This is a genomic window from Xanthomonas sp. 3075 (assembly GCF_014197275.1).
Lineage (GTDB): Bacteria > Pseudomonadota > Gammaproteobacteria > Xanthomonadales > Xanthomonadaceae > Xanthomonas > Xanthomonas campestris_B.
Genome location: NZ_JACIFI010000006.1, coordinates 1 through 229,495 on the forward strand (window position 1 = coordinate 1; position 229,495 = coordinate 229,495).

Genomic DNA, 229,495 nt, shown 5'->3' on the forward strand with positions numbered 1-229,495 from the left:
ACCGGCATCAGGAACGGACGATCGACGTCGCGGGTCGGCTCCGGGATGAAGGTGTCGAGCGCCTCGACCAGCTTCAGGATCGCCGGCACGCCGATGTCGCTCTGATCGCCATCCAGCGCCAGACGGGCCGAACCATGGATGATCGGGGTGTCATCGCCCGGGAAGTCGTACTTGCTCAGCAGCTCGCGCACTTCCATTTCGACCAGCTCGAGCAGCTCGGCGTCGTCGACCATGTCAGCCTTGTTCAGGAACACCACGATATGCGGCACGCCGACCTGGCGCGACAGCAGGATGTGCTCGCGGGTCTGCGGCATCGGGCCGTCAGCGGCCGAACACACCAGGATCGCGCCGTCCATCTGCGCTGCACCGGTGATCATGTTCTTGACGTAGTCGGCGTGGCCGGGGCAATCGACGTGCGCGTAGTGACGGTTCTCGGATTCGTATTCGACGTGTGCGGTCGAGATCGTGATGCCGCGCGCCTTCTCTTCCGGCGCCGCGTCGATCGCGTCGTACGCCTTGAACTCGCCACCGAAACGCTCTGCACCGATCTTGGTCAGCGCGGCGGTCAACGTGGTCTTGCCATGGTCAACGTGACCAATGGTGCCGACGTTCACGTGCGGCTTCTTGCGCTCAAATTTAGCTTTTGCCATGGGTGCGAGTCTCGGTAATCGTTTGGAGTTGAAGACGATTGAGTAGTGGTGCTCACGAAAGGAATCGAACCTTCGACCTCCTCCTTACCAAGGAGGTGCTCTACCGACTGAGCTACGTGAGCGAGTTTTGTATTATGCCATGCATTTGCGTTCAATGGAGCGGGAGACGGGAATCGAACCCGCACCATCAGCTTGGAAGGCTGAGGTTCTACCGTTGAACTACTCCCGCGCCGGGAACTGCATGTCACAACATGAAACTGGTGGAGGGAGGTGGATTCGAACCACCGAAGGCGTAAGCCAGCAGATTTACAGTCTGCCCCCGTTGGCCGCTTGGGTATCCCTCCAGCTTTTACGACCGGACCGATGCGCAATGAAGCATTTCGGTTCGGGGTGAAGCAGCCCGTTATTTTGTTGTGGGATGCACCCAGTGTCAACAAAAATTTTGAGCCCGTCGTCGCAACTGAATACGCGCGGGCATCGAGGCCGCGCGCAGCCGATCAGACGTTGAAACGGAAGTGCAGCACGTCACCTTCCTGGACCCGGTATTCCTTACCTTCCAGACGCAGACGCCCCGCGTCGCGCGCGCCCGCTTCGCCGCGGTACTTGATGAAGTCGTCGAAACCGATCGTCTCGGCACGGATGAAGCCTTTTTCGAAATCGGTATGAATCACCGCCGCAGCCTGCGGCGCGGTCGAGCCGGCCTTGACCGTCCACGCACGCACTTCCTTGACGCCTGCAGTGAAGTAGGTCTGCAGGCCGAGCAAGGTATAGGCGGCACGAATGACGCGATTCAAACCCGGCTCGTTCAGACCCAGGTCGGCCAGGAAAGTATCGCGATCGGCGTCGTCGAGCTGAGACAGCTCTTCTTCGATCGCCGCCGAGACCGGCACCACTTCCGCGCCTTCGGCAGCAGCATGTGCGCGCACCGCATCCAGATGCGGATTGTTGTCGAAGCCGTCCTCGAGCACGTTGGCGATGTACATCACCGGCTTGAGCGTCAACAGGAACAGATCGCGCACCAGCGCCTTTTCATCGTCGTCCAGGCCGGCTGCACGCCCTGCCTTGCCGTCGGCCAGCGCGGCCTGCAGTTTGGCCAGCACCGGCTTGCGCGCCGCGGCCTCCTTGTCGCCGCCCTTGGCGCTGCGTTCGGCACGGTTGAGCGCCTTTTCCACGCTATCCAGATCGGCCAGCGCCAATTCGGTATCGATGGTTTCGATATCGGCGATCGGGTCGATCTTGTTGTTCACATGGATGATGTCGTCGTTTTCGAAGCAGCGCACCACGTGGGTGATCGCATCGACTTCGCGGATATGCGCCAGGAACTTGTTGCCCAGGCCTTCGCCGCTCGCCGCACCGGCGACCAGGCCGGCGATATCGACGAACTCGACCGCGGTCGGAATCAGCTTCTGCGGCTTGACGATCTCGGCCAGCTGATTGAGACGCGGATCCGGCACCGGCACGATGCCGACATTCGGCTCGATCGTGCAGAACGGGAAATTGGCCGCAGCGATGCCGGCCTTGGTCAGCGCATTGAACAGGGTCGACTTGCCGACGTTGGGCAGGCCGACGATGCCGCATTTGATACCCATGGGTCACATCCGGGATTTGGGATTCGGGATTGGAGATTCGCAAGGCCGCACGGCTGCAAATCCCCAATCCCCAATCACGCATCTCTGCTCGTGTGCAGCCGCTTCATCGCCTCGTTGAAATTACCTTGCATCGCCAGTGGCAGCACGTCGATGGCGGCATCTACCGCGGCACCGATCGCCGCATCGTCGTCGCGCCCTGCCCGTCCCAACACCCATGGCACCACGCGATCCTTGTGGCCAGGATGACCGATACCCACGCGCAGGCGATGAAATTTACCGTGTCCGAGCAGGCGGATGGTGTCGCGCAGGCCGTTCTGGCCGCCGTGGCCGCCATCGAACTTGAGCCGTGCGGTGCCAGGCGCCAGGTCCAGCTCGTCGTGCGCAACCAGCAGCTGTTCCGGCTCGATCTTCCAGAACCGCAACGCGGCGGTGATCGATTTGCCACTGAGATTCATAAAGGTGGCCGGCTTGAGCAGCCAGACCGTTTGCCCTGCGATATCGACCCTGGCGGTCTCGCCGAACAATTTACTCTCCAGCGCCCAGCGGGCGCCGCACCGTTCGACGAGGGTATCGACGAAACGAAACCCGGCGTTGTGCCGGGTTTGCGCGTGTTCCGGACCGGGATTGCCCAGTCCAACAATCAGGCGAAGTGCAGACATGCCGGTCACCGCAGCCAGTCCCTCGCGCAGGGCGAGGGATCGGCCAACGGATTACTTGGTCTCGGTGCCTTCGCTGCCTTCTTCATCGGCAGCGTCTTCTTCTTCGACACGCACGTGCTTGGCAGCAACCACCGCCACGTCGTGTTCCTTGCCCAGCTTCAGTTCCGGAATTTCCACACCGGCCGGCAGCTTGATTTCGGACAGATGGACCACGTTGCCCACTTCCAGCGCACCGAGGTCGACTTCGATGAACTCCGGCAGATCCTTCGGCAGGCAGACCACCTGAACTTCGTTGAGTTCATGGGTGACGACCACGTCGCTGGACTTACCGGCCGGCGAGGTTGCCTCGTTGATGAAATGCAGCGGAACCGCAGCACTGAGCTTCTCGTTGGCGCTGACGCGCTGGAAGTCGATGTGCATGATCAGCTGCTTGAACGGATGGCGCTGCATGTCACGCAGCAGCACCTGCTGCACGTCGCCATTGAGGTTCAGGTCGAGGATCGACGAGTAGAACCACTCGTTCTGCTGGGCGAGCCAGATCTGCTCGTGGTTGAGCTGGATACTGACCGGCTCGAGTTCGCCACCGTAAACGATGGCCGGAATGACGCCAGCGTGACGTAGGCGGCGGCTCGCACCCTTCCCCTCGTTCGCGCGGCGCTCGACCTTGATTTCATGTGTCTTTGCCATTGAATTTCACTACCTGGTTTGGAATATCGCCTCGCGGCGATGAAGCGTCTCACCCGCGACCAGGCGAGACGGATTGCAGCACCCGGACATCCGGGCACCGAATGCGGAATCAGTCGACGTAAAGCGAACTCACCGACTCGCCGAAGGCGATACGGCGAATGGTCTCGGCCAGCAATTCGGCCACGCTCAGCTGACGAATCTTGGCGCAGGTGCGCGCGGCTTCGTTCAACGGAATCGTGTCGGTGACCACCAGCTCGTCGAGCTGCGAATTGTTGATGTTGTCCACCGCCGGGCCGGACAGCACCGGGTGAGTGATGTAGGCCACGACCTTGAGCGCACCGCGCTGCTTCAGCGCTGCTGCGGCGGCGCACAAGGTGCCGGCGGTATCGACCAGGTCGTCGACCAGCACGCAGGTCTTGCCCTGTACGTCGCCGATGATGTTCATCACCGTGGCGACGTTGGCGCGCGGACGGCGCTTGTCGATGATGGCCAGATCCGCGTCGTCCAGACGCTTGGCGACGGCGCGCGCGCGCACCACACCGCCCACGTCCGGCGAGACCACGATCAGATTGTCGGTGCCGTAGGCGCGCCAGATGTCGGCCAGCAACAGCGGCGAGGCATAGACGTTATCGACCGGCACATCGAAAAAGCCCTGAATCTGATCGGCATGCAGATCGACCGTGAGCACGCGGTCGGCCTCCATCGCACAGATCATCTTGGCAGCGACCTTGGCGGTGATCGGCACGCGCGAGGAACGCATGCGGCGGTCCTGGCGCGAATAGCCGAAGTACGGGATCACCGCGGTGACGGAGGCGGCACTGGCGCGCTTGAGCGCGTCGATCAGCACCAGCAGCTCCATCAGGTTTTCCGCGCTCGGCGCGCAGGTCGGCTGGATCACGAACACTTCCTGCCGGCGCACGCTTTCTTCGATCTCGACCTGCACTTCGCCATCGGAGAAGCGCGTGACCAGGGCCTTGCCCATCCGGACGCCGAGCTCCTTGCAGATACTCAGGGCAAGCGGTTTGTTGGCATTGCCGGAGAACACCAGCAGATTACGTTGGTCTTGCATGAGATCTCTCGGCGGCGGCAAAGCGCGTGGGGGCGATGGTAGAGCAGGAAAGCCGACCTAATGCCGGGCTTTTCTTTGAATCCCCGCACATGGATGTACGGGCTTTTGCAGAGGGATCTGCATCAAAAACTGGCAGGGGCGGTAGGATTCGAACCTACGAATGCCAGGATCAAAACCTGGTGCCTTGGGCCTCTTGGCGACGCCCCTGCATCAAACCTGTCGTGCGTCCAGTGCGTCGAGCAATGGCGAGTGCGCTGCACCCTCCACCACCCACGCCCGCAGGTTATCCGGCAACTGCGCCATGGCCTGCTCTGCAGCAGCGCGCGTGGCGAATTGGACGAAACACCCACTTCCCGACCCGGTCAAACGCGGTACACCGACCCTGGAAAGCGCCTGGAACACCGCTTCGACGGCGGGCTCACGGCGTCTCAGGACCGGCTCGAACGCATTGTCGAGCAGAGAACCGGAAGCGAAGTCCGCTATTTTCACGGGCGCAGCATCCCGCGTCAATTCCTGTGATCGAAATAAGGCCGGCGTGGGCACGTGAACGCCCGGATCGACCAGCACATAGGCCGCGTCGGGCAGGGTCAACGGGGTCAATTGTTCGCCGATGCCCTCGGCCCAGGCGTTACGGCCGCGCACGAACACCGGCACGTCGGCGCCCAGCTGCAGACCCAGCCCGGCCAGCGCATCGACCGGCAAACCCAAGCCCCACAAGGCATTGAGCGCAACCAGGACGGTGGCCGCGTCCGACGATCCGCCACCGAAGCCGCCACCGGCAGGGATGCGCTTCTCCACGCGGATGTCGGCGCCAGCCCGAGTGCCGGCGCTGGCTTGCAACAGGCGCGCGGCGCGGATCACCAGATCGTCGTCCTCGGCGACGCCGGGCAAACTGTCGCCGATGCGCCGGATCTCGCCGTCACTGCGCAGACGAAGATGAATGGTGTCGCCCCAGTCCAGCAGCCGGAACACGGTCTGCAGCAGGTGGTAGCCGTCGGCGCGACGCCCGACGATCTGCAAAAACAGATTGAGCTTGGCCGGCGCAGGCCACGCCGACCAGCCCAGCTCCCACCCCGGCATCAGGGCGAGACCGTCCATTGGTCGACCAGCAGGCGCACCTTGGCGTCGCCGTTGCGGGCTTCGATGCGCTGCGGCAGCTCGGGCTGGGCATCGCTGGCTGGCGACCAGGCGAGAAAGTCGATGGTCCAGCCGTCTTGCTGCACGGTGCGCGGGCGACCTGCCGCATCCAGATCCACGCGCTCGGCGCCCGCGCCGGCGATCCGCAGCGCACGCACCCAGTCGGGCATCTGGTTGACCGGGATGGTCCAGCCGGTGGCGTCCCGCAGCACCTGTTCGGCATCGGGGCCACTGCGCGGGCCGCCCTCCAATCCTTCCAGCCGACCGGCGCCCGTGGTGGTGTCGCCGGTGAGCACCCAGCTTTGCCGGGTCACCGGCGCACTGAGTTGCACGTGGTAGCGCGGGCCATCCTGCTGCCAGTCGATGCGGCCGCTGCCACCGTTGCGGTCCTTGCTGATCGCCACCCGGCCCTGGAACGACCAGTTCGGATGCGCCTGCAGCCAGGCCTGGCGTGCGACTTCGGCGCGGCGCGCAGCATCGGACACCTGATCGACCACTGCCGCACCATCGCCCTGCCCGCGCGGCACGCTGACGCAACCGGACAGCCCGGCGAGCACCAGCCCGCTCAGGGCCAGTGTTCGGATCACGCTGCTCATAGGCCGAACTTTTCCACCGCGCGTTGCAGCGCGCGGTTGTCGGGGTCGATCCGGCGCGCTTCGTCGAAATAACGCCGCGCCTCGTCCTGCTTGCCGCTGACCCAGAGCACCTCGCCCACGTGTGCGGCGATTTCCGGGTCCTTGACCAGGGCCCAGGCGCGACGCAACTGCACCAGCGCTTCCTTGGTACGGCCCATGCGATACAGCACCCAGCCATAGCTGTCGACGATGGCCGGATTGTCCGGGTCGGCGGTGCGGGCGCGATCGATCAGCGCCAGCGCCTCCTTGAAGCGGGTGGTGCGGTCGGCCAGGGTGTAGCCCAGCGCGTTGAGTGCGGCGACATTTTCCGGTTCGGCAACCAGGATCTTGCGCAGGTCGGCCTCGGCACGCGGCACATCGTCGCGTCGCTCCCAGGCCAGACCGCGGGCGTACAGCAACGCACCGTCGTCCGGATAGGCAGCCAGGCCGCGCTCGAAGGCATCGAGTTCGCCTGCAGCATCGTCGGCGCGCTGGTGCAGCTCGGCTTCGAGTACGTAGGCATCACGACGGGCGTCGTCGTCGGCAGTGGCATCGCCCTGCAATGCGCGGGCTTCGGCAAGCGCCTCGGGCTTGCGGCCAAGTTCGTATAGCGCGCTGGCGGCGCGCAGGCGCGCTTCGCTCAGCTGCGGGCCACCCGGCACGCCGCGATACCACTCCACCGCCTCGTCGTAGCGCTTGAGGAACTCGGCGATCTTGCCGAGCAACAGCCGGCGATCCGGGTCGGGCTTGGCGGCATTGCGCTTGAGCTCGCCGTACAGCGCGACCAGCGCGGTGTTGTCCTTCTGCTTGGCCAGCATGGAGGCGCGCAGCCCGTAGGTCTGGGTGTCCTGCGGCCCGGTCGCCAGCACCCGTGCGGCCGCTTCGGTCTGGCCCATCGCGTCGTAGGCGAACGCCAGCGCGCCGCGCAACTCGGAATCCTTGACCGCCTGCGGCTCGATGTTCTTCAGCAGCGCCAGCGCCTCGTCGTTCTTGCCTTCCTGCTGCAGCTGGGTGGCGTGCAACAAGGCCACGCGCGGTTCTTCCGGGAAACGGCGCACCACTTCATCGACAATGCGCTTGGCCAGCGCCGGACGTTCCATCCGCAGCGCGAGCCGGCCGAACTCTTGCCAGGCTTCGATCTGGTTGGGGATCGCGCCGGCCTTGACCAGGTCTTCGAGCACGTCGGCCGAGGCTTCCGGCTCACGCCCCCCGTTGGCCAGGGCGATCAGGGCGAAGCGCCAACCGCGCGGGTCCGATTCCTTGAGCAGGCCAAGCAGATCGCGGCGCGCGGTCCGCAGATCGCTGCGGCGCAAGGCCAGCGAAGCCTCGGTGCTGCGCATCGCCATCGACGACGGCGCGCGCGCGCGCCATAACGCCAGCGCTTCGACCGCACGCGCATCGTCGTTGGCCAGCATGGCGATGCGGGCGGCGCGCTCGGCCAGCCCGGCGTCGCCGGCTTCGGCCTTGGCGGCGTCCAGATAGGCGCGGGCGGCATCGTCCAACTGCCCGGCCTGCAAGGCGAATTCACCGGCGAGCACCGGCTCCAGCGAGGTAGTGCCGGCGCTGCTGGGCGGCGGCGCGGGCGGTGCTTTCTTGGGTGCTGCAGTGGCACTGGCGGAGACTGCTGCCAGCAAAAGAACACTCAGGATGCGAATCGGTACAGGCATCGGGGGCAACCGGGCCGTAAAATGGGGCCCTGAATGGCCGCCAGCTTATCGCAAGCAACTGAACAATGACGTTGTGGGTGCTCGGACTGAATCACCAGACCGCACCTGTGGACCTGCGCGAACGCGCGGCGTTCGCAGGTGAGGCGTTACCGCGCGCGCTCGAATCGTTACGTGCATTGCCGCAGGTGCGCGAGGCCGCGTTGCTGTCCACCTGCAATCGCACCGAGCTGTATGCGATGACCGACGACCCGCACAGCCTGGTGACCTGGCTCGATACCCATGCCCCCGGCTTGAGCGGTTATCTGTACCAGCATCAGGAAGCCGAGGCCGTGCGTCACCTGTTCCGCGTCGCCACCGGGCTGGATTCGATGGTGCTGGGCGAGCCGCAGATCCTGGGCCAGGTGAAGGACGCCTGGGCGGTGGCTCGCGCGCATGGCGCCCTGGGCAGCGGGCTGGACCGCTTGTTTCAGCAGACCTTCTCGGTGGCCAAGCGCGCACGGACCGACACCCGCGTAGGCGCCAACCCGGTATCGGTGGCCTCCACCGCAGTGCGCCTTGCACAGGAATCCTTCGCCCGGCTCAACGAATCCACGGTGCTGCTGATCGGTGCGGGCGAGACCATCGAACTGGCCGCCAAGCATTTGAGCGAGGGCCGCGTGCGCCGCTTGCTGATCGCCAATCGCACGCTTGCGCACGCGCAGACGCTGGCCAGCCAGCACGGCGGTTATGCATTGCCGTTGACTGATCTGGACCGCCATCTCGCCGAGGCCGACGTGGTCTTCTCGGCCACCGCCGCGCGCGAGCCGGTGCTGACACGGCTGCAGGTGGAACAGGCGTTGCGCGCGCGCAAGCGCAAGCCGATGTTGTTGTTCGACCTCGCGGTGCCGCGCGATATCGAGGCATCGGTGGCCGAACTGCGCGATGCCTACCTGTACACGGTGGACGACCTGGAACGCGCGGTCGAAGACAATCGCCGCAGCCGCCGCGAAGCCGCCGACCAGGCCGAAGCCATCATCGACCTACAGGTGGCGCGCTATGTCGAGACCTCGCAAGCCAACGCGCGCCAGGCACCGCTGAAGCGATTGCGCGCCTTCGGCGACAGCACCCGCGACGAACTGTTGGCCAAGGCGCGCCAGCAATTGCACAACGGCAAGCCGGCCGACGAAGTGCTGGAGCAATTGGCGCACGCGTTGACCAACAGGTTGCTGCATCCGCCGACCGCCGCCTTGCGCGATGCGGCGCTCAACAACGACCTGGAACTGACCAGCGCGGCCGAGCGGCTGTTTCCGGAAAAACCTGGCTACCACCATCCCCCTGTCACTACCCCGATCGTGAGGACCGATGACGCCGACCCTGCGCCGTAAGCTCGAAGCGCTGGCCGAGCGCCGCGAAGAACTGCAGCACCTGCTCTCCGACCCCGACGTGGTCAACAACAACGACAAGTTCCGCACGCTGTCGCGCGAACTGTCGCAGCTGGAGCCGGTGGCCGTGGCCCTGGAAGACGAAGCGCGCGCCAAAGCCGACCTGAGCGCGGCCGAAGCGATGCGCAACGATCCGGAAATGCGCGAACTGGCCGAAGAGGAGATCGCCGCCGCACAGGCGCGCCTGCAAGAACTGGACGCCCAGCTGGCGTTGCTGCTGGTGCCGCGCGACCCGCGCGATGACGGCAACCTGTTCCTGGAAGTGCGCGCCGGCACCGGCGGCGACGAAGCGGCGATCTTTGCCGGCGACCTGTTCCGCATGTATGCCCGCTATGCCGAGCGTCAGGGCTGGAAAGTCGAAATCGAATCCGACAGCCCCGGCGAGCACGGCGGCTACAAGGAAGTGGTGGCCCGGGTGGTCGGACGCGGCGCGTATTCGCGGTTGAAGTTCGAATCCGGTACCCACCGTGTGCAGCGCGTGCCTGCGACAGAGTCGCAGGGCCGCATCCACACCTCGGCGGCCACGGTGGCGATCATCCCCGAAGCCGACGATGTGGAAGAGATCGTCATCAATCCGGCCGACCTGAAAGTGGATACGTTCCGCTCCTCCGGTGCCGGCGGCCAGCACGTCAACAAGACCGAGTCGGCGATCCGTATCACCCATCTGCCCAGCGGGGTGGTGGTGGAATGCCAGACCGAGCGCAGCCAGCACGCCAATCGCGACAAGGCGATGAAGCGGCTGAAGGCGCAATTGGTGGAAGCCGAACGCAGCAAGGCGGCCGCCGCCGAAGCGCAGACGCGCAAGTTGCAGGTCGGCAGCGGCGACCGTAGTCAGCGCATCCGCACCTACAGCTTCCCGCAGGGCCGCATCACCGACCACCGTGTCGAAGGCCTCACGCTGTACGACCTGCCCAACATCATCGAGGGCGATCTGGATGCACTGATCGCACGCCTGCTGCACGAGCATCAAGCCGACGAACTGGCACGATTGAGCGATAGTCCTTGAATGCGCAGGTACCACGCGAGTTGCTGCAGCTGCGCGAGGCGGTGCAACGCCAGCCCGGCGATTTTATCGCCTGGCTGATGCTGGCAGATGCCGAACTCGGCATGGGCGCCATCGCTGCCGGCGAGGCGGCAGTGCAACGCGCACTGCTGCTGCATCCGGGTCATCCGGAAGCGGTGGCGCGACTTGGCCGGGTGCGCTGGTCGCAGCAGCGGCATGCCGACGCGGCGACCTTGTTGCAACAGGCATCGGACCAGGTGCCGCGGCATCCGGGCATTGCGTTGTGGCTTGGGCATGCATTGGAAGATGCAGGCCAGGCCGAAGCTGCGGCAGCTGCCTACGCGCGCGCGCATCAGTTGCTGCCCGACGAGCCGTACATCACCGCGCAATTGCTCAACTGGCGCCGCCGTCTGTGCGATTGGCGTGCGCTGGATGCACTCGCTGCGCAGGTACGCACCGCGGTGGCGCAGGGCGCAGCTGCAGTGGAACCGTTCGCCTTCCTGAGCGAGGATGCCAGCGCTGCCGAACAGCTGGCGTGTGCACGGACGCGCGCGCAGGCGATCGCTTCGGTGTTGCGCCCCCTGCCGCCGACTGCCGTGCGCGGCCAGGGTGCGTTGCGGGTGGGCTTGGTCTCCAATGGATTTGGCGCGCACCCCACCGGTTTGCTGACGGTGGCGCTATGCGAGGCACTGCAGCGGCGGCAACCGGACTTGCAGCTGCACCTGTTCGCCACCAGCCATGACGACCGCAGCGAGATTCGCGCACGCCTGGCGCACGCCACCACGCTGCACGATGTCACCGCGCTCGGGCACCTGGCCACCGCGCATCACATCCGCGACCAAGGCATCGACCTGTTGTTCGATCTGCGCGGCTGGGGCGGCGGCGGACGACCGGAGGTCTTTGCATTACGGCCGGCGCCGGTGCAGATCAACTGGCTGGCGTATCCGGGCACGTCGGGCGCGCCGTGGATGGACTATGTGCTGGGCGATGCGTTTGCGCTGCCGCCGTCACTGGAGCCGTTCTATAGCGAGCGGGTGTTGCGCTTGAACCGTGCGTTTCAGCCGTCGGATACCTCACGCGTGGTCGCCGAACCGCCGTCGCGGGCGCAATGCGGCTTGCCCGAGCATGGCGTGGTGCTGTGCTGCTTCAACAATAGCTACAAGCTCAATCCACGCAGCATGGCGCGCATGCTGGCGGTGCTGCGCGCGGTGCCGGACAGCGTGCTGTGGCTGTTGTCCGGGCCGGGCGAGGCCGACGCGCGCCTGCGTGCGGTGGCCCAGGCGCAAGGCGTGGAGGCGCAGCGCCTGGTCTTCATGCCGAAGCTGCCGCACGCGCAGTATCTGGCGCGCTACCGGCATGCCGACCTGTTCCTGGATACGCATCCATACAACGCGCACACCACGGCATCGGATGCGTTATGGGCCGGTTGCCCGGTGCTGACGACGCCCGGCGAGACATTTGCCGCGCGCGTGGCCGGCAGCTTGAATCATCACCTGGGGCTGGATGAAATGAATGTAGCCGATGACGCTGCGTTTGTAGCCAAGGCGGTGGCACTGGCGACCGACCCGGCAACCCTGATCGCTTTGCACGCGCGGGTGGCCGCGTGCCGGCGGGATTCGGGGCTATTTGATATGGATGGATTTGCAGACGGGTTTGCGCAGTTACTACAGACACTGGCGCGGCGACATGGTTGATTTAGGTCGTCAGCGCTGGCTCTCCACTTAATGGTGGCGCGCAGAACAACTGCGCAGACGTCAGGCAGCGCTGACGCTGCTAGGAATCGGCACATCCCCCCTCCTACACTGCGGTTCTGAGCGCGCGCCGTCCGCCCCCACCTGATGACCGCTCAACACGCTCTTTAGCCACTCTAAAGCGAGGAAGTATGAAATCAGACGATCGATTGCGCCTGGACAGAGCGTTCGTGCTGGACAAGGACACCTTCTGCGTCGTGTTCAGCGGCAAGGATTATGAAGATATGCGTTCCCATATCCTCACCTATGAGCGACGGTTGGAGCAGCCATGGACCCGCTCGGATGTACCGTGCAAGATCGACGGACTGACCGGCAGAATGGGGGAAGACGGCAGACCCATCATCCACGCCTTGAGCGATGAAGGCGATCTCTACACGCTACAGATGGGAACCGCGCCCACCCATCAAAAGATCGAAGGAGCAGGCGTCTACTCCGATGACGCAACCGATCTTGGATATGTCAATTCGATTGCCCAGGTGGGTAGCGCCTTGTTCGTTACAGGCTACCACTCGCAGCTATATCGACTGACCGAGACGAGCGTCGACTGGTTTCACAAGGACAGGCTCCCGAAGACTCCGGCGAGCTACGATTCCCTGATCTTCGGCGATCTGAGTGCAACGTCCGAAACCGACATTTACATGAGTGTCATCTACTCTCCAACAAGCACAAACAGAGCTCTGACAGAAGAGGAAGAGGACCTGATGAGGGAACTTTTCCAGCAAGGTCGCAACGACGAGGCAATCGCGATCCGCGAAGCATCACAAGGCCCGTCGCGCGTCTACGAAGGCCGTCTGTATCATTGGAACGGCAACGCGTGGCGCATCGTGGCAACACCTCGCTCGGGGAAATATTATCCCGAGCCAGCAACGCTGTCGGATATCTTCATTGAAACCAAGGACAAGGTCTGGGCCGTTGGCGACAACGGGGTGATCCTGATCGGCAATGCAGACGATGGCTTTCACGATGTATCGTTCAAAGACAACCGCGATGGCTTGAGATCGATAACAAAATTCAAGGACAGAATGGTCATCGCATCGGATTACGCGCTGCACTGGTTCGATGGGCACATGCTTTCGTCACTCGCCCCTGCTCTTGACCCGACGATCAACGAAGGCATCCCCAACCCTGTGAAAGTACAGGCGGTTGACGACATCCTGTTCTATTTCGATTCAAAGCACGGCATTCAAACATTTGATGGCAGCACGTGGACCGCGATTGACATCCCGGCTGAGCTACTGGAACAGGACGTTGACGGGTTCGAAGATCGATAGCGCGCGATATCTTCCTCGCGGAAAAACGAAATGACGCGCGTCGATGCCGCACCTGTCGGCTAGCGGGTCATGGCAGCGGCATAGCGCGGCAACAGCGGGGCCGGGGATCGACGCAGAGCAGCACCCGGATGTGTCGCGCCGGCGTCGACCAGATCGGATGCCTGACCGCGCCGACGAGTCGATCTGCGGCCACGCTTGGCACCACCGAAGCCAGCAACTGACCGGCGGCGCCTGGATACACCCTCACCGCAATCCTTCTGCTGTGAGTGCAAGGGTTTTATCGGCTTCGGGCGCACTGTCCGTTGCCACTGCCCATGCCCGCCAAACGCTCTACCTCAGCGGACCATGTGCGGCTTCACACCGTGGCGCTGTACCGGAGCGTCCGGGCTCGCTAGGCTGCGCGCATGCCTTCCCATCTCGACTTCATTCCCTTGCGTCTGTGCGTGCTGACGGTCTCCGACAGCCGCACCCTGGCCGATGACCGCTCCGGCGATTATCTGGTCGCTGCCCTCACCCACGACGGCCATGTGCTGCACGAACGTGCGCTGTGTCCGGACGATCGCTACCGCATGCGGGCGATCGTCTCCGGCTGGATCGCCGATGCGCAGGTCGATGGCATCCTGATCACCGGCGGCACCGGCTTCACCGGGCGTGACAGTACCCCGGAAGCGATCACGCCGCTGCTGGACAAGACCATGCCCGGGTTCGGCGAGTTGTTCCGTGCGATCAGTGTGGAAGAAATCGGCACCTCGTCGCTGCAATCGCGCGCGTTCGCTGGGCTGGCCAATCACAGTTTCGTGTTCTGCCTGCCCGGCTCCACCTCGGCCTGCCGCACGGCCTGGGAAAAGATCGTGCGTGCGCAACTGGATGCACGTACCAAACCCTGCAATCTGGCGACACTGCGTCCACGCCTGGGCGAATAGCCTGCGCGCTCCACCGCTGTCGGAACGCGCATGTCGCACATGAAACGCAAGGCGTACAAGACGTTGCTGGCACCGCTGCAACTGGAACTGGTGAACATGGCGCGCTGGTTGCGTCACACCAATCAACGCGCATTGGTGCTGGTGGAAGGCCGCGACACTGCCGGCAAGGGCGGTGTCATCCAGGCCATCGCCAGCCATCTCAACCCGCGCCAGTGCCGGGTGGTGGCGCTGCCAACGCCCAATGACCGGGAAAGCACGCAGTGGTATTTTCAGCGCTACGCGGCGCATCTGCCTGCGGCCGGCGAGTTGGTGCTGATGGATCGCAGCTGGTACAACCGCGCCGGCGTGGAACGGGTGATGGGCTATTGCACCGATGCGCAGTACAACGCGTTTCTTGAGCAGGCACCGCGCTTCGAACAGCTGCTGGTGGACGATGGCATCTTGCTGTTCAAGTATTGGCTGTGCGTGGATCAGGCCAAACAGGAAGAGCGCTTTGCCGAACGCCACCACGACCCACTCAAGGGCTGGAAGCTGTCGCCGGTGGACCTGCAGTCACGCAGCAAGTATGACGACTACACCGCTGCGCGCGAGCGCATGCTTGAGGTGACGCATACGCCGGACGCGCCATGGACGCTGGTGGACTTCAACGACCAGAAACTGGGCCGATTGAGCCTGATCCGCAATTTGCTGGACCGGCTCCCGGACACGACGGTGCCTGAAGAAAAAGTGCAGCTGCCGCCGTTGGACGGCAAGCCACACAAGGAACGTTACGGGGTGCTGGAGCCGATCGACGATTACGCAGGCCAGTCCTGAGAAATCTCGTCGCTGGCGGCGGTGGTACGCGGCAACGGATACAGCCCGGCCTGACGTTCGGCCTGTTCGGCCTGCAACACCAGCTGGCTCAGGCGCTGACTGAACAACTGCATGAAGCCACGGTGCAGCGGACGCATCGCTTCGATGTAATCCACGTCGTCGGCCTGCGCGTCGAGCGGGCTGCACGAGGACAGCAACACTTCGTCCAGACGTAGCGCGCTGTCGGGCAAACGCACCAATGCGGCGCGGCGCAACCAATCGCGCATGCCCTGGCGGTACTCGGCGGCCAGGATGTAGGCCACTTCGACCTGCTCCAGGTCCACATCCGGGTTCCAGGCCAACACCTGGATGACCTGCGAACGCTCGTCCAGCACGCGACTTTCTGCGACCAGTGCATGCAGTTGCTGCAGCAAACGCCATTGCACGCCGGCCGCCTCGCGTTGCTGGCTCGGCATCGTCTCGATGGCAAGCGCCAGGCGGCGCGCGAACAGCCCCGGTACATCGGTCAGCACGATCGGGCCGGCGTCGGCACCGAGCAGAAAGCGCTCGGTGCGCAGTGCGGCGGTGTCGGGCAGATAGCCGTCCTGCAGCGGGCGTATCACCCCGTGGTCGAGCAGGGACAGCACCACGTCCAGCCAGTAGCGACGCTCCTGATGCAGGGTGCGATTGGCGGCAGCGTTCTGCCATACAGGGCGCAGCTCGTCCAGGCGGGCGATGCAGGTCTGGGCATCGAGCCCATCCCACGGTGCGCGCGTGGCGTCATTGGGGTCGAAGGTTTCCACGCTGAGCATGCCGGCGCCGAAGCGGTGCCAGGCCGCGCCACGCTGGGAACCGGACGGATCGAGCCTGGACGCTGCAACCGGCGCAGTGGTGGTCGGGCGCAACAGCGCGGCGTAGGCGTCGGTCCAGGAATCCGGCAGGCGTGCCGATGGGGGATAGCTGGCCGTGGGCTGGCCCAGGCCGTGACGTGCAAGCTGCAGGCTCCACAACACCGCACCGATCACGATGCCGCCGAAGATCCAGGCCAGCAGCCAGCTGGTGGCCGCCTGATCTGGCTGCAACAGGCGGGTTTGCGGCTGCAGAAACAACAACCAGCCACTGCCCGCCAGGACGCCCAGATACAGCCAAGGCGCGAGCTCGGTCAGTTGCCGATTGCGACGGTGCACAAGCAGTTCGTGTCCGTCATGGTGATCTTGAGATGGAGCGGCCATACATTCCCCCTGCACGCCTGATCGCGTTGAGAAGGTTATCGGCGATGCATCGCAAGTCTGTTGGCCCGCTCCGGTGGCGGTTACTCAGCCAGTTACAAATTCTTCAGTCGGCGCAATCGTGCAGGGCGTGCGTGTCACCGCCGCGACCTTTGCCGCCGGCGGGCCTTGCCACAACCAGGTTTCCAGTGCGCCCAGGGCGGCATCGCTACCGGCAGCGACGACTTCCACGCTGCCGTCGACCAGATTGCGGGCGTGTCCACGCAAGCCCAATGCAACGGCGCGCTCGCGGGTGGAGGCGCGATACCACACGCCCTGCACCACCCCGGTAATGACGAAGCGCGCCGCCTGCATCAGCCGGCCTTGCCGGTGATGCCGACCACCGTTTCGATGTCGTGTGCGGTGACCGGGCCGAGAAATTGCTTGGCCACCTTGCCGTCCGGTCCGATCAGATAGGTCATCGGCAGACCGCGTGGCGTGGCGAAGTCCTGCGGCGGCTGGTACGGGTCGAGGATGGCCACCGGATATGACACCGGATGGTCCTTCAGGAAAGCCTGCATGTCGGCGGTGGTGATGTCCTCGTAGGCCAGGCCCACCACTTCGATGGTGTCGCGCATGGTGTGCAGCGCCGACAGCTCGGGCATTTCCTTCAGGCACGGCGCGCACCAGGTGGCCCAGAAATTGACCACCACCCACTTGCCACGGTGCGCGGCCAGGTCATAGGTCTGCCCGGTCACGGTCGGTAGCGAGAGCTTGGGCATGTCGGCGGTCTGCTGCACCACCGAGGTGTTGGCCGCGCTGGCGGGGTCGGCGGCAGCGGCCGGCTTGCCCGGTTCCTGGGTGGTCGTTGCCGGCGCGGCGCCCGTGCCGGCGGGAGAGGCGCTCTCGCTGGCGGGCTTGCAGGCGGTCAGCAACAGCAGCGGCAACAGCAGCGCACAGGCGCCGCGCACAAGGCGCACGGTCATGGAGGATCTCCGGGGAGGTGGGTGTAAAGGTCGCCGACCGGTCGCGACAGCACGCTGCGCAAGGGTTGACGCAGTTGTTCCAGCGCTGCCGCTGCAACCTGGCCATAGGCATCGTCGCGACACGGCAACGGGCGGTCTTCGATCGGCACGCGCAGCTGGCAGTTGTCGTAGAGCTCGGCCAGCGGCACCACGTCCAGATCGCGCGCCAGCAGCCATTGGCCGCGCTCGTCGCGGCGCAGCAGGCGGATGCGCTTGAGCTCGCATAGCAGCTCCTGCATCAGCGTGTCGGTGAGCATGGGTTCCAGCGCCAGGATGCGGTCTTCGTCGAGCCCGTTGCCGTGGAGCCGCGCCTGCCGGAAACGACCGAGCAACCGCAACAGCCCATAGATTTCAAAGCCCGGCGGCAGCCGCATCGCTTCGGGCTGATAGCGGAATGCCGCCATCGACGACGCCAGCGAGGCGCCCAGCAATACCGATACCCAGCTCAGATAGATCCACAGCAGCAGGATCGGCAATGCCGACAGTGCGCCATAAATACGTTGATAGGTCTGGAAATTGCCGAGATAGAAGCCGAAGCCCCATTTGACGATCTCCATCAGGATCACCGCCAGCAGCGCGCCCGGCAGTGCATGCCGCAACCGCACCACATGCTGCGGCACCACGCGGTAGATCAGCACGATGCACACGAACTCGACCGCCATCGGCGCCAGCCGCCAGGCGAATTCGGCCAGCCACTGGCCTTCGGTGGTGCGGAACAGCGGCAACGCGAACACGTAGGCGGCCATCGCCATCGAGGCAGCGGCCAACATCGTGCCCAGGGTCAGCACGGTCCAATAGATCAGAAAGCGCGTCACCTTGGGCCGTGCAGCGGCCACGCGCCAGATGCTGTTGAAGGTCTGCTCGATGCTGTGCAGGGTGATCAGCAACGAGGCCACCAGCGCCACCATACCGGCCACGGTGAACTTGCCCAGGTCTTCCAGCGAACGGTTGAGGTAGTTCTGCACCGAACGTGCCGCGCCTGGCACGAAGTTATTGAAGATGAAGTCGGTCAGCGCGTCCTTCCATTCGTTGAAGGCCGGGAACGCCGACAACACGCCGAACACCACGATCGCCAGCGGGACCAGCGCGAACACCGTGGTGTAGGCGAGCGAAGCCGCCGCCTGGAACAGGCGGTCATCGAGAAAGCGGCGCCACAGGAAGCGCCCGAAGCTCACCGTCCGCGCGCGGTCGCGCAGGCGCTCTTTCCATTGATCGAGTTTGTTCACACGCAACATCGCGCAAGGGTACCCGATGCGCCGTCGTCGCGGCCGCAGCGCGTGTCATGTCCGCCGAAGTGAGTGCGAAGTAGCCCGGGGCGCGGCGCTATCGCGTTGCGCGCCGTATCCAGACGGCCGCGAGCCTGGGCTGCAGCGCAAGCCTTGTTTCGGCGCGCCACAGGCTCGGTTGGGTCGACCGTCAGCGGCGGCGCGGTGCCGGACTGGCCTGCCTTGCCTACAAGCCAACCCGGCACGGGGCGCCGACGAGCAGCGCTTCTCATCTCGCAGTGCCTAACCCCCGCTCACGCAGGTGCGGCGTGCAGCAACATGCTGGCTTGGCCGATACTGCGGCAACTCACACAGGCGGTAGATGCGCGATGGCGGAGATTCTGGTGCTGTATTACAGCCGTGGCGGTTCGGTAGCGCGGCTGGCGCGGCAGATCGCGCGCGGTATCGGCGAAGTGCCGGGCATGAGCGCGCGCCTGCGCACGGTGCCGCCGGTGGCGGCCGTGACCCAGACCAGCGCCCCGCCGGTGCCGGACGAGGGCGCGCCCTATGTGGACAAGGCCGATCTGGCCGACTGCAGCGGTCTGCTGCTGGGCAGCCCGACCCGCTTCGGCAACATGGCCGCGCCGATGAAGCATTTTCTCGACAGCCTGGGCGCCGAGTGGGCCAGCGGCACCCTGGCCGGCAAACCCGCAGGCGTATTCACCTCTACCGCCTCGATGCACGGCGGCCAGGAATCCACCCTGCTGTCGATGCACCTGCCGCTACTGCATCACGGCTGCCTGATCGTCGGCATTCCTTTCACCGAGGCCGCGTTGAGCCACACCACCAGCGGCGGCACGCCGTATGGCGCCAGCCACGTCTCCGGCGCCGGCGGCGACCCGCAGCCCAGCGACGACGAAGCCCTGCTGGCACGTGCGCTGGGCCGCCGGGTTGCCGATATCGCGCGGCGGCTGGCCAACCCATGAGCCTGCGCGCCGTCCATTGGTTGCTGACCGCCGCGCTGGTCGCGCTGACGCTGCTGTTCGTGATCTGGTTTCGCGACGACCGCCATCAACTAGCGGCGTTGCTGGTGTTCGCACTGCCGCCCGCGCTGATGGCTGCGCTGGCCTTGCGCAGCGCGCGCGCGCGATTCTGGGCCGGCGTGTTTGCGCTGGGCTGGTTCAGTCATGGCGTGATGGCAGCCTGGAGCCAGCCCGGGGTACGCGGGCTGGCCTGGCTCGAACTGCTGCTGGCCCTGCTGGTGGTGGCGCTGGTCGGCGGCCCCGGCATGGCGGCGCGCTTCGGCAAGAAGCGCCAGCCACGATGAGGCATGTCCAGTTGCGCGACGCAGGCTGTGCCAACGCGTCCGGTTGCAGCTCTCAGGCCACTGCCACTCATTGACCGACCAGTGTGGTCACGCTCTGCGGATCGAGATACAGCGAGGTCTTGCCGCCGACCACCGCATACGTGCCGCCGGGGCCGACATTGAGTGTGCTCGAGGTGCTGTATTTGGCGAACTGCGCGGCAGCGCCGGCCGGTAGCACCAGATCCAGTCGCTGATGGTTGCTGCCGGTATTGACCGCCACCAGCACCAACGTGTTGTCCGGCCGGCGGTACGCGGTGACGGAGACATCCGCATACGGGTGTTCGGTGGCGCCGATGCGCACCGAGCCGGGTCGCACGAAGCGTGCAAATTGCGACATGACGTAGCCGCGCTTGCTCACTGCGCCGTTTTCGCCGATCAGCCCGTAGCTGCGCCGGATGTACCACCAGACATACGCATTGAAATTAGCCGCCATGCTGGCGTGCAGCTCGCTGGCCACACCCAGCGCCGACGGCCAGGCGTTGGCATCGGTGTTGTCGGTGTAATGTTCGGTCATCCACACCTGTTTGCCCTTGCTGCGCGCCAACGCGTAGTCGCGCGGCGTCGCGCCGTACAGATGGCCGGCCACGATGTCGGTGGCCTGATTCGCAGTGGCGTTGTTGAGAACGGGGTCGGTGATGGAGAAAGTGAAGCCCACCGACTCGCCGACGATGACCTTGAGGTCGCCGAACTTGCTGCCTTCGCTGCCGAGATAGTTGACGAAGTCGCTACCGCTCCAGTCAGCCGACTCGTATGCCGGATGCCAATCGGGCTCGTTTTGCAGGGAAATGGCATACAACGGCACCCCCTTGCCAGCCATGTAGTTGGCGAAATCGAGTAGGTGCGTGGTGTAGGCGGCGTAATAGCGGGGCAGCAATTTGCCGCCGTTGATCAGGCTGTTGTTGGACTTCATGTAAGCCGGTGGCGACCACGGGCTTGCGAATACCAGCCCACCCAGCGCACGCACGCGGGTCGCCGTGGGCACCTGGGCCGCCCAGCCGGCGCTGGACGGGTCGATGCGCATGCGCAGGATCGACAGCCCGATCTGCCCACTACCGCTGCCATACGCCAGATCCACCTGCGCGGGTGTCAGGTCATCGATCCAGCCGGCACCATTCATGCCGCCGAAGCCGCGCACTGTCTGGTAGGTCTGACCTGGCGTGATCGTCACCGTCTGCGCAGCTGCCTGACTCGCCAGCAGAACGCCCATCGCGCACGTCAGCGCGCGCAGCATCGACAAGACTTTTTTCATACGTTTCTCCGGGAACGGGACGATGGCGGCACCGCAGTGCTCAAGGCACGCCCACTATTGACCGACAAGATGAAAAATCAATGTCTGCCGCCGCTTATTCTCGCGTCCGTGACGCAGGACACGCACATGGCGTGCTGGAGCATTGCGTGGATCACGCGGTGTTTTGCACTGCCGCATGTAGCAGCCATGCACACGCGAGTTGGAACATCCACACGGTGCCGATGCCGGTAGCGGTGAATGCTGCGTGCTCGATGCCAGGATCATGTGCAACGATCGCTGCGGATTGAACGTACCCCCCGCTCATCTTCTGCCTGCAGCACGCTTGCGCCGGCTCCCCCAAGCGCATGTACCGTTGTTGCATATTTCGCCACTGCACGCACGCATGTTTTGACCAGCCCGGCCGGCCGCGGTAGCGGACGTACAGCCGGCCTCTTGGCCGGGCTGTATCATGGCGACCCTTGCGCGGCCTGCACCGCGCCCGCTTGAAGGACTCGCAGCAATGGAAGACCTCCTGATCGTCACTACCGGTGGCACGATCGACAAGATCTACTTCGACGACAAATCGGACTACCAGATCGGCGACCCGCAGATCGGCCAGATCCTCAAGGAACTGGGCGTGACCTTCCGGTTCTCGGTGATTCCGATCATCCGCAAGGACTCGCTGCACATCACCGATGCCGACCGCGAACTGGTGCGCGCCACCATCGCCGCCCAGCCGACGCGCCACGTGCTGATCACCCACGGCACCGACTCGATGGTGGACACCGGCAAGGTACTGCAGTCGATTACCGACAAGACCATCGTGATGACCGGCGCCCTGAATCCGGCCCGCTTCCGCGGCTCGGATGCCGAGTTCAACATCGGCTGCGCGGTCGGTGCGGTGCAGTCGTTGCCGGCCGGCGTCTACATCGCCATGAACGGGCGCATCTGGAACCCGGAAAAGGTCCGCAAGAACGTCGCCGCCAACCGCTTCGAGTCGCTCTGACGCCATGAGCAAGGCCACCCGCGCGACCAAGGCATTGGACGCGGCCGGCGTGGCGTATGTGCTGCACCCCTACCCATACCAGGCCGATGCCGACGCCAAGGGCTTGCAGGCCGCGCACGCGCTGGGACTGGCGCCGCACACGGTGCTGAAAACCTTGATGGCCTGGGTCGATGACCAGGCCATCTGCGTGGTGATCCCGTGCGACCGCCGGGTGTCGCTGAAGAAACTGGCCAGCGCCTGCAGCGGCAAATCGGCGCGCATGATGGAGGTGACCGATGCGGAACGTCGCACCGGCTACAAGGTCGGCGGCATCAGTCCGGTCGGTCAACAACGCCAGGCGCCGGTGCTGATCGAAGCCAGTGCACTGGATGCCCCGTCGCTGTGGATCAACGCCGGGCAACGCGGGTTGCTGCTGGAATTGCCAGGCGATGGCATCGCCGCCGCATTGCAGGCGCGGCTGGGCAACCTTTGCGATTAGCGGGTGTCAACGCCCCAACGATCGTTCCCAAGGCGTGCGTGGCGCAGCCGAAGTCGCACGATGCCGACGCATGCTGTCGTAGGGCACGCCCACCGACCGACGATGGCCTGCCGCACCCCGGCCAAAGGGGCTGGGCGCCGGCACGGCGGCATCCGCTGAAACGCCACCGCCCCGCAGAAGCGGGGCAGTGGGAATACCGGGCGTGTTGCTGCGCACGGCATCGCAGGTTTCCGCAGTGCCAGCGGCTTGCCCGCTGGCACCACGAGGCACTTACGGAGTCTGGCTCACCGCGCCGGCCGCGTTGACGATGCCGGCACCGCAACCGCCCGAGCAGGCGCCCGGCAGCGGACGCGCCGTGTTCTTCAACAAGGTCTCCACCGCCGCAGGAGTCAGCGGGCGTGTCGCTGCCGACTGCACCAGCGCGACCACACCGGCCACATGTGGGGCCGCCATCGAGGTGCCGTTATAGGACGCGTAGCTGGCGCTGCCCGGGGTGGTCGTGCCGCTGTTGAGCGTTGACAGGATCGCCGAGCCCGGTCCGGAGATGTCGATGGTGCTGCCGAAGTTGGAGAAGCTCGAACGCGCACCGTCCGAGGTGATGGACGCCACCGAGATCACGTTGGCGCAGCTGGCCGGGGTGAAGTTGGCCACGTTGGCGTTGCTGTTGCCGGCCGCCACCACCACGGTGGTGCCGCGCGACACCGCGCCGTTGATGGCGTTTTGATAGGTGCTCGAACAGCTGCCGCTGCCGCCCAGCGACATGTTGATCACTTCGGCCGGGTTGGCATTGGCCGGCACGCCGGAGACGCTGCCGCCGGAGGCCCAGACGATTGCATCGGCGATATCGGAGGTGGTCCCGCCGCACAGCCCCAACGCACGGATCGGCACGATGCGCGCGTTGAACGCGGTGCCGGCCACGCCGGTGCTGTTGTTGGTGACCGCAGCGATAGTGCCGGCCACGTGGGTGCCGTGCCAGCTGGAGTTGGCAGCCCCCACACCGGAGCCACATTGGTTGGCGGCGCGCCAGTCGCCCTGGTCGGCCGGATTGTTGTCGCGCCCGTTGTTGTCGCGTGCGCGCGCCGCATCGCTGATGAAGTCGTAGCCCGGCAGCACGTTGGCATTGAGGTCCGGGTGGCTGGTGATGCCGGTGTCGATCACCGCAACGACCACACCGGTACCGGTGGCGGTATCCCACGCCGGGCGCACGTTGATGCTCGCTGCGGTGGTGCCGAAGCCCCATTGCTCGGACAGGCGCGGGTCGTTCGGGGTCAGCGTCGGGTACATGATCTGGTCGATCTCCACGTACTCCACGCTCGGGTCGGCAGCGAGTCGGCGCATCAGCGTTTCGGCTTCCGCACGGTCCAGGCCACGGTCGGTCTTGAGCACTTCCGACCCCAGCGCGGTACGCCGCACGTGGTTCAGGCCCAGCGCGCGCCCGGCGCGTGCCGGCACTGCGGTGGCGACGGAGGTGAGCGATGCACGCAGCGAGGTCGGGCTCACTGCGGCGCTGGAGCCATCCCTGTACTTGACGATGAAGCGGTCCAGCGTGGGTTGCGAGTCAAGCCCGGAAAGGTTGACCTGCCCGGCGAACGCCGGCACCGCCAGCAACGAGGTCAGCGCGCAGACCCCCAGGACCACCAGCGTGCGCGAAGGCGCACGACGTTGCGACACATTGGACATCGATCGTTCCTTATTGAGAGGTGCCGCAGCTGCGGCGACAAGACCGACGCTTCACCGCGCACTGCGGATCGGGCCGGAAACTGCGCGGGCGACGTGCCCGACAGGAAGAACCTGGCCGGTACCGTTCCGACCAAGCGGCCATGCGCCGCCAGCGCCTGCCGAGCGGGCAGACGTGGGCAAGACATCGCATGGGGTGAAGCTGGAGAATCAGCGCCCCCTGACGGCGTGGCCAGGGAGCGCAGACCACCGTTGAACCGCCTCAGTAACTGGCGGTCAGGGTCACACCGGAGAACGTGCTGTAGGCCTTGACGCGTATGTAGTAGGTACCCGACGGCGCGCTGATGGTGCAGGTTTCGGAATTGCCGTCGCGATACGGACGGCAGATGTAGCTGGTGTCGGTCGGCGCACTGCCGGCACCTACGTACAGATCCGCATCGCCGCTGCCGCCGCTGATCGCCACCGTCAAGGTGCCGCTGCCGGAAGGAACGGCGATGGTGTAGTTGAGCTCCCCACCGCTGGAAGCACCCAGGCCGGTCACGGGAGTACCGTTGGTCAACGTATTGCCGGGATCACCGCCACCGCCGTCACTGCCATCGATCGCGGCGGTGACGGCTGCATTGGCATCGACGAGGCCGGCACCGCAGCCGCCCGAGCAGGCGCCCGGCAAGGCACGCGCGGTGTTCTTCAACAGGGTCTCCACCGCTGCAGGAGTGAGCACGGCCGGCGCCACCGACTGCACCAGCGCGACCACGCCGGCCACATGCGGCGCCGCCATCGAGGTGCCGTTGTAGGACGCGTAGCTGGCACTGCCCGGGGTGGTGGTGCCGCTGTTGAGCGTGGACAGGATCGCCGAGCCCGGCGCGGACACATCGATGCCGACGCCGAAGTTGGAATAGCTGGCCTTGGCACCCGCCGAAGTGGTGGCCGCCACCGCGATCACGTTGGCGCAGTTGGCCGGCAGCGAGCCGGACACGTTGGCCGCGCTGTTGCCGGCAGCCACCACCACGGTGGTGCCGCGCGACACCGCGCCGTTGATCGCGTTCTGCAGGGTGGACGAACACGAACCGCCGCCGCCGAGCGACATGTTGATCACTTCGGCAGGGTTGGCATTGGCCGGAACGCCGCTGACGCTGCCGCCCGAGGCCCAGACAATGGCGTCGGAAATGTCCGACAGCGAACCGCCGCACTTGCCGAGCACCCGCACCGGAACGACCTTGGCGTTGTAGGCAGTCCCTGCCACGCCGGTGCTGTTGTTGGTCACCGCGGCGACGGTGCCGGCCACGTGGGTGCCGTGCCAGCTGGAATTGGACGCCGGAACGCCGGAGCCGCACTCGTTGGCTGCATACCAATCGCCTTCGTCGGCAGCGTTGCTGTCGCGCCCGTTGCCGTCGCGCGCGCTGCTCGCATCGCTGATGAAGTCATAGCCCGGCAGGATGTTGGCGTTGAGATCGGCATGGTTGGTGATGCCGGTGTCGATCACGGCGACCACCACATTGGCGCCGGTGGCCTTGTCCCAGGCCGGGCGGATATTGAGACCGGCGTTGGTGGTGCCGAAGCCCCACTGCTCGGACAGGCGGGCATCGTTCGGGGTCAGGGTCGCACGCAGGATCTGGTCGACTTCGACGCTTTGCACATTCGGGTCGGAGGCCAGTTGACGCATCAGGGTTTCCGCTTCGGTGCGATCCAGCGCGCGGTCGGCCTTGACCAGCTCCGGCCCCAACGCCAGGCGGCGCACCGAGTTCAGGCCCAGCGCCTTGCCGGCCTTGGCCGGGACGGCACGTGCAGCCGTGCGCAACGAGGTGCTCAGCGCGGTCGGGCTGGCCAGCGCGGTGCTGCCGTCCTTGTAGGTCACGATGAATTTCTGGTGGGTCTGGGCAGTGGCAAGACCGTCCAGGTAGACCTCGCCGGCGAACGCCGGGGTTGCCAGCAGCAATGAGGTCAGCGCGGTCACGCTCAGGATGGTGAGCGTGCGAGGACGCTTGCGGAAAGACTCGTTCGACATCGAATTCCCTTCTAGATCAAAGAGAACCGCCGTAGCGGTGTTATCTGGTGCCGCCTTCCTAGGCCAGCACCGAGGTCCCCGGATCGATCCCCTGTTATCGATCCGTTCATCGAACCTATCTCACTCAAACCAAACTGGACAATACGAAATACCCACTTTTTAAAATTAAAAAGTCAATTTTGTGACGCGCAACAACTGCATTCAGATTGATCTACGCCGTTTTTGACCTTGCCATGACCTCCCCGCGCTGCTGCAGGTCAAAAAAAAGGCCCTGCGCGGGCGCGCAAGGGCCGATTTTTTGACGCGAGGCGACGTATCGCGTCAGAACAGACGTACCAGCCAGCCGTGACGGTCCGGGAGGCGCCCGTACTGGATATCGGTCAACTCCTGGCGCAGCGACATGGTGACTTCGCCCGCCGGTGCGGACAGGTCGCCGACCGCAAAGCCGTCGCCCTTCAACTCGCCGATCGGGGTGACCACGGCAGCCGTGCCGCAGGCGAAGACCTCGGCAATCTCGCCCGATGCCACGCCCTGCTTCCATTCGTCGATGGACACCTTGCGCTCGATCACGCGCATGCCGCGATCGCGGGCCAGTTGCAGGATGCTGTCGCGGGTGATGCCTTCCAGGATGCTGCCGGACAATTCCGGCGTCACCAGGCTGCCGTCCTTGTAGACCAGGAACACATTCATGCCGCCCAGTTCTTCGATGTACTTGCCTTCCACCGGGTCCAGGAACAACACCTGCGAGCAGCCCTGCGCGAAGGCTTTCTGCTGCGGCAGCAGCGAGGCGGCGTAGTTGCCGCCGCACTTGGCCGCGCCGGTACCGCCCTTGGCCGCACGCGCATATTCGGTGGACAACCAGATCGACACCGGCGCCACGCCCTTGGCGAAGTACGGGCCGGCGGGACTTGCGATGACGTAGTACGAGGCCTTGTGCGCGGCGCGCACGCCCAGGAATGCCTCGTCGGCAATCATGAACGGGCGGAAATACAGGCTGGTCTCAGGTGCCGACGGAACCCAGCCGGCATCCACGGCCACCAGCTGGCGCAACGATTCGACGAACAGGTCCACCGGCAATTCCGGCAGTGCCAGGCGCCGCGCCGAGCGCTGCAGGCGCTCGCCGTTGGCCTGCGGGCGGAAGGTCCAGATCGAGCCATCGGCATGCCGGTAGGCCTTGATGCCTTCGAAGATCTCCTGGCCGTAATGCAGCACCGAGGCGGCCGGATCCAGCTGCAGCGGGCCATAGGCGCGCACTTGTGCGTCGTGCCAGCCCTGCGCGTTGTTCCAGGAAATGGCGACCATATGGTCGGTGAAATGCAGCCCGAAACCGGGCGCGGCCAGGATCACGGACAGTTCGTCGGCACTGCGCGGCGACGGAGAACGATTGGAAGCGAAGGACACGGACACCGGAAGTTTCCTGTATGGCGGACGGAAGAACGCGCCACATGCTCGACATGGCGCCTGACGATCAGAGCATGCCGGTTTCGAGACGGGCCGCTTCGGACATCATATGCCGGCCCCACGGCGGGTCGAACACCAGCTCGACGTCGGCCTCGGCAATGGTCGGGATCATTTCCACCTTGCTGCGCACGTCATCGACCAGGATCTCGCCCATGCCGCAACCGGGCGCGGTGAGCGTCATCTTGACGTCCACCCGGCGCTGGTCGTCTTCCTCGCGATGGCTGACCACCGCCTCGTAGACCAGGCCCAGATCGACGATATTGAACGGAATTTCCGGGTCGAAGCAGGTACGCAGCTGCTGCCACACCAGCGCTTCCACTTCTTCGTCGCTGGCGTTGTCGGGCAGTTCCAGCCCCGGCGGGGCCTCCTTGCCGATCGCATCGCCGTCCTTGCCGGCAATGCGGAACAGGTTGCCTTCGACGAAGACGGTATAGCTGCCCCCCAGCGCCTGGGTGATGTAGCCATAACTGCCTGCGGGCAGGGTCACCGAATCGCCCTGCGGCACCATGACGGCATCGCAATCGCGTTCGAACTGGACGGGTTCGCTGCTACGGGAGTACATGGGCTGGATATGGGGCCGCGCCGGATGCGCGCAAGTCCGTCATTCTAGCCGACCACGGCAAGGCCGCTGCCGGTCTGGAAGGGAACCAGCGACGACGCTGCATTCCATCGGCGCACGCATCACAGCGCAAAGCGGCTCACGCGCCTTATCATGTGCGCACTGTCAGGAGCTCCAATGCCGCCCACGTCCGCGTCCGCCAGAACCGCACACTGGCTCTGGCCCCCGCTCCTGCTACTGGGATGCGTCACTGCCCTGATTGCCTGGATACTGGTTGCCCTGATGCTCGGCCATCAATCCGGCTGGATGGCGCTGCTGGTCGCGCTGGAAGTGGCCTGGATGCTGCGGCTGGGAACGCTGCGCGCCGGCGCCCTGCGCACCGGCATCACCCTGGTGGCCACAGCGCTCGTGATCGCCGGTGCCAACTGGGGCATTGCCTCCGCGCAAGTCGGCGGCCCGCTGGGGCTGGACCCGTGGACCTCGGCGCAGAAGATGGGCACCGGCCTGGCCTGGACCCTGCTGCAATTGGCCAATAACGGCTTCGACCTTGCCTGCTACGTCGCAGCACTGGTGCTGGCCTGGTGGGCGGCGCGCTGAGTCAGGCGCGTTCGCACCGGCTACCGATAGGCATTCGTTGAAGCTGATGCTTCATCTGCACAGCTCAAGTCATGCCGCTCCTGCTTAGCGCTAGCGCTTTATTTTCCTGACGCAGCCATGTCTGGGAGAGCTCTGCGACTTGGCTGCAAGGCCCTTGCCCGCCCACCTCGCAGGACACGCCGCAAGTACGTCCTTGTAGCGGCATCCATGCCGCGTAAGGTCCCGCGACGGTGGGCGGACAAGGACCAAGCGAGATGGTCGGTGCGCTGGTGCAAGCAATGCATGGTGTGCGTTGTTCGGATCACCGTACGTTCGATCGGCTTCCCAAGCGCAAGCCAAGTAACCGGCAGTGGCTCAACAAAGCAACCTACAAACTTTTCAGCGTCCCAACGCAAGACTCGCAACCGCAACAGGCAGTTTTTCAACTGGCCACCAACCAACTTCCTGGTGCGGTGTCCTCACCGGTTGCGGGACCCTTGGCGGCATGGATGCCGCCAAGGAGCCTCCACGGATGGATTCACGGCGTGTCCCGCAAGCGGTGAGGGCACCGCGCACTTGACGAGCCGAGCTTTTGAATGTCTTTAAACACCGCTACGCCCCACAAAGCCCGGTATTTTCTTGAAGCTCCGTGGCTTGTTTACGACTCGCCGGACAAACACGAATAGATCAACTTAGGAGCGGCTGTTCTGCAGCTCCACTACAAGGTCCTTGGTAGTGAGAGAGAACACCACCACTCGACCAAGCGGCTGCACAAATTCATCCGCTAAACCGGTCGCACGACGCCTCAGTGCCCGCCCCCGTCCAGCGCCTTCAGCTCGCTGACCAACGCACCGGCCGCCTCCGCACCATCGCCATACAACATGCGCGTGTTGTCGGCATAGAACAGCGCATTCTCGATGCCGGCAAACCCGGTGCCCTTGCCGCGCTTGATCACCACCGTGTTCTTCGAATTGACCACCTCCAGGATCGGCATGCCGTAGATCGGGCTGGCCGGGTCGGTCTTGGCCACCGGGTTGACCACGTCGTTGGCGCCGATCACCAGCGACACATCGGTGCTGGCGAACTCGGGATTGATGTCGTCCATGTCGGCGATCAGGTCGTACGGCACACCCGCTTCGGCCAGCAGCACGTTCATGTGCCCGGGCATGCGCCCGGCAACCGGATGGATCGCAAACTTCACCTTGACCCCGCGCGCGATCAGCCGCTGCGCCAGCTCCCAGATCTTGTGCTGCGCCTGCGCCACCGCCATGCCATAGCCGGGCACGATCACCACCCGCTCGGCGAACGCCATCATCGCCGCCACGTCGCCGGCCTCGATCGGCTTCTGCGCACCGCTGATCTCCTGCGCCTGCCCGCCGCCGCCGAAGTTGGAAAACAGCACGCCGCTGATCGGCCGGTTCATCGCCTTGGCCATCAAACGCGTCAGCAGGATACCGGCCGCGCCGACCATCATGCCGGCGATGATCAGCGCCTCGTTGCCCAGCACATAGCCTTCGAAGGCCACCGCCAGGCCGGTGAAGGCGTTGTACAACGAGATCACCACCGGCATATCGGCACCGCCGATCGGCAGCGTCATCAGCACGCCCAGCGCCAGCGCCACCACGAAGAAGCCGATGATCGCCAGCGGCTGCAGGCTGCTGGCCGCCCAGATGCCGAGCGCCAGCACCGCCAGCGCCACCACCAGGTTGAAGGCCTGCTGGCCGGGGAAGGTCACCCGCCGGTCGAGCCGGCCGTCGAGCTTGGCCCAGGCGATGATCGAGCCGGACAGCGACACCGCACCGATCGCCGCGCCGATTACCGCCAGCACCACCGTGGTGGTGTCGGGCCGACGCGCCGCCAGCTCGGCGATCGCTTGGGCGCTCCAGTGCGCAGTATCGCGGTTGGCGAAAAAGGCAAAGCGCAGCAACTCCACCGCCCCGATCGCCGCCGCCGACCCGCCGCCCATGCCGTTGTACAGCGCCACCATCTGCGGCATGTCGGTGATGGCGACCTTCTTGGCCGACCACCACGCCACCCCGGTGCCGATCGCCAGCGCGGCCAGGATCAGCGGCACGTTGTGCAATTCGGGCAAAAAAAATGTCGCCAGCGTGGCGATCAACATGCCCAGCCCGGCCCAACGGATGCCGCTGCGCGCAGTCAGCGGGGAGGCCATGCGCTGCAGGCCGAGCAGGAACAACGTTGCGGCCACCAGATAGCTGGACTTCACCAGCCACGACAGCAATTCGGCGGTGGACACGTTCATGGCGCATCCCCGCTCGGCGGCTTCTTGCTGGACTTGAACATGTCCAGCATCCGCTCGGTCACCACGTAGCCACCGGCCGCGTTGCCCGCACCCAGCATCACTGCCACGAATCCCAGCGCTTTTTCCAGCGTGGTGTCTGCATGACCGAGCACCACCATCGCGCCGATCAGCACGATGCCATGGATGAAATTGGAGCCGGACATCAATGGGGTATGCAGGATCACCGGCACCCGCGAGATGATGACGTGGCCGGCGATGGCCGCCAGCATGAAGATGTACAGCGCTACGAATCCGTCGCTCATCGTCTTTCGCTCCACTGGCCGGTGCGGCCCGCCGATCATACCCACGCCACGCCCGCGCGTAGCCATGTCAACCGAATCTGCGTTCGCCCGTTGACGTCGTATCGTCTCCATGGAAGCTACGCTGTGCTGGTGGGAACCCCTTTCGATCCGCAACCTGCCGCACCGGCCGCGACCGCGCCCGTCTCGCTGGACGCCTTCCTGGCCGGCATCGGTCCGCGTGCGTTTCGCTTTGCCGAGGCCGGTCTGCGCCACCGCGAAGACGCACTGGATGCCGTGCAGGACGCCATGGTGAAGTTGCTCGGCTACCGCGAGCGGCCGGCCGCCGAATGGACGCCGTTGTTCTGGAGCATCCTGCGCAGCCGCATCATCGACCTGCAGCGCCGGCGCAGCTTTCGCCTGAAGTTCTGGGCACCGGCCGAGCGCGCCGATGACGAAGGCACCATCGATTGGGCCGACCCTGGCACCGGGCCGGTGGACGAACAACAGCATCAACAAGCCTACCAACGGCTGGTCGAGGCGCTGCGCAAGCTGCCGGCGCGCCAGCGCGAAGCGTTCACGCTGCGCGTGCTGGAAGACCTGGACGTGGCCACCACCGCCAAGGCGATGGGCTGCTCCGAAGGCTCGGTCAAAACTCATTTGTCGCGTGCGCGCGACGCTTTGCAAAAACAGTTCGAGGATTTCCTGTGAACCGCTCCCACGATCCGGCCCAACTGGACGCGCACCTGCGCCAGCTGCATGCCACCGCACTGACCAGCCTGCCGCCGCAAACGCTCGCGCGGCTGCGGCAGGCCCGCCACGCCTCGGCAACCACGCGTCCACGGCGCGGTTACTGGTTACTGGCGATGGCATGTTCGGGATTGCTGGCGATCGGCATCGGCCTGCAACTGCGCCCCGGCGACACCGCGCCGACCGGTACCGCACCGACCCAGGCGATCGCCAGCAGCGCCACCACGCCTGATACCGACGACATGCTGACCCAGAACCCGGACCTGTATGTCTGGCTCGGGTCCGACACCGCACTGGCCATGGAATGAACACGATGACCCGCACGACCCGCCTGCTGTTGACCCTGCTGCTATGCGCCGCACCCTGCGCAGTGTTGTCGGCACAGAACCACCCGCCCGGATCTCAACCACAGGAAGGTCGCGGACCGGGAAGCGCAGGATCGCGCGACGACACCCCGATGCCCGCGTGGGACCAGCTGACCCAGCCGCAGCGTCAGGTGCTGATCGATGCGCTGCGCGAGCGCTGGAACGGTGCGCCCGAAGAACGCCCGCGCATGTACCGGCACGCACGCCGTTGGCTGGACATGACGCCGGAACAACGCGCGCAGGCCAAGGCCGGCATGGACCGCTTCCGCAACATGAGCCCGGAGCAGCGTCGCGAAGCCAAGGCCTTGTTCGAACGCATGCGCACGCTCAACCAGCAGCAGCGCAACGCGCTGCAACAACGCTGGCAGAAGATGACCCCGGCCGAGCGCAGCGCGTGGCTGCGCGACAATCCGCCAGTGGACGACTGAGGCAGCTGCACCCGCCGATGGCGACAGGCCATCGGCGGGTGAAAGGTCTGGCATTCGGCTTGCGCGCGAGCACGCACTCCCGGCAACGGCTCAGCACGCGCCATTGCTCGGCGCGTATCCGGGCATCAGGCGTGAGGTCTTGCCACTGCATCAGCCAAACAGATGTGCCAAGCCCACACTGGCACCGCACATGGGCGCCCGCACTACGCCGCAGGCACCGGCGACCAACGGGTCTTGGCCAGCAGCTCGTCGTCCCAGTCCAGTGACAATGCGCCGTCCTTGATCAGCAAGGCCGCAAAGGCGTAGACGTTGCGCGCAAACATCTCGCTGGCGTGCACCGCGCCCTGGCTGGCCAGATTGAGCGGGCCGGCGATCACCACGCCATCGAGCTCATAGGTTTCGCCGGGCCGGGTCGCAGCGCAATTGCCGCCGGTTTCTGCGGCCAGGTCCACGATCACGCTGCCGGCGCGCATACCGCGCGCCATCTCCGCCGTCACGATCTTCGGTGCCGGGCGGCCGGGCACGGCGGCAGTGCAGACCACCACATCCACCCCCTTGAGGTGGTCGGCCAGACGGCGCTGTTGTTCGGCACGTTCGTCGTCGGTGAGCGGCCGTGCATAGCCGCCTTCGCCGACTGCGCTCACGCCCAGATCCAGAAAGCGTGCGCCCAGGGACGCAATCTGCTCGCGCGTTTCCGGGCGCACATCGAATCCTTCGACCTGTGCGCCGAGTCGCTTGGCAGTGGCAATCGCCTGCAGCCCGGCGACGCCGGCACCGATCACCAGCACCTTGCACGGGCGCATGGTGCCGGCGGCCGTGGTCAGCATCGGGAAGAAACGCGGCGCCAGTTGCGCGGCGATCAGCACCGCCTTGTAGCCGGCCATGCCGGCCTGCGAACTCAATACGTCCATCGATTGCGCGCGCGTGGTGCGCGGCAGGCGCTCCAGCGGAAACGCAAGCAGCTCACCGGTGGCAATCGCCTGCGCACGTGCCGGGTCGGCGTCCGGCGCCAGCATGCCGATCAGCACCGTGTGGGACTTGCACTGCTGCAGCACCTCGGTGGGCGGTGCCTGCACGCTCAGCAGCACCTCGGCCTGGGCCAGCGTCTGTGCCGTGGCAAGCTGCGCGCCGGCCTGCACATACGCCGCGTCGGCCATGCTGCTGGCGCAACCGGCGCCTGGCTCGATCCACACGCTGGCGCCGAGCGCGACCAGTTTCTTGACCGTTTCCGGCGTCGCGGCGACACGCCGCTCGCCTGCCGCATGTTCTCTCAGCACCAGCACCTGCACAGCCATGCGTTGCTCCGGTCGCGCGCCTCAGTCGCGGCGATGCTAGCAGAGCGCGCGGCTGTCACGCTCAGGGCGTCAGCAAGGCCGGCAGCATCGGTGCGAGCAACTGCTCGGGCGGCGCCAGCACGACCGCGTCGGTGCGGTGGTCGATGGCCAGACACGCATAACCATGCGCCGCGCTCCAGGCCAGCAGCACCCGTTGATGCAGCAATGGCGCAGCCGGCGCGCTGCCGTGCCGGGCCAGCCAGGCCGCATGCAAGGCATCGTGCAGGCAGGCCATCGCCGCATCAGTGGCCGCCTGCAGGCGCGGCAGGCTGCGCCGCTGCGGCTGCAGGCTCTGCATCAGGCGAAACTGCTGCGGGTAGGCGATGGCGAACCGGACGTAGCCCAGGCCGCCGCCCAGCAATGGGTCGACCTCGCGCTGGGCCCGGACGATCCATTCGACCATGCACTCGTAGCCGTCCGCGACCAGTTCCACCACCAGGCCTTCCAACGAGCCGAAATGATGTGCCGGCGCGGCGTGCGAGACACCCGCACGGCGGGCGCACTCGCGCAGGCTCAACCCACGCGGCCCCGATTCGCCGACGATCTCCCAGGCGGCCCGGCGCAGGGCGGCATGCAGATCGCCGTGGTGGTAAGTCGCTAACTTGGGCCGTTGGGACATGGCGGCTTCGCAATTCGGGATGTCATTGGAGCAACTAATCTTGACGCTGACAAGATCGGCGCTGCAGACTCGGCCCGCATCTTGCCAGCGTCAAGATTTGACGGCGGATGCCGCCCCTCCCCAGAGAGCTCTCTCCATGGCCAAGGCTTCCTCCCGGTGGCGCATGCGCCTGACCCGAACGCTGTTGGGGCTGGCCAGCCGTCTGGCCCCCGGCCCGACCGGCCGCCTGCTAGCACGACGCTTCGTGACGCCGGATGCGGCATCGCGCCGGCATGCCACCTCCGCCCTGGCTACGCTGTCCGACGCCGGTCGCGACAGCCTCCGCATCGATGGCCTCGCGCTCGACATCGCGCTGTATGTCTGGGGCGATCCGGCGCAGCAACCGTATGTGCTGCTCTCCCACGGCTGGTCCAGCTATGGTCTGCGCTTTGCCGCCTGGGTGCCGCGCCTGCAGGCGCTGGGCTATGCGGTGGTGGCCTTCGACCAGGCCGGGCACGGGTTGAGCGGTGGACGCATCAGCAGCATGCCGCACTTTGTCGAGGTGTTGCGCCAGGTCGGCCGGCGGTTCGGCCGACCGGCCGTCTTCATCGGCCATTCGCTGGGTTCGACGTCGATCGTGTTCGCCGAAGAAGCCGCGTGGCAGCCAACGCGCTACGTCCTGATCGCGCCATTGCTGGCACCGGCCGACGCCGCGCACCGCCAGTTCCGCGCCGTCGGCATCGCGGCCAAGACCTTCGTTCCGTTCGAGAATCTGCTGCACACGATCACCGGCAAAACCTTTGCCGATTTCGATGCGTCCACGCATCTGCCGCGCCTCCAGCGCCCGGCCCTGATCATCCACGACCGCCGCGACCGCGAGACGCCCTGGGAAGAAGGCGCGCGCTTCGCGGCGCTTTGGCCAAAGGCGCAATTGGTGACCACCGAAGGCCTGGGGCACAACCGCATGGTCGACCATGCCTCGGTGATCGAGGCAGCACTGCGCTTTATCGGACCGGCGCAGGCCTGAGCGCGCGGCGATGCGTCGAGCGCATCGCCAGACAGCCGCTAATGCACGGTGCTGTTGTGCAGCGGATCCAGGCGGTCGATCACGCCCTGCATCGCGCTGTCGAAGGCGCCATCGTTGATGTGCTCGCGCAGGCGGCCCAGACGCACCATCACCGCCAGCTCTTCCGGCGAGGCGACGCAGAAGCGCACACCGCGTCGGTTGACGAACAGCAGGCGCTGCGAGATCGGGCTCACCCACGACAGCTTGCCTGCCTGCACCTTGCCGTCCTTGTCGACGAAATCCAGCCAGGTGCCGATGTCCATCGCGCGGAAGCGTTCGGTGTCGGCACTGTCGATGCTCTGCGCCATCGCATCGGCGCCCAGCACCACACTGACGCTCTCGGCAGCGGGCGGCGGCAGGTTGACCTGCGGCAATTCCGGCAAGGCCTTTTCCAGTTCCGGGCGCGCTTCGGCGACCGCCTGCAAGGTGTCGTGCAATGCAGTGATCGCCACCACCACCGCATCGCCATGCAGGCCGACGCTGGCGAACACGCGGTGCAGCGCCGGCTGCCAGACCTGCAGCCACGGCTTGCCGACGATATGACGACGCGCCTCGGCCAGCTCTTCCAGCACGCCGTCGGCCACCGCCAGCGCCTCGACGGTGCCAGGGCCCTCATCGCCATCGCGCAGGATCGCCATGGTCAGATGATGCAGCCATGGCTGACGCAGGAAATCCTCCACGGCCCTGGGCAAGGGCGTACCGGCCAACACGCGCTGCTCCAGCTCCGCCAGCGCGCGGCTGCGTGCCAGTTCGAGCTTTTCCTGGCCGCGCTGGGTTTCGGTGGCGCGCCGCTCGGCGATTTCCACCCGACGCCGATGCTGCGACAGGAAATCGCGGAATTCTTCTTCCAGGGTCATGAAGATCGCCAGGTTCTCGTTGAACTCGGCGACCAGGCGGTCGACGATTTCTTCGACCTTGCCCATCAGCACGCGCTCGGCGGCGCTGTCTCCGTTGTTGCCCTCGCAGGCTTCGGCCAGCGAATTGAGCAGCCTGCGCGCCGGGTGGGTCTTCTGCACGAACATCTTGCGATCCAGCAGCGCCACCTTGACGAACGGCACCACCAGCCGGCCGATCGTTTCGCGCGAGCGGTTTTCCAGATCGCGTTCGTCCAGCATCACATCGAACAGCATGCCGACCAGGTCGATCGCATCCTCGTCCATCGGATCCAGGCGCGCACTGGCCGGATCCACGCCCAGACGCGTGGCGCTGGACAGCACTTCGTTCTTCAACCGATGCGCCAGCGATTCGTTGTCATCGCCGATGGCCGCCTGCAGCGTGGTGCTCGGCGTGGCCTGCAGCAGCGACAGCACCGACATCATTTCGCGCTGGCTCAACGGACGTTGCTGGCCAACCGCCACCGACGCGGCAGACGCTGCGCTGTCGCGCACGTTGCGGGTCTGCTGCAGCAGTTCGTGCAGCGCATCGAGCAGCATGCCCTGGCTGCCGCCCGGGTGATAGGCATCGCCCTCTGCGTTGGCGCCACCGTCGGCATGCCCACGCTGCGCTGCGGCCTGCATGCGGCCGCGGCTGTGCGCCCAACGATCCAAAAAACGGTTGGCCCACGCCGGAGCATACTGATCGTTCTGATCGTCGTCCCCCATCTCCGCGTGCGCGCTGCGCGCATCGGCCTGTGCGGCCAACTCGGGCGTTTCGCTGCGCGACGGCGCGCGTTTGGGTTGCGAGATTTCCGGCATCACACCTGCCTTGGCCAGGGTTTCGTCCAGGCGTGCGTACAGCCTGCCGATCGGCTCGGCCAGGTCGCGTTCGCACAGCTTGATCAAGACCAGGCGCACTTCCGGTGCCAGGTCACAGATGGCGAAGGCTTCGTGAATCGCCACACCCAGATGTTCCGGTCCGATCGGGTTGGTGTCGGCGACCAGTTCCAGGCCACCGGCAATCCAGCCGAGGCGGCGATCCACCCGTGCCAGCACCTGCTTGAAATCGCGTTTCAGCACCGAGGCCAGGTTGCGCACCGCCAGCCGCGATTCGAGTACGTGTTCGGGCACCAGGCTCAGCGGACCGGTACCCATTTCGCCGGCCAGCACCACTTCTGCCGATAACGGTACACCCAACAGTAGAGCCTGCCAGCCGTCTTCCAGCTGCTGCCGGAACTGCGTCACCACCTCGTCGCGCTTGCGACGCAATTCGCGCATGCCATCGAGGAACAGCAACTGCGAGGAGCCCGCCGATTCGGCACGATCAAACAGCACATCATCGAAGTGTGCGACTGCAGCTGCAAACACCTGCGCAATCGCAGGCACGAACGCAATGTGCGCCTGTTCGAGCAAGCGTGGATCATGGCCCGGATGTCCCGACGGACTGGGCTGAGAAGTCATGCGCAAAGGCTCCCCGCCTCTGCAGGCGTGAAAATTTTCAAACGAGAAAAAACAGACGCGGCCCCAAATTCCGCTCTCGCATGGTAGGCGCTTCGCTCAGTCGTTAAGTGTGACGGATTTATCACTTTTGTCGTGACCACCCAGGGTTCGCGCATCAGTCGAGCATCCTAGCCCGCAACACTGCGGTGGAGCTTGCCAACCCACGTTATACGCCTGCGCGGGTTAAGCCTTCGGCGTGGCCAGCGCGTTCAGAGCGTGGGAAGAGCCCGTCTATAATTGCAGTTCTCCATCGTCACGATTCGGAATCATGCACGCACCGTATTCACTTCAGGCGCTGGACGCCCGGCGCTCGGTTCCTTCCAAACAGCTCGGCGAACCCGGGCCGGACGACGCCACCTTGCTGCGCATGCTCACCTCGGCGGTGCGCGTGCCCGACCACGGCAAACTGGTGCCGTTCCGCTTCCTGCGCATCAGCGGCGACGCACGTCACGCATTGGGCGATTTCCTGGCCGACACGACCCAGGCGGCCGACCCGCTGGCCCCACCGGCGGCGGTGGAAAAAGACCGTCACCGCTTCGCCGATGCGCCGCTGGTGATCGTGGTCATCGCCTCGCTGCGTCCCGGGCACAAGGTACCGGAGCAGGAGCAGCTGCTCACCGCCGGCTGCGTGTGTTTTGCGCTGCTGCAGGCGGCGCAGGCGCATGGCTTCGGTGCGCAATGGTTGACCGCCTGGATGGCCTACGACCCGGCAGTGACCGGCTATCTGGGCCTGGAGCCGAACGAGCGCATCGCCGGCTTCATCCATATCGGCACGCCGCGTATTCAGGTGCCCGAGCGCGAACGGCCGGATCCACGAGCGCTGCTGCGCGACTGGACACCGTGACCACACCCAGCCCTGGCGTCGCGTCGGCAACGGCGGCAGCACCGGTCCAGCGCCCGACACCGCTGTATCTGGTCGATGCCAGCCTGTATGTCTTCCGCGCGTGGCATTCGATCCCGGACGAATTCCAGGATGCGCAAGGCTGGCCGACCAATGCCGTCCACGGCTTTGCGCGCTTCCTGCTCGACCTGCTCGAACGCGAAGACCCGCAGCACATCACCGTCGCCTTCGACGAGGCTTTGGACAGCTGCTTTCGGCATGCGATCTACCCGGCCTACAAGGGCAATCGCACCCCGGCACCGGATGCATTGCGGCGCCAGTTCGCGCACTGCAAGGCGCTCTGCGCGGCGCTGGGCCTGAGCGTGCTGGCCCACCGCGAGTACGAGGCCGACGATCTGATCGGCAGCGCCCTGCACGGCGCGCGTGCGCAGGGCTTGCGCGGGGTGATCGTGTCGGCCGACAAGGATCTGTCGCAGCTGCTGTTCGAGCACGACGAGCAATGGGATTACGCGCGCAACCTGCGCTGGGGCATGGACGGGGTCAAGGCGCGCCACGGCGTGCACGCCCACCAGATCGCCGACTACCTGGCGCTGTGCGGCGATGCGATCGACAACATTCCCGGCGTCACCGGCATCGGCGCCAAATCGGCGGCGGTGTTGCTGGCGCATTTCGGTAGCCTGGATGCCTTGCTGGAGCGCATCGATGAAGTCCCGTTCCTGCGGCTGCGCGGCGCCGCGCAGATGGCGGCGCGGCTACGCGAACAACGCGAACATGCGCTGCTGTGGCGCCGGCTCACCACCATCGCGCTGGATGCACCGTTGGCACTCACCGCGACAGGCTTCACGCGCGCGCAGGCCGATACGGACATGCTCACCGGCTTGTGCGAGAGCCTGCGCTTCGGCCCGCTCACCCGGCGCCGGTTGCTGGCTGCGTGCAGCGGCGCGCCGGCCCCACGCACTCCCGTTTCCCTGGAACAAGGCCTGCACCCATGAACCGACACGACGCTTCACCCACCGTGGTCTACGAAGGCAAGTACCAGCGCATGGTCGTGCGCGGCACCTGGGAATATTCCGAGCGCGTGCATGCCGGCGGCCTGGCCGCGATCATCGTGGCGGTGACCCCGGACGATGCGATGCTGTTCGTCGAACAGTTCCGCGTGCCGCTGCAGGCGCGCACCATCGAAATGCCGGCCGGCCTGGTCGGCGACGTGCATGCCGACGAGTCGATCGAACTGTCGGCGATCCGCGAGCTGGAAGAAGAAACCGGCTGGACCGCCGAGCACGCAGAAGTGCTGATGATCGGACCCACCTCGGCCGGCGCCAGCAGCGAGAAGATCGCCTTCGTGCGTGCCACCGGCCTGCGCAAGGTGGGCGCAGGCGGCGGCGATGCCAGCGAGGACATCACCGTGCACGAAATCCCGCGCGCGCAGGTCGGCGCCTGGCTGGTGCAGAAGATGGCCGAGGGCTACCAGATGGACCCCAAGCTGTGGGCCGGGCTGTATCTGGTCGATCACGCACTGGATGGCACCCCGCGTGGTTGAACCGAACACACCGCACCTGCTCGGCGCTGACGATCCGGCACCGTTCACCGTCTTCAACCCGCAGGCCGCCTCGCCGTGGCTGCTGATCGCCGACCACGCCGGTCAACGCGTGCCGGCGCGGCTGGACAATCTCGGCTTGCCGCAGCACGCACTGGACCGCCATATCGGCTGGGATATCGGCATTGCCGAGGTCACCCGGTTGCTGGCCGATGCGCTGGATGCATTCGCCATCGCCCAGACCTATTCGCGCCTGGTGATCGACTGCAATCGCCCGCACGCTTCCGCCACGCTGATGCCAGAGGTCAGCGACGGCACATCGATTCCCGGCAATCTGCAGCTGTCGGCCGATGCGCGGCGGCAACGCATCGACGAAATCTTCGCGCCGTACCACGCGCGCATTGCGGCGGAACTGGATGCACGTGCGCAGCGCAAGCAACCGACCTTGCTGGTGTCGATGCATAGCTTCACACCGATCATGGCCGGCAACGCGAGGCCCTGGCATGCCGGCGTGCTGTATCACCGCGACACGCGGCTGGCGCATCGGTTGCTGCACGCCTTACGCGAGGAGCCGGACCTGGTGGTCGGCGACAACCAGCCCTACGCGGTCAGCGACGCCAGCGACTACGCGATCCCGGTCCACGGCGAAGGCCGCGGACTGTTGCATGTGGAACTGGAACTGCGCCAGGACCTGATCGCCGATGCCGCAGGACAGCTGGCCTGGGCCCGGCGATTGGCACGCATGCTCCCGCCGCTGGCACAAGCGCTGCTGGCGCACTGAAACACGCAGCCACACGGCAATCACGCCAGGAGCGAGCCGGCGTGCGATGGAGCGTTACCGATCACGCCTGGCCGCACGCCGGCACGCTCGCAAGGGTCATGGCACTTGGTGCGGCCGGGCGCGTGACCCGGCTGCGCTTGACGTGGTCGCTCAGGCAAACCCGTCGGTCGCGCGCACCAGCGCATCGACGTTTTCCGGCTCGAATGCCGAATGACCGGCGGCCGGGCTGATCTGCAGCTGCGCCTTCGGCCAGGCCTTGTGCAGATCCCAGGCGCTTTGCGCCGGGCACACCACGTCGTAACGCCCCTGCACGATCACACCGGGGATATCGGCGATGCGGTGCGCGTCGCGCAGCAGCTGGTCTTCGACCTCGAAGAAACCGCCGTTGACGAAGTAGTGGTTCTCGATGCGCGCGAACGCCAGTGCGAAGTGTGCGTCTTCATGCCCGGTGACGAAATCATCGTCCACATGCAGGAAGCTGGTCGCGCCTTCCCACACGCTCCACGCCTTGGCCGCGGCCAGACGCGTGGCTTCGTCGTCGCTGGTGAGGCGGCGATGGAAGGCAGACATCAGATCCGCGCGTTCCACCGGCGGAATCGCACTGATGTAATGCTCCCAGGCATCCGGGAACAAGCGGCTGGCGCCTTGCTGATAGAACCATTCCAACTCGAACCGCCGCAGCAGGAAGATGCCGCGCAGTACCAGCTCGGTGACCTGTTGCGGGTGGGTCTGCGCGTAGGCCAGCGCCAAGGTCGAGCCCCAGCTGCCGCCGAACACCTGCCAGCGCGCGATACCCAGGTGCGCGCGCAACCGCTCGATATCGGCGACCAGATCCCAGGTGGTGTTGTTCACCAGATCGGCGTGCGGGGTGGAGCGGCCTGCGCCGCGCTGATCGAACAGCACGATGCGGTACTTGGCCGGATCGTGGAAGCGCCGCATCTTGGTGTTGCAACCGCCACCGGGGCCGCCGTGCAGTATCACCACCGGCTTGCCCTGCGGATTGCCGCACTGCTCGAAATACAGGGTGTGGCGGTCGTCGACCTGGAGGGTGCCGTGGTCGTACGGGGTGATCTCGGGATAGAGCGTGCGCATGCGTCGGTCCTGCGGGAAACCGCTAGTGTATCGGCAGCCAGCTGGCGCACGCGGCCGACCCCATGTGATCGGCCGAGCGCACGCGCACGACGATGCGCGACGGCTTGGGACGCGCAAGGGCTTGGAGCGACCAACCAAAACTCCTGCGCTTTCCGACTGGCCGGTGCGGTCGGCGCTGGAAACGGCAGGTATCCCGCGCATGCCCCCTGTCTTGAGTGCGCAGTGCGCACCCAGCTGGCGAGCGCTTGCCAGGTGTGTCGCCCGCGCTCAGCGCGTCGCGGGCGACCAGCGTCCCACTGTCACCCGGTCGCGCTGCTCCAGATCCTGATGCGTGGCCACCGCATCGAAGCCGCGTGCCACCAGCAGTTCGGCCACCGCCGCGCCCTGGTCCCAACCATGTTCGAGCAGCAACCAGCCGCCCGGCAGCAGATGCGCAGGCGCATCGGTCACGATCAGGCGGATGTCGTCCAATCCATCGGGGCCGGACGCCAGCGCACTGGCCGGCTCGTAGCGTAGATCGCCCTCGCCCAGATGCGGGTCGTGCGCAGCGATATACGGCGGATTGCTGGCGATCAGATCGAAACACTCGCCGTTCAAGGGTGCGAACCAACTGCCCAGCCGGCACGCGACATTGTGCAGCTGATGGCTGTGGGCGTTGTGCCGGGCCACCGCCAGCGCCGCTGCACTGGCATCGGTGGCGACCACCTGCGCTTGCGCCCGCTCGCTGGCGATGGCCAGCGCGATGGCGCCGCTGCCGGTCCCCAGATCGGCAACACGGCGGCCCGGCGTGTGATCGATGCGCTCAAGCGCCAACTCGACCAGCGCCTCGGTATCGGCGCGCGGGATCAGCGTGGCCGTGGAGACCGCCAGATCCAGCGTCCAGAACCCGCGCTTGCCGGTCAGGTACGCCACCGGCTCGCCCGCCTGGCGCCGCTGCACCAGCACCTCGAACGCCTGCGCCACGGAATCGACGACCGGATCGCGGCCATGCGCGAACAACCAGGCGCGGTCGCGGCCCAGCGCGTGCAGCAGCAGCGGCTCGGCATCGCGACGGTCGATCCGCGTAGCCGCCAGTCGCAGCAGCTGAACGGCCGGGATGCCGGCGGAATCGTCGCTCATACGGATCATTCACTCGTGCGAAACATCGGCTGACCATTATCGGAGATGGAACGGCCAGCACGTAGAGGCAGATTCTGCCTACGAGGTCGATAGGCAAATCCTATCTATTCAATTCCATCAATCGATTTGAGAAATCTATCGATCCTACCTACCATGGCGACTGCTCCATCCCCCGCCCCCTTTCATTGCACGAGGAAACTCAATGTCTCTCATCAACACCCAGGTCCAGCCGTTCAAGGCGAATGCGTACCACAACGGCAACTTCATCGAAGTCACCGAGGCCAGCCTGAAGGGCAAGTGGTCGGTGCTGATCTTCATGCCGGCCGCCTTCACCTTCAACTGCCCGACCGAAGTGGAAGACGCCGCCGACAACTATGCCGCGTTCCAGAAGGCAGGCGCCGAGGTGTACATCGTCACCACCGATACGCACTTCTCGCACAAGGTGTGGCACGAGACCTCGCCGGCCGTCGGCAAGTCGCAGTTCCCGTTGATCGGCGACCCGACCCACCAGCTGACCCGTGCGTTCGGCGTGCACATCGAAGAAGAAGGCCTGGCCCTGCGCGGCACCTTCATCATCAACCCGGAAGGCGTCATCAAGACCCTCGAGATCCACGACAACTCGATCGCCCGCGACGTCACCGAGACGCTGCGCAAGCTGACCGCCGCCCAGTTCGTCGCCAACAACCCTGGCCAGGTCTGCCCGGCCAAGTGGAAGGAAGGCGCCAAGACCCTGGCTCCGTCGCTGGACCTGGTCGGCAAGATCTAAACCGACTGTTACTTCCGACCTTTCATCAGGTCGGCGCATCTCCGGCCCAGCATTGGGCCGGGGGTGAACCGGAGCCGGTGCCGGGCTGCCCGCCAGCCATCGCCAGCACGCATCCCGACCTCGCGCCGGCTGCGGTTCACCTCCTTCGCTTCCCCGGCGAGCTGTCCTCCCGCAGCGACGTCACGCCACCCCCTTGCCCATTCCCAGGAGTTTTCCATGTTGGATGCCAACCTCAAGACCCAGCTGACCGCCTACCTGGAACGGGTCACGCGGCCGATCCAGATCAATGCCTCGATCGACGAGAGCACCGGTTCGCGCGACATGCTCGACCTGCTCGAAGACCTGGTGCTGCTGTCGGACAAGATCAGCCTGGACATCCACCGCGACGACAACCAGCGCAAGCCGTCGTTCGCGCTGACCACGCCCGGCCAGGACATCTCGCTGCGCTTTGCCGGCCTGCCGATGGGCCACGAGTTCACCTCGCTGGTGCTGGCGCTACTGCAGGTGGGCGGCCATCCGTCCAAGGCCACCGCCGAGCTGATCGAGCAGGTGCAGCACCTGGATGGCGACTATCAGTTCGAAACCTATTTCTCGCTGTCGTGCCAGAACTGCCCGGACGTGGTGCAGGCGCTGAATCTGGCCGCCGTGCTCAACCCGCGCATCAAACACGTCGCCATCGACGGTGCGCTGTTCCAGGACGAGGTCGCAACCCGCCAGATCATGTCGGTGCCCACCGTTTACTTGAACGGCGAGCTGTTCGACCAGGGCCGCATGACGCTGGAGCAGATCGTCGCCAAGCTCGACACCAATGCGACCAAGCGCGACGCCGCCAGGATCGCGGCCAAGGACGCCTTCGACGTGCTGGTGGTCGGCGGCGGCCCGGCCGGTTCGGCGGCGGCAGTGTATGCCGCACGCAAGGGCATCCGCACCGGCGTGGCTGCCGAACGTTTCGGAGGCCAGGTGCTGGACACCATGTCGATCGAAAACTTCATTTCGGTGCCGGAGACCGAAGGCCCCAAGATGGTCGCCGCGCTGGAACAGCATGTGCGCCAGTACGAAGTGGACATCATGAATCTGCAGCGCGCCGAGCAGCTGCTCCCGGCCGGTGCCGATGGCCTGATCGAAATCAAGCTGGCCAATGGCGCCTCGCTCAAGAGCAAGACCGTGATCCTGTCCACCGGCGCCCGCTGGCGGCAGATGAACGTGCCGGGCGAAGATCAGTACAAGAACAAGGGCGTGGCCTATTGCCCGCATTGCGATGGCCCGCTGTTCAAGGGCAAGCGCGTGGCGGTGATCGGCGGCGGCAATTCGGGCGTGGAAGCGGCGATCGATCTGGCCGGCATCGTGGCGCATGTCACGCTGGTGGAATTCGACGACAAGCTACGCGCCGACGAAGTGCTGCAACGCAAGCTGCGTAGCCTGCACAACGTGCGCATCATCACCAGCGCGCAGACCACCGAAGTGCTCGGCGATGGGCAAAAAGTCACCGGACTGGTCTACAAGGACCGCACCGGCGGCGACATCCAGCACGTCGATCTGGAAGGCGTATTCGTGCAGATCGGCCTGCTGCCCAACACCGAATTCCTCAAGGGAACGGTAGCGTTGTCGCCGCGCGGCGAGATCATCGTCGACGACCGTGGGCAGACCGATGTGCCGGGTGTGTTCGCCGCAGGCGACGCCACCACCGTGCCGTACAAGCAGATCGTGATTGCAATGGGCGAAGGTTCCAAGGCCGCGTTGAGCGCATTCGATTTCCTGATCCGCTCCAGCGCACCGGTCAGCGCAGAGAACGTGGCCGAAGCTGCGTAAGCGCACGGCGCACGGCCACGCCCGGGCGCCAAGCTCGCACCACGCTCCAGTGGTTAACCGTCACCGCAACGAGGGCTGCTGCACATGAATCTGCGTGACCTGAAATATCTGGTAGCACTTGCCGACCACAAGCATTTCGGTCGTGCAGCCACAGCGTGTTTCGTCAGCCAGCCCACCCTGTCCACCCAGATCAAGAAGCTGGAAGACGAGCTCGGCGTGCCATTGGTGGAACGTGCGCCGCGCAAGGTGATGTTGACCCCGGCCGGCCGCGAAGCCGCGATGCGCGCGCGCGGCATCGTGGCCGAAGTGGAACAGATGAAGGAAGCCGCGCGGCGTAGCCAGGACCCGGAAGCCGGCACTGTGCGGCTGGGCATTTTTCCCACCTTGGCGCCGTACCTGTTGCCGCATGTGGTGCCGCGTATCCGCGAGCGCTTCCCGCGTCTGGAACTGCTGTTGGTCGAGGAAAAAAGCGACCAGCTCACGCACCAGTTGCGCGAAGGTCGCCTGGATGCCGCACTGCTCGCGCTGCCGTTGCAGGACGAGCAGCTGCATGCCGAATTTCTGTTCGAGGAGCCCTTCGTGCTGGCGGTGCCCGAAGGCCACCCGCTATCGCGCCACGACAGCATGACGCTGGACGATCTGACCGACCAACGGTTGTTGTTGCTGGAAGATGGCCATTGCCTGCGCGAACAGGCGCTGGACGTGTGCCATCTCGCCGGTGCGCTGGAAAAGTCAGAATTTCAGGCCACCAGCCTGGAGACCCTGCGCCAGATGGTGGCGGCCAATGTCGGTGTGACCTTGTTGCCGCTGCTGGCGGTCCAGCCGCCGGTGGCACGCTCTGAGAACATCCGTCTGATCCGCTTCCGCGAAGACAAGCAGCCCAGCCGCCGGATCGCGATGGCCTGGCGCCGCAGCTCGGCCATGACTGCGTTTCTGGAGCAGTTGTCACAGCTGTTCAAGGAATTGCCGGACAGCCTGTTTACGCTGGACCAGCCGACCAACGGCCCCAAGGCGGTTGCGGCCTGAGGATTCGGGAATCGGGATTCGGGATTCGGGATTCGGGAAATCGTTTCACCGCTGCGGTCGCTTCGTGCAATGTGTTTCTCATCTGCTACTGGACATAAGCGGCGCGCGAGCGTCGTTTTTTGTTTAGCTGATGGTTACGATGCGATGCATCTGGCAACACACGGCAGCTGCGACGTCATTGGCCTGCAGGGGAACTCCAACCCCGTCGCTTGTAGCGCGGACGCGCGCGGCAGTGGACTGACGCATGGCCGCGCCTGTCTGCTGCTGTGGCCACGGCCCCTCACGCGCAGTGCCGCGCCAGCCTCGCTCAACACATGCCATGCGCTGCGTCATCTCGCCACGCATTGCGATCAAGCAACGGCGCCCTCATCTGATGAGTGAAGCTCACCATGTCGGCGAGCCGTACTCGTCAAGGAGATCGCCATGACCTCGCCACACCACAGCGGCTTGCCGCCGTCCATTCTGGTTTCCAGCCATGACCTCGCCCGGCTTGAAGCGTTGCTCGAATCCCCCGCCTTCAACAAGCACCCGGCTGCCGCCGCGCTGAGTGACGAACTGGGCCGCGCACGCGTCGTGCCGCCCGATCAGATTCCCGGCGATGTCGTCACCATGTACTCCCGCATCGATTGCGAAGATGAGCTGCATGGCGAACGGCACACGCTCACCCTCGTGTATCCGCATGAGGCCGATGTGCAACATGGTCGCATCTCGGTGCTGGCACCGGTCGGCAGTGCGCTGCTCGGCCTGTCGGTCGGCCAGAGCATCGACTGGCGCACGCCCGACGGACGCGACCTGCGTCTGCGCGTGAGCGCCGTGCACGATCAACATGCATTGGCCGCCGACTGACTTCCCACGCCAGGCGCGCTACCGTAGCGCGCTGCGTCTTATCCACGACCCGTTCCACGATTCGAGAGAACCCGCATGACTGCATCCGCTTCCAAACTTGCCCAGTTGCGTGACTTGTCTGTCGTCGTTGCCGACACCGGCGACTACGACGCCATCAAGCGTCTGAAGCCGGTCGATTGCACCACCAATCCCACGCTGGTCAAGAAGGCGCTGGACCTGCCGGTCTACGCCGACCTGATCGAGCGCGAACTGGCCTGGGGCCGCGAACACGGCGGCGACGACCGCACCGCGACCGTCAACGAAGTGGCCGACCGCCTCACCATCGGCGTGGGCGTCAAGCTGGCCGAACTGGTCCCCGGCCGCGTCTCCACCGAGGTCGATGCCGACCTGGCGCACGACACCCAGGCGACCATCGCCAAGGCGCGCAAGTTCATTGCGATGTACGCCGAGCGTGGCGTGTCCAAGGACAAGATCCTGATCAAGATCGCGGCCACCTGGGAAGGCATCGAAGCGGCCCGCCAGCTGCAGCGCGAAGGCATCGACTGCAACCTCACGCTGATCTTCAACCGTTCGCAGGCGCTGGCCTGTGCAGAGGCCGGCGTATTCCTGATTTCCCCGTTCGTGGGCCGCATCCTGGATTACTACGTCGCCCAGGGCCAGACCCCGGCCAGCATCGACGAAGATCCGGGCGTGGTGTTCGTGCGCACGGTCTACGACGAGTTCAAGCGGCGTGGCTCGGCCACCGTGGTGATGGGCGCCTCGTTCCGCTCCACCGCGCAGATCGAAGCGCTGGCCGGCTGCGACCGCCTGACCATCTCGCCGGACCTGCTGGAGAAGCTCGACGCAGAACACGGCGAGCTGCCGCGTAAGCTGGCGCCCGCGCAAGCCGACAACGCGCAGATCACCCCGATCGACAGCGACCGCTTCGCCACCGACCTGGCGGCAGATCCGATGGCCACCGAAAAACTGGCCAGCGGCATCGATGCCTTCGCCAAGGATCTGCAGGCACTGCGCAAGACCATCACCGACAAGCTCGCCGGCTGATTGCCACACCGCAGTTGCGTCATCCCAACGCCTGCAGCCTGATCGCTGCGGGCGTTGTCGTTTCCGTCGATGACCGCAGCCATCGCGTGCGGCCATGGAGACGCGACGCTGCCAGGCCACAGCACGACGATTGCGCTGGTCATCGTGTCCGGTGCTGCGCATAGGCACCCGCCAGCACTGATGCGCTGGCGCCGTGCATGGCATCACCCTGCCGACCGACATGCATGCCGTGGAGCTCCCGCCCCACGGCTCGATACCGTTCTCCACAATACGCTCACAATCGCCGCCCGCGCACTGCCTAGAATCCGGGTTCCTCAACTGGCGTAGCGGACAATGGCAAACATTGCAGTGGTGATGGCGGACGGCGTGGCCGATTGGGAAATTGGCGTCGTCCTGCCAGCGGCGCGCGAGTGGTTCGGCGACCAGGTCGCCATTGCCAGCATCGACGGCCAGCCGGTGAAGTCGATCGGTGGGCTGCGCATCGTGCCGGAATTTGCACTTTCGGATCTGGCGCCATTGGAGGCCGATCTGTGGATCCTGCCCGGCAGCGAACGCTGGCAAGCCGGCGAGATTCCCGGCCTGAGCGGTCTGTTGGTCGAGCGCGTGCAACATCAGCGTCCGGTCGCAGCGATCTGCGGCGCCACCATCGCCTTCGCCTATGCCGGCTTGCTCGACGAACGCGCGCACACCAGCAACTCGCAGGCCTTCTTGCAGGAACACGTGGTGCCGTACGCGGGCGCTGCGCAATACCGGCACGAAAAGGTCGTGACCGCCGATTGCGTGATCACCGCACCCGGCACCAGTCCGGTCGGTTTTGCCCTGGCCTGCATGCGCGTGCTGCACCCGGAACGCACCGACATGCTCGCCCAGTTGCGCGGCATGTTCGCTGGCGAGTTCGTCTGATCCAACCGATTCAAGCACGCCGAGCTGATTGGCTGCACTGACTCGATGGCAGTGATTCGCCGCGCCGATTCATTGCACCGATTGGCTGTAGTGATTGACTGCCATGATTCGCTGAGCCAGTTCGTCTCTCAGCCATACGCGGCAGCGCCGGCGCGTGTTGCGCACGCCGCATGAAAAAAGATGGCGACGTTGTCTCCAACGTCGCCATTCAAGTTGCCTGGCATGCACTCCCATGCGCTGCCTGATCGTGATAACGCTGCCGGTCACTGTCTGCCGTTGGTGCGCCGCCACGATCACGTGGATGCCAGCGCATCAACCCGGCACGCCTTTCCGTCAGGCATCCAGCCCGATCGGGCAGCTCACTCCCGTTCCGCCAAGCCCGCAATAGCCATTGGGATGCTTGGCGAGATATTGCTGGTGCTCGTCTTCGGCGTAGTAGAACGTGGGCGCCGGAAAACGGATCTCCGTGGTGATGGCGCCATATCCGGCCGCATCCAGCTGCTGCTGGTACGCATCGCGGCTGGCGAGCGCAGCCTCGTAGTGCGCCTGTGTCGTGCAATAGATCGCCGAGCGGTATTGGCTGCCGACGTCGTTCCCTTGCTGCATGCCCTGGGTGGGGTCGTGGCTTTCCCAGAACGTGCGCAGCAATTGCGCGAACGACACCGACTGTTCGTCGAAAACCACCAACACCGCTTCGGTATGACCGGTCTGCCCGGAGCACACCTCGCCATACGTGGCGTTCGGCGTTTCGCCGCCGGCATAGCCCACCGCCGTGGTGTACACCCCGGGCACGTTCCAGAACTTGCGTTCCGCGCCCCAGAAACAGCCGAGCCCGAATTGCACCTGTCCCAGCCCGGTGAACTCCCCGCGCAACGGGTGGCCGTTGATCAGGTGCGTGTTGTGCAGCGGCAGCGCTTGCTCGCGTCCCGGTAATGCTTCGCCCGGACGTGGCATGCGTTGCTTGAAGGCGCCGATTCCCAGCATGGTGCAACTCCGCAATCGTGAGGATTGCCTGCTGGATGGCGCCGGCCATAGCGGCTTTCAAGCCGCTATGGCCAATAACGCATTACTTCTTGGTCACCGCCGCAGTGGCGGTCTCCACTTCCGGCATCGCCGAACTGTGGTGGTTGATGATCAGCCACTTGCCGTCGCGCTTTTCGTAGACGAAGGAATAGCGCGCCTGCACCTGGCTCTTCTTGCCGTCCTTGTCGGTCAACGTGAAGGTGTAGACGCCGGCGTCCACGGCGCTGTCGTCATCGAGCAGGCGCACGGTGCGGTAGTTGACGACGCCCTGCGGCTTCTTGGTCAAGAACATCTCGAAATACTGCTCGATCTGCTCGCGCGAGGCGCGCACCTGGTTGGAGACCGTCGGCAGCAGCACGCCGTCCGGGGCGTACAGGTCGGCCACCTTGTGCGGGTTGCCGGTCGCCAGGGCGGCATTCCAGGTATCGAACAGCGCGGCGACTTCGCGCGCTTCGCCGCTGGGCGGCAGCGTGGCCTTGTCGGTGTAGTGCATCACGCCACCTGCCAGCGCCGGGGTGGCGGCCAGGGCCAGGAACAGAGAGAAGAGGGTGCGACGCATGGGGAATCTCCGTGTGGTTGTTGGGTGCCTCATCGGGCGAGCTCAGTATCGAAATCAGACAGCCCCAACAATTCTGCCGAGTGGCATATACTCAAATATGCTGATCGGCGTAGATAAAACCCATGGAAACCCCTACCAATGCTGGCGATTGGCGCTTGACACTACGCCGCGAGGCGTCCGACAGCGCGCGCTGGCAGGCGCTCTGGGAAGCGGCGGTGGCGCTGCGCCAGACGCAGACCCCGGAGCTGGCCTGCGATGCGGTGCTGGGACGCGTGCTGTTGCTGCTGGGCCTGGAACATGGCGCGGTGCTGGCGCAGCGCGGGCCACGCGTGCAGGTGCTGGCCAGCCGAGGCCAGGCGCTGCCACCTGGCGCCAGCGCGGCCGGCGACAGCCACGAAGCGGCCTGGCTGCTGCCGCCGCGCCCGGCCGATATCCGCGAGGCCAAGGTGCCGATCCATGCGCTGGGCAGCACCCACGGCATGCTGTGCGTGGCCTGGAACGACAACCGCCCCGCTCCCGGCAACGACGATGTGCAGGCGCTGCAAGCTTTCGCATTGCTGCTGCCGGCGATGGTGGCCGAGCCGGCCAGACCGCTCGCCTCGCGTCGCCGCAAACCGCTGCAGGACAACCGCCTCAACGCATTGAGCAAACGCGAAAAACAGGTACTGTCGTTGCTGCCGCGCGGGCTGACCAATGCCACGCTTGCAGCTGAACTGGGGATTTCTCCCGGCACGGTGAAAGTGCATGTGGAGCGAATCCTGCAGAAACTTGAGGTAAAAGATCGCACCCAGGCTGCGGTGTACGCAGTGCAAGCCGGACTCGCGTTATGAATGCATTGGCGGTGCGTTGGAACGATTGGCCGATCACCCGCAAGAGCCTGGCGGTGGTGACCCTGCCATTGCTGCTGCTGGCGGTCGCGCTGATGGCGATCTACAGCGTGGAGCGGCAGAACATCGCTGCCGAAAACGATGTGCGGCAGACGCTGGAAGTGCTGAGCGATCTGTACGAAGCGCATGCGCTGCTGGCCGAAACCGCCGCCGGCGTGCGCGGTTATCGGCTGGTACGCCGCGATGAGTTCCTCACCCCGTATCGCGATGCCGAGCCGCGCCTGCAACAGGTGACAGACCGGCTGTCGCAGCGCATCACCGATCCCGGGCAGGCGGCGCGTTACGCGCGCATCAAGCCCTTGTTCGCCGAAAAGATGCAGGGGTGGCGCCGTTTGCTGGCGCCGGACCTGAGCCGCGAAGAAGAGATCCGCCAGCTGTGGGACGGCAAATACAAGCTCGATATCCTGCGCGCCGAACTGCGCGAACTGCGCAATTACGAAACCGCGCAATTGCAGGTCCGTACCGCCAAGGCGCAGGCATTGCGTCAGCGCAACCTCATCATCACCTTGAGCGCGGCGATGCTTGGCGGGCTGGGCGCGGTCTTTGCGGTGGCGTGGTTCGCCTCGGCATTGTCCGGGCGCCTGCGCACCCTGGCCGCCAACGCCGATCGGCTGGGCGAAGGCCTGCCGCTGGCGCCGCAACCGCGTGCCGGCGATGAGCTAGGCCAGGTCGGTCAGCGCCTGGCGCAGGCCAGCGAACTGCTTGCCGCACGTGCCGCCGAAGCGCAATTGGCGCGGCGCGAGGCGGAAACCGCCAACCGCGCAAAGACCGAGTTCCTGTCGCGCAGCAGCCACGAACTCCGCACGCCGCTCAATGCGATTCTGGGCTACGCGCAGGTACTGGAAATGGATCTGCCAGAACCCGGTCCCCGCCGCCATCTGCAGCACATCCTCGGCGCCGGCCGGCACTTGTTGGGACTCATCACCGAGCTGCTGGACATCGCGCGCATCGAAGCGGACCAACTGGATCTGAGCCCGGAACCGATCCTGGTGCGTGCGGCCGTCCACGAGGCCTTGGGCCTGATCGCTCCTGACGCGGACAAGCACGGTATCGCGCTGCAGCCCGCCGCCATCGACGGGCCGTGGACGGTGCGCGCAGACGTGCAACGGCTGCGTCAGGTATTGCTCAACCTGCTGTCGAACGCGGTCAAGTTCAATCGCACCGGCGGCCAGGTGCAGGTGAGCGCGCTGCCGGATGGCGAGCAGATACGCATCACGGTGGCAGACCAGGGCACGGGCCTGACGCCCGCGCAGATCGAGCGGCTGTTCACGCCGTTCGAGCGACTGGGGGCGGAGCGTTCGGCGGTGGAAGGCACCGGTCTGGGCCTGGCACTGAGCAAGCGGCTGATCGAGGCGATGGGTGGGCGCATCGGCGTGGACAGCAGCCCTGAAGGCGCACGTTTCTGGATAGAGCTCCCGCAAGGCGAACCGCAACGCAGCGAACCGGCACGCACCATCGTGCAGCCGCATAACGCTGGCAGCGGCGTGTGCCGGTTGCTGAGCATCGAAGACAACCCCTCCAACCAGGCCTTGATCCGCACGCTCAGCGAACGCCGCCCGCAATGGCAACTGCTGGAAGCGGCCAGCCTGGCGCAGGCGCGCGCATCGCTGCAGCAAAGCGTGCCGGATCTGATCCTGCTGGATCTGCATCTGAGCGACGGCAGCGGCGAAGAATTGCTGCGTGAGTTGCAGGCGCAGCCAGCCACGGCTTCAGTACCGGTGGTGGTGATCAGCGCCGATGCCACCACGGCGACGCTGGCGCGCGTCGGCAACCAGGGCGTGCGCGCGTATCTGACCAAGCCGCTGGACGTGGCGGAATTCTTTACGGTGATCGACAGGCTGCTGGCATGACACGCGACGATATCCTCGGCTCCCGCATCCTCATCGTCGACGACGAGCCGGCCAACGTGCGGCTACTCGAAGACCTGCTGCAGCGCGAAGGCTTCCAGCAGGTCATCGCCACCACCGACCCGCAGCGGGTGATGGGGCTGGTGTCGGCATTCGCGCCGGATCTGATCCTGCTGGATCTGAAGATGCCGGAGCTGGACGGTTACGCGCTGCTGGAACAACTGGCGCGGCTGTCCGATCCCGGCCACTTCCTGCCGGTGATCGTCCTCACCGCCGACCCCAGCCGCAGCGCGCGCCATCGCGCATTAGGCCTGGGCGCCAAGGATTTTTTGACCAAGCCGCTGGACACCTTCGAGGTCGCATTGCGGGTCTGGAACGTGGCCGAAACCACCGTCCTGTTCAAACGCCTGCGTGCATTGGCCGCGCCGAATGCCGCGCCGCCAGGATGGCGTCAGCAAAGTTAAATTGTCGAACGGCCGGTCCGTGATATGGCTGCAGGGTTCTTGTGCGCCCACCACCGCGGGAGACGCCGCAAGTACCTGCTTGCAGGCTCCTGTGTGGCATCCATACCGCATCAGGTTCCGCCACGGCGGGCGGGCAAGCAGCAGCCAAACGTGTCGCTGTGCTTGCACGCAGTGCATGACATGACATGCCATGTGATTGGAGAAGAGCGGTGCGTCCGACCAGCTTCCCAACACAACGCGGTCAACAGACCGGCTTTCAATGAAGCGACCAGCGGACGTTCTGGTGCGGTGTCCTCGCCGCTTGCGGGCCCCTGTGGCGGCATGAATGCCGCCACAGGGGCCCGCATGGACGGATTCACCGCGTGTCCCGCAAGCGGTGAGGGCATCGCGCCCTCGACCAACGCGCCCAGAAGCTCTCCAGATGACGCCAAGGGCAGCCCAAAAACGGAAGACACAATCGCTCGCTACGTTCCGATAACCGCTGTAGACCTCACACCGCCCGCGTCACCTCGCCACACAATCCGATCTCTGCAAGCACCGCCTGCGCCCGGCTCAGGTGCAGGTCGGCCACGCAGACCTGCAGCACGCCGAACGCGGGCAATTCCCCCGCACCGCCCAATAGCGACTCGCCAAACACGAAGGCGGTGATACCGGCATCTTCCAGCGCATGTTTGGCCAGGTGCGCGTCGATGATGTGACTGGCGCGATAAGCGATCTGCATGTCAGCCGCGCTCCAGACGTTCGCGCTCGGCGCCCTGCTTCCACTCCCGCAGTGCCGGCAGCGCATCCAGTGCGGCCAGGTAATCGCCAGCAGCCTCGAACAACGGCACACCGTAGCTGGCAAAGCGCAACGCAACCGGGGCGAACATCGCATCGACAATGCCGAAATCGCCACACAGGAACTGCCCCGCATGCCCATGCTCGGCACGCAGGCTGGCCCACAACGCCTGGATGCGGGTGATATCGCGCTCGGCCGCCGCGTCCCAATCCGCGGGGCCGGGCACACGGGCCAGGTTCATCGGCAGCTGGCTGCGCAGGGCGGCAAAGCCCGAATGCATCTCCGCTGCGGCAGCGCGCGCCTGCGCCCGCACGGCCGGATCGGCCGGCCAGCCGCGCCCATCGAGCCAGCGTTCGTTGGCGTATTCGCAGATCGCCAGCGAATCCCAGATATGCAGGGTGTCGTCCCACAGCACCGGCACCTGCCGGGTCGGCGAATAACCGGCGATGCGCGCCTGGAATTGCGGCGTATCCAACGGCAGCGCGATCTCTTCGAACGGCACCTGGAAATGTCGCAGCAGCAGCCACGGCCGCAACGACCAGGAGGACAGGGTCTTGTCGCCGATCACCAGGCGGGGCAAAGGCATGCGCTGCTCGCTGCAGAGGGTCGGCGCAGCGTACGCGTCGGGGCCGGCGACCGCCAGCAGTGGCCGATCGGGCGCTGACAGCGCCACCTCACCCACCGGCGCGACCGCGACCGCGTCACCGACAGTCACACTTTGCAGCCAATCGCTGCCTTGATGATGCCCGTGGCACCACTGGATGGCGTTGGTGGCACTGGCCAAAGGGCCTGCTGGTGCTTCAATCCACAGCAAAAAGCACCAGCCGAGCGCGCAACGCCCGCCGCCGCCTACCCCTAAACCGGCGCCACCGCCTAAACTTGCGGTTTACCTAATGCTGATGCGCGCATGTCCGAGACCCTAGCCACCGACGCCACCGCCCCGGCGGAGAAGAAAGACTTCATCCGCCAGATCGTCCGCGAGGATCTGGCCAGCGGCAAACACACGGTCATCCGCACCCGCTTCCCGCCTGAGCCCAACGGCTACCTGCACATCGGCCACGCCAAGGCGATCTGCCTGGATTTCGGCCTGGCGGCCGAGTTCGGCGGGCTGTGCAACCTGCGCCTGGACGACACCAACCCGGCCAAGGAAGACCCCGAGTTCGTGGTCGCCATCCAGGACGACGTCCGCTGGCTGGGCTTTGACTGGGCGCAGCTGCGCCACGCATCGGACTATTTCGAGGTGTATTACCTGGCTGCGGAGAAACTGATCCGCGACGGTCACGCCTTTGTCTGCGACCTGTCCGCCGAGCAGGTACGCGAGTATCGCGGCACGCTGACCGAGCCCGGCCGCCATTCGCCGTTCCGCGAACGCAGCGTCGAGGAAAACCTGGATCTGTTCCGGCGCATGCGTGCCGGCGAATTCCCCGATGGCGCGCGTACGCTGCGCGCCAGGATCGACATGGCCAGCGGCAACATCAACCTGCGCGACCCGGCGCTGTACCGCATCAAGCATGTCGAACATCAGAACACCGGCAACGCCTGGCCGATCTACCCGATGTACGACTTCGCGCATTCGCTGGGCGATGCGGTGGAAGGCATCACCCATTCGTTGTGCACGCTGGAATTCGAAGACCACCGCCCGCTGTACGACTGGTGCGTGGACAAGGTGGACCTGGCCGGGCATCCGCAGCTGCTGCAGCCGCTGCTGGACAAAGGCCTGCCACGCGAGGCCGCCAAGCCGCGCCAGATCGAGTTCTCGCGCCTGAATATCAACTACACGGTGATGAGCAAGCGCAAGCTCACCGCGCTGGTGGAAGAGCGGCTGGTGGACGGCTGGGACGACCCGCGCATGTACACGCTGCAGGGCCTGCGCCGGCGCGGCTACACGCCGGCGGCAATGCGCTTGTTCGTGGACCGCGTCGGCATCAGCAAGCAGAACTCGCTGATCGATTTCTCGGTGCTGGAAGGCTGCCTGCGCGAGGATCTGGATGCGGCTGCGGCGCGCCGCATGGCGGTGATCGACCCGCTCAAGCTGGTGCTGACCAATCTGCCGGAAGGCCATCGCGAAACGCTGAGTTTTTCCAACCATCCCAAGGACGAGAGCTTCGGGACGCGCGAGGTGCCGTTCTCGCGCGAGCTGTGGATCGATCGCGAGGATTTTGCCGAGGTTCCGCCCAAGGGCTGGAAGCGTCTGGTGCCCGGTGGCGAGATCCGCCTGCGCGGCGCCGGCATTGCGCGCGTGGACGAGGTGATCAAGAACGCTGCGGGCGAGATCGTCGAGCTGCGTGGCTGGCTGGATCCGGAATCGCGTCCGGGCATGGAAGGCGCCAATCGCAAGGTCAAGGGCACCATCCACTGGGTCAGCGCCGCGCATGCGGTGGAAGCGGAAATCCGCCTGTATGACCGGCTGTTCTCGGTGGAAAAGCCCGACGATGAGTCCGAAGGCAAGACCTACCGCGACTATCTCAACCCCGAGTCCAAGCGCAGCGTGCGCGGCTATGTGGAGCCGAGCGCAGCGCAGGCCGTGCCCGAGCAATCGTTCCAGTTCGAGCGCACCGGCTATTTCGTCGCCGATCGCCGCGACCACAGCGCCGCCACGCCGGTGTTCAATCGCAGCGTGACCCTGCGCGACACCTGGGCCAAGTGAGCTCGGGGATGCAGCCGATGCCCGCCATCGGCTGCGGCTACGGGACGGCCGCAGTGATGCGCATGCGGCCATCGCCGCGCTGATGGCCACTGCGTCCCTGATGCGCACTGCATCAGGGAACGTCAGAGCAGGATATCTTCGGAGTTGATGCATAAACGCAACGGAGCCTGCTGCAGCATGTCATTGCATGCTGCACGGCATGAAGGAGCGGCACGATGCGTGAGCGCCTGATGGTCGGCGCCGCCTGTGGAATCGGCGCAGGCGCCTTATGGGGACTGGTGTTCCTGGCACCCTTGTTGCTGGCGACGTTTACGCCGCTGCAACTGGCCGTTGCGCGCTATCTGTCCTACGGCGCGGTGGCCGCACTGGTGCTGGCGCCACACGCACGCCAGACCGCGGCGCGGCTGGGTCGCGCGGAATGGTGGGCGCTGGTGCGCCTGAGCCTGCTGGGCAACCTGATCTATTACGTGTTGCTGGGCAGTGCGGTGCAGTGGGCCGGCAGCGCGGCCACTGCGTTGATCATCGGCCTGTTGCCGGTCGTGGTCACCGTGATCGGCACGCGTGCCGCAGGCGCGCTGCAATTGCGGCGCCTGGCGCCGCCGTGCCTGTTGTGCGTGATCGGCGTGGTACTGGTCGCGCTGGATACCTTGCAGCACGACACCGGCCAACACGCCAGCGATCGCCTAACCCGCATCGCCGGTTTGCTGTGTGCGGGCGGTGCATTGGTGTCATGGTCGGCCTATTCCATCGCCAATGCACGCTGGCTCCGGCGGCGCCCGGACCTGTCGGGCGGCGACTGGTCGTTGCTGACCGGCGTGGTCACCGGCGCATTGGCGCTGCTGCTGGCGCCGGCCGCGCTGATCGGCAGCGCGACCCATGCACCGATCGCATGGGCCGGTTTCTGGGGGATTTCACTGCTACTGGGCATCCTGGCCTCGGTGATCGGCAACGCGCTGTGGAACCGCGCCAGCCGCGCGCTACCACTGACCCTGGTCGGGCAGATGATCGTGTTCGAAACGATTTTCGCTCTGCTGTACGGCTTTGCCTGGGAGATGCGCCTGCCCACGCCGCTGGAGTTGGCTGCCATCGCCTGCCTGCTGGTCGGCGTGTTGTGGTGCGCAGCGCTGCATACGGAAGCCAAATGACCTCGGCGACCGACAACCGCAAGACAGTCCACCGAACCACCAACGGTGGCGACGAGGAGCATAGACCGGCACCTAAACCGCAGACGTTGGCCCTGAAGCTGTAGCGAAGGCGCGGTACCCCCGCCGCTTCCGGGACACGCCGCAAGTACGTCTTTGTAGGCTCCGTCGCGGCATCCATGCCGCCACAGGGTCCCGCAAGCGGCGAGGACACCACACCAGAACGTCCACTGGTCGCTTCATTGAAAGCCGGTCTGTTGACCGCGTTGTGGTGGGAAGCTGGTCGAATGCACCGCTCTGCAAAACAATGCCAGTCATGCCTTGCGTGCAACCCTGCACACCGACACTCCGGGCTCACCCTTGCCCGCCCACCGTTGCCGGGCCTGATGCGGCATGGATGCCGCATCAACGCCTCCCATGGATGGATTCATCGCGTATCCCGCGAGGGTGAACGGGCAAAAGCACTGCAGCCAAATCACGGACCAGCCGCTCGCCCACCGCTCCGTCCCCAATCGCCCAGTCACCACGTGCCTGAGCCAGAGCGCGGAGATCCAGGCGAAGCATCGATAACCGCACCGTCCCTCGCCGCACTCCGCGCATCAGGGGCTTACCATGGCCGCTCACATGTCCTGATCGGAGCAGCCGCATGTCCCGTCTTTTGTCCTGGTGTCTGAGCAGCCTGTTGGTGATGGCGTGTCTTGTCTCGATCGGCTGTGTGGCCGCGCCACCAACCGAAGCGGCCACGCCGCCTCCGGCGACCGGCTCGGCGACGGGCAAGCCGATCACCATCACCACCACCTGTCGCACCGATGCCGATTGCACGGTGAAGAACGTCGGCAACTGCTGCGGCGCGTTTCCGGCCTGCGTCAACGTCGACAGCGCTACCGATCCCAAGGGCGTGATGGCGCAGTGCCAGGCCAGCGGCATGATGAGCGTATGCGGCTTCCGCGAGATCAGCGCCTGTCAGTGCGTGGCCGGGCAATGTGCCGCAAAGGACGCCCAGGCCGATACACTGCGCCCCGCTCCCCCCTCTACAGAAATGGTCCACTGATGCTCAACGCGCAAGTCCACCTCACCCTGCCCGACTGGATCCACGCGCATGTCGACGACAGCCGCGCCTATCCCAGCGACGAAGACAAGGTGGCGCTGGCGATCGAGCTGGCGCGGATGAATGTGCAGGAGCGCAGCGGCGGCCCGTTCGGTGCGGTGGTGTTCGGCCCGGACCACCGCATCATCTCCGCAGCGGTCAATCGCGTGGTGCCACAGACCACCTCGCTGGCGCATGCCGAAAACATGGCCTACATGCTCGCGCAGCAGCGCCTGCAGACGCCGCGTTTGAACGCCGTACTGTCGCCGGTCACATTGGCCACTTCCGCGCAGCCGTGTTGCCAATGCTATGGCGCCACGGTGTGGGCAGGCATCGACCGGCTGCTGATCGGCGCACGCGCCGAAGACGTGATGGCCTTGACCGAATTCGACGAAGGCCCGTTGCCTGCCGATTGGGTGGGCGAACTCACCCGTCGTGGCATTGAGGTGGTGCGCGACGTGCAGCGCGAGCAGGCCTGTGCCGTGCTGCGCAACTATGGCGAGGGCGGCGGTGACCAGTACTGATCTGCAACGCATCGATCTTGCACATCAGGCGCTGCAATGAGCGGCCTGCTGTGTTATTGCCGCCAGGGCTTCGAGCCGGAACTGGCCGCAGAATTGAGCGCGCGCGCCGCATTCGTCGGCATCGCCGGCTATGCACGCACGCAGCGCAACGACGGCCATGTGCTGTTCGTCTGCGAGGAGGCCGCCCAACTGGCGGCCAAGCTGCACTGGCGCGAGTTGATTTTTGCACGGCAAAAATTGGTGGTGATTGCCGAACTGAAGGGCATCGACCCCAAGGACCGCATCACGCCGATCCTGGCAGCACTGGAAGGGCAGCCACGCTTCGGCGACCTGTGGGTGGAGCACCCGGATTCGGATGCTGGCAAGCCGCTGGCAGGGCTGGCACGCAGTTTCGGCAACGCCTTGCGTCCGGCCTTGCGCAAGGCCGGCCTGCTCACTGACAAACCGCAGCCGCGCCAGGCACGTCTGCATATCTGCTTTCTCGATGGCGACCATGCCTTGCTGGCAGTGGCCGACAGTGCCGACAGCGCGCCGTGGCCGTTGGGCATTCCGCGTTTGAAGCTGTTGCCGGAGGCGCCATCGCGCTCGGCGCTCAAGCTCGACGAAGCCTTGCTCACCCTGCTCACACCGGAAGAGCGCGAAACGCTGGTCAAGCCCGGCATGCGCGCAGCCGATCTGGGTGCGGCACCGGGCGGCTGGACCTGGGTACTCACCCGCCAGCATGTGCACGTCACCAGCGTCGACAACGGCCCGTTACGCGAGCATGTGCTGGAAACCGGCCTGGTCGAGCATCTGCGCGCCGATGGGTTTCACTGGAAGCCGGCGCAACCGCTCGATTGGATGGTGTGCGACATGGTCGAGCAACCGCGCCGCGTCGCCGAGCGCATGGCCACCTGGATCCGCGAAGGCTGGTGCCGCCATACCATCTTCAACCTCAAGCTGCCGATGAAAAAGCGCTGGGACGAAACCCGCTTGTGCCTGGACCTGTTCGAACAGCATGCCGAGAAATCGCTGATCGTGCGTGCCAAGCAGCTGTATCACGATCGCGAAGAGATCACCGTGCTGGCGATGCGGGATTAAGAGCAGCTAACAAAACCTGGCGAGCGAGCGCCTGTCAGTGAGTGCAGTGGTTTTGTCGGCCGTATCTTGGTGGATGCAGTCAGAAGTCCAGATCAAACACTGAGTGGGTCGAATGCGCGGTGCCCTCACCGCTCGCGGGACACCGCACCAGAGACTCCGCTGGTTGCTGTGTTTAAACCCATGCATGCCGACCATCTCGACTGGTCCTTGCCCGTCCAGCGTCGCGGGACCTTACGCGGCATGGATGCCGCGTAAGCGCTTACATGGACGTCCTTGCAGCGTGTCCCGCGACGCTGGGCGGGCAAGGGCCCTGCAGCCAGGCCGCAGATCAGCCGGCCTGCAGCAGGCTGACGCGAAGTCGTTTTGTTAACCGCTCTAAGGAGCGGGGAATCGGGAGTCGGGAATCGGGAATCGGGAATCGGGAGTCGGGATTGGGGAATCGTGGAAGCGGGGAAACGGGGAAGCGGCTGCTCGATCGGTGGCAGGATCTGGGTGCTGGCGTGCTGGCGTGCTGGCGTGCTGGCGTGCTCGCGTGCTGGCGCGCAGTAGCGACAGTCCGGCGCAGTTGCGTGGGCTGCTATGACATTGGACTGCACGTTCTGCTCCTATGTTGTGCTGCTCGTGCGTCATGGCGGCAAGCTGATTTGAGTCAGCCCGTGCCTTCAGCTTAAAACGGTTGGCAGCCGAGCAGTCGTCAGGCGGGTGCGGGCAGTAACGAGGAACCAAGGTGTACGCGTGGTACATACCGATTCCAAGCGCCGGCTGCGCCTGCCTGACGGATGCGCAGTCGTATTACTGGCCGCGCTTGGCCGGAGCGGGCCAAGATCACAGCACGATCCGCTTGCTGCCCTCGCGTGCCGAGCGGTAGATCGCATCGACGATGCGGATGTCGCGCAGACCTTCCTCGCCGGGCGCACGCAGAGGCGTGCCGTTGATGATTGCCAGCGCGTCTTCGTCCATTTGTAGCGCTTGCTGGTGCTGCACCTTGACATCGAACAACCGCCCGTCGCTGGCCTTGCCAGTCACGCCCTGATAGCTCTGGAACGGCTCCAGCTCGTACCAGCCGCGTTCGCATTCGGCGCGCAGCACATTCATGTTCTTGCCGAAGCTGGTCTTGCATGCGGCGCGCACCGCATTCGGAAATTCCAGGGTGAAGTCCATATGCTCGTCGACTTCGTCGAACAGGTCGGGACGATCGGTCCACCGCTTGGCGGTCACCGCCAACGGCTCGGCACCGACCGTGTAGCGTGCGGCATTGAGCGGATACACACCCATGTCGTACATCGCGCCACCACCGAATTGCGAGCGCAGACGCCACGGACGATCGGCCTTGCTGGTGCCCTGATATCCCCTGTAACCGGCCTCGGCACGCACACGCTGCAGTGTGCCGAACGGTTTTTCGCTGGCCATCGCAATCAGGCGGCGCGTATTGGGCTCGTGCTGCATGCGGTAACCGATCGTCAGCGCCACCTTGTTGCGCTTGCATGCCGCGATCATGGCTTCGCATTCGCCGGCATGCATCGCCATCGGCTTTTCGCACCAGACATGCTTGCCGGCAGCCGCCGCGCGCAAGGTCAGCGGCGCATGCAGCGAGGTCGGGGTGACGATGTACACCACATCGATCTCATCGTTGTCGGCAATGCGATCGAAGGTTTCGTAGTTGTAGACATTGCGATCGGCAATGCCGTACTTGGCCTGCCATTGCGGAATCTTCGCCGGGGTGCCGGTGACGATGCCGGCCAGCTTGCAATGCTTGGTCAATGCCAGGCCCGGTGCGAGTTGCTCGCTGGCATAGCTGCCCAGTCCGACCAGTGCCACATTGAGCGGCTTGCCAGGCTTCTTTTTCGGCAATGCCCAGGCAGGTGCCGCGAGCAGGACGCCTGCACCACCGAAAGCGGTAAGCAAACGACGACGTGTGATCGATTCCACGGACATGCAAAACCTCCATCGCGGGACTGGGCCAATGCTGCCCGGGCACCTTACTTGATCGTGCGTGATCACCACCATGCGCATTGCGCACGTTCTGGCACACTGCGAACGACCCCATCTGGAGCATGTCGCATGATTGCTGTTGTCCGCCCGCACCTGCTGTCATTTGCGCTGCTGTTGTCCAGCTCGCCGGCGACCGCGGCCGATGCGGCATTCGTTGCGCGCGACCTGATCGGCGATGGCGCATTCACCCACAACGCCGAAGGCCCAGCAGCCGGACCGGATGGCGCCATCTACGCGGTGAATCTGGGCAAGGACGGCACCATCGCACGGATCGCCCTGCACGCCGACGGCAGCGCGAAGGCCGAGGTCTTTGTGACCTTGCCAGAAGGCAGCACCGGCAACGGCATCCGCTTCCGCAATGGGGTGATGTACGTGGCCGATTACACCGGCCACAAGATTCTGCAGGTCAACATGCAAACGCGCGCGGTGAGCACCTTCGCCTCGCTACCGGAGGCCGATGGCCCCAACGATCTGGCGATCGCACCCGATGGCAGCTTCTATGCAAGCGACCCGAACTGGAAGGACAACAGCGGCCGCCTGTGGCACATCAGCGGCGATGGCGCCGTGCAGTTACTGGAGTCGGGCATGACCACGCCCAACGGCCTGGACGTCAGCCCCAATGGCAAACATCTCTACGTCAACGAAAGCGTCTCGCGAAACGTGTGGGTGTACGACCGCGTCGATGGCGGGGCTGCGCAACAAACGCCTGCTGATCGCGTTCCCCGATTTCGGCATGGACGGCATGCGCTGCGATGCCGACGGCAATCTCTACATCGCCCGCTACGATGCCGGGCAGATCGCGGTGGTCTCGCCACAGGGCAAGTTGCTGCGCACCGTGGCGTTGAAAGGGCGCAAGGCCAGCAATGTCGCGTTCGGCGGCAAAGATGGAAAACAGGTGTTCGTGACCCTGCAGGATCGCGGCGCAGTTGAAACGTTCAGGTCCGATCGCCCGGGACGCGAAACCGGACACTGAAACTGCTGCGCGCATCGCAGCGGTTCTCAGGCGGCGCAACAGCGTGCTGGCATCCTGCAGTTCACCCGTGGAGAACTCCCCCAATGCAACCGATCGAACTCAAGGACGCAGCGGCGTTTGGCAATGAATTCCTGCGCCTGACCCTGCTGCAGGGATTCCAATCGCTGACCAAGCGCGACCTGGAATTGCTGATCTTCGTGCTGCTCGAACGCGACGGCGCCATCTCGCGCAACAGTTCCAACGCGATGGTGGCGCTGCAGCTGCGGGTGACCTCGGCCAAGGTCAAGGCCTTGCGGCGCGATGGCTATGCGCGCTGGCGCTCGCTGGTGCCCGAAGAAGGCGACGCGGCCATGCAGCGCATCGTCGCCAACGTGCTCACCGAAGACAATCTGCGCTCCGGCGCCAAACATGTCAGCGAGCGCAGCCGCAAGGAAGGATTTCTTGCAGTGCGCATCGAACATCCCGACGACGCGCAGCAATTCGAGCAGGCCATTCTCGATGTCGGCGCGCTGCCGGTGTACGAGCGCAATCGCGAGGTGGTCGCGGTGCGCTTCGACACGCTGCTGAAGATCGCCGAACGCTGGGGCTATCTGCAGCCCGACCCGCAGGCGGCCATACGCGAACTGCAAAAGCTCACGCCCACTGCCGAAGAAGTGGCCGATCTGTTGAAGAAGGACATCGCGCAGCTGCGCTGGGACGATGTGCGCCGCGCACTCAACAGCCTGGGCGCCAAGGCCGTGGCCAGCACGGCCGAAGGCGGCTTGAAGGGCTTGCTCAAGATCGTGTTTCCCTTCATCCCCGGCTGAGTGGCCTGCAGGGCGACGGCAACGCATCGTCGCCCTGCCAGATCCAGCGTCGATGCCAATCCCGCTGTTGCCAGCTTGCGCAAGGGATATCGCGCTGCGCCGCATCCACCGCGCGCGCCACCGCAACGTGTCCACACCCTCTATCCTTACCAACTGTTCCACATCAGGGGGATCTGATGACCATCTGCCGTCTCGCAACATGCACCGCACTACTGCTCGTTTGCGGCCTCGCATCCGCCCAGCAGGCACCCACGCCGGCCAGCAGCGTACCGCTGGTCGATGTGCCCAACGTCATCCGGACCCAGCCACTGTCCAGCGGCGAGGTCACCCATCAGACCCAGTTGGAGCGCCCGCGCGGCGAGTCCAGCGTGATCGTGCGGTCGATCCAGCCCAGCAGCGTGGTCGGCAGCTACCGCATCGATTTCCAGGCCATGGACGCGGACGGCGACGGCCGCATCAGCCGTGCCGAAGCCCAGGCCAACCCCGTGCTGGCCGACGAATTCGATGCGCTCGACACCCGCCACAGCGGCTACCTGACCCGCGAGCAGTTGGCCGGCTGGCTGACCCCGTGACCACACAGCTCACCTGAGCGGTAGGCAGGCGCGCCAGCAGGACGCCGGCGTGCACTGCACTTCAGGTTTCGATGCCAGCACCTCTTGCAGCGCCCGCTGCGGTCGGCTAGATTGTATTTGACGGATACAATTTGGATGGATCGATGACCGCTCGCCTGGCACTTGCCGCAGACCTCGGCTACCAACTGCAACTGGCCGCCCTGGCGTCCAGCCATGCCGCACGCCAGGAACTGGGCGAGCTGCATCTCACCCCGGCACGCGTCACTGCGCTGATCCACATCCGCGACCAGCCTGGCTGCGACCAGACCGAACTCGGCAACCGCCTGCTGGTCAACCGCGCCGCGGGCATGAAGATCGCCAATGCGCTGGCCGAGCAAGGCCTGATCGAACGTCTGGCCGGCCGCGACCGCCGCAGCAAGGGCCTGTACCTGACCGACCAGGGCCAGCGCACGCTCGAGGTGGCGCAGGCCTGTCTGGCACGGGCCGTCGCGCGCACCTGCACCGGCCTGCAGGCCGGCGAACAGCAAACCCTGCTCCGTCTGCTGTGCAAATTGAACGCCAGCGCCACGCTGGAGCGGACAACCGCGGCAGAGACCGCGTTGGCCGAAGACCTCTGATCCCGCAGCCCCCGACTTGAAGGAGACGCCGCTTGAACGAGCATGACGTGGTATCGGTTCGCATCGAAAACCGCATTGCCTGGGTGAAGTTCGCACGCCCGGACAAGCGCAACGCGATGAGCCCGGCGCTCAACCGCCGCATGATGGATGTGCTGGACGAGCTGGAATTCGACGACAACGTCGGCGTGCTGGTGCTCGGCGGCGAAGGCACTGCCTGGTCGGCCGGCATGGACCTGAAAGAGTATTTCCGCGAAACCGAAGCGCAGGGCCTGCGCGGCGTGCGCCGTTCGCAACGCGAATCCTACGGCTGGTTCCGGCGGCTGCGTTGGTATCAAAAGCCCACCATCGCGATGGTCAACGGCTGGTGCTTCGGTGGCGGCTTCGGCCCGTTGTTCGCCTGCGATCTGGCCATTGCCGCCGATGAAGCGCAGTTCGGTCTGTCGGAGATCAACTGGGGCATCCTGCCGGGCGGCGGCGTGACCAAGGTGGCGGTCGAGCTGCTGTCCATGCGCGATGCGATGTGGATGACGCTCACCGGCGAAATGATCGACGGCAAGAAGGCGGCCGAATGGCGCCTGGTCAACGAAAGCGTCCCGCTGGAACGGCTGGAAGCACGCACGCGCGAAGTAGCCGAACTGTTGTTGCGCAAGAATCCTGTCGCCTTGAAGTACGCCAAGGACGCCGTGCGCCGCGTGGGCACCCTGACCTACGACGAAGCCGAAGATTATCTGGTGCGCATGCAGGAAGCGGCCAACTCGTTCGACAACACGGCCCGCAAGGAAGGCATCCGTCAGTTCATCGACGAGAAGAGCTACAAGCCCGGCCTGGGCGAATACGACCTCACCAAAAACAGCGCTTAAGCACGTCCCATGGCGCCTGAAGCGATGCGTGCAAGCCACGCATCGCTGTCGCTGCCAGTGGTTTTCTGCACCGAGGAGGGAGTATGGAAGCCTTATCCGCAACGCTGCGCGGGATCGCCGCGCGTGGGCCGCTGGGCCTGTTCATCGACGGCCAGTGGCGCGCAAGCACCGGCGATCGCCATCTCGATGTGATTGCCCCGCATACCGAAGAGCGCCTGCTGCGCTACACCGAACCATCGCACGCAGATACCGAGGCCGCGGTCGCTGCGGCGCGTGCCGCCTTCGACACCGGCCCCTGGCCGCAGCTGCCGCCTCCCGAGCGCGGGGTGATACTCAAGCGCGTTGCCGACCAACTGCGCGCACGTATGCCGGAGCTGGCCGAAGCCTGGACCGGCCAGGTTGGCGCCACCATCGGTTTCAGCCGTCGCGCCTCGCAGCAGGCACCCGGCCTGTTCGACTACTACGGCGATCTGATCGCCACGCACCCGTTCGTCGAGCCGCGCGCACGCGCCAATGGCGGCCGCGTGCATGTGGTGCAGGAACCGGTCGGCGTGGTTGCGGCGATCACGCCCTGGAATGCGCCGCTGGTCTTGCTCTGTTACAAGGTCGCCGCCGCACTGGCCGCCGGCTGCACGGTGGTGGCCAAGCCCTCGCCGGAGACCCCGATCGATGCGTACATCCTTGCCGAATGCATCAGCGCCGCAGGCGTACCCGATGGCGTGTTCAACCTGTTGCCGGCCGGTCGCGAGGTCGGCGAGCAGCTGATCCGGCACCCGCTTGTCGACAAGGTCAGCTTCACCGGGTCCACCCAGGCCGGGCGACTGATCGGCGTGGCCTGCGCCGAACGCCTGGCGCGGGTCGGGCTGGAGCTGGGCGGCAAATCGGCCGCCATCGTGCTCGAAGACGCCGACCTCTCCAAGGTGCTGCCCAGCCTGGTGCCCTACTCCATGCCGATCACCGGTCAGGTGTGCTTTTCGCTGACCCGTGTGCTGGTGCCTGCGCAACGGCGCGACGAAATCCTGCAGGCGTATTGCGCGGCATTGGGCGCACTCAAGCTCGGCGACCCGTTCGCTGCGGACACCGGCATGGGGCCGCTGGCGCTCGGCCGGCAGCTGGAACGCGTGCAGTCCTATATCGCGCAGGGCAGCGCCGAAGGGGCGCAGTTGGTGATGGGCGGCAACCGCCCGGCGCATTTGCCGCGTGGATTCTTCATCGAGCCGACGGTGTTCGCCAGCGTCACGCCGGACATGACCATCGCACGCGAAGAAATCTTCGGCCCGGTGGTGAGCTTCATCGACTATCACGACGAGGCCGATCTGATCGCCAAGGCCAATGCCAGCGACTACGGCTTGCATGGCACCGTCTATGGCGAGGATGTCGATCGCGCGTATCGCATTGCGCGCCGCGTGCGCAGCGGCAGCCATTCGATCAACGGCATGTGGGTGGATATCGAGATGCCGTTCGGCGGCTTCAAGCAGTCCGGCGTGGGCCGCGAAGGCGGCATCGAAGGCCTGCATGCGTTTCTGGAAACCAAGACCATCTATCTCAGTTGAGGTGTACGTCACCAACGACGCGGCGAGCATGCAGGCGTAGCCGCCATGAAGCGCGCTGCGCACCACGGCACGTCATCTGCAGTGGTGCTTCAGCAACGCGTCCGTGAACGCCTGCTGCGGCGTTGCGCACGCGCCTCAACCTTCCTGCCGTCTCTGCCGCACTCACGCCGGTCACTCCCCCACTTTGCATTCGGAAAGACAGCGCCATGCCCATGCCGACCGACTCGATTTCCTTCCATGCCCGCCTCACACCGCAACGGCTTGCCGCGCGCGATCTGTTGCTGGAGCAGGAATGGACATATGCCGAGCTGGACACCCTGATCGGCCAGCTCGCCGCCTTGCTGCAGACGCGCGGCTGCGTCGACGGCGAACGGCTGGCGGTGCTGGCCCGCAATTCGGTCTGGCAGGTCGCACTGCATTTTGCCTGTGCGCGGGTCGGCGCGATCTATGTACCGCTCAACTGGCGGCTGAGCGCCACCGAGCTAGACGCCTTGCTGCAACGCGCGCAGCCGTATCTGTTACTGGGCGATGACGTCGCGGCCGGACGCGCGCACGTGGACGCCTTGGCCAGCTTCATCGACAGTGCCAAGGCGCTGGCGCCCGCCGAAACGGCGTACATCCCGCCCGAGCGCGTGAGCCTGATCCTGTTTACCTCGGGCACGTCCGGCCAGCCCAAGGGCGTGATGTTGAACGAACAGAATCTGCAGCAGGTGGCGCACAACTTCGGCGTCACCACGCGCGTGGATGGCAACAGCAGCTTCCTGTGCGAGGCGCCGATGTTCCACATCATCGGCCTGGCCACCAATGTGCGGCCGGCGCTGGCGATGGGCGGGTCGATCCAGGTCTCGAGCGGCTTCGAGCCGAAGCGGACATTGAGCTGGCTCGGCGATCCGGCGCTGGGCATCACCCACTATGTCGGCGTGCCGCAGATGATGCAGGCGTTCCGCAGCCAGCCCGGTTTTGATCCGGCAACGCTGCGTCATCTCACCGCGCTGGTCAGCGGCGGCGCGCCGCACGCCGCAGACGACCTGCTGGGCTGGCTGGACGATGGCATCCCCATGGTCTGCGGCTTCGGCATGAGCGAAGCCGGCACGGTGTTCGGCATGTCGGTGGATTGCGACGTGATTCGTCACAAGCTCGGTGCGGCGGGCATTTCATCGCCCGGCGTGCAGACGCGGGTGGTGGACGCCGATGGCAACGACTGCCCGGCGGGCGTCCCAGGCGAATTGTTGTTGCGCGGCCCCAACCTCAGCCCAGGCTACTGGCGCGACCCGCAGGCCACCGCGGAGATGCGCGATGAGCAGGGCTGGTTCCGCACCGGCGATATCGTCCGGCGCGATGACGACGGCTTCTTCTTCGTGGTGGACCGCAAGAAGGACATGTTCATTTCCGGCGGCGAAAACGTGTATCCCGCCGAGATCGAAGCCGTGCTGGCCGATCACCCGGAGATCCGCGAATGCGCCGTGGTCGGCATGGCCGACCCGCAATGGGGCGAAGTGGGCTACCTGGCGATCGTGCCCGCCGCTGAGGCGACGGATCTGGAACAAATCCGCAGCTACCTGATCGAGCGTCTGGCCAAGTACAAGGTTCCCAAACACCTACGCTTGGTCGAGGCGCTGCCACGCACGGCCACCGGCAAGCTGCAGAAGGCGCGATTGAAGGATGCCTTGGCCAAGGAAGCCTGATGGCGTTGGCGGCCGTGCGACGCGTGCGTGCGTGCGCATCGTCGCGCACGCACGCACCCGGCTGGTGTCGGTCACGGCAGTCGATGGCGCTTGATTCGCCCGGCGCAGGATCAGCCGGGCATGGAGCGGGTTTCAACCAACCTTACGCGGCAGCCGAGTCTATTCACGACTGCAGCCGGACAGCGCAATGGTCACCGTACAACGGTCCAAGCACGCGATATGCCGCACTCGTCCCGCGCGGCGAGACACCTCGCACCTGGCACGACGATCATCTGTTACGCAGACGCATCCAGCAGCATGTCGTCCTCGCCAATGTGTTCGTCCACCCACACCGCGCCTTGTTGCGCCATCAGCGCCAGTTGGTGTTCCAGCTCACGCATCAACAACCGCACGCCCGGTTTGAGGATGGCATTGCTGTCGCGATAGATCACACCACCTGCGCGCGCTTGCGAGGGCTGCTGCAGCTGGAAGGCACGCAGTTCGCCACGTGCGATATCGCCAGCCACCATCATGCTTGGCATCACCGCGATGCTGTCGGTGCCGAGCAGGATCTCGCGGGTGAAACTGGCAGAGCTGGACCGCAGTTGATCGCGCGTGGCCAGCCCGTGCTCGCGCATGACCTGCGCCACGTCGCGCTCCACATGCTGACTCAGGGTCGGCAGCACCTGTCGGTACGCGACCGCTTCGGCGACTCGTACCGGGCCATTGGCGAACAACGGATGGTCGCTCCGCGCCACCAGCGCAATCGGATCCTGGTACAGCACCTTGCGGACCAACGCGTCGTAGCGCGCCAGTGGATACAGGCGTCCAACAACCAGATCCACCTCGTTTCCGGCAAGCTTTGGCAGCAATTCATCGGTGCGTCCATGCAGCAGGCGCACACGCAGCGTGGGTTCGGTGCGGTACAAGGCTGCCAGTACTGCCGGCAGCAGGCCGCTCGCCGCCACCGGCAAAGCGCCGACGGTGATGGTGAGCGCATCGTCCTGCAGCAACCCTTCGAACGTATCCTGTGCGCGGCGCAACTGACCCAGCACGACGTGCGCGGTCTGGACCAGCACCTCGCCCATCGCATTGGGGCGCACGCCACGGGAATGGCGCTCGAACAAGGGCGCGCCGACGATCTCTTCGATCTCCTGCAAGGCACGCGTGAGCGCAGGCTGGGTCACGTTCAATACGCGTGAGGCGCGAAGCAGGCTTTTTTGCCGGTCCAGCGCCTCGATGACACGTAGATGCCGGACCTTGATGCGGTGTTCGAAGAACACGGAGGACATGGTCATGGGGGTGGGCCTTACGTTAAGAAGTCGGGTGGAGGCGCCCGGCCAGAGGCCGGGACGCGCAGCTCAGCGTGCCTCGGGCACACGCCGGGTCTGCATGAAGTCTTCGAACGACTCGCCGCGCATGATTGCGTAGACCTGCAGGTTGGTCGTGCGCACCACGCGGGCGAACTTTTCAATCACAAAAAAATTGGCGCCGTACTGCACCAGTCCAAGCCAGTCGCGCGCACGCACCAGCGCTTTCTCGTGTTCGGTGAGTTCGGCTTCCTGCATCAACACTTCCGCATCCTGCAAAAAGCGATCGCGCCATGGGGCGCGGATCATGTGCCAGAAGAAACGATTGAGGCGCAGTGCGCGATTGCTGGTGCGCAGATCGAACAGATAGGTACCGTCGATCTTGTCCATGCCGTCTACTTGCGGATTCATCAGCAGGCCCTCATGCCGCGTTGGCGGTGCGCGCCAACAGCTCTGCCGAGCGCGGTGCGTCGGCGCGTTCTTCGCCCGGCTCGTATAACACCACGGTCATCGCGGTGGTCGTCATCAGGTAGTAGTTCTGATGCAGCTTGCGGATCGGCCCATCCAACGCGCCGCGCATGGCCAGCCACATGATCTGCTCCACGCTCTCGGCACCGCCCAGGCGCACGTAGTCGGTGTGGGTGAGATCGGTCAGCGTTTCCGGCGCGTGCTGGAAGCGGTCCAGAAACTCCATGTCCCAATCGGTGTTGTTGAAGCCGGTGCGCTCGCCATGGATCTGGTGCGATAGCCCACCGGTGCCGACCACCACCACCCTGAGATCTTGCGGATACGACTCGATCGCACGACGCACCGCCTGGCCCAGCCGGTAGCAGCGGCGGGCGGTCGGCAGCGGGTACTGCAGGACGTTGATCGCAATCGGCACCACCGTGCCCGGCCAGTCCGGCACATGCGGCCACAGCAGCGGCAGCGGAGCCGCGCAGCCGTGGTCGATCGGCTTGTCCTGAAACACCGTCAGATCGAATTCGTCGTTGACCAGGCACTCGGCGATATGCGCTTGCAGCTGCACGTCGCCGCGGATCGGAGGCAGATTACGCAGCCCTGCGCCTTCGTCGGCGACCGGAAAGCGCTCGCCGACGCCCAGCGCGAAGGTCGGATACAGATCGAAGAAAAAGGTCGTGCAGTGGTCGTTGTAGAAGAACACCAGCACGTCGGCCCGTTGTTCGGCCAACCACTCAGCCACCGGCGTGTAGCCGTCGAACAACGGCTTCCATACCGGATCCTGTTGCTTGCCCTTGTCGTAAGCCACGCCGATGGTGGGAACGTGCGAGGTTCCGATGCCGCCGATGATGCTAGCCATGCTTTGCTCCTGCGACGCACCGCAGCCAGGAAAGGCAGCACGCACGTCATTGATTGAGTCAGGATCGACGATGCAATGGATCCCAACACGGACGACCAACCACTCCGGATCGCCAAAACGGTATCCTTGGGATCCAAATTGCCATCAAGCGACCTCATCTGCAAGACCTTTATACAAGCAATTGCGAGTTTCCCCCTTTCGAAGGAACGTGCGCTGCGGTACGGCGCGAGAGAATGGAGCCAATGGCGAACAACCATCGATTGCAAGCGGTCCAGCAGCTACGCGAATTGATCCTGTGCGGCACCTTTGCCCCCGGCGAGCGCATTACCGAGGCGGCCCTGGCCGAGCGCCTGGCCATTTCGCGCACGCCCATTCGCCAGGCGCTGCCGGCGTTATGCCAGGAGGGCCTGCTGGTGCAGGTCGGTAACCGTGGCTATGCGGTACGGCGCTTCAGCCAGCAGGAAAGCCTGGATGCCCTGGCGGTGCGCGCGCTGATGGAGGGCATGGCGGCGCGCACGGTGGCCGAACAGGGCGCGTCGGCCACATTGCTCTCCACCCTGCACGATTGTCTGTGCGAAGGCGACCGGCTGTTTGCCAAGCACAGCCTCGATGCCGGCGATGAGCAGACCTACGGTGCGATCAATGCCCGCTTCCATCGCGCCATCGTGGTGGCGGCCAACAAACCGATCCTCACCGAGACGGTGGACCGCTGCACGCTGGTGCCGTTCGTCAGCCCGGTCAACGTGGTGTTCGGTCAGCGCTCTGCCACGCTGGCCTATGACGATCTCTATTACGGGCACCGCCAGCATGGTGCGATCGTCGCGGCTATCGAGCAACGCGATGGCGCGCGTGCGGAATTGCTGTTCCGCGAACATGCCAATACGCAGCGGCACAGCATGGGGCTGTGAGTCTTCGGAATGTACGGTGCCGTGCAGAGGCAATGGCATCGATGCACGTGTAGCGCTCGTCGGTCGTCTCTGCGAGACACGAACACGCAAACGGCAAACCACGGCTTTATTCCACGATGCACGCCGACCACGACAGTCAGCGTGCATGCCAGCTTGCATGCGCTATAGCGAGTGCACGAACATCAGATTGAAGCTGTTGCCGGCCACCGAGTTCTTCACCTTGATCGGCATGTACACGTTGAAATTGAGCACATTCTTTTGGTCCATGCGCCAGGACAGGCCGGGACCCAGATAGACCTGCGTGCGCTTGCTGTCGGGCACACGCTGGTCATTGGTGCGGTTGTCTTTCAACTGCTGCAGGTAGTAGCCGTTCAGACCCACGCGCCACTGCTCGTTGAGTTTGAGCGACGTGGCCAGATTGACCCACACCGCATCGCCGGCCTGTCCATTGCGGAAACGGAACCCGGGAATCGGCGGCACCCCGCCGGCGCGGCTGGTGCGAAAGTTGTACAGGTAATTGATGCGCGCACTGATTTCCCAATCATCGCTGGGTTGCACGGTGAATGCCCAATGCGGCACCACCGACCAGAACCCGGTGCTTTGATTGACCGCCTTGTCGCGGTCGAACTTACCCACCGGCGCAAACGCATCGACTGCGAAACGCTGGAAAAAAAACACCCGCCCATCGCGCATCACCGGCGGCATCTGCAGTGCCGGCCCGAACGAAATGTCGCCCATGCCGAAGCCGTTGCTGCTCAATCGCACCGGGCTGTCAGCGGCAAACGCGGTGTCGTAATTGACCAGCGGCACGATGGCATTGAAGCTCAGCGAGCCGCTTTTCCAGGTGTAGGGCGTCACGTAGATGAGCTGTGTGAGCAACACACTGACATCGACCTGCGGATCGCGAAAGGCAGGCGAATCGTCGCCGCTCGCGTTCTTGATGGCATTCAAGTTGGAGTGACGCAGATATTCGATGACGGTCCAGCCGGGCGTCAGCGAGCCGAAGCCGTCCATGAAACTGGTGCCGCCAAGATTGATCCCTTGTGGAGGTGCGGCTGTTTCCGGCACTGCTTGCGCCAGCGCAGCACTCGGCAATGCGGCAGCGAACAACGCCCCCGCAACCAATGAACACGGCCGGCGTGACAGTGCACGTGACAGGACAGAGCGGCGACGGGCGGGGATGCGAACGCGTTCCACTGGGCGAATCTCCAATGCAAAGGGATAGATGACTGCGAGCGCGACGTGGGGGGGGAGAAAGCGGGACGGCAACGCGCGGCGCGAAACGCGCGCCAGCACCGTGCCTGTGCGGGTGATTGCGGCTCAGCTGCCGATACGCAGCAACAACGTTCCAAGGCGTTGCTTGAACAACCAACGCTCCTGCTCGAAGACCAGTACATCGTCGAAACTGCCAAGCAACGCGGGTGCTTGCGCGCTCCACGGCGGCGGCGACGACGACGTATCGGCGGCGGTGTAGAGCAGCACGTTGCTGTGCGCGTGCGCCAATGTGGGCGATTGAATGCTGACCAGGGTGTTGAGCATCAGATGACACGTGGTGCGCGGCGGGCGCTCGCGAAAGGCCTGCAGAATCGCCGCACGGCCATGCACCGGCGCATCGGGCGCGCTCGGACGCGCAAACACGCCATCGTCAGTGAACAATGCAGCGAGTTGCTCGTGATCGTGGCGATCGTTGTACAGCGCGAACCGGCGGATCAATTGCTCGCAGGCAATGGTGATCGATGCATCGTCGTGCATGCAGCCTCCTTGAAGTCTAGCCAATACCGGTCGGCGCGGTCAGCAACTGCCGCTGTTACGCAGACACTGCGTCACCTGCGCCATCACGCGGCCTGCAACCAATCGCGCAACGCCACCGTCACCGCAGCGGGTGCTTCCACCGGCGCCATATGCCCGCAATCTTCGAATACGGCCAGGCGCGCCTGCGGAATCTGCCGCGCCATGTCTTGATGCCGTGCCAGCGGGCTCCAGGCGTCCTGGCGCCCAACCCCCAGCAAGGTGGGGCAGCGGATCTGCGCAAGCACCGGCGCGGCATCCGGGCGCTCCAGCAACGCGTTGACCTGGCCAGCGAAGCTCTGCGCGGTTTGGCGCTGCACCATCGCGCTGAGGTCTTGCATCAAGCCGGCATCGGCGATGCGTGCGGGGTGCAGCATCGGTGGCAACCACGCCAGCGCCAGCGCATCCATGCCTTGCGTCTGCGCCAGATCCACCAGCGCCTGGCGCTCCTCGCGTTCGCCATCGCGACGCGGCGCAATGCCGGTATCGAGCAGTGCCAGCTGCGTCACGCGCTCGGGCGCCTGACGCATGATCTCCAGCGCAACCCGCCCACCCATCGAATGCCCGGCCAACGCAAACCGTGGCGGTGCGCCCGCCAGCACATGGGCAGCCATCTGCACGATGCTGTCGAACCCGGGGAAATCCAGCACCTGCACATCGGCCAGATCCGCCAGCGCGTCGCGCTGCGGCTGCCAGATGGCGGCGTCGCAGAGCAGGCCGCTGAGCAGCAACAAGGTGGGTCTGGACGTATGCGAAACGGAAGTCATGCCGCGACTGTAGCCACCCCGGCCGCGTGCGTCGTATGGAAGATGCGGCCTACGCTATAATCGTAAAGACATAGATCATCGGCTGTGCCGGCTAGCCAGAGAGCAGGCCGGCAGACGTAAGATTGCTTACGCGCCGCCGGATGCCCGTTGCCACAACACATCGACCAGCGGCGGCAGCCTGCCGGCCAGGCCGAGCACCGATCCACGCAGCAGGGTCAGGTGCATCTCGTCGTTGGAAAACACGTTGTTGATCGCATCGAAACCGTACGCGGCCACGGTATTTTCGCTGCGGCGGGTGCGCGCCCAGCGCTGCAGCCGGTGTGGAGCGGCCCAGTCCGCACGTCTGGCGAGCGCGGCGCGCACTTCCGCGCGCAGTGCAGCGACATCGCGCAGGCCCAGGTTGACGCCCTGCCCCGCCAGCGGATGCACCACATGCGCGGCGTCGCCCAGGGTCAGCACGCGGCCACTGACGTACTGCTCCACCAATTGCCGTTGCAGCGGGAATGCTGTGCGTGCGGAGGCCACACGCACTTCACCCAGGCGCGCGGCAAAGGCCTGGGTCAGCTCGCGCGAAAACGCCGCATCGTCCAGTTCCAGCACACGTTCGGCATCGCTGTCGGGCAACGTCCAGACAATCGAACTACGGCCATCGGCAAACGGCAGGAACGCCAGTGGCCCGGTGGTCAGAAAGCGCTGCCAGGCAGTGGCTTGGTGCGGCTGTTCGGTCTCCACGAAGGCAACCACGCCCCGTTGTGCGTAGGCGTGCCGCGACACCGTCAGGCCGGTCAAATCGCGCAAGGTGGACGACGCGCCATCGGCTGCGATGGCAATGGCCGCTTCCAGCCGGCTGCCATCGTCCAGGCGCAGGCGCACGCTGTCGGCGTCCTGCTCCAGTTCGGCCACGCGCGCCGGGCAATGCACTTCGATCCCGGCGCTGTGCACGGCCGCCCACAGGCGATCGACCAGCAGCGCATGTTCGACGATCCAGCCGAGTTGTTCGCGGCCCAACGTATCGGCGTCAAAGCGCAGCTCGCCGCCACCGCCGGCATCCCAGACCCGCATGCGCCGGTATGGCTGCACGCGCGCGTCGCGCACGGTCTTCCATACGCCCAGGCTGTCCAGCAGCGCGGCGTTGTCGGCGGCGAAGGCATACACACGCAGATCGGGCTGATCGGCATGCCAGCGCGCGGGCTCGCGCCCTTCCACCAGCGCAACGCTCAAACCAGCGTCGGCCAGCGCCAACGCGCAGGCGGCGCCGACCACGCCGCCGCCGACGATCACCGCATCGCGCGTACCGCGGCGGCTCATGCGATGCCCCGGCACAGCTGCGGCACATCGCCACGGAAACCCATCGCCCCGCCGACCAGCATCGATTGCAGCGGCGCGGCCTGCGAGGTGGCGAGCAATCCCAGACTGCGTAGCGGCCGCAGCAGCGGTGCCGGATTGCCGGTCAGCCGCGCCAGCCCGCTGGAGAAGCCGATCGTCTGCTCGCGGTCCACGCGTCGACGCGCCACATAGTCGGCCAGCAGCGCGCCGGCCCCGGCATCGCTGCGATCGTGCTCGATCAGTTCGGCCAGTGTCAGCGCGTCGCGCAATCCCAGATTGAAGCCCTGCGCACCGATGGGGTGCAGCGTCTGCGCCGCGTTGCCGAGCAGCACCACGCGCTCGGCGCTCAGGTCCTTGGCCAGCACCTGCACCAGCGGATAGGCGCTACGTTCGCCGCTGGCGACAAAGCGCCCGGCGCGCCAGCCGGCCGCACGCTGCAGCCGGGCCAGCCAGCCGGCCTCGTCGAGCGCGGCGACCGCCTCGGCCTCGGCGCGCGCCACGCAGTGGATCGCGCCGTAATGGCGGTCGCCCCGCGGTAGCAGCGCGGTCGGCCCATGCTCGCCGAAGCGCTCCCATGCGGTGCCATCCGGCGGCCGGGAGGCGCGCACGCGGGCCACGAACAAGGTCTGCAGGAAATCGTGCGTGTCGGTCTCGATGTGCAGCAGTTCGCGCACCGCGCTGTGCGTGCCATCGGCACCGACCACCAGCTTGGCGCGGATGCGCTGCTCGCCGTCGTCGGTCGCCAGCCGTACCGTGCGCACGCCGTCCTGCACCGGCTCCACGCCGATGCAGCGCGCCGGACGATACCGGCGCAGCCGCGTCAGTTCGTCCAGGCGTGCCTGCAGGGCATCGCCGAAGTCGCGGGCCACCACCACTTGCCCAAAGCAGTCGCGCCCGTAGTCGGCGGCATCCAGTTGCACGCGCCCGAAATCGCCGGCGCGGCTGACATGGATGCGCCGGATCGGCCCGGGCGGGCTGCGCAACTTGGCCATCACGCCCAGCACGCCCAACGCATTGATGGTGGCGGCGGCGAAACTCAGATTGCGTTGGTCGAACACAGCCGGCGGCGTGCCGGCCGAAGTGACTTCCACCAGCCCGACATCCAGGCCGAGGCGGTCCAGCGCAATCGCCAGGCTGGAGCCGACCAGGCCGCCGCCAACGATCAGAACGTCATGTGGGTCTGTCATCCGCACATGATAAGCCCTCGCCTGCAACGCATCGCGAGCCACGGATGGGACACGTTGACGCGTCTGCCGGTCCGCCGCGCCCTGACTACCTCCCCGCCGCCGGGCGCCGCAGACCTGGCGGTGGCGCGGGTGCGCCAGGTTCCACGCTACACTCCCGGACCTGCAATCCGGCTACTTCCGCGCATGACTTCTCGCTCGCACGACACCCTGATTCTGAGCCTGCTCGCCATCCTGATGGCGGCCACGCGGATCAATCACTTCGCGCCGGTCCCGGACGCGTCCTGGGCGGTGTTCTTCATCGGCGGGTTTCATCTGGCCGCGCGCAGCAAACTGGCGTTCCCGCTGCTGATGGGCCTGGCGGTCGCGGTGGACTGGCTGGTCATCACCCAGCAGGGCATGAGCTTCTGGCAGCACTACTGCGTGTCGCCGGCGTACTGGTGCCTGATCCCGGCCTATTTCGCGCTGTGGGCCGGTGGGGTGTGGCTGCGCCGGACCTATCACGGCGCACAATGGAGCGCGCTGGCCCGGCTGGTACCCGCGCTGCTGATCGCCGTGGCGGTGTGCCAATTGATCGCCCAGGGCAGCTTCTACTGGATCAGCGCCAGCGTGGCCGAGCCGACCCTGGCCGGCTGGTTCAAGAATTACACCGACTGGCTGGGCCCCTATCTGCGCAGCGCCGCGCTCTATGTTGCGGCGGCAGCGCTGATCCAGGTCGCCACCGAGCGCCTGACCACCGCGCACGGCCAGACCCAGGCCGGCTGAGATGGGCAACCGGCTTTCACGTATCTATACGCGCACCGGCGACGACGGCAGCACCGGGTTGGGCGATGGCAGCCGGACCGGCAAGGACGCCTTGCGCGTCAACGCCTACGGCACCGTGGACGAGGCCAATTCGGCCATCGGCGTGCTGTTGGCTGCGCCCGGCGTGCCCACCGCGATCGCCGAGCTGCTGACCACCGTGCAGCACCAGCTGTTCGACCTGGGCGGCGAGCTCTGCATCCCCGGCCATGCTGCGATCGAGGCGGCCGATATCCAGGCGCTGGAGCGCCACCTGGACCACTTCAACGACAGCCTGCCGCCGCTGCAGGAATTCATCCTGCCGGCCGGTGGCGAAGCGGCCGCGCGCTGCCACCTGGCCCGAACCATCGTGCGCCGGGCCGAGCGCGAGACTGTCGCACTGTCGCGCCAGGAAGCGGTACGCAGCGAGGCGATCGGCTATCTGAACCGGCTGTCCGACCTGCTGTTCGTGCTGGCACGCGTGCTGGCGCGCGTGGATGGCCAGCAGGAAGTGCTCTGGCGGCACGACCGCCGGCGCGCTTGACCATGCGCCTGGCTCGGCGGAGAGGCTAGATTTGCCCCATGTTGGTCTTTACCCACCCCGCCTGCCTCGGTCACGACGCCGGCCCTGAGCATCCCGAGAGCCCCGCCCGCCTGGAAGCGGTGGTGCAGGCCTTGCGCAACGCGTTCCCGGATATGGACTGGCGCGAGGCGCCGCTGGCCAAACTCGGCGACCTGTGCCGCGTGCACGAGCGCGCACAGGTGGACGCGGTGCTGGAAACTGCCTTCGAAGGCCATCACCGCCTCGACGTGGACACCGTGATGTCGCCCGGCTCGCGGGCGGCGGCATTGCGCGCAGCCGGTGCCGGCATCGCCGCGGTCGACGCGGTGATGCAGGACCTCAGCCGCACCGCCTTCTGCGCCGTGCGTCCGCCCGGCCACCATGCTACCGGCCAGGTGTCGATGGGCTTTTGCCTGTTCAACAATATCGCCGTGGCCGCCGCCCACGCCCGCGACCGGCATGGGCTGGAACGGATCACCATCGTGGATTTCGACGTCCACCACGGCAACGGGACGCAGGCGATTTTCGAGCGCGACCCCTGCGTGCAGTATCTGAGCACCCATCAGTCCGGGCTGTATCCGCACTCGGGCAGCGTCCACGAGCGTGGCATCGGCAACATCCACAATCTGCTATTGCCGCCGGGCAGCGACGGGCTGCGCTTCCGCAATGTGTGGGAGGACGAGATGCTGCCGCTGATCGATGCGTTTCGCCCGCAGCTGATCCTGATTTCCGCCGGCTTCGATGCGCATCTGCGCGATCCGCTGGCCGACCTGATGCTCGACGAGGACGATTTCGCCTGGCTGACCGGCGCCCTGCGCGCCCTGGCCGAGCGGCATGCGCGCGGACGGATGGTGTCCATGCTGGAAGGCGGTTACGACCTGCAGGCGCTACGCGAAAGCAGCGTGGCGCACGTGGCTGCACTCCGTTGAGCCACTCCGGCGCGCCAGCCGCGCCCCTGTTGGCGATGAACCTCGCCCACCCGGTCAGGGAGTTCTTCATTGCCCCCATGCGGGGTATACGGCAAGCTAGTCGCCATTTTATTGGTTGAATCACGCGTGCGCCGAGCTCTCCGCCTGCTGCCCCTGCCTTTGAGCATCGCCATCTGCCTCCCGGCAATGGCTGCCGACAAGCCGTTGAACTGGGGATTGTGCCCGGCCGTGGACCCGCTACCTGGCTTCGACGGCGCCCCCGCCGCCGACCCCAAGGCCGCCGAGATGCGCCAGCAGCTGCCGACCAATGTCGAAGGCGACCAGCTGTCCGGCACCAGCACCACCCCGCAATACCAGGGCAATGTGGCGCTCAAGCGCGGCGACCAGTTCCTGGGCGCCGACAACCTGCGCATGGACACCGAGACCGGCAACTACATCGCCGAAGGCAATGTCCGCTACCAGGACACCTCCTTCCGCATGGTCGCCGACCGCGCCGAAGGCAATCAGGACACCGACGCCCACAAGGTCACCAACATCCAGTACCAGTTGGTAGACCGGCGCGGCAACGGTGCGGCCGAATCGGTGGATCTGCAGGGCCAGGTCGGGCAGATGCATCGCTCGACCTATACCACCTGCGACCCCTCGCAGCCGATCTGGCGCGTGCGCGCGCCGGAGATCGATGTCGACAACGAAGAAGGCTTCGGCACCGCGCGCAACGCCGTGCTGCAGATCGGCAAGGTGCCGGTGCTGTACTTCCCCTGGTTCAAGTTCCCGATCGACGATCGCCGCCAGACCGGCCTGTTGTTTCCGCAGTTCGGCCTGTCCGGCCGCAACGGCTTCGATTACCTGCAGCCGATCTACCTCAACCTGGCGCCGAACTACGACGCGACGCTATTACCGCGCTACATGAGCAAGCGCGGCTTCATGTTCGGCACCGAATTCCGCTATCTATACGCCAACGGCCGCGGCGAAGTCACCGGCAACTACCTGCCCAACGACAAGTTGCGCGACAAGGACCGTGGCAGCGTCTTCTATAGTGGCTACCACAACCTCAATACCCACTGGCAGGCGCGCAGCAGCATCTCCTGGGTCAGCGACACCCGCTACATGGAGGATTTCAACAGCCGCATCAACGGCATGGGCTCGGCCTCCAGCCTGCAGAGCACCGTGGGCATCTACGGCACCGGCGAGACCTGGACTGCGGGTCTGATGGCCGACCGCTGGCAGCTCACCGATTACACGCTTGATGAGCAGTCGCTGCCCTACAACCGGCAGCCGCGCGCCTATTTCACCTGGGACAAGCCGTTCGGCATCTTCGAGGCCGGCGTCTACGCAGAGGCGGTACGGTTTACGCATGATGATTCTTACTTCGTCAGGCCGCCGATCAACGGCAGCAACAGCAGGGATGGCGACGAAGCCGAGTACGTCCGTACCAATATCCGCAACAAGGCGTACGGCAGCGGCTCGCGCCTGGACGTCAAACCCTACATCTCGATGCCGTTGTCGGGCGCGGCCTGGTTCCTGACGCCCACGGTGGCCTGGCGCTATACCGCCTACCAACTGGATTCGAAACTTGCGACCACCGAGCCGCTGACCGGCAACCGCTCGCCCACCCGCAGCCTGCCGATCGCCTCGCTCGATGCCGGCCTGTACTTCGACCGCGAAACCTCGGTGTTCGGCACCAACTATCTCAATACGCTGGAACCGCGCATGTACTACCTGTACGTGCCGTACCGCGACCAGAACGATCTGCCGGTCTTCGACACCCGTCCGTTCACCTTCAGCTACGGACAGCTGTTTCGCGATTCGCGCTACACCGGTGCCGACCGCCAGAACGATGCCAACCAGCTGACCCTGGCGGTGACCTCGCGCTGGTTGCGTCAGGACGATGGCCGCGAAAAGTTGTCGTTGAGCGCGGGCCAGATCCTGTATTTCAACGATTCGCTGGTCAGCATCAACAACAGCACCAACGCCGCAGCCGGTAGCGAACAGACCATCGATCAGGGCAAGTCCGCCTGGGTGGCCGATGCCAGCTACATGATCAACGACCGCTGGTCGATGGGCGCCACGTACCAGTGGAACCCGAACTCGCGCAAGGAAGATCTGGCCAGCCTGCGCACGCGCTATCTGCTCAACAACGACGGCATCATCAATCTGGCGTATCGCTACCGTCGCGATCTCAACAGCAATAGGGACCAGCTTGAGCAGGCCGACTTCTCGTTCCTGTATCCGATCAATCCCAGCTGGAGCGCGGTCGGCCGTTATTACTACTCGCTGCTGGACCGCAAGCCGCTGGAAATCATCGGCGGCGTGCAGTGGGACAGCTGCTGCCTGGCGGTACGCGGGCTGGTGCGCCGGTTCGTGCGCAACCGCAACGGCGAGATGGATAACTCCATCCAGTTCGAGTTCGTGCTGAAGGGCTTGAGCTCGTTCGGGCAGAACACGGACCGCACTTTGCGCCGTGCTATTCTCGGCTATTACCGCGACGACCTGTATCTGGTCCCGCCCAGCAACACCACGCCTAATCCGGACGATTACGATCCGAACTTGATTCCATGACCAAGCCTTTCTCCGTTCTTCTTGCCTCGTTGCTGGTCATCACCAGCACGGTTTCGCCGCTGGCCTCGGCACAGCAATCCCAGCCACTGGATCGCATCGCTGCCATCGTGGACGAAGACGTGGTGCTGCAGAGCGAGCTTGATCGCGCTGTGCGCAACGTCAAGTCGCAGTACGCCGGTCGCGAAAGCCAGCTGCCGCCGGACGATGTCCTGCAGCGGCAGGTGCTTGAGCGCCTGGTCCTGGTCAAGTTGCAGGTCAGCCGCGCCGATGGCAACGGCATCCGCGTCAGCGATGATGAGCTCAACCGCGCCATCGCCAGCATCGCCCAGCAGAACGGCACCACCGTGGATGGCCTGCGCCAGAAGCTGGCCGCCGACGGCATGGGCTACGGCGATTTCCGCGCTTCGGTGCGCGATGAAATCATCGTGCAGCGTCTGCGCCAGAGCTTTGCGCAAGGCCGCATCAGCGTCAGCGAAGGTGAAGTGGATACCGCGCTGGCCCAGCAGGCCACCACCGGTAGCCAGTACCACCTGGCGCACATCCTGGTCGGCCTGCCGGAAGGCGCGACCGCCGATCAGATTGCCACCGGCCAGAAGAAGGTCGACGGCGTGAAGGCATTGATCGACAAGGGCGAGCTGGACTTCGCAGCGGCCGCAGTGCGCTATTCCGATAGCCCGAACGCATTGGAAGGCGGCGACCTGGGCTGGCGCAGCCTGGACGAAATCCCCAACGCATTCGCGCAGCTGATCCGCGACATGAAGCCGGGCCAGGTGGCCGGCCCGTTGCGTGGCCCGAGCGGCTTCCAGTTGCTCAAGCTGGTGGAAATGCGCGACGCCAATTCCGGCGCTGAAAAGAAGCTGGTCACTGAATACAACGCACGCCATATTCTGGTGCGTGTCAGCGACAACCAGACCGAAGAGCAGGCCAAGGCCAAGATCGACACCTTGCGTGCGCGCATTGCCGGTGGCGCCGACTTCCAGGCAACGGCCAAGGAGTCCTCCGAGGACACCAACAGCCGTAGTCAGGGCGGTGATCTGGGCTGGTTCCCGGCCGATGCGTTCGGCCCGGATTTCGGCACGCAGGTAGCAGCGCTGGCCGATGGCGCGGTGTCCGCACCGTTCCGCACCCAGGCCGGCTGGCATATCGTGCAGCGCGTGGCGAGCCGCCAGACCGACGTCAGCGCCGAAAATCAGCGCGCCCAGGTCCGTGAAACGATCGGCCGTCGCAAGCTGGAAGAAGAGTACAACCGCTACCTGCAGGAACTGCGTGGCGAAGCGTATGTGAGCTTCCGCACCGGCGACCGCGCCGATGGCGACGCCTCGGCGGTTCCGGCCAAGCCGGCAGAACCGGCCGCGCCTGCCGCACCGACACCGCCGCCGGCCAAGCCGACGCGCTGAGTTGATGCTTCCGTCGCTCGCGCTGGTGCCAGGCGAGCCGGCCGGGATTGGGCCGGAACTCTGTGTCCGGCTCGCCCAACGTCCGCGTGCCGACGCACACCTGATCGCCTACGCCGATCCCGATACCCTGCACAGCGCCGCGAAGGCGCTGTCGTTGTCTGTGCGGCTGCTCGACCCCGATCAACACGCACGTGCGCCCGGCGACTTGCCGCTGCATCCGATCCGCCAAGCCGTCCCTACCCGGTTTGGCACGGCAGACCCCGCCAACGCAGCGGCCGTGATTGCCGGCCTGCGTGGCGCTGCCGGTGACTGCCTGTCCGGCACGCTGCAGGGCATCGTCACCGGCCCGGTGCACAAGGCGGTGATCAACGCCGGTGGCATCCCCTACACCGGCACCACCGAACTGCTTGCCGAACAGGCCGGCTGCCCGGTGGTGATGATGCTGGCCAACGCCATCGTGCGCGTCGCCCTGGTCACCACCCACCTGCCACTGCGCGCAGTGGCCGATGCGATCACCGCCGATGCCGTCACGCGCTGCCTGCGCATCACCGACGCAGCAATGCGCCGCGACTTCGGCCTGGACAGTCCGCGCATCGCCGTGCTCGGCCTCAACCCGCACGCAGGCGAGGACGGGCATCTGGGCCGCGAGGAACTGGACATCATCCTTCCGGTGCTGGAGCAGCTACGCGGCGAAGGCATGCAGCTGATCGGGCCGCTGCCGGCCGATACCGCGTTTTTGCCGCAAAAACTGCCAGGATTCGATGCGGTGGTGGCGATGTATCACGATCAAGGCCTGCCGGTGCTCAAGTACAGCGGCTTCGAACAGGCGGTCAACATCACGCTCGGGCTGCCCTACCCGCGTGTGGCGGTCGATCATGGCACCGCACTGGAACTGGCCGGGCGTGGCATTGCCGATCCGTCCAGCCTGATGGCAGCGACCGACTTGTGTGCGCGCCTGGCCGCGCGCGGCTGAGTCAGGCGCGGTGCGTGCGATGGACGGCGCGCACCACGCACCCTGCCCATCGCGATGCGCACAGCACCGGCGCCGCGTGCAGGCGCTGGCTCCGTTAAACTGCGCGCATGAATCATTCTTTCAGCGCACCGGCCAAGAAGTCGCTTGGCCAGCACTTTCTTGCCGACCGGTACTACATCGACCGCATCGTGCAGGCAGTGGACCCGCGCGCCGGCCAACACCTGGTCGAAATCGGCCCCGGCCAGGGCGCGATCACATTCCCGCTGCTGCGCAAGCACGGCGCATTGACCGTGATCGAATTCGACCGCGACCTGATCGCCCCCTTGACCGAGGCCGCCGCACCGATCGGCACGCTGAGCATCATCCATCGCGACGTGCTCAGCGTGGATTTCACTGCGCTGGCCGATGGCACACCGATCCGCCTGGTCGGCAACCTGCCCTACAACATCTCCTCGCCGATCCTGTTCCATGCGCTGGACCATGCCGCTGCGGTGGCCGACATGCACTTCATGCTGCAAAAAGAAGTGGTCGATCGCATGGCCGCCGGTCCCGGCAGCAAGGTCTACGGGCGGCTGAGCGTGATGCTGCAGGCGTATTGCGAGGTGACCGCGCTGTTCGTGGTGCCGCCGGGCGCGTTCCGGCCGCCACCGAAGGTGGACTCGGCAGTGGTGCGGCTGGTGCCGCGCGATCCGGCCACGGTGCAGATCAAGGATCGCCGGCGCTTTGCCGACGTGGTGCGCGCGGGCTTTGGCCAGCGCCGCAAGACCTTGCGCAACGCCTTGTCCACTGTCTGCGAACCGGCGCATTTCGAGGCCGCGCAGGTGCGCCCGGATGCACGCGCCGAACAACTCGAGGTCGCGGATTTCATCCGTCTGGCCAATGTCGAGCTGGCTTGAGCGCTCCTCCCACACTGGTTTATTTAGACTTTCGCCATGCAAGATGATCCGCGCTACCGGGTCGAGGTCGAGGTATCGCCCCGCTTCCTCGCTCATCAATCGACCCCGGACGAAGGCCGCTATGCCTTCGCCTACAGCATCCGCATCCAGAACGCGGGCGCCGTGCCTGCGCGCCTGATCGCGCGTCATTGGCGGATCACCGATGCCAACGGGCGCACCGAGCAGGTCGATGGCGAAGGCGTGGTCGGCGAGCAACCGTGGCTGCGCCCCGGCGAAGCATTCACTTACACCTCCGGCGTCCTGCTGGAGACCGAGCAGGGACAGATGCAAGGCCACTACGACATGGTGGCCGACGATGGCACCGAATTCACCGCTCCGATCGCCGCCTTTGTGCTGAGCGTACCCAGGACGCTGCACTGATGACTGCTGGACTGATGGAGCGCACGCGATGAGCGTCTGGGCAATTGGCGATCTGCAAGGGTGTTACGACATCACCCAGCGCTTGCTGGAAAAAATCAATTTCGATCCCGCACAGGACACGCTGTGGTTCTGCGGCGATCTGGTCAACCGCGGCGGTCAATCGCTGGAAACACTGCGCCTGGTGCATTCGCTACGCGCCCACAGCGTGGTGGTGCTGGGCAATCACGATCTGTCGCTGCTGGCGATCGGCGCGCGCTCGGAAGAAGAACAGCGCAAGGTCAACCCGGATCTGCAGCGCATCGTGCTGGCCGAAGACCGCGACGTCCTGCTCGACTGGTTGCGCATGCAGAAGCTGGCGCACGTGGACCGCGCGCTGGGCTGGATGATGATCCACGCCGGCCTTGCGCCGAAGTGGACCACCCAGATGGCCGAAAAACACGCGCGCGAGGTCGAGCAGCAACTGCAGGGCGGCGGCTACCGCAAACTGCTGCGCAACATGTACGGCGATCAGCCCGGTTGGTCGCCGGGCTTGAGCGGCTACGACCGTAGCCGGGCGATCATCAACCTGTTCACGCGCATGCGCTATTGCACGCCGCGCGGGCGCATCGCCACCGACGACAAGGGCACGCCAGGCACGCAGGCACAAGGTCTGTATCCGTGGTTCGAAGTGCCGGGCCGGGTCGAGCGTGATCTGAAGATCGTCTGCGGCCATTGGTCCGCGCTCGGGCTGACCATCACGCAAGGCGTGCATGCCATCGATACCGGCGCGGTGTGGGGCGGCAAGCTCACCGCCCTGCAGCTGGATACCGACGACCTGCGCGTGGTGCAGGTGCCGGGAATGCCGATCACCCAGCCAACGCAGACCGCGCAGCGCAACCGTCCGCCACGCCGCCGTCAACGCCAGCGTGGCGGTGGCGGTGGCGATACTGCAAACGGCAATTCCACTCCGCCCCCAACCGCTCCCGCCGCAGACTGAAGTCGCGGGCTTGTTCGGTATGTGGGTTGCAGCCGTGCCGCCGGCCATGACCCCGGCGACACAGCGTGGCGATATCGCGTATCCACCACGCGACCGACACTGTGTCAGGCTCGGCTTCCAACGCACCGACAAAAGCGCCCAGAGGAGATGTCAGCATGAATCGTGGTGACGCGTTGAGAAAGAAGTTTGCAGCGAAGGCGGCGGCGAATCCGTTTGACGCAGTAAAGGCCGATTTCAACGAGAGGCTTGACCACATCCTGCTCGCAGAAAAAAACGCAGGGGCTGCGTCGAGCCTGTTCGTCGATAGGCTCTATACGGCCTTTACTGCTGAAAAGCCTTCGGATCTGCAGACATGGCTCGGTCAGAAGCTGACCGGTCTGTTCGTGAGCATCGACAAGAAGCCGCAATGGGCATTCGCACCGAGCTGGTGTTTCGAAGACGGAGTTCCGCTCGAATTTCTGCATCAGTTCGAGGATGACGACCAAGCAACCTTCTACGTCTTCCGCGGCCATAGAGAAGGCATGATTGCAGGCGTGAAGGGCAAGCTGCGGTTTATCAAGCTGCTGGCGCAAACCCGCGCGGGGAGTGTCCTGCTCGACGGCGAAATCGTCGGTTAGCTGCCTCGGCCAGGATCATGGCGACCGACGTCACTGGGATCGAATCACCCGCTTGCCAGTCAGCCCTTAACGCCGCCGATAATCCACATACTCGAATGCAAAGGCATGTCGCGCATCGGCCTCATGCGATTGGCGCTGTACGGGCTCCCACACGGCCGGGTCGATCGGCGGAAAGTAGGTGTCGGCCTGTTCCACCCTGGTGTCCACTTCGGTCACGGCCAGCAGATCGGCACGCTCCATGACCAGGCGATACACCTCGCCGCCACCGATCACGCACAGCTCCTGCGCCTCGGTCGCAGCAGCCTGCGCAATCGCCTCATCAATCGAGCCCACCGCCTGCATGTCGGCGAACGGAACCTGCCCGGAACGCGTCAGCACCAGATTCAATCGCCCGGGCAATGCACGCCCGAGCGACTGCGCGGTCTTGCGCCCCATCAGGATCGGCTTGCCCAACGTCAGCGCCTTGAAGCGCTTGAGATCGTCCGGCAGTTTCCAGGGCAGCTCGTTGTCGCGGCCGATGGCATTGTCGCGGTCGAAGGCGACGATCAAGATGATTTTCATGCAGCCGAGCTTATCCCTTCAACCATCAACCCGGCGTGTGGCATCACCATCTACCTGCCCGCAACACTCACACCGCCACTGGTGCCTTGATCGCCGGATGCGGGTCGTACCCCTCGATGGCGATGTCTTCGAAGCGAAATGCGAACAGATCTGTGACCTCGGGGTTCAGGCGCAAGATCGGCAGCGCGCGCGGCGCGCGCGTCAGTTGCTCGCGGGCCTGCTCGAAGTGATTCGAGTACAGATGCGCGTCGCCCAGCGTATGCACGAAATCGCCCACGCCCAGCCCGGTGGCCTGCGCCACCATATGGGTCAGCAGCGCGTAGCTGGCGATGTTGAACGGCACGCCGAGAAAGATATCGCCGCTGCGCTGATACAGCTGGCAGCTGAGCTTGCCGTCGACCACATAGAACTGGAACAGGCTATGGCACGGCATCAATGCCATCTGCGGCAGTTCGCCGACATTCCAGGCGCTGATCACCAACCGGCGTGAATCCGGGTTGCGCTTGATCTCGTCCACCAACCATTGCATCTGGTCGATCTCGACCCCGTCCGGTCCGGTCCAGCGCCGCCACTGCTTGCCGTACACCGGGCCGAGATTGCCATCGGCATCGGCCCATTCGTCCCAGATGCGAACCTGGTTGTCCTTGAGATAGCCAATGTTGGTGTCGCCCTGCAGAAACCACAGCAGCTCATGGATGATCGAGCGCAGATGCAGTTTCTTGGTGGTGACCAGCGGAAAACCGGCATTGAGGTCGAAACGCATCTGCCAACCGAAGACGCTGCGCGTACCGGTACCGGTACGATCGGATTTTTCCGCGCCGTATTCCAGCACGTGCTGCAGCAGGTCCAGATACGGCTTCACTTGACTGCCTCCACGCTCGGGCTCTCCACCACCACCGGCTGCAACACCGGCGCGCGGCGCGAGATGGCCAGCAGCACCAGGCCGCCGACGATCAGCGGCAGGCTGAGTATCTGGCCCATCGTCAACCAGTTGAAAGCCAGGTAGCCGATCGGCGCGTCGGGCACGCGCACGAATTCGACGATGAAACGGAACACGCCGTACAGCAGCGCAAACATCCCCGACACCGCATAACGCGCACGCGGTTTCATCGAGAATGCCCACAGCACCACGAACATCACCACGCCTTCCAGCGCGGCTTCGTACAGCTGCGAAGGATGGCGGGCAAACCGATTCAGCGCACCGGCGGCATATTGCGCCTGGATCTGCGACGGCATCAGATTGGCCAGCTCCGGCGCATGCGGGAAGATCACGCCCCAGCCGGCCTGGGTGAACTTGCCCCACAGCTCGCCGCCGACGAAATTGCCGAGCCTCCCGAAGCCAAGGCCCAACGGCACCAGCGGCGCCACGAAATCCATCACGTCGAAGAAGTGCAGCCGATGCCTGCGTGCCCACAACCCGCAGGCGATCAGGACGCCAAGCAAGCCGCCATGGAAGCTCATGCCGCCTTCCCACACCTTGAACAGGATCACCGGGTTGGCCAGAAAGGTGTCGAACGCGTAGAACAGCATGTAGCCGATGCGCCCGCCCAATACCACCCCGAGCATGCCGTAGAACAACAGGTCGGAGAACCCGTCCATGTCCACGCCAGGCAGACGGCCGCGCAGGATGCGCGAGCGCCCCAGCGCCCAGGCGGAGAAAAACGCAGCCAGGTACATCAACCCGTACCAGTGCACCTGCACCGGGCCAAGCGAGAAGGCAATGGGGTCAATGGCGTGCAGATAGATCATGCGGACCGCGGATCACGAAAAAGCGAGGCGTCTATTCTGACACCTCGCACGCGCTCAGCCTAAGAGCTGCGGACGATCGGGCAGCTCGTCTTCATGCTGCGCACCTGCAACGGCCGGGAAATGCTCGGTCAGCACATCGGTGACCGCTTCGATCCCGGCCAGCACCGCCGCTTCGTGCTCGCCATCGCGCAGGAACTGCTGCATGCGCCGGCACAGCTCGGCCCACTGTGCCTCCGGCACCCGGCTGCGCAGGCCACGGTCGGCGACCACCTCGATGGCGTGATCGGCCAGCAGCAGATAGATCAGCACCCCGTTATTGGCTTCGGTGTCCCATGTGCGCAGGCGGGCGAAGGCCTGCTCGGCGCATTGACGCGCGGTCTGCCCGCGCCATAACGCGGCCAGCGGCAAGTCGGACTCCACCGCCACCATGATCTGCCCGGTGTGGCTGCGCTCGCTGGACGCCACCGCCGCAGCGATTGCATCCATGCAACTGGGCGGAAAACTACGCTGCGTCGAAGGCGAAAAAATATGCTTGAGCCACCGCATTACCAACTCCCCGAGGCGCCACCGCCTCCCGATGATCCGCCACCCCCGCCCCAACCGCCACCGCCACCGAAGCCGCCGCGACCACCGCCGCCGCCAAACCCACCGAATCCGCCGCCGCCCCAGCCACCGCCGCCGACAACCCGTCCGGGCGAGCCCGAGGCCAGGCCCGCCAGCAACCCGATCACCGCAGCGCCCACACTGGCCAGCAACAATGAGGTGAACAGCAGGGCCGCGCCCCCCGCAGCCACGCCGGTCAGCAACGCACGCAGCGGTCGCGGCAACGCCCCGAGAATGCCGCGCGCGACCATGGCGGCCACAAATCCGACGAACAGCGCCATGATCCAACCACCTGCGCGGTTGTCGCCCGTTCCAACATCGGCGTGTCCGCTGACCGGCGCCGGCAGGGCTTCGCCTTCGATCAGGCCGGCCAGCGTCGCGGTCGCAGCGCGGATGCCGCCTGCGTAGTCGCCTTCACGGAAGCGCGGCGCCAGGTACTCCTGAATGATGCGGTTGGCCGTGATGTCGGGGATCGCGCCTTCCAGGCCCTTCCCGGGCTGGATCCGCACCCGGCGATCGTCCTTGGCCACCAACAGCAGCACACCGTCGTCCACGCCCTTGCGGCCGATGCTCCACTGGTCGAACACGCGTTGGGTGTATTCCTCGATCGCCTCCGGCTGCGTGGTCGGCACGATCAGGATCTGCAATTGCGCGCCTTTGCGCTGCTGCAGGGCCAGCGCCTGCTGCTCCAGCTGCTGAGTCTGCGTTGCATCCAGCGTGCCGGTGAGATCGACCACCGGCGAGCGCAATGGTGGAATGGCGGCAAGGTCCTGCGCGAGCAGCGAGGCCGGCAGCAGCAGAAGCGCGATTATCCAAACTACCCATCTGTGCGTTTGCCGCATTACCTAACTCCTGACCTGAGCATTGCGATTCGGCCGTTCCCCTCTCCCACCGCGAGAAGGTGCCCCGTAGGAGCCGATAAGGGTACGCGCGAAGCGACATGCCGTTGGCGCTGCCCAAGGGCTTCGCCACCGTGCCCTCACCCCAATCCTTCTTCTGCAAGGAGAGGGGTCGATGTTCCGCGTCCGAGCGTTGTTAGTGACCCAGCAGGCGATGAACAGGGCGACATGGCAAACCTGGCGCGTGTCCCGACAGCTCGTGAATGAGATCGCGCCGTTTTTGACACTGCGCAGGCTGCATGTATTTATTGTGCGGGCTGCGGTTGTTGTGGTTGCTGTGCTGGCTGCTGCGGCGCCGGTTGATTGCCGAAATCCACCTGCGGCGCGCGCGAGATCTGCGCTTCGTTTTCCACGCTGAAATTGGGCTTGGGCTGGTAGCCGAAGATCTTGGCGGTGATCACCTGCGGGAACGAGCGGATATAGGTGTTGTAGTCCTGCACCGCCTGGATATAGCGACCGCGCGCCACGGTGATGCGGTTTTCGGTGCCTTCCAGCTGCACCTGCAGATCGCGGAACGCCTGGTCGGACTTGAGCTGCGGATAGTTTTCGCTGACCACCAACAACCGCGACAGCGCACTACCGAGCTCGCCCTGCGCCTGCTGGAATTGCTTCAACGAGGCTGCGTCATCGGCATTGACCTGGATCTGTCCGACACGCGCGCGCGCGTTGGTCACTTCGGTCAACACCTGACGCTCCTGCTGGGCATACCCCTGCACGGTGCGCACCAGGTTGGGAATCAGATCGGCGCGGCGCTGATATTGATTGAGCACCTCCGACCAGCCGGCCTTGACTCCCTCTTCCTTCTGCTGGATCGCGTTGTAGCCGCAACCGGACAGCGAGACGGTCAGAACCAGCAACACCAGGGCGCGAATCAGGACGGGCATGCAGGCGATTCCGTTGAAAGAGAACCCGAGCATGCCACGTGGCAGGTCAAGCCGGCATGCACATGTGCCCGCGTGGCAGCGCAGGCAGGCGGGGCCAGCTCGATGCTGGCAACCAGCAGGATGTACGGCACGCTACGCGGCCAAGCGACACGCGCGCTGGCGCATCGCACGCCACGCACGTCTGCACGCACTTGCTCATCCCATGCCTGTCACAACCGTCCAGCCGCTATCGGCGCCGACAACGGCCCGCTGTTCAGAACAAGCGTGGCAGCAGAATCAGCCCCCAGCACAGCAGCACATTGATCAACAGCAGGAATACCGCCGCCGAGCCCATGTCCTTGGCGCGACCGGCCAGCACGTGATGCTCCGGGCCGTAACGCTCGATCACCGCTTCGATCGCCGAGTTCAGCAATTCGGCCGCCAGCACGATCAGCAGCGGTGCGATCAGCGCGATGCGCTCCAGACCGGACTGGCCGAGCCACAGCCCCAGCGGTACCAGCACCACGGCAAGACAGACCTCCAGCCGAAACGAGGATTCATGCAGCCACGCCGCACGCAATCCCTGCCACGACCAGACCGCTGCCTTGAGCATGCGGCGCGGGCCGCGCGGCACGTGTCCCAGTTGATCGGCCATGCGTCAGCGCTTCCGGCCGCAAGGGCATGTCGAGGAACGGATCGAACGCATGGCGTGGTCGCTGCTGAGGAAAGTGCGAATCTTGCACCGTGCCGCCGCGCACCGCCAGGTGCCGGCGGGTTTGCCCTCAGCCTGCAGCGTGTCGCACCATGACGGCCCGCTGACTGCCGCAGGTTCTCCGCATGATCAAACATCCCTTGCGCACGCTGCTGTGCGCCCTTGTGTTGCTGTCCAGCCAGGTCCAGGCCGCCGCGCTGCATCCGGCGCCGCAGGTGCCGGCACAGGTGTCCAATGCCGCGTGGGAAGACGACATGCAGCGCTTCGAAGCCAGCGATGCGCGCCAGCCACCGCCCAAGCACGGCATCGTCTTCGTCGGCAGTTCATCGATCCGCTTCTGGGAGACGCTGGCGCAGGATTTTCCGGACAAGCCGGTGATCAATCGCGGCTTCGGTGGCTCGGAAGTGCGCGATAGCACCTGGTACGCCGATCGCATCGTCATCCCGTATGCGCCGCGCCAGGTCGTGCTGTATGCCGGCGACAACGATCTCAACAGCGGCCGCACGCCCGAGCAGGTGCGCGACGATGTGCTGGCGTTCGTGATGCGTATCCGCCGCGATCTGCCCGATGCGCGTATCAGCTACCTGTCGATCAAACCCAGTCCGTCGCGGGCGCAGTTGCTGCCTGCGGTGATCAAGGCCAATGAACTGATCAAGGCGGCACTGGCACCGCTGTCTCGCGTGGACTTCGTGGATATCTACACGCCGATGCTCGATTCCAGCGGCAAGCCGCGCGCGGAACTGTTCCGCGAGGACAGGCTGCACATGACCGCCGACGGCTACGCGATCTGGCGCAAGGTCGTGGCGCCCGTGTTGGAGCAGAAGTAGCCCGATCCAGAGCCGATCCGGCGGTTGCGCTCGCCGGATCGGTTGTTCGATCGGCAGGCGACGTGCTGCGCTGGAATGACCGGTACATGCAGCCGGGTGCGCGGCGCGGCGGCTCAGCGCGCGGGATGCGATGCGTCGGTCCGCAACGGCGAAATGGCTGCGGCGTAGCGCCGGCTTGGCTGGCGTCCGCGCAAGCCGTGCGGCGCATATCAGGTCAGCGACGCTGACCTCATGCCACCACCACCGCAACCGAGGTGCCGACGCCGGCCTCGCTATGCAACTCGATCCGCCAGCCGAAGCGGTCGCACAGCCGACGCACGATCGACAAGCCCAGGCCGGTGCCTTGCGGGCGCGTCGGATCGGCGCGGTAGAACGGCTCGAATGCACGGGCACGTGCCTCTTCGCTCATGCCGATGCCGGTATCGCGCACCACGATGCGGTCCTGGGTCACTTCCACGTCGATGCTGCCCGCGTCGGTATAGGCACAGGCATTGCGCAGCAGGTTGCTGAGCACCACGCGCATCACCCGTGGCGGCGCGAACATCTGCAGACTGCGGTCGCCCACCATGTGCAGAGCGACCGGCTTGTCGCCGAGCAGTTCGCGTGCACTTTCGAGTTCTTCGCTGGCAAGTTCGGCGGCATCGAAGGTTTCGCTTTGCGGGTCGATCTCGGCTTCGCGCGCCAGGATCAGGAATGCATCGATCACCGCCTCCATATCGTGGCCTGCACGCTGGATGCGACGCAGGCTGCGCTGGGTGCGTGGCGACAATTCGTCGTCGGCCAGTGCCATGTCGCTGGCCACGCGGATCACCGTCAGCGGCGTGCGTAGTTCGTGGCTGGCGTCGCGGGTAAAGTTACGCTCGCGTGCGACATGGTCGCTGACCCGCTGCCCAAGCGCATGCAGGGCAGCGGCCAGCTGGCGCGTCTCACCCTGCAACTCTACCGGCAAGCGCTCCGGGGCGAGTTCATCCACGTCCGGGTTGCGTGGATCCCATTGCGAGACACGGCGCGCCAGCCAGCTGATGGGCGACACCAGTCGCTTGGACACGCGATAGATGAACCAGGACACGCCGTAGATCGCCAGCAGCACGATCAGTGCCGGCACCACGCCAAACCACAGCGTCAGATGGGCCGCGCGCGCGCGCGGGAACACCAGATACAAGCGCCCTTGCGGACGTTGATCGACATATACCAACGCATCGGCGGCCACCACCTCCCTGAAGCCAGGAGACAGCTGCCGCAGCGCGGCCGGCACCATGTCACGGCCGGCCCCGGCAGGCGAAAAATAGCCTTGGATATTGCGCGTCTCCGGGGGGCGATGACCCGGCGTGCTCTTTTGCATCCGCCAGAAATGCACGGCCTCGTCGGCGAGTACCGTGCGCACCAGGCTGTACTTGATGACAAAGGAGATGAGGTAGCCGCCAAGCACGATCGCAAGGCTCGCCAGCGCGACCTGCAGCAGGAAGGCAAGACGTATTTTTCTCGGGAGCCCGTGTGGCATTGCTGCATCCAGGGGAGAGCGCCGGATTATAGGCAACGCTTCCGTAAAACCGTCGTGCAATCAAGCGGCAGCACGCGGAAACGAGCGGCGCGGGGGCGCCTGCAGGAAATGCCGGTCGCCAGGGCGGCGACCGGCCGTGACATCAGGCCATCGGTTGGGCGATGTCGGCGATGCGATAGCCGGCGCTCTGCACGGTGTGCAGCAGTGGGCGGTCGAACGGCTTGTCGATGATCTTGCGCAGGTTGTACAGATGGCTGCGCAGGGTGTCCGAGTCCGGCAAGCCATTGCCCCAGATCTCGCGCTCGATTTCCTGACGGGTGACCACACGCGGCGATTCGCGCATCAGGATGGTGAGCAGACGCAGGCCGATCGGCGAGAGCTGCAACTCGGTGCCGGCACGGGTGGCGCGCATGCTGACCGGGTCCAGCACCAGGTCGGCGACCTTGAGCACTTCCGAGCCCACCTGGCGACGCTCGCGGCGGATCAGGGCACGCAGGCGCGCTTCCAGTTCCTGAATGGCGAACGGCTTGGTCAGGTAATCGTCGGCGCCGAAACCCAGGCCAGTGAGCTTGTCGTCGAGCGTGTCGCGGGCGGTCAGCATCAGGACCGGGGTGGACTTGCGTGCGTCGTTACGCAGGCGGCGGCACACTTCGATGCCGTCCAGGCGCGGCAGCATGAGATCCAGTACGACCACGTCGTAGCTGTTCTCGGCGGCCAGACGGTAACCGTCCAGTCCGTCCTGCGCGTAGTCGACCTCGAAGCCACGGCCTTCCAGGTACTCGCCGATCATTTCGGAGATGTTGCGATTGTCTTCGACGACCAGCACGAGGCCGGACGTTTCCTTGGTCTGACGCATGGACTTTCCTCGGTCTTCAGCTTTGTGAAACATGCCGGATCGGTAGTGGAAAGGGTGTGAAGACCAACTAACGTTTTATGACAGCAGCCAGTCGCCGGCTGTCAGTGTCCGAGCAGTGGGCGCAGCGCCGGCCAGACCGTTTCCAGCACCCTGGGCTGGGCTGCGGCCGTGGGATGCAGGCCGTCGGCCTGCATCAGACCGGGTTGCAGCGCGACCTTTTCCAGGAAGAACGGCACCAGTGCGGTCTTGTACTGCCTGGACAGATCGGCATAGGTGGCCTTGAGGCGCTCACGGTAAGCCGGGCCGTAGTTCGGTGGCACATCGATGCCGAGCAGCAGCACCTTGGCGCCGGCCTGCTGGCTGAGCTGGATCATCTTTTCCAGATTGCCCTTGAGCTGGGCCGGGGTCAGCCCGCGCAGCGCATCGTTGCCGCCGAGTTCGATCACCACCACGCCGGGGCGGTGCTTCTGCAGCAGGCCGGGCAGCCGCGTCAACGCACCGGAGGTGGTTTCGCCGCTGATGCTGGCATTGACGACCGCCGGTGGCGTCGCCATGTCACGCTTGAGGCGTTGGTCCAGCAAAGTGACCCAACCGGACTGTACCGGGATGTTGTGCGCAGCGCTCAGGCTGTCGCCGACCACCAGGATCGGTGCGGTCGCAGCCGGACTTTTGGCAGAGGCAATCCCCGGCGCGAGCAGGGAGAGTGTCAGCAGCCACAGGACCAGCACGCCATATCGCAGTGTTCTTTCACGCATTCGGAGATTCCTCATCGACAGTCTGGCCCCCCGCTCCAGCACCCGCACCGCCATCGACGTCCGCGAGGTCGGCAAGTCCGTCAGCGGACCGGAGGGAACACTCCACATCCTCGACAACGTGAGCTTGACGGTCAGTGAAGGCGACAGCATCGCCATCGTCGGGGCGTCCGGTTCGGGCAAGACCACCCTGCTCGGCCTGCTTGCCGGGCTGGACCTGCCCAGCCGCGGCAGCATCGCGCTGTCCGGCCAGGAGCTGGGCCAGTTGGACGAGGAAGCGCGCGCCGCCTTGCGCACACGCGAGGTGGGCTTCGTGTTCCAGAGCTTCCATCTGCTGCCGGCACTCACCGCCGAAGAAAACATCGCGCTGCCATTGGAGCTGGCCGGACGCGAAGACCCGGCGCGGGTGCGCGAAGTGCTGGAAGCGGTGGGCCTGAGCGCGCGCGCGCGTCACTATCCGCGCCAGCTGTCCGGCGGCGAACAGCAGCGCGTGGCGCTGGCACGCGCGTTCGTGGCCAAACCGCGCATCCTGTTTGCCGACGAGCCCACCGGCAGCCTCGACCAGACCACCGGCGCGCAGATCAGCGACCTGTTGTTCGCGCTCAATGCCACCAGCGACACCACCCTGGTGCTGGTGACCCACGACATGACGCTGGCGCAGCGCTGCAACCACATCTACCGCATCGACAGCGGCCGCCTGCACGCCCAGCCGGGTTCGGCCGCATGAACGTGCTGCGCCAAGCCGCGCGCGCGGTGCGCCGCGAATTCCTGGCCGGCGACCTGCTGACCGTGTTCGCCGCGCTGGTGCTGGGCGTGGCAGTGATGACGGCCGTCGGCACGCTGGTCGATCGGGTGACCCTGGCGTTGACCTCCAGCGCGGCCGAAGTACTTGGTGGCGATCTGGGCGTGACCGGCCGCCAGGAGATTCCGGCCGACTTCGCCGCGGAAGCGCAGCGGCGTGGCTTGCAGAGCACGCGCATGGTCAGCTTCCCCAGCGTGCTGTTCCATGGCGACGCCAGCCAGATGGCCAATATCCGCGGGGTCGGCGCGGGCTACCCGCTGCGTGGGCAATTGCTGGTGTCCGCGGACAGTGCCGGCATGCAGGGCAAGCCTGCGGGCGCACCGCCGCCGGGCCAGGCCTATGCCGATCCCCGCCTGCTGGAGGCCCTGGGCCTGCGCGTGGGCGAACAGCTGGAATTCGGCGCCGGCCATCTCACCATCACCGGCGTGCTGCGTGCCGAACCGGATGCCTCCGGCGAGCTGATGCAGTTGTCGCCGCCGTTGCTGGTCAATCGTGCCGATATCGCCGGCGCCGGCCTGCTCGGCCCCGGCAGTCGCGCTTCGTACCGGCTGATGTTCTCCGGCGCGCCGGAGGCCATCGCCGATCTGCGCGCCTGGTTGAAACCGCGTGCCAGCGAATACCGGCTGGTCGGCATCGAGGACACCCAGCGCGGCATGCGTGCGGCGTTCGATCGCGCGGGCCGGTTCCTGGCCTTGTCGGCACTGCTGGCGGTGCTGTTGTCCGGCGTGGCCACTGCGTTGGCGGCGAATCGGTTTGCGATGCGCCGTATCGACACCGTGGCGGTACTGCGCTGCCTGGGCGCACGTCAGCTCGACATCCTGGCGATGCTGTCGCTGCAATTGCTGTTGACTGCGATCCCGGCCTGCCTGGTCGGCATCGGGCTGGGCATGCTGGCGCAGGAAGGTCTGGTGCAGGCGCTGGGGAGCCTGATTCCGAACCGCTTGCCGTTGCCGCAGGCCACGCCGGCCCTGGCCGGCGCAGGCATCGGGCTGGTGCTGCTGCTGGGCTTCGGCCTGCCGCCGCTGCTGCGGCTGCGCAACGTGCCGCCGATGCGTGTGCTCAACCGCAGCTTTGCTGCGGTGCCGCCGAGTTCGTTGCTGGTGTACGCCGCGGCATTGGCGGCGACGCTGGCGCTGACCGTGTACGCGACTGGCAACCTGGTGCTGGCCGGCTGGGTGCTGGGCGGCCTGGCCGCGCTGGCGCTGGTGGCGATGCTGCTGGGGCTGGGACTGCTGGCCTTGCTGCGGCCGATCCAGCATCGCCTGCGCGGTGCCTGGAAACTCGGCCTGGCCTCGCTGACACGGCGACGCGGGTTGAGCGTGGTGCAGCTGGTCGGGCTATCGCTGTCGCTATGTGCGCTGTTGCTGCTGGCGGTGGTCGGCCCCGGCCTGCTCGGGCAATGGCGCGAGCGCCTGCCGGTGGATACGCCCAACTATTTCCTGATGAACATCCAGCCCGAGCAGACCGAGCCGGTGCTGCAGACGCTGCGCGGTTTGGGCGTGGACGATGCGGCCGTGGAGCCGTTTTCGACCGGGCGCCTGGTGGCGATCAACGACAAACCACCGCTGCGTGGCGACCGCGATCCAGCCGACGATGGCGACGGCGACAACCGCCCGGTCAACTTCTCCTGGCGGCACGCGTTTCCACCGGCAAACACCTTGCTGGAAGGCAAGTTCTGGGCGGCCGACAGCACCGCGCCGGAGGCTTCGGTGGAAGAAGGCTGGGCGCAGCGCTATCAGCTCAAACTCGGCGACCGCATCACCTTGTTGCTGGGCGAGCAGCAGCGCAGTTTCACCGTCACCAGCATCCGCAAGGCCGACTGGGATTCGTTCCGGGTCAATTTCTTTTTGCTGCTCAATCAGGGTTCCGTCGGCGATGCGCCGTACAACCTGATTTCCAGCTTCCATCTGCCGCCCGGCAATGCGCCCAAGCTGGCGTCGCTGAGCCGCGATTACCCCAATATTTCGGTGCTGGATATCGATGCGATCCTCGGCCGCGTGCGCGAGGTGATCGACCAGGTGGCGCAGGCCGTGCAACTGGTGATGGGTTTCAGCCTGCTGGCCGGCGTACTGGTGCTGCTGGCGGCCTTGCAGGCCACCGCAGGCGAGCGTCGCTACGACAGCGCGGTGTTGCGCACGCTGGGCGCACGACGCGGCCAGCTGCGTGGTGCGGTGCTGGTGGAATTCGGTGCACTCGGCCTGCTGGCGGGGACGCTGGCGGTGACCGCTGCGGCGGTGATCGGTGCAGTAGTCGGGCAGAAGGCCTTCGAGATCGCGCTGACGCCGGATTGGCCGCGCCTGCTGATCGGTGGCGCGTTTGGATTGGCGTTGAGCCTGTTGGCCGGCTGGTCGGGCACGCGGCGGATTTTGTCCACGCCGCCGGCATTGGCCTTGCGGACGGAGTAGCAGCGCGCGCCACGCGGATACGCCGCCGCCAGGCCGCGACCGTCGGATGATCGCGCTTACCGAAGCACGCAGTTCGCGTTCGAAGCGGGCGGTGCGGGAATGCGCCGCCTGCATGCCGGCGGCGCATATATCGGCAGCGCATAAGCATCTTGCCAATCGTTCGTTCGCAGCGGCGGCATGACTGCCTAGAGTGGTGTGTCCGGTCGCCGGTACGGCGGCCTTCGTTGCCGTCGAGGTGTCACCGTCATGGTCAGCGTCACATCCGCAGCGCGTGCGCAGCCGGCGCGCGATGCCGCTTCCAGCAAACAGACTTCCGGCGTTCGGATCGTCCCCTTCGATGCCCCGCTGGGCGCCGAAGTGATCGGCCTGGACCTGTCGCAGCCCTTGGATACGGACACCTTTGCGCGCATCCATCGGGCGCACCTGGATCACCACGTGCTGGTCTTCCGCGACCAACGCATCACCCCCGCCCAGCAGGTCGCCTTCAGCCGTCGCTTCGGTCCGCTGCAGATCCATGTGCTGCGCAATTTCCAGCTGCGCGGACATCCGGAAGTGCTGGTGGTGTCCAACATCAAGGAAAACGGCGAGCCGATCGGCCTGGGCGATGCCGGCCACTACTGGCACTCGGACCTGTCGTACAAGCAAACGCCGAGTCTCGGTTCGTTGTTGCATGCGCAGGAACTGCCCAGCGAAGGCGGCGATACCTTGTTCGCCAATCAGCATCTGGCCTGGCAAACCCTGCCCGACGCGCTCCAGCGCACCGTGCAGGCTCTGCATGCCGAACATAGCTATCTGGCCAGGTACGAAGAACTGCGTGCGCGCAATCCGTGGCGCCCGGCACTGACGCCGGAGCAGATCGCCGAAGTGAAGCCGGTGCAGCATCCGATCGTGCGCACCCACCCGGAAACCGGCCACAAAGCGCTGTTCGTCAGCGAGCATTTCACCACTCGCATCGTCGGCTTGCCGGACGACGAAAGCGATGCGTTGCTGCAGACCCTGTTCGAACACAGCACCCGCGATGCCTTGGTGTACCGGCATCGTTGGCAGCCCTACGACATGGTGTTCTGGGACAACCGCTCGGTGATGCATCTGGCAACCGGGACGCCCGATCACCTGCGCCGCCGGCTCAACCGCACCACCATCGAAGGCGATGCACCGTTCTAGACGACGCGCCGCCCCGCACGTCCCAAGGCCTGTCATGCGCCGTGGGACGCGCGACCTCCCTCCCCCTCTCGACTGGAGCGCCGCATGCGTTTGACCGTCACTTCTCACGCACGTCCGCAGCGCCGACGTTTTTCCCGCCGTGTTGCGCTGCTGCTCCTGGCCGCATTGCCGTTGCTGCACAGCGCGCATGCACAGGCCGAAGGAAAACTGCGCGTGGCCAAACAGTTCGGCATCGTCTATCTGCTGCTGGACGTGGCGCAGGATCAGAAACTGATCGAGCAGCAAGGCAAGGCCGCCGGCGTGGACATCGACGTACAGTTTCTGCAATTGTCCGGTGGCGCGGCAGTCAACGATGCGTTGCTGACCGGTTCGATCGATATCGCCGGCGCCGGCGTCGGGCCGTTATTCACCATCTGGGACCGTACCCGCGGCCGGCAGAACGTGCGCGGCGTGGCGTCGCTGGGCAACTTTCCTTACTACCTGATCAGCAACAATCCGCGCATCAAGAGTATCGGCGATTTCACCCCGCAGGACCGTATTGCGCTACCGGCCACCGGCGTGTCGGTGCAGTCGCGCTTTCTGCAGCACGCCTCGCAGCAACGCTGGGGCGACAAGGGCACGCATCAGCTGGACCCGCTGCAGGTCGCATTGCCGCACCCGGATGCCGCCGCCGCGATCATCCGTGGCCGCACCGAGATCACCGCACACTTTGCCAGCCCACCGTTTCAGGAACAGGAACTGGCGCGCAATCCTGCCGCACACATCGTGACCAGTTCCTACGACATCGAAGGCGGCCCCTCGTCGGCGACGGTGCTGTATGCCACCGAGAAATTCCGCCGCGACAACCCCAAGACCTATCGCGCCTTCGTCGCTGCGCTGGATCAGGCCGCGCATTTTGTCACCGCACACCCGGAGCAGGCCGCGGATATCTTCCTGCGCCGCAATGGCTCGAGCATCGATCGCGCGCTGGTGTTGCAGATCATCAAGGACCCGAAGGTGCAGTTCACCGTGGTGCCGCAAAACACCTTGGGGCTGGGAAAGTTCATGCAACACAGCGGCGCGATCAAGCAGCGCCCGACCACGTTGAACGACTACTTTTTCGATGATCCGTCGATTGCGGGCGGGAGCTGATCGATGACAACCCCACTACTGCAGGTCGATCACGTCAGCCTGGAATACGCCTCCGCGCAACGCGTGGTGCGTGCGACCCACCGCGTACGCTTCGATGTGCATGCGGCCGATCGCTTCGTGCTGCTGGGGCCGTCGGGCTGCGGCAAATCCACCCTGCTCAAGGCAGTGGCCGGCTTCGTGACTCCGCGCGAGGGGCAGATCCGTCTGGACGGCAACCCGGTCACCGGGCCGGGACCGGATCGGGTGGTCGTGTTTCAGGAGTTCGATCAGCTGGCGCCGTGGAAGAGCGTGCGCGAAAACGTGGTGTTCGGTCTGCGCGCGGCTCGCAAACTCTCACGCGCCGAAGCACGCGAACGTGCGGACGACAGCCTGGCGCAGGTCGGGCTGAGCGCCTTTGCCGAGGCGTATCCGCATACCTTGTCCGGCGGCATGAAGCAGCGCGTGGCGATCGCGCGCGCGTTGGCGATGCGCCCGCGCGTGCTGTTGATGGACGAGCCGTTCGCCGCGCTCGATGCGTTGACGCGTTCGCGCATGCAGGAGCAGGTGCTGGAGTTGTGGGAACAGTCGCGCTTCACCCTGTTGTTCGTCACCCACTCGATCGAAGAAGCGCTGGTGGTCGGCAATCGCGTGTTGCTGCTGTCGCCGCATCCCGGCCAGGTGCGCGCCGAACTCAACGCACATGCATTCGGCCCGCACAGTGCCGGCAGCGTGGCATTTCAGCAGACCGCGCAGCGCATTCATCGGTTGCTGTTCGATCTGCCCGACGACACCCTGGACGACAACAAGGTGGCGCCATTGCGTCGCCTCGCCGTGCGCCAACGCGAGGCGCTGCCATGAGCCGCCGCACTGCGAGCGCGCTGCCGCCGATCCCACCGGTGCGCCCCGAGTACGAGTTCGCCCTGCAACCGCTGGACCCTGCAGTGGTCGCCGCCGCCACGCCGACGCGCTGGCAGGCTCCACCCTGGCTGCGCAAGGCGCTGGTGCTGGCGGTGTTGGTCGCGGGATGGGAGATCGCCGCGCGCGTGGTCGGCGACGATCTCATGCTGCCCAGCGCCCTGCAGACCGCACGCGCGTTTTACGCAGGGCTGCTGTCGGGCGAATTGCTGCGCCGCGTGGGCGCTTCGCTGCGCGTGCTGGCGCAGGGCTACGCGCTCGGGGTGGTGCTGGCATTCGTACTGACCGCACTGGCCGCCTCCACGCGCTGGGGCCGCGACGTGCTCGGCACGCTGACGGCCATGTTCAATCCGCTGCCTGCCATCGCGCTGCTGCCGCTGGCCTTGCTGTGGTTCGGCCTGGGCACCGGCAGCCTGGTCTTCGTGCTGGTGCACTCGGTGCTGTGGCCGTTGGCGCTGACCACGTACGCCGGTTTCCAGGCGGTACCGGAAACGCTGCGCATGGCCGGGCGCAACTACGGCCTGCGCGGCTCGCGCTACGTGGTGCAATTGCTGATCCCGGCCGCGTTGCCGGCAATTCTGTCGGGCTTGAAGATCGGCTGGGCGTTCGCCTGGCGCACCCTGATCGCTGCCGAACTGGTGTTCGGCGCCACCTCCGGCCAGGGCGGTCTGGGTTGGTACATCTTTCAGAACCGCAATGAACTGTATACCGACCGGGTGTTCGCCGGCCTGGCGATGGTGATCGTGCTGGGGCTGCTGGTGGAAGGTGTGGTCTTCCAGGCGATCGAGCGGCTGACCGTGCGCCGCTGGGGAATGCAGCGCTAGCACCGGACTCGTCCGTACGGTCGCGTGCGCTTAACGCAGTTGGCTTATGCTGCCCGCCCGTTCATCTCTGCCTGCCGTCATGCCCACTGCGCCCTTCACCGCTTACCTGTACCCGATCCTGCTGTTGCTCGCCAGCAATGTGTTCATGACCTTCGCCTGGTACGGGCATCTGAAGTACAAAAGCACGCCGCTGATGATCGCCATCCTGGTCAGCTGGGGTATCGCGTTCTTCGAATACTGCCTGCAGGTGCCCGGTAATCGCATGGGTAGCGCAGTGTATTCCGCCCCGCAGCTCAAGGGCATGCAGGAAGTGATCACGCTGCTGGTGTTCGCAGGATTCTCCACGTTCTACCTGGGCCAGTCGCTGAAGTGGAATCACTGGGCTGCGTTCGGACTGATCCTGGTGGCGGCGTTTTTGATGTTCAAGGAATAACCCAGCCAGCAACGCGACTGCGGGTGCCCGACAAGGCGCCTGCGATCGGTGTGCCACGTGCTCCGATGCGCCTCGCACGGTCTCGTGCGCAACCTGGCTGCATCGCATCACGCGCGCTGCGGAACTTCACAACGCTTCGCAGCGCGCAGGTGATGCGTGCAGTGCGTGATTCGGCGCAACCGGTTCAGGGCGATATAGCTGCCCGCTCCACCCACTGTGTGAAGACTGCATCCAGTTGTGCATCCTTGACCGGCTTGCGGTTCTGCACCGCTTCGGCCTGCTGGAACAGCGGCATGATCATTGCCATGCCATCCGGCTTGGTTTTCAGATGCAGGCCGGGCGGTGTGTCCAGGAACCGGGCCCAACGCGTGCGCACCTTGGCCCAGTAGCCTTGGGTGGCTTTCCAGTACGCATAGGCCGGCGTGAAGTCGACCTCGGTGGTCTTGCGGTAATCGTTGAAGCCGAACTCGCGCGCGATCGCCTCCTGGCTGCCGTCGGGCTTGCGCAGCACCTTGGTGTTGAACTGTTCGTGAGTCCACCCGTTGGGCGTGAGCGTATGCCGATTGATCACCGACAACGCGTTGTAGTCGCTGCGCTTGGTGTACTCGCGGCGCGGCAACGGCCGCCAGCTCGGATCGCTGGTCCAGGTGGGATGGCCGTCGGCGTAGCCCCAGCGACCGGTGCCGCAATAGCGTGGCGCGTCGCTGACCTCGTAGACGCATTGCGTCCAGGCGCCGGTGGTGACTGCCGGCGGCAGTGCATGCACCGTCCAGGTCTGGTCGGCGGTGAACTCGAAACGTTGCGGCGCCTCATACACCCAGTCCTGCCGCCAATGCTTGGTCACGTGCCTGGTCTTTTCGTCGACCAACAGATGCTGCAGCACCAGCTTGCGTGGTGAATCCTCCACCACGATCACCACTTCATTGGCGCCACTGCGCATGGCCGAGGCGCGCTCGTAACCGGGCTTGAGCAGCACGGTTTCGTCGAAGGCAAAATCCACGGCATATTCGCCCTGCATCGCCAGGATGCTCTGGCGATCACGCTGGGCATCGGCGGCGGCAATCAAGGGTGCAAGGCTCAGTGCCAGGGCAATGCAACGCGGAAACGTTCGGCTCATCGGAACTCTCGTGTAGTGGTTGGAGACGTCAGCGACGTCGTCATGTGGGTTGAATCGATCTTGCTTGATGGGGTGGAAGCAGTGCGCAAGGCGGCCGCGCTGGCGCAACAGCAATCATCCACGGCCACGCGACCGTCGATGCCTTCTTCGCGTGCCAGCCGCGCGGCAACGTCCGCACCCAGCGCCGACACGGTCGCCACGCTGGCGACAAACGGTTGCTCGCCACTGGCGGCGGTGTGCAGGCGCAGCGCGCTCAATCGCCAGGTCTCACCGCGCATGCGCCCAGCCAGGCGACGCCACAGCCGCTCGCCGACGCCTGCCGCATGGGTTTCCATCGGCAGCGGCCGCAGGCGCGAGATCAGCCGATCCCAGATCAGAAAGTCGCTGTCCGGCAGCAGGCACAGGCGCCAGCAACACTGTCCTTCGGCGTCGAAGAACCAGATGCTTTCGCGCACGCCATCGCTGTCGACCTGGCGGCACGCCGCCGCATCCACCGCATGCCGCCAGCCCTCCAGTGCATTGCCCAATGCGGGCCGATACAGACACAGCATCGTGCCCAGCGCCGCCAACTGCTGCGGACGCGGCAACCCAGCGCGCGTGGCAGGTGCATGCGACAACGACGGCAGTGGACGGGCGATGGACATGGCCACTACCAGCTCACGGCCAGACTGACCGAGGCAGTGCGCCCGGCGCCGGTGAAGCGGTCGAGCACCGTGCTGCTGGCCAGCGTGCCGTTGGGCAGCGCGTTCCAGTCCACATAGCGGCGATCGGCCAGATTGAAGATGCCGGCGGTGACCTTGGCGCCCGGTGCGAACGCCCAATGCCCCATCAGGTCCAGCGTGGCGTAGCCGGCCGGGGTGTAATAGCTGTCCAGCTGCGGGCGGCGCTTGCGCGCCACGAAGGTGCCGATCAACTCCGCGCCCCAGCCATCGCTGTCGAAGGCCACACCGAGCGTGCCGCGCAACGGGTCGACCGAATTGAGCGGTGTGTCGTCGGTGAGATTGTCGCCTTGCGCATATGCCACCGCGCTATTGAGCGACCAACCCGGCCAGCCGGCCAAGGCGCCCAGATCGATTCCGCCGCGCGCTTCGGCGCCCTTGATGACCACATCGTCCACATTGCGCGACTGGAACAGCATCAGCCCCTCCGCATTGAAGCCAGCCGGCGCATACGATTCGATGAAGTTGCGGTAGTCGGTGTAGTACACGCTGACGCCCAGATACCCGATCGCGTCGTTGAAACGCAGCCCCAGCTCGCCACCGCGGCTGGTCTCCGATTTCAGGTCCGGGTTGGCGATGGCGGTATAGCGCGCCTGCAGATTGGTGAAGCCGATATTGACGTCGTTGTACGGCGGCGCGCGGAAGCCATGCGCGTAATTGGCATATGCCGACCACGCATCGCTGAAGCGCCACACCGCGCCAAACTTGGGCGAGACCTGCTGTTCGTCGATGGTGGCAGCGGCAACGCCGGGATTGTCTTCGCGGAAGATAGCGTCCACCTGCGGCGACAGGCGGAAATAATCCACGCGCACACCCGGCGTCAGCGACAGCTTGCCATCGAACAGGCGGATCTCGTCCTGCGCATACAACCCGAGCTTGGTGGTTTCGCTCTTTGGGAAGTCGCGCACCGGGAACACGTCCTGCCCCACGCGATTGGTCACCACGCCATTGGCCAGATTGACCGAATACCCGTCGCGCTTGGCGCGGGTATCGGTCCAGGTGCCGTCCAGACCATAGGTAATGTCGTGGCTGAGCGTGCCGGTGTCGATGAATTTGTGCGCGTTGACAAGCAAGCCGTACACACGCTGATCGAAGTTGTGTTCGTTGTGACGGCGGGTGTTGTTGCCACGCAGCTCGTCGGTACGCTGCAGACTCTCGCTGTCCTGGCGATACAGCTGCCACTGCAGATCGTCGGCGAGCGCCGAGTCCAGCGCATCCAGTTCGTGCCGGAACGAGACGCGTGCACGCGTCTGGTGGTCGCGGCCCTGCTGCGAAAGAATGCGCAGCGACGCGGTGGGCGAGCGTGTGTCGATGCCGGTCAACGCATCAATGCTGCCGTAATCTTCGTTGCCTTCCACGGTGAGCTTGAAGCGCTGTTGCGCATTCGGGGCGTACACCAGTTTGGCGAGCACGCTGCGCCCATCGATGCGCTGCGTGTTGGCTGCGGTACGGGTGAAATCGCGGCTGCGGTTGTCGCCCTGGTTCTGCGCCTCCTGGCCCTGGCGGTGACTCACCGCCACCATGCCGCTCCAGCGCTCGCCTCCAAACGCGCCGGTGGCACCGGCGAACAGGCCGTTCCAGTCGCCTTCGTAGCCAAACTTCAGGCCGACATAGCTGTACTTGTCGGCGCTGAGATAATCGGACGGATCCTTGGTGACGAACGCCACCACCCCGCCCAGCGCATCGGAGCCGTACAGCGAGCTGGCCGGCCCGCGCACCACTTCGACGCGCTTGAGCGTTTCCAGATCGACGAAGTTGCGGTTGGCGTTGAGGTAGCTGCCGAAATTGAAGGTGTCCGACACCGGCACGTTGTCGACCAGGATCGCCACACGGTTGCCGTCCAGCCCGCGGATGCGAATGCCGCTGGCACCGGTGAAGCGCCCGCTATTGGTCGTCACCGAGACACCCGGCGTGTAGCGGAACAGATCCTTGAGCTCGCGCACGAGTTGGTTGTCGAGCTGTTCGCGATCGATCACATCCACCGTGCTCGGCACATCGACCAGGGCGCGCTGGGTGCGCGTGGCGGTGACCTGCAGGCGATCGAAGTCGTATACCTCACGCGCGGTCTCGCCGCCGGCAGTGAGGTCGGCGGCATGGACACACAACGGAACAGCAGGCAACGCAAGCGACAGCGCGACCACCAGCGGATGCAGGCGAATCATCGGGAACCTTTGAAGGAAATTCCCGGCAGCGCGTGCTGCTGACAACGCTGCGATCAGCCGCCGGGAAGAGACAGGGTGTGCACGGACGGCGGCGGCAGCGCCCGCGATGGGTGATCCGACCCGACGCGCAGGCGCGGGGTCGGATGAAACGTCTTACTTGGTGAGGATGAGCTTGTCGTTGCTGGTATGGCGCAGGCGATAGATACGGTCGCCATGCTGGATCAGCACTTCGCGACGGCCCTTGAGCAGCGCCTCGCTGCTGATGAGGTCTTCGGCGGGCACGGCGCGCGGGGCGGCGCGGTCGCGCAGGTTGACCGGTTCGGAGCGAAGCTGCACGGGATGAGCGGTCATGGTCTGGGTCTCCAGTCGGTTGGCCAGACAAATAATAACCATTCTCATTTAATGATCAAGAGGCATTCTCATCTTTATCCTTTCATTCTCAGATCACTTCGACCAATTCGATTCACAAGGTCAATCAGCTTCACGCTGGGACACGGCTCCGGTGAGCTGCTTTGTTCGCCCTTTTCTCTTCTCCCGTTTACGGGAGAAGGTGCCCCGCAGGGGCGGATGAGGGAGCACTGCGGTGGCTTAAGCCTGACCCCGGCCCTGACCCAGCCGCGCCGGCAGCCTGGATCGCCTGGATGACTGCGCTTACCCATGCAGCCACAGCGTCTGCGTCAAACCACTGCCTGAAACGCGCTCCATTGCGCCGCGCTGCCACGCCTTGCGCATGGCCAACGCCGTCTCAGCGCGTCACTTCCTCCACCCGCGCCCAATCGGCGGCATCGACCTGGGTCAGCGTCTCCAGCGCGCCAAGGTTCTCCTCCAGTTGCGCTACCCGGCTGGCGCCCAGGATCACCGTGGACACCTGCGGGTTGCGCAGGCACCAGGCGATGGCCAGGCGGGCGGGCGACTGGCCCAGTTCGGCCGCCAGTGCGCAGAACGCGCGTGCGCGTTCCAGGCGGCGGGCTTCGGGTGCGCCCAACACTTCGTCCTGCAACCAGTGATTGCCCGGCTGGCCCAGGCGGCTGTCGGCATCCACGCCGGCGTTGTACTTACCGGTCAGCAGGCCCGAGGCCAGCGGCGACCAGATCGTGGTGCCTAGCCCGCCCTCGCACAGCGGCGCGTATTCGCGCTCCAGCCGGTCGCGGTGCAACAGGTTGTACTGCGGCTGCTCCATCGCCGGCGCGTGCAGGTGTTCCTGCTCGGCGATCGCAATGGCGGCACGCAATTGGTCGGCGCTCCATTCGGAAGTCCCCCAGTACAGCACCTTGCCCTGGCGGATCAGCGCATCCATGGCGCGCACGGTTTCCTGGATCGGCGTGTCCGGATCGGGCCGGTGGCAGAAATACAGGTCCAGATACTCCACCCGCAGGCGCTTGAGCGCGGCGTGGCAAGCGTCGGTGACGTGCTTGCGCGACAGCCCGCGCTGGGTGGGGCGCGGGCTGTCCACCGCGCCGAAGAACACCTTGCTCGACACGCAGTAACCATCGCGCGGCAGACGCAGGTCGGCGATCACATCGCCCATCACCTCTTCGGCGCGGCCGCGCGCATAGACCTCGGCGTTGTCGAAGAAGTTGATACCGTTGTCCCAGGCGGCGGCGATCAGGTTGCGCGCTTCGCCACGCCCGATCTGCTTGCCGAAGGTGACCCAGGCCCCGAATGAAAGGGCCGACAGCTGCAGCCCGGTGGACCCCAGACGACGGTAATGCATTGGCAGACTCCAACAACCTCCGCGGCGCCCTGCCCCGGATCGGCGTGCGCAGTGTAGGACGTGAGGTTGCTGGGGCGACAGGGCATGTCGTACTGGCCTAATAATCACTGTGGATCCGCAGGTACGCTGTTTGCCCGAAGGCATCGCTTTCCGATCAGCAGCCACGAAGAGTGGAAGCGCGGTGTCGTATCCGGGGGCGGGACCGTGTGGCGGCATGGATGCCGCCACCGAGCCTCCAGGGACGGATTCACGGCGTGTCCCGCTCCCGGATGCGGCGCCGCGCATCGACCGCTCCCACCCGCGACGTCTGACCGGTTTTTGAGAAAGCCTCGGTCACCGCGGGGCGCTTGCACGCGTACCGGCGTGGGACACGCCGCGAGTACGTCCGTGTAGGCTCTTATGCGGCATCCATGCCGCATAAGGTCCCACGCCGGTACGCGCGCAAGCACCTTCGGCTGTCGTCGGCGACTGATGGAAAAGCAGCGTCTGGCTGCCGGATCGAATCACGCAGCGTGGCCTTCGCTGGCGTCATCGCGCTATCCCTTCCACTACCAGTGAGTCGACTCCGCAAATCCCCCACTTTGCGCAAGCACGGCTCACCCGCTCGCCACTGCCGGCCTGCCAGCGCCCGCTGCATCTCGGCTGCGGGCTAAAGGGGAGCCTCTGAACACCGCTCGCCTTGCCCACCGTCACCCCCTGCTCTAGGCTTCTCGGTTTGCCGTCTGCGCCGGGGAATGGAATGGTCGAAGGTTTGGGAAGGATCGGCTTCGGCCTGTTCGGTCTGGCGGTGCTTATCGGCATCACCTGGCTGTTTTCGAACAATCGTCGCGCGATCGACTGGAAGCTGGTCGCCACCGGTCTGGCGCTGCAGATCTCGTTCGCCGCACTGGTGCTGCTGGTGCCGGGCGGACGCGATGTGTTCGACGCGCTGGGCAAGGGCTTCGTCAAGGTACTGAGCTTCGTCAATGAAGGGTCCACCTTCATTTTCGGCAACCTGATGAACATCGACAGCTATGGCTTCATTTTCGCGTTCCAGGTGTTGCCCACCATCATCTTCTTCTCGGCGCTGATGGGCGTGCTCTATCACCTGGGCGTGATGCAGGTGGTGGTGCGTGCGATGGCCTGGGCGATCACCAAGGTGATGCGCGTGTCCGGTGCGGAAACCACCAGCGTCTGCGCCAGCGTGTTCATCGGCCAGACCGAAGCGCCGCTGACGGTGCGCCCGTACATCCCCAAGATGACCCAGTCCGAGTTGCTGACGATGATGATCGGCGGCATGGCGCATATCGCCGGCGGCGTGCTGGCCGCGTACGTGGGCATGCTCGGCGGCAGCGACCCCGCGCAGCAGGCGTTCTACGCCAAGCATCTGCTCGCCGCCAGCATCATGGCCGCGCCGGCCACGCTGGTGGTCGCCAAGCTGCTGGTGCCGGAAACCGGCACGCCGCTGACCCGCGGCACGGTCAAGATGGAAGTGGAAAAGACCACCAGCAACGTCATCGACGCCGCCGCCGCCGGTGCCGGCGATGGCTTGCGGCTGGCGCTGAACATCGGCGCGATGCTGCTGGCTTTCATTGCGCTGATCGCCTTGATCAACGCACCGCTGACCTGGCTGGGCGAGATCACCGGCGCTGCTTCGCTGCTGGGCCGCCCGACGAACCTGTCGACCATCTTCGGCTACGTGCTGGCGCCGATCGCGTGGGTCATCGGGACGCCATGGGCGGACGCGACCACGGTCGGCTCGCTGATCGGGCAGAAGGTGGTGATCAACGAATTCGTCGCCTACAGCGAACTGTCGCGTATCGTGAAGGGCGAAGTGCCAGGCGTGGGCCTGAGCGCCGAAGGCCGGCTGATCGCCACGTATGCGCTGTGCGGCTTTGCCAACTTCAGCTCGATCGCAATCCAGATCGGCGGTATCGGGGGGCTGGCGCCGGAACGGCGTCACGATCTGGCCAAGTTCGGGCTGCGTGCGGTGCTGGGCGGTTCGATCGCTACCTTCATGACCGCTACCATTGCCGGGGTGCTCTCGCATTTCGGTTGAGGCGGCGCGGGTTCATCGGTGTGCCGGTCTAATCGCTGCACGCCACGTTTTATTCAGTCATTACAAGCAAGGGTATTTATGAGTTCGGTCGTCGTTGTCGGATCCTTCAATGTCGATCACGTGTGGCGTTGTGATGTCCTGCCTGCGCCGGGCGCCACCATCGCCGGCCGCTACAGCACCGGCCCCGGCGGCAAGGGCTTCAACCAGGCGGTCGCCGCCACGCGTGCCGGCGCAAAGACGCATTTCCTGTGCGCGCTGGGCGACGATGCCGGTGGTGCGCTGGCGCGCTCGCTGGCCGCGCACGATGGATTCGCGCTGATCGCCGAGCCCAGCAATGAGCCCACCGGCACCGGCGGCATCTATGTCGACGCGCATGGCCGCAATACCATCGTGATCGGCGCTGGCGCCAACTCCGTGCTGAGCGCGGGCTTCATCGACAACCAGCGCGCGTTGGTCGCCTCGGCCCGGGTGCTGCTGGCGCAGCTGGAATCGCCGGCGGAAACCATCGAATCGGCGCTGGCATTGGCGCGCGAATGCGGCGTGCTGACCGTGCTCAACGCCGCACCGGCCAATGCACCCACATCGATCGGCCTGCTCAAGCTGTCGGACGTGATGACGCCGAACGAAACCGAATTCGCCGCCCTGCTCGGCCGCCACGTCGGCGAACGGATCAATGCCGACGACGTCGCCGCGCTGGACGGCAACACGCTGCATTCGCTATGCCGCAAGCTGCTGCCGGGCGGCACCGTGGTGGTGACACTGGGCGCGGTGGGCGCGTTCATTTCGCACGCCGAAGAACAGCTGCGCGGCGATAGCGCGGTGCATTACCGGGTGGGTGCGGAAAGCGCGCAAACGGTCGACACCACCGGCGCCGGCGACGCCTTCAACGGCGCACTGGTGGCCTCGCTGGCGCAGTCGCCGGGTGCGAGCTTCATCACCCACGTGCGCTTTGCCACCCGCTACGCCGCTCGTTCCACCGAGGTGGAAGGTGCTGCGGCGTCGATGCCACGGCTGCTGCCGGACGCCGGCTAACTGCCTGCGCCGATGACGGTAGCGGCTTGCTTCGCTCGCCCTGCCCCACCTGACCGCCCGTCGCCGCGACGGGCCTGCATCACGACAAGGAGTGCTCGATGCGTCGTTTTTCCCTGATCCCGTTCGTTGCGCTGTGCGCCTGGCTTGTCCCGCTGTCGGCCGCTGCGCAGCGCTGCGACTGGAACGGCACTGCCAGCGATGCCGACCGCGCTGCGGTGACCGTGTCCGCGGACAGCCTGCAACAGGCGATCGCGCCACACTACGACGATGCCGACCAGCAAGACGGCGCCGCGCTGGCGCGCACGCTGCTGCAGCGTGCGCAGTCGCCGCAGGTACCGGGCAAGCTGGACGGCCGCTGGAAGGTGCGCTCGATCCAGGTCGACCAGCGGTTCGCCTATGCCTACCCCTATTTCAAGGCCGTGATCAGCCGCGATGCCTGCGGCTATCGTTTCAGCAAGATCAACGGCTCGCAGCGCCGCAGCGGCACGCTGTATCCACTGGCCAAGGACAGCCGCGAGTTCGCGTTCCTTGGTGCCAGCACGGTCAACGACGCACCGGAAGGCCGCTACGCGCCCGGCAACCTCCCAGACGGCACCAACGGCAACAGCGTCGGCCGGATGGTCGCACTGGGGCCGGACGAACTGCTGCTGATCCTGGACGGCGGCGCCAAGGGCTTCGAGCTATACCAGCTGATCCGCTGACACCGCGATCTTCGGCCCGGTCGCGTCCGCGCGACCCGGCTGGCGCATGCGCTGGCCTGCTCCAACCTGAGTGAGCGCTCGCCACTGTACGCGCCCCTCCGGCGGCGCCCGAGTTGGCAGCAGCGGCAACCGCAGCGACAATGCGCGCATGCAGATCGGCCCGTACACCATCGCCCCCAAGGTGATCCTCGCCCCGATGGCGGGCGTCACCGACAAGCCGTTCCGGTTGCTGTGCAAGCGCCTGGGCGCCGGGCTGGCGGTGTCGGAGATGACCATCTCCGATCCGCGCTTCTGGGGCACGCGCAAGTCGTTGCACCGCATGGACCACGCCGGCGAACCGGACCCGATCAGTGTGCAGATCGCCGGTACCGAGCCGCAGCAGCTGGCCGAGGCGGCGCGTTACAACGTGGACCATGGCGCGCAACTGATCGATATCAACATGGGCTGCCCGGCCAAGAAGGTCTGCAATGCCTGGGCCGGCTCGGCGTTGATGCGCGACGAGGAGCTGGTGGCGCGCATTCTGCGCGCGGTGGTGCAGGCCGTGGATGTGCCGGTGACGCTGAAGATCCGCACCGGCTGGGACTGCGATCACCGCAACGGCCCGACCATCGCACGCATCGCGCAGGATTGCGGCATCGCTGCGCTGGCCGTGCATGGCCGCACCCGCGACCAGCACTACACCGGCACTGCCGAGTACGCCACCATTGCCGAGATCAAGGCCGCGCTGCAGATTCCGGTGATCGCCAACGGCGATATCGATTCGCCGCAGAAAGCGGCGCAAGTGCTGCACGACACCGGCGTGGATGCGGTGATGATCGGCCGCGCCGCGCAGGGCCGTCCGTGGATCTTCGGCGAAGTGGCGCATTACCTGGCCACCGGCGAGTTGTTGCCGCCACCGTCATTGGTCTTCGTGCGCGACACCTTGCTCGGCCACCTGGAAGCGCTGCACGCGTTCTACGGGCAGCCGCAGGGCGTGCGTATCGCGCGTAAGCATCTGGGCTGGTACGCCAAGGATCACCCGCAAAGCGCCGACTTCCGCGCGGTGGTCAATCGCGCCGAAACCCCGGAAGCGCAGCTGGCGTTGACCGGCGACTACTTCGACGCGTTGATTGCCGGCGTACCGCCCGCGCTATCGGCCGCTGCCTGAGCTTTTGACGTTGCGCGCATGGGCGCTGCGTGCGCGATACGCGCAGAGATGCGGGGAGTTTCGACGACCAGGCGGGCGCCTGGGCAACACGCGCACGTGCGCGTAGCGCGCACCTGTTCCACTGGCACGACCACAGCGAGGCGCTACCTGCATGAGAGTGGCAACGGCGCCGGCGCCCCCAGCATCGAACGGATCGTGCTCGGCACTGGACGGAATCGGCACGATATCGATGGTTTCCACCACACGACTGATACGGCGCGCGAAGCCGGACAGTGGTTGTGAACCATCAGCCGGCGGCCTTCGCCATGACAGCGCCTTCCACCGACCTCTCAGGCACGTTGCTCGCAGCAAGGCGCAGGTGCGCTGCCATCGCACAGCCTGCAGCGTTTCTTCTTTCGCCCAGGCGAGCGCAACGGTTATTGACTCGCCGCTGCAGGCGCAGCCGCTGGCGAACCGGCATGTTCCAGATCGCCGGTCAGCACGGTGCTGCGGGGCTCGTGCCAGATGCGCTGCCACATCTGCGCCAATACCGCGCCGATCTGATTGCGTGCCACCGGCGCGCGGTAAGCAGCCTGGATCTGCCGGGGCACGATCGGCTGCCACTGCCCGTCGGCGCGATGGGCGACCACGAAGTTGAAGTTGTAGTCCGGCTCCAGGCCCATGCGCAGGTCGCTGAGCATCAAGTCGTCGTCTACAAGGCGCGCGCGCATGAAGCCGCGATTGAACCAGGTCAGCCGGCGCACCGTATCGAACGCAGCCACTTCTCCCAGCGCCTGGGTGTTGCTGGAATAGCCGCGAAACTGCATCGGCCCGGTGTCGGCCACCAGCGAGCGCTCACCGATCACATAGCCGTTTGGAGTCATCGCCACCACCCGCCACAGCAAGGTATTGAGCGGCATCGGCACCGAAAACCGCGGCGCATCGCCCAGTCCGAGCGCGGCCAGTGCGCGATCTGCCTGGCGATCGACCAGGTGCTTGGCCAGCAACGACCATCCCAGATAGCCGGAACTGAGCACCAGGCCAATCACCAGCACGTGCTGGGCGAGCGGGCGCGCGCGTGCAAACCAGGCCACCGCGCACGCCAGCAGCAACCACAGCGTGTAGGCCGGATCGACAATGAAAATGCTAGACCACATGGCCGGATGCGGCTGCAACGGCCACCAGAGCTGGGTGCCGTAGACGGTGAAGGCATCCAGCAGCGGATGGGTGATCAACGCCAGCTGGATCGCCCAGAACCAGCGCTTGGGCGCAGTGGCCACGCGCCCGTTGCCGTAGCGACGGAACAGCCACCAGATCAGCCAGCCCACCAACGGCAGCACGAACAACGAATGGCTGACGCTGCGATGCGCCGTCATCAACGTGACCGGGTCGTCGGTGAGCGGCAGCAGCACCAGCGCATCGAGGTCGGGCAAGGTGCCCAGTGCGGCGCCGGCCAGCAAGGCGGCGCGGCGCTGTCCGGCCGGCGCGATGGCGGCAGCGACGGCGCCGCCAAGAACGATCTGGGTCAATGAATCCATGCAGCGATGCTAGCAGCCCAGACCTCGCCCGGAGCCTTCACGCCAGTTCTCGCTGGCGTGCGGTCAGCCAGGTGACGCGCTCCGCCGCACCGCACCGCTGCAACAGCGGCAGCGCGTCGGTGAGCGCATGCCCGTTCGCAAGAGCGCAGCAGACGGCGCAACGCGCCGCACATCCAACGGCGCAGGCTTGGCCTTTGCATCAGCCACTACAACAACGGCGCACTCACGCCGCGCGCCGTTGCTCCATCTGTTGCGGTGCCAGCTCGGCCAGCACTTCGCCGTGATGATTCACCAGCTGCAGCGCGCCGCATTGCGTCTCGCGCAGCGCCGTCAGGCTCTCCACCCAGTCGCCGGTATTGGCGTAGATGTGCCCGGCCTGCATACGCAATGCCGCACGATGGATGTGACCGCAGACGATGCCGTCCAGATCGCGCCGTACCACATCGGCCAGGCCGGCGGCCACGAAGCGTCCGATGTAGCGCTCGGCGGCGCTGCTGCGGCGTTTGAGAAATTCGGCCAACGACCAATAGCGCATGCCCAGGCGGCGACGCAGGCGATTGGTCAGCTGGTTGCCGGTGAGGATGCGGTAGTACAACCAGTCGCCGAAGCGCTCCTGCAACCCACCGAAATGGGTCTGCGCATCATAATCGTCGCCGTGGGTGACCAGTAGCCGACGCCCGTCCAGCAAGGTGTGGATGCTGCGTCGACGCACCTGCATGGCCGGCATCATCAGGCCGCAGAAGCGGCGGATGGCACGATCGTGATTGCCGGGTACGTAGACGATCTCGGTGCCACGCCTGGCCTGCGCATGCAACGCGGCGATCACCTGCTGATGTGCCGCGTCCCAGACCGCGCGGCGTTGCGACATCCACCACAGGTCGACGATATCGCCCACCAGATACAAGGTCTGGCAGCGCTGGCGGGCAATGAATGCGGCAATCTCGGCGGCATGGCAATGCTGCGACCCCAGATGCAGATCGGACAGAAACAAGGCGCGGACGGGAGGATGCAAGGTGGACAGGCGCATGCGGACGTCTCCAGGGCAAAAATCCTCGCAGCCGCTGGCGAAGCGGTGCGCAGCCGGTGCGTGCGCCGCCTGCAGGCGTCGGCATCGCGTCGAACGGTCGGCGCACCCGCATCGCTGCGGCGCAGCTTGCCGCACTGGCGATCCCGCCCAGGGCCACTTGGCTGCCAACGTGGTCCTGCGCGCTCACTCCAGCCCGACGATGCCCGAAGACATCTCAGATTCCCCCGGGACCACCTCTGCATGCAGCGACGCAGCCCCGGCACGGGCGCATGCTGACCGCTCGACACGACCACCGCATGGCAGTATCAAGACAGCCGCATGACCATGCAAACCCGCGCCAGTACACGGTTTTAACGCCACACCAGCCCATTCAGGCGCACAATGCGCAGGCGTGCCGGAGGGTGTATCATCCGCACCCATCTTTTCATCCGAATTAAGGGATATAAGCCTGATGTCCAGCTATCTGTTCACCTCCGAATCGGTCTCCGAAGGCCATCCGGACAAGATTGCCGACCAGATCTCCGACGCAGTGCTGGACGCCATCCTGGCCCAGGACAAGCGCGCCCGCGTGGCCTGCGAGACGATGGTCAAGACCGGCGTGGCGATCGTCGCCGGCGAAGTGACCACCAGCGCCTGGATCGACCTGGAAGCGCTGACCCGCAAGGTGATCCTGGACATCGGCTACAACAGCTCCGACGTCGGCTTCGACGGCGAGACCTGCGGCGTGCTCAACCTGATCGGCAAGCAGTCGCCGGACATCAACCAGGGCGTGGACCGCAAGAAGCCCGAAGAACAGGGCGCTGGCGACCAGGGCCTGATGTTCGGCTACGCGACCAACGAGACCGACAGCCACATGCCGGCGGCGATCCATCTGGCGCACCGCCTGGTCGAGCAGCAGGCCAAGATCCGCAAGAAGAAGAACTCGGCGCTGTCCTGGCTGCGTCCGGACGCCAAGTCGCAGGTCACCTTGCGTTACGAAGATGGCGTGGCGACCGCGATCGACGCGGTGGTGCTGTCGACCCAGCACGATCCGGGCGTCAAGCAGAAAGACCTGATCGAAGCGGTGCGCGAGGAAATCCTCAAGCCGGTGCTGCCGTCCAAGTGGCTGCACAAGGGCACCAAGTTCCACATCAACCCGACCGGCAAGTTCGTGATCGGCGGCCCGGTGGGCGATTGCGGCCTGACCGGTCGCAAGATCATCGTCGACACCTACGGCGGCTGGGCCCGTCACGGTGGCGGCGCGTTCTCCGGCAAGGATCCGTCCAAGGTCGACCGTTCGGCCGCCTACGCCGCGCGTTATGTGGCCAAGAACGTCGTGGCCGCCGGCCTGGCCGACCGTTGCGAAGTGCAGGTTTCCTACGCCATCGGCGTGGCCGAGCCGACCTCGATCTCGGTCACCACCTTCGGCACCGGCAAGATCGCCGACGAGCAGATCGAAAAGCTGATCCGCAAGCATTTCGACCTGCGTCCGTTCGGCATCATCCAGATGCTCGACCTGATCCACCCGATGTACCAGCAGACCGCGTCCTATGGTCACTTCGGCCGTAAGCCGAAGGATTTCACCTATACCGACGCAACCGGCGCGCAGCACAGCGCGACCTCGTTCTCGTGGGAAAAGACCGACCGTGCCGAGGCGCTGCGCGCCGACGCCAAGCTGAAGTAAGTCAGCTGCTCCTGCGGGAGCGTGTCTAGTGCAGTGCAGATGGGCCGCCGATGCGGCCCATCTGCGTTTTGGCGGCACGCGTGCCGTCATCGCGGCTTGCGTAGGAATCATCGCTTGCGGTTGCGCAAGCAGGCATCTGCGTGCCCGGCTTGCGCAACGGCCAGAGCCCCTGCAATGACACAGTTGGTCCGGGGGCGGATTCACCGCGTGTCCCGACACCGGATGCGACACCGCGCGCACCGACCGACCCCGCACACGCGATCTGCAGGCGTTTCGCAACTGCTTCGGTTCGCTGAAGCGGTTGGCGCGCGCAAAGGAGAAAAACGCCAGCTGGCACCTCGCGGCCCGACGCTGCCTTCAAGGATCGCGTTGCAACTGCTGCTCCAACGCCTGCGCGAACGCGTGCAGCGGACACGCCATGCGTTGCCCTGCCGCGCACAGGTCCAACGCCAACTCCTGCTGCAACGGCGGATGCGCCAGATCCAGCGGCGCCAACGTGCGCAGCTGATCCAGCGATTGCGCCAGATACCGTGCGCGCACGACCTGCTCCCCACTCGGTTCGCGCCATAGACCCAGCAACAACGCGCCACCCGGTGGCGGATCGTCGGCGCCGTAACCGGGCAGGTGGAAATGCACGCCCAACAAACCGCTCAACGCCGCAATATGCGTATCGCTGCCAACGAAGACCGAGACTTTCGGTGCCTGCGCATCGCCGAAGCGTTGCAGCACTTCGCGTGCCAGCGGCGCGCCCGAGCGCGACGCCATGTAATGCGGCCGCGCGTAGATGTCGAACAACAACGCATGCAGGCGCGACACCTGCGCCAGGCGTTCGGGCGTGGCACGGCCCCAACCGACCTGCGACAACGGCAAGCCTTCGGCGTATTGCAACAACAACACTTCCCCAGTGCCGGAGGTCAGATCGATCGGCCCGCCCAGGGCCAGGCCGCGCCCATTGACCGATGGCGCCAGCGTGGACGGCATCTGCGCAAAATCGCAGGGCGTGCGGGTGCACCCGAGAATCTGCTGCATCGCCTGCAACTCGGCCACGTGGCCTTGCAGCAATGCGGCAGGTCCGCCGGTTTGCTTGTTGATCGCGGCGACCGCTGCCGCGCCATCGAACGGCACCGCGCCAGCTTCGATCGGCCGGAACAACGGATCGTTGCTACCGGCCTCACGATGCCCGGCCACGATCCCGCAGCCAGGTGCCAGCGCGTCGGCCAGCAAGCTGCCGCTATCGATGGTGCGTTGGTCGGTATTGGCCCAGACCGATACGCTCTGCGGCGCAGGGCAACCGGTACCCGGCAACAGCGCCTGCTGGGTCAACCATTGCCGCAGATACGTGCCGCTCAACTGCACAGCGGTGCGCCCGCGTGGCGTGAGCAGGCTGGCCGGCGTGGACCACTGCGGCCACGGCGCATCTGCGTAGTGCGCAGCCGCGGCCTCGCCCTGCAGTGGCGCACGCACGCCATGCCGGAACACCACCACCACGCGCTCCAGTTGCGCGGCCTTGGCGGTCTGCGCAACTGCCGGCGGCGTGGGCGCACGTGGCGCGCAACCGATCAGCAACAACGCGCCGAGCGCCAATGCCGGCAACGGCCATCGCGGCCGAGGCACTGCCTTCGACCGTCGCCTGACACCTGCGTGCGCCGGCGCGACAATCCCGCACGACGGCAGCCCTACGGCCACCATCGCGTCGCTGCCGTCATCGCCTGCGGGCAGGCATTCACCGCCCTGCCCCGCTTTCATTGCGGACTCAGAACACATATTTGGCGGTCAGCAGGCTGGTCATGCCGGAATCGACGATGTCCGAGATCGCATCGGTATCGTGGCCCACATGCGCCCAATAGCTGTGCTGCTTGGTGAGGTTGGCGACCGACAGATCCACGCGCAGATGCGCGTTGGGCGCGTAGCCCAGATGCAGATCGACGCGGGTGATCGGCTTGATCCACAGATTGTCCCAGCGCTGCCCCCGGTTGAGATAGTCGTAGACCGAGACGTATTCGCCGGAATAGTGGTAGCTCAGATTCACCGACCAGTCGCCCTTTTCGTAAAACAGCTCGGCGTTGGCAAGCAGGTTCGGTGCGTTCTGGATACGCTCGTGCGCGAAGCCTTCTTCGCCCAGATCCACTCGGGTGGTCTGGCGGGTGAGGTTGGCGCCGATGCCGAAGCCATCCAGCGGCGCGGGCATCCCCTGGAAGGTCTGCCGCACTGCGGCTTCGATCCCCAGCACGCGGCCATCGCCACCGTTTTGCGGACGCACGAAACGGGTGCTGCCACTGCCGCTTTCGCCGGCATTGGCCGCGTTGGACCCGCTTTCGTAGATGTAATCGGTCAGCCGCTTGTAGTAGCCCGCCAGCATCGCGTGGCCGCCACTGTCGTTCTGCCATTCGCCCGACAGGTCCACATTGAGCGACTTGATCGGCTTCAGGTCCGGGTTGCCTTCGGTGATGATGGTCTGGCCATCGCTGGAAATATCGGTGGAACGGCCACCGCCCAGCTGCACGAACGCCGGGCGCGTGTAACTGGTCCACACCGAGCCGCGATACACCGCAGCATCGCCATCGGGCCGGTAGTTCACGAACACGCTCGGCAGCGCCACGTTGTAACGGGTGCGATTGTTGGCGAATGCACCGACCTGCTCGGCCCCATTGATGGCCGCCGGCTGCGCCCAGAACGTGTTGGTGATGGCGGTGTGCTCGAAACGCACACCCGGCAGGATTTCCCAATTGCCGGTACGTAGCGTCGCCATCGCATAGGCGGCACTCACCGCCTCGGTGGCGCGCATGGTGTTGCAGTTGAGGTTGTTGATCGCCAGTTGCCCGCAGCTGTCGAAGCTGGCCGGCGTCAGCGTGCGAGCGATCAGGTCGTTGAGTGCGGCATTGCTGAGCCGCACGGTGGGCAGTGCGTACTGCCCCGGATAGACCGCGTCGTAGCGCTGCGCGATCAGCCCGGTGTCGCGCAACAAGGTGCCGTCGGTGTATTTGGCATTGGTCCAGTCGCGGTCGGTGAAGCTGCGCGAGCTGTCCACATACTTCACGCCGAATGCGATGCGGCTCAGCAACCCTTCGTCGAAGTCGTAGCCCACATCGAGCTTGCCACCGCCCTTGTCCTGGCCGCTGTATTGCTTGGAAAGTTGCCCGGTGCGTCGTGCGAACAGGCTGCCCACATCCGATGCCTGCGCCTGCATCGCCGGGGTCAGCAACGGGACCGGGAAGCCGTCGCCGTCGTAACTGATGAAGCGGTTGGCGCCGTAGGCGAAGTTGGTCGAGGTGTATTGATCGTTGCGCGCAGAAATTTCCACGTGATCCGGGCGATCGTTATTGCCGGTGCCGTAAAAAATATTGGGCGCGAAAGTCCAATGCCCCAGCTGTTTTTCCGCACCGAACTGGATGGTGGCAAGGTCGGCTTCTTCCGGGTTGGTTTCGTACCAGTAGCGCACTGCGACGCGATTGATCTGCGGCTGATAGACGCCACTGCTGCCGATCTGGGTGAAGCTGACATTGGCCGGAACGAACTGCGTGTAGCCGGTGTTCTGCTCGGTCTTGGCGAAGGCGTAGGTCATGCGCGCATACAGATGCAGGCTGGGGTCCACACGCCAATCGAACGCCGCATTGCCGCCGTAGCGGCGGGTATCGCCTTGCGAATACCCGATGTTGAGGCCAGTGCCCTGCAGCACCTGCTGCGGGTCGCTGCCTGCAGCCAGATTGCCGCTGGCATCGGCACGCGCAAACTCCCACGCACCATCGTTGCGCGCGGCCGATGCGCCGGCCACTTCGCTGTTCACGAAATGGCGTTCGTCGTAATACGCGCTGACCGCCACGCCGAACTGCCCGGCATCGCCAAAGCGTGCATGCCAATCCCCGGCTGCGCCGCTTCCCAGCCCGGAATCGCCGTAATCGCGCGCACGGCTTTCCATGCGTCCGCTCAAGGTCACGCTGCCACCCTGACGATCGGGCGAATCGAATGCGCTGGGCGTGCGGTAATCGATGGTGCCGCCAATCGCATCGCCGTCCATGTCGGCAGTGGAGGTCTTGTTCAATACGATGGTCTGCAGGCCCGAGGGTGGCAACAGACTCAATTGCACGCCGCGGCTGTACGGCATGCCTTGCGCGACGTTGATGCCATTGATCAGATTGACGTTGTACTCGGCATTGAGGCCACGTACCGAGGAAAACATGCCTTCACCACGTGCCGCGCCATCGATGCCGCCAAAGTACGACTGCCCGGTGTTGACCACATTCACGCCCGGCATCAGGCCCAGCGCTTCGGCCACGTTGTGGACCGCAGTGGTCTTGAGATCGTCGGCCGACAACACGTTGACGGTATTGGTGGCGGCCATCTGCATGTCGGTCGCGTTATAGCGCGTGGCGGCGACGGTGACCTTGTCCAGGGTGGCCATCTCGCCTTGCGCAGGCGTTGCGGCGGACGGCGCGGACTGTGCGGCTGCATGGCCGCAAACAATCGACAACGACACGCATAAGGCCTGCGACAGACGCGAAGGACGCAACAACGCACAACGAACGATCATGATCAAATCCAATGCGTGCAGCAACGCGCCATGGGCTCATGCCACGGCGGCGCGACCGCGATGTGTGGGAGAGCGACGTGGCCTGCGGCGGACCTGCGTCACACCTGCAAGCAGGCGCCGCGCATGTTGGTGACGGCATATTTCAATGCCATGACGTGTGCTGCAGCCCTGACAAATGCACGTAGCAAGCGCGCAAGTCGGCATAGTCGCTGGCGTATGGAAGCGCGGATCGCTGCCGGCATGCGCATGCGGCCACCGGCGCAGGCGCGCACGCGTCTTCGCAGGCCGCGACATGAGTCCGCATGACGCGAGGGCGTCATGGTTTCTGCAGTGTTTCTTGCGACAACGCACCTTCCCGCTCCGGGGAAGGCGCCCACATTGCGTTTGAAGATATAAGCCAAGGCGATGGCGTGACCTGCCGCAGCACAGCCGTTACGAGGATCGCAAAACAACAAACAGTGCGCGCCTGCGCCCGACGCCAGCATCGCCGCTGTCGAGATCGACGCCTGCGCAACACGCATGCGCACCCGCTAACGCTCACACGATCCTGCAAGCCTCGCTCACGTGCGCAGGAAGATCTCGACGCGGCGATTGAGCTGACGACCGCCCGGATTGTCCTGGCCATCGACCGTATTGGGCGCCACCGGTTGCGATTCGCCATAGCCCTTTGCGCCAGCGCCCTGTGCGGCACCGCGCGTGCGTAACGCGGCCAGCACCGCGTTGGCGCGGCGCTCGGACAGCGCCTGGTTGTAGGCATCATCGCCCTTGGCATCGGTGTGCCCGCGCACTTCCATCTGCTTGGTCGCTACCTTGCCGAGTGCGGCGGCCAGGGTGTCGAGCACACGCGCGGCATCCGGGCGGATGTCGGACTTGTCGAAGTCGAACAGGATGCGGTCGTTCAAGGTGATCAGATAGCCGCACGGTGCGCCAGGTGGAGCGAACTTCTGCAACGGCGGGAAACGGCCGGCAGGCAGTACCTTCGGCAGCGGCGGCATGCGCACTTCGCGCGGCGGGGTGCCGACCGTGCCGGTCCCGTCGCCGCGGTTCTGCACCAGGCCGTCCGGCCCGTTCCAGGTGCCGGAGCCATCCGCGTTGATGGTGACCAACCCGCGCGGGCCATTCCAGGTGCCGCTGCCATCGCCGTGGTTGTCGATCAGGCCGCTCTTGTCGCTGTTCCAGGTGCCGGCGCCCTTGCCGTTCAAACTGATCAGCCCGGCCGGGCCGTTATAGGTGCCGCCGCCGTCGGACTGCACGTCGATGAGGGCATTGTCGCCGCCCTGCCCGGATGCGTTGATGGTGCCGCTGCCATCGGCATTGACGTTGACCAGGCCGCCCTCGAAGTTGGCGGTGCCGCTGCCGTCGGCCTTGAGGTTGAACAGGCCGCCGTCGCCGTTGCGCAGCAGATTGCCGTTGGCATCGACGCTGGTGATGCCGGCATCGTTGGTCAACGTGCCGCCATCGCCGCAGCGCGCGGGTGCCACGCTGACGCCTTCGATCGGGTCGAGGATGCCCTGCAGCGAGGCTTCCAGCGCGCGTTGCGCCGGGGTCACGCCGACGATCTCGGGGATGACGATGGTGGGGATGGCCGGAAATTCCGGCACTCTTTCCTCCACTGCTGCCGGCGCATCCGGCGCGCCCTTGGCCTGTGCCGCCTGAGGTGCCGCGGGGGCTGGATCGGCAGCAGCGGCTGCATCCTTCGGACCTTCGCCACGGCCGCAACCGACCAACAACAGGGGGACCCACAGCACTGCCGACAACTTGCGCATCGCGCCTTTCCTTGTTCGAGCCTGTACGAGACGTGCCTGATAGCACGCGCACGGTAAATAAGGCGCCAAGGCCGGTGCGCACGGTTGCCCAGGGCATTGGCGGCGCTGGCGGCGGATGCTTGCACACGACTGCTGCGCGACCAGCGAGAGACCGATCAGCCAGTGGCACGCTAGTGTGGCAAGCCGCGACGCGAGGTTGTTCTCGCAGGGCTATCTGCGGGATGCAAGGCGGGCCGCAACCATCATGCGTGCGTCGCACCCGTCACCAGGCGGGCACGCGGCGCGCGCATCCGCGTGGCTGCTTCACTGCGTTTGCCGGCGACTGCGCGCAACCGTCCAGCGATCACACGTGTCGCCGCCTTACAACGTCGCAGGCGTCGTCGCAGGCACGGGCGGCTGCACCTGTCCCTGCCCCTGCGCAGGCGCAGGCGCCTCGCCGGCCTCGGCCTGCATCTGCGCATGCAGGATACGGCGAATCTCCAGGATCGCCTGCGGGGTTTCCTGCACGCTGTGCCAGGAGGTCACCACCAGTTCGGACTCGGCGCCCTCCAGATGCGCGCTGCGGTACGGCACCAGCCCATCGTCGGACTCGGCCAGCGGCACCTGCGGTTTTTCGCGTCCGATGATGGTGTTGTACGTCACGCGCGGGGAGATCGGAAGGTCCATCGTGGCACGCACGAACGGATCGGTATCGCGCAGGTTGTCGATGCTGGTCGGCGGCAGCAAGCGACCCTTGCCCCGATGCGGCCCGCCCGCTCCTTCGCGTTCGCTGTTGGACAGGTCTTGCAGCACATCGCCGAAACTGTTCAACAAGGACAGTGGCAAACGCACCATGCGGCCGATGAAGCGGCCGATACCACCTTCGGCCAATGGCGTGCCGCGATGCGGCGCAGCGATGAAAATGGCGCGCTCGATCTGCGGGATTGGCGAAAAATGCAGCAACGGCCGCAGTTTGGCGCGCACGCGCTCACCGCGCTCGCCTTCCAGACGATAGTTTTCCAGCAACGTGTTCCAGACCTGCTCACCGGAAGACGACACCAGCAACCGCCCGATCACCCCACCCATGCTGTGGCCGATCAATACCATGTCCTGTGATGCGACTGCCGTACCGGCGGGATCGAATTGCTTCAGGCTGTTCTCCACCAGTGTCTGGATTTGCGCGCGATTGACTGCAATCGGTGCGTTGGTCGGGTAATACACCTGCCAGATCTGATAGCGCTGGCGCAGTGCCTCGTCGCCCATCACTTCATTGGCGACATTGACCCAGGCCTCCGGGCTGCTGGCCAGCCCGTGCAACATCAGCAGCACGCGACGGTTCGGATCGTAAGGCTGCATCAGATACAGATGCGGAGCAGCCAGTCCGCGCGTGCCGCCCAGCATCGAACGCAGCGATTGGGCGGCGAATCCGGACTTGGCCAACCACAATCCATACGCGGCGGTGAAGTTGGCCGCCAGCGGCACGCGCTGCCCATGCAGCACTACTTCGTGCTGACGGTACGGGTCGTACGGCACCATGGTGACCGCGTCGGTGCGCAGCACCGCATCCAGGGTATCGCCTTCGAAACGCATCAGCAGCGTGGCCGGCGCATACGGCATCTCGCTGAAGGTCGGCAATGGCCGAACCGGCGCGGCCGGCGCAGCGGCCCCGGCTGCCGCCTGCAAGGCCAGTCCGGCCGGGTCGCCGACCACCTGCGGGTCGACTTCGGCGACCAGCTCGGCACCGAAGCCATCGCGCCGATAGGTGCTGCGCAGCCCATCGAAGCGCAGCGCAGACGCCGAGAAGATCGCGCGCGGCGTGTTGCCGCCACCGGGCAGGCGATAGGCAGAGATGTCGAACGTCATGCGCCAGTGCCCCACCGTGATCGGCGCAAGCGCCGCATCGGCGCTCCGGGGGCCGCGGGCAAACACGCCCTCGATCACCTGCTGCACGGCGTAATTGTAGTAATCGCGCACCTGGGTCTGGCGATTCTCGAACGCACGCGCGCTCGGCGCACGCGCGGTGAAGAACAGATACGCATAGGCGTGGCGTGCCGCCTCCAGCCACGCAGACATCGCCGCGTCGTTCATGGTTGCCGGCGTCTTTCCGCTCAGCGCCACCGCCTGCGCGGTCCACAGCTCGGCCTGGGCGGCCAGACGGCGCTCATCGCCGATGCCTTCCACCGTGGTGAGTTGCTGCACGCACGGCAGCGGATCCTTGCGGCACTCCTTTGGTTGCAACCCGGCGACCTGCAGCGTCTCGCTGCCGGCCTGGCTGAGCGCGCCAGTGCTGAGCACATCGCCGCGCGTGAGCGCGATGTAGTCGCCACTGCTGCGCGACTGCACTTTCACCATCGCGCAACCACTGGCCAACAGGCTTGCCAGCACGCCGGTCACCAGCAGCGCCTTGCTGCGCATCTGTCTGCGTTTCATCATTGTGTTGCGTTTCCGGTTGCGGCTGGCGCAGGTGCCGGCGCTTGCGGCATGCCCATGCGGATGCGCTCGGAGAAATCCGGCGCGGTGTCGGCAGCGAGCGCACGTGCGGTGAAGTGCCCACGCTGCTTCAAGGTTGCGAAGTCGTAGCCGGACAGCAGGCCGTGATGATCGTAGGCGTATTCGTCCACGTAACCGGACAGCAGCAGGCGATGATCCAGCGGCAAGGTCGGCTGCAACTGCCGTACCAGCGCGAACACGATGGTGGTGCAGTTGCTGGTGAGGGTGTTGTAGAACGCCGGCGCGCGATTCAGGTCGTCGGCCAGGCGAACGTAGCCCATGAACATGCGGCGCAGACCGGCTTTGGGAATCGCCAGCCGATACAGATACATGTCTTCGCCACGCACGTTGGTACGCACGCGCAGAATGTCGCGCTCGTCGGCAGCCACCAGGGTCTCTTCGAAGCTGCGGAAAAATCCGCCCAGTGCCGAAAACGACTCGCCCCGCTCCTTGCGGATTTCCAGCGAGAACACCACGCGCGAGCCGTCGTCGAAGCCGAACGACACCAGCGTGTGCGCGATCGCCGGGCCCATCCAGTACGACAGCGCCAGGTCTGCGCTCACCAGGCGGTCCAGATCGTACTGGCGGGTTTCCCAGCGCGGCACGTAGTCGGTTTCGCTGCGCCAGTCGAAGTTGCGCACGTTGTGCAAGGTGACGATGTTGCCGTGCACCTGCGGCTGCAACCGCTGGGCCACATCGTCGGCCCAGTCGCGGTACTGGCTGGGTTGCATCCACCACCACGCCAGCGCCAGCACCACGAAGGCGGCACTGAAGATGCCCACCAACGCCCAATTCTCGCGGCCACGGCGCAAGCCCCACAAGGCCACCAGCGCCATCGCGCTCCACGACCCTACCCAGCCAGCCCGCACGAACGCATTGCCGGTGAGCGAAAAATAGATTGCCAGGGCGCCCCACACGGCGGCCAGTACCAGCACCCCCCGCAAGGCCCAGCGCCCCAGGCAGGCGCGCGTGGTCGGCCTCATCGCATGCCGCCCGCAGGCACCTGCATCCCCAGTGCATGCATCAGCAGGTCCGCCGAGCGATGCGCCAGGCGTTTGCGTTCGCCTTCATCGTTGCCGCGCAGGCAACTGCCCAGCATGTCGATCACCAGCAGCAATTGCTCGTCGTCGACATCGGCCCGGCACAGGCCGGCGTCGCGAGCGCGGTGCACGAACGGCAGAAAGATGCTCAACACACGGCGATCCGTCGCCTCCACCGCCGGGTGCGCGCGTTGGATCGAGCGCCAGAAATCCACCAGTGGTGCGGATTGGGCGATGTGCTCGGCCACGTCGTGCAGCAGCACGGCGAGGCCGTCCGGTTGGTCGCCCAGATCGGCGGCCAGCCGCTCCAGGCCATCCAGGCCACGGGTCATCAACGCCGTCATCAGCGCCAACCGGTCGGGGAAATTGCGGTACAACGTGGCGCGGCCAAGGCCGGCACGTTCGATCACCAGCTCCAGGGGCGCGTTGACGCCGTGTTCGCTGAACACTTCGTCGGCGGCATCGAGAATTTGGCGGCGCCGGAGCGCGGCATCGGGGCGGGCTGCAGTCATGCCGACATTATCGGACATTTTTGTCCGGTAACACCAGAGGCCGCTTGCCGACTGCGCGATTTCTCCGACCAACGGTCGGATCCCCTGCCGGCATCAGCCGGTGTTCTGTACCCCTTGCGAGACGCCGTTGACGCAGGCGACCAGCGCGCGCAGCAGCTCGTCGTCTTCTCCATCGGTGGCGCGCCAGCGTTGCAGCAGGTCCACCTGCAACACGCTGATCGGGTCGATGTAGGGGTTGCGCAGGCGGATCGACAAGGCCAGCCGCGGGTCGTGCTGCAGCAGCGACTGTTGCCCGGTCAGCGCCTTGACCCAGCGTTTGGTCAGCGCCAGTTCCGCGCCGATGCCGGGGAAGAACCGCGCATGCAGGTCGCCCGACAACCGCGAGAACAGCTCGGCGATCGCAAGGTCGCCCTTGGACAGCACCATCGCGATGTCGTCCAGAAAGGTGCGGAAGAACGGCCAGTCCTGCGCCATCTCACGCAAGGTCTCTTCATGCCCGGCATCCACCGCCGCCTGCAGACCGCTGCCCACGCCGTACCAGCCCGGGATCACCGCCCGCGCCTGGCTCCACGCGAACACCCACGGAATCGCGCGCAGGTTGGACAGCGCCGCATCCTGGCCCAGCCGGCGCGATGGGCGCGAACCCAGCGTCATGCGTTCGATCACATCGATCGGCGTGGCCAGGCGGAAGTACTGCATGAAATCCGGCGCGCCGACAAACGCGCGATAGGCGACGGTGCTGCGTTCGGCCACCAGATCCATCACCGGCCGCCAGCGCTCCTCGCGCGGCTCGGGCGCACGCGGGCGCAGGCTCGACAGCAGCACCGCGCCGGTCATCTGTTCCAGCGAGCGCAGGGCCAACGCGCGGATGCCGTACTTGCGATGGATCACTTCGCCCTGCTCGGTGACGCGCAAACGACCATCGACGCTGCCGCGCGGTGCCGCATCCAGCGCGCGGCTGGTCTTTCCGCCGCCGCGCGCGATCGAGCCGCCGCGCCCGTGGAAAAAGGTGAGCCGCACACCGAGTTCGGCCGCCGCTTCCAGCAGCTCCACCTGTGCGCGCTGCAGGCCCCAGCGCGACGCGGCGATACCGCCGTCCTTGCCGCTGTCCGAATAGCCGAGCATCACCATCTGGGTGTCGCCGCGTGCAGCCAGATGCTGGCGATAGACCGGGTCGGCCAGCAGATCCTGCACGGTGCCGGTGCCGCCACGCAGATCGTCCACGGTTTCGAACAGCGGCACGATATCCAGCGGCACCGCGCCAGCGTCGTCGACCAGACCACCGCGGCGCGCCAGGGCGAGCACGGTCAGCACGTCGGCGCGGTTATGCGCCATCGAGATGATGTAGCTGCCCAGCGCATCGGCGCCATGCCGCGTGCGCGCATCGGCGAGTGCGGCGAAGACCGCATCCAGCCGCGCGTTGCCTGCATCATCCACTCGCGGCAATGCCTGCTCGCCAGACGCGTACGGGCCCAGCAGCGCGGCGCGCTGCGTGGCGTCCTGCGTATCCCAGTCGTCCTGTCCCAAGGCATCGGCGACCGCGCGCGCATGCACGCTCGATTCCTGGCGCACGTCCAGACGGGCTAGATGGAAGCCGAACGTGCGCACGCGCCACAACAGACGGCGCACTGCGAACCAACCGGCGTGCAAGCCCTTGTTGGCCTGCAGGCTGTCCAGGATCAATTGCAGATCCTGCTCCAGCTCCGCTGGTGCGGTGTACGCGCCATCGGCATCGTCGAGCGTGGCCTGCAGCCGCGCGCGCATCAGGTCGTTGAGCAGCCGGTACGGCATGTCGCCGTGGCGCGGCCGCGAGCGTGCGGCGGCATCGGGCAACAACGCGCGATAGCGCTGCAGTTGCTCGCTCAACGCCGGGCTCACCGCCACCAGCGTGGTCGACTGGCTGAGCAGGCTGGCCAGTTGCCAGAGTTCTTTTTGATAGCGGTCCAGCACCGCGCGGCGCTGCGCATCCAGCGTGCCGGCGATGGTGGTGGCATCCACGTTGGGATTGCCGTCCATGTCCCCGCCCACCCAGGTGCCGAAGCGCAACAGGCGCGGCAGGCTCGGCACGCTGCCGTAGGTTTCCTCGATGGCGTGCTCGAGGGTTTCGTACATCACCGGAACCACGCGATAGAGCACCTGGGTGAGATAGAACCCCACATGCTCGCGCTCGTCCTCCACGGTGGGGCGCACCGGCGAGGAGTCGGCGGTCTGCCAGGACGCGGTCAAGGCCATGCGGAAGCGCGCCGCATCGCTGGCGCGCTCGTTGGGGGTGCGCATGCCATCCAGATTATCGACCAGGCTGGCGACCATCAGCTGTTCTTTTTCCAGCAATGCGCGGCGCACCGCTTCGGTGGGATGTGCGGTGAACACCGGCTCCACGTCGATGCGCGGCAACCACTCGCCGAGTTCTTCCAGCGTCACGCCCTGCGCCTTGAGCCGGCGCAATGCATCGTGCAGGCCATCCGGCTGCGGGGTGTCGGTGCCGCTACGCTGGTATTCGCGGCGACGGCGGATGCGGTGCACGCGCTCTGCGATGTTGACGACCTGGAAATAGGTACTGAAGGCGCGCACCAGCGACTCGGCTTCGCGCGGCTCACGCCCGGTCAGCTGTTCGCTCAGCGTGGACGGTGGTGCATCGCTTTCGCGCCGCGCAATGGCGGTGGTGCGCACGCGTTCGATTTCATCGAGGAATTCCGCAGAAACCTGCTCGGCAAGCAGATCACCGACCAGCGCGCCGAGCCGACGTACATCGTCGCGCAAGGGAAGATCGGGGGTAGCGAACACAAGACTGCTGCGGTACTCGTTCATCGGAAACGCACACCCTCTTCAAGCGCAAAGTCGTCGAAGACTAACCCAAAAGGATTAGATGATCGCGTCAGCCGCAACGGTTTCACTACGAACCGTTGCGCGACAGCCGCCGCCGGGAGCGATGCTTTCGATGCATGCGCACGGGCGAGCGATCAGGGGGTATCGGTCATGCGCCAGTGCGCGCTGCGTACTGGTCGCGGTCAGGCACCACGCGCCAGCGCCTTCGCAGCAACGTCGCAACGGGTTGCGTGACAAGCCCGCACTGGTGCGCGACGGGGTATTAGCCGTAACCACCTCACCGCGCGCCACTGCCTTGCGACCGACGCAGGCGCAGCCCGATCACCGTTTGCGCGCAGCCGCGCTGCCCTTCGCCGGCGCCGGTTCGCCGAGATTGCTCTTCAACCACTGCTCGCTCTCGGCCAGCATCTGCAGGATCGATTGCCGTGCGCGATACGCGTGCGATTCGTTGGGCAGCAGTACCAGCCGCGCGGTGCCGCCCAGGCCCTTGATCGCGGCGAACATGCGCTCGCTCTGGATCGGGAAGGTGCCGGTGTTGTTGTCGTCCTGGCCGTGGATCAACAGCAACGGGTCCTTGATCTTGTCGGCGTAGTTGAACGGCGACATCGCCTGGTACACCGGCTGCGCCTGCCAGTAATTGCGTTCTTCGGCCTGAAAACCGAACGGCGTGAGCGTGCGGTTGTACGCACCGCTGCGCGCGATGCCGGCCTTGAACAGGCGCGTATGCGCGAGCAGATTCGCGGTCATGAAGGCGCCGTACGAATGCCCGCCGATGGCGATGTGCTCGCGGTCGGTGACCCCGCGCCGCACCACTTCATCCACCGCCGCCTGCGCGTCGGCGACCAGCTGCGGCACGTAGGTGTCATTGGGTTCGGCATCGCCCTCGCCGACGATCGGCATGGTCGGGTTATTGAGCACCACATAGCCGATCGCCAGAAATGCCTGCGGGCCCCAGTAGCTGATCGCATTGAAACGGTAAGGCGAGTCGGTGACCTGGCTGGCGGTGTCGGCGCTTTTGAACTCGCCCGGATACGCCCACATCAGCAGCGGCCGCGGGCCATCGCGTTTGGGGTCGTAACCGGGCGGCAGCAACAGCGTGGCGGTGAGGTCCACGCCATCGGCGCGCTTGTAGCGGATCTGCTCTTTCTGCACGCCGCGCAGCTGTGGCAAGGGATGCGCGAAGTGGGTCAACGCACGCGGTGCGGGCGTTGCATCGCCCAGCGCCTGCACGAAATAGTTGGCCGGTTCTTCAGGCGATTCGCGGCTGAGCAGCAACTGCGTGCCTTGCGCATCCAGCAACGCCAGCGGTGCGGAATAGGTGGGTGCCTGCGAATGGAACAGCCGTGTGGCGCGCTTGCTTTGCAGATCGAAACGGTCGACGAACGGGCGGTCGCCTTCCGGCGAGGCGCCCTTGCCGAGCAGGAACAGGCTATTGCCATCGGCACTGGTCTGCAGCAATGGGCGGCCCTTGCCGTCGGCCACCGTCGCCGGCGTGCCAGGGTCGTTGTAGCGGTCCTGCGAGGACCGGTCCCAGAGCAATTCGGGTGCGCGCTGCGGCTGGTCCGGCGCAACCCGCCACTGCTTGGTGCGGCGGGTCTTCCACCAGCTCTCGCTGAGGATGGCCAGATCGCCCCGGCCCCATTGGATACCTTCAAAACGGCTGCCCAGCTGCGCCAGCGTGACCGGCGCGCGCGCGAACGGCGCGGCCTGCATCAGCACCGCATCGCGGATCTTGCTGGCGCGTGCCGGGTCGCCGCCGTCCTGCGCTTCGGCCCACACCAGTGTGGCCGGCGCATCACCGCGCCAGGCGATGTCGCGCACGCCAGTGGGCACCGCGTCGCTGCCGGTCGGCAGGCCTTCGACCAGCGGCAGCTTGGCGATCTGCCGCACCAGCTTGCCCTGCAGGTCCAGCACCTCGATGCGGCGTGCGAAGTTGTCCACCGGCACCACATACGAGAACGGCCGCTCGCTGCGTTCGCTCAGGATGTAACGGCCATCCGGCGACACCGACAGGTTGAGATAGATGCCGGGCGCAGCGATCGGGCGCACCTGCCCGGTCACGCTGACGATGATCGGCTGGCTGGTGGCGTAGTACTCGAACACGCGCGCATCGGTCTCGTTGCGCAGCAGGTCCTGATAGGTCGGCAGCGAGCGCACGCCGGCAGCAGCGCTGGTCTGCTGGGTCGCAGGACCGTCCGGCACTGCATCGCGCGTGGGCGGCGCGCCCTGCCCGGCCACTTGCTGCTGCACCAGCAGTCCGCTGCCATCGGGCAACCAGCGCAACTCGTCGTTGACGCTGGTGTTCAAACCGGCCACCAGGCGCTTCGCCTGCCCGGCAGCCACGTCCACCAGCCACAGTTCGTTGGCCCCGCTGGCCGCATCCTCGCGGCGGAACGCCAGGTAGCGTTGATCCGGCGACCAGCTCAACGTGGCCAGCGACAATGGCGTCGGCAGGCCGGCAATCTGCCGCTCGCTGCCATCGGCCACCGACAGCAGCCACAGCTTGCCGGCGAAGGAAAACCGGCTGCTGGCGAAGGTCTTCGGATGGATCCGCAGGCCGGCCAGCTTGAGCTCGGGTTGGGCCACCTCAGCGATATCCGGCAGCGCCGGCAACTGCAGCATCGCGCCAAGGTCGCGTTTGGGCGACAACTGCAGCAGCGGCGCGCGCGGCGCGTCCACGACCTCCTGCAGCGCCTTGGAGGGCAGCTGGTAGCCATTGCTCGCCGCGCTGGCCGTGGCAGGCTGGGCCGCTGGCGCGGCAGCAGCAAAAGCCAGCGGCGCTGCGCTCAGCGCCAGCATGCTCGCCAGTACCCGTCCGTGCTGCATCCAACGTTGCCTCATCGGTGTCCCCTGCATGACTTGTCCCCGGTCTGGATCCAGCGTGGACCTTAGCAGGCGCCCGCGCGTGGCTCCCCCTGCCGTTGGTTGGGCCGATGCCGATTCATGCCGGAGGGGGGTGCTGCCGATATACTCATCGCTCTCGTCGAGGGGCGCTGCGACCGGTATGGCGGACTGATCCGCCAACTGCACACACCGTGCAGGCACACGGCCAGGCTCGACAAGCATTCATCGTTCAACGGCGCCCGGAATTGCAGACATTGATCTGCCTACCGGAGCTATTGCATGAACGCTGTCACGAAAATCGCCCCACAGACCGACTACAAGGTCGCCGACCTCTCCCTGGCCGATTGGGGCCGCAAGGAGCTGGACATCGCCGAGCACGAGATGCCGGGCCTGATGTCGATCCGCCGCAAGCATGCGCAGAGCAAGCCGCTGAAGGACGTGCGCATCACCGGCTCGCTGCACATGACCATCCAGACCGCCGTGCTGATCGAAACGCTCAAGGACATCGGCGCCAACGTGCGCTGGGCCTCGTGCAACATCTTCTCGACCCAGGATCACGCCGCCGCCGCCATCGCGGTCAGCGGCACGCCGGTGTTCGCCTGGAAGGGCGAGACGCTGGAAGAGTATTGGGACTGCACCCTGGACGCACTGACCTTCACCCTGCCCGACGGCACCCTGACCGGCCCGGAGCTGGTGGTGGACGACGGCGGCGACGTCACCCTGCTGATCCACAAGGGCTATGAGCTCGAAAACGGCAGCACCTGGGTCGACGAGCCGGCGGCTTCGCACGAAGAAGGCGTGATCAAGGCGCTGCTCAAGCGCGTGGCCGTCGAGCGTCCGGGGTACTGGACCCGCGTGGTCAAGGACTGGAAGGGCGTTTCCGAAGAGACCACCACCGGCGTGCACCGCCTGTACCAGATCGCCGAAGCCGGCAAGCTGCTGATCCCGGCCATCAACGTCAACGACTCGGTCACCAAGAGCAAGTTCGACAACCTCTACGGCTGCCGCGAGTCGCTGGCCGATGGCCTCAAGCGCGCGATGGACGTGATGCTGGCCGGCAAGGTCGCGGTGGTCTGCGGCTACGGCGACGTGGGCAAGGGCAGCGCGGCTTCGCTGCGTAACTATGGCGCCCGCGTCATCGTCACCGAGATCGACCCGATCTGCGCCCTGCAGGCGTCGATGGAAGGCTTCGAAGTCAACACCATCGAATCCACCCTGGGCCGCGGCGACATCTATGTCACCACCACCGGCAACAAGGACATCATCACCGTCGAGCACCTGCAGGCGATGAAGGACCAGGCCATCGTGTGCAACATCGGCCACTTCGACAACGAGATCCAGGTCGATGCGCTGAATGCACTCAAGGGCGTGGAGAAGATCAACATCAAGCCGCAGGTCGACAAGTACGTGTTCGCCAACGGCAACGCGATCTTCCTGCTGGCCGACGGCCGCCTGGTGAACCTGGGCTGCGCCACCGGCCACCCGAGCTTCGTGATGTCCAACTCGTTCGCCAACCAGACCCTGGCGCAGATCGACCTGTGGGAAAAGCGCGACAGCTACGAGAAGAAGGTCTACATCCTGCCCAAGCACCTGGACGAAGAAGTCGCGCGTCTGCACCTGGAAAAGATCGGCGTCAAGCTGACCACCCTGACCAAGGACCAGGCCGAGTACCTCGGCGTGGACGTGGCCGGCCCGTACAAGCCGGATCATTACCGCTACTGATCCATTGGCAACACATCGCCATGCAGACAAGAACGGGCGCCGCAAGGCGCCCGTTTTTGTGCGATCAGTGGACCAAGCGCGCCTCGAATGATGCTGCCACCGGCGCTGCCCCATAAGCTGAGGATGCCGGCGCCCCCATTCGCTGCGACAATGCCCGCCCGATACAAACGCCGGAGCCCATACCCGATGTCGCTGGAGACACAAGCCGAACGATTCATGCAGACCCTGGAGTCACTGGGTGGCTCTGCAGGCAACGGCAAGCTGGGCGGCGCGCTGGGCTGGGCCGACAGCACCTACACACGGATCAAGGCTCACCTGATCGCACAAGGCCGCATCGTGCCCGGTGGTGGCCGCGGTGGTTCCGTATCGATCGCTGACGCCAGGCCCGCGCCTGGCAGGCAGCGTGGCGCCGCATCGCCTACGCCGCGCGCCAAACGCGGCAGCACGAAGACGGAGCAAGGCAGCCACAACGCCTACGTCCAGGCCTTCAATGCCATCGACAAGGCCATGCGCAACGATGAAGGCCTGGCCTCGGAGCTGGACTACGCCGAGCAGACCTCGTGGCTGCTGTTCCTCAAGTACCTGGACGACATGGAACACGAATGGGCCGATGAGGCCGCGCTCAAGGGCAAGCCCTACGCGCCGCTCCTGACCCGGCCCTACCGCTGGCAGGACTGGGCTGCGCCGAAGACGCGGGACGGCAAGCCCGACCCCAACGCGCGCACCGGCAGCGATCTGATCGAGTTCGTCAACGGCAAGCTGGTCAAGCACCTCAAGTCGTTCAAGGACAGCACCGTGCAGGCCGACAGCCTGCAGTACAAGATCGGCGAGATCTTCTCGGAAGTCTCCAATCGCTTCCGCTCCGGCTACACCCTGCGCGACGTGCTGGAGATCGTGGACACGCTGAGCTTCGGCAGTTCACAGGCCAAGCACGAGCTGTCCGAGCTGTACGAGACCCGCATCAAGCGCATGGGCAACGCCGGCCGTAACGGCGGCGAGTACTACACGCCGCGCCCGCTGATCCGCGCGATGATCCAGGTGGTACAGCCGCAGATCGGCGAGACTATCTACGACGGCGCCTGCGGCAGCGCCGGCTTCCTGTGTGAGGCCTGGGAGCATCTGCGCCGCGATGACCTGTCGGCCAAGGACTGGGACACGCTGCAGCGTAAGACCTTCTACGGACAGGAGAAGAAATCGCTGGCCTACGTGCTGGGCGTGATGAACATGATTCTGCACGGCATCGACGCGCCCAATATCCGCCACGCCAATACGCTGTCGGAAAACGTCATGGACATCCAGCAAAAGGATCGCTTTGATGTCGTGCTGGCCAACCCACCCTTCGGCGGCGGCGAGCGCAAGGAAGTGCAGCAACACTTTCCCATCCGCTCGTCGGAGACGGCCTACCTGTTCCTGCAGCACTTCATCCGCAAGCTCAAAGCCGGTGGACGCGGCGCGGTGGTCATCAAGAACACCTTCCTCAGCAATACGGACAACGCCAGCGTCGAGCTGCGGCGCGAACTGCTGGCCAGCTGCAACCTGCACACCGTGCTCGATTGCCCGTCCGGCACCTTCCAGGGCGCGGGCGTGAAAACCGTGGTGCTGTTCTTCGACAAGGGCGCGCCGACGAGCAAGATCTGGTACTACCAGCTCGACCCCGGCCGCTCGATGGGAAAAACCAATGCGCTGAATGATACGGATCTTGCGGAATTCGTAGCACTGCAAAAAGCCAAAGTGAGCGGCGAGAAGAGCTGGACGGTCGACGTGTCCAACGTGGACGCCCCCACCTGCGACCTGTCAGTTAAGAACCCGCATGCGCCTGAGGCTGCGCCGCAACGCACCCCGCAGCAAATCATCGAAGATATGCTGGCGCGGGATGTGGAGACGGCGAAGTTGTTGGCGCAGGTGAGGAAGATGCTGTGAGTTGCTCTGCACTCGCCCGGCCAGTTAAAACGTCGTGGCCAACCAGTCCACTGGCTGAACTTGCTGAAATGTTCTCCGATGGTGACTGGATAGAATCGAAAGACCAGTCAACGTCAGGTATCCGCTTGCTTCAAACTGGCAACGTCGGAGGAGGCGAATTCAAAGATCGGGCTGAAAAGGCGCGCTTCATCAGCGCTGGCACCTTCGCTCGATTGAACTGCACGGAGGTCTTAGCCGGAGACATCCTGATCTCACGCCTTCCTGATCCTGTGGGCCGCGCATGCATCGTGCCCGAATTGGATACCCGGATGATCACGGCGGTTGACTGCTCGATCGTTCGTCTCGATGAACAACTGATCCTTCCGAAGCTCTTCGTCTACTTTACTCAGACGGACGCCTATCTTTCGGAGGTGGCCGCACTATGCACCGGAACAACCCGGAGCAGGATCAGTCGTACCGCGTTGGGTCAAATCGAGTTTCCGACCCCTCCGATGGACGAACAAAAGCGCATCGTCGCAGTGCTGGATCAGGCCTTCGGCGCCCTCGACCGCGCCTGCGCCAATGCCGAAGCCAATCTCGCTGACGGGCAAGCGCTGTTCGAGCAAGTATTACTTTCAACGTTTGACGAACTTCTGCCCACCGCAAACATGAAGACACTCGCAGAAACGGCGAAAGACTTCTCACGTGGAAAATCCAAGCATCGCCCCCGCAATGATCCAGCGCTTTATGGCGGCAAGTATCCTTTCATCCAGACGGGCGACGTGCGTAAAGCTCAAGGCGGCATCCGGGAGTTTTCGCAGAGCTACAACGAGATGGGTCTGATGCAGAGCAAACTATGGCCGGTCGGCACAGTTTGCATCACCATCGCCGCAAACATTGCAGACACCGGCGTGCTGGAGATCGAGGCATGTTTTCCTGACAGCGTAATCGGAATGGTCCCCAAGCCCGATGAAGCAACGCCCTACTATGTGGAGTACATGCTTCGCTACTTCGCAGAGGAATTGAAGCTCAAAGGCAAAGGCAGCGCACAAGACAACATCAATCTCGCGACGTTCGAGGAGTCGGAGTTCCCGTTCCCGCCTCTTAACCAACAAGAGGCGATCGTGAAAAAGCTAAACGCCCTTTCAACTCACGTTGCAAACCTGCGAGCCAGATACACGCACATTGCTGCAGAAGTCGCCGCCCTCCGCCAATCCCTACTCCAAGCCGCCTTCTCCGGCCAACTGACGTAATTTCTTCGCCATGACCGATGCCAGTACCTACGATCGCCCATGGAAATCCTTTCAAGATCAGCTCTTGATGCTGGAAGAGCGCGGCTTGGCCCTGTCGGACAGGGAATGGGCACTGGCGTGGCTGCAGCGTGTCGGCTACTACCGGCTCAGTGCGTACTGGTATCCGTTCCGGATCTTCCGGCATGAGCAGGACCCGCAATCGGGGTCGATCCGCTCGGTGCGCACGGATCACTTCATGCCAGGGACAACGTTCACCGATGCCATCGAACTGTATCTGTTCGATCGTCGGCTACGCGTGCTGCTGGCAGATGCCCTTGAACGAATCGAAGTGTCGCTGCGGGTGGAGGTGGCATACCGACTGGGCAAAGTCGACACCTTCGCCCATCTTCATGAGCGCAACTTCCACCCCACGTTCCGCGAAAAAAGAGCGCCGCAGACGAACCAGACATTCTTCGCCACATGGCAGATGAAGTACCAGAGCTTGGTGCAGCGCTCCCGCGAGGACTTCGTCAAGCACTATCGTGAGAAGCATGGCCCGGACCTGCCGATCTGGGTCGCTATCGAGGTGTGGGACTTCGGTGCAGTCTCGCAACTGCTGGCCATGATGAAAGTGCCCGACCAGCAGGCCATCGCTGAGCGCTATGGAATTGCCGACTGGAAGGTGTTCGCAAGCTGGGTGCGCTGTTTGAGCTACCTGCGCAATCTGGTGGCCCACCACAGCCGCGTGTGGAACCGAAACATGGTGAGTTCTCCCATTCCACCGTCAACCGCATGGCCTGCTTGGGGCGCTGCATTCGAGAACAGGCAGGATCTGCTGACCAAGCCGTTCATCCAGTTGGCGATGGTCTGCCATCTGGTGCGCGTGGTGTGCCCCGGAAGCAGTTGGCCAGAGCGGATGGCGGCGCATCTCGACGCCTTTCCGTCTCAGGCATCTACACGCCAGTTGTCTAGCGCGGACATGGGAGCGCCCAACGGTTGGAAAGACTGGTGGCTGGCGGGCGACAGGCAATAAGAACCCCCGCGTAGATTCCCGAGGGAACCAAGAGGCGGGGGTCGTGTTGCGACAAGTCTAACCGAGCGGGCTTTGAATCGCCAATACGCATAATCAAAACTGCAAGGCGCGCGTTGCTCGAGACGCTGATGCGCCTGTGACACTCCCGTGCTACATTTGGGCATCCTGACCGGGAGCCCCGCATGAGCACCACCACCATCCGCCTGCCGGACGCGCTCAAGGCCCGCATCGCCAAGGCCGCGCAAGCGGCTGGCACCACGTCGCACAACTTCATCCTGGAAGCCATTGCCGAGAAGGCCGAGCTGGCCGAGCGACGCACCGACTTCCATGCAGAGGCCGAACGCCGTTGGGCCGAATTCCTCGAGACCGGCGAGAGCATTCCCTGGGAAGAGATGCGCCGCTATCTGATGGAACGCATTCACGGCAATAACACGCCACTTCCCGTCCCCCGCAAGTTCGCGAAATAGCGTGGCGCGCGTCGAGTTCCTGCCCTCTGTCAACGAGGACCTGCGGCGCATCATCGGCCACCTGGAACAGCACGAGGCCGAGCATATCCAGGAGCGTCTTGGCGAAATCGTCAGCGCATCCGATGTGCTCACCAACAATCCACTGATCGGGCGCATGACGCGCAACGATCTGCGTGAACTGGTCATTGGCCAAGGCACTCGCGGATACATTGCCCTCTACCAGTATGTAACCGAGCTGGACACCGTATTTGTCCTGGCGATCCGCGCACAACGCGAGGCGGGCTATGCACGCGATGCATGAAACCGAGGCCGACACCCGCGCCAACCGCATCGACCCGGTGCTGCGCGATGCCGGCTGGGGCGTGGTGGAGGGCGCGCAGGTCCACCGGGAACTGATCTGCCCTGGCCGCATCCTCGGCGGCGGCCAGCGCGGTACTTCGCTGTCAGCGGATTACGTACTGAGTTACCGAGGCCGCAAACTGGCGGTGATCGAAGCCAAGCGCGCCGGGCTGGGCCATACCGCAGGCGTCGGTCAGGCCAAGGACTATGCGGCGCGACTACAGGCCCGGTTCGCCTATGCCACCAACGGGATCGGCTGGTATGGCATCGACATGGACACCGGCGCCGAAGGCGACATCGCCTTGCCGTTCCCGACGCCGGAACACCTCTGGCTGCGCTGCTTCCCGCACGGCAACGACTGGCGCGAGCGCTTCGGCGCGGTCCCGTTCGAGACCGGCAGCGGCAAGTGGCAGCCGCGCTATTACCAGCACAACGCGATCACCGCGGTGCTGGAGGCAATCGCGACGGACCGCGACCGCATCCTGCTGACGCTGGCCACCGGCACCGGCAAGACATCCGTCGCGTTTCAGATCGCGTGGAAGCTGTTCCATGCCAAGTGGAACCTGAGCCGTGATCCGGTGCGTCGCCCACGGATCCTGTTCCTGGCTGACCGCAATATTCTTGCCGACCAGGCCTTCAACGCGTTCAGTGCGTTTGCGCCGGATGCGCTGTGCCGGATCCGGCCGGAAGAGATCCGCAAGAAGGGCGGCATTCCGCGCAATGCCAGCGTGTTCTTCACCATCTTCCAGACCTTCATGACCGGTGGCGGCGATACGGAAGGCCAGTCCGCTAGCGCGCAGTTCACCTTCGAAGGCTACGAGCCGGACTTCTTCGACTTCATCGTCATCGACGAGTGCCACCGCGGCGGTGCGCGCGACGAAAGCAGCTGGCGCGCGATCCTGGAGTACTTCAAGCCGGCCGTGCAGCTGGGCCTGACCGCCACGCCAAAGCGCGATGTCAATGGCGACACCTATGCCTACTTCGGCGAGCCGGTCTACACGTATGCGTTGAAGGAAGGCATCGGCGACGGCTTCCTCACACCGTTCAAGGTGCGGCAGATGGCCTCGACCCTGGACGAGTACACCTACTCCGAGGGCGATGTGGTACTGGAAGGTGAATTGGAACGCGGCCGCGTCTACACGGAAGCCGATTTCAACACCCGGCTGGTGATCGACCAGCGCGAGCGCAGCCGCGTGCAGGAGTTCATGGACCAGATCGACCAGCGCCAGAAGACGCTGGTGTTCTGCGCCACCCAGGAGCACGCCGCACGGGTACGCAACTTCATCAACCAGATCAAGGACAACCCGGACCCGCACTACTGCGAGCGCGTGACCGCCGACGACGGTGAGCTGGGCGAACGCCACCTGCGCGAGTTCCAGGACAACGAGAAGACCCTGCCGACCATCCTGACCACGTCGCAAAAGCTGTCCACCGGCGTGGACGCGCTGAACATCCGCAACATCGTGCTGCTACGCCCGGTCAAGTCGATGATCGAGTTCAAGCAGATCATCGGGCGCGGCACGCGCACGTTCGAAGGCAAGGACTACTTCACCATCTACGACTTCGTGAAGGCCTATGCGCACTTCAACGATGCTGCGTGGGATGGCGAGCCGCTGCCGCCGGATGATCCGTCCGAGCCGCGCAGACCACGGCGGCCCCGCGAGCGCGAGCCCGGCGCGCCTGGTGGCGGCGTCCGCGAACCCGAGCCGCCCAAGCGGGTCGTGGTCAAGCTCTCCGACGGCCGCGAACGCAGCATCCACTACATCGCCGCGACCACGTACTGGTCCAACGACGGCAGGATGATCACCGCCCAGGAGTTCATGCAGCAGCTGTTCGGCGACCTCGATGCGCTGTTAAAGAATGAGGACGAACTGCGCGCCATCTGGAGCGACCCGGACCGGCGCGAGGCCTTCCTCCAGCGCCTCACGGACCTGGGTTACGACGGCGAGCGTCTGGACGACATGCGGCGCCTGATCGATGCGCCCCATAGCGACATCTTCGACGTGCTGGCCTACGTGCGGTTCACCCTCGCACCGCTGTCGCGGATGCAACGGGTGCAGTCAGCGGCGTCCACCGGACTTGGCGGATACGAACGCGAGATGCGTTCATTCCTGGAGTATGTGCTGGGCAACTACGCGCGCAACGGTACCGGCGAACTGGCCAGCAGCAGGATCGGCGACATACTGCGGATCCGCTACGGCGGGGTCAATGACGCCAAGCGGATGCTGGGCAGCGTTGCAGAGATCCGCAGTGCATTCGTGGGGATCCAGGCGCACTTGTTCCGCTGATGTTCCGCTGATCCGCGGACGCATTAAACGCCAGCGGCGCGATCACAATCACGGCCGCCAGCAGGGAGTTGGACGGCCTGCGGCCGTCGCTGCCGATCATGTGCACAGCACGGGCGCCTTCGGGCGCCCGTGCTGCTTTCTGGCGGACCGACTGTTATCGGCAGCCTGTCACAGCGCGCCAAGGTGTGGCTTGCTGCGGTGCGCCGCCGCTAAAAGATGCCTGCGCCGAGTGTTCGCGTGCCCCGCGCGGTCGCCACGGCGCCGCTGAGTCCGTGGTTGCATCGACCAGACCTATAGTCGAGCACGCGCCAGAGCCAGGCACTGGACGCCGACCTGTCGCAGCGGCAGGCGCAGGAACAGGTGCAGCCCCAGCAGTCGCTGTCGCGCTGACCACGCGGGGCCGCGACGGCTCTAGACTGAGCGCGTTGGGTGCCCGTTCCGGGTCTTTGTACCGCGTGCCACGCACCGCGTCTGCACGCATGACGTGGAGACGTGTCGCGCAGCAGTGCCAAACCGTTTCAAATTCCCTCGTTAAAAGGAAACAACATGGGTAGCTTCAGTATCTGGCATTGGCTCGTCCTGCTGGTCATTTTCGGCCTTGCCGCTGCCGTCATCGCACTGGTGGTCTGGGCGGCCAAGCGTGCAACGCGCGCATCGGTCACATCCGCCACGCCACACTCGACAGCGATAAACACGGTGCAGTCTCGACTGGCGGAGCTGGAGACCCTGAAATCGCAACAAGTCATCACCGAAGCAGAATACAACCAGCGACGCGCCCGGATTCTGGATGGCATTTGAGTCACCGCCACCAGCCATGACTGATGTCCGCGCCGTTCTGGAGCAGCAGGTCCACGTCGTCTGCGAACGCGGCGACATGTCCGCACAATTGCGTGCGCATGGCACCGACGCCAAAGACGGCGTACGACTGCCATTCCACAGCCATCAGGAACTGGCGGAAATTTTCAGCCTGCTGCAGTCATTGCAGATTCCGTTTACCGATACACCAGCAGGATGGCCGCCGGCAGCGGTGTTTGCACAGCTCAGGGATCAGGGCCTGGTGCAAGGCGCAATCACCACGATTGCCTGGACGCGGCCCGATACCGCTGTCTTCGGCATCGGTTAGCGATGTTGAGCGTGTCGGGCAAACGCGTGCGCATGCATGCTTGCCTTACCTCACGATAAGTTTCGACGACGCAGGGCTTTTTAAAGCGCTTCATCTGTCACAACGGCGCGCGCCGCCGCTCCACCACCAGCATCCACACATCATCGGCAATCACGGCCGCCAATTCGCATTGCGCCCCCAGAACGCCACGCTGCGCCGATAGGCATCGCGGTCCAGGGCCACACCCGAGCCGCCTTCTTCCACGCCAAGCGCGTTGCGCAACATCGTGATCGGCGCCATCGGGATTTCGTCGGGTTCGGCGGTGTAGAGACAACCGACCACGCCCCAGTCCGCGTCGATGGGCGCGCCTTCCTTGGCGAGCTGATCGCGGCTGTAGAGGATGGGTAGCAGATACGCGGCCACCGGTGGCTCGACGCCTTCGAACCATCGCACCAATACCGGTAACTCCTGCGTGCTGCGCGCTTCATAACCGGAGCGCAGCTGGTGGCGGTTGTCGTCGGTGATCGGCACGGTGAGGCAACGGGTCGAGGTCCAGTTGCGATGCACATGCAGCTGGCAGAACGGCGCGTAGCCTTCGATGACGCGCACTGGCGCCTCGTCGTTGAGGCGCTGGATGAACTGCTCGGGTGTGCAATCCTGGATGGCGTTGCGACGGCCATCGCGTGGGAACAGGCGGGTACGGGCAAACGCGGTGAGAACGATCGACATGTCGAGATGATCGGCAGCAAAGACCGTCAGGGTAGCCTGCAGCCCTGCACGCGACCAGCTACCAGATCAGGTCGTCCGGCACCTTGAACTGGCTGTAATAGTCATCGTCGCTGTCTGTCGCTGCAGCGGCATCCATGCGGCCATGATCCAGCACCACGGCCTGCGCATCACGGCTGTAGACCTTCTCGGCGGCAGCGCGTGGAATCAGCTCGAAACCGTCGCCGTGGCGCACGATCACCACGGCGCCACTGGCCAGCTGGCTGCGCAATGCCGGGTTGACCAGCACACTGCGGATGACGCTGCCATCGTTGAAGCGGTAATCGATCTCACCCTCGCGCTTGATCTTGCTGGTGTCCACGATCTGCCTGATCTGAGCCAGGACTTCCTGCCGCCGCAGCTGCGTATTGCGCTCTTCGGCCAGCGCGCGATCGCGTTCTGCACGCTCGGCCTGCAGCCGTGCCGCATCCACCTTGTCGGCGTCCACCGGCGCCACCGCCGCACCCTTGGCATGCCGCTGTTTGACCTGCTCGCGTGCGACCTTGTCCACCTGGGCTTTTTTGACCAGGCCAGCCTTGAGCAGCTGTTCTTGCAATGGATTGCGCATGGGATCAGTGAGCGAAAGGATCTGCACACAGTTTAACGTGCTCCGCCCCCGCCCCGTGGCACGACACTAGATTGGCCAGGAACGGGCGGCGCGCAGCGTGTCACGCACGTTCAGGGCAAGCGCGCCGATACGGCGTGACGCGCTGTCGTCCCCGGACACCAGTGCCTGGCTTGCCCAACGCATAAAGCAGTGCGGCACCCTGCCTACCCATCTCGCCGATTTCGCAATAATATTCAGGCTCTTCAACGTATCAAGGACGAACGCATGATCATCTGGGGATCGGGTGGCGATGTCATCCCGTTGGGCGCTGCCAATACCGCCAACTGCAGCCAATGCGGGCAGGAGCGCAGTTTCCGCAACGTGCTGCATTATCGCTACGCCCATCTGTGGTATCTCTTCAGCTGGGTGACCAAGAAGCGCTACCTGCGTGTTTGCGACGGGTGCAATCACACCACACAGCTGGACACCAAGACCTTCGAAGCCACCTTGGGCACATCGCCGATTCCGGCCTATCGCCGTTTTGGCGGTCTGGTCTTGCTCTGCCTGATCGCAGCGCTGGTGGCCTTCGGCGCGTTCAGCTCGGCACAGACGTCCAAGCAGGACGATGCGCTGCTGGCGCAGCCCCGCCAGGGCGACCTGTACACGGTGGATCTGGAGGCGGTAGTACCCGGGGCATTCGAAGGACACGCCTACGGCGTGGTGAAAGTGGAACAGGTCAGCGGCCAGAGCGTGACCCTGGCGGTTCCGGCCAAGGGCTACAGCAAGTGGAAAGGCGCCGAGAGCGATGCGCGCGGCGTCACCGCACGGCAACCGGGGTACTACACCACCGACCGGGTCGAGGTCCCGCTGAGCAAACTGCAACAGCTGCACACCGGCAACGACTTGCGCCACGTCTATCGCAACTAGGCAGCGTACCGGCCTCTTCCGGTGCAGCAGTATCTGCTGCACCGCAAGCCGACACAGCGCATGCAGGCGTTTGATCTCGGTCGTCCATGCCGTGCGGCGAGGCTCACGCTGACCGCATGAGGCGATGCATGCATTGCCGACACCATGCATGGCTGCACGGATTGGCTACCACTCGAACGGCGCGATGACCGTACGTGCCCCGAGCAGGAAGGCGTCGGCCACATGCACGAACGGTGCGATATCCACCTCCGACTCGCCGGCGCGCACCAACTGCACAAACCGTCGATACAGCCCGTCGTATTCAGTGGATGCCGGCAGCGCTTGCGGCTGCCCGTCGATGCTCAATCTGGCCCCGCCCTCGCTGAGATTGAGCAGGCCGGCAGTCGTTTCGACTTGGATATCCCAGCGTTGATGACCGGTCTGCAGGAAATCGAATTCGGCCGTCACCGGCACACCGGCCGTATCGACAAACGCGAGTGTGGCGTACAGCGGCGCCTGGCGGTTTTGTGGTGTCTGCAGTTGCGCAGCGCGTAGCGCCAATGTGCGCGGCAGCAGATGGGTCGCGATGGACAGCGCGTTGATACCGGGATCGAACACGCCCATGCCACCGGGTTCCAGAATCCAGTCCTGCCCCGGGTGCCAATGGCGAATGTCTTCTTTCCAGGCGATATGCGCGCGCACGATCTGCTTGTCGGCCAGCCATTGGCGGGCGGGCTCCACGCCGGCGGCGCAACGCGAGTGCCAACTGGTGAACAGGCTGCGTTGCGCGCGCTGCGCCATCGCGCGCAGATCTTCGATCTCGGCGAGTGTGGCTGCTGGCGGCTTTTCCAGGAACACATGGCGACCGGAGGCCAATGCGGTCTGCGCCAGCGCGTGCCGCCCGACCGGCGGTGTGCACAACGCCACCGCTTCGATCTGCGGATGCGCGGCGAACGCCTCTTCCAGGGTCTGATACGACGGCACACCGTCGACCGTGCCGTGCCGGCTCACCGTCGCCACCAGCTGCACATCGTTGCGCGCGGCGATGGTGGGCACGTGCTGGTCGCGGGCGATCTTGCCGATACCGACAAGGGCAATGCGCAGTGCGTCTGGATGCTTCATCGGAACCTTCGTGTGGATGAGAAATAGCGGCCCGCGCACTTGTCCGATACAGACCAACGCGGCAGCGGCGCGATGCAGGAGCGCAGTGTACGGGCAGCCCCCGGCTCGCCGCGAGACATCGCTCCTGCGTGTTTTGCTATACCTCCGCCACCTGGTCGCGGCATGCAGGAGGTGGCGCTTGCAACACGGGACGCGCGCCGCCACACCCGGTCGTTGTCGTGTGTTGCTGCAGCGCTCCAGCACCGGATCGGGCGCGCGCGTGCCAACCGTGTCGACCCTGCCATCAGGTTGGTTGACCACGGCGTCGCGGCAGACCAGGATCGCCACCGACACGCGAAGGTGCCGATATCAATCGCCGCCACCCATCAAGGAGCACACCGATGTTGCATCACGTTTCGCTGGGCGTTCGCACCATCGAGGCATCCGCCGCTTTTTACGATGCTGCGCTCGGCGCACTTGGCTATGTGCGGGTGTGGTCCGATCTTGAACCGGGCACGCTCGACCAGGCCGTCGGCTACGGCAAAGCTGGCGGCGAAGACAGCCTGGCACTGAAGCAGCGGCAGGCGGCAGAGTGCGCACCAGGTGTCGGCTTCCATCTGGCATTCGCTGCGCACGACGCCGCTGCGGTGGATGCGTTTCATCAGGCCGCGTTGCAGCACGGCGGCCGCTGCAACGGCGCGCCCGGCCTGCGTCCGGATGACGGCCAGGCGTATTACGCCGCGTTCGTCGTCGATCCTGACGGGCACCACCTGGAAGCGGTGGTCGGCAGCGCCGCATAGGCATTGCCGGCAACGCGGCGCGTCGATTGACAAGGCGCCGGGCAACACGGCCACAGGGCGATCGCGCGGGTGCTGGTCACGCTTCGGCCATCCTGCTGCACATGCAACGCGCTACGACAGCGATGCAGCAAACCCGATTGCCGGCAGCTGCCTGACAGCCGACCGGTATCGCCACGCAGTCGACCATGCGCGGTCACATCTCCAGCACCACCTTGCCCAGATGGCTGCCCTGCTCCAGGTACCGATGCGCTGCAGCGGCCTCGCGCAGCGGAAAGCACTTGTCCAGCAACACACGCAACCTGCCTTGTTCGATCCACGGCCACACCACGCGCTCCACTTCTGCGGCCAGCCGCGCCTTTTCGTCAGCACTGCGCGGGCGCAGCGTCGATCCGGTGAGGATGGCCTGCTTGCGCATCAGCAGTGGAATCGGCACCTCGATCTTCGACCCGGCCTGCGACGCGATATAGACGATGCGCCCGCGCGGGTTGAGCGCTTCCAACGTGTCGGCAAATACCGCAGCGCCCACCATGTCGAGCGACACATCCACCCCGCCGTGCGCCTTGGCCACGGCGACGAACGATTCGGTGGTCGAGTCGATCGCCACATCGGCGCCCAACTCACGCGCTTGCGCGGCCTTGCCGGCAGAGCGCGCGGTGGCCAGCACATGCGCGCCGGCCGCCTTGGCCAACTGGATCGCGGTCACACCGATCCCGGAGGTGGCGCCATGCAACAGCAACCACTCGCCGGCAGCCAGCCGGCCATGCTCGAACAGATTGGCGTAGGCAGTGAAGACGGTCTCCGGCAGCGCCGCGGCGTGCACCAGATCCATGCCGGCGGGAATCGGCAACACATGCCGCGCGTCCACTGCCGCGTACTGCGCGTAACCGCCACCGGCCAGCAATGCACAGACCCGATCGCCCACCTTCCAGCGACCAGCCGGCTCGACGATCTCGCCGGCGATTTCCAGACCCAGCGTTTCCGGCGCACCAGGCGGTGGCGGATAGTGGCCTGCGCGTTGCAGCAGATCGGGCCGATTGATGCCGGCGGCGTGCACGCGGATCAACACCTGCCCCGGCGCCGGGCGCGGGCGCGGTTGCTCGCAGGCATACAGCGCATCCGCGTCGCCCTTGCCATCGGCAATGGCGATGGCGGTCATCGTGATCTCGCTCATACAGGCGCTCCGTAGAAAGTGCGCCGAGTGTAAGCATGCCTGCGTCAACGCCTGGCGCAGGTGTGCATCGGAACGCGTCACCAGGAACCAACGCTCCACACGCCAAGGCCGCGCCGTACCACGCGCGTCTGCCCCGGCAGACGCGCACGGCAGACACTCACTCCTCGCTGGGAGCGGGGCCCTGATCGATGTACTGACGAATCGCCTCGAATACCTTCGAGGTGCCATCGTCCTGGTCAGAGGGCAGGCGTGCAGCGAAGTCGCTCAGCAGCTTGTCGCCATCCACGCCCGGTTGCTCGGCCAGGGCAAGCGCCAGATCGCCGACGCTGCGCGCCAACGCAACCCAGATGCGACCCAACGATTCGGCGATGACGTCCATTTCCTCTTCTTGCATGTCGCGCTCCGGTCAAGTTACGTGGGGTGCCTCAGCTTACAGTGCGACAGACATCCAGACACGCCGCACGAGCAGACCCGACCATTCGACGGGCACATGCACCGACGACGCAGCTTGCGACACAGCGGAATCGGGATACGCGCAACCAAATATGCATTCATCGCGATGAAGCGATATTATGCGTGCACGATCCGCCGGACCCGCCGCGATGACGCAGCTCAGCTTCGAGTTCTACCCGCCCAAGACCGACGACCAGCGCGCGCAGCTGGACCGCACCGCAGCCAAGTTGAAGGGCTACGCACCGGAGTATGTGTCGTGCACCTTCGGTGCCGGCGGCTCCACGCTCAGCTACACCTCCGAAACGGTGCGCCACCTCAAGCAGAAGCATCGCTTCGAGGCCGCCCCGCATCTGTCCTGCGTCGGCGGCAGCCGCCAGGAAATCCGCGAACTGCTCAAGCTGTACCGCGCGATCGGTTGCACCCGCATCGTGGCGCTGCGCGGCGACCTGCCCTCGGGCATGGGCCACCCGGGCGACCTGCGCTATGCCTCGGACCTGATTGCCTTCATCCGCGCCGAACATGGCGATGCCTTCCGCATCGAAGTCGGCGCGTATCCGGAAACCCATCCGCAGGCGACCGATGCACTGAGCGATCTGCGTTACTTCAAGGCCAAGGTGGATGCCGGCGCCGACGCGGCGATCACCCAGTATTTCTACAACGCCGATGCCTACTTTCATTTCCGCGATGCGGTGCAGCGCATGGGCGTGGAGATCCCGATCATCCCCGGCATCATGCCGATCTCCAATTTCTCGCAGCTGCGGCGGTTTTCCGAGCAGTGCGGTGCGGAGATTCCACGTTGGATCGGCAAGAAGATGCAGTCCTACGGCGACGATGCCGATGCGGTGCGCGCCTTCGGGGCCGAAGTGGTGGCCAGCTTGTGCGAGCGCCTGATCGCCGGCGGCGCGCCGGCCCTGCACTTCTACACGCTCAACCTGGCCAAGCCGACCACGCAGGTGTTGCAGCTGCTCGGGCGCTGAGCTGAGCGAAGCCGACGAAAAGCGCGCTTGCCGGCACGCGCCTGACCGCCCGCGCTTCGCAGACGCGCACCTGGGCCAACGATCATTGCCCAAACGGGCACTCCGTTGCCCGCCGGCTCACGCACGCACCGTTACGCTGCGCCGATGCCTCGTCTCCTGCTGCCGTTGCTGCTGTTGTTCTGCCTTTGCCCCGCCGCGCGCCTGCAGGCGCAGGAGATCCGTCGCTGCGTGACGCCCGATGGGCAGACCATGTTTACCGACCGCCGCTGCGAAGACGTGGGCGCGGCCTCGCGGCCACCGCCTGCCGCACGTCCCCAGGGCAACACCGGCCTGTATCGCAACGGCTGCCCGCGTCGACTGAGCGAACTGGTGTCGTTGCTGCAACTGGCAGTGGACAGCCGCGACGTCAATCGCCTGTCCAGCCTGTATCTGTGGAGCGGGCAATCCGATGCCGCTGCCAACCAGGTGTTGAGCCGCCTGGAAGCCATCGTGCAGCGCCCCCTGCTGGACATCGTGCCGATGTACCCGCAACGCGACCCGTCACCGTGGGAGCGCGATACCAACAGCGCCTCGACCACGGCCGTGCCACTGGACAACCCCGCGATCGACGCAGCGCCAACCCAAGACCCGGGCCGCCCACGTCCGTGGGGACTGCGACTGGAGCAGAACCTCGCCAGCGGCACGCCCGCACGCAGCGTGTTGCGACTACGCCGGCAGTACAACTGCTTCTGGGTGACGTTTTAGCGCAGCGCCCGGCTGACACGACTCTGCCGGATCGCAGTGGAGACGTGCCTGCGTTGGCTAGGAGGCAATGCGCCCATCGGCTACGCAACACTTGAGACCACAGGCCTCATCGGGTGCGCGTGCAGGCTACGCGGCGAGCCTGCCCATGATCTGCGCGACTGCCTGCTGCGGGCTCAGCACGGCGCTGTCGATCACCTCATGCGGCTCGGTCCACGCCGCGTAGTCATGCGCGAGCACGGAGGACCAATCCGGCACGCGCAATCCGACGACGTCGCCGTGCCGCGATTCCACGCGCTGCCGATGCACATTGCGATCGCTGCACACCACTTCGATCTCCAGTAAGCGGCTGCGTGTGCGACGCGCGACACCACGCCACGCTTCACGGGTGACCGGCAATGGGTTCACGCAATCGGCGACCACCACGCGACCCTGCTGTAGATTGGCCTCGGCAAGCGCGTAAGCGATCATGTAGCCGGCTGGTCCGACGTCGTTGGCGAGTGCACCACTTTCGCGTAGTGATTGCTCGATGGTATCGATGCGCAAATAAAACCCAGTGCATTGCGCCAGTAGCGCCTGGGCAATACAACTCTTTCCGACGCCCGGCAATCCGCCGAACACCACCAACGCAGGCGACGGCTCGGTCACTGCGACCAGAGCGACCGAATCGCCGCGATCCCTTGCGCGCCATGCGCACGTGCCTGGCTCAGATCACCGACCTGCATGCCGCCGAGCGCATAGATCGGCAGCGAAACGTGCTCGCGCAAGGCTTCAAAGCCCTGCCATCCCAAGGGCGTGGCACCAGGATGCGAAGCCGTGCTCTGCACCGGCCCGAGCACCGCGAAATCGCAGCCGATACGCTGTGCGTGGCGCAAATCCTCCAGCCCATGACACGAGGCGGCCACCAGCTGGTCCGGCGGCAAGGGGCGCTCACGCAGCGTGGCCAGTTGTTCCGAGCCCAGATGCACGCCGATGCCGAGTTCACTGGCCAACGCGATGTCGCGATTGAGCAGCAGCTGCGCACGCGACCGCCCCCGCAGCGTCATCACCTGCTGCAGCAATGCCCGCCAGCGCGCCGACTCGATCTGCCGCGCACGCAGCTGGATGCGCGTGATGCCAGCCTGCATCGCGCGCTCCAGCCCTTCCAGCCACAGCTCAGCGTCCTCCGGTTCCGGCGTGATCAAATAGCGGTCGGGTTGCCGCAGCACACCCACCACCGGCACGTCGGCCGGCGGCATCGAATAGCGGGTCAACTTGTCTGCCGCCACCCAGGTCATCGCCTGACCTTCGCGGCCGCGCGGGCTGCCCTTCCAGGCGGTGATATGGCGCACTTCCAGGCGCAGGCGCTTGTCCGGGTACAGCTGCGGCACGTCCATCAGCCACTCGCCCACCTGCGCCTCGATGCCGAGTTCTTCGTTGAGCTCGCGCACCAACGCTTGTTCGGAGGTCTCGCCGGGCTCGCGCTTGCCGCCGGGGAATTCCCACAGGCCGGGCATGTCGCGGGTTTCGGTACGACGCGTCAACAGGATGCGGCCGCGCGCGTCGGTGATCACGCCGGCAACGACGTGGATGGATCTCAGGGAATCGGGCATGGGCACAAGAGTGCCGCGAGTGAGCCATTCAGCGCAATCGTTTGAGGGCTGGGATTGGAGATTCGGGAATCGGGATTGGTCGAAGCACGCACCATGCCCGCCGTTGCAATTCCCGATTCCCGATTCCCGCCTACAACGGATGCCCGATGCGCCACAGCACCCCGCTGGGATCGTGCAAGGTGAAGTCGCGCGCGCCCCACGGCCGGTCTTCCGGCGCACTGCACGTCACGCCGAACTGCTCGTCCAGGCCCGTGTCGTGCACGTGCTGCCACCAGCTGTCGGCATCGTCCACCCATAGATGCAGCATCAGGTTCTCGGCCAGCTCGCGCAGATAGAAATCCTGCAGCAGAAAGGCGCAATGCGCGCCATGCCGGAAGCAGGTCACATTGCCCACCTCGTCCTCCTGCACGAACCCCAGCGCGCGATAGAACCGCTGCGACAGCGCGTAATCGCGCGCAGGCACGAATACCTTCAATTGCTGGCTGGACAGCGCCATGACCGCACTCCACGCAGGACATGGGCCGAGCATACGCCCCCCTCGCGCAGGCGGTGCATGGGTGTGGCGCGGCGGTGGAGCGCAGCAAGGTCACGGCGGCGCGACGCGCACGGGCCGCACCGTGTTTTGCGAGGAAACGGCTACGAGTGCCGTTTCAGGTGCCGGGCCAGTCAAGATGGCGCCAAAGACGCGAGCGACCGGAGGCAAGCCCTGCGCTCCCCACCCTCCCTCTGAACGCACAGACAGGATGGATACTATGACTTCCAGGATCGACGCTGCATTCGAACGATGGGTGATCCCGCCCTCGCCCCGCAGCGGACCTCGCCGCCTGCAACGGTGAGCCGCTCCAAAGCCGGTTCGGCGGCGGCATTCGCTCTGGATTTTTTGAAGAGAGGCTTGAGCCAGTGCGCCAGATACGTTTTCGCAGCGGGTACGCCAAATATTCGGATCTGGCCATGCTGTTGGCTTATGTGGGGGACAGCGATCCCTTCGACCCGCCCACCAAGCTCATCGTCCTCGACGACGCAACATCCACTCCCGCGTGGGGCCTGCAAAACCTCGACGATGTGGTCGTGGATGTCTGCACCTTCCGTTCGGGCACGATGGACCGTCCGGCGTTCGTCTGCGTTTCGGAAGAAGGCAAGGTGTGGTTCCATCAAAAGGAATCGGTCATCGAGGACATTCCCGATGCGGGCCTTTACAAGCCGACGTCGCGCAAGCTCGGCTATCTCGGCGGCATCCGGCAACTCGGAAGCGAACTTTACGCCTTCGGCTATGCCGGCCAGATCTATCGGCGGAGCGCACCGGGGAGATGGGAGCCTGTCGATCGGGGAATCATCGGGGTGCCCGGCGACCACTACGACGTGGCCGACCTGTGCCTGTCGGGCAACACCCTGTATGCGGTCACGAAACTGGGCGACCGGGGGCGCATCTATTCGCGCAGTGGCGATCGATGGATCCCCGAAGACAATCCGTCAGGTGCCTGGCTCAATGCCATCGCAGCCGATCAGGACGGAACGCTCTGGATCTGCGGCCGCAACGGCACGCTTCTGAAAGGCAACGCCGCAACCGGCTTCAGCCGGGTTGGCGCTGCCGGATGCACTGAGGAATTCCTGTCGGTCGCGCTGTTTGGCGGAACGCTCTGGTTGAGCTCGGCGACCTCGCTCTACACCTGGTCATCGGACCGGCTGTGCAGGGTCGATACCGGCATCTCTCCCGATCTCCGCAGTGCCAACCGCCTGCAGGTCGCAGATGGCGTGCTCTGGTCGTTCGGCTACGACGACGTGCTGCGATACGACGGAGAAAGATGGACGCGCTTGATCTGCCCAGGCACCGAGCCATTTCCCGCGAAAGGCAGCCAATAGCCGGCAATGCCCAATGTGCACTCGCCGCAGGCCCTGTCACGTCCCTCAAGCAAGGCATCTTCGGAAAAGGAATGCGTCAAGGGCAGGAGATCGAAGCAGACGATCACATGCCCCAGTCCGCCGTGTCGTGTCGCGGCTTCTGATTCAACCCACGGATGCCCTTCGTAAGTACAGCCCCCCTTGGTAAGGGTGGCGCGCCGAAGGCGCGGGGGATCGGAAGCAACACCGTGAGCCCGTTATCCGCAACGCGGATAGCGGGTGTGCAGCCGTGTCGTATCGCGGCTTCTGATTCAACCCACGGATGCTCTTCGTAAGTACAGCCCCCTTGGTCAGGGGGGCGCGCCGAAGGCGCGGGGGATCGGAAGCAGCACCGTGAGCCCGTTATCCGCAACGCGGATAGCGGGTGTGCAGCCCGCTCCACGGGCTGCACCACGGTCAACTCAGCTCAGCTGAGTTGACCGTGGCAGTGCTTGTACTTCTTGCCGCTGCCGCACGGGCACGGATCGTTGCGACCGACCTTGGGCTCATCACGGGTGACCTGCGACACAGGTACCGGCGCATTGCCGCCCTGCATCTGCTCCACTTCCTCGTCGGCGCCGTAGCCGCCGGCTTCCTGGTGCTGGAACTGCGAGGCCATCAGCCGTGCCTGCGCCTGGAGACGTTCCTGCTCTTCCAGCTCGGCCACTTCTTCCTCGCTGCGGATGCGCACGCGCGCCAGCAGGTTGATCACTTCGCGCTTGACGTTCTCCAGCATCTCGGAGAACAGCTCGAAGGCTTCCTTCTTGTATTCCTGCTTGGGCTGCTTCTGCGCATACCCGCGCAGATAGATGCCCTGGCGCAGGTAATCCATCTTGGCCAGATGCTCCTTCCACCCCTGATCGAGCACGGTCAGCATCACGTGCTTTTCGAGTGAGCGCATGGTGTCGTTGCCCACCGCCGCTTCCTTCTCGGCAAAGTGCGCATCCACCGCCGCCTGCACCTTGGCCGCGATCTGCTCGGCGTCCAGCTCTTCCTGCGTGCGCGCCATCTCGCTCAGCGCCAGCGGCATGCCCAGTTCCGATTCCAGCGTGGCCTCCAGGCCCTTGAGGTCCCACTGTTCGTCCACCGAATTGGGCGGCACGAAACGGGCGACCAGATCGTAGATCACATCGCCGCGGATACCGTCGACGTTGTCCTTGACCGATTCGGCGTCCAGCAATTCATCGCGCTGGGCGTAGATCACCTTGCGCTGATCGTTGTTGACGTCGTCGAAATCCAGCAGGTTCTTGCGGATGTCGAAGTTGTGCGCTTCCACCTTGCGCTGCGCCTTCTCGATCTGCCGGCTGACCAGGCGATCCTCGATGACGTCGTCTTCCTTCATGCCCATCATGCGCATCGCCTTCTGGACCCAGTCCGAGGCGAAGATGCGCATCAGGTTGTCTTCCAGCGACAGATAGAAGCGCGAGGAACCCGGATCGCCCTGACGACCGGCACGGCCGCGCAGCTGGTTGTCGATACGCCGCGATTCGTGGCGCTCGGTACCGATGATGTGCAGGCCACCGGCCGCCTTGACCGCATCGTGGCGACGCTGCCATTCGGCCTTGGCCTGCTGGCGCTGTTCGTCGCTGATGTCCTCACCCATGCCGTGCAACTCGGTTTCCAGCGAACCGCCCAGCACGATGTCGGTACCGCGACCGGCCATGTTGGTGGCGATGGTCACCGCGCCCGGCTGGCCGGCGTTGGCCACGATGGTGGCTTCGCGTTCGTGCTGCTTGGCGTTGAGCACTTCATGCTTGACCCCGGCCTTGCGCAGATGCTCGGACAGCATCTCCGAGGTCTCGATCGAGGTAGTGCCCACCAGCACCGGCTGGCCGCGCTTGGCGCAATCTTCGATATCGGCCAGCACCGCATTGAACTTGCCCTTGCGGTTGAGGAAGACCTGGTCCGGATGATCCTTGCGCACGGTCGGGCGGTTGGTCGGAATCACCACCACTTCCAGGCCGTAGATGCTCTGGAATTCGTAGGCTTCGGTGTCGGCCGTACCGGTCATGCCGGACAGCTTCTTGTACATGCGGAACAGGTTCTGGAAGGTGATGCTGGCCAGCGTCTGGTTCTCGCGCTGTACCGGCACGCCTTCCTTCGCTTCGACCGCCTGATGCAGACCATCGGACCAGCGACGCCCGGCCAGGGTACGGCCGGTGAATTCGTCGACGATCACCACTTCGCCGTCGCGCACGATGTAGTCCACATCGCGCTGATAGATCGCATGCGCACGCAGTGCGGCGTTGAGGTGATGCACCACGCTCAGGTTCTGCGCGGCATACAGGCCGTCTTCGGCGTTTTCCAGGATGCCGGCCTGCATCAGCAGTTCTTCGGCGTGGCCCATGCCCGCCTCCGACAGATGCACCTGCTTGCCCTTCTCGTCGATCCAGTAATCGCCTTCGCCCTCTTCGCTTTCCTGCTTGGTCAGCTGCGGCACGATGCGGTTGACGCGGATGTACAACTCCGGCGATTCGTCGGCCGGGCCAGAAATGATCAGCGGGGTGCGCGCTTCGTCGATCAGGATCGAGTCGACTTCGTCGACGATCGCGTAATGCAGGTTGCGCTGATAGCGGTCGGCGCGCGACAGCGCCATGTTGTCGCGCAGGTAATCGAAGCCGAACTCGTTGTTGGTGCCGTAGGTGATATCGCTGCCATAGGCCTCGCGCTTGTCGCTGTGCGGCATGCCCGGATACACCACGCCCACGCTCAGGCCCAGCCAGTTGTACAACTTGCCCATCTGCGCAGCATCGCGGCGCGCCAGGTAGTCGTTGACCGTGACCACGTGCACGCCCTCGCCCTGCAGCGCGTTGAGGTACACCGGCAGCGTGGCCACCAGGGTCTTGCCTTCACCGGTGCGCATCTCGGCGATCTTGCCCAGGTGCAACACCATGCCGCCGATCAGCTGCACGTCGTAATGGCGCATGCCGAGCACGCGACGGCTGGCCTCGCGGCACACCGCAAACGCTTCTGGAAGAATCTTGTCCAGGGACTCGCCGGTGGCAAGCCGCTGCTTGAACTCCGGGGTCTTGGCTTGCAGCTCGGCGTCGGAGAGCTTCTCGATCGTCGGCTCCAGCGCATTGATCTGGGTGACGAGGCGGGTGAGCTGGCGCAGCTGGCGTTCGTTACGACTGCCAAAGACACGGGTAAGCAGACTGTTGATCATTGAAGAAACCGGTTGAAAAGGAACGGTTTGACCGACGCCGGTCCCAAGACCCGACCGCCGTAAACGAAACAGGGCGCACTGCGCCCTGTCGATGGCAACACCCTATTGTAGCTTGGGGCGGGCCTTCACGAATCAAGCACCGCGCGCCGCCTGCTCAACCGCGTCCTCGACGTCCCACCGGCGTATTGGTATCGCCCAGGAATTTGCGCGGATTGACCACCTTGCCGTCCACCCAGACCTCGAAATGCACATGTGCGCCGGTGGATCGGCCACTGGAACCGGCCTTGGCCAGCTGCTGGCCGGCACGCACCAGGTCGCCCACCTTCACCACCAGCCGCGAGTTGTGCGCGTAGCGGGTGACGTAACCATTGCCGTGGTCCACCTCGACCACGTTGCCGTAGCCGCCGCGCACGCCGGCGTAGCTGACCACGCCGTCGGCCACCGACATCACCGGGTCGCCCACGTTGGCATGGAAATCCACGCCCTTGTGGAAGGCCGAGCCACCATCGAATGGATCGGCGCGGCCACCGAAGCCGGAGGTGATGTAGGTATTGCGGATCGGCACCCGCGATGGCACCGAATTCTGCTCAAGCTGATGATCGAACATCAGCGAGGCCAGGACGTCCAACTGCTGGCCGGCGGCGGAGAACTGCTGCTCGACCTGCCCGAGATTCTGCTTGAGCACCTTGACCGGCATGTCGTTGACCGGCTCATCGCCGCCACCGACGCCGACCGGCTCGTCGAAGTCGAACTCGCCGTCCTTCAACTTGCCCATTTCGGTCAGGCGCTCGCCCAAGGCATTCAGGCGGGTCGCCTGCGCCTGCAACTCGCCCATGCGCGCGGCCAGTGCATTGACCTGCGCCTGCGAGGCGCGCTGCGCCTGCGCAAGTTCGGACTGCTGCCGGGCGACCTTGGCCTCCAGCGCAGAATTGGTCACCATGCCGGTGGCGGTACTGGCACCAACGCCGATCAGCATGCCCAGGCCCAGGACCGCACCGAGGACGAGCATCGGTCGATCCGCCGCAAAGCCTTGGAACTGTTGGGCCAACCGCTGGGCCCGGGTCTGCCGAGATTTGATTACGACTTTCTTCAACGCCATATGAGTGTCATGTCCAAGCCCAAGTCCAACGCACGCAACCCTTCCACTCCACAACCGGCCATCGAGGCAGCGTTGGGCGAAAAGGCTGGCGACCCCTTGCGCCGGGCCTTGTGGCTCGATGCGCTGGACCGGCAGTTGCGTCCCCTGTTACCGCCCCATCTGGTCACCCGTTGCCGGTTGGCCAATGTCCGAGGCGAACAGCTCGTTTTTCTAGTTGATTCACCGGTCTGGCATGCCAAGGTGCGGCTTGCCGAGACCCAAATCCTTGATGCCGCCCGATCCATCGGACTGAAGGCCACCGCAGTGACCGTCAAGACCGCGACCACTCCACTGCATTCCCCAATGCAGCAGAACCGCGACCCTGCGCGCCCGGTGTCCGAGGCGACGCATCGAGGTCTGCGCGACGCGCTGGCTTCCTTGCAGGACGTCCTACCGACAAAACGGTGAGGTCCGTGCCGCATGGTGCGAAGCGGCCGCCAGGGTGTGAAAGGATTGCGAAGATGCAGACGACCCGGCGCATCCTAGCGGTCGCAGGACGCGCAGGAGTTAGGGAAGTCTTAAATAAATGTTAAGAACGGGCCGAAAATCCGATGGAGTTCACACTTCGGACGCCGCTGGCGCCATTCCCCGACATCAGGCGTAGACGGGACTGGCGTACAGGACCGGCGGTTGCTCGGTGCCTTCCGGGAAGCTGACCCATTCCCAGGCGGCCTGGTCGGCCAACAGCGCACGCACCAGCTTGTTATTGAGTGCATGCCCCGATTTGAAGCCTTCGTAGGCGCCCAGAATGGCGCCGCCGGCCAGATACAGGTCGCCGATGGCGTCCAGGATCTTGTGCCGTACGAATTCGTTGGTATAGCGCAGACCATCCTCGTTGAGCACGCGGAACTCGTCCAGCACGATGGCGTTGTCCATCGAGCCGCCCAGGCCCAGATTGCGCTCGCGCATGTACTCAAGGTCGCGCATGAAGCCGAAGGTGCGGGCGCGCGAGATTTCCTTGACGTAGGCCGAGGTGGAGAACTCGATTTCCTGGCGCGACTGCCTGGCCGGGATCATCGGGTGATTGAATTCGATGGTGAAACCGAGCTTGTAGCCTTCGTACGGCTCGAAGCGTGCGACCTTGTCGCCCTCGCGCACTTCCACCGGCTGCTTGATGCGGATGAAACGCTTGGACTTGTTCTGCTCGACGATGCCGGCAGACTGCAGCAGGAACACGAACGGGCCTGAAGAACCGTCCATGATCGGCAACTCGGCCGAGGACAGTTCGACAATGACGTTGTCCACCCCCAGGCCGGCCAGCGCGGACATCAGATGCTCGACGGTCTGGATCTTGGCGCCATTGCGGGTCAGCCCCGTGCACAGCGTGGTTTCGGTGACCAGCTCGGCATCGGCGGGCACCTCGACGATCGGTTCCAGGTCCACACGCCGGAACACCACGCCATGATCGACCGGAGCCGGCCGTAGCGTCATATACACCTTGTCGCCGCTGTGCAGGCCGACGCCGGTGGCACGAATGGTGTTCTTGAGAGTGCGTTGCTGGGTCATATGCGAAGTCTGGAGGAACAATGCAGACAGACGCTGAACCGGCTGTCGATGCGTTGAGATTATCCGAATTTTAACAAGCCGCGCGTGACGGCAACTGTAATCGCCTGGTCACGCCACTGCAAAAGCTGCCGGATCGCGGGCGATCCGGCAGAAAGAGGACATGGCATTGCGACCCCGAAGCGGGCTCCGGGGCAGTGCTGGCGACGCCGCCGAAGCGGCGCAGCGAACGTACGTCAGTCGGCCTGGCGGCGCAGGAACGCCGGGATATCCAGGTAGTCGTTGGGCAGGTCTGCGGCCGGCGCCGTGGAGCCGCCGCCAGGGTTGCTGCTGCCGACCGAGTCGCTGCTCGGACGGCGCAGGCCAAGGCCCATGCTGCCGCCAACCGACTTGGACACCGCGTCGCCGCTGCTGGTGTCGAAGTCGCCGAATTCCGGCTGGCCGGTGGTGGCGTTGCGCACCAGCTTGATCGGCGCGCGCTGATCCGGGCGCTGCGACTGACGTGCCACTGCACGGTTCAGGCCGGTGGCCACGACGGTGACGCGCACCTCGTCCTGCATGTCCGGGTCGAGCACGGTCCCCACCACCACGGTCGCATCTTCCGAAGCGAAGGCTTCGATGGTGCGGCCGATCTCGTCGAACTCGGCCATGGTGAAGTCCGGCCCGGCGGTGATGTTGACCAGGATGCCATTGGCACCGGCGAGGTTGACGTCGTCCAGCAGCGGGTTCTGGATGGCGGCTTCGGCAGCGGCCTGCGCGCGATCGTCGCCGCGTGCCGAACCGGTGCCCATCATCGCCAGGCCCATTTCCGACATCACGGTGCGCACGTCGGCGAAGTCGACGTTGATCAGGCCCGGACGGACGATCAGATCGGCGATGCCCTGCACGGCGCCCTGCAGCACGTCGTTGGCGGCGCGGAACGCCTGCACCATGGTGGCATTGCGGCCCAGCACGGTGATCAGCTTTTCATTGGGGATGGTGATCAGCGAGTCGCAATGCTGGCTCAGTTCCTCGATGCCCTTCAGCGCCACCTGCATACGGCGACGGCCTTCGAACGGGAACGGCTTGGTGACCACGGCCACGGTCAGGATGCCCATTTCCTTGGCCAGCTGTGCCACCACCGGTGCAGCACCGGTACCGGTGCCGCCGCCCATGCCGGCGGTGATGAACACCATGTCCGCACCCTGCAGCGCATCCATGATGCGCTCGCGGTCTTCCAGCGCGGCCTGACGGCCGACTTCCGGGTTCGCGCCTGCGCCCAGGCCCTTGGTGACGTTGGTGCCGAGCTGCAGCTGCAGCTTGGCGCCGCAGTTCTTGATCGCCTGCGAGTCGGTGTTGGCGGTGATGAATTCCACGCCATCGACGTTGGTGTTGACCATGTGCGCAACCGCGTTGCCGCCGCCGCCGCCCACGCCAACGACCTTGATTACCGCGTTGGGAGCCATCTTTTCGATCAGTTCAAAATGTGCCATGTCAGTGTCCTCTTGAGCCGGGATTGGGGTGTGGGGATTGGGGATTCGCAAAAGCGTTGGTCCCTGTCCACTCCGCACCACGGCGAGTGTTGTTGTTTGAAAGTCGGGATTCGTGTGCGGGGGGCCATAGATCCGCTGTTGCGCTCTACCACTCACCACACCTGCTCCTCGATGTAATTGCTGCAAAGAATTTTACCGCCTACCCGCTCGCCGCTCTCTACTTAATCGTTGCTGCCACTTCTGTTTTTTCTTCCGCACTTACCAATCCCAAATCCCGAATTCCAAATCCCGGCCCCTCAGAATTCGCCGCGATACCAGTTCTTCAATTTCTTGAACAAACTCCCGGCACGTCCGGTCGGGATCGACGGACGACGCGGGTGTTCGATCTGGCTACCCATCAGCAACAGGCCCACGCCGGAGGCGTGTACCGGGTTGCCGACGACTTCGCCCAGGCCGGTGACGTGCTGGGGAATGCCCACGCGCACCGGCATCTGCAACATCTCTTCGGCCAGTTCGACCACGCCTTCCATCTTCGACGCGCCACCGGTGAGCACCATGCCGGCGCGCACCATTTCCTCGAAACCTGAGCGGCGCAACTCGGCCTGCACCATTTCGAAGATTTCTTCGTAACGGCCCTGCACCGCCTGCGCGAGCGCATGCCGTGGCATGCGGCGCGGCGGGCGGTCGCCGACCGACGGCACCTGGATGCTTTCTTCGGCGGTGGCCAGCTGCGCCAGCGCGCAGGCGTAACGCACCTTAATCTGCTCGGCTTCCGGGGTCGGCGTGCGCAGCATGTGCGCGATGTCGTTGGTGACGTGGTCGCCGGCGATCGGTAGCGATGCGGTGTGGCAGATCGCGCCCTGCACGTAGACGGCCAGGTCGGTGGTGCCGGCACCGATATCCACCAGCACCACGCCCAGCTCGCGTTCGTCGGCGGTCAACACCGCCACGCTGGAAGCCAGCGACGACAGCACCAGATCGTCCACCTGCAGGCCGCATTTCTGCACGCACTTGGTGATGTTGGCCGCGGCCGACTGCGCGCACACCACCAGATGCGCATGCACCTCCAGGCGCACGCCGGTCATGCCGACCGGATTACGGATGCCTTCCTGCGAATCGTCCAGCACGTACTCGCGCGGGATCGCATGCAGGATGCGTTGATCGGCAGGAATGGCCACGGCCTTGGCCGCATCCAGCACGCGCTCCAGATCGCTCCAGGTCACTTCGCCGTCGCGGATCGGCACGATGCCGGGCGAGTTCTTGCATTGCACATGGTTGCCGGAGATCGACGCGTACACCGAGCGGATTTCGCAGCCGGCCATTAGCTCGGCTTCTTCCACCGCGCGCTGGATCGACTGCACGGTGGATTCGATATCCACCACCACGCCGCGCTTGAGACCGCGCGACTCATGCGAACCGATGCCGATCACTTCGATCGGATTGCCGGGCGAGTACTCGCCGACCAGCGCGACGACCTTGGAGGTGCCGATGTCCAGTCCAACGATGAGGGATTTGTCGCCTTTGCGGTTCATGTCTTAAAGCCGGGAATAGCGAATGGGGAATGGGGAATGGTCAGCAGCGGTGTACGGAGGCGCAGAGAATTCAGGACCAGCGTGTGCGGAGGAGCAGGCGACACCGGCTTTGGCTTTTTATCCATTCCCGATTCCCCATTCTCCACTCGCCGTTCGACCGTAAAGCCGTTGGTGTAGCGCAGGTCGGCGCGGGCGACCGGGCGTTGCGGGTCGGCCAGCTGCGGTAGCACGCGGGCGAAACGCTGCAGGCGCGCGCGGGCGTCGTCGCGGCCGATCACGATCTGCACGCCGTTGCTCAGGCCGAGCGACCAGCTGCCGCGCGCGTCCATTTCCAGGCGCTCCACATCCAGCCCGGCCGGTGCGAACAGTGCGCGCGATTCGTTGTACAGCGCCATGACGTCCTGGGTCTTGCTGTCCGGGCCACCGAGTTGCGGCAGCTTGAAATCCTTCAGCAACGGCGGGGTGCGGAACAACCGGCCCTGCTCGGACAACATGCGGTCGGTTCCCCAGCGCGCGAACGGCTTGTGCTCGGTGACATGCACTTCCAGCACGTCCGGCCAACGCTTGCGGACCTGCGCACTTTCCACCCACGGCAAGCGCGCGATGGCGTCCTGCGCGTTCTGCAACTTGACTGCGAAAAAGCCCGAGCGCGCATACGGCAAGACCACCGCACGCAACTCTTCTGCCGGCACCCGCTTGAAGTCGCCGGACACCCGCAAGCGCGCCAACGGCCAACGCTCGGCGCCGACCCAACCATTGAGCACAGCCACCACCGGCAACGCCACCAGCGCCACCGCGATCAACCAGGCCAGGATGCGCAGCGTGGCGTTCATGCGCGCGCTCCGCGCGTGGGAATGGGGAATCGGGAATCGGGAATCGTCAACAGCGGCGCACTGCCGGCTGTCGCTTTTGCGATTCCCGATTCCCGATTCCCCATTCCAGGCTTCATAGCGTCTGCTCCAGCACGCGCCAGACCAGCTCTTCGAAATCGATACCGAGCTGGCGCGCGGCCTTGGGCACCAGCGAGTGGCTGGTCATGCCCGGGGCGGTGTTCACTTCGAGCAGATACAGCTGGCCGCTGGCGCGGTCGCGCATCACATCGACACGGCCCCAGCCACGCGCGCCCGCAGCGCGGAACGCATCCAGTGCGAGCTGGCGGATCTGCGCTTCTGCATCGCCGTCCAGGCCCGGGCACAGGTACTGGGTATCGTCGGCCACGTACTTGGCGTTGTAGTCGTACCACTGGCCCTTGGGCACGATGCGGATCGACGGCAGCGCGTGTTCACCGAGCACGGCCACGGTGAGTTCGTCGCCTTCGATCAGTTGTTCCATCAACAGCGCGCCATCGTAGCGTGCCGCCAGCACCACGGCTTCTTCGAGCTGGGCCTGGTCGAACACGCGGCTGATGCCGACGCTGGAGCCTTCGTTGGCCGGCTTGACGATGACCGGCAAGCCGATCTGCCGTGCGGCGGCATGGATCTCATCGGCGCTGGCGCCGGCAGCCAGGCGCGCATAGCGCGGCGTCGGCAAGCCCAGCGACAGCCACACCTGCTTGGTGCGGATCTTGTCCATGCTCAACGCCGAACCCAGCACGTTGGAGCCGGTGTACGGCACCTTGAAGGCTTCCATCAGGCCTTGCACGATGCCGTCTTCGCCGCCGCCGTTATGGCCGTGCAGCACGTTGAAGACGCGATCGAAGCGCTGCTCGACCAGGGCCTGCGCCAATGCGGGGATGCCGTCGACCGGCTGTGCATCGACGCCGCGCGCGCGCAAGGCGTCGAGCACGTTGCTGCCGGAGTTCAACGACACTTCGCGCTCGGAAGACGTCCCGCCGAGCAGCACGGCGACACGACCGAAGACAGCTGGATCGGTGATGCGGGCGCTTTCGATATGGGTGCTCATGCGGCGGCTCCGGTGAAGCCGTTGTTGATGATGTGCTGCGCCACATAACCGATATCGCCGGCACCCATCATCAGCAACAGATCGCCGTCCTGCAGGACATCCGGTAGCACTTCGGCCAGGCCGGAAATCTGGCCGACCACCACCGGTTCGCTGCGACCGCGCGCACGGATGGCGCGCGCCAGCGCGCGCGAGTCGGCACCCGGAATCGGCGCTTCGCCAGCCGGATAGACCTCGCTCAGCACCAGTGCATCGACGGTGCTCAGCACTGCGGCGAAGGCGTCGAACTGATCGCGGGTGCGGCTGTAACGGTGCGGCTGAAATGCAACCACCAGACGCTTGTCCGGCCAACCGCCGCGCGCGGCGGCGAACACCGCTTCCAGCTCGCGTGGATGGTGGCCATAATCGTCGACCACGCGGACGCGCGCACCGGCACTGGTGGTGACTTCGCCCAGATCGTTGAAGCGACGACCGATGCCGGCGAAGTTTTCCAGCGCACGTGCAATGGTTTCCGGTGCCACGCCCAGCTGCCAGCCGATCGCGGCAGCGGCCAGCGCGTTGAGCACGTTGTGACGGCCCGGCAAAGCCAGCGTCACCGGCGTGGTGGTGCCTTCGGGCAGACGCAGCGTGAAGCGCATGCGCGGGCCGTCCTGCATCACATCCTCGGCGCGCACGTCGGCGTTTTCGCTCATGCCGTAACTCATCACGTGGCGCGGCGTCTTGCTCGCAAGCGCGGCCACTTCCGGGTCGTCGATGCACAGCAGCGCCAGCCCGTAGAACGGCAGGCGCTGCAGGAATTCTGCGAATGCCGCCTGGATGCGCGAGAAATCGTTGCCGTAGTTTTCCAGGTGATCCGAATCGATATTGGTGATCACCGCCATCAAAGGATTCAGGCGCAGGAAGCTGCCATCGCTTTCATCGGCTTCGGCAACCAGCCACTGGCCGCCGCCGAGCTTGGCGTTGGCACCGGCGGCCAGCAACTGCCCGCCGATGACGAAGGTCGGATCCAGCCCACCCTCGCTCAGCACGGCCGCCGCCAGGCTGGTGGTGGTGGTCTTGCCATGCGTGCCGGCCACTGCAATGCCGCGGCGGAAGCGCATCAACTCGGCCAGCATCGCCGCACGCGGCATGATCGGAATGCGCTGGCTGCGCGCTTCCATCAGCTCGGGGTTGTCTTCGCGGATCGCACTAGAAACCACCACGCAATCGGTGCCAAGCACATTGGCCGCCGAATGCCCGCGCATCACCCGCGCACCGAGCTTGGCCAGCCGGCGCGTTGCTGTGTTATCGGCGTTGTCCGAACCGGAGACTTCATAACCCAGCGTCAGCATCACCTCGGCGATGCCACTCATGCCGGTGCCGCCGATACCGACGAAATGCACGCGCGGAAACGCGCGTACCAGATCGCCACTGTCCTGCAGGCGGCGGATCACGCGGCACCTCCGGCGGAGGTGCGAATCGGGAATCGGGAATCGGGAATCGTGTGAAGCAAAGCGCCGGCGGCGACGGACGCCTGGTCGGTACGCTTGTCTGCATGCATTGAGGTGTATTCCTGCGGTTGATCTGAGCGCTGCCTATTCCCCATTCCCGATTCACCATTCCCGGCCTCTTGAAGAATGATGTCGGCGATGCGCTCTGCGGCATCCGGCTTGGCCAGGGTGCGTGCGGCGTTTGCCATCGACAGGCGACGGGCCGGGTCGGCGAGCAGGGGTTGCAGCACCTGCTGCAACCGCACCGCCAGGGTGTCGTCCTGCTTGAGCAGCACGGCGGCGTCAGCGCCGACCAGGTATTCGGCATTGCGGGTCTGGTGATCGTCCACGGCGGCGGCGAACGGCACCAGCACGCTGCCGACGCCGGCGGCGCACAGCTCGGCCAGCGTGGAGGCGCCGGCGCGGCACACGACCAGATCGGCCCATGCATACGCGGCCGCCATGTCGGCGATGAAGGGTTCGACGCTGGCGTTGACGCCGGCCTGCGCGTATGAGGCTTCGGCTTCGGCGCGCAGCTTTTCGCCACACTGGTGGCGCACGTCGACATCCGGGTGACCGAGTGCCGCCAGCGCTGCCGGCACGGCTTGATTCAAGGCACGTGCGCCCTGGCTGCCGCCGAGCACCAGCACCCGTACGGCACCGCCGCGGCCGACCAGACGCGTGGCCGGCGACGGAAGCGCTGCGATCTCCGCGCGCACCGGATTGCCCACCGCTTCTTCGCCAACGAAGCTGCCCGGGAAACCGGTCAACACGCGGCGTGCGAAACGCGACAACACCTTGTTCGTCATGCCCGGCGCGCGGTTCTGTTCGTGCACCAGCAGCGGCACGCCGAGCAGACGTGCGGCCAGGCCACCGGGGCCGGCAGCGAAACCGCCGAAACTGATCACCGCCCGCGGCTGGCGCTTGCGCAGCACGACGCCGGCGGTGCGCACCGCGCGCATCACCCGCACCGGCGCGCCGAGCAGCTTGACGATGCCCTTGCCACGCAAGCCGCTGATGGCCAGGGTATCGATCTGGATGGCGTGCTGCGGCACCAGGCGGGTTTCCATCGCCCCGTCTGCGCCCAGCCATGTCACCGGCACGCCGCGCGCGCGCAGCACCTTGGCCACGGCCAGACCGGGGAAGATGTGCCCGCCGGTACCGCCAGCCAGAATCATCACTGGACGCACGTCCGCGACCGACGATGCGGGCGCTTGCGAGGGAGCCGCATGGTCACCCGCCTTCATGCGATTCTCCCGAACGTCGGTTCCACGCGCGGCTGCATGCGGCTGGTGCCGCGCAAGATGGCCGATGCCGGCGCCACCGCTGCGGCTGCGACCGGTGCAGGCGCAGCAGCGGTTTCGCGCTGCGGCTTACGCGCTGGCGCATAGGCCGGCGGTACGGATTCGACCACTGGCTCGGCCGGCTCGGCAGTCGCCGTACCCGCACCCTGCGGCGACAACTTGCTGCGCAGGCGCTCGGCACGATCCATTTCGTAGGACACCCGCAGCAGCAGGCCCATCGCCACGCAGGTCATCAGCACCGATGAACCGCCGGAGGAGATCAGCGGCAACGTCAGGCCCTTGGTCGGCAGGATGCCCAGGTTCACGCCCACCGACACGAAGCTCTGCAGGCTGATCCACAAGCCGATGCCGAAGGCGATGTAGCCGGAGAAATGGCGCTTCATTTCCACGCAACGCATGCCCAGCCAGAACGCCCGGCCGACCAGCAGCGCGTACAGCGCGATCACCCCGCACACGCCGACGAACCCGAGCTCTTCGGCAATCACCGAGAAGATGAAGTCGGTATGCGCTTCGGGCAGGTAGTTGAGCTTTTGCACCGACGCGCCCAGGCCCACGCCGGTCCACTGGCCACGTCCCACCGCCATCAACGCGTTCGACAACTGATAACCGGAGCCGAGCTGATCGGCCCATGGATCCAGGAACGAGGTGATGCGGCGCAGGCGGTACGGTTCCAGGATCGCGATGAAGGCGAACACCGGCAGGCCGATGACGATCGGCATCGACATGCGCGGCAGGTTGACCCCGCCCAGCACCAGCATGCCGGCAGTGATCGCCAGCAGCAGCGTGGACGAGCCGAAGTCCGGCTGCATCAGCAGCAGGCCGACCAGCGCCACCGCCACACCCAGCGGCTTGAGCATCGCCGGCCAGGTCGCATTGACCTCGTCGCGGAAGCGCACCAGGTAGCTGGACAGCCAGACGATGTAGAGCACCTTGACCGCTTCGACGGTCTGGAACTTCGATACGCCCAGGTTGATCCAGCGCTTGGCGCCGTTGACGCTGCTGCCCAGGCCGGGCACGAACACCACCATCAACAGGCCGAAGCAGGCCAGCAGCAACACCTGGTTGTACTGCTCGATGGTCTTGAGCTCGGTGCGCATCGCCCAGAACGCCAGGCCGATGCCGATGCCCAGGAACAGCAGATGGCGGGTGAGGTAATAGAACGGGTTGTCGGACAACTCGATCGAGCTGGACGCGACCATCACCACGCCCAGCGAGGCGAGCGTGGCCGCCGCGCCGAGCAGCCACGGATCGTAGCGGCCGCCGATGGCGTCCAGTCGTGTGGCCTGGCGGGACATGTCGTTCATCAGCGCACCTTCAACGTGGCGAGGCCGATCAGCACCAGCACCACCGAAATGATCCAGAAGCGCACGATCACGCGCGGCTCCGGCCAACCCTTCAGTTCGAAGTGGTGATGGATCGGCGCCATGCGGAACACGCGCTTGCCGGTCAGCTTGAAGCTGGCGACCTGGATCATCACCGACAACGTTTCGATCACGAACACGCCGCCCATGATCACCAGCACCAGTTCCTGGCGCACGATCACCGCGATGGTGCCGAGCACCGCGCCCAGCGACAGCGCGCCGATGTCGCCCATGAACACCATGGCCGGGTAGGTGTTGAACCACAGGAAGCCAAGGCCCGCGCCGGCGATCGCCGAGCAGATGATGATCAGCTCCCCAGCCCCGGGAATCAGCGGGATTTTCAGGTATTCGGCAAACACCACGTTGCCCGAGGCATAGGCGAACACGCCCAGCGCGCAGGCCACCAGCACGGTCGGCATGATCGCCAGACCATCCAGGCCGTCGGTCAGGTTCACCGCATTGGAGAAGCCGACGATCCAGAAGTAGGCGATCACCACGAAACTCACGCCGGCCAACGGCAGCGCGATCGACTTGAACATCGGGATGTAGAAGGTGATCGCCGCCGGTACATCGGCGGTGTAGAACAGGAACAGCCCTGCCGCCAGACCGAAGATCGACTGCAGCAGATACTTCCAGCGCGACTTCAGACCGTTGGGATCACGGCGCACGATCTTGATCCAGTCGTCGTACCAGCCGATCGCGCCGAAGCAGATCATCACCGCCAGCACCAGCCACACGTAACGGTTGCGCAGGTCACCCCACAACAGCACCGACAAGGTCACCGTCAGCAGGATCAGCGAGCCGCCCATGGTCGGCGTGCCGGCCTTGGAAAAATGTGTCTGCGGGCCGTCCTGGCGGATCGGCTGGCCGCCCTTGAACTGGGCCAGCTTGCGGATCACCGCCGGGCCCATCCACAACGACAGGAACAGCGCTGTCAGCGCTGCGAGGATGCCGCGAAAGGTCAGATAGTTGAACAGCCCGAACAGGCTCTCCAGTTGCTGTAGCCAACGGGCCAACTCAAGCAGCATGCGATGCGCCCTCCGCCGGTGCGAGCAACGCGGTGACGATCCGGTCCATGGCGCTGCCGCGCGAGCCTTTCACCAACAAGGTGGGCGGGAGTTGCGCCGTGGTGGCGGCAGTCTGCGCCGCCGCACCGGTGTGTTCGTGCATCGAAGAAGGTTCCTGCGTTTGAGTCTGCGAAACGGCGAGCTGCGCCAGATCCGCCTGCAAGGCCGCGGCCAGCGCGGCATGGGTGGCGAACACGCGGCCGCCGTCGCCGAACGCCTGCGCGGCGGCGGCACTGAGCTCGCCCAACGCGTACAGGCGCTGCAACTTGGCCGCGCGTGCGCGACGTCCGGCAGCGGCGTGCAATGCCGCGCCTTCCGGGCCGAGTTCGCGCATGTCACCGAGCACCAACCAGCCGGTGCCTGGCGCAGCGGCCAGGGTATCGATGGCGGCGTCCAGCGAGCCCGGGTTGGCGTTGTAGCTGTCGTCGATCAACACCGCGCCGCCAGGCAGCGTGTGGGCGATCTGACGGCCGGCCACCGGGCGCGCCTGCGCCAGGCCAGCGGCGATGATCGGCAATGCAATCCCCGCACCCAACGCCAGACCGGTCGCTGCCAGCGCGTTGAGCACGTTGTGACGGCCCGGCAACGGCAGCGCGATCTGCGCCTGGCCTTGCGGCGTCACCAGGGTGAAGTGCGCCCCCTCGGCATGCAGACGGAGCTGACGTGCGGTGATCTCGGCACTGGCCTGCAGGCCATAGCGCACCACGCGACGGCCCTGCACCGGCTGCGCATGCAGCTGCTGCTCGAACCATGCACCGAAGGCATCGTCGGCATTGATCACCGCCACGCCATCGGCCGGCAGTGCGGCGTAGATGGCGCCCTTGGTGCGCGCAACGCCGAGCAGGCTGCCCAGGCGCTCCAGATGCGCGGGCGCGATGTTGTTGACCAGGGCCACGTGCGGCTGCGCGATCTCGGTGAGATAGGCGATATCGCCAGGCTTGCCGGCGCCCATTTCGTAGATCGCCAGATCCGCATCGTCGGGGGCGGCGATCACTGCCAACGGCAGGCCGATCTCGTTGTTGCGGTTGCCCGGCGTGGCGTAGACGGTGGTGCCGTCGACGCGCCCGGCCTCGGTCAGGATCGACAACAGCAGGGCCTTGACGCTGGTCTTGCCGTTGGAACCGGTCAAGGCGATCACCCGCGTGGCGCGGTCGCGCTGCATGCCGGCGGCGATGCGCGCCAGGGCAAGCTCGGTATTTTCCACCAGCACCTGCGGCACGCCCAGCGCCGGCAGCAGGCGATCCACCAGCACCGCGCTGGCGCCGTGCGCCACTGCGTCGGCGGCAAAGTCGTGTCCGTCGAACCGTTCGCCGCGCAACGCCACATACAGGCTGCCGTTGGCCAGCGTGCGGGTGTCGTTGCCGACGGTATCGATCATGGCGTCGTCGCCATGCAGCTCGCCACCGGCCCAGTGGGCGATCAACGACAGCGGGGTGAGCTTCATGCGCGCACTCCCAGCCCGGTGCGCGGCAGCAATGCCTGCCCGGCGACCAAGGCATCGTCGAAGGGATGCTGCACGCCGGCGATTTCCTGATACGGCTCGTGACCCTTGCCGGCGATCAGCACGATATCGGAGGCACCGGCCATGCTGATGGCCTGATGGATCGCGGCGGCGCGGTCGCGCTGCACGATCGCCGCATCCGGGCGCGCAAAGCCGCGCAGGATATCGGCCACGATCGCATCGCCGTCTTCGCCCCGCGGGTTGTCGTCGGTGACGATCGCCACGTCGGCATTCACCTCGGCAATGGCCGCCATCTGCGGGCGCTTGCCGGTATCACGTTCGCCGCCGCAGCCGAACACGCAGATCAGCCGATCCTGCGCATGCGAGCGCAGGCTGGCCAATGCCTGTTCCAGCGCGTCGGGCGTGTGCGCGTAATCGACCACCACCAACGGTGCGCCATGCGCGCCGCCGAGCCGGTTCATGCGCCCGTGGATCGGCTGCAACCGGCCCAGCACGTCGGCAACCTGGGCCGGCGCAAGGTCCAGCGCATACAACACGCCAGCCACGGCCAGCAGGTTGTCCACGTTGAAGCGGCCCAGCAACGGCGAGTGCACCGGATGCACCTGGCCGGCGACGTGCAGCGCGAAATTGATGCCGTTGTGATCCAGCTGCAATGCCTGCGCACGCACCATGGCATCGGCCTGCGCGCGCGAACTCACGCCGATCGCGCGCAGCGCAGGATCGAGTGCGGCGAACACTGTGCGCCCGAAGGCATCGTCAAGATTCACCACGGCCGCCTTCAGGCCCGCACGCGTGAACAACTTGGCCTTGGCGGCGCCGTATTGCGCCATGTCGCCGTGGTAATCGAGATGGTCGCGGGTGAGATTGGTGAACACCGCCACGTCGAAGTGCACGGCATCCACGCGGCCCTGGTCCAGCGCATGCGAGCTGACTTCCATCGCCACGGCCTGCGCGCCTTCATCGCGCAACTGCGCCAGCAATGCGTGCGTCTGCAACACCAGCGGCGTGGTGAAGCCGGTCGGCACGGTGGTGCCGTACAGGCCCACCCCCAATGTGCCGATGGTGCCGGTGGACGTGCCAAGCAAGGTCAATGCCTGCGCCAGCAATTGCACGCTGGAGGTCTTGCCGTTGGTACCGGTCACACCGACCATGCGCATGGTCCGCGACGGCTGGCCGTGCAACTGATCGGCCATCGCGCCGAGCCGCGCAGCCAGATCGGGCACGCCGATCGCATCGGCCGGCGCCGGCAACTCGGCTGGTGCCGGTGGCTCGAACAACACCGCAGCAGCGCCATTGGCGCGCGCGTGCTCGGCAAAGCCCAGGCCATGCGCACCGAAACCGGCAATCGCCACGAAGGCATCGCCCGGGCGGACCGCACGACTATCCATCACCAGGCCCGATACCTGTACGTCGTGCGCAAGCGGCACGTCCGGCAAGAGCTGCGACAGCGGCATGGAGCGGCTCACTGATGGCTCTCCTGCAACGGCGCCGGCTGGGCGTGCGCGGGAAGCGCGGCCGGCACAAGCGCAGTGGGAATGCCGGCAGACACTTCGTCCACCGGGTCCGGTACCAACGCAGGATCCAGATCGACCGGATGCGGCTTGGCGATCGGCTGCCCGGTCTTGCCGGCGGCCTGCGCGGCCAGCCACGACTGGATATCGTCCGGCGGCACGTCCATCAGCCGCAGCGCACCTTCCATCACCTTGTGGAACACCGGCGCCGACACCAGGCCGCCGTAATACACCTTGCCCTGCGGATCGTTGATCACGATGACGGTGGCAAAACGCGGACGGGTGGCCGGCACCAGGCCGGCGAACAGCGCGTTGTAATGCCCGCGCTCGTACCCGTTGGCGCCGTTCTTGCGCGCGGTACCGGTCTTGCCGGCCACGTGATACCCCAGGATCGCCGCGCCCTTGGCGCCGCCCTGGGTGACCACGGTTTCCATCATGTCGATGACCTGGCGCGCCACTTCCGGCGTGATCACCTGACGGGTCTCGTTGTGCTGGCCGCGCACGAACGTCGGCGGTGTCAGCTTGCCGCCGTTGCCCAGCGTGGCGTACGCCTGCGCGATCTGCAGCGGCGTTACCGACAGGCCGTAGCCGTAGGACATCGTGGTCTTGGACGGGCCGCTCCAACGCTGTGGCGACAGCACCACCCCGGCCGATTCGCCCGGGAAGCCGCTATGCGGCGCGCTGCCGTAACCGAAGTTGCGGATCGACTGATAGAACGCCTGGTCCGGCACCTTGGCGGCGATCTTGGCCGCGCCGATATTCGAGCTGCGGGTGATGACGCCGGTGACGTTGAGCACGCCGTTGTTGCGCGGCACATCGCGGATGGTGAAGCGTCCCACGGCCATGTAGCCGGGGTTGGTATCGATGATGGTGTCCTTGGTCACCACGCCGGCGGTCAGCGCAGTGGCCACGGTGAGCGGCTTCATCGTCGAACCCGGCTCGACCAGATCGGTGACCGCGCGGTTGCGCCGCGCCGACGGGTTGATGCCGGTGACCGAATTGGGGTTGTAGGTGGGCAGGTTGACCATCGCCAGCACTTCGCCGGTGGCCACGTCCATCACCACCATCGACCCGCCGGCGGCGTTGTTCTCGACCAGCGCGTTGCGCAGTTCCTTGTAGGCCAGGAACTGGATGCGACGGTCGATGCTCAGCGTCAGGTCCTTGCCCGGCTGCGCCGGACGCACCAGATCCACACTTTCGACGATCGCACCGCGCGCGTTACGCACCACTTTCTTGGAGCCCGGCTTGCCGCGCAGCCATTCGTCGAAGGCCAGCTCCAGGCCTTCCTGGCCGCGGTCGTCGATATTGGTGAAGCCCAGCACATGGGCCATCGCCTCGCCTTGCGGATAGAAGCGACGGAACTCGCGCTGCGAGAACACACCGGGAATCTTCAGGTCGACGATGGCATGCGCCTTGTCCGGGTTGATCCGGCGCTGCAGGTACATGAATTCCTTGCCGGCCTTCTGCGCCAGCTTGGCGTTCAACTCGTCCAGTGGCTGGCCGAGCGCCTTGGCCAGTTCGGGAATACGGTCCGGATTGCGCAGCAGTTCTTGCGGATTGACCCAGATCGATTCCACCGGCGTGGACACTGCCAGCGGCTCGCCATTGCGGTCGGTGATCATGCCGCGCGAGGTGGCGATCGGCAGTTCACGCAGGTAACGCGCCTCGCCCTGACGCTGATAGAAATCGCGATTGACCAGCTGCACGAACGCCGCACGGCCGATCAGCGTCACCGAGCACAGGCCCAGCGCGATGCCCACCAACGTCAGGCGGCCGCGCAGATTGAAGTTGCTACGGGCGCGGTTGCGGCCTGCTTTCATGGCGCACCTCCGTGTGCGCCACCCTGCGGGCGGCTGCGCCGTGCAAAACGGCTGTCGTGCCGTCTTGTCATGGGCGCACCACCACAATGTCGTTGGTCTCCGGGAACTTCATCCCGATGCGCGCACGCGCGACCTGATCCACGCGATTGCTTTCCGCCCAGGTGGCCTGCTCCAGCTGCAGCCGCCCGAATTCGATATTCAATTCATCACGCGTGTGTTCGAGCTTGGACAACTGCACGAACAACTTGCGATGCATATGGCGCATGTACACCACCCCGATCGCCGAGGCGATGCTGCAGGCCAGCAGCACGATGAGCAGCAGGCGGCTCATGCGGCGTCTCCGTTCGGAGACGCCGGGAATCGGGAATCGGGAATCGGGAATCGGGAAGCAATGGCGCCGTGGCCTTTACCCATTCCCGATTCCCGATTCTCCATTCCCAGCTTCTCAGCCACCCGCAATACCGCGCTGCGGGCGCGCGGGTTGATGTTCAACTCGGCGTCGTCGGCCTTGATGGCGCCTCTGATCAGCTGCAGCGTCGGCACGAACGGCTGCGCTTCGGGCAGGCGGCGATTGCTCGGCGGGGCTTTCGCATAGCGGGCCATGAATTGCTTGACGATGCGGTCTTCCAGCGAATGGAAACTGATCACCGCCAGGCGGCCGCCCGGCTTGAGCGCGCCCAGGGCAGCGTCCAGGCCGGCTTCCAGATCGTCCAGCTCGCGATTGATGTAGATGCGGATCGCCTGAAAGCTGCGCGTGGCCGGATGGGTCTTGCTGTCGCCACGCGGCATCACCGAGGCAATCAGCTCGGCCAGCTGCGCGGTGCGCAGCAGCGGCTGTTCGGCGCGGCGCGCCACGATCGCGCGGGCGATGCGGCGGCTCTGGCGTTCTTCGCCATAGGTCCACAGCACGTCGGCGATCTCGCGGTCGCTGGCGTGGGCCAGCCACTCGGCCGCGCTCTGCCCGGCCTCCGGGTCCATGCGCATGTCCAGCGGGCCGTCCTTGCCGAAACTGAAACCGCGCCCGGCCACGTCCAGCTGCGGCGAGGACACGCCCAGATCCAGCAGGATGCCGTCGACGGTCGCCGCGGCGACCACCTGGCCGAGGCCGGCGAAGCTGCCGCGATGGATGGACACGCGCGCATCGCCACCGAACGTCTGTTCGGCCACCGCGATCGCTTCAGGGTCCTTGTCCATCACCAGCAGTCGACCTCCCGGGCCAAGGTGTTGCAGCACGCCACGGGCGTGACCGCCACGTCCGAACGTGCCATCGAGATACGTTCCGTTTTTGGTCACCTGCAGGCCATCCAGAACCTGCGTGTACAGCACCGGCACGTGGGCCGCCGGCGGCTGCGACACCGGGTGACCGGGCTGCGCTTCACCGCGCATCCGGGCACCCCGGCTCACAACCTGAGATCGAGCAATTCATCGCCCAGATCCCCGTCAGACAATGTCTGCTGGATCAGTGCGCGATGTGCCTGCTCGCTCCAGAGTTCGAATTTGTCGCCCATGCCCAGCAGCACGGCCTTTTTCTCGATGCCGACCGCATTGCGGTGGCTGGCCGGAATGCTCAGACGGCCATTGGCGTCCAGTTCCAGCACGGCCGAAGAACCCACCAGTTTCTGCTGCAGCGTGCGGATCACGCGCTGGGTATTGGGCTTGGACATCAAATCGTCACGCACCCGCTCCCACTCCTTTTCCGCATACAGCCACAGGCATCCTGCTTCGAACGGGTTGTAGGTGAGCACCAGGCGATTGCCGCTCACACGCGTGACGAGGTCGCGGTATGCGGTTGGCACCGCCATCCGCCCCTTGTCGTCCACCGTGATGGCAGTCTCGCCCTGAAACACCGAATGCAACCTCGAATACCCGCTAGGGGGATCATTGAACCACGAAAAACCACAAAACACCTGGTTTTCCCTCCGATGCCCACCTTAGCAGTGCGTCAAAGGTTGTCAACAGTTTTCAAGGTCGCAAATCGCCAGTTGCATCAATGAGTTGCAGCACTCTTTAGAGACTTGTTCAAAGGTTATCCACAAGTTGCTGTTTCGTCTCAGATTTTGAGATTGAACGAAAATTCAGGGGCGTGAAGGCCATGTAAACTCGACCGCCATCTCACTTCACATTGCGCCAGTGACGGATGGGCGACTGCGCAAACCGGCGACAATGGCCGGCATGTGCCTGGTCGCTCTTGCCTGGAAAACCCACCCCCGTTGGCGCTTGCTGCTGGCGGGCAACCGTGATGAATTCCACGAACGCCCGACTGCGCCCCTGGCGCGCTGGGAGCCACCGGCCGATGGCGTGCTGGCAGGCCGCGACCTGCGCTCGGGCGGCAGTTGGGTAGGCCTTGGCAGCGACGGGCGGGTCGCGGTGGTGACCAATGTGCGTGACCCGCTCGCCACCGCGTCCGGGCGCTCGCGCGGTCATCTCATCGCGGACTACCTGGCCGGCAGCCTGGACGCGGCCGTTTACGCCAGCGACCTGGCAACGGCCGCGCACGCATTTCCGCCGTTCAACCTGTTGCTGTGCGACGCCGAGCGTTGCCAACACCTCAGCAACCACCCGCCGCTGGCACGTAGCCTGGCGCCGGGCATCCATGGCATGTCCAACGGACCGCTGGACGTGCACTGGCCCAAGACCAGCACACTGACAGGCGTCCTGCGCGACTGGTGCGCCAACGGCAGCGACGACCTGCAACCGCTGTGGATCGCCCTGTGCAACCCCGCAATCGCTGCGGACGACGCCCTGCCGCACACCGGCGTCGACCTGGCCACCGAGCGCCTGCTCTCGGCCGCCTTCATCACCGGCGCCGGCTATGGCACCCGCGCCAGCACCATCGTCGCGGTGGACCATCAGGGCAGTGGCTTCATCCACGAACGGCGCTTCGGCCCCGATGGAATCTTCCAGGGCGAGACACGGCTGGACATCGTCGGTACGCGTTGACACCGCGCAATCATGCGCATAGCGTGCGCATAAATGACGGAGGCCCATCATGAGCCGTTACTACGACAGTTCCGCGCAAAAAAAGCCGCTGAACCTGACCATCAACTCGGACCTGGCCGCGCAGGCACGGGCGATGACCGGCAACCTGTCGGCAAAGGTCGAAGAATTGCTGGCCGACTACGTCAACAAAGAGCGCGACAGCCACAGCGCCAGAGCGATGGAATTGCAGCGCGCTGCAAGCGAATGGAAGACCTTCACCGAGGCGCACGGCTCCTTCGCCGACGAGTTCTCCACGCTATGACCGACCAGTTCGATGTCTACGCAAACGTCGGCCAGAACAGAAATATCCCTTACGTGGTGGTGGTCCAGTCAAAGATCTTCGACGCCTCACCCCGCCGCGTCGTCGTGCCGCTGGTCATCACGTCCACCCACTCCCCGACCCCATCCCGCTTCACTCCGGAACTCACCGTCGCCGGCCAACGTGTCATCCTGCAACCCCTGGAAATGACCTCGGTGCCGCTGGCAGTGCTCAGCCAACCTGCCGGCTCCCTGAAAGACCAGGGCCAAACCATCATCGACGCCCTGGACGAGCTGTTCACCCGCTCATTCGGCTAAGCGCCAAACATGGCAGCAGGGGAAGCATCAACGCATCATCGGCCGCGAGAGCGAAGCCCAAGCCCCAGACGATGAAATAGACCGCGAGGGCGAAGCCCAAGCCACGTAAAAATAACCGCAGCACCCAGATCGCATTGATCGCAGCCGAAGCAAAGAGCCCAGCAAAGCACCCGAGTGCAAGCCCCCTTGAGTCAAGGGGGCGCGGCGACAGCCGCGGGGTTCTGGCATGCCCGGAGCGGGACCCGCGTTTTGTACCGCCACCAGGCGGTACGAAGCGTGGGCGCCTTTTTGGGGCCTACGCCCAAAAAAGGCGGCGGAGCCGGCCGATAAGCCGGGTTCTGTCGTGGACAGTCATTCGTCTAGGCGCTACGTCACCGCAGCGCTCAAGCAACCTACCCGGATCCAGCGCGGGCCACGCCAATGGATCCCTATTTGGTCTTGCTCCAGGTGGGGTTTGCCGTGCCGGTCCGTTACCGGACTCGCGGTGCGCTCTTACCGCACCATTTCACCCTTACCGGCTCCCCGAAAGGAACGTAGGCGGTATCTTTCTGTTGCACTTTCCGTCGGCTTGCGCCGCCCAGGCGTTACCTGGCACCTTGCCCTATGGAGCCCGGACTTTCCTCGGCACTCTTGCGAGTGACGCGACTGTCTGGCCGACTCCGCCGGGGCGCACTATACGCTATCGCCAGACCACGCCCCGTCCGTCGCTGTCTTCGGCGTACAGCACAACACGTTCGAACTGATGTGCGAACGACCATCCCGCCGCCTCGGCTGGCACCGCGAGCTGCGCGTGCGAAGGCGCCCTCGGGCAATAAATCAGCAGCGCGACGGCATCTGCATGCGCGCGATATCCCTCGATCTTCGTGTGCTTTTGCAGAATGCATGTCGACACCTGCAACTGAGTGAGTGCGGGCACTTCAAAGACGCCACCTCCGAACACGTCCGCTTGAGTAGCTGGCCAAAGTTGCACATGTCTCAAAAATGCGGGGAGCCCTTTCCTGATGACCTGATTGCCTTCGATCAGTCTCGACTTCTCGGACAACAGATGCTCCACCTGTTCAATTGCCTCTGGAAGCTTGGGGAGCGGCTGATCCGTAAAACCAAGACTGATCTGTACGCCAGGCAGACGCTGCGCCAATCGCGGCTTCAGCGACGCTAGTAATTTTTCACGCGCCCGAACGCGCGCTTTTCCATCCGGTCGCAGAAGCTGGGTGATCTCGACGGCATAAGTTGAGCCATCGGCAATGCGAAAACGGATGTCTGCTGCGGGCTCCTTGGGCTGTTCTATCACGCCGCTCTGCGGCGGGAATGCATCCGGCCAGCTCGTCAAGACGCACTTGAACTGACGCAACTCCAGCGCCTTCTTCTTCTCCTCGGCAGTCGTTGTATCAGCCATTGCCGCCATACAAGGCCTTCCGCGGCGCGCCGGTCAGCTCGGCCGCCAGCTTGGCGGCGGTGGAGGGCGGCAGGTGTTCGGCGAGCTTGGCGTAGACGCGGCGGCCTTCGGCCAGTTGCCCTTCGGCGGCGTCGGCGGCGCCCTGCACCATCACCACGAACTCGCCCTTGCGCTGGTTGTCATCGGCTTCGACCTTGGCCTGCAGCTCGGCCAAGGTGCCGTCGAGCACGGTTTCGAACAGCTTGGTCAGCTCGCGGGCGATCACCGCCGGGCGGTCGTCGCCGAAGGCGAAGCGCAGGTCGGCCAGCGACTCGACGATACGGTGCGAGGACTCGTAGAACACCAGGGTGCGGGTTTCGCCGGCCAGGTGCGCCAGGCGCTCGCGGCGTGCGGCGCTCTTGGCGGGTAGAAAGCCCTCGAAGCCGAAGCGGTCGCTGGGCAGGCCGGCCACGCTGAGCGCGGCGATGGCGGCGCAGGCACCGGGCACCGGGCTGACCCGGATCCCGGCCGCGCGGGCGGCGCGCACCAGTTTGAAGCCGGGGTCGCTGACCAGCGGGGTACCGGCGTCGCTGACGATGGCCAGCGATTCGCCCTCGCGCAGACGCGCGACGATGCGCTCGGACATCGCTTCTTCGTTATGGTCGTGCAGGGCCAGCAGCGGGCGGTCGATGCCGAAATGACCGAGCAGCTGACGGGTGTGCCGGGTATCTTCGGCGCAGATGGCCGCCACGCCACGCAGCACCTCCTGCGCACGCGGCGACAGGTCGGCCAGGTTGCCGATCGGCGTGGCGACCACATGCAGGGTTCCGGGGGACGTCATCAACGGCATTCCATAGGGCAAAGGGTAGAATCGTAGCGTTTTTAACGGCCCGCCCCGGCAGGCCCCGTCCAATGGATCTGAAATGAACAAGCGTGTTGCAAGGATCTCCGCCCTCTCGCTGATGGTGATGCTGGCCGCCGGTTGCGCCACCAGCAGCGTCACCCAGACCGCCTCGCCCACGCAGAGCGCAGCGCTGGCGTTGCTGGACCAGGGCAAGCCGCGCGAGGCGGCGCAGCAACTGGAAGCCGAGGCGGCCAGCGCCAGTGGTGCGCAGCGCAGCCGCTTGCTGGCAGCGGCCGCGTTCGGCTGGCACGACGCCGGCGACAACGCACGCGCGCGCGCCCTGGTGGCGCAGGTCACCCCGCGCCATCTCACGGGCGAAGACCGCGCCCGCTTCGCGCTGTTGACCGGCGAACTGGCGGTGATCGACAAGCAGGCCGCGCAAGCGCTGCAGGCCCTGGGCGACAGCCCGCACGGCCTGCCGCAGCCGCTGCAGACCCGCTGGCTGCTGGCACGCGCCGCCGCCCTGGAAGCCACTGGCGACCTGTTCGCCGCCGCCGCCGACCGCGCGCGCGCCGATGCCAGCCTGACCGGCACCCAGCGCAGCGAGAACCAGCGCGCGATCGTGCGCCTGCTGGCCGCGCTCGACGACGCCACGCTGAAGGGCCGCACCGCCGCGCTGCCGACCGGCGATCCGCTGTACAACTTCGCCGGCCGCGCCTTGATCAGCCGCGGGCTGGCGCTGCCGCGCGCGTTCGATCGCGACGCGCAATGGGGCTTTGACACCAGTAAGCGCCCGCCGGCCGAACGCGATGGCTATCGCCCGCCCATCAAGCTGGGCGTGCTGCTGCCGCTCAGCGGCAATCTGGCGACCGCCTCTGCGCCGGTGCGCGATGGCCTGCTGGCCGGGTATTACGCCGAAACCCGCCGCCGCCCGGAACTGCGCTTCTTCGACACCGCCGGCACCGCCGCCGGCGCCAACGCGGCCTACGACAAGGCGGTGAGTGCCGGCGTGGACTACGTGGTCGGCCCGCTGGGGCGCGACGAAGTCAGCGCCGTGTTCGCGCGCGGCCAGCTGGCGGTGCCGGTGCTGGCGCTCAACCGCCCCACCGACAACAAGGCACCGCCCAGCGGCAGCGCCGGGTTCTCGCTGGCGCCTGAGGACGACGGCATCATGGCCGCCGAATATCTGCTCTCGCGCGAGCGCCGCAACGTGCTGATCGTCGGCACCAGCGACGACAACGGCAAGCGCACCATCAAGGCGTTCCGCGACCGCTTCACCGAACGTGGCGGCACCGTTGCCGGCAGCATCAGCGTGGCCGAGGTGCCGGGCGATATCGGCGCGCAGCTGCGCAACTACGGCACCGCCGATGCGGTCTTCCTGGTGGTACGCGGCAACACCGCGCGGGCGCTGGCACCGCAGTTGGCATTGAGCGGGTTCGCCGGCAAGTCGCGCGTGGGCACCTCGCAGTTGGTGGCCGGCACCGGCAAGGTCGACGACGACCTGGTGCTGGACGGCATCGTCTACCCGAGCGAAACCTGGACCGCCCTGGGCGTGTCCGGCCTGCCGGCCTCCAGCCAGGTCGCCAGCATGCTGCCCAGCGCGCGCGGTCCGGGCGCACGCCTGTTCGCGTTCGGCTACGACGCCTGGAAGATCAGCGCGTATCTGGAAAAACTCGCCACCGGTGCCGACGGCGGGCTGCGCGGCGCCACCGGCACCCTGCACCTGGATGGCTTCGGCAACGTGTTGCGGACCCCGGCCTGGTCTACCTTCAACGGTGGCCGCCCGGTGCCGATCGCCGACGGTCGCTGACGCCATGCCGGCGGTGCGTCAGCAGCGCGGTGCGGCAATCGAAGCATCCGCGCGCGCGCTGCTGGAACAGGCCGGCCTGCGCCTGGTGGTCGGCAATGCCAACTACCGCGGCGGCGAACTCGACCTGGTGATGCGCGACGCGCAATCGCTGGTGTTCGTGGAAGTGCGGTATCGCCGCGATGATCGCTTCGGCGGCGGTGCGGCATCGGTAGACCGACGCAAGCGGCGCAAGCTGGTGCTGGCCGCGCAGTTGTTCCTGGCTTCGCATCCGGCACTGGCGAGCTTGCCATGCCGCTTCGATGTGGTCGAAGCCAGCGGCGAGCCGCCGGTGCTGCACTGGATCCGCGACGCCTTCCGCGCCGACGATTGCTGACAACGGCCGAGGTTCGATGCCCACCATCCTCACCCACGCGGCGGTGCCACTGGCGCTCTGGTGCGCCAGTGAACGCGGCCGCATCTCGCCGCGCTTGCTCGGCGCCGGCATCGTTGCGGCGATGCTGCCGGATGCCGATGTACTGGCGTTTGCGCTGCATATTCCGTACGCGGACGCGTTCGGCCATCGCGGCGCCAGCCACTCGCTGTTATTTGCAGCGCTGATGGCGCTGCTCGGTAGCGCTGCGTCTCGCCTGTTGCGCGCGGATGCGCTGCAGGCAGCGGCATTCCTGTTCGTCTGTACCGCGTCGCATCCGTTACTGGATGCGATGACCTCCGGCGGCCTGGGCGTTGCGCTGACATGGCCGTGGAGCGAGGCGCGCTGGTTTGCGCCGTGGCGGCCGATTCGGGTGTCGCCGTTCGCCAACGGTTTCTTCAATGGGCGCGGTCTGGCCACGCTGCTCTCCGAGCTGCGCTGGGTCTGGCTACCACTCACCGTCGCAGTGCTGGGGTGGAAATGCATCCAGCGTGCGGCACCACAGGATCACGCGGCATGACCGATGCACTTCCCACCGCGCTGGCCCAACTGCTGGCCGCACGGCTTGGCGCAGATGGCTGGCTGACCGGCGACGACGCGCGTCGTCGCTACGGCGAAGACGATTCGCGCCGCTGGGCATTGCCTGCGGCGGTCGCCTTGCCGCGCGATACCGATGACGTGGTGGCGATCGTGCAGGCCTGTCGCGCGCATGGCGTGCCGATCGTGGCGCGTGGCGCGGGCACCGGCACCACTGGCGCGGCGGTGCCGTTTTCCGGCGGTGTGGTGGTGTCGATGGCGCGCATGAACCGCATCCTGGCATTGCGCCCGGAAGACCGCTGCGCCGTGGTGCAGCCTGGCGTGCTCAATGGCGATCTGCAGCAAGCCTTGCAGCCGCATGGGCTGTTCTGGCCGCCGGATCCGTCCAGTGCGGAGATCTGCAGCGTGGGGGGGAATTTGTCCACCAATGCCGGCGGCCCGCGCGCGGTGAAATACGGCGCCACCCGCGACAACGTGCTCGGCCTGGTGGCGGTGACCGGCACCGGCGATGTGATCCGCTGCGGCGGCGCGTACACCAAAAATTCCACCGGCTACGATCTCACCCACCTGCTGGTCGGCAGCGAAGGCACCTTGGCGATCATCGTCGAAGCGACCTTGAGGCTGACCCCGCGTGCGATTGCACAAGCCGGCTTGCGCGCGCTGTATCGCGATGCCGCCAGCGCTGCGGCGGCGGTGTCGCGCATCATGGCGCAACCGACCACACCGACGATGCTGGAATTCATGGACGCCAGCGCGATTGCGTTATTGCGTCGCAACGGCAGCGACGTGCCCGAGGCCGGCGCGATGCTGTTGATCGAAGCCGATGGCGATCACGACACCCTGCCCTACGCATTGCAGGCCTTGCACGACGCCGCCGATGGCGAGGGCGTGTTGAGCCTGGACGTGGCCGCCGATGGCAGCGCGCGCGACAAGTTGTGGGCCGCGCGCCGCGCGCTGTCGCCGGCCTTGCGTAGCATCAAGCCGGGCAAGATCAACGAGGACGTGGTGGTACCGGTCTCGCGCATCCCTGAACTGGTAGCCGGCGTGGAAGCGCTTGCCGCCGAATTCGCATTACCCATCGTCGCGTTCGGCCATGCCGGCAATGGCAACCTGCACGTCAACATCATGTACGACCCGGCCGATACAGACGAAGACACCCGCGCCCATGCCGCGCTGCCGCGCCTGTTTACGCTGGTGCTGTCGCTGGAAGGCACGCTCTCCGGCGAGCACGGCATCGGCGTGGCCAAGCGCGACTTCATGGCCCAAGCCTTCAGCGCCCCGACGCTGGCGGCGATGCGCGCGATCAAGGCGGCGCTGGATCCAGATGGGATCTTGAATCCGGGCAAGGTGTTGCCGGACGCCTGAGCGACCGCATGCCAACGCAGGTCGTCACCGCGCGCCAATGCCGTGGCGGCAATGCGCTCACGCTGCACGAGCAGCGCGCGATACGCGGCCATCCACGCCACCACCCACGGTTCGACGATCGAGGTATTGCCTGCGTCGGCCAGTTCCGGGTGCTGCGCCAGCACTGCCGCCAGCCCGGCCATCATTTGCAGCGTGCATTACCAGTCTTTGGCCGAGCGCGGCTTCAACATGGCGAGCAGGTCAACACATAACGCCCGGAGCGAGGAGCGACCTGGTCACGCTTAGGCCTCTATCGCTCTGACCGGCTGGCGTCAGGCCATCGTCGCTTGATTCAAGGCAACTTCTCTGGCTAGCTTGGCTGTCAAACGGTTACGCCTAGAGAATGCCGATGGTCGCCCGCAGAAAAAGATCCGACGAAGCCGCCTTGCCGCTGGGAAACGCCATGCGATGGATAGCGACATTGGCATTGCTGTCATTGGCTGGCTGCTCGGCGCCGGATGCCGGCGCCGCCGCTTCAGGCCAGCCAAGCGCTTCGTCAACAAAAAGCGGTTCGGACTGCTCCCGTAGTGCGACACCCAAAGACCGGGAAGCCTGCCTCTTTGCGTTGCCTGAAACTGACTGTAAGCGATTGGGCGCAATCTGCATGTCGGTACGTGAAACTCGTTCGATCAATGACAAATTGACAGGAATAGAAAAAGCAATCCTCGACAAGGCGCGCGTGCGTTACAGCAGCTATACAACCGACGATCCGGCTTATCTGGATGATCTGGAAAAGAATTTTACTGATGCTTCTAAAGCCTGGCGAACCTATCGAGATGCCTATTGCCAAGCCGAGCCATTGGTACAGGGCATGTCTCGCAATGAACAAGACAACCTGACTGCACAGTGCAGCGTCAATGCAACGCGACTACGTATCGAACAACTGGAGCAGCTGATAAAAGCCATTCCATAGGGGAACCAAGATGCCACAAGGATATCGCTACGACGCATTGAGTCGTGAAAGCTTCGAGGTACTTGCCTACAATGCTGTTGGCCGCGCCAGCGAAGTGAATCTGAGTGCCGCGTACGCCTTGCAACACAGCACAGGAAATTCCGGCTGGTCCGTAGGCATCATGCAGTGGGACTTCGGTCAGCCTGGACGAGGTGCTGCAGCCGAGGAGATGCTTGGTTGCTATGCGGAGTGGGCCACGCCTCAACAGCAGTTCAATCAGGAAGAGCAGACGAATCTTCTGCAACGCCTGCAAACGCGAGGGCAAGTGGGTAATGACCTTTCCGCCGCAGAGCAAGATCGCCTCAACGAATTCCTCAGGTCAGACGCTGGGCGGACATTTGTTCAAGGCCTGAACGATCAGCAGGTAGATCGAAAATGGCAGGCGGTTGGTCAGCCCCTCTCGCAGATAAGCTGGCTGCAAGACCTCAATCGGGACCATCCCGAGCAAGCCGCCGCGATCGTTGCCGTGACCAGCAAACTCTTTAACCAGAACCAGGCCCGTGGAGCCTTGCTTGTCGAAAGCCTCCAGCAATCGAACGGCATGACTGCGGATACAGTGAGCGCATGGATCGGGAATCAAGGCATCAACGGGCTGAATCCTGCAGCCCGGGCCGCGATCGTGTCCGGGCGCGATGCGACGCTCCAGGGAGTTAACCTTGTCAACGCATTGGAACTCGGGCAAGGGCAAGGTAGCGAGGAATGGCGTTCCAAGATCAGGGAATCCAACAATCCGGCCTTGGCCCAAGGGTTCAATAATGATCCTAGCTTGCAATTGTTCGACGCGATGTTACGTGATCCGGCAAATGGCTCACGGATCCTTGCCAGGATGGATGAAAGAACGCCTGGTCCCGCGCTGACGATTGCAGGAAGAAATGAACTGGCCAGAGAAGAAATTTCTCAGGTGCGAGTTGATCGCGAAGGTAGCTTATCTGTCACCACTCCATCCGGAGATATCCATAATTGGGACGGCAGGACCTGGGACTCTATCCTTGAGCGCAGCGACCCCCTTTATCATCAAGGGGCGCACCCCTTCGGACCGCCGGCACCGTTGACCCTTGACTCGCAAGAACTGCCCGCGATCTTTGCGCAGTGCGCGGAACATGTTCATGCGTTAGACCGCTCAATGGGACGGCTGCCAGATGAGCGAAGCGATCGAGCAGCCGCGTATCTGGCCACTGAAGCAATGGCAAATGGCCTCACGCATGTGGACCACGTAATGCTTAGTACAGCCACCTCATCAAAGCAGGCAGGCCACTATCTCTTTGCGGTAGAAGGAGAGCCAAGCAACCCTGCACATCTGCGCGCCCACGTGGCCACCGAGACGGGGATCAACACGCCAGTCGATATATCAATCCAGCGCGGCCTGGATATCCATAGGGAACAACTGAGCCAGCAGCAGAGCATGCAACATGAGCAGATGCAGGAACGGCAGCGCCCGGGGCCGAGCATCGGATAGATATTCACCGCTCTCGCATAATCCCAAAACTATTGCATTCGTCAATCCACCTTCCAAAATTCGATTCACGCGCTTGCTGTGTTGCTGAACTCAATTTTTCCAAGACGATGGATCGCTTTGCTCAGCGCGCCACACCAATAAAACGCAGCCCCACGCCCGGTTCGGTGACGATGTAGTGCGGGTCGGCGGCATCGTCGTGCAGTTTCTGGCGTAGCTTGCCGACTAGGATGCGCAGGTAGTGGGTGTCTTCCTCGTGGGTGGGGCCCCACACCTCGCGCAGCAATTGCGGCTGGGTGACCACGCGGCCGGCGTGCTTGAGCAGCAGCGCGAGCAAGGCATATTCCTTGCGGCTCAAGGGCACCGCCTCGCCGTTGAAGGTGACCTCGCGCAGACCCAGATGGATATGCAGGCGGCCATCGTCGAACACGCTCTCTTCCACCGCGCTGCCGGCGCCGGCCTGGCGCAACAGCGCACGGATGCGCGCCATCAGCTCCTGCACGCCGAACGGTTTGGTGACGTAGTCGTTGGCGCCAGCATCGAGCGCGGCGACCTTTTCGGTTTCGCCGGCGCGCACGGTAAGCATGATCACCGGCACGCTGGACCACTGGCGGATCTCGCGCAGCACCTCGTGGCCATCGCGATCGGGCAGGCCGATATCCAGCACCACCAGCTCGGCGCCCTGCCCGGCCAGCACGGCCAGGCCTTCTTCGGCGGTGCCGGCCTGTAGCACGCGGTAGCCCTGCGCACGCAGGCTGATGTCGAGAAAACGGCGGATCTGCGGCTCGTCGTCGACGATCAGCACGCGGGCGGGCGGGATAGCGGTGGGATCAGTCGGCATCGGGGCGAGGTGGCGCGGCAGGAACGAGCAACGGCAGCGTAATGCGGATTGTGGTGCCGTGACCATGTGCGCCGATCAGCGCCTCCACACTGCCGCCGTGCGCGCCGATCATGCCCTGGCAGATGGTCAGGCCCAGCCCGGTGCCATGACGGCCGCGGTCGCCGCGCTCCACGCTGTAGAACATGTCGAAGATACGCGCGCGCTCGTCCTCGGGAATGCCTGGGCCCTGGTCGCCGATATCGACCTGCAAGGCGCCGGCGCACAGTTGCGCGTGCACGGTGACTGCCATGCCGGGTGGCGAAAATTTCGCCGCATTCTCCAGTACGTTGAAGATGGCCTGTTCCACCAGCGCCGGATGCACCCAGATCGCCGGCAGGTCGGCTTCCAGGTCCAGTTGCAGGCGCACCTCGGGCTGGTAGCGTTGCAGGCGGCGCATGGCCGAGCCGAGCAGCTCGTCCACGCCGATCCAGTCGCGCTTCAAGGTGAGCCCGGTATGGCCGAGCCGGGTCATGTCGAGCAGGTTCTGGATGTAGCGGTCCAGCCGCTCGCCTTCGAGCTGGATGGTGTCGAGCAGGCTGTGGCGATCTTGCGCATCCATCGCATCGCCGTAGCTGGCCAGGCTGCTGGCCGAGCCGATCATCGAGGCCAGCGGCGAGCGCAGATCGTGCGAGACCGACGACAACAACGCCGAGCGCAGGCGCTCGGTTTCGCCGCTGACGCGCGCGCCTTCCAGGTCGGCGACCAGACGCGTGCGCAACGCGGCCTGGCCGATGTCTTCCACCATCGCTTCGGCCAGCCGGCGTTGCTCCAGCCCAGGTCGCTGCACGGTCTGCCGGAAGCGCAACGCCGCCACGCCGAGCGTGCCGCGCTCGTGACGTACCGGCACGCACCACCATTGCGCACCGGCCAGCGTATCGGTGAAGCGGCCGGCAGGTTGCCCATGGCGCTGCGTCCACTCCGCCGCGCTGCGGTCCAGTGCGCCGAAGCTGGCCGGCGCATCGCTTTCGCGTTGCTCCAGGCGCAGCCAGACCTCGGCATCCAGTGCGGTGGTCAATGCACGGCGACCGGCCTCCAACACCTGACCGAGGTCTGCGGCCGTGCTGAGCTGGCGGCCCAGCGCCTGCAACGCGTTGGCATGCGCATTGGCCGCACGCAGCGCCAGCACCTGGCTACGCAGGCGCGAAGCCAGGCGGCCGGCGACCAGTGCAGCGATCAGGAACAGACACACCGTCACCACGCCCTGGCGGGCGCTGATCTGCAAGGTGAAGCGCGGTTCGATGAAGAAGAAGTTGTAGGCGACAAAACTCAGCAATGCCGCGACCACCGCGGCGGCCATGCGCGTGCGCGAAGCCACCAGCACCACCGCGACGATGAACACCATCGACAGATCGTCGATATCGGTCCAGCGCTGCAACAGCCACGCCACGCCCACCGCGCCGGCGGCGGCAATCGCCGCAAACGCCAGGTCGTAGCCTTGCAGCCAATGGCGTGGGTTGCGCCAGCGCTGACGCGCGCGGGCGCGCGCATCGGCGGAGCTGACGATGACCAGTTCGTAATGCGCGCCGCGTTGCAGCAGTTGCTGGGTCAAGGTGCGGTTGAACATGCGCGCCAACGGGCGCTCGCGGGTGCGTCCCAGCACCAGGGTCGATATGCCGTTTTGCGATGCGAAATCCAGCAAGGCCTCGGCGACATTGGCACCATGCAGCAACGCGGTGTCGCCACCCAAGCGCCGCGTCAGCGCGAAGGCGCGGTCGATCTCCAATTGCCAGCCTGCATCGGCCACGGTGCGGGTCTGCACGGTCACCACGGTCCAGGGCGCATCGCGGCGCTCCGACAATCGCCGCGCCACCCGCACCAGATACTCCGAGCTGCCACGCCCATCGATGGCCACCACCACGCGGCGACGCAAGGCGGCGGTGCCGGGCAACCCGCGCGCGGCCTGGGTGTCGCGCAGGTCGCTGTCGACGCGGTCGGCGGCGGTCTGCATCGCCAACTCGCGCAGCGCAGTGAGGTTGGATGGCGAAAAAAACGCCTGCAAGGCCTGCGTTGCCTGTTCGGGCAGATACACCTTGCCCTGTTGCAGCCGCTCGATCAGCTCGCGCGGCGGCAGATCGACCAGCACGATGTCGCGCAATCGATCGAACACCGCATCGGGCACGGTCTCGGACACGCGCACGCCGGTGATGCGCAGCACGATGTCGTTGAGGCTTTCCAGATGCTGGATGTTGACCGTGGTGTAGACATCGATGCCGGCATCGAGCAGCTCGACGATGTCCTGCCAGCGTCGCTCGTGCCGGCTGCCCGGCACGTTGCGGTGGGCCAGTTCGTCGATCAAGGCCAGTTGCGGCTTGCGTGCCAGCAATGCATCCAGATCCAGTTCTTCCAGCTCCCGGCCCTGATAGCTCACGCGCATGCGCGGCAGCAGCGGCAGGCCGTCCAGCAACGCGGCGGTTTCGCTACGCCCGTGGGTCTCCACAATGCCGGCCACTACGTCCATGCCCTGGCGCAGGCGCTCGCGCGCGCGCGACAGCATGGCGTAGGTCTTGCCCACGCCGGGTGCGGCGCCCAGAAACACCGTCAGGCGCCCGCCATGTTCGCGCTGCAGTTCGCCCATCAGTGCGTCGGCTTGTTGGGTGCGGGCGTCGATCATGGAGGCCGGGAGTGGAGAGTCGGGATTGGGGATTCGTGCAGCCTACCGCGAGCTGACAGGTCTAGTGCTATTGCTTTAACCCATTGCCGATTCCCGACTCCCGATTCCCCGCCGCATCCAGCGCCAGGTTCAGCGCCAGGACATTCACCCGCGGCTGCCCAAGCAGCCCGAACTGTGGCCGTTCGGTGGCGGCCTGTACCAGCGCGGCGACGCGCTGCTCCGGCCAACCGCGCGCCTTGGCCACGCGGCGCACCTGCACCTGCACCGCAGCCGGGCTCAGATGCGGGTCCAGGCCGCTGCCGGATTGGGTCAGCAACTCGCTCGGCACCGTCTCCGCTGCAATACCGTCGCGTGCGGCCACGTCGGCGCGCGTGGCGGCGATGCGGGCCTGCAGGTCGGGATTGGAACGCGCCTGGTTGCTGCCGGACGCAGCGGTCGGGTCGTACTTAGCCGCCGACGGACGCGGTTGGAAATAGCGTGCATCGGCAAACGGCTGCGCCACCAATGCCGACCCGACGACACGCTGCTCCACGCGCAGCAGCGAGCCGTGCGCCTGATCGGGAAACAATGCGCCAGTGATACCGGTGGCGATCAACGAATAAGCCAGGCCCAGACCGAACAGGGTGAACAACGCCAGCATCACCGACCCGCGCAATGCGCCGTCGTCGCGCAACGGCAATGCGCTGTGCATGCCGGTCTTGGAGGAAATGGTCATGGCTCAGGCTCCCAGGGTGGCGACAAGCGCCAGATCGATCACTTTGATCGCGGCAAACGGCAGCAATACACCGCCCAGGCCGTAGATCAGCATGTTCCGGCGCAGCAAGGCCGTGGCGCTGGACGGACGAAAACGCACGCCGCGCAACGCCAGCGGAATCAACGCCGGAATGATCAAGGCATTGAAGATCAGCGCCGCCAACACCGCATGGCGTGGGCTGGACAGCTGCATCACGTTGAGCGCGGCCATCGACGGAATCGCAGCGGCAAACAACGCTGGCAGGATCGCGAAATACTTGGACACGTCGTTGGCCAACGAGAACGTGGTCAACGCACCGCGCGTGATCAACTGCTGCTTGCCCACTTCGACCACGGCCAGCAGTTTGGCCGGGTCCGAATCCAGATCGACCATGTTGCCGGCTTCCTTGGCTGCCTGCGTGCCGGAGTTCATCGCCAGGCCGACGTCGGCCTGCGCAAGCGCCGGTGCGTCGTTGGTGCCGTCGCCGACCATCGCCACCAGCCGTCCACCGGCCTGCTCGGCGCGGATACGGGCCAGCTTGTCTTCCGGCCGTGCCTGGGCGATGTAGTCGTCCACGCCGGCCTCGGCGGCAATCGCCGCAGCGGTGAGCGGGTTATCGCCGGTGATCATCACCGTCTTGATGCCCATCGCGCGCAGCTGCGCAAACTTTTCCTTGATGCCCTGCTTGACCACATCGCTCAGCTCGACCACGCCCAGCACATGCCGGCCTTCGGCCACCACCAGCGGGGTGGCGCCGCCGCGTGCGACTTCTTCGATGCGTCCGTTCAATTCCGGCGACACCGTGGCGCCTTGCGCCTGCACATACGCCACGATCGCATCGCCGGCACCCTTGCGGATGCTGCGCTCGCCCAGATCGACGCCGGACATGCGGGTCTGTGCGGTGAAGGCGATGAAATGCGCACCATCCGGCTCGACCAGCACCGCTCCTTGCTGGCGCGCCAGCTTGACGATGGACTTGCCTTCCGGCGTCGGGTCGGCCAGCGAGGCGAGCATGGCCGCATCGCGCAGCTGCGCACGATCGATGCCGGCCAATGGATGAAACGCGGTGGCCTGGCGATCACCGTAGGTAATAGTGCCGGTCTTGTCGAGCAACAGCACGTCCACGTCGCCGGCCACTTCCACCGCCTTGCCGGATTTGGCCAGCACATTGGCAGACAGCGCGCGGTTCATGCCGGCAATGCCGATCGCCGGCAGCAACCCGCCGATGGTGGTCGGAATCAGGCACACCAGCAACGCGATCAGCAACAGCGGGTCCAGCGTGACGCCGACGAACCCGGCGATCGCCGGCAACGACGCCACCACGATCAGGAAGGTCAGCGTCATCGCCGCCAGCAACAGAGTGAGCGCGATTTCGTTCGGCGTCTTCTGCCGATTGGCGCCTTCCACCAAGGCGATCATGCGATCCAGGAAACTATGTCCCGGCTCGGCGGTGACCTTGAACACGATCTCGTCGGAGAGCACGCGCGTCCCACCGATCACGCCACTGCGATCGGTGCCGGCCTCGCGCAGCACCGGTGCCGATTCGCCGGTTACCGCCGCTTCGTTGATCGTTGCAACGCCGCGCACGATCTCGCCATCGGCCGGGACGAATTCGCCTTCGGACACCATCACGTAGTCGCCCGGACGCAGTTCGGCCGCCGGCACGCGGGTTTCGCGCCCGCCGAGTGCGGTTTCCACCCGGCGTGCGACCAGATCCTTGCGCGCACGGCGCAGCGATGCAGCCTGCCCACGGCCACGCGCCTCGGCGATGGCTTCGGCAAAATTGCCGAACAACACGGTCACGAACAGGATCGCCGTCACCGCCCAGCCGAAACCGGCATTGCCATACCCGCTGGCGGTGATCACCGCCGCCAGCAGCGTGCCGCCCATCACCACCGCCATCACCGGGCTATGCAGCAGATGCCGTGGCGACAGCTTGATAAAGGCCGCACGCATCGCGGCGATCAGCACCGCAGCGTCGAACAACGCTGCGTCGCCGCGCTCGCGTTTTTCAGTTGTATCGATCGTAGACATTGCTCAATTCTCAGGACGCCGCCAGGGCGAGGTGTTCAGCGATAGGGCCCAGCACCAGTGCCGGCATGAACTGCAGCACGGTCAGCACAAGCACGATCGCCATCAAGGTCAGCGCAAAAGTGGGCGTTTCGACCTGCAGGCTGCCGGCCGACTCGGGCGCGCGCCGCTTGACCGCCATACGCGCGGCCACCATCAAGGGCAGGATCAGCGCGGGGTAGCGGCCCAGGGCCAGCACCACCGAGCAGCTCAGATTCCACCAGTAGGTGGCATCTCCCAGGCCTTCAAACCCCGAGCCGTTGTTGGAAAATGCCGAGGTGTACTCGTAGAACACCTGGCTGATGCCGTGGAACCCCGGGTTGGAATTGGCAGTGACCGCCGGCACTGCCAGCGCCACCGCGGTGAAGCCCAATACGACCAACGGCTGCAGCAGGATCAGCAAAGCGAGCAATTGCACTTCGCGCGATTCGATCTTGCGACCGAACAACTCCGGCGTGCGCCCAGTCATCAGACCGGCCAGAAACACGCTCAGCAACAGATACACCACGAACTGCTGCAAGCCGCAGCCGATGCCGCCCCAGATCGCGTTGATCAGCATGTTCACCAGGGTGACCAGGCCGCTCAACGGGGCCAGCGAGTCGTGCATCGCATTGACCGAGCCGTTGGAGGTTTGCGTGGTCAACGCCGCCCACAGCGCGGAGGCATCTGCGCCGATACGCACTTCCTTGCCTTCCATCAATGCAGCCGAGCCGGCGCTGGCCGAATGCGCTTCGGACCACACCAACAACGCCGTGGATGCCGCCGACATCGTCAACATGGTGCCGAATACCAACGCGGTGAGGCGTTTGCGCCCGGTCAGATAGCCGACCATGAACACCACGCTCATCGGCAACAACACGATCGCCAACGTTTCGAGCAGATTGCTCAACGGCGTGGGATTTTCCAGCGCCACCGAACTGTTCGGGCCATACCAGCCACCGCCATTGGTACCCAGCTGCTTGACCGCCACCATCGCCGCGACCGGGCCGATCGGAATGGTCTGCTTGGGCATGCCGGCACTGCTGTCCAGCGGAGCGGCGGTTGCCGCGCCCTGGAGCGTGGACGGCACGCCCTGCCAACCGAGCAGCACGGTCCACAACAGGCACAACGGCAGCAAGACGCGCACGCTGGCACGGATCACGTCGGCCCAGTAGTTGCCGACATCGGCTTCGGGCAGGGCCTCCAATCCAGTGCTTGCCTGATGCCGTTCACTGCGCGCGGCCGTCGCCGGATCGTCAGCACCACTCGCCGTCGATGGCGAAGCGGAGATCGCGCTGGCGACCGCCCGCCCACCGAACAAGGCGCGCAGCGTCGCCACTGCCAACGCCAACCCCATCATCGGCGTCACCACCTGCAGGCCGACGATGCCGGTCATCTGCGCCAGATACGACAGCTGCGCCTGGCCGGAGTAATGCTGCTGGTTGGTATTGGTGACGAACGACACCATGGTGTGCAGCGCGGTATCCCAGCGCATGTTCGGAATGGCGTCCGGGTTGAACGGCAGCCATGCCTGAGACATGAACACCGCCCAGGTCAGCAGGCCGACCACCAGGTTGCTGAGCAAAAACGCCACGGCATAGCCGCGCCACGACATGCCCTGTTGCGGGCGCGTGCCCAGCAGCGCATAGAGCGGCCGTTCGATCCAGCCGAACAGCGCATCGCCACGCATCGGCGCGCCGCGCATCACCGCCGCCAGATAGCGGCCCAGGGGCCACGCCAGCACGATGGCCAGCGCATAGACAAGGAAAGTTTCAATCATTGGAGCGCACTCGCATCAGAAGTCTTCGGGCCGCAGCACCACGTACAACAGGTACGCAGCGGCAACGAGCACCGCCACACCGCACAACAGCGACAACCAGGCAGGCATGTCGGTTACTCCCGGTGGCGCGCGCAACGCGGCGCGAACGAGGCGTCACGCAACGGCGCATGCGCGGGGTGCACGACAACAAGGCAAGGCGCTGCCGCATCGTGCGCGCAGCACCGATGGAGCAGACAGGTCAGGGCAGGCATCGGAATCATCCAGGGCGGAACCGCTCCGCCAACGTGCGCAGTCTCTTCCTGGCCTGCGTAAAGTCGCTAGGGACATGCCAGGGTCGCCGCGTAAATTCCGCATAAATGCTGCGCTGCGACGGCCTGCAGTCACCTATCCACGTTATGCATCCGTTTCCAGGCAACCACGACCACGACTTCATCCACACCATCCAGTCTCAGCGCAGGACGGCCAGGTTTTGAGTCAGTGCGTTATGACGTCATAGCAAAGCCGTGCTGGTCGAGGCACGGTGCCCTCACCATTTCCGGGACACGCCGCGAATCCTTTCATGGAGGCGCGGTGGCGGCATCCATGCCGCTACGCGGTCCCGCAAGCGGCGAGGACACCGCGCCAGACACTCCGCTGGTTGCGTTGTTTAAACCCATGCATGCCGACCATCTCGACTGGATCCTTGCCCGCCCAGCGTCGCGGGACCTTACGCGGCATGGATGCCGCGTAAGAGCTACAAGGACGTACTTGCAGCGTGTCCCGCGACGCTGGACGGGTAAGGCCCCTGCAGCCAGGCCGCAGATAGCCGGCCTGCAGTAGGCTGACACGAAGTCGTTTTGTTAGCCGCTCTAAGTGCTATCGCAGCGGTACGTTCAACACCGATGGTGTTGCCGCCGGCGATGTAAACGTCACCGCGCCGCCGCCATCGCTGGCGTCGGTGTAACGCGCATCGTGGGTATCGATCACCAGCACCAATCGCTGCCCGGCCGGAATCTCCGTAGCGGCCGCCTGCAGCGACCAATCCAGCGTCACCGCGCTGCCCGGCGTGGCACCGCGCAACGAGTACGGCGCATGCGTGATCAATTGCGCCACACCCAGGGCATCCATGCGGTACAGATACGCGAACAGACTCACCTTCGTTTGACTGGGCACCACGGTGACGCGCAGCGAGGGACTTCCCGCCAGCCGCCGCGCACTGCTCGACGGCGCGCCCACCCACACCGCGGCGCCGATGCGATTGACCAGCGGAATCGACGTGGTGACCGGTGCGCCAATGCCCTGCAACAACCCGCTGACCAGCACCACGCCCGAGTCGGCCAGTGTTGGCACATCGGTGACGATGCGCGACTGCCAACCGCTGGCCGTCCCGCCAATCAACCCGCCGGTGGGGCTGAGCACCCCGGCCGGTGCGGACAGCCCGAGGCGCGTGCCGTCCTGCTGCACGGAGCTCCAGTCCGGGTACTCCAGCCACTGCCCGGCACGCGGCGACAGCCGCACCGGCGCTTCGGCATCCACGCCATTGCGCACCTGCTTGAGATGGCGATCGAACCAGCGCGTGGCTGCGGTATACACCTCGTTGGGCAGGCCCAACGCGCCCGGCAGTTCTGCGGTGGCGTGATCGCCCTGACTCAGCAACAACTGCTTGGGACCACGTAGCTGATTGAAGAAGGCGATGGTCTGGTTCGGCGGGAACAAGCCATCGTTGAAGGCATTGCCCAGCAGCACCGCGGTGCCCCGCGCATTGAGCGCGGCCACATCGGTGGCCGGGCTGCGCGAGGCCGCCTGCGGCAGGAAGCCCTGCACGGCACCGTCGTAATCGCCCACCGCAACCCGCGCGCCGATCCGTGCCAGATCCGGCCCGGCCCGGCCGGTCAACGCACCGGCACCGACCAACAACCCGACCCCTTGCTGGCTGACGGTGCGATTGGCATACAGCGAGGCTTGCAGATCGGCCCACCCGCTGAGCGCGGCCACCGCCTTGATGCGCGGATCGCGCTCGGCCGCGAGCAGACTGATGCCGGCCCCGTAGGAAATGCCGGAAGCACCGATCGCGTCCGGATTGGCCGGAGTGTGCGCCAGCGCCCAGTCGATCACCGCACTGACGTCTTCCACGGTGTCGGCACCGGCAATGTCGATCTGCCCGGCCGAATCCCAGAATCCACGCGAGGTGTAGCTGACCACCACATAGCCATCGCTGGCCAACTGGCTGGCGCGGCCCAGATATTCCAGATTCGGCAACGACCAGCTGGCCGGCATCACGATCAGCGGAAACGGTCCGCTGCCCTGCCCCTGCGGCACCAGCACCAGCGCGCCCATCGCCGCACCATCCCAACCGGGGATACGTTCATAGGTCTTGCTGAAACCGCCGGCCAGTGCCGAGGCCGATGCCACCAGCATTGCCATCGCGACAATGCTTCCGATCCAACGCTTGTTCATGTAGTTCTCTCCCACGCGAGGCCGGGCCGGGGTGGCCCAGCAGCAGATGCCGTGCATCCGTGGTTCGGGGGAGAACATTGCGACCGTACCAGACGGTACGGTATGGCTCAAGGGCGGGAATTGGGGATTGGGGAGGCGGGAATGCTGAAACGGTACGCACCAAGCCCCAACGCCGTCCCTTCTCCCGCCTGCGGGAGAAGGTGCCCGAAGGGCGGATGAGGGAAAAACCGCCCAAACCAAAGCCCACCCGGCACCACCACCACCATCAAAAAACCAGCACCAACCAGCCAAAGCGCTCACTCACCACCGCCGCGCCAAAGACCCACCATCAGCCAACAAAGTGCTGATACCCCCGCTGCGGCGGTTGCCATGGCTTGCCGTCGGCGTCATGCACCACCACCCCACCCGCAGCAACGATCCGGCCGATCCGCGTGACCGTCACCCCGGCAAACTCCATCGCCTGCACGACCGCATCGCGGTGCTGCACGGCGGCGGTGAAACACAGCTCGTAATCGTCGCCGCCGCCGAGCTGCCAGCCGATGCATTGCAGCGCACTGACCTGCGCACTACGTGACATCGTCGGCAACGCCGCCAGCGCAAGCTGCGCGCCCACACCGCTGCGGTCGCACAGATGTCCCAGGTCGGCCAATAACCCGTCGGAAATATCCACACAGGCATGCGCAAGCCCACGCAAGCGCAGCCCGGCCTGCACACGCGGCTGCGGGCGTAGCAAGCGGCTACGCCATTGTTCATGCACCGGGTCGGCGGCCACGCAGGTCACATCCAACTGGCCGGCTTGCCACAGCGACAACGCAGCGGCCGCTTCGCCCGGCGCACCGGTCACCCAGACATCGTCGTCCACGCGTGCGCCGTCGCGACGCAACGCCGCACCCGGCGGCAGGCTGCCGATCGCAGTCACCGCACACGACAACGGCCCGCGCGTGGTGTCGCCTCCGACCAGGGCGATGTCGTGCGCATCGGCCAGCGCAAAGAAACCATCGGCAAACGCGTCCACCCACGCCGCATCATCGTGCGGCAACGACAATGACAAGGTGCACCAGCGCGGCTGCGCGCCCATCGCGGCCAGATCGGAGAGATTGACCGCCAATGTCTTCCAGCCCAGATCGTCGGCGCGCGTTTCATGCGGAAAATGCACCCCCGCGTTGAGCGTGTCGGCGGTGATCGCCAACTGCTCGCCGGGCGGCGGCTGCAACAACGCCGCATCGTCGCCAATGCCCAACGGCACATCGGCACGCGCGGCGATGCGCGTGCGCAGACGAGCAATCAGATCGAATTCAGGCATGGGGACGGGAATCGGGAGAAGGGAATCGGGAATCGCAAAAGCGCGTCAGGAGATATCGGAGGTGGTGCTCTTACGATTCCCCATTCCCGACTCCCCATTCCCGCAGCGCCTCATGCGCCGCTCGCGCCCGACTCGACCTTGCGCCACTCCACCGCCGCACGATCCAGCACACCGTTGACGTAGGTGTGGCCATGCTCGGAACCGAAGCGCTTGGCGGTTTCGATCGCTTCGTTGATCACCACACGGTACGGCACGTCCTGCCGATACAGCAGTTCGTAGGCGGCCAGGCGCAGCACCGCACGCTCGATCGCATCGACCTCTTCCACCCCGCGATCCAGATACGGGGTCAGCGCGGTGTCCAGCTCGGCGCGGTTGCTCAGCACGCCGTCGACCAGGCTCTCGAAGTAGGCCAGATCGGCCACTTCGTGCGCCTGCTCGTGCGCGAACTGGGAGATCACCTGCTTGGCGAAACCGCCGGAAATCTGCCAGGCATACACCGCCTGCAAGGCACGCCGACGCGCGCGCGAACGCAGTACCGGGTCGATGCCGTCGCGGCGACCGTGGCGGGCGTGTCCACCGGGCTTGCTCATGGCAACAACTCCATCAAATTGACCAGTTCCAGGGCCGCAAGTGCGCACTCTTCGCCCTTGTTGCCATGGCTGCCGCCGGCCCGTGCCTCGGCGTCTTCCACCCGCTCGACCGCCAGCACGCCGTTGAGCACCGGCACGCCGGTCTGCAACTGCACGCTCATCAGGCCTTCGGCGCACAGGTCGGCGACGTGTTCGTAGTGGCGGGTGTCGCCACGGATCACGCAACCCAGCGCGATGATCGCCGCATGCTGGCCGGATTGCGCCACGCGGTTGGCGGCGATCGGAATTTCCCAGGCACCCGGCACGCGGACCACGTCGATGGCGTCCTCGCCGATACCGTTGCCGGCCAGGCTCTGGCGCGCGCCGGTGACCAGCGCGTCGGTGATGCGGGCATTCCAGCGGCTGGCGATGATCGCAAAGCGCGCGGTGGTGGGGCGGAGATCGCCTTCGTAGTGGGTCATGCGGGTCGGCAACTCAAGGGGGCAGGAAGTTTAACAGCTGCCGCCCCCCGCCCGGCCGACGCGTGCAGGCCGGGCCGCCGAAGCAGGCCCGGCCAGGTACCCCGGAACGCAACGCGCAGGCAACCGATGATGCTGCCGCCCGATGGCGCGGCGCTGCAAACAGCAGCAACCGCTGGGGGCATGCAGCGGCCCTCGCATCGCACGCGCCCATCCGACGACCACGCATTCCACGGCGTCTACGTTGTTCAGGGCACCGCTTCCGGCGGCACCGAGCGCATGCCTTCGCCCGGATGGCATTCCAGGTACTCCACCACCTCCAGCCCGAACCCGGCCAGGCCCACCTGACGGCGCGGCGTGCCCAGCACGCGCAGCTTGCCCAGGCCCAGCTCGGCCAGGATCTGCGCACCGGCCCCGTTGCGCCGCCACTGGCTGACGTCCTTGGCGTTGGTTGCCGCCTCCGGTTGCTGGCGCAGCCGCGCCAGCAGCGATTCGCTATCGCGTGGCGCTGACAGCACCACCATCACACCCTGCCCTTCGGCCGCGATCGCGCGCAGGGCATCGGTAGCGGCCACGCCGAAATCGTCGCGCTGCCAGTGCAACAGATCGGCCAGCGGGTTTTCCACCTGGACACGCACCAGCGTCGGCGTGTGCGGATTGGCCTCGCCGCGCACCAGCGCAAAGTGCAGGTCGTGCGCGATGCGGTCGCGGTAGGTCACCAGCTTGAACGGCCCGAACTCGGTGGTGATCTCGCGTTCGTCCACACGCTCGACGGTGTGCTCGTTGGCCAGGCGATAGGCGATCAGATCGGCGATCGAGCCCATCTTCAGCCCGTGCTCGCGCGCGAACACTTCCAATTGCGGCCGGCGCGCCATGCTGCCGTCCGGGTTGAGCACTTCCACCAGCACGCCGGCCGGCTCCAGCCCGGCCAGCATCGGCAGATCGCTGGCCGCTTCGGTGTGACCGGCGCGGGTCAGCACCCCACCGGGTTGCGAGATCAGCGGGAAGATATGCCCCGGCTGGCTCAGATCCTGCGGCTTGGCATCCGGTCGCACTGCGGTGCGCACGGTATGCGCGCGGTCGTAGGCGGAAATGCCGGTGGTCACGCCTTCGGCCGCCTCGATACTGACGGTGAAGTTGGTCTGGAACTGCGCGGTGTTGTTGCGCACCATCGGCGCCAGGCCGAGTTGGGCGCAGCGTTCGCGGGTCAGCGACAGACACACCAGCCCGCGCGCGTGGGTCACCATGAAATTGATGTCCGAGGGCTTGACCAGCTCGGCGGCCATGATCAGATCGCCCTCGTTCTCGCGGTCTTCGTCATCGACGATGACCACCATGCGTCCGGCGCGCAGTTCTTCGAGCAGTTCCAGAACGGGTGCGAAGTTCATGCCGCACCCCGCGTGCCAAGCAGGCGTTCGACATAACGCGCCACCAGGTCGATTTCCAGATTCACCGCCGCCCCGACCACCGTCTGTGCAAACGCGGTGTTGGCCACCGTGTGCGGAATCAACGCGACCTCGAATCCTTCGTCGTCCACGTCGTTGACGGTCAGGCTGACCCCGTCCACGCAGATCGAGCCCTTCTTGGCGACATAGCGCAACACCGCCGGCGGTGCGGCAAACCGCCAGCGCTGCGCCCGCGCATCGCCATGCACCGATTGCACCTGGCCCAGGCCATCGACATGCCCGCTGACCAGATGCCCGCCAAGGCGATCGGTCGGGCGCATCGCGCGTTCCAGATTGAGCAGCGCGCCTTCGGGCAAGGCGCCCAGCGTGGTCAGCGACAGGGTTTCGGTGGAGGCATCGGCCTGGAAGCTGCCGGCATCGAAGGCGATCACGGTCAGGCACACGCCGTTGACCGCGATGCTTTCGCCCAGTTGCACCGCTTCGAACGGCAAGCTGCCGGTGGCGAAGGTAAACCGCACATCGCCGCCCTGCGGCTGGCGCGCCGCCAGACGGCCGACGCCTTCGATGATTCCGGTAAACATCAGCGCGCCTCCGATTGCAGCAGCAACTGGGCGCAGGTGGCGCGGTGGAAGGTCGCGACGCAGCGCGACGGGTGACGCATGGACATAGTCGTTTCTCGCAGGAGTTGAGCGAAAAACGCCACAAGGCAAACAGGCGCGCGCACAGCCGCAAGGCTGCGCGTTGGCCGTCTTCTTTCATCCGGACTATACCGTCGGCCCCGGCATCGCACCGGATCTGCTGACCTTGCGCATCAGGAGCTTCGCGGGGATCGCTCAACTCTTGGAAGCGCAAGCGCTCGCGGGCTCGCACGCTTGCGCATGCCTACCGCCGGTGGGGAATCGCACCCCGCCCTGAAGACGTTCGTGAGTACCGGCGAACCGGCGCGCAAAGTTTAACAGTGCCGACCGACGGGATGCCGAACGTCAGGCAAGGCTGGCAGGACAGCGCGTCATGTCAGGAAATCCCCCATAGCCAGGGTTGTGAAGGATCTGTTAATTTACGCGCCGCGACGGGGACACGTCGCATTTCCACCCCGCAACGGGGGCGGAGACACGGACTTCACTTTCGGAGAGAGCACCCAAATGCGTAACACCCTGATCCTGGCGACCCTGCTGGCCGCCGCACCGTTTTCCGCGTCTGCTGAAGGCCTGAGCTACAGCTATGTCGAAGGCGGCTGGAACCGTACCGAAATCAACGTCAATGATGATTCCGACGACATCGATGGCGGCTACCTCCGCGGTTCCTGGCAGATTGCCGAGCCTGTGTACGTGCTCGCTGGCTATCAGCGTGCCAACAAGGATTACAACGTCGGCAGCGGCTTCGTCATCGAAGGCACCCTGGAGCAGGCCAATGTCGGTATTGGCTACCGCCAGGAAATGACCGAGCGCGTCGAGTTCACGGCTGATATCAGCGTGCTACGCAGCAAGGTCGAATCCGACCTGCGCCTGCGCGGCCGTTCGATCGACAACGCGTCTGACTCGACCACCCTGGGCTTCGCCAATCTGGGCCTGCGTGGCAAGCCCTCGCCGCGCACCGAGGCCTGGGTCAAGGCCGGCTATATCGACGGCAGCGACGTGGACGAAGGCGAGTTCGTCGGCACGCTGGGTGGCCAGGTCAACTTCACCCGCACCTGGGGCCTGGTTGCCGAAGCGCAGTTCATCGACAACGCCAACCAGTATCGGGTCGGCGTGCGCGCAAGCTTCTGATAGGCGCCTCGCAGTTGTCCGAGAAAGGCCCCGCAAGCGGGGCCTTTCTTGTGGGGATGATCGAGCGCATTGCGTGCGAGGCAACCTGCCCTGCATGTGTATGCAGGCAGAGACCGCAGTGCTCTTTGCTGCTTCAGCGCAAGGTTTTACGCCACAAGATGTAGTGCGCTGGAAAAACCACACCAGTGCGATAACTGCAGCCTCCATTGCTTGCACGGCAATGTGCACCCGCAAGCAGAAGCCACATCAAGCACCACGCGCAAGGTGATCCGCTGCTGCGCATCGAGCGCGTTACGCAGCACTCACCCGGTAGTATTTGGCGCGTAACGCAAACGCAAATCCTGACCCAGTTGACGCACCTCGTGCAGTTGCAATGCATGACGCTGCGCCATCGTGTCGATGCCGAGCCCAGCCAGCAGCGGCCTGGCGGTCTCGCCCAGCAGCACCGGCGCCATGTAGACCAACAGGTCGTCGACCAGCCCCGCTTGCAGCAGCGCACCGCTCAGCGTTGCACCGGCTTCCACATGTACCTCGTTGATGCCGCGCTCGGCCAGTAACGCCAGAACGGCAGCAAGATCGAAGCGGCCGGCGTGCAGCGGCATCGCAAGACACTGCGCGTCGTCGAGTGCCGGCGCCTGCGCGGTCTCGCCATGCAGATACAGCGTCGACGCATCGCCCTGACGGATATTCTGGCACCCCAACGTCCGCAGACCGGCGTCGAGCACCACACGCAACGGCGGCACGAACGGCGTGTCGTCACCGAGCCGCACGGTCATCGCCGGATCGTCTGCCAGCACCGTGCCGGCACCGGTCAGGATCGCACCGGCACGCGCACGCCAGCGCTGCACATCGGCGCGCGCATCGGCGCCGGTGATCCATTTGGACTCCCCACTGGCCAAAGCGGTGCGCCCATCCAGGCTGGAGCCAAGTTTGACCCGCACCCACGGACGGCCACGCTCCACTCGCGACAGGAATCCCTGATTGAGCGCACGCGCCTGTGTCTGCATGACACCACTGAGCACCTCGATCCCTGCCTCGCGCAGCAACGCGAAGCCACCGCCGTTGACCTGCGGAAACGGATCGGCCATCGCCGCGACCACACGGCGCACGCCGGCGTCGATCAAGGCAAGTGCGCACGGTGGCGTGCGTCCGTAATGCGCGCAAGGCTCCAACGTCACATAGGCGGTGGCACCACGCGCCAGCTCGCCGGCTGCACGCAACGCGAACACTTCCGCATGCGGGCCACCGGCCCGTTGATGAAAGCCTTCGCCCACGCTTACGCCATCGCGCACGATGACGCAGCCGACCATTGGATTAGGTCGCGTGGTGTAGGCGCCACGCGCGGCCAGGCGCAGCGCCTGCGCCATCCAGCGGTGATCGTCGGCACTTGCGTTCATTGCGGCACCCGTTGCGGCTCAATAGACATCACCACGATCGGCAACGACCCAAGCAACAGCCCCGCATGCATCTGCCAGCCCAAGCGTTGATAAAACGGCGCCAGGTCCGGTTGGCAATACAGATACAACGTGTCCACGCCCAGCCCGGCGGCGGTCTGCACGCAATGCGCGACCAATGCCTCACCGATGCCCTGTCCACGCGCGTGCGGCTGCACATACAGCGATGCCAGCCAGGGCGACCATTGCCGAATGCGCGCATCGTCATTGTCCAGCAGACTCACCGAACCGAGCCACTGGCCCTGATCGAGCGCCACCCACGTCGTCGGGATCACACCATCGCGCGTGTGGCTGCGCAACTCGCTCAACGCCTCATCGAAATTCCAGTCCGGCAACAGACTGCCGAAGGCCTCAAGATGCGCGCGCGCGATGGCGGGAAGATGCTCCGGCGCGTCGCCCACGCAGGCAATCGGCACGGCGTTCAACGCTTGCCTGGCTTGCCGGCGCGTTCCAGTGCCGCTTCCAGCAGCGGTAGCTGTTCGCTCCCGACCGGAAGCTCGCGTTCGAGTTTTTCGATTTCCTCGCGGAAATCGGCAACGTCCTGAAAACTGCGATACACCGAAGCAAAGCGCACATAGCCGACATGATCGAGCTTGCGCAGCTCGACCATCACGTATTCGCCCACCCGCAGCGAGCCCACTTCGCGCTCGCCGGACATGCGCAGCTGATGCACCACCGCCCGCACTGCCGCCTCGATCTGCTCTTCGGACACCGGACGTTTCTGTAGGGCGCGGTCGAAGCTGGTGCGCAACTTGCGCGCATCGAACGCCTCGCGGCCGCCATCGCTCTTGACCACGGTGGGCAGCTTGAGTTCGATCGTTTCCAGGGTACTGAAACGCTCGCCACACGCCTCGCACTCACGACGCCGACGGATCGTCGTGCCGTCTTCGGACACCCGCGAATCGATCACGCGGGTGTCGTTGTGCTGGCAGAAGGGGCAGTGCATCAGACGTCCGGGAATAGGGAGAGGGAAATAGGGAATCGGAACAGCAGGGCTATCGCAGCGTTGCTTTTACCATTCTCGTCTCCCTATTCCCCATTCCCGTCTCAGCCATACACCGGATATTTCTTGCACTGCGCGGTCACTGCGTCGCGGACTTTCGCCAGCACGGCTTCGTCGCTCGGTGCATCCAGCACGTCGGCGATCCAGTTGGCCAGGTCGATGCTGTCCTGTTCCTTGTAACCGCGCGTGGTAATGGCCGGGGTACCCAGGCGCAGGCCCGAGGTCACGAACGGCGAGCGCGGGTCGTTGGGAACTGCATTCTTGTTCACGGTGATATGGGCCTTGCCGAGCGCGGCTTCGGCGTCCTTGCCGGACACGTCGCGGCCGATCATGTCCACCAGCATCAGGTGGTTCTCGGTGCCGCCGGACACGATCTTGTAGCCGCGCGCGATCAACGTCTTGGCCATCGCCTGGGCGTTCTTGACGACCTGCTGCTGGTAGGTCTTGAACGCCGGCTCCAGCGCTTCCTTGAACGCCACCGCCTTGGCCGCGATCACGTGCATCAGCGGGCCGCCCTGGATGCCGGGGAACACGATCGACTGCAGCTTCTTCTGCAGCTCTTCGCTGGCTCCCTTGGCCACGATGATGCCGCCACGCGGGCCGCGCAGGGTCTTGTGGGTGGTCGAGGTGACCACGTGCGCATGCTCCATCGGGCTCGGATAGACGCCGGCGGCAACCAGGCCGGCCACGTGCGCCATGTCCACGAACAGATACGCCCCGACGCTGTCGGCGATGGCGCGGAAACGCGCCCAGTCGATCTTCTGCGAATACGCCGAGAAGCCGGCCACGACCATCTTCGGCTTGTGCTCGGTAGCCAGGCGCTGGACCTCGTCGTAGTCGATCAGGCCCTGCGCGTCGACACCGTATTGCACCGCGTTGAACAGCTTGCCCGAGACATTGACCTTGGCGCCGTGGGTCAGGTGACCGCCATGGGCCAGACTCATGCCCAGGATGGTGTCGCCCGGCTGCAGCAGCGCCAGATACACCGCCTGGTTGGCCTGCGAGCCGCTGTGCGGCTGCACGTTTGCATACATATCTTCCATGGAGCCCGCGCCGAACACCTGCTTGATGCGGTCGATCGCCAGTTGCTCGGCGATATCGACGAATTCGCAGCCACCGTAATAGCGCTTGCCCGGATAGCCTTCGGCGTACTTGTTGGTCAGCTGGCTGCCCTGGGCTTCCATCACCAGTGCGCTGCAGTAGTTCTCGCTGGCGATCAGTTCGACGTGATCCTCCTGGCGGCCGACTTCAGCGGCGATGGCCTTGGCCAGTTCGGGGTCGTAGGTTTCCAGTCGGACGTCGCGCGAGAACATTCGAAACTCCGGGGCAGCTGCAGCCAGTAGGGCCGCCGATTGTAAGCCCCCGCCGCACGGGTGACCAATCGCACCGCTGTGGCAGGCCATGGACCCGATCGGCCGGCAAGCTGCACAAATGACAAAGGCGCACCGAAGTGCGCCTTTGTGGGAGGGCTGGCCCGATGGCTCGGCGAGCGATCGGATGCCCGCTCAGTTATTGAGGACCAGGTCGGCGATCACGCCGGTGGCGATGGCGACCAGCAGCAGATTGCCGGTGTTGTCGCGCTGCCAGCGGTAGCCATACGGCGGGCGACGCAGGTTGTAGCGGTCGTAGTCGTTGATCACGTAAACCGGGCCGTGGTAGCGCTGACCGCGGGCCCAGTACGGGCGCGGCGGCGGGCCGACGCGGTAGTAGCTGGGGCGATCGTAGACATAGACCCGGTTGCGGTCGTAGCGACGGTCCTGATAACGGGCATCGCGATAGCCCTCGCGGTAGCCGCTGCTGTAGTAGCGGCGGTCGTCGCGACGGTCATCCCGCCACTCGCGGCGATCGCTGCGCCAGTCGCGATGGTGATCGCGGCCGCGGTCGTGACGATCATCGCGGTCGTGGCCACGACGATCGTGGCCGCGGCCCCAGTCGTCGGCAAACGCTGCCGGGGCCACGGAGCCCAGCGCCAGGATGGAAGAAAGCACAACAGTGACGATGCGTTTGCGGTTCATGACCAGCTCCTGTTTGCGATGTCGCAATTTCATTAAGACGCTGCCCGCCTTAACGCATTCTTGCTGGAATCGGTTACGAAAATGCCTATTCAGGTAGTAGGTAGGCTGCCGTTTAGCCACATCCCCACCCGGCGCGGCCCCGGGCACTTGCCCGTATAATCGGCGCAATCCCTTTTCCGCTGCCTCCGGCCTCGGCCGGCGGGCTGCTTGCGTCCACGGAGTCCCCATGTCGCAATACATTTACACCATGAACCGCGTCAGCAAGGTGGTCCCGCCCAAGCGGCAGATCATCAAGGACATCTCGCTGAGCTTTTTCCCCGGCGCCAAGATCGGCCTGCTGGGCCTGAACGGCGCGGGCAAGTCCACGGTGCTCAAGATCATGGCCGGCGTGGACACCGACTTCGAGGGCGAAGCCCGCCCGCAGGCCGGCATCAAGGTCGGCTACCTGGCGCAGGAACCGCAACTCAACCCCGAGCACACCGTGCGCGAAGCGGTGGAAGAAGGCGTGGGCGACGTGCTGCAAGCCCAGGCCGCGCTGGATGCGGTGTATCTGGCCTATGCCGAAGAAGGCGCCGATTTCGACGCCCTGGCCAAGGAACAGGAACGCCTGGAGGCAATCCTGGCCGCCGGCGATGCGCACACGCTGGAAAACCAGCTGGACGTGGCCGCCGATGCGCTGCGCCTGCCGCCGTGGGACGCGGTGGTCGGCAAGCTGTCCGGTGGTGAAAAGCGCCGCGTGGCGCTGTGCCGCCTGCTGCTGCAGAAGCCGGACATGCTGCTGCTCGACGAACCGACCAACCACCTGGACGCCGAATCGGTGGAGTGGCTGGAGCAGTTCCTGGCGCGCTACACCGGCACCGTGGTGGCGGTCACGCATGATCGCTACTTCCTGGACAACGCCGCCGAGTGGATCCTGGAACTGGACCGTGGTCGCGGCATTCCGTGGAAGGGCAACTACACCGACTGGCTGACCCAGAAGGACGAGCGCCTCAAGCAGGAAGACAACCAGGAAAAGTCGCGCCAGAAGGCGATCCAGAAGGAACTGGAATGGTCGCGCCAGAATGCCAAGGGCGGCCGCACCAAGGGCAAGGCGCGTCTGGCCCGCCTGGAAGAGCTGCAGTCAGTGGACTACCAGCGCCGCAACGAAACCAATGAAATCTTCATCCCGCCGGGCGAGCGCCTGGGCAATGCGGTGATGGAATTCAAGAACGTCTCCAAGAAGTTCGGCGACCGTCTGCTGATCGACAATCTGTCGATGATCGTGCCGCCCGGCGCCATCGTCGGCATCATCGGCCCCAACGGTGCCGGTAAGTCGACCCTGTTCAAGATGATCACCGGCGCGGAGAAGCCCGATTCCGGCGAGATCGTGGTCGGCCCGACCGTGCAGCTGTCGTACGTGGACCAGAGCCGCGACAAGCTGGAAGGCAACCACAACGTGTTCCAGGAAATCGCGGGCGGCCTGGACATCCTCAACATCAACGGTGTGGAGATCCAGTCGCGCGCCTACATCGGCCGCTTCAACTTCAAGGGCCAGGACCAGCAGAAGATGGTCGGCTCGCTGTCCGGTGGTGAGCGCGGTCGTCTGCACATGGCCAAGACCCTGCTGCAGGGCGGCAACGTGCTGCTGCTCGACGAACCGTCCAATGACCTGGACATCGAAACGCTGCGTGCGCTGGAAGATGCGTTGCTGGAATTCCCCGGCAACACCTTCGTGATCTCGCATGATCGCTGGTTCCTCGATCGCATCGCCACCCACATCCTGTCGTTCGAAGGCGACTCGCACGTGGAGTTCTTCCAGGGCAACTACCGCGAGTACGAAGAAGACAAGCGCCGTCGCATGGGCGATGACGCAGGCCCCAAGCGCCTGCGCTTCAAGGCGCTGAAGTAAGCACGACAAGGCAAGACGACAAGGGCGCCGCAAGGCGCCCTTTTTATGTGTGCATGCGCCGCAGCAGCGGCTGATCGAACCGCGACATACCTAGCGACGCAACATGCGTCCGGACCCTGCGTTAGAGGTCGTACGACAACACGTCCTCGAAGCCGAAGGTATCGAAATTTTCGATCCGCGAGGGGTACAAGCGGCCAACTAGGTGATCGTATTCGTGCTGCACCACCCGTGCATGGAAGCCTTCGGCTTCGCGCTCGATCGGACTGCCGTCCGGCGCAAAGCCACGATACCGAATGACGCGATAGCGCGGAATCACCGCACGCAGGCCGGGAATGGACAGGCACCCTTCCCAACCGTTTTCCATTTCCTCCGATAGCGGCTCGATCTGCGCATTCGCCAACGCGGTGCGTGGCACTGCCGGCGCTTCGGGGTAACGTTCGCTGGCTTCGAACCCGAACACCATCAATTGCAGATCCACCGCAATCTGCGGTGCGGCCAAGCCGACGCCACGTGCATCGTCCATGGTTTCGAACATGTCGGCCACCAGGGTGTGCAGCGCGTGACTGCCGAGATTGGTGACCGGTGGCGCAATACGCAACAGGCGCTTGTCGCCCATACGGATGATCTGGCGAATCATGCGGGTGCTCCTGGAAAAACATGGCGCCGATTCTAGAGCGTGCTGCGCATGGTGAAGTGAGTGTGAGATGGCCTGCTCATGCGGTGCGGGTCATCGAGAGCAGTTGCTCATGGCACGGTTACCGGCAATCGAAAAAAGCCGCTACCCGAAGAGGCGCTTCGATGTTATGGCCACTCCAGCGGCGCACTGCTCTGACAGCCCCTCCCCGGCATGCCGCTGTCTTGGTCGAGTCGCGGCGATAGTGCCCCCATCCGCCCTTCGGGCACCTTCCCCCGCACGCGGGGGAAGGACGCTGGATCGATCGAGGGTCATCGAGAGCAGCTGCTCATGGCATCTGCCCCGGCAATCGAAAACCGCCACTTGAAGATGCGCTTCGACGTTATGGCCACACCAGCGGCGCATTGCTCTGGCCGGCCCCTCCCCCGGCATGCCGCTGTCTTGGTCGAGTCGTGGCGATAGTGCCCCCATCCGCCCTTCGGGCACCTTCCCCCGCGCGCGGGGGAAGGGAGCTGGATCGATTGAGAAATAAGGGGTCTCCCTGCGCGTGGGGAAGGGCGCTGGATCGATCGAGAAGTAAGGCGTCCCCCTGCGCGTGGGGAGAGGGAGCTGGATCGATCGAGAAATAGGGTCTCCCCCTGCGCGGGCGGAAGGGAGGTGGATCGATCGATGAGTAAGGCCGGTCTGCGTGCGGGCACGCGAACTGGGGCGATTGCGGAAGACGCCATCACCCGCTTGCGGGGAACGGCATGCAAATCGAATGCGAGCCCCTCTCCCGCTTGCGGGAGAGGGGTTGGGGTGAGGGGACGGCGCAAGGCCCAAGGGCATTCCAACTCCACCAGCACTTCGCATCCCCCCTTCATCCACTGCCGCGAAGCACGCTCTCCGGAAGCAAAGGCATCTGGCGTCGGAGCCTTGCCTGCGGGTTGCGCTGACCAAGCAGATGCCACGGTGATCGACAACCCCGACATGGCTGAAAGCCGGTTTCTATCCGCCAGCTGCCTGCCGGCAGATTCGGGCCAAAACCCGGCTTATCCGGGCCCAACCGCTGTTGTCGACCGTATGAAATCCGGAATGACAAGCGCCCTGCTGACTATTTCAGGCCACAACTTCGCAATTGGGGCCTTGCATGTCAAAAGATTGACACATCTCACAGATTCATGTTTCAGTCATCAACAGACTGAAACGAAAGGATTCTCCCGAGCGCCGGCATCAGCACGGCGTTATTCCCTGTTGGACTCAAGGAAATTCCCATGATCCACGTTCGCAAGCCCGGATGGATGCTGTCCGGCATGTTGTGCATTGCCTGTCTGCCGGCCGTGGCCGCAGCACAGGATGTCGCGAGCAGCAGTTCCAAGGTCGGTATCGACCCCACCACCGGCAAGTTACGTGCACTCACCGCTGCCGAAAGCGCCGCGCTCGACCAGCAGGCCAACACGGCGGCACGCAGCAGTGCCGCACGCTCCAACATCCCACAGACAGAAGCCGCCGCACGCGCGACCGAACGACGCCTGCCCAACGGCACCGTGGCGCGCAAGTTGCCGGCCACGCAAATGAGCTCGCTGGTGGCAACCCGTCAGGCCGATGGCCGCATCGTGATCGAACACAGCGACGACGCCGACGCCCAGCCCGCCCACGCCGAGCACGGAGCGCTGCCGCATGAATAAGCCACTGTTGCTGCTCTCTCTTGCCGTTGCCGCCGCCCTGGCACCGCTGCATGCCTCGGCCGCCACCGTCACGCTCATCAATGGCGATGCCGGCACCAGCGTGGGCTTGAACGATCCGTCCGCCGTCGCGCCGTTAGGCGGCAATCCCGGCCGCTCGGTCGGTGAGCAACGTCGCATCGCCTACCAGTACGCGATGGACCTGTGGGGCGCGGTGCTGCAGAGCAATGTCGAGATCAAGGTGTATGCCTCGTTCGCGCGGCTGACCTGCACCGCCACCGGCGGCACGCTGGGCCAGGCCGGGCCGAACTGGATCGTCAACGACTTCCCCGGCGCCAAGGCCAACACGCTGTATCCGTCCGCGCTGGGCGATGCGATCGCCGGGCAGGATCTGGTGCCCGATCCGAACGATCCGGCCGACGTGTTTTCACAGTTCAACGGCGATCTGGGCAAGCCCGACTGCCTGGCCGGCTCGGGCTGGTATCTGGGCCTGGATGGCAAGACGCCCGAAGGCCAGATCAACTTCCTCAACGTGGTCATGCACGAGATCGGCCACGGCCTGGGCGCGGCGGGCTTTCTCAACAAGACCACCGGTGTGCTGGGCTCGGGCACTGGCTTGACCGACGTGTATACCGCGCAGGCCTTCGACAACGTGCAGAACAAGCGTTTCGACGACCCGACCATGACCGATGCGTTGCGCGCCGAAGCGATGCGTACCCCCGGCCGCACCGTGTGGGCCGGCACCCGCGTCAACCGCGAGGCGGCCCTGATCCTGGATCCGCGCACCTTGTTGCAGGTGAGCGCACCGGCCAGCGCGGCGGGCAAGTTCGAGGTGGGTTTTGCCAGCTTCGGGCCGCTGGCCAATGCGACCAATTTCCCGGCACGGTCGGTGGTGACCGTCGATGATGGCGTTGCTGCCGCATCGGCCAGCGATGGCTGCGAAACACCGTTCGTCAACGCCGCGGCGGTGGCCGGCAAGGTGGCACTGATCGATCGCGGCACCTGCGCGTTTGCGATCAAGGTCAAGAACGCCCAGCTCAATGGCGCGGTCGGGGTGATCGTCGCCAACAACGCCGCCGGCGTGCAGACGATGGGCAACGCAGCGCCGCCGATCGACGACATCACCATTCCGTCGGTGATGGTGTCGCAGACCGATGGTGCGCGCCTGAAAGCCAGCACCGCAGTGATCGCGGCGCTGTACGAAGACCCGGAGCTGTTGCAGGGCACCGACAGCGCAGGCCGGACGCGGCTGTACGCGCCCAGCGTGGTGGCCGGCGGTTCGACGTTCTCGCACTTCGATACCGATCTGCAGCCGAATGCGTTGATGGAACCGTTCGACACACCGGAAGTGCAGGCGCATCTGAACATCGACCTGACCCCGGCGATGTTTGCCGACATCGGTTGGACCTTGAATCGTGGACTGGCCAAGTTGGGCAACTGCAATACGCTGGTGCCGACCGTGGAAACCGGCGGTTTGATTCCCGGTGCGAATGTCTCCGCCGAAAGCAGCCTGTGCAAGGCGCAGAACGCGGGCAACCGGTTCGGCTATCTGAGTTGCATGGACGAGCACGTGCGCGAACTGCAGCAGCAGGGCGCAATCAGTCGGCTGCAGCAGGCCGCCGTGTTCGTGTGCGCAACCAAGGTGCGTCCGTAAGCGGCAACCAGGCGCGTACCTGAGCCGATGTAAAGCGAACGGCGCCGCAAGGCGCCGTTCTGCCATCTTCCTGCAAGCGCGCAGATATCAGCAGCGCGCGCATGCGGACCGATGGATCAGCCGCCTGCGGGCATCGGCGGCAACCCGAACACATCGCGCAGATAGCGCAGGTAGCCATCGTCGTCGCACATGCTTTTGCCTGGGGAATCGCTGAGTTTGGCGACCGGCTGGCCATTGCAGCGAACCATCTTGACGACGATCTGCAACGGCATTGGGCCCAGGTCGTTGGTAAGGCTGGTGCCCACCCCGAACGCCAGCCGGCAGCGTGTATGGAAGTGCGCGTACAACCGCATCACCTTGTCGATATTGAGGCCATCGCTGAACACCAGCACCTTGGTCTGCGGGTCGATGCGATGCGCCTGCAGATGCGCAATGACGCGCTCTCCCCATTCGAACGGGTCGCCCGAATCGTGGCGCATGCCGTCGAACAATTTGCAGAAGTACAGATCGAAGTCGCGCAGGAACGCGTCCAGCCCGACCACATCGGACAGGGCGATACCCAGATCGCCACGGTACTCGTGCGCCCACGACTCCAGCGCGGCCACCTGCGAATCGCGCAGCCGCGGCCCCAGTGCCTGGAACGCCTGCAAGTATTCGTGCGCCATCGTACCCAGCGGGGTCAGGCCGTAGTGCTTGGCGAAATACACATTGCTGGTGCCGACGAACTGTTCGCCGAGCCCGTCGCGCAGCAGCGGCAGCAACTCGCCATGCCAGTGCCGCGAATAGCGACGGCGGGTACCGTAATCGGCGATCTTGCAGCCGGCCGGCATGCTGCGCAGGCTGCTCACCTTGTCGCGCAGGCGACTGCGGCCTTGTTCGAAATCCGGCACCGAGGTGTTGCGAAACCACACCTCGTTGATGATCGCCAGCAGCGGCACTTCGAACAGGATGGTGTGCAGCCACGGGCCACGGATGGTCAGCTCGATCTCGCCCGGATGGGTGGTCGATGCCGACAGCTGCAGGTACTTGCGATCCAAGTGGAACAACGCCAGGAAGTCGGCGAAGTCCGGCTTGATGAAGCGCAGGCTGCGCAGGTAGTCCACTTCGTCCTCGCGCAGGCGCAACCGGCACAAGGCATCGATCTCGCGCGAGATCTCGTCGATGAACTGCGCCAGGTCCACGCCGGGCGTGCGGCATTTGAAGCGGTAATCGACCTGCGCGGCCGGGTGCTGATGCAGCACCGCCTGCATCATGGTGAATTTATACAGATCGGTGTCGAGCAGCGAATGGATGATCATGCAGCACGATTATGCCCGCAGCGGCGATGCGCGCGCGTGCAAGCTGCCTGCGCGCACATCAACCAACAACCAACAACCATCGCTCAGCGCGCCAGCACCTGCTGCGCTGGCTTGCCCTGCACGGTGAAGTCGCTGTCGCGCGCGCCGCCGGCTTCGGGGTCGGTATACCAACACCACAGCGCAATGCCCTCCACGCCATGTGAGTGCAATACCGTGCGCCATTGCTGCAGCACCTGCAGTTGCAGACGGGTATCGACCTCGGCGGCGCGTTGTTCCGGGCTTTCCCACGGCGCTTCCAGGCTGCCGCGTGCCGAGCGCAAGCCCAGTTCGGCCACCCACACCGGCTTGCCGACGCGCTGCCCCAACTGCTGCAGACGCTGCGCTGCGGCAGTCATCTCGGCGCGGCGCTGATCGGGGTCTTCGGACAGGCGCGGATACAGGCTGGTCCCCACCGCATCGAACAACGACCAATACCGGAAGCTGTCGGCATGCTCGATGCCGTCGGCGACGTACAGCAGTTTGCCGCGATAGACCTTGCGCACTTCCGCCACCAGGCCGGGCCATTGCGGTGCGTCCTGCAGCGTGCGCAATTCGGTGCCGATCACCAGGGCTTCGGCGTGTTCGTCCTGTGCCAACTGCGCCAGGGGCAGCAACGCGTTTTGATACGCCGCAAACCAGGCTGCCTGGTCGGTGGGCGCGGCCTCTCCGGCCCAATGCCCGGGAATCCACAGATGGACCTTGAGCATCGGCTGCAAGCCGGCGCGACGGCTTTGCTGCAAGGCTGCGCGCATGGACGCCACGCGGCTGTCTTCGCCCAGCACCGGATCGTTCGATTGCGGCGTCGCCTGCCACAGGAATGCCACCAGCAAGACCTTGCTGGCGCCGGTCGCGGCCAGCGCTTGCAGCGAAGTTTCCGCCGTCTGGCTGCCCCACGGCGCGTTCTCGGACACCTTGACGTTGGCGCCCATCCAGGTGGGTGCGGCCTGACCGCAACCGGCGGACAGGCTCAACGCAAGGCACAGCATCGCGCTGAAGCCACGTTTGAACATGGAGACGCTGCCTGCGTGATCCGCATGACCCATCGCATGCAACCGGCTACGGCGCCACGACTGCGGCAGTGGCCGCACGCTCACCGTCCCTGCCGGCAGTCGCCACTTCGCCCGTCGCGCCGTCAACTGCTGCAGGCGGCACGGCGACCAGCGGTTCGCGGTGCGGCAACACCGGATCGTCGGAAGGCGAGCGGATACCCCACCCCTGCGGCTGAGCCCACAGCGCGCCGGCAACACCCAGCGCCAGCAGACAGGTCGCCGCAACGCGGTGGTTTGCGCTCAACGCCCGCAGCAACAGCGCCGCAGGCACCCACAGCAGCAGCAGCATGTCGAAACCGGACCAACCGAACAAGAACGCCAGCACGGCCGCGCTGATCACGGTACCGGCACTGGCCACCACACCGCGTGCCCACAGGCTGAAACTGCACCGTCCCGCCAGCAGCAACACCGGGAAGCAGACCAGGCCGGCCACGCCCCAATGCACCGCCAGCGGCCAGCCCTCGGCGTAAGCGGCCAGCGGCAGCGGCAACGGATGTGCACCGGCAGCGATGCTCGACAAGGTCGGCCATGGCGCGTTGAACAGCACGAAATTGACGTAGGCCCACATGCCGACCAAAAACGCAAACGGCACGTAGCACACCAGATAGAACGACCACGGTGCCTGGCGCAGGATTTCCCGCGGCATCACCAGCAGGAACCAGGGCGCCACCATCGTCGCCAGCGCCAGCGTCTGCAGATCCAGACACAGCAGCACGCACAACCAGCCACCGATGCGCAGATAGGTGAATGGCTCCACCGGCGTGGTCAGCCGCCGCATGGTGCGGCACAGGCCATAGAACGCGAGCAACCCCAGTGCCTGGCTACCGCCGGCGGCGATCGGCAACAGGAACAGCGGATTGCAGCCCACCAGCGCAACCATCACGCTGGCCCAGCCGCGACCGAAACGGTCGGCCAGATCGCGCCACAGCAGCGACAGGAACACCGCATTGGCTACCACCGACATCAATGGCCATACCTGGAACGGCAACTGCAACCGGTGCGCCACCTGGTCGATGAACCAGGACAGCAGGCCGGTGGTCGGCAAGCCGAGCTGTGGCACTACCTGGGCGATGTTGCCGATCGGCTGCACCAACACCGGCCGGCTCAGCAGCGACAACGCCACCAACGCCAGGATGAAAGCCACCATGCCGCTATGGCGAGGTGGCGAGCGCTGCTCAGTCTTCGAGTGCGGCGCGGCGCTCTTGTTCCGAATACTTGCTGATGCCATGAGTGGTCTTCTCCCAATAGAAAGGATTCCGGAACAGCTGCCACAACCCCTTGTAGGCGGCGATCGACTGCAACATCCAATAGAACGGAACCGTCAACGCGTATGGCGCCAGCCGCGCGTAGTCGCGCTTGAATGCGGCGACCAGCGTGATGTAGATAAAAAAGCCATTGGCCAGCAGCAGATTGCCCAGCGACAAGGTGCTCAACCACGGCGGGAAGAAGCGATCGAACTCGGAGGTGCCGGTCAACAGCCAGGTGATGTACATGAACCACAGCACCGGCACGCCCAACGCGGTGAAGAAGCCGCCGCCGATGAAGAACTGAAAGCCCCAGAAGCCCCTGAAACCGGTACTGCGGTACAGATGCACCGGGTCGCGCATGTGCACCAGCCAGGTCTGCATATAGCCCTTGAGCCAACGCGAACGCTGGCGGATCCAGTTGGGAATGCTGACGTTGGCTTCTTCGAACGTGGTGGAGTTCACCACGTTGACGCGGTAGCCGTTCTGGATCAGGCGCACACCCAGGTCGGCATCCTCGGTGACGTTGTACGGATCCCATGCGCGCACCTGGCGCAACACGTCCAGACGGAAGTGGTTGGAGGTGCCGCCCAATGGAATCGGGATGCGCAGATACTCCAGCGCCGGCAGGTAGAAGTCGAACCAGAGCGTGTACTCCAGCGTGAACATCCGCGTCAGCCAGTTCTCGTCGGCGTTGTAGTAGTTCAACCGCGCCTGGATGCAGACCACGTCCTTTTCGGCCTTGCGGAATGCGGCCACCACGCGCTTGAGCTGATCCGGCTCGGGCTTGTCTTCGGCGTCGTAGATGGTCAGCAATTCGCCACGGGCGAAATGCAGCGCGTAGTTGCAGGCCTTGGGCTTGGTCTGCGGCTGCGACGGCGGGACGCGGATGATCTCGAAGAAGGCTTCCAGGCCCAGTTGCTTGGCCGCATCGATGGTTTCCAGATCGTCCGCTTCCAGCACCAGCTTCACGTCGAGCTTGCTGGTCGGGTAATCGAGTTTGCGCAGCGCATTGGCCAGGATCGGCAGGACTTCCGGCTCCTTGTACATCGGCACCAGCACGGTGTAGATCGGCAGGTCGTCGTCGTTGAGCTCGGCAACCTCCGCTTCGGTCACCTTGATGTCGATGCGATGGCGCGAGCCGAACCACACCAGCACCAGCTTCAATCCGAAGGTGGCCAGGAAGCACAACGCCACCAGCACGTTGAGCACGATCAGCGTCGTCACCGGATACAGCACCACCGCGATGACCAGCAAGATGGCCATCAACCAGAACGCCACCTTCTGCCCGCGGATCATCACGTGGCGTGCGGAATAGGTCGGCGCATGCGCGGCCAACAGATTGAGCGCGTTGCCGGTGAGCTGCTGCTCGGCGTGGCGCTGCAGGCTCCAGATGATGTCGAACTTGGCGGTGCCGACAAACCGCACGTCCTTGCCGTAATGCTCGCGCGCCCAGGCGAACAGCGCCGGGTCCGGGTCGGCCACCGCCAGCACCAGCACCCCGCCCTCGCGACGCCACGGCAGCAGCAACCGCTGCGCGTATTGGTCCAGATCGGCAGCGGCGAGCAATTCTGGATCCGGCGATTGCTTGACCAGATCGACGAACTGCAGCCCGAAGTGCTGCGCCACGATGGCGTAGAACCGCTGCGCAGACACGCCGCGCTGGGTCAGGATCACATCGCCCAGACGCGAGTTCCACTGCTGCTGCACGGCCAGCGCCGAACGCAGCTGCGCGTCGTCGATCACGCCGGCCTCCACCAGGGAGCGCCCCAGCATGCCGTGCTCACGGGTCAGATCCGGTACCCGTCCCAGTGCATCCATTTCGTAGCTCACCGCCATTGCCCCTCTCCTTAGAACCGCCACCAGGCGGCCACGAATGGCCCGCCCGCAGCGGCGGTGTTGCGGCCCATGACAGGCTGCTGGTAGCCCACTTGCCATTGGCTGCCGCCGGGTGCGGTGTACAGCGTGGACAACTGCAGCTTGGTGAGGTCGTAATTGGTGCCGGTGGCGACGTAGCCGGTGTCACCCGGTGTCGAGCTGATCACGGTGGTGTCGTTGCGCCCGTTGCCCAGGCCCTGAATGACGTTGAGCTCCCCGATCAGCAACCAGCTCGGGGTCAGGCTCAGGCCGGTGGACGCATCCAGCCGCACTTCGTCGGAGGCGGCACTGCCACGCAGACGCACGGCGCCGCCCAGATCGACGTAGCCGTTGCGCTCGCCCAGCATGTAGCCGCGCCCACGGCTGTAGCGCAGTTCCAGGCCATAGTCGCCAAGGCCCAGGGCCGGATCGCGCCCCGGATTGTTCGGATGGTAGGTCTTGCTCCGGCCATAGGCCGGAATGCTGACCAGCGCCTGCACCGAGCTGCGCCAGTCGTCGTCGGGCGCGCTCGGCAATGCGTAGCGCAGGCCGATTTCCTGATCGGCGAACCCGGTCGTACTGGTGCGGGTACGGCCGTTGCCGCCGTAACTGCTGAAACCGACGTCGGTGAAATAGAAATTGCCGATGACGCTGAGGGTGTCGGTCAGACCATGCTCGACATAGACGTTGAGCTGGTCCTGGCGGCTACGCCCGTTTCCGTCGAAGTCCTGCCCGTCGCCAAACGTCGTGCGATGGTGGGCATCGTTGAACCAACCACGCCCGTCGCTGTGCAGCGCCTTGACGATCACCAGGGTGTCGCCTTCCGGCTGGGTCCAGGCACCGGCGACGGCAGCGCCCGGAAACCCGGCCAACGCGCAGCTGGTGGCGAGCAGCGCAGCCAAGGGACCGGAGCGCCGGGATTTTGGCAGACGTTGGGAGATGCAGCAGACTGGACTGCAGCGCGATGCGCTCGTGCGCACAACACCGCACCGCAGGCGCGGGGCGTTCATAAGAGACATTTTTCGGTTCCTGGCGGGGGGCCTGGACGGGACAGGATGCGAGCTGAGTCACAGTTCTGACGGCAACGTATCACAGATGCGGGCAGGAACTCTCACAGAACGTCAACATTTTGACACCCGTTCAGTGGACCGCTACGAACGCGAAAGCAGCCGTGGAAGTTGCGCGGCGGCATGGGCCCAGATCGCCAGCCAGACGCCGCATCGGGTCGTCACGCCGCGCTGGCGTGCCTCGAACTTGCGGAAATAGCGCCACAGCCCGCGGTGCTTATGCCATTCCACAAAAAACGGCCGCGCGCGGCTGGAGACACCGCGGACGTGCACCACCTGCAGATCGTTGGCCACCGCGACCAGCGCGCCGGCCTGGCGCGCACGCCGACACAGGTCCAGGTCTTCGGCATGCAGGCGGTAGGCAGCATCCCAGCCGTCGAGCCGGTCGAACAGGCTGCGTTGCATCAGCATCAATGCACCGGAAATCGCGTCCACCGTCTGTAACGCCGCAGACGGGTCGGCGGGCACCGCCAACTGCGCGGCGGCACGCGGTGCGCGCAGCATTGCGGCAAAATCCGGGTCGCGGCGACGCACCGCCGCATCCGGCCGGCCGTGTTCGTCCACCTGCTCCACCCCCAGCAGCACGGCCGCATGCCCGGCCGCGCGTGCGCACAGTTGCGACAAGGTGTCGCGCTCGACCATCAGGTCCGGGTTGATGAAGACCAGCCAGGGCGCCCGCGAATCGCGCGCACCCTGGTTGCAGGCGCTGGCGAAGCCGGGGTTGTCCGGATTGGCGATGAAGTGCAGCCGCGCATCCGCCACCGCATGCCGTTGCACGACCTCCAGGGTATCGTCGCTGGAGGCGTTGTCGACCACCCGGATCTCGCTGATGCCCTCGGCCGCACGCAGCCGCGACAGGCACGCATCGATGGTGCTGCTGCTCTGATAGGTGACGACGACAGCGGCGATCTGGACAGAGCTCATCCGGGCATTATCCGGTGCCGGGGCTGCGCAGCGCTATCGCGGACTGCGGGGGCAGGCGCCATGACTGCTGCCACGAACCGACGACAGCGCACGCATCCGGCGCGCCATTGTGCCGATTGCAACCGGCATCAACGGCAAACCGGCATGGCGAGCGACGGCCGCAGGGAGCATACTGCGCGCCCGAAGCCGCCAGGCGGCTTGCATCGACGCCGCCAGCGGCGCTCTTCCAACACGTAAATCCTTGAGATGACGGCCAGCGACCTTTCGGTTTCGCGCTGCCTTTTCACTCCATGCGTCGCGACCGCTTGATGGTGCGCGCGACGCACCGACGGCCCGGCAGCGCCGTCCCTGTTGTTGCTGGCAGACACGCCGGATTCGCCTCGTCGGCCCCCTCTTCCTGGTCTATACCAATGCATCGCCCGGCACGCCGCGCATGCGTGCCGAAGGTGTGCGCATGAGCGCGCAGCATCAAGTGCACGGCATGAGCCTGGAACTGGCGCTGCCGGACTGGCCGGCATTGACCCGCGACGAGATCCAGCGCGTCTTGCGGCACGTCCCTGCGCTGGGCGATCCGGGCGCCGTGTACTGGCACAGTGCGCGGCCCTTTTCCGCCGCCGCCAGCGTGCAGACCGCATCCGGCGCGATCATCGTCAAGCGCCACCACCACAGCGTGCGCAATGTCGCTACGCTGCGGGAGGAGCACAGCTTCATGGCGCATCTGCGCTGGGCTGGCATGCCGGTGGTGGAGGTGCTGCACGACGCCCAGGGGCGCACCGCGCTGGCTGACGGTGAGTGGGTCTACGAAGTGCAACGCATCGGCGCCGGGCACGATCTCTATCGCGATGCGTTGTCATGGACACCCTTCCTCGACGTGGCGCATGCGCACGCCGCTGGCGCGGCGTTGGCGCACCTGCACCGCGCCGCGCAGGGCTTCGATGCGCCTGCGCGCTCCACCACCTTGCTGGTGGCCAATCTGCACCTGTTCGCGCAGGCCGACCCGCTGCAGGCGCTGCAACGTGCGCTGCTCACGCGGCCGGGCTTGGCCGCAGCGCTGCAGCACCGCCCCTGGCAACGCGACCTGGCAACCCATGTGCTGCCATGGCATGCGCAGGCATGGCCACGATTGTCTGCACCTGGCGCCCTGCCGCCGCTCTGGACGCATGGCGACTGGCATGCGTCCAACCTGCTGTGGGACACGCGCGACGGGCACACCCGGGTCAGCGCGATCTTCGATTTCGGATTGAGCGATTGCAGCAGCGCATTGTTCGATCTGGCCACCGCCATCGAACGCAATCTGATCCCCTGGTTGCGGCTGGACACCGGCGCGCGTGCGCAGGCCGAGTTGCCCCAGCTCGACGCATTGCTGGATGGCTACACGCAGCAGTGCCCGTTGGACGCGAAGCAGGTGTACTGCCTGGCCGCGCTACTGCCGATCGTGCATGCCGACTTTGCACTGAGCGAGATCGAGTACTTCGCCGCCATTACCCGCTCTGCTGCGAATGTCGATATCGCCTATCACCGTTATCTGCTCGGCCACGCGGACTGGTTCGCCAGCGCCGATGGCCAATGCCTGCTCGCGCACCTGCATGCGCGTGCGCGCCAGCTGCAATGAGCATTCCCCTCTTTTCCTTGACGAGTCTGTACATGCCCGCGTCTGCCACCACCCCGCTCCGCCATCGTCCGCTCGTACTGGCACTACTGCTGTGCATCACCACGCCTGCGTTGGCGCAACAACACTCCGATCCGGCAGCGGTCGACCTGGATGCGGTCAATGTGCGTGGTGAGCGCAGCGATGCCAGCACTGCATTGACCGGCTTTGGCGCCACGCGCCTGCAGGATGCGCCCGCCTCGATTGCGGTGATCGATCGCCAGCAATTGCTCGACCGTCAGGCGCGCGTGCTCAGCGAGGTGCTGCGCGCCGATGCCTCCGCAGGCGATGCGTACGCGCCGATCGGCTATTACGAGAATTTCGTGGTGCGTGGCTATTCGCTCAATGCCGCCAACAGTTACCGCATCAACGGCATGAGCGCGGTGGGTGAGCAATCCATCGCACTGGAAAACAAGCAGCAGGTGCAACTCCTCAAGGGTCTGGCCGGGCTGCAATCGGGCGTCAACGAACCGGCCGGGCTGATCGACTACCGCACCAAGCGGCCCGAGCACGTCCGCAGCGTGACCCTGGGCACCGACGAACAAGGCTCGCGCTATGTCGCCGCCGACCTGGGCGACTGGTTCGACGCCGAGCGGACCCTGGGCCTGCGCGTCAACGCCGCACGCGAAGACATCCACAGCTACGTCGATCACGCCGACGGCTATCGCAACTTTCTCTCACTGGCCGGCGACTGGAAGATTACCCCGCAATCGCTGTTGCAGCTGGACGTGGAGTACCAGCATCGGCAGCAACGCTCGGTGCCGGGCTATCAGCTGCTGGGGGGCACGCAGGTGCCGCGCGACATCGATGTGCATCGCCTGCTCGGCTACCAGCCGTGGGCGCGGCCGGTGGAGATGGATTCGCTCAATGCGCAGCTGCGTTACGCCTACCAATTCAACGACAACTGGCGCGCGACCGCTGAAGCATCGCGCAGCCGCTCGAAGATCAACGACTTCTCCGCGTTCGCCTGGGGCTGCTATGGCGCAGCCAGCTGCGCCGATGTCGTCACGCCGAACTTCTTCAGTGCGCAGGGCGAGTACGACGTCTACGACTACCGCAGCCCCGACGACACCCGCGTACACGATCAACTCCGCGCCACGCTGGAAGGCCATGTCGTCAGCGGCGCGCTCGAGCACCACCTGAGCATCGGCGGCGACTGGCTACGCCGCACCATCGACCGCTACGGCTCGGTCAATGAATTCATCGGCAGCGGCAGCATCGACCGCGACCCGGCAGTGTTTGCGCAAACCGAGGTGCCGCTGGATCCGAAGCAACGCCGCCTGGATAGCCGTCAACGCGCGTTGGTGATGGCCGACCGCATAGGTCTTGGGGCGCAATGGGAGTTGTCGCTGGGCGCGCGGTATCTGCGCCTGGACGAACGCAGCTTCGATCGCGATGGCATCCTGGAGCGACGCACCCGCAAGGACGTGGTGCTGCCGCAGGCGGCGCTGCTGTTCAAACCGCAGCAGCAGGTCGCGTTGTACGCCAGCTACGCCAAGAGCCTGGCCGCCAGCGGCACCGCGCCGTGGTTTGCCGACAACGCCGATGCGATCCTGCCGCCGACCAATGCGTATCAGCTGGAAACCGGCGCAAAAATCGACCTCGACGGCCTGCGCCTGGGCGCGGCGCTGTTCGACATCCGCCAGGCCTACCAGTTCACCCAGCCGCAGGCCGATGGTGGGTTGCGCTACGTGCAACAAGGCCGCCTGCACAACCGTGGACTGGAACTGTCCGCCGACGGCGCAGCCACCGAACAGCTGCGCCTGTTCGCCAGCATCGCAGCGATCCGCGCACGTGCCGAAGACACCGGCATTGCCGCGTACGAAGGCCATCAGGCGATCAACGTACCCAAGCTGCGCGCCAGCGTGCAGGCCGACTACAGCGTGCCCGGCATCGAGGGATTGGCGCTGCTGGCAGGCGTGCAATACAGCGGACGCAAGTTCGCCGATCGCCTCGGCAATGCCAATGTACCGGCCTATACCTTGACCAACCTGGGCGCGCGTTATGCCACCGCACTGGGCGGCTTGGCGACCACCTGGCGCGTGAACGTGGACAACGTGTTCGACACGCGTTACTGGCGCGATTCCGGCGAATACGAGGGCGACGCCTATCTGTTTCCCGGCGCGCCACGCACGGCGCGTTTGACGGTGCAGGTGGA

Annotated in this window: 206 protein-coding genes, 4 tRNA genes, 2 other RNA genes, 2 pseudogenes and 2 riboswitches (1 of these 216 cut by a window edge); of the genes and pseudogenes, 95 read left to right on the plus strand and 119 right to left on the minus strand. The window is 65.4% G+C overall.

Annotation, left to right across the window (positions count from 1 at the left end):
• From GGR62_RS07125 to GGR62_RS07180, 12 genes are all read right to left on the minus strand, one after another.
• Positions 1-650, minus strand: a 650-nt coding sequence (locus GGR62_RS07125) for a GTP-binding protein (protein ID WP_184407227.1), incomplete at its 3' end; no start/stop codon positions are given.
• A 46-nt stretch (positions 651-696) separates the two neighbouring features.
• Positions 697-772: transfer RNA gene (locus GGR62_RS07130), tRNA-Thr, on the minus strand.
• Between the two features lie 33 nt (positions 773-805).
• A tRNA-Gly gene (locus GGR62_RS07135) sits at positions 806-879 on the minus strand.
• 29 nt (positions 880-908) lie between these two features.
• Positions 909-994, minus strand: a tRNA-Tyr gene (locus tag GGR62_RS07140).
• A gap of 153 nt (positions 995-1,147) precedes the next feature.
• Positions 1,148-2,239 (minus strand): redox-regulated ATPase YchF, encoded by a 1,092-nt coding sequence (gene ychF / locus GGR62_RS07145; RefSeq protein ID WP_184407228.1) that lies wholly within the window; start codon positions 2,237-2,239, stop codon positions 1,148-1,150.
• Positions 2,240-2,313: 74 nt separating this feature from the next.
• Positions 2,314-2,898 carry an aminoacyl-tRNA hydrolase gene (pth, locus tag GGR62_RS07150; protein WP_184407229.1) on the minus strand — a complete coding sequence of 195 codons (585 nt, stop codon included), beginning with the start codon at positions 2,896-2,898 and terminating at the stop codon, positions 2,314-2,316.
• A 51-nt stretch (positions 2,899-2,949) separates the two neighbouring features.
• Positions 2,950-3,585: a 50S ribosomal protein L25/general stress protein Ctc gene (locus tag GGR62_RS07155; protein ID WP_184407230.1), complete on the minus strand. Its 636-nt coding sequence runs from the start codon at positions 3,583-3,585 to the stop codon at positions 2,950-2,952.
• Between the two features lie 109 nt (positions 3,586-3,694).
• Positions 3,695-4,654, minus strand: a complete 960-nt coding sequence (locus tag GGR62_RS07160; RefSeq protein ID WP_002811729.1) for a ribose-phosphate diphosphokinase — start codon at positions 4,652-4,654, stop codon at positions 3,695-3,697.
• Between the two features lie 130 nt (positions 4,655-4,784).
• Positions 4,785-4,861, minus strand: a tRNA-Gln gene (locus tag GGR62_RS07165).
• 3 nt (positions 4,862-4,864) lie between these two features.
• The gene (gene ispE, locus GGR62_RS07170) at positions 4,865-5,752 is read right to left on the minus strand and encodes a 4-(cytidine 5'-diphospho)-2-C-methyl-D-erythritol kinase (protein WP_184407231.1); all 888 of its coding nucleotides are present in this window, start codon (positions 5,750-5,752) and stop codon (positions 4,865-4,867) included.
• On the minus strand, positions 5,734-6,387 hold the full coding sequence (gene lolB / locus GGR62_RS07175; protein ID WP_184407232.1) for a lipoprotein insertase outer membrane protein LolB: 654 nt from the start codon (positions 6,385-6,387) through the stop codon (positions 5,734-5,736). Before lolB ends, ispE begins: the two co-directional genes overlap by 19 nt.
• On the minus strand, positions 6,384-8,072 hold the full coding sequence (locus tag GGR62_RS07180) for a tetratricopeptide repeat protein (protein WP_184407233.1): 1,689 nt from the start codon (positions 8,070-8,072) through the stop codon (positions 6,384-6,386). The genes lolB and GGR62_RS07180 overlap by 4 nt, the downstream gene beginning before the upstream one ends.
• 65 nt (positions 8,073-8,137) lie before the next feature.
• On the opposite strand from GGR62_RS07180, the gene hemA reads away from it, so the two are divergent.
• From hemA to ppk2, 6 genes are all read left to right on the plus strand, one after another.
• Positions 8,138-9,436, plus strand: a complete 1,299-nt coding sequence (hemA, locus tag GGR62_RS07185; RefSeq protein ID WP_184407234.1) for a glutamyl-tRNA reductase — start codon at positions 8,138-8,140, stop codon at positions 9,434-9,436.
• On the plus strand, positions 9,414-10,499 hold the full coding sequence (gene prfA / locus GGR62_RS07190; RefSeq protein WP_184407235.1) for a peptide chain release factor 1: 1,086 nt from the start codon (positions 9,414-9,416) through the stop codon (positions 10,497-10,499). The genes hemA and prfA overlap by 23 nt, the downstream gene beginning before the upstream one ends.
• A complete protein-coding gene (locus GGR62_RS07195) occupies positions 10,496-12,190 on the plus strand; it encodes a tetratricopeptide repeat protein (protein WP_184407236.1) in 1,695 nt (564 codons plus the stop codon). The genes prfA and GGR62_RS07195 overlap by 4 nt, the downstream gene beginning before the upstream one ends.
• Positions 12,191-12,378: 188 nt before the next feature.
• Positions 12,379-13,518 (plus strand): hypothetical protein, encoded by a 1,140-nt coding sequence (locus GGR62_RS07200; RefSeq protein ID WP_184407237.1) that lies wholly within the window; start codon positions 12,379-12,381, stop codon positions 13,516-13,518.
• A gap of 404 nt (positions 13,519-13,922) precedes the next feature.
• A complete protein-coding gene (moaB, locus tag GGR62_RS07205) occupies positions 13,923-14,441 on the plus strand; it encodes a molybdenum cofactor biosynthesis protein B (RefSeq protein ID WP_184407238.1) in 519 nt (172 codons plus the stop codon).
• A gap of 30 nt (positions 14,442-14,471) precedes the next feature.
• Entirely contained in the window at positions 14,472-15,254 is a 783-nt protein-coding gene (ppk2, locus tag GGR62_RS07210; RefSeq protein ID WP_184407239.1) for a polyphosphate kinase 2, read from the plus strand.
• On the opposite strand, the gene GGR62_RS07215 is transcribed toward ppk2, so the two are convergent.
• The 4 genes from GGR62_RS07215 to GGR62_RS07230 form a co-directional block, all read right to left on the minus strand.
• A complete protein-coding gene (locus tag GGR62_RS07215) occupies positions 15,236-16,465 on the minus strand; it encodes a hypothetical protein (protein ID WP_184407240.1) in 1,230 nt (409 codons plus the stop codon). The genes ppk2 and GGR62_RS07215 overlap by 19 nt on opposite strands.
• Positions 16,466-16,549: 84 nt before the next feature.
• Positions 16,550-16,816 carry an acylphosphatase gene (locus tag GGR62_RS07220; RefSeq protein WP_184407241.1) on the minus strand — a complete coding sequence of 89 codons (267 nt, stop codon included), beginning with the start codon at positions 16,814-16,816 and terminating at the stop codon, positions 16,550-16,552.
• The gene (locus GGR62_RS07225; protein WP_184407242.1) at positions 16,816-17,427 is read right to left on the minus strand and encodes a TlpA disulfide reductase family protein; all 612 of its coding nucleotides are present in this window, start codon (positions 17,425-17,427) and stop codon (positions 16,816-16,818) included. Before GGR62_RS07225 ends, GGR62_RS07220 begins: the two co-directional genes overlap by 1 nt.
• Positions 17,424-18,701 (minus strand): YihY family inner membrane protein, encoded by a 1,278-nt coding sequence (locus GGR62_RS07230; protein WP_184407243.1) that lies wholly within the window; start codon positions 18,699-18,701, stop codon positions 17,424-17,426. The genes GGR62_RS07225 and GGR62_RS07230 overlap by 4 nt, the downstream gene beginning before the upstream one ends.
• 359 nt (positions 18,702-19,060) lie before the next feature.
• Here GGR62_RS07230 and wrbA point away from each other — a divergent pair, with 359 nt between their 5' ends.
• Entirely contained in the window at positions 19,061-19,657 is a 597-nt protein-coding gene (gene wrbA / locus GGR62_RS07235) for an NAD(P)H:quinone oxidoreductase (protein WP_184407244.1), read from the plus strand.
• Complete coding sequence (locus tag GGR62_RS07240; protein WP_184407245.1) at positions 19,654-19,998, plus strand: DUF2069 domain-containing protein; 345 nt, start codon at positions 19,654-19,656, stop codon at positions 19,996-19,998. Before wrbA ends, GGR62_RS07240 begins: the two co-directional genes overlap by 4 nt.
• 67 nt (positions 19,999-20,065) lie before the next feature.
• On the opposite strand, the gene GGR62_RS07245 is transcribed toward GGR62_RS07240, so the two are convergent.
• Positions 20,066-21,286 (minus strand): glycoside hydrolase family 30 beta sandwich domain-containing protein, encoded by a 1,221-nt coding sequence (locus GGR62_RS07245; RefSeq protein ID WP_184407246.1) that lies wholly within the window; start codon positions 21,284-21,286, stop codon positions 20,066-20,068.
• Between the two features lie 499 nt (positions 21,287-21,785).
• Here GGR62_RS07245 and GGR62_RS07250 point away from each other — a divergent pair, with 499 nt between their 5' ends.
• Both GGR62_RS07250 and ybaK read left to right on the plus strand, forming a co-directional pair.
• Positions 21,786-22,271: an asparaginase domain-containing protein gene (locus GGR62_RS07250; RefSeq protein ID WP_184407247.1), complete on the plus strand. Its 486-nt coding sequence runs from the start codon at positions 21,786-21,788 to the stop codon at positions 22,269-22,271.
• Positions 22,272-22,275: 4 nt separating this feature from the next.
• The gene (gene ybaK, locus GGR62_RS07255; protein WP_184407248.1) at positions 22,276-22,749 is read left to right on the plus strand and encodes a Cys-tRNA(Pro) deacylase; all 474 of its coding nucleotides are present in this window, start codon (positions 22,276-22,278) and stop codon (positions 22,747-22,749) included.
• Positions 22,750-23,019: 270 nt separating this feature from the next.
• On the opposite strand, the gene GGR62_RS07260 is transcribed toward ybaK, so the two are convergent.
• From GGR62_RS07260 to sufT, 4 genes are all read right to left on the minus strand, one after another.
• Positions 23,020-24,429 (minus strand): S8 family peptidase, encoded by a 1,410-nt coding sequence (locus GGR62_RS07260; RefSeq protein WP_184407249.1) that lies wholly within the window; start codon positions 24,427-24,429, stop codon positions 23,020-23,022.
• 259 nt (positions 24,430-24,688) lie between these two features.
• Positions 24,689-26,431, minus strand: a complete 1,743-nt coding sequence (locus tag GGR62_RS07265) for a S8 family peptidase (RefSeq protein WP_184407250.1) — start codon at positions 26,429-26,431, stop codon at positions 24,689-24,691.
• 321 nt (positions 26,432-26,752) lie between these two features.
• Positions 26,753-27,838, minus strand: coding sequence for a branched-chain amino acid aminotransferase (locus GGR62_RS07270; protein WP_184407251.1), 1,086 nt, complete (start codon positions 27,836-27,838; stop codon positions 26,753-26,755).
• A gap of 61 nt (positions 27,839-27,899) precedes the next feature.
• Positions 27,900-28,454, minus strand: coding sequence for a putative Fe-S cluster assembly protein SufT (gene sufT / locus GGR62_RS07275; protein ID WP_029219190.1), 555 nt, complete (start codon positions 28,452-28,454; stop codon positions 27,900-27,902).
• A 174-nt stretch (positions 28,455-28,628) separates the two neighbouring features.
• Between sufT and GGR62_RS07280 the strand changes: the two genes are divergently transcribed.
• A complete protein-coding gene (locus GGR62_RS07280; protein WP_184407252.1) occupies positions 28,629-29,048 on the plus strand; it encodes a hypothetical protein in 420 nt (139 codons plus the stop codon).
• A 784-nt stretch (positions 29,049-29,832) separates the two neighbouring features.
• Here GGR62_RS07280 and GGR62_RS07285 read toward each other — a convergent pair.
• Positions 29,833-31,290 carry an NAD(P)(+) transhydrogenase (Re/Si-specific) subunit beta gene (locus GGR62_RS07285; RefSeq protein ID WP_184407253.1) on the minus strand — a complete coding sequence of 486 codons (1,458 nt, stop codon included), beginning with the start codon at positions 31,288-31,290 and terminating at the stop codon, positions 29,833-29,835.
• On the minus strand, positions 31,287-31,592 hold the full coding sequence (locus GGR62_RS07290) for an NAD(P) transhydrogenase subunit alpha (protein WP_184407254.1): 306 nt from the start codon (positions 31,590-31,592) through the stop codon (positions 31,287-31,289). The genes GGR62_RS07285 and GGR62_RS07290 overlap by 4 nt, the downstream gene beginning before the upstream one ends.
• A gap of 123 nt (positions 31,593-31,715) precedes the next feature.
• On the opposite strand from GGR62_RS07290, the gene GGR62_RS07295 reads away from it, so the two are divergent.
• From GGR62_RS07295 to GGR62_RS07305, 3 genes are read left to right on the plus strand one after another with little or no spacing between them, the layout of a single operon-like run.
• The gene (locus GGR62_RS07295) at positions 31,716-32,279 is read left to right on the plus strand and encodes an RNA polymerase sigma factor (RefSeq protein WP_184407255.1); all 564 of its coding nucleotides are present in this window, start codon (positions 31,716-31,718) and stop codon (positions 32,277-32,279) included.
• Complete coding sequence (locus tag GGR62_RS07300; RefSeq protein WP_184407256.1) at positions 32,276-32,626, plus strand: hypothetical protein; 351 nt, start codon at positions 32,276-32,278, stop codon at positions 32,624-32,626. The genes GGR62_RS07295 and GGR62_RS07300 overlap by 4 nt, the downstream gene beginning before the upstream one ends.
• 5 nt (positions 32,627-32,631) lie before the next feature.
• Positions 32,632-33,111, plus strand: coding sequence for a DUF3106 domain-containing protein (locus tag GGR62_RS07305; RefSeq protein ID WP_184407257.1), 480 nt, complete (start codon positions 32,632-32,634; stop codon positions 33,109-33,111).
• A gap of 203 nt (positions 33,112-33,314) precedes the next feature.
• On the opposite strand, the gene GGR62_RS07310 is transcribed toward GGR62_RS07305, so the two are convergent.
• Both GGR62_RS07310 and GGR62_RS07315 read right to left on the minus strand, forming a co-directional pair.
• Positions 33,315-34,406 carry an NAD(P) transhydrogenase subunit alpha gene (locus GGR62_RS07310; protein ID WP_184407258.1) on the minus strand — a complete coding sequence of 364 codons (1,092 nt, stop codon included), beginning with the start codon at positions 34,404-34,406 and terminating at the stop codon, positions 33,315-33,317.
• A 61-nt stretch (positions 34,407-34,467) separates the two neighbouring features.
• Positions 34,468-35,064 carry a TetR/AcrR family transcriptional regulator gene (locus tag GGR62_RS07315; RefSeq protein ID WP_184407259.1) on the minus strand — a complete coding sequence of 199 codons (597 nt, stop codon included), beginning with the start codon at positions 35,062-35,064 and terminating at the stop codon, positions 34,468-34,470.
• Between the two features lie 136 nt (positions 35,065-35,200).
• Here GGR62_RS07315 and GGR62_RS07320 point away from each other — a divergent pair, with 136 nt between their 5' ends.
• A complete protein-coding gene (locus tag GGR62_RS07320) occupies positions 35,201-36,070 on the plus strand; it encodes an alpha/beta hydrolase (RefSeq protein WP_184407424.1) in 870 nt (289 codons plus the stop codon).
• A gap of 38 nt (positions 36,071-36,108) precedes the next feature.
• Here the strand turns inward: GGR62_RS07320 and GGR62_RS07325 are convergent, their stop codons facing one another.
• A complete protein-coding gene (locus GGR62_RS07325) occupies positions 36,109-38,445 on the minus strand; it encodes a DUF1631 domain-containing protein (RefSeq protein ID WP_184407260.1) in 2,337 nt (778 codons plus the stop codon).
• A 307-nt stretch (positions 38,446-38,752) separates the two neighbouring features.
• Here GGR62_RS07325 and GGR62_RS07330 point away from each other — a divergent pair, with 307 nt between their 5' ends.
• Genes GGR62_RS07330 through GGR62_RS07345 form a run of 4 tightly spaced genes read left to right on the plus strand, consistent with a single transcriptional unit; the run spans position 38,753 to position 41,643 of the window.
• On the plus strand, positions 38,753-39,328 hold the full coding sequence (locus GGR62_RS07330) for a nitroreductase (protein ID WP_184407261.1): 576 nt from the start codon (positions 38,753-38,755) through the stop codon (positions 39,326-39,328).
• Positions 39,325-40,317, plus strand: coding sequence for a 5'-3' exonuclease H3TH domain-containing protein (locus tag GGR62_RS07335; protein WP_184407262.1), 993 nt, complete (start codon positions 39,325-39,327; stop codon positions 40,315-40,317). Before GGR62_RS07330 ends, GGR62_RS07335 begins: the two co-directional genes overlap by 4 nt.
• Complete coding sequence (locus GGR62_RS07340) at positions 40,314-40,865, plus strand: NUDIX hydrolase (protein ID WP_184407263.1); 552 nt, start codon at positions 40,314-40,316, stop codon at positions 40,863-40,865. Before GGR62_RS07335 ends, GGR62_RS07340 begins: the two co-directional genes overlap by 4 nt.
• Positions 40,846-41,643, plus strand: a complete 798-nt coding sequence (locus GGR62_RS07345; protein WP_184407264.1) for an N-formylglutamate amidohydrolase — start codon at positions 40,846-40,848, stop codon at positions 41,641-41,643. The genes GGR62_RS07340 and GGR62_RS07345 overlap by 20 nt, the downstream gene beginning before the upstream one ends.
• Before the next feature lie 150 nt (positions 41,644-41,793).
• On the opposite strand, the gene pip is transcribed toward GGR62_RS07345, so the two are convergent.
• Together pip and prmC are read right to left on the minus strand one after the other, a co-directional pair.
• Positions 41,794-42,735 (minus strand): prolyl aminopeptidase, encoded by a 942-nt coding sequence (gene pip / locus GGR62_RS07350; RefSeq protein WP_184407265.1) that lies wholly within the window; start codon positions 42,733-42,735, stop codon positions 41,794-41,796.
• A 267-nt stretch (positions 42,736-43,002) separates the two neighbouring features.
• Positions 43,003-43,854: a peptide chain release factor N(5)-glutamine methyltransferase gene (gene prmC, locus GGR62_RS07355; RefSeq protein WP_184407266.1), complete on the minus strand. Its 852-nt coding sequence runs from the start codon at positions 43,852-43,854 to the stop codon at positions 43,003-43,005.
• 202 nt (positions 43,855-44,056) lie between these two features.
• Between prmC and ahpC the strand changes: the two genes are divergently transcribed.
• The 6 genes from ahpC (at position 44,057) to GGR62_RS07385 (ending at position 50,248) form a co-directional block, all read left to right on the plus strand.
• A complete protein-coding gene (ahpC, locus tag GGR62_RS07360; RefSeq protein ID WP_184407267.1) occupies positions 44,057-44,620 on the plus strand; it encodes an alkyl hydroperoxide reductase subunit C in 564 nt (187 codons plus the stop codon).
• Between the two features lie 216 nt (positions 44,621-44,836).
• Positions 44,837-46,429 carry an alkyl hydroperoxide reductase subunit F gene (gene ahpF / locus GGR62_RS07365; RefSeq protein ID WP_184407268.1) on the plus strand — a complete coding sequence of 531 codons (1,593 nt, stop codon included), beginning with the start codon at positions 44,837-44,839 and terminating at the stop codon, positions 46,427-46,429.
• 84 nt (positions 46,430-46,513) lie between these two features.
• Positions 46,514-47,455 carry a LysR substrate-binding domain-containing protein gene (locus GGR62_RS07370; protein ID WP_184407269.1) on the plus strand — a complete coding sequence of 314 codons (942 nt, stop codon included), beginning with the start codon at positions 46,514-46,516 and terminating at the stop codon, positions 47,453-47,455.
• Positions 47,456-47,878: 423 nt separating this feature from the next.
• On the plus strand, positions 47,879-48,301 hold the full coding sequence (rnk, locus tag GGR62_RS07375) for a nucleoside diphosphate kinase regulator (RefSeq protein WP_184407270.1): 423 nt from the start codon (positions 47,879-47,881) through the stop codon (positions 48,299-48,301).
• Positions 48,302-48,376: 75 nt separating this feature from the next.
• The gene (gene tal / locus GGR62_RS07380; RefSeq protein WP_184407271.1) at positions 48,377-49,345 is read left to right on the plus strand and encodes a transaldolase; all 969 of its coding nucleotides are present in this window, start codon (positions 48,377-48,379) and stop codon (positions 49,343-49,345) included.
• Positions 49,346-49,678: 333 nt separating this feature from the next.
• Positions 49,679-50,248: a type 1 glutamine amidotransferase family protein gene (locus tag GGR62_RS07385; protein ID WP_184407272.1), complete on the plus strand. Its 570-nt coding sequence runs from the start codon at positions 49,679-49,681 to the stop codon at positions 50,246-50,248.
• 333 nt (positions 50,249-50,581) lie between these two features.
• On the opposite strand, the gene msrA is transcribed toward GGR62_RS07385, so the two are convergent.
• Together msrA and GGR62_RS07395 are read right to left on the minus strand one after the other, a co-directional pair.
• Complete coding sequence (msrA, locus tag GGR62_RS07390) at positions 50,582-51,232, minus strand: peptide-methionine (S)-S-oxide reductase MsrA (RefSeq protein ID WP_184407273.1); 651 nt, start codon at positions 51,230-51,232, stop codon at positions 50,582-50,584.
• An 82-nt stretch (positions 51,233-51,314) separates the two neighbouring features.
• Entirely contained in the window at positions 51,315-51,830 is a 516-nt protein-coding gene (locus tag GGR62_RS07395) for an SgcJ/EcaC family oxidoreductase (RefSeq protein WP_184407274.1), read from the minus strand.
• Positions 51,831-51,952: 122 nt separating this feature from the next.
• On the opposite strand from GGR62_RS07395, the gene GGR62_RS07400 reads away from it, so the two are divergent.
• The 3 genes from GGR62_RS07400 to GGR62_RS07410 are packed head-to-tail and all read left to right on the plus strand — an operon-like array spanning position 51,953 to position 55,028.
• Positions 51,953-52,660 carry a response regulator transcription factor gene (locus GGR62_RS07400; RefSeq protein WP_184407275.1) on the plus strand — a complete coding sequence of 236 codons (708 nt, stop codon included), beginning with the start codon at positions 51,953-51,955 and terminating at the stop codon, positions 52,658-52,660.
• Positions 52,657-54,567, plus strand: coding sequence for an ATP-binding protein (locus GGR62_RS07405; RefSeq protein WP_184407276.1), 1,911 nt, complete (start codon positions 52,657-52,659; stop codon positions 54,565-54,567). Before GGR62_RS07400 ends, GGR62_RS07405 begins: the two co-directional genes overlap by 4 nt.
• Positions 54,564-55,028 carry a response regulator gene (locus GGR62_RS07410; RefSeq protein ID WP_184407277.1) on the plus strand — a complete coding sequence of 155 codons (465 nt, stop codon included), beginning with the start codon at positions 54,564-54,566 and terminating at the stop codon, positions 55,026-55,028. Before GGR62_RS07405 ends, GGR62_RS07410 begins: the two co-directional genes overlap by 4 nt.
• Positions 55,029-55,518: 490 nt before the next feature.
• On the opposite strand, the gene GGR62_RS07415 is transcribed toward GGR62_RS07410, so the two are convergent.
• Positions 55,519-55,749 carry a DUF2007 domain-containing protein gene (locus GGR62_RS07415; RefSeq protein WP_184407278.1) on the minus strand — a complete coding sequence of 77 codons (231 nt, stop codon included), beginning with the start codon at positions 55,747-55,749 and terminating at the stop codon, positions 55,519-55,521.
• A 1-nt stretch (position 55,750) separates the two neighbouring features.
• Positions 55,751-56,392, minus strand: coding sequence for a glutathione S-transferase family protein (locus GGR62_RS07420; RefSeq protein ID WP_184407279.1), 642 nt, complete (start codon positions 56,390-56,392; stop codon positions 55,751-55,753).
• A gap of 321 nt (positions 56,393-56,713) precedes the next feature.
• Between GGR62_RS07420 and GGR62_RS07425 the strand changes: the two genes are divergently transcribed.
• The 5 genes from GGR62_RS07425 (at position 56,714) to rlmM (ending at position 62,286) form a co-directional block, all read left to right on the plus strand.
• A complete protein-coding gene (locus GGR62_RS07425; protein ID WP_184407280.1) occupies positions 56,714-58,453 on the plus strand; it encodes a glutamine--tRNA ligase/YqeY domain fusion protein in 1,740 nt (579 codons plus the stop codon).
• A 215-nt stretch (positions 58,454-58,668) separates the two neighbouring features.
• Positions 58,669-59,598, plus strand: coding sequence for a DMT family transporter (locus tag GGR62_RS07430; protein ID WP_184407281.1), 930 nt, complete (start codon positions 58,669-58,671; stop codon positions 59,596-59,598).
• A 643-nt stretch (positions 59,599-60,241) separates the two neighbouring features.
• Positions 60,242-60,646, plus strand: coding sequence for a hypothetical protein (locus tag GGR62_RS07435; protein WP_184407282.1), 405 nt, complete (start codon positions 60,242-60,244; stop codon positions 60,644-60,646).
• Entirely contained in the window at positions 60,646-61,206 is a 561-nt protein-coding gene (locus GGR62_RS07440; protein WP_184407283.1) for a nucleoside deaminase, read from the plus strand. Before GGR62_RS07435 ends, GGR62_RS07440 begins: the two co-directional genes overlap by 1 nt.
• A 36-nt stretch (positions 61,207-61,242) precedes the next feature.
• Positions 61,243-62,286, plus strand: a complete 1,044-nt coding sequence (gene rlmM / locus GGR62_RS07445; RefSeq protein ID WP_184407284.1) for a 23S rRNA (cytidine(2498)-2'-O)-methyltransferase RlmM — start codon at positions 61,243-61,245, stop codon at positions 62,284-62,286.
• 674 nt (positions 62,287-62,960) lie between these two features.
• Here the strand turns inward: rlmM and GGR62_RS07450 are convergent.
• Positions 62,961-63,030, minus strand: a non-coding RNA gene (locus tag GGR62_RS07450) — sX9 sRNA.
• Between the two features lie 81 nt (positions 63,031-63,111).
• A complete protein-coding gene (locus tag GGR62_RS07455; protein WP_184407285.1) occupies positions 63,112-64,221 on the minus strand; it encodes a Gfo/Idh/MocA family oxidoreductase in 1,110 nt (369 codons plus the stop codon).
• Between the two features lie 126 nt (positions 64,222-64,347).
• On the opposite strand from GGR62_RS07455, the pseudogene GGR62_RS07460 reads away from it, so the two are divergent.
• The 7 genes and pseudogenes from GGR62_RS07460 (at position 64,348) to GGR62_RS07490 (ending at position 71,344) form a co-directional block, all read left to right on the plus strand.
• Positions 64,348-65,251, plus strand: a pseudogene (locus GGR62_RS07460) (SMP-30/gluconolactonase/LRE family protein).
• A gap of 83 nt (positions 65,252-65,334) precedes the next feature.
• On the plus strand, positions 65,335-66,057 hold the full coding sequence (locus GGR62_RS07465; protein WP_184407286.1) for a hypothetical protein: 723 nt from the start codon (positions 65,335-65,337) through the stop codon (positions 66,055-66,057).
• A gap of 176 nt (positions 66,058-66,233) precedes the next feature.
• Positions 66,234-66,629 (plus strand): EF-hand domain-containing protein, encoded by a 396-nt coding sequence (locus GGR62_RS07470; protein ID WP_184407287.1) that lies wholly within the window; start codon positions 66,234-66,236, stop codon positions 66,627-66,629.
• A 143-nt stretch (positions 66,630-66,772) separates the two neighbouring features.
• Entirely contained in the window at positions 66,773-67,246 is a 474-nt protein-coding gene (locus GGR62_RS07475) for a MarR family transcriptional regulator (RefSeq protein WP_184407288.1), read from the plus strand.
• 32 nt (positions 67,247-67,278) lie between these two features.
• Complete coding sequence (locus GGR62_RS07480) at positions 67,279-68,106, plus strand: p-hydroxycinnamoyl CoA hydratase/lyase (protein ID WP_184407289.1); 828 nt, start codon at positions 67,279-67,281, stop codon at positions 68,104-68,106.
• A gap of 83 nt (positions 68,107-68,189) precedes the next feature.
• Complete coding sequence (locus tag GGR62_RS07485; RefSeq protein ID WP_184407290.1) at positions 68,190-69,659, plus strand: aldehyde dehydrogenase; 1,470 nt, start codon at positions 68,190-68,192, stop codon at positions 69,657-69,659.
• A 206-nt stretch (positions 69,660-69,865) separates the two neighbouring features.
• Positions 69,866-71,344: an AMP-binding protein gene (locus tag GGR62_RS07490; protein ID WP_184407291.1), complete on the plus strand. Its 1,479-nt coding sequence runs from the start codon at positions 69,866-69,868 to the stop codon at positions 71,342-71,344.
• A 275-nt stretch (positions 71,345-71,619) separates the two neighbouring features.
• Here GGR62_RS07490 and GGR62_RS07495 read toward each other — a convergent pair whose 3' ends face one another.
• The 3 genes from GGR62_RS07495 to GGR62_RS07505 form a co-directional block, all read right to left on the minus strand.
• Positions 71,620-72,621 carry a LysR substrate-binding domain-containing protein gene (locus GGR62_RS07495; protein ID WP_184407292.1) on the minus strand — a complete coding sequence of 334 codons (1,002 nt, stop codon included), beginning with the start codon at positions 72,619-72,621 and terminating at the stop codon, positions 71,620-71,622.
• A gap of 63 nt (positions 72,622-72,684) precedes the next feature.
• On the minus strand, positions 72,685-73,044 hold the full coding sequence (locus GGR62_RS07500) for a protocatechuate 3,4-dioxygenase (protein WP_184407293.1): 360 nt from the start codon (positions 73,042-73,044) through the stop codon (positions 72,685-72,687).
• A 10-nt stretch (positions 73,045-73,054) separates the two neighbouring features.
• Positions 73,055-73,951 carry a gallate dioxygenase gene (locus tag GGR62_RS07505; RefSeq protein ID WP_184407294.1) on the minus strand — a complete coding sequence of 299 codons (897 nt, stop codon included), beginning with the start codon at positions 73,949-73,951 and terminating at the stop codon, positions 73,055-73,057.
• A gap of 233 nt (positions 73,952-74,184) precedes the next feature.
• Between GGR62_RS07505 and GGR62_RS07510 the strand changes: the two genes are divergently transcribed.
• Positions 74,185-74,859 carry a GntR family transcriptional regulator gene (locus tag GGR62_RS07510; RefSeq protein ID WP_184407295.1) on the plus strand — a complete coding sequence of 225 codons (675 nt, stop codon included), beginning with the start codon at positions 74,185-74,187 and terminating at the stop codon, positions 74,857-74,859.
• A 162-nt stretch (positions 74,860-75,021) separates the two neighbouring features.
• Here the strand turns inward: GGR62_RS07510 and GGR62_RS07515 are convergent, their stop codons facing one another.
• The 5 genes from GGR62_RS07515 to ubiH all read right to left on the minus strand — a co-directional run bounded on the left by GGR62_RS07515 (position 75,022) and on the right by ubiH (position 79,927).
• The gene (locus GGR62_RS07515; RefSeq protein ID WP_184407296.1) at positions 75,022-76,056 is read right to left on the minus strand and encodes a transporter; all 1,035 of its coding nucleotides are present in this window, start codon (positions 76,054-76,056) and stop codon (positions 75,022-75,024) included.
• A 123-nt stretch (positions 76,057-76,179) separates the two neighbouring features.
• Complete coding sequence (locus GGR62_RS07520) at positions 76,180-76,611, minus strand: nuclear transport factor 2 family protein (RefSeq protein WP_184407297.1); 432 nt, start codon at positions 76,609-76,611, stop codon at positions 76,180-76,182.
• 83 nt (positions 76,612-76,694) lie between these two features.
• The gene (locus GGR62_RS07525) at positions 76,695-77,414 is read right to left on the minus strand and encodes an alpha/beta fold hydrolase (RefSeq protein ID WP_184407298.1); all 720 of its coding nucleotides are present in this window, start codon (positions 77,412-77,414) and stop codon (positions 76,695-76,697) included.
• 126 nt (positions 77,415-77,540) lie between these two features.
• Positions 77,541-78,722, minus strand: a complete 1,182-nt coding sequence (locus tag GGR62_RS07530; protein WP_184407299.1) for a UbiH/UbiF family hydroxylase — start codon at positions 78,720-78,722, stop codon at positions 77,541-77,543.
• Entirely contained in the window at positions 78,719-79,927 is a 1,209-nt protein-coding gene (ubiH, locus tag GGR62_RS07535; RefSeq protein ID WP_184407300.1) for a 2-octaprenyl-6-methoxyphenyl hydroxylase, read from the minus strand. The genes GGR62_RS07530 and ubiH overlap by 4 nt, the downstream gene beginning before the upstream one ends.
• A 183-nt stretch (positions 79,928-80,110) precedes the next feature.
• Between ubiH and GGR62_RS07540 the strand changes: the two genes are divergently transcribed.
• The 10 genes from GGR62_RS07540 (at position 80,111) to GGR62_RS07585 (ending at position 90,033) form a co-directional block, all read left to right on the plus strand.
• Positions 80,111-80,689, plus strand: coding sequence for a hypothetical protein (locus tag GGR62_RS07540; protein ID WP_184407301.1), 579 nt, complete (start codon positions 80,111-80,113; stop codon positions 80,687-80,689).
• Between the two features lies 1 nt (position 80,690).
• The gene (locus GGR62_RS07545) at positions 80,691-81,248 is read left to right on the plus strand and encodes a cob(I)yrinic acid a,c-diamide adenosyltransferase (RefSeq protein WP_184407302.1); all 558 of its coding nucleotides are present in this window, start codon (positions 80,691-80,693) and stop codon (positions 81,246-81,248) included.
• Positions 81,249-81,286: 38 nt separating this feature from the next.
• Positions 81,287-82,195: a histone deacetylase family protein gene (locus GGR62_RS07550; protein ID WP_184407303.1), complete on the plus strand. Its 909-nt coding sequence runs from the start codon at positions 81,287-81,289 to the stop codon at positions 82,193-82,195.
• A 126-nt stretch (positions 82,196-82,321) separates the two neighbouring features.
• Positions 82,322-84,754, plus strand: a complete 2,433-nt coding sequence (lptD, locus tag GGR62_RS07555) for an LPS-assembly protein LptD (RefSeq protein ID WP_184407304.1) — start codon at positions 82,322-82,324, stop codon at positions 84,752-84,754.
• On the plus strand, positions 84,751-86,151 hold the full coding sequence (locus GGR62_RS07560; protein WP_184407305.1) for a peptidylprolyl isomerase: 1,401 nt from the start codon (positions 84,751-84,753) through the stop codon (positions 86,149-86,151). Before lptD ends, GGR62_RS07560 begins: the two co-directional genes overlap by 4 nt.
• Before the next feature lie 4 nt (positions 86,152-86,155).
• Entirely contained in the window at positions 86,156-87,124 is a 969-nt protein-coding gene (gene pdxA, locus GGR62_RS07565; protein ID WP_184407306.1) for a 4-hydroxythreonine-4-phosphate dehydrogenase PdxA, read from the plus strand.
• 107 nt (positions 87,125-87,231) lie between these two features.
• Positions 87,232-88,020 (plus strand): 16S rRNA (adenine(1518)-N(6)/adenine(1519)-N(6))-dimethyltransferase RsmA, encoded by a 789-nt coding sequence (gene rsmA, locus GGR62_RS07570; protein ID WP_184407307.1) that lies wholly within the window; start codon positions 87,232-87,234, stop codon positions 88,018-88,020.
• A gap of 36 nt (positions 88,021-88,056) precedes the next feature.
• Positions 88,057-88,440 carry a Co2+/Mg2+ efflux protein ApaG gene (gene apaG / locus GGR62_RS07575; RefSeq protein WP_184407308.1) on the plus strand — a complete coding sequence of 128 codons (384 nt, stop codon included), beginning with the start codon at positions 88,057-88,059 and terminating at the stop codon, positions 88,438-88,440.
• Between the two features lie 28 nt (positions 88,441-88,468).
• The gene (locus tag GGR62_RS07580) at positions 88,469-89,416 is read left to right on the plus strand and encodes a symmetrical bis(5'-nucleosyl)-tetraphosphatase (RefSeq protein ID WP_184407309.1); all 948 of its coding nucleotides are present in this window, start codon (positions 88,469-88,471) and stop codon (positions 89,414-89,416) included.
• 155 nt (positions 89,417-89,571) lie between these two features.
• Positions 89,572-90,033, plus strand: a complete 462-nt coding sequence (locus GGR62_RS07585; RefSeq protein WP_184407310.1) for a hypothetical protein — start codon at positions 89,572-89,574, stop codon at positions 90,031-90,033.
• Positions 90,034-90,099: 66 nt separating this feature from the next.
• On the opposite strand, the gene GGR62_RS07590 is transcribed toward GGR62_RS07585, so the two are convergent.
• From GGR62_RS07590 to GGR62_RS07620, 7 genes are all read right to left on the minus strand, one after another.
• Positions 90,100-90,594 carry a dihydrofolate reductase gene (locus GGR62_RS07590; RefSeq protein WP_184407311.1) on the minus strand — a complete coding sequence of 165 codons (495 nt, stop codon included), beginning with the start codon at positions 90,592-90,594 and terminating at the stop codon, positions 90,100-90,102.
• A 67-nt stretch (positions 90,595-90,661) separates the two neighbouring features.
• Positions 90,662-91,456 carry a thymidylate synthase gene (locus GGR62_RS07595; protein ID WP_184407312.1) on the minus strand — a complete coding sequence of 265 codons (795 nt, stop codon included), beginning with the start codon at positions 91,454-91,456 and terminating at the stop codon, positions 90,662-90,664.
• Positions 91,453-92,343 carry a prolipoprotein diacylglyceryl transferase gene (gene lgt / locus GGR62_RS07600; RefSeq protein ID WP_184407313.1) on the minus strand — a complete coding sequence of 297 codons (891 nt, stop codon included), beginning with the start codon at positions 92,341-92,343 and terminating at the stop codon, positions 91,453-91,455. Before lgt ends, GGR62_RS07595 begins: the two co-directional genes overlap by 4 nt.
• A 54-nt stretch (positions 92,344-92,397) precedes the next feature.
• Positions 92,398-92,889, minus strand: coding sequence for a TPM domain-containing protein (locus tag GGR62_RS07605; protein WP_184407314.1), 492 nt, complete (start codon positions 92,887-92,889; stop codon positions 92,398-92,400).
• Positions 92,889-93,788, minus strand: a complete 900-nt coding sequence (locus GGR62_RS07610; RefSeq protein WP_184407315.1) for a TPM domain-containing protein — start codon at positions 93,786-93,788, stop codon at positions 92,889-92,891. Before GGR62_RS07610 ends, GGR62_RS07605 begins: the two co-directional genes overlap by 1 nt.
• Positions 93,789-94,090: 302 nt before the next feature.
• Positions 94,091-94,729, minus strand: coding sequence for a LemA family protein (locus tag GGR62_RS07615; protein WP_184407316.1), 639 nt, complete (start codon positions 94,727-94,729; stop codon positions 94,091-94,093).
• A 253-nt stretch (positions 94,730-94,982) separates the two neighbouring features.
• A complete protein-coding gene (locus tag GGR62_RS07620) occupies positions 94,983-95,363 on the minus strand; it encodes a diacylglycerol kinase (RefSeq protein ID WP_184407317.1) in 381 nt (126 codons plus the stop codon).
• Positions 95,364-95,545: 182 nt separating this feature from the next.
• On the opposite strand from GGR62_RS07620, the gene GGR62_RS07625 reads away from it, so the two are divergent.
• Entirely contained in the window at positions 95,546-96,247 is a 702-nt protein-coding gene (locus GGR62_RS07625) for an SGNH/GDSL hydrolase family protein (protein ID WP_184407318.1), read from the plus strand.
• Between the two features lie 229 nt (positions 96,248-96,476).
• Here the strand turns inward: GGR62_RS07625 and GGR62_RS07630 are convergent, their stop codons facing one another.
• The 3 genes from GGR62_RS07630 to GGR62_RS07640 all read right to left on the minus strand — a co-directional run bounded on the left by GGR62_RS07630 (position 96,477) and on the right by GGR62_RS07640 (position 99,374).
• Positions 96,477-97,748 carry a HAMP domain-containing sensor histidine kinase gene (locus tag GGR62_RS07630; RefSeq protein ID WP_184407319.1) on the minus strand — a complete coding sequence of 424 codons (1,272 nt, stop codon included), beginning with the start codon at positions 97,746-97,748 and terminating at the stop codon, positions 96,477-96,479.
• Positions 97,749-97,890: 142 nt separating this feature from the next.
• Positions 97,891-98,604 carry a response regulator transcription factor gene (locus GGR62_RS07635; RefSeq protein ID WP_002811889.1) on the minus strand — a complete coding sequence of 238 codons (714 nt, stop codon included), beginning with the start codon at positions 98,602-98,604 and terminating at the stop codon, positions 97,891-97,893.
• Between the two features lie 101 nt (positions 98,605-98,705).
• Positions 98,706-99,374, minus strand: a complete 669-nt coding sequence (locus GGR62_RS07640; protein ID WP_184407320.1) for an arylesterase — start codon at positions 99,372-99,374, stop codon at positions 98,706-98,708.
• Between the two features lie 103 nt (positions 99,375-99,477).
• Here GGR62_RS07640 and GGR62_RS07645 point away from each other — a divergent pair, with 103 nt between their 5' ends.
• The 7 genes from GGR62_RS07645 to GGR62_RS07675 all read left to right on the plus strand — a co-directional run bounded on the left by GGR62_RS07645 (position 99,478) and on the right by GGR62_RS07675 (position 107,009).
• Positions 99,478-100,083: an ATP-binding cassette domain-containing protein gene (locus GGR62_RS07645; RefSeq protein ID WP_326520245.1), complete on the plus strand. Its 606-nt coding sequence runs from the start codon at positions 99,478-99,480 to the stop codon at positions 100,081-100,083.
• Complete coding sequence (locus GGR62_RS07650; RefSeq protein WP_184407322.1) at positions 100,080-102,563, plus strand: FtsX-like permease family protein; 2,484 nt, start codon at positions 100,080-100,082, stop codon at positions 102,561-102,563. The genes GGR62_RS07645 and GGR62_RS07650 overlap by 4 nt, the downstream gene beginning before the upstream one ends.
• 246 nt (positions 102,564-102,809) lie before the next feature.
• A complete protein-coding gene (locus tag GGR62_RS07655; protein ID WP_184407323.1) occupies positions 102,810-103,727 on the plus strand; it encodes a TauD/TfdA family dioxygenase in 918 nt (305 codons plus the stop codon).
• An 84-nt stretch (positions 103,728-103,811) separates the two neighbouring features.
• Positions 103,812-104,858: an ABC transporter substrate-binding protein gene (locus GGR62_RS07660; protein WP_184407324.1), complete on the plus strand. Its 1,047-nt coding sequence runs from the start codon at positions 103,812-103,814 to the stop codon at positions 104,856-104,858.
• 3 nt (positions 104,859-104,861) lie between these two features.
• Positions 104,862-105,695 (plus strand): ABC transporter ATP-binding protein, encoded by an 834-nt coding sequence (locus tag GGR62_RS07665; RefSeq protein WP_184407325.1) that lies wholly within the window; start codon positions 104,862-104,864, stop codon positions 105,693-105,695.
• A complete protein-coding gene (locus GGR62_RS07670; RefSeq protein ID WP_184407326.1) occupies positions 105,692-106,576 on the plus strand; it encodes an ABC transporter permease in 885 nt (294 codons plus the stop codon). The genes GGR62_RS07665 and GGR62_RS07670 overlap by 4 nt, the downstream gene beginning before the upstream one ends.
• Positions 106,577-106,655: 79 nt before the next feature.
• Positions 106,656-107,009 (plus strand): DMT family protein, encoded by a 354-nt coding sequence (locus GGR62_RS07675; RefSeq protein WP_184407327.1) that lies wholly within the window; start codon positions 106,656-106,658, stop codon positions 107,007-107,009.
• Between the two features lie 184 nt (positions 107,010-107,193).
• On the opposite strand, the gene GGR62_RS07680 is transcribed toward GGR62_RS07675, so the two are convergent.
• From GGR62_RS07680 to GGR62_RS07700, 5 genes are all read right to left on the minus strand, one after another.
• Positions 107,194-108,126 (minus strand): DUF6607 family protein, encoded by a 933-nt coding sequence (locus GGR62_RS07680; protein WP_184407328.1) that lies wholly within the window; start codon positions 108,124-108,126, stop codon positions 107,194-107,196.
• Positions 108,123-108,770, minus strand: coding sequence for a Hemin transport protein (locus GGR62_RS07685; RefSeq protein ID WP_184407329.1), 648 nt, complete (start codon positions 108,768-108,770; stop codon positions 108,123-108,125). The genes GGR62_RS07680 and GGR62_RS07685 overlap by 4 nt, the downstream gene beginning before the upstream one ends.
• 5 nt (positions 108,771-108,775) lie before the next feature.
• The gene (locus GGR62_RS07690) at positions 108,776-111,007 is read right to left on the minus strand and encodes a TonB-dependent hemoglobin/transferrin/lactoferrin family receptor (RefSeq protein WP_184407330.1); all 2,232 of its coding nucleotides are present in this window, start codon (positions 111,005-111,007) and stop codon (positions 108,776-108,778) included.
• A 153-nt stretch (positions 111,008-111,160) separates the two neighbouring features.
• Positions 111,161-111,400, minus strand: a complete 240-nt coding sequence (locus GGR62_RS07695) for a hemin uptake protein HemP (protein ID WP_184407425.1) — start codon at positions 111,398-111,400, stop codon at positions 111,161-111,163.
• 352 nt (positions 111,401-111,752) lie between these two features.
• Positions 111,753-112,721, minus strand: a complete 969-nt coding sequence (locus GGR62_RS07700) for an aldo/keto reductase (protein ID WP_184407331.1) — start codon at positions 112,719-112,721, stop codon at positions 111,753-111,755.
• 739 nt (positions 112,722-113,460) lie between these two features.
• On the opposite strand from GGR62_RS07700, the gene GGR62_RS07705 reads away from it, so the two are divergent.
• The 4 genes from GGR62_RS07705 to dusB all read left to right on the plus strand — a co-directional run bounded on the left by GGR62_RS07705 (position 113,461) and on the right by dusB (position 117,639).
• Positions 113,461-114,759 (plus strand): nucleoside transporter C-terminal domain-containing protein, encoded by a 1,299-nt coding sequence (locus tag GGR62_RS07705; RefSeq protein ID WP_184407332.1) that lies wholly within the window; start codon positions 113,461-113,463, stop codon positions 114,757-114,759.
• A gap of 78 nt (positions 114,760-114,837) precedes the next feature.
• Positions 114,838-115,791, plus strand: a complete 954-nt coding sequence (locus tag GGR62_RS07710) for a ribokinase (protein WP_184407333.1) — start codon at positions 114,838-114,840, stop codon at positions 115,789-115,791.
• 98 nt (positions 115,792-115,889) lie between these two features.
• A complete protein-coding gene (locus GGR62_RS07715) occupies positions 115,890-116,492 on the plus strand; it encodes a DUF4893 domain-containing protein (RefSeq protein WP_184407334.1) in 603 nt (200 codons plus the stop codon).
• Between the two features lie 148 nt (positions 116,493-116,640).
• Complete coding sequence (dusB, locus tag GGR62_RS07720; protein WP_184407335.1) at positions 116,641-117,639, plus strand: tRNA dihydrouridine synthase DusB; 999 nt, start codon at positions 116,641-116,643, stop codon at positions 117,637-117,639.
• Between the two features lie 416 nt (positions 117,640-118,055).
• Here dusB and GGR62_RS07725 read toward each other — a convergent pair whose 3' ends face one another.
• A complete protein-coding gene (locus GGR62_RS07725; RefSeq protein ID WP_184407336.1) occupies positions 118,056-119,156 on the minus strand; it encodes a metal-dependent hydrolase in 1,101 nt (366 codons plus the stop codon).
• Between the two features lie 223 nt (positions 119,157-119,379).
• On the minus strand, positions 119,380-120,183 hold the full coding sequence (locus tag GGR62_RS07730) for a UDP-2,3-diacylglucosamine diphosphatase (protein WP_184407337.1): 804 nt from the start codon (positions 120,181-120,183) through the stop codon (positions 119,380-119,382).
• 451 nt (positions 120,184-120,634) lie between these two features.
• Here GGR62_RS07730 and metK point away from each other — a divergent pair, with 451 nt between their 5' ends.
• Positions 120,635-121,846, plus strand: a complete 1,212-nt coding sequence (gene metK / locus GGR62_RS07735) for a methionine adenosyltransferase (protein ID WP_184407338.1) — start codon at positions 120,635-120,637, stop codon at positions 121,844-121,846.
• A gap of 357 nt (positions 121,847-122,203) precedes the next feature.
• Here the strand turns inward: metK and GGR62_RS07740 are convergent, their stop codons facing one another.
• From GGR62_RS07740 to GGR62_RS07775, 8 genes are all read right to left on the minus strand, one after another.
• Entirely contained in the window at positions 122,204-123,592 is a 1,389-nt protein-coding gene (locus GGR62_RS07740; protein WP_260287492.1) for a histidine-type phosphatase, read from the minus strand.
• Between the two features lie 7 nt (positions 123,593-123,599).
• Positions 123,600-126,374: a TonB-dependent receptor gene (locus tag GGR62_RS07745; protein WP_184407339.1), complete on the minus strand. Its 2,775-nt coding sequence runs from the start codon at positions 126,372-126,374 to the stop codon at positions 123,600-123,602.
• A gap of 560 nt (positions 126,375-126,934) precedes the next feature.
• Positions 126,935-128,140: an OmpA family protein gene (locus tag GGR62_RS07750; protein ID WP_184407340.1), complete on the minus strand. Its 1,206-nt coding sequence runs from the start codon at positions 128,138-128,140 to the stop codon at positions 126,935-126,937.
• A gap of 360 nt (positions 128,141-128,500) precedes the next feature.
• Entirely contained in the window at positions 128,501-130,549 is a 2,049-nt protein-coding gene (locus tag GGR62_RS07755) for an alpha/beta hydrolase (protein ID WP_184407427.1), read from the minus strand.
• Positions 130,549-131,592, minus strand: coding sequence for a DUF4105 domain-containing protein (locus tag GGR62_RS07760; protein WP_184407341.1), 1,044 nt, complete (start codon positions 131,590-131,592; stop codon positions 130,549-130,551). Before GGR62_RS07760 ends, GGR62_RS07755 begins: the two co-directional genes overlap by 1 nt.
• Entirely contained in the window at positions 131,589-132,161 is a 573-nt protein-coding gene (locus tag GGR62_RS07765; protein WP_184407428.1) for a TetR/AcrR family transcriptional regulator, read from the minus strand. Before GGR62_RS07765 ends, GGR62_RS07760 begins: the two co-directional genes overlap by 4 nt.
• A gap of 93 nt (positions 132,162-132,254) precedes the next feature.
• Positions 132,255-134,969 carry a phosphoenolpyruvate carboxylase gene (gene ppc, locus GGR62_RS07770; protein WP_184407342.1) on the minus strand — a complete coding sequence of 905 codons (2,715 nt, stop codon included), beginning with the start codon at positions 134,967-134,969 and terminating at the stop codon, positions 132,255-132,257.
• Positions 134,970-135,308: 339 nt separating this feature from the next.
• Complete coding sequence (locus GGR62_RS07775; RefSeq protein ID WP_184407429.1) at positions 135,309-137,795, minus strand: prolyl oligopeptidase family serine peptidase; 2,487 nt, start codon at positions 137,793-137,795, stop codon at positions 135,309-135,311.
• Positions 137,796-137,966: 171 nt separating this feature from the next.
• A riboswitch (S-adenosyl-L-homocysteine riboswitch) is annotated at positions 137,967-138,079 on the plus strand.
• Between the two features lie 31 nt (positions 138,080-138,110).
• Here GGR62_RS07775 and ahcY point away from each other — a divergent pair.
• The 9 genes from ahcY (at position 138,111) to GGR62_RS07820 (ending at position 147,934) form a co-directional block, all read left to right on the plus strand.
• A complete protein-coding gene (gene ahcY, locus GGR62_RS07780) occupies positions 138,111-139,553 on the plus strand; it encodes an adenosylhomocysteinase (RefSeq protein WP_184407343.1) in 1,443 nt (480 codons plus the stop codon).
• Between the two features lie 87 nt (positions 139,554-139,640).
• Positions 139,641-141,473 carry a class I SAM-dependent DNA methyltransferase gene (locus tag GGR62_RS07785; RefSeq protein WP_260305660.1) on the plus strand — a complete coding sequence of 611 codons (1,833 nt, stop codon included), beginning with the start codon at positions 139,641-139,643 and terminating at the stop codon, positions 141,471-141,473.
• Positions 141,470-142,705, plus strand: a complete 1,236-nt coding sequence (locus GGR62_RS21415) for a restriction endonuclease subunit S (protein ID WP_326520246.1) — start codon at positions 141,470-141,472, stop codon at positions 142,703-142,705. The genes GGR62_RS07785 and GGR62_RS21415 overlap by 4 nt, the downstream gene beginning before the upstream one ends.
• Positions 142,706-142,715: 10 nt before the next feature.
• Positions 142,716-143,717 carry an Abi family protein gene (locus GGR62_RS07795; protein WP_184407345.1) on the plus strand — a complete coding sequence of 334 codons (1,002 nt, stop codon included), beginning with the start codon at positions 142,716-142,718 and terminating at the stop codon, positions 143,715-143,717.
• A gap of 182 nt (positions 143,718-143,899) precedes the next feature.
• Positions 143,900-144,184, plus strand: a complete 285-nt coding sequence (locus tag GGR62_RS07800) for a DUF1778 domain-containing protein (protein WP_184407346.1) — start codon at positions 143,900-143,902, stop codon at positions 144,182-144,184.
• Position 144,185: 1 nt separating this feature from the next.
• Positions 144,186-144,485 carry a type II toxin-antitoxin system RelE/ParE family toxin gene (locus tag GGR62_RS07805; RefSeq protein ID WP_184407347.1) on the plus strand — a complete coding sequence of 100 codons (300 nt, stop codon included), beginning with the start codon at positions 144,186-144,188 and terminating at the stop codon, positions 144,483-144,485.
• Positions 144,469-146,811 carry a type I restriction endonuclease subunit R gene (locus tag GGR62_RS07810; protein WP_260305661.1) on the plus strand — a complete coding sequence of 781 codons (2,343 nt, stop codon included), beginning with the start codon at positions 144,469-144,471 and terminating at the stop codon, positions 146,809-146,811. The genes GGR62_RS07805 and GGR62_RS07810 overlap by 17 nt, the downstream gene beginning before the upstream one ends.
• 546 nt (positions 146,812-147,357) lie before the next feature.
• A complete protein-coding gene (locus GGR62_RS07815; RefSeq protein ID WP_184407348.1) occupies positions 147,358-147,609 on the plus strand; it encodes an SHOCT domain-containing protein in 252 nt (83 codons plus the stop codon).
• Between the two features lie 16 nt (positions 147,610-147,625).
• Complete coding sequence (locus tag GGR62_RS07820) at positions 147,626-147,934, plus strand: hypothetical protein (protein ID WP_184407349.1); 309 nt, start codon at positions 147,626-147,628, stop codon at positions 147,932-147,934.
• 150 nt (positions 147,935-148,084) lie between these two features.
• Here the strand turns inward: GGR62_RS07820 and GGR62_RS07825 are convergent, their stop codons facing one another.
• Both GGR62_RS07825 and GGR62_RS07830 read right to left on the minus strand, forming a co-directional pair.
• Complete coding sequence (locus GGR62_RS07825; RefSeq protein WP_184407350.1) at positions 148,085-148,642, minus strand: DUF3228 family protein; 558 nt, start codon at positions 148,640-148,642, stop codon at positions 148,085-148,087.
• A 58-nt stretch (positions 148,643-148,700) separates the two neighbouring features.
• Positions 148,701-149,246 (minus strand): DUF2058 domain-containing protein, encoded by a 546-nt coding sequence (locus GGR62_RS07830; protein ID WP_184407351.1) that lies wholly within the window; start codon positions 149,244-149,246, stop codon positions 148,701-148,703.
• A 264-nt stretch (positions 149,247-149,510) separates the two neighbouring features.
• Between GGR62_RS07830 and GGR62_RS07835 the strand changes: the two genes are divergently transcribed.
• Positions 149,511-150,152, plus strand: a complete 642-nt coding sequence (locus GGR62_RS07835; RefSeq protein ID WP_184407352.1) for a hypothetical protein — start codon at positions 149,511-149,513, stop codon at positions 150,150-150,152.
• A gap of 165 nt (positions 150,153-150,317) precedes the next feature.
• On the opposite strand, the gene GGR62_RS07840 is transcribed toward GGR62_RS07835, so the two are convergent.
• Complete coding sequence (locus GGR62_RS07840; protein WP_184407353.1) at positions 150,318-151,253, minus strand: Gfo/Idh/MocA family oxidoreductase; 936 nt, start codon at positions 151,251-151,253, stop codon at positions 150,318-150,320.
• A gap of 380 nt (positions 151,254-151,633) precedes the next feature.
• Here GGR62_RS07840 and GGR62_RS07845 point away from each other — a divergent pair, with 380 nt between their 5' ends.
• On the plus strand, positions 151,634-152,032 hold the full coding sequence (locus GGR62_RS07845) for a VOC family protein (protein ID WP_184407354.1): 399 nt from the start codon (positions 151,634-151,636) through the stop codon (positions 152,030-152,032).
• 193 nt (positions 152,033-152,225) lie between these two features.
• Here GGR62_RS07845 and GGR62_RS07850 read toward each other — a convergent pair whose 3' ends face one another.
• On the minus strand, positions 152,226-153,203 hold the full coding sequence (locus GGR62_RS07850; RefSeq protein ID WP_184407355.1) for an NAD(P)H-quinone oxidoreductase: 978 nt from the start codon (positions 153,201-153,203) through the stop codon (positions 152,226-152,228).
• A gap of 157 nt (positions 153,204-153,360) precedes the next feature.
• Positions 153,361-153,597, minus strand: a complete 237-nt coding sequence (locus GGR62_RS07855; RefSeq protein ID WP_184407356.1) for a hypothetical protein — start codon at positions 153,595-153,597, stop codon at positions 153,361-153,363.
• A 208-nt stretch (positions 153,598-153,805) separates the two neighbouring features.
• Between GGR62_RS07855 and metF the strand changes: the two genes are divergently transcribed.
• Both metF and GGR62_RS07865 read left to right on the plus strand, forming a co-directional pair.
• A complete protein-coding gene (gene metF / locus GGR62_RS07860; RefSeq protein ID WP_184407432.1) occupies positions 153,806-154,633 on the plus strand; it encodes a methylenetetrahydrofolate reductase [NAD(P)H] in 828 nt (275 codons plus the stop codon).
• A 144-nt stretch (positions 154,634-154,777) separates the two neighbouring features.
• Entirely contained in the window at positions 154,778-155,377 is a 600-nt protein-coding gene (locus GGR62_RS07865) for a hypothetical protein (RefSeq protein WP_184407357.1), read from the plus strand.
• 126 nt (positions 155,378-155,503) lie between these two features.
• On the opposite strand, the gene GGR62_RS07870 is transcribed toward GGR62_RS07865, so the two are convergent.
• From GGR62_RS07870 to GGR62_RS07880, 3 genes are all read right to left on the minus strand, one after another.
• The gene (locus tag GGR62_RS07870; RefSeq protein ID WP_184407433.1) at positions 155,504-156,031 is read right to left on the minus strand and encodes an AAA family ATPase; all 528 of its coding nucleotides are present in this window, start codon (positions 156,029-156,031) and stop codon (positions 155,504-155,506) included.
• A complete protein-coding gene (locus GGR62_RS07875) occupies positions 156,019-156,966 on the minus strand; it encodes a Nudix family hydrolase (RefSeq protein ID WP_184407358.1) in 948 nt (315 codons plus the stop codon). Before GGR62_RS07875 ends, GGR62_RS07870 begins: the two co-directional genes overlap by 13 nt.
• Positions 156,967-157,096: 130 nt before the next feature.
• Positions 157,097-157,462 (minus strand): VOC family protein, encoded by a 366-nt coding sequence (locus GGR62_RS07880; RefSeq protein ID WP_260287500.1) that lies wholly within the window; start codon positions 157,460-157,462, stop codon positions 157,097-157,099.
• Between the two features lie 455 nt (positions 157,463-157,917).
• On the opposite strand from GGR62_RS07880, the gene GGR62_RS07885 reads away from it, so the two are divergent.
• Positions 157,918-158,826, plus strand: a complete 909-nt coding sequence (locus GGR62_RS07885; protein WP_184407360.1) for a hypothetical protein — start codon at positions 157,918-157,920, stop codon at positions 158,824-158,826.
• 445 nt (positions 158,827-159,271) lie between these two features.
• Here GGR62_RS07885 and secA read toward each other — a convergent pair whose 3' ends face one another.
• Positions 159,272-162,010, minus strand: a complete 2,739-nt coding sequence (gene secA / locus GGR62_RS07890) for a preprotein translocase subunit SecA (RefSeq protein ID WP_184407361.1) — start codon at positions 162,008-162,010, stop codon at positions 159,272-159,274.
• Positions 162,011-162,164: 154 nt separating this feature from the next.
• Complete coding sequence (locus GGR62_RS07895; protein ID WP_184407362.1) at positions 162,165-163,109, minus strand: M23 family metallopeptidase; 945 nt, start codon at positions 163,107-163,109, stop codon at positions 162,165-162,167.
• On the opposite strand from GGR62_RS07895, the gene GGR62_RS07900 reads away from it, so the two are divergent.
• Positions 163,110-163,556: a DUF721 domain-containing protein gene (locus GGR62_RS07900; protein WP_184407363.1), complete on the plus strand. Its 447-nt coding sequence runs from the start codon at positions 163,110-163,112 to the stop codon at positions 163,554-163,556.
• Between the two features lie 186 nt (positions 163,557-163,742).
• On the opposite strand, the gene lpxC is transcribed toward GGR62_RS07900, so the two are convergent.
• The 15 genes from lpxC to mraZ form a co-directional block, all read right to left on the minus strand.
• Positions 163,743-164,654 (minus strand): UDP-3-O-acyl-N-acetylglucosamine deacetylase, encoded by a 912-nt coding sequence (lpxC, locus tag GGR62_RS07905; RefSeq protein WP_184407364.1) that lies wholly within the window; start codon positions 164,652-164,654, stop codon positions 163,743-163,745.
• Positions 164,655-164,887: 233 nt separating this feature from the next.
• Complete coding sequence (gene ftsZ / locus GGR62_RS07910; protein ID WP_184407365.1) at positions 164,888-166,123, minus strand: cell division protein FtsZ; 1,236 nt, start codon at positions 166,121-166,123, stop codon at positions 164,888-164,890.
• Positions 166,124-166,419: 296 nt separating this feature from the next.
• Complete coding sequence (gene ftsA / locus GGR62_RS07915; protein ID WP_003485272.1) at positions 166,420-167,655, minus strand: cell division protein FtsA; 1,236 nt, start codon at positions 167,653-167,655, stop codon at positions 166,420-166,422.
• Positions 167,652-168,488, minus strand: a complete 837-nt coding sequence (locus GGR62_RS07920) for a cell division protein FtsQ/DivIB (RefSeq protein ID WP_184407366.1) — start codon at positions 168,486-168,488, stop codon at positions 167,652-167,654. Before GGR62_RS07920 ends, ftsA begins: the two co-directional genes overlap by 4 nt.
• Before the next feature lie 112 nt (positions 168,489-168,600).
• Positions 168,601-169,557, minus strand: coding sequence for a D-alanine--D-alanine ligase (locus GGR62_RS07925; protein WP_184407367.1), 957 nt, complete (start codon positions 169,555-169,557; stop codon positions 168,601-168,603).
• Positions 169,554-170,987 carry a UDP-N-acetylmuramate--L-alanine ligase gene (murC, locus tag GGR62_RS07930; RefSeq protein WP_184407368.1) on the minus strand — a complete coding sequence of 478 codons (1,434 nt, stop codon included), beginning with the start codon at positions 170,985-170,987 and terminating at the stop codon, positions 169,554-169,556. The genes GGR62_RS07925 and murC overlap by 4 nt, the downstream gene beginning before the upstream one ends.
• Entirely contained in the window at positions 170,984-172,201 is a 1,218-nt protein-coding gene (murG, locus tag GGR62_RS07935) for an undecaprenyldiphospho-muramoylpentapeptide beta-N-acetylglucosaminyltransferase (RefSeq protein WP_260305677.1), read from the minus strand. Before murG ends, murC begins: the two co-directional genes overlap by 4 nt.
• A 65-nt stretch (positions 172,202-172,266) precedes the next feature.
• The gene (ftsW, locus tag GGR62_RS07940; RefSeq protein ID WP_184407370.1) at positions 172,267-173,631 is read right to left on the minus strand and encodes a putative lipid II flippase FtsW; all 1,365 of its coding nucleotides are present in this window, start codon (positions 173,629-173,631) and stop codon (positions 172,267-172,269) included.
• Positions 173,631-174,716: a phospho-N-acetylmuramoyl-pentapeptide-transferase gene (gene mraY, locus GGR62_RS07945; RefSeq protein WP_184407371.1), complete on the minus strand. Its 1,086-nt coding sequence runs from the start codon at positions 174,714-174,716 to the stop codon at positions 173,631-173,633. The genes ftsW and mraY overlap by 1 nt, the downstream gene beginning before the upstream one ends.
• Positions 174,706-176,199: a UDP-N-acetylmuramoyl-tripeptide--D-alanyl-D-alanine ligase gene (gene murF, locus GGR62_RS07950; protein ID WP_184407372.1), complete on the minus strand. Its 1,494-nt coding sequence runs from the start codon at positions 176,197-176,199 to the stop codon at positions 174,706-174,708. The genes mraY and murF overlap by 11 nt, the downstream gene beginning before the upstream one ends.
• Positions 176,196-177,671: a UDP-N-acetylmuramoyl-L-alanyl-D-glutamate--2,6-diaminopimelate ligase gene (locus GGR62_RS07955; RefSeq protein WP_184407434.1), complete on the minus strand. Its 1,476-nt coding sequence runs from the start codon at positions 177,669-177,671 to the stop codon at positions 176,196-176,198. Before GGR62_RS07955 ends, murF begins: the two co-directional genes overlap by 4 nt.
• An 8-nt stretch (positions 177,672-177,679) precedes the next feature.
• A complete protein-coding gene (locus tag GGR62_RS07960) occupies positions 177,680-179,548 on the minus strand; it encodes a penicillin-binding protein 2 (RefSeq protein WP_184407373.1) in 1,869 nt (622 codons plus the stop codon).
• 67 nt (positions 179,549-179,615) lie between these two features.
• Positions 179,616-179,879, minus strand: coding sequence for a cell division protein FtsL (gene ftsL / locus GGR62_RS07965; protein WP_005991913.1), 264 nt, complete (start codon positions 179,877-179,879; stop codon positions 179,616-179,618).
• Positions 179,876-180,934: a 16S rRNA (cytosine(1402)-N(4))-methyltransferase RsmH gene (gene rsmH, locus GGR62_RS07970; protein WP_184407435.1), complete on the minus strand. Its 1,059-nt coding sequence runs from the start codon at positions 180,932-180,934 to the stop codon at positions 179,876-179,878. Before rsmH ends, ftsL begins: the two co-directional genes overlap by 4 nt.
• Positions 180,935-180,948: 14 nt before the next feature.
• On the minus strand, positions 180,949-181,404 hold the full coding sequence (gene mraZ / locus GGR62_RS07975; protein WP_184407374.1) for a division/cell wall cluster transcriptional repressor MraZ: 456 nt from the start codon (positions 181,402-181,404) through the stop codon (positions 180,949-180,951).
• Between the two features lie 316 nt (positions 181,405-181,720).
• On the opposite strand from mraZ, the gene GGR62_RS07980 reads away from it, so the two are divergent.
• Genes GGR62_RS07980 through GGR62_RS07990 form a run of 3 tightly spaced genes read left to right on the plus strand, consistent with a single transcriptional unit; the run spans position 181,721 to position 183,103 of the window.
• Complete coding sequence (locus GGR62_RS07980; protein WP_184407436.1) at positions 181,721-182,488, plus strand: NRDE family protein; 768 nt, start codon at positions 181,721-181,723, stop codon at positions 182,486-182,488.
• 49 nt (positions 182,489-182,537) lie between these two features.
• Positions 182,538-182,789 (plus strand): type II toxin-antitoxin system CcdA family antitoxin, encoded by a 252-nt coding sequence (locus tag GGR62_RS07985; protein WP_184407375.1) that lies wholly within the window; start codon positions 182,538-182,540, stop codon positions 182,787-182,789.
• On the plus strand, positions 182,786-183,103 hold the full coding sequence (locus GGR62_RS07990) for a CcdB family protein (protein ID WP_184407376.1): 318 nt from the start codon (positions 182,786-182,788) through the stop codon (positions 183,101-183,103). The genes GGR62_RS07985 and GGR62_RS07990 overlap by 4 nt, the downstream gene beginning before the upstream one ends.
• A gap of 311 nt (positions 183,104-183,414) precedes the next feature.
• Here the strand turns inward: GGR62_RS07990 and rnpB are convergent.
• From rnpB to rsmI, 3 genes are all read right to left on the minus strand, one after another.
• An RNA gene (rnpB, locus tag GGR62_RS07995) (RNase P RNA component class A) lies at positions 183,415-183,764 on the minus strand.
• A gap of 18 nt (positions 183,765-183,782) precedes the next feature.
• Entirely contained in the window at positions 183,783-184,001 is a 219-nt protein-coding gene (locus GGR62_RS08000) for a hypothetical protein (RefSeq protein WP_184407437.1), read from the minus strand.
• 490 nt (positions 184,002-184,491) lie between these two features.
• Complete coding sequence (rsmI, locus tag GGR62_RS08005; protein WP_184407377.1) at positions 184,492-185,319, minus strand: 16S rRNA (cytidine(1402)-2'-O)-methyltransferase; 828 nt, start codon at positions 185,317-185,319, stop codon at positions 184,492-184,494.
• Positions 185,320-185,401: 82 nt separating this feature from the next.
• Between rsmI and GGR62_RS08010 the strand changes: the two genes are divergently transcribed.
• From GGR62_RS08010 to GGR62_RS08040, 7 genes are all read left to right on the plus strand, one after another.
• Positions 185,402-187,132 (plus strand): penicillin-binding protein activator, encoded by a 1,731-nt coding sequence (locus tag GGR62_RS08010; protein WP_260305663.1) that lies wholly within the window; start codon positions 185,402-185,404, stop codon positions 187,130-187,132.
• A 4-nt stretch (positions 187,133-187,136) separates the two neighbouring features.
• The gene (locus GGR62_RS08015; protein WP_184407378.1) at positions 187,137-187,505 is read left to right on the plus strand and encodes a YraN family protein; all 369 of its coding nucleotides are present in this window, start codon (positions 187,137-187,139) and stop codon (positions 187,503-187,505) included.
• 16 nt (positions 187,506-187,521) lie between these two features.
• Positions 187,522-188,061 carry a metal-dependent hydrolase gene (locus GGR62_RS08020; protein WP_184407379.1) on the plus strand — a complete coding sequence of 180 codons (540 nt, stop codon included), beginning with the start codon at positions 187,522-187,524 and terminating at the stop codon, positions 188,059-188,061.
• Positions 188,058-189,443 (plus strand): FAD-linked oxidase C-terminal domain-containing protein, encoded by a 1,386-nt coding sequence (locus tag GGR62_RS08025; RefSeq protein WP_184407380.1) that lies wholly within the window; start codon positions 188,058-188,060, stop codon positions 189,441-189,443. The genes GGR62_RS08020 and GGR62_RS08025 overlap by 4 nt, the downstream gene beginning before the upstream one ends.
• Before the next feature lie 8 nt (positions 189,444-189,451).
• The gene (locus tag GGR62_RS08030; RefSeq protein ID WP_184407381.1) at positions 189,452-189,694 is read left to right on the plus strand and encodes a hypothetical protein; all 243 of its coding nucleotides are present in this window, start codon (positions 189,452-189,454) and stop codon (positions 189,692-189,694) included.
• 137 nt (positions 189,695-189,831) lie between these two features.
• Positions 189,832-190,395 carry a lysozyme inhibitor LprI family protein gene (locus GGR62_RS21160; protein ID WP_260305664.1) on the plus strand — a complete coding sequence of 188 codons (564 nt, stop codon included), beginning with the start codon at positions 189,832-189,834 and terminating at the stop codon, positions 190,393-190,395.
• Positions 190,396-190,405: 10 nt separating this feature from the next.
• Positions 190,406-191,890 carry an XVIPCD domain-containing protein gene (locus GGR62_RS08040; protein ID WP_184407382.1) on the plus strand — a complete coding sequence of 495 codons (1,485 nt, stop codon included), beginning with the start codon at positions 190,406-190,408 and terminating at the stop codon, positions 191,888-191,890.
• Between the two features lie 121 nt (positions 191,891-192,011).
• On the opposite strand, the gene GGR62_RS08045 is transcribed toward GGR62_RS08040, so the two are convergent.
• From GGR62_RS08045 to GGR62_RS08100, 12 genes are all read right to left on the minus strand, one after another.
• Positions 192,012-192,728, minus strand: a complete 717-nt coding sequence (locus GGR62_RS08045) for a response regulator transcription factor (RefSeq protein ID WP_184407383.1) — start codon at positions 192,726-192,728, stop codon at positions 192,012-192,014.
• Positions 192,718-195,378: a sensor histidine kinase KdpD gene (locus GGR62_RS08050; RefSeq protein ID WP_184407384.1), complete on the minus strand. Its 2,661-nt coding sequence runs from the start codon at positions 195,376-195,378 to the stop codon at positions 192,718-192,720. The genes GGR62_RS08045 and GGR62_RS08050 overlap by 11 nt, the downstream gene beginning before the upstream one ends.
• 67 nt (positions 195,379-195,445) lie before the next feature.
• Positions 195,446-196,069, minus strand: coding sequence for a potassium-transporting ATPase subunit KdpC (gene kdpC / locus GGR62_RS08055; protein ID WP_184407440.1), 624 nt, complete (start codon positions 196,067-196,069; stop codon positions 195,446-195,448).
• A 27-nt stretch (positions 196,070-196,096) separates the two neighbouring features.
• Entirely contained in the window at positions 196,097-198,145 is a 2,049-nt protein-coding gene (kdpB, locus tag GGR62_RS08060) for a potassium-transporting ATPase subunit KdpB (RefSeq protein WP_184407385.1), read from the minus strand.
• A 10-nt stretch (positions 198,146-198,155) separates the two neighbouring features.
• Complete coding sequence (gene kdpA, locus GGR62_RS08065) at positions 198,156-199,940, minus strand: potassium-transporting ATPase subunit KdpA (RefSeq protein WP_184407386.1); 1,785 nt, start codon at positions 199,938-199,940, stop codon at positions 198,156-198,158.
• Positions 199,941-199,955: 15 nt separating this feature from the next.
• Positions 199,956-200,048: a potassium-transporting ATPase subunit F gene (locus tag GGR62_RS08070; RefSeq protein WP_006452907.1), complete on the minus strand. Its 93-nt coding sequence runs from the start codon at positions 200,046-200,048 to the stop codon at positions 199,956-199,958.
• A gap of 747 nt (positions 200,049-200,795) precedes the next feature.
• A complete protein-coding gene (locus tag GGR62_RS08075; protein WP_184407387.1) occupies positions 200,796-202,376 on the minus strand; it encodes a CocE/NonD family hydrolase in 1,581 nt (526 codons plus the stop codon).
• Between the two features lie 328 nt (positions 202,377-202,704).
• The gene (thiL, locus tag GGR62_RS08080; protein WP_184407388.1) at positions 202,705-203,679 is read right to left on the minus strand and encodes a thiamine-phosphate kinase; all 975 of its coding nucleotides are present in this window, start codon (positions 203,677-203,679) and stop codon (positions 202,705-202,707) included.
• Between the two features lie 110 nt (positions 203,680-203,789).
• On the minus strand, positions 203,790-204,269 hold the full coding sequence (nusB, locus tag GGR62_RS08085) for a transcription antitermination factor NusB (protein WP_184407389.1): 480 nt from the start codon (positions 204,267-204,269) through the stop codon (positions 203,790-203,792).
• Positions 204,266-204,730: a 6,7-dimethyl-8-ribityllumazine synthase gene (gene ribH / locus GGR62_RS08090; RefSeq protein ID WP_184407390.1), complete on the minus strand. Its 465-nt coding sequence runs from the start codon at positions 204,728-204,730 to the stop codon at positions 204,266-204,268. The genes nusB and ribH overlap by 4 nt, the downstream gene beginning before the upstream one ends.
• 245 nt (positions 204,731-204,975) lie before the next feature.
• Positions 204,976-206,115, minus strand: a complete 1,140-nt coding sequence (gene ribB, locus GGR62_RS08095; RefSeq protein WP_184407391.1) for a 3,4-dihydroxy-2-butanone-4-phosphate synthase — start codon at positions 206,113-206,115, stop codon at positions 204,976-204,978.
• Positions 206,112-206,714, minus strand: coding sequence for a riboflavin synthase (locus GGR62_RS08100; protein ID WP_184407392.1), 603 nt, complete (start codon positions 206,712-206,714; stop codon positions 206,112-206,114). Before GGR62_RS08100 ends, ribB begins: the two co-directional genes overlap by 4 nt.
• A 162-nt stretch (positions 206,715-206,876) precedes the next feature.
• Positions 206,877-207,056: riboswitch (FMN riboswitch) on the minus strand.
• Between the two features lie 219 nt (positions 207,057-207,275).
• Here GGR62_RS08100 and GGR62_RS08105 point away from each other — a divergent pair.
• Positions 207,276-207,899: a hypothetical protein gene (locus GGR62_RS08105; RefSeq protein WP_184407393.1), complete on the plus strand. Its 624-nt coding sequence runs from the start codon at positions 207,276-207,278 to the stop codon at positions 207,897-207,899.
• A gap of 302 nt (positions 207,900-208,201) precedes the next feature.
• On the opposite strand, the gene ribD is transcribed toward GGR62_RS08105, so the two are convergent.
• The 5 genes from ribD to GGR62_RS08130 all read right to left on the minus strand — a co-directional run bounded on the left by ribD (position 208,202) and on the right by GGR62_RS08130 (position 212,371).
• The gene (gene ribD, locus GGR62_RS08110) at positions 208,202-209,296 is read right to left on the minus strand and encodes a bifunctional diaminohydroxyphosphoribosylaminopyrimidine deaminase/5-amino-6-(5-phosphoribosylamino)uracil reductase RibD (RefSeq protein WP_184407394.1); all 1,095 of its coding nucleotides are present in this window, start codon (positions 209,294-209,296) and stop codon (positions 208,202-208,204) included.
• Positions 209,293-209,769: a GNAT family N-acetyltransferase gene (locus tag GGR62_RS08115; RefSeq protein ID WP_184407441.1), complete on the minus strand. Its 477-nt coding sequence runs from the start codon at positions 209,767-209,769 to the stop codon at positions 209,293-209,295. Before GGR62_RS08115 ends, ribD begins: the two co-directional genes overlap by 4 nt.
• 5 nt (positions 209,770-209,774) lie before the next feature.
• Positions 209,775-210,299 (minus strand): transcriptional regulator NrdR, encoded by a 525-nt coding sequence (nrdR, locus tag GGR62_RS08120; RefSeq protein ID WP_005997276.1) that lies wholly within the window; start codon positions 210,297-210,299, stop codon positions 209,775-209,777.
• Positions 210,300-210,400: 101 nt separating this feature from the next.
• Complete coding sequence (glyA, locus tag GGR62_RS08125) at positions 210,401-211,669, minus strand: serine hydroxymethyltransferase (protein WP_184407395.1); 1,269 nt, start codon at positions 211,667-211,669, stop codon at positions 210,401-210,403.
• Between the two features lie 192 nt (positions 211,670-211,861).
• Positions 211,862-212,371 (minus strand): RcnB family protein, encoded by a 510-nt coding sequence (locus GGR62_RS08130; RefSeq protein ID WP_184407396.1) that lies wholly within the window; start codon positions 212,369-212,371, stop codon positions 211,862-211,864.
• Between the two features lie 226 nt (positions 212,372-212,597).
• Here GGR62_RS08130 and ettA point away from each other — a divergent pair, with 226 nt between their 5' ends.
• Entirely contained in the window at positions 212,598-214,259 is a 1,662-nt protein-coding gene (gene ettA / locus GGR62_RS08135; protein WP_064633896.1) for an energy-dependent translational throttle protein EttA, read from the plus strand.
• A gap of 121 nt (positions 214,260-214,380) precedes the next feature.
• On the opposite strand, the gene def is transcribed toward ettA, so the two are convergent.
• Positions 214,381-214,896, minus strand: coding sequence for a peptide deformylase (gene def / locus GGR62_RS08140; protein ID WP_184407397.1), 516 nt, complete (start codon positions 214,894-214,896; stop codon positions 214,381-214,383).
• 1,250 nt (positions 214,897-216,146) lie between these two features.
• Between def and GGR62_RS08145 the strand changes: the two genes are divergently transcribed.
• Together GGR62_RS08145 and GGR62_RS08150 are read left to right on the plus strand one after the other, a co-directional pair.
• On the plus strand, positions 216,147-216,560 hold the full coding sequence (locus GGR62_RS08145; protein ID WP_184407398.1) for a hypothetical protein: 414 nt from the start codon (positions 216,147-216,149) through the stop codon (positions 216,558-216,560).
• Positions 216,553-218,211, plus strand: a complete 1,659-nt coding sequence (locus GGR62_RS08150) for a PA domain-containing protein (RefSeq protein WP_184407399.1) — start codon at positions 216,553-216,555, stop codon at positions 218,209-218,211. Before GGR62_RS08145 ends, GGR62_RS08150 begins: the two co-directional genes overlap by 8 nt.
• Before the next feature lie 116 nt (positions 218,212-218,327).
• Here the strand turns inward: GGR62_RS08150 and pncB are convergent, their stop codons facing one another.
• The 6 genes and pseudogenes from pncB to GGR62_RS08180 form a co-directional block, all read right to left on the minus strand.
• On the minus strand, positions 218,328-219,509 hold the full coding sequence (pncB, locus tag GGR62_RS08155) for a nicotinate phosphoribosyltransferase (RefSeq protein ID WP_184407400.1): 1,182 nt from the start codon (positions 219,507-219,509) through the stop codon (positions 218,328-218,330).
• An 83-nt stretch (positions 219,510-219,592) separates the two neighbouring features.
• The gene (locus GGR62_RS08160) at positions 219,593-220,558 is read right to left on the minus strand and encodes a glycosidase-like protein (RefSeq protein ID WP_184407401.1); all 966 of its coding nucleotides are present in this window, start codon (positions 220,556-220,558) and stop codon (positions 219,593-219,595) included.
• A 196-nt stretch (positions 220,559-220,754) separates the two neighbouring features.
• Positions 220,755-221,723: pseudogene (locus GGR62_RS08165) on the minus strand (hypothetical protein); the annotation flags it as partial.
• Positions 221,724-221,772: 49 nt separating this feature from the next.
• Positions 221,773-223,680 carry a glycosyltransferase family 2 protein gene (locus GGR62_RS08170; RefSeq protein WP_184407402.1) on the minus strand — a complete coding sequence of 636 codons (1,908 nt, stop codon included), beginning with the start codon at positions 223,678-223,680 and terminating at the stop codon, positions 221,773-221,775.
• Positions 223,681-223,691: 11 nt separating this feature from the next.
• Positions 223,692-224,600 carry a hypothetical protein gene (locus GGR62_RS08175; RefSeq protein ID WP_184407403.1) on the minus strand — a complete coding sequence of 303 codons (909 nt, stop codon included), beginning with the start codon at positions 224,598-224,600 and terminating at the stop codon, positions 223,692-223,694.
• Positions 224,601-224,849: 249 nt separating this feature from the next.
• A complete protein-coding gene (locus tag GGR62_RS08180; RefSeq protein WP_184407404.1) occupies positions 224,850-225,689 on the minus strand; it encodes a glycosyltransferase family 2 protein in 840 nt (279 codons plus the stop codon).
• A 454-nt stretch (positions 225,690-226,143) separates the two neighbouring features.
• On the opposite strand from GGR62_RS08180, the gene GGR62_RS08185 reads away from it, so the two are divergent.
• Together GGR62_RS08185 and GGR62_RS08190 are read left to right on the plus strand one after the other, a co-directional pair.
• On the plus strand, positions 226,144-227,301 hold the full coding sequence (locus GGR62_RS08185; protein WP_184407405.1) for an aminoglycoside phosphotransferase family protein: 1,158 nt from the start codon (positions 226,144-226,146) through the stop codon (positions 227,299-227,301).
• A 32-nt stretch (positions 227,302-227,333) separates the two neighbouring features.
• Positions 227,334-229,495 carry the 5' portion of a TonB-dependent receptor gene (locus GGR62_RS08190; protein WP_184407406.1) on the plus strand. The gene runs 7 nt beyond the window's last position, so the window shows 2,162 of its 2,169 coding nt (coding positions 1-2,162); its start codon is at positions 227,334-227,336; its stop codon lies beyond the right edge, outside the window.

Bases quoted from the DNA above. Each gene is read 5' to 3' on its own strand.
- ychF (WP_184407228.1), bottom strand. From the start codon at position 2,239: ATGGGTATCAAATGCGGCATCGTCGGCCTGCCCAACGTCGGCAAGTCG.
- pth (WP_184407229.1), bottom strand. From the start codon at position 2,898: ATGTCTGCACTTCGCCTGATTGTTGGACTGGGCAATCCCGGTCCGGAA.
- GGR62_RS07155 (WP_184407230.1), bottom strand. From the start codon at position 3,585: ATGGCAAAGACACATGAAATCAAGGTCGAGCGCCGCGCGAACGAGGGG.
- GGR62_RS07160 (WP_002811729.1), bottom strand. From the start codon at position 4,654: ATGCAAGACCAACGTAATCTGCTGGTGTTCTCCGGCAATGCCAACAAA.
- ispE (WP_184407231.1), bottom strand. From the start codon at position 5,752: ATGGACGGTCTCGCCCTGATGCCGGGGTGGGAGCTGGGCTGGTCGGCG.
- lolB (WP_184407232.1), bottom strand. From the start codon at position 6,387: ATGAGCAGCGTGATCCGAACACTGGCCCTGAGCGGGCTGGTGCTCGCC.
- GGR62_RS07180 (WP_184407233.1), bottom strand. From the start codon at position 8,072: ATGCCTGTACCGATTCGCATCCTGAGTGTTCTTTTGCTGGCAGCAGTC.
- hemA (WP_184407234.1), top strand. From the start codon at position 8,138: ATGACGTTGTGGGTGCTCGGACTGAATCACCAGACCGCACCTGTGGAC.
- prfA (WP_184407235.1), top strand. From the start codon at position 9,414: ATGACGCCGACCCTGCGCCGTAAGCTCGAAGCGCTGGCCGAGCGCCGC.
- GGR62_RS07200 (WP_184407237.1), top strand. From the start codon at position 12,379: ATGAAATCAGACGATCGATTGCGCCTGGACAGAGCGTTCGTGCTGGAC.
- moaB (WP_184407238.1), top strand. From the start codon at position 13,923: ATGCCTTCCCATCTCGACTTCATTCCCTTGCGTCTGTGCGTGCTGACG.
- ppk2 (WP_184407239.1), top strand. From the start codon at position 14,472: ATGTCGCACATGAAACGCAAGGCGTACAAGACGTTGCTGGCACCGCTG.
- GGR62_RS07215 (WP_184407240.1), bottom strand. From the start codon at position 16,465: ATGGCCGCTCCATCTCAAGATCACCATGACGGACACGAACTGCTTGTG.
- GGR62_RS07220 (WP_184407241.1), bottom strand. From the start codon at position 16,816: ATGCAGGCGGCGCGCTTCGTCATTACCGGGGTGGTGCAGGGCGTGTGG.
- GGR62_RS07225 (WP_184407242.1), bottom strand. From the start codon at position 17,427: ATGACCGTGCGCCTTGTGCGCGGCGCCTGTGCGCTGCTGTTGCCGCTG.
- GGR62_RS07230 (WP_184407243.1), bottom strand. From the start codon at position 18,701: ATGTTGCGTGTGAACAAACTCGATCAATGGAAAGAGCGCCTGCGCGAC.
- wrbA (WP_184407244.1), top strand. From the start codon at position 19,061: ATGGCGGAGATTCTGGTGCTGTATTACAGCCGTGGCGGTTCGGTAGCG.
- GGR62_RS07240 (WP_184407245.1), top strand. From the start codon at position 19,654: ATGAGCCTGCGCGCCGTCCATTGGTTGCTGACCGCCGCGCTGGTCGCG.
- GGR62_RS07245 (WP_184407246.1), bottom strand. From the start codon at position 21,286: ATGAAAAAAGTCTTGTCGATGCTGCGCGCGCTGACGTGCGCGATGGGC.
- GGR62_RS07250 (WP_184407247.1), top strand. From the start codon at position 21,786: ATGGAAGACCTCCTGATCGTCACTACCGGTGGCACGATCGACAAGATC.
- ybaK (WP_184407248.1), top strand. From the start codon at position 22,276: ATGAGCAAGGCCACCCGCGCGACCAAGGCATTGGACGCGGCCGGCGTG.
- GGR62_RS07260 (WP_184407249.1), bottom strand. From the start codon at position 24,429: ATGTCCAATGTGTCGCAACGTCGTGCGCCTTCGCGCACGCTGGTGGTC.
- GGR62_RS07265 (WP_184407250.1), bottom strand. From the start codon at position 26,431: ATGTCGAACGAGTCTTTCCGCAAGCGTCCTCGCACGCTCACCATCCTG.
- sufT (WP_029219190.1), bottom strand. From the start codon at position 28,454: ATGTACTCCCGTAGCAGCGAACCCGTCCAGTTCGAACGCGATTGCGAT.
- GGR62_RS07280 (WP_184407252.1), top strand. From the start codon at position 28,629: ATGCCGCCCACGTCCGCGTCCGCCAGAACCGCACACTGGCTCTGGCCC.
- GGR62_RS07285 (WP_184407253.1), bottom strand. From the start codon at position 31,290: ATGAACGTGTCCACCGCCGAATTGCTGTCGTGGCTGGTGAAGTCCAGC.
- GGR62_RS07290 (WP_184407254.1), bottom strand. From the start codon at position 31,592: ATGAGCGACGGATTCGTAGCGCTGTACATCTTCATGCTGGCGGCCATC.
- GGR62_RS07305 (WP_184407257.1), top strand. From the start codon at position 32,632: ATGACCCGCACGACCCGCCTGCTGTTGACCCTGCTGCTATGCGCCGCA.
- GGR62_RS07310 (WP_184407258.1), bottom strand. From the start codon at position 34,406: ATGGCTGTGCAGGTGCTGGTGCTGAGAGAACATGCGGCAGGCGAGCGG.
- GGR62_RS07315 (WP_184407259.1), bottom strand. From the start codon at position 35,064: ATGTCCCAACGGCCCAAGTTAGCGACTTACCACCACGGCGATCTGCAT.
- GGR62_RS07320 (WP_184407424.1), top strand. From the start codon at position 35,201: ATGGCCAAGGCTTCCTCCCGGTGGCGCATGCGCCTGACCCGAACGCTG.
- GGR62_RS07325 (WP_184407260.1), bottom strand. From the start codon at position 38,445: ATGACTTCTCAGCCCAGTCCGTCGGGACATCCGGGCCATGATCCACGC.
- GGR62_RS07330 (WP_184407261.1), top strand. From the start codon at position 38,753: ATGCACGCACCGTATTCACTTCAGGCGCTGGACGCCCGGCGCTCGGTT.
- GGR62_RS07340 (WP_184407263.1), top strand. From the start codon at position 40,314: ATGAACCGACACGACGCTTCACCCACCGTGGTCTACGAAGGCAAGTAC.
- GGR62_RS07345 (WP_184407264.1), top strand. From the start codon at position 40,846: ATGGCACCCCGCGTGGTTGAACCGAACACACCGCACCTGCTCGGCGCT.
- pip (WP_184407265.1), bottom strand. From the start codon at position 42,735: ATGCGCACGCTCTATCCCGAGATCACCCCGTACGACCACGGCACCCTC.
- prmC (WP_184407266.1), bottom strand. From the start codon at position 43,854: ATGAGCGACGATTCCGCCGGCATCCCGGCCGTTCAGCTGCTGCGACTG.
- ahpC (WP_184407267.1), top strand. From the start codon at position 44,057: ATGTCTCTCATCAACACCCAGGTCCAGCCGTTCAAGGCGAATGCGTAC.
- ahpF (WP_184407268.1), top strand. From the start codon at position 44,837: ATGTTGGATGCCAACCTCAAGACCCAGCTGACCGCCTACCTGGAACGG.
- GGR62_RS07370 (WP_184407269.1), top strand. From the start codon at position 46,514: ATGAATCTGCGTGACCTGAAATATCTGGTAGCACTTGCCGACCACAAG.
- rnk (WP_184407270.1), top strand. From the start codon at position 47,879: ATGACCTCGCCACACCACAGCGGCTTGCCGCCGTCCATTCTGGTTTCC.
- tal (WP_184407271.1), top strand. From the start codon at position 48,377: ATGACTGCATCCGCTTCCAAACTTGCCCAGTTGCGTGACTTGTCTGTC.
- GGR62_RS07385 (WP_184407272.1), top strand. From the start codon at position 49,679: ATGGCAAACATTGCAGTGGTGATGGCGGACGGCGTGGCCGATTGGGAA.
- msrA (WP_184407273.1), bottom strand. From the start codon at position 51,232: ATGCTGGGAATCGGCGCCTTCAAGCAACGCATGCCACGTCCGGGCGAA.
- GGR62_RS07395 (WP_184407274.1), bottom strand. From the start codon at position 51,830: ATGCGTCGCACCCTCTTCTCTCTGTTCCTGGCCCTGGCCGCCACCCCG.
- GGR62_RS07400 (WP_184407275.1), top strand. From the start codon at position 51,953: ATGGAAACCCCTACCAATGCTGGCGATTGGCGCTTGACACTACGCCGC.
- GGR62_RS07405 (WP_184407276.1), top strand. From the start codon at position 52,657: ATGAATGCATTGGCGGTGCGTTGGAACGATTGGCCGATCACCCGCAAG.
- GGR62_RS07410 (WP_184407277.1), top strand. From the start codon at position 54,564: ATGACACGCGACGATATCCTCGGCTCCCGCATCCTCATCGTCGACGAC.
- GGR62_RS07415 (WP_184407278.1), bottom strand. From the start codon at position 55,749: ATGCAGATCGCTTATCGCGCCAGTCACATCATCGACGCGCACCTGGCC.
- GGR62_RS07420 (WP_184407279.1), bottom strand. From the start codon at position 56,392: ATGCCTTTGCCCCGCCTGGTGATCGGCGACAAGACCCTGTCCTCCTGG.
- GGR62_RS07425 (WP_184407280.1), top strand. From the start codon at position 56,714: ATGTCCGAGACCCTAGCCACCGACGCCACCGCCCCGGCGGAGAAGAAA.
- GGR62_RS07430 (WP_184407281.1), top strand. From the start codon at position 58,669: ATGCGTGAGCGCCTGATGGTCGGCGCCGCCTGTGGAATCGGCGCAGGC.
- GGR62_RS07435 (WP_184407282.1), top strand. From the start codon at position 60,242: ATGTCCCGTCTTTTGTCCTGGTGTCTGAGCAGCCTGTTGGTGATGGCG.
- GGR62_RS07440 (WP_184407283.1), top strand. From the start codon at position 60,646: ATGCTCAACGCGCAAGTCCACCTCACCCTGCCCGACTGGATCCACGCG.
- rlmM (WP_184407284.1), top strand. From the start codon at position 61,243: ATGAGCGGCCTGCTGTGTTATTGCCGCCAGGGCTTCGAGCCGGAACTG.
- GGR62_RS07455 (WP_184407285.1), bottom strand. From the start codon at position 64,221: ATGTCCGTGGAATCGATCACACGTCGTCGTTTGCTTACCGCTTTCGGT.
- GGR62_RS07465 (WP_184407286.1), top strand. From the start codon at position 65,335: ATGCAACCGATCGAACTCAAGGACGCAGCGGCGTTTGGCAATGAATTC.
- GGR62_RS07470 (WP_184407287.1), top strand. From the start codon at position 66,234: ATGACCATCTGCCGTCTCGCAACATGCACCGCACTACTGCTCGTTTGC.
- GGR62_RS07475 (WP_184407288.1), top strand. From the start codon at position 66,773: ATGACCGCTCGCCTGGCACTTGCCGCAGACCTCGGCTACCAACTGCAA.
- GGR62_RS07485 (WP_184407290.1), top strand. From the start codon at position 68,190: ATGGAAGCCTTATCCGCAACGCTGCGCGGGATCGCCGCGCGTGGGCCG.
- GGR62_RS07490 (WP_184407291.1), top strand. From the start codon at position 69,866: ATGCCCATGCCGACCGACTCGATTTCCTTCCATGCCCGCCTCACACCG.
- GGR62_RS07495 (WP_184407292.1), bottom strand. From the start codon at position 72,621: ATGACCATGTCCTCCGTGTTCTTCGAACACCGCATCAAGGTCCGGCAT.
- GGR62_RS07500 (WP_184407293.1), bottom strand. From the start codon at position 73,044: ATGAATCCGCAAGTAGACGGCATGGACAAGATCGACGGTACCTATCTG.
- GGR62_RS07505 (WP_184407294.1), bottom strand. From the start codon at position 73,951: ATGGCTAGCATCATCGGCGGCATCGGAACCTCGCACGTTCCCACCATC.
- GGR62_RS07510 (WP_184407295.1), top strand. From the start codon at position 74,185: ATGGAGCCAATGGCGAACAACCATCGATTGCAAGCGGTCCAGCAGCTA.
- GGR62_RS07520 (WP_184407297.1), bottom strand. From the start codon at position 76,611: ATGCACGACGATGCATCGATCACCATTGCCTGCGAGCAATTGATCCGC.
- GGR62_RS07525 (WP_184407298.1), bottom strand. From the start codon at position 77,414: ATGACTTCCGTTTCGCATACGTCCAGACCCACCTTGTTGCTGCTCAGC.
- GGR62_RS07530 (WP_184407299.1), bottom strand. From the start codon at position 78,722: ATGAGCCGCCGCGGTACGCGCGATGCGGTGATCGTCGGCGGCGGCGTG.
- ubiH (WP_184407300.1), bottom strand. From the start codon at position 79,927: ATGACAGACCCACATGACGTTCTGATCGTTGGCGGCGGCCTGGTCGGC.
- GGR62_RS07540 (WP_184407301.1), top strand. From the start codon at position 80,111: ATGACTTCTCGCTCGCACGACACCCTGATTCTGAGCCTGCTCGCCATC.
- GGR62_RS07545 (WP_184407302.1), top strand. From the start codon at position 80,691: ATGGGCAACCGGCTTTCACGTATCTATACGCGCACCGGCGACGACGGC.
- GGR62_RS07550 (WP_184407303.1), top strand. From the start codon at position 81,287: ATGTTGGTCTTTACCCACCCCGCCTGCCTCGGTCACGACGCCGGCCCT.
- GGR62_RS07560 (WP_184407305.1), top strand. From the start codon at position 84,751: ATGACCAAGCCTTTCTCCGTTCTTCTTGCCTCGTTGCTGGTCATCACC.
- pdxA (WP_184407306.1), top strand. From the start codon at position 86,156: ATGCTTCCGTCGCTCGCGCTGGTGCCAGGCGAGCCGGCCGGGATTGGG.
- rsmA (WP_184407307.1), top strand. From the start codon at position 87,232: ATGAATCATTCTTTCAGCGCACCGGCCAAGAAGTCGCTTGGCCAGCAC.
- apaG (WP_184407308.1), top strand. From the start codon at position 88,057: ATGCAAGATGATCCGCGCTACCGGGTCGAGGTCGAGGTATCGCCCCGC.
- GGR62_RS07580 (WP_184407309.1), top strand. From the start codon at position 88,469: ATGAGCGTCTGGGCAATTGGCGATCTGCAAGGGTGTTACGACATCACC.
- GGR62_RS07585 (WP_184407310.1), top strand. From the start codon at position 89,572: ATGAATCGTGGTGACGCGTTGAGAAAGAAGTTTGCAGCGAAGGCGGCG.
- GGR62_RS07590 (WP_184407311.1), bottom strand. From the start codon at position 90,594: ATGAAAATCATCTTGATCGTCGCCTTCGACCGCGACAATGCCATCGGC.
- lgt (WP_184407313.1), bottom strand. From the start codon at position 92,343: ATGATCTATCTGCACGCCATTGACCCCATTGCCTTCTCGCTTGGCCCG.
- GGR62_RS07605 (WP_184407314.1), bottom strand. From the start codon at position 92,889: ATGCGGTGGCTCAAGCATATTTTTTCGCCTTCGACGCAGCGTAGTTTT.
- GGR62_RS07610 (WP_184407315.1), bottom strand. From the start codon at position 93,788: ATGCGGCAAACGCACAGATGGGTAGTTTGGATAATCGCGCTTCTGCTG.
- GGR62_RS07615 (WP_184407316.1), bottom strand. From the start codon at position 94,729: ATGCCCGTCCTGATTCGCGCCCTGGTGTTGCTGGTTCTGACCGTCTCG.
- GGR62_RS07620 (WP_184407317.1), bottom strand. From the start codon at position 95,363: ATGGCCGATCAACTGGGACACGTGCCGCGCGGCCCGCGCCGCATGCTC.
- GGR62_RS07625 (WP_184407318.1), top strand. From the start codon at position 95,546: ATGATCAAACATCCCTTGCGCACGCTGCTGTGCGCCCTTGTGTTGCTG.
- GGR62_RS07630 (WP_184407319.1), bottom strand. From the start codon at position 97,748: ATGCCACACGGGCTCCCGAGAAAAATACGTCTTGCCTTCCTGCTGCAG.
- GGR62_RS07635 (WP_002811889.1), bottom strand. From the start codon at position 98,604: ATGCGTCAGACCAAGGAAACGTCCGGCCTCGTGCTGGTCGTCGAAGAC.
- GGR62_RS07640 (WP_184407320.1), bottom strand. From the start codon at position 99,374: ATGAGGAATCTCCGAATGCGTGAAAGAACACTGCGATATGGCGTGCTG.
- GGR62_RS07650 (WP_184407322.1), top strand. From the start codon at position 100,080: ATGAACGTGCTGCGCCAAGCCGCGCGCGCGGTGCGCCGCGAATTCCTG.
- GGR62_RS07655 (WP_184407323.1), top strand. From the start codon at position 102,810: ATGGTCAGCGTCACATCCGCAGCGCGTGCGCAGCCGGCGCGCGATGCC.
- GGR62_RS07660 (WP_184407324.1), top strand. From the start codon at position 103,812: ATGCGTTTGACCGTCACTTCTCACGCACGTCCGCAGCGCCGACGTTTT.
- GGR62_RS07665 (WP_184407325.1), top strand. From the start codon at position 104,862: ATGACAACCCCACTACTGCAGGTCGATCACGTCAGCCTGGAATACGCC.
- GGR62_RS07670 (WP_184407326.1), top strand. From the start codon at position 105,692: ATGAGCCGCCGCACTGCGAGCGCGCTGCCGCCGATCCCACCGGTGCGC.
- GGR62_RS07675 (WP_184407327.1), top strand. From the start codon at position 106,656: ATGCCCACTGCGCCCTTCACCGCTTACCTGTACCCGATCCTGCTGTTG.
- GGR62_RS07680 (WP_184407328.1), bottom strand. From the start codon at position 108,126: ATGAGCCGAACGTTTCCGCGTTGCATTGCCCTGGCACTGAGCCTTGCA.
- GGR62_RS07685 (WP_184407329.1), bottom strand. From the start codon at position 108,770: ATGTCCATCGCCCGTCCACTGCCGTCGTTGTCGCATGCACCTGCCACG.
- GGR62_RS07690 (WP_184407330.1), bottom strand. From the start codon at position 111,007: ATGATTCGCCTGCATCCGCTGGTGGTCGCGCTGTCGCTTGCGTTGCCT.
- GGR62_RS07695 (WP_184407425.1), bottom strand. From the start codon at position 111,400: ATGGTTATTATTTGTCTGGCCAACCGACTGGAGACCCAGACCATGACC.
- GGR62_RS07700 (WP_184407331.1), bottom strand. From the start codon at position 112,721: ATGCATTACCGTCGTCTGGGGTCCACCGGGCTGCAGCTGTCGGCCCTT.
- GGR62_RS07705 (WP_184407332.1), top strand. From the start codon at position 113,461: ATGGTCGAAGGTTTGGGAAGGATCGGCTTCGGCCTGTTCGGTCTGGCG.
- GGR62_RS07710 (WP_184407333.1), top strand. From the start codon at position 114,838: ATGAGTTCGGTCGTCGTTGTCGGATCCTTCAATGTCGATCACGTGTGG.
- GGR62_RS07715 (WP_184407334.1), top strand. From the start codon at position 115,890: ATGCGTCGTTTTTCCCTGATCCCGTTCGTTGCGCTGTGCGCCTGGCTT.
- dusB (WP_184407335.1), top strand. From the start codon at position 116,641: ATGCAGATCGGCCCGTACACCATCGCCCCCAAGGTGATCCTCGCCCCG.
- GGR62_RS07725 (WP_184407336.1), bottom strand. From the start codon at position 119,156: ATGGATTCATTGACCCAGATCGTTCTTGGCGGCGCCGTCGCTGCCGCC.
- GGR62_RS07730 (WP_184407337.1), bottom strand. From the start codon at position 120,183: ATGCGCCTGTCCACCTTGCATCCTCCCGTCCGCGCCTTGTTTCTGTCC.
- metK (WP_184407338.1), top strand. From the start codon at position 120,635: ATGTCCAGCTATCTGTTCACCTCCGAATCGGTCTCCGAAGGCCATCCG.
- GGR62_RS07740 (WP_260287492.1), bottom strand. From the start codon at position 123,592: ATGAAAGCGGGGCAGGGCGGTGAATGCCTGCCCGCAGGCGATGACGGC.
- GGR62_RS07745 (WP_184407339.1), bottom strand. From the start codon at position 126,374: ATGATCGTTCGTTGTGCGTTGTTGCGTCCTTCGCGTCTGTCGCAGGCC.
- GGR62_RS07750 (WP_184407340.1), bottom strand. From the start codon at position 128,140: ATGCGCAAGTTGTCGGCAGTGCTGTGGGTCCCCCTGTTGTTGGTCGGT.
- GGR62_RS07755 (WP_184407427.1), bottom strand. From the start codon at position 130,549: ATGAAACGCAGACAGATGCGCAGCAAGGCGCTGCTGGTGACCGGCGTG.
- GGR62_RS07760 (WP_184407341.1), bottom strand. From the start codon at position 131,592: ATGAGGCCGACCACGCGCGCCTGCCTGGGGCGCTGGGCCTTGCGGGGG.
- GGR62_RS07765 (WP_184407428.1), bottom strand. From the start codon at position 132,161: ATGACTGCAGCCCGCCCCGATGCCGCGCTCCGGCGCCGCCAAATTCTC.
- ppc (WP_184407342.1), bottom strand. From the start codon at position 134,969: ATGAACGAGTACCGCAGCAGTCTTGTGTTCGCTACCCCCGATCTTCCC.
- ahcY (WP_184407343.1), top strand. From the start codon at position 138,111: ATGAACGCTGTCACGAAAATCGCCCCACAGACCGACTACAAGGTCGCC.
- GGR62_RS07785 (WP_260305660.1), top strand. From the start codon at position 139,641: ATGATGCTGCCACCGGCGCTGCCCCATAAGCTGAGGATGCCGGCGCCC.
- GGR62_RS07795 (WP_184407345.1), top strand. From the start codon at position 142,716: ATGACCGATGCCAGTACCTACGATCGCCCATGGAAATCCTTTCAAGAT.
- GGR62_RS07800 (WP_184407346.1), top strand. From the start codon at position 143,900: ATGAGCACCACCACCATCCGCCTGCCGGACGCGCTCAAGGCCCGCATC.
- GGR62_RS07810 (WP_260305661.1), top strand. From the start codon at position 144,469: ATGCACGCGATGCATGAAACCGAGGCCGACACCCGCGCCAACCGCATC.
- GGR62_RS07815 (WP_184407348.1), top strand. From the start codon at position 147,358: ATGGGTAGCTTCAGTATCTGGCATTGGCTCGTCCTGCTGGTCATTTTC.
- GGR62_RS07820 (WP_184407349.1), top strand. From the start codon at position 147,626: ATGACTGATGTCCGCGCCGTTCTGGAGCAGCAGGTCCACGTCGTCTGC.
- GGR62_RS07825 (WP_184407350.1), bottom strand. From the start codon at position 148,642: ATGTCGATCGTTCTCACCGCGTTTGCCCGTACCCGCCTGTTCCCACGC.
- GGR62_RS07830 (WP_184407351.1), bottom strand. From the start codon at position 149,246: ATGCGCAATCCATTGCAAGAACAGCTGCTCAAGGCTGGCCTGGTCAAA.
- GGR62_RS07835 (WP_184407352.1), top strand. From the start codon at position 149,511: ATGATCATCTGGGGATCGGGTGGCGATGTCATCCCGTTGGGCGCTGCC.
- GGR62_RS07840 (WP_184407353.1), bottom strand. From the start codon at position 151,253: ATGAAGCATCCAGACGCACTGCGCATTGCCCTTGTCGGTATCGGCAAG.
- GGR62_RS07845 (WP_184407354.1), top strand. From the start codon at position 151,634: ATGTTGCATCACGTTTCGCTGGGCGTTCGCACCATCGAGGCATCCGCC.
- GGR62_RS07850 (WP_184407355.1), bottom strand. From the start codon at position 153,203: ATGAGCGAGATCACGATGACCGCCATCGCCATTGCCGATGGCAAGGGC.
- GGR62_RS07855 (WP_184407356.1), bottom strand. From the start codon at position 153,597: ATGCAAGAAGAGGAAATGGACGTCATCGCCGAATCGTTGGGTCGCATC.
- metF (WP_184407432.1), top strand. From the start codon at position 153,806: ATGACGCAGCTCAGCTTCGAGTTCTACCCGCCCAAGACCGACGACCAG.
- GGR62_RS07865 (WP_184407357.1), top strand. From the start codon at position 154,778: ATGCCTCGTCTCCTGCTGCCGTTGCTGCTGTTGTTCTGCCTTTGCCCC.
- GGR62_RS07875 (WP_184407358.1), bottom strand. From the start codon at position 156,966: ATGCCCGATTCCCTGAGATCCATCCACGTCGTTGCCGGCGTGATCACC.
- GGR62_RS07880 (WP_260287500.1), bottom strand. From the start codon at position 157,462: ATGGCGCTGTCCAGCCAGCAATTGAAGGTATTCGTGCCTGCGCGCGAT.
- GGR62_RS07885 (WP_184407360.1), top strand. From the start codon at position 157,918: ATGCTGTTGGCTTATGTGGGGGACAGCGATCCCTTCGACCCGCCCACC.
- secA (WP_184407361.1), bottom strand. From the start codon at position 162,010: ATGATCAACAGTCTGCTTACCCGTGTCTTTGGCAGTCGTAACGAACGC.
- GGR62_RS07895 (WP_184407362.1), bottom strand. From the start codon at position 163,109: ATGGCGTTGAAGAAAGTCGTAATCAAATCTCGGCAGACCCGGGCCCAG.
- GGR62_RS07900 (WP_184407363.1), top strand. From the start codon at position 163,110: ATGAGTGTCATGTCCAAGCCCAAGTCCAACGCACGCAACCCTTCCACT.
- lpxC (WP_184407364.1), bottom strand. From the start codon at position 164,654: ATGACCCAGCAACGCACTCTCAAGAACACCATTCGTGCCACCGGCGTC.
- ftsZ (WP_184407365.1), bottom strand. From the start codon at position 166,123: ATGGCACATTTTGAACTGATCGAAAAGATGGCTCCCAACGCGGTAATC.
- ftsA (WP_003485272.1), bottom strand. From the start codon at position 167,655: ATGAACCGCAAAGGCGACAAATCCCTCATCGTTGGACTGGACATCGGC.
- GGR62_RS07920 (WP_184407366.1), bottom strand. From the start codon at position 168,488: ATGAACGCCACGCTGCGCATCCTGGCCTGGTTGATCGCGGTGGCGCTG.
- GGR62_RS07925 (WP_184407367.1), bottom strand. From the start codon at position 169,557: ATGAGCACCCATATCGAAAGCGCCCGCATCACCGATCCAGCTGTCTTC.
- murG (WP_260305677.1), bottom strand. From the start codon at position 172,201: ATGATTCTGGCTGGCGGTACCGGCGGGCACATCTTCCCCGGTCTGGCC.
- ftsW (WP_184407370.1), bottom strand. From the start codon at position 173,631: ATGAACGACATGTCCCGCCAGGCCACACGACTGGACGCCATCGGCGGC.
- mraY (WP_184407371.1), bottom strand. From the start codon at position 174,716: ATGCTGCTTGAGTTGGCCCGTTGGCTACAGCAACTGGAGAGCCTGTTC.
- murF (WP_184407372.1), bottom strand. From the start codon at position 176,199: ATGAAGCTCACCCCGCTGTCGTTGATCGCCCACTGGGCCGGTGGCGAG.
- GGR62_RS07955 (WP_184407434.1), bottom strand. From the start codon at position 177,671: ATGCCGCTGTCGCAGCTCTTGCCGGACGTGCCGCTTGCGCACGACGTA.
- GGR62_RS07960 (WP_184407373.1), bottom strand. From the start codon at position 179,548: ATGAAAGCAGGCCGCAACCGCGCCCGTAGCAACTTCAATCTGCGCGGC.
- ftsL (WP_005991913.1), bottom strand. From the start codon at position 179,879: ATGAGCCGCCTGCTGCTCATCGTGCTGCTGGCCTGCAGCATCGCCTCG.
- rsmH (WP_184407435.1), bottom strand. From the start codon at position 180,934: ATGCGCGGTGAAGCGCAGCCCGGTCACCCGGTGTCGCAGCCGCCGGCG.
- GGR62_RS07980 (WP_184407436.1), top strand. From the start codon at position 181,721: ATGTGCCTGGTCGCTCTTGCCTGGAAAACCCACCCCCGTTGGCGCTTG.
- GGR62_RS07985 (WP_184407375.1), top strand. From the start codon at position 182,538: ATGAGCCGTTACTACGACAGTTCCGCGCAAAAAAAGCCGCTGAACCTG.
- GGR62_RS07990 (WP_184407376.1), top strand. From the start codon at position 182,786: ATGACCGACCAGTTCGATGTCTACGCAAACGTCGGCCAGAACAGAAAT.
- rsmI (WP_184407377.1), bottom strand. From the start codon at position 185,319: ATGACGTCCCCCGGAACCCTGCATGTGGTCGCCACGCCGATCGGCAAC.
- GGR62_RS08010 (WP_260305663.1), top strand. From the start codon at position 185,402: ATGAACAAGCGTGTTGCAAGGATCTCCGCCCTCTCGCTGATGGTGATG.
- GGR62_RS08015 (WP_184407378.1), top strand. From the start codon at position 187,137: ATGCCGGCGGTGCGTCAGCAGCGCGGTGCGGCAATCGAAGCATCCGCG.
- GGR62_RS08020 (WP_184407379.1), top strand. From the start codon at position 187,522: ATGCCCACCATCCTCACCCACGCGGCGGTGCCACTGGCGCTCTGGTGC.
- GGR62_RS08025 (WP_184407380.1), top strand. From the start codon at position 188,058: ATGACCGATGCACTTCCCACCGCGCTGGCCCAACTGCTGGCCGCACGG.
- GGR62_RS08030 (WP_184407381.1), top strand. From the start codon at position 189,452: ATGCCAACGCAGGTCGTCACCGCGCGCCAATGCCGTGGCGGCAATGCG.
- GGR62_RS21160 (WP_260305664.1), top strand. From the start codon at position 189,832: ATGGTCGCCCGCAGAAAAAGATCCGACGAAGCCGCCTTGCCGCTGGGA.
- GGR62_RS08040 (WP_184407382.1), top strand. From the start codon at position 190,406: ATGCCACAAGGATATCGCTACGACGCATTGAGTCGTGAAAGCTTCGAG.
- GGR62_RS08045 (WP_184407383.1), bottom strand. From the start codon at position 192,728: ATGCCGACTGATCCCACCGCTATCCCGCCCGCCCGCGTGCTGATCGTC.
- GGR62_RS08050 (WP_184407384.1), bottom strand. From the start codon at position 195,378: ATGATCGACGCCCGCACCCAACAAGCCGACGCACTGATGGGCGAACTG.
- kdpC (WP_184407440.1), bottom strand. From the start codon at position 196,069: ATGCACAGCGCATTGCCGTTGCGCGACGACGGCGCATTGCGCGGGTCG.
- kdpB (WP_184407385.1), bottom strand. From the start codon at position 198,145: ATGTCTACGATCGATACAACTGAAAAACGCGAGCGCGGCGACGCAGCG.
- kdpA (WP_184407386.1), bottom strand. From the start codon at position 199,940: ATGATTGAAACTTTCCTTGTCTATGCGCTGGCCATCGTGCTGGCGTGG.
- GGR62_RS08070 (WP_006452907.1), bottom strand. From the start codon at position 200,048: ATGCCTGCCTGGTTGTCGCTGTTGTGCGGTGTGGCGGTGCTCGTTGCC.
- GGR62_RS08075 (WP_184407387.1), bottom strand. From the start codon at position 202,376: ATGAACAAGCGTTGGATCGGAAGCATTGTCGCGATGGCAATGCTGGTG.
- thiL (WP_184407388.1), bottom strand. From the start codon at position 203,679: ATGCCTGAATTCGATCTGATTGCTCGTCTGCGCACGCGCATCGCCGCG.
- nusB (WP_184407389.1), bottom strand. From the start codon at position 204,269: ATGAGCAAGCCCGGTGGACACGCCCGCCACGGTCGCCGCGACGGCATC.
- ribH (WP_184407390.1), bottom strand. From the start codon at position 204,730: ATGACCCACTACGAAGGCGATCTCCGCCCCACCACCGCGCGCTTTGCG.
- ribB (WP_184407391.1), bottom strand. From the start codon at position 206,115: ATGAACTTCGCACCCGTTCTGGAACTGCTCGAAGAACTGCGCGCCGGA.
- GGR62_RS08100 (WP_184407392.1), bottom strand. From the start codon at position 206,714: ATGTTTACCGGAATCATCGAAGGCGTCGGCCGTCTGGCGGCGCGCCAG.
- GGR62_RS08105 (WP_184407393.1), top strand. From the start codon at position 207,276: ATGCGTAACACCCTGATCCTGGCGACCCTGCTGGCCGCCGCACCGTTT.
- ribD (WP_184407394.1), bottom strand. From the start codon at position 209,296: ATGAACGCAAGTGCCGACGATCACCGCTGGATGGCGCAGGCGCTGCGC.
- nrdR (WP_005997276.1), bottom strand. From the start codon at position 210,299: ATGCACTGCCCCTTCTGCCAGCACAACGACACCCGCGTGATCGATTCG.
- glyA (WP_184407395.1), bottom strand. From the start codon at position 211,669: ATGTTCTCGCGCGACGTCCGACTGGAAACCTACGACCCCGAACTGGCC.
- GGR62_RS08130 (WP_184407396.1), bottom strand. From the start codon at position 212,371: ATGAACCGCAAACGCATCGTCACTGTTGTGCTTTCTTCCATCCTGGCG.
- ettA (WP_064633896.1), top strand. From the start codon at position 212,598: ATGTCGCAATACATTTACACCATGAACCGCGTCAGCAAGGTGGTCCCG.
- def (WP_184407397.1), bottom strand. From the start codon at position 214,896: ATGATTCGCCAGATCATCCGTATGGGCGACAAGCGCCTGTTGCGTATT.
- GGR62_RS08145 (WP_184407398.1), top strand. From the start codon at position 216,147: ATGATCCACGTTCGCAAGCCCGGATGGATGCTGTCCGGCATGTTGTGC.
- GGR62_RS08150 (WP_184407399.1), top strand. From the start codon at position 216,553: ATGAATAAGCCACTGTTGCTGCTCTCTCTTGCCGTTGCCGCCGCCCTG.
- pncB (WP_184407400.1), bottom strand. From the start codon at position 219,509: ATGATCATCCATTCGCTGCTCGACACCGATCTGTATAAATTCACCATG.
- GGR62_RS08160 (WP_184407401.1), bottom strand. From the start codon at position 220,558: ATGTTCAAACGTGGCTTCAGCGCGATGCTGTGCCTTGCGTTGAGCCTG.
- GGR62_RS08170 (WP_184407402.1), bottom strand. From the start codon at position 223,680: ATGGCGGTGAGCTACGAAATGGATGCACTGGGACGGGTACCGGATCTG.
- GGR62_RS08180 (WP_184407404.1), bottom strand. From the start codon at position 225,689: ATGAGCTCTGTCCAGATCGCCGCTGTCGTCGTCACCTATCAGAGCAGC.
- GGR62_RS08185 (WP_184407405.1), top strand. From the start codon at position 226,144: ATGAGCGCGCAGCATCAAGTGCACGGCATGAGCCTGGAACTGGCGCTG.